Source organism: Streptomyces sp. NPDC050416, from assembly GCF_044458845.1.
In the GTDB taxonomy this organism is placed as follows: domain Bacteria; phylum Actinomycetota; class Actinomycetes; order Streptomycetales; family Streptomycetaceae; genus Streptomyces.
Genome location: NZ_JBITII010000010.1, coordinates 1 through 229177 on the forward strand (window position 1 = coordinate 1; position 229177 = coordinate 229177).

At 71.5% G+C, this 229177-nt stretch carries 198 protein-coding genes, 5 tRNA genes, 5 pseudogenes and 1 riboswitch (1 of these 209 cut by a window edge); of the genes and pseudogenes, 138 read left to right on the forward strand and 70 right to left on the reverse strand.

Annotated features, from left to right (window positions below; genetic code table 11):
- Both ACIBL4_RS28055 and ACIBL4_RS28060 read right to left on the reverse strand, forming a co-directional pair.
- Positions 1-693, reverse strand: a 693-nt coding sequence (locus tag ACIBL4_RS28055) for a maltotransferase domain-containing protein (RefSeq protein ID WP_399414593.1), incomplete at its 3' end; no start/stop codon positions are given.
- Between the two features lie 215 nt (positions 694-908).
- The gene (locus ACIBL4_RS28060) at positions 909-2111 is read right to left on the reverse strand and encodes a S8 family peptidase (RefSeq protein ID WP_399414595.1); all 1203 of its coding nucleotides are present in this window, start codon (positions 2109-2111) and stop codon (positions 909-911) included.
- Between the two features lie 290 nt (positions 2112-2401).
- On the opposite strand from ACIBL4_RS28060, the gene ACIBL4_RS28065 reads away from it, so the two are divergent.
- The gene (locus ACIBL4_RS28065; RefSeq protein ID WP_399414596.1) at positions 2402-5023 is read left to right on the forward strand and encodes a glycosyltransferase family 1 protein; all 2622 of its coding nucleotides are present in this window, start codon (positions 2402-2404) and stop codon (positions 5021-5023) included.
- Between the two features lie 68 nt (positions 5024-5091).
- Here ACIBL4_RS28065 and ACIBL4_RS28070 read toward each other — a convergent pair whose 3' ends face one another.
- The 5 genes from ACIBL4_RS28070 to ACIBL4_RS28090 form a co-directional block, all read right to left on the reverse strand.
- A complete protein-coding gene (locus ACIBL4_RS28070) occupies positions 5092-5625 on the reverse strand; it encodes a DUF1990 domain-containing protein (protein ID WP_356929867.1) in 534 nt (177 codons plus the stop codon).
- Between the two features lie 62 nt (positions 5626-5687).
- Complete coding sequence (locus tag ACIBL4_RS28075) at positions 5688-7334, reverse strand: M4 family metallopeptidase (protein WP_399414597.1); 1647 nt, start codon at positions 7332-7334, stop codon at positions 5688-5690.
- Between the two features lie 209 nt (positions 7335-7543).
- On the reverse strand, positions 7544-9604 hold the full coding sequence (locus tag ACIBL4_RS28080; RefSeq protein WP_399414598.1) for a M4 family metallopeptidase: 2061 nt from the start codon (positions 9602-9604) through the stop codon (positions 7544-7546).
- Positions 9605-9796: 192 nt separating this feature from the next.
- Positions 9797-11719 (reverse strand): ABC transporter ATP-binding protein, encoded by a 1923-nt coding sequence (locus ACIBL4_RS28085; protein ID WP_399414599.1) that lies wholly within the window; start codon positions 11717-11719, stop codon positions 9797-9799.
- Positions 11716-13545, reverse strand: a complete 1830-nt coding sequence (locus ACIBL4_RS28090; protein WP_399414600.1) for an ABC transporter ATP-binding protein — start codon at positions 13543-13545, stop codon at positions 11716-11718. The genes ACIBL4_RS28085 and ACIBL4_RS28090 overlap by 4 nt, the downstream gene beginning before the upstream one ends.
- A 183-nt stretch (positions 13546-13728) precedes the next feature.
- On the opposite strand from ACIBL4_RS28090, the gene ACIBL4_RS28095 reads away from it, so the two are divergent.
- The 5 genes and pseudogenes from ACIBL4_RS28095 to ACIBL4_RS28115 all read left to right on the forward strand — a co-directional run bounded on the left by ACIBL4_RS28095 (position 13729) and on the right by ACIBL4_RS28115 (position 18458).
- Positions 13729-14634 carry an ABC transporter ATP-binding protein gene (locus tag ACIBL4_RS28095; RefSeq protein WP_399414601.1) on the forward strand — a complete coding sequence of 302 codons (906 nt, stop codon included), beginning with the start codon at positions 13729-13731 and terminating at the stop codon, positions 14632-14634.
- Positions 14631-15380, forward strand: coding sequence for an ABC transporter permease (locus tag ACIBL4_RS28100; RefSeq protein WP_399414602.1), 750 nt, complete (start codon positions 14631-14633; stop codon positions 15378-15380). The genes ACIBL4_RS28095 and ACIBL4_RS28100 overlap by 4 nt, the downstream gene beginning before the upstream one ends.
- Before the next feature lie 25 nt (positions 15381-15405).
- Positions 15406-16657 (forward strand): annotated as a pseudogene (locus ACIBL4_RS28105) (sensor histidine kinase).
- Positions 16650-17327, forward strand: coding sequence for a response regulator (locus tag ACIBL4_RS28110; protein WP_399414603.1), 678 nt, complete (start codon positions 16650-16652; stop codon positions 17325-17327). The pseudogene ACIBL4_RS28105 and the gene ACIBL4_RS28110 overlap by 8 nt, the downstream one beginning before the upstream one ends.
- Before the next feature lie 129 nt (positions 17328-17456).
- Positions 17457-18458 (forward strand): ScbA/BarX family gamma-butyrolactone biosynthesis protein, encoded by a 1002-nt coding sequence (locus ACIBL4_RS28115; protein WP_399414846.1) that lies wholly within the window; start codon positions 17457-17459, stop codon positions 18456-18458.
- Between the two features lie 76 nt (positions 18459-18534).
- Here the strand turns inward: ACIBL4_RS28115 and ACIBL4_RS28120 are convergent, their stop codons facing one another.
- From ACIBL4_RS28120 to ACIBL4_RS28135, 4 genes are all read right to left on the reverse strand, one after another.
- Entirely contained in the window at positions 18535-19989 is a 1455-nt protein-coding gene (locus ACIBL4_RS28120) for an MFS transporter (RefSeq protein WP_399414604.1), read from the reverse strand.
- Between the two features lie 131 nt (positions 19990-20120).
- Positions 20121-20828, reverse strand: a complete 708-nt coding sequence (locus tag ACIBL4_RS28125) for an HAD family hydrolase (RefSeq protein WP_399414605.1) — start codon at positions 20826-20828, stop codon at positions 20121-20123.
- Positions 20829-20955: 127 nt separating this feature from the next.
- Positions 20956-21654, reverse strand: a complete 699-nt coding sequence (locus ACIBL4_RS28130) for an HAD family phosphatase (RefSeq protein WP_399414606.1) — start codon at positions 21652-21654, stop codon at positions 20956-20958.
- Positions 21655-21730: 76 nt separating this feature from the next.
- Positions 21731-22723 carry an aldo/keto reductase gene (locus tag ACIBL4_RS28135; RefSeq protein ID WP_399414607.1) on the reverse strand — a complete coding sequence of 331 codons (993 nt, stop codon included), beginning with the start codon at positions 22721-22723 and terminating at the stop codon, positions 21731-21733.
- A 379-nt stretch (positions 22724-23102) separates the two neighbouring features.
- On the opposite strand from ACIBL4_RS28135, the gene ACIBL4_RS28140 reads away from it, so the two are divergent.
- The 4 genes from ACIBL4_RS28140 (at position 23103) to ACIBL4_RS28155 (ending at position 26537) form a co-directional block, all read left to right on the forward strand.
- A complete protein-coding gene (locus tag ACIBL4_RS28140; RefSeq protein WP_399414608.1) occupies positions 23103-24113 on the forward strand; it encodes a beta-ketoacyl-ACP synthase III in 1011 nt (336 codons plus the stop codon).
- Positions 24114-24195: 82 nt separating this feature from the next.
- Positions 24196-24435, forward strand: a complete 240-nt coding sequence (locus ACIBL4_RS28145) for an acyl carrier protein (RefSeq protein ID WP_020272690.1) — start codon at positions 24196-24198, stop codon at positions 24433-24435.
- The gene (locus ACIBL4_RS28150) at positions 24435-25667 is read left to right on the forward strand and encodes a beta-ketoacyl-[acyl-carrier-protein] synthase family protein (protein ID WP_399414609.1); all 1233 of its coding nucleotides are present in this window, start codon (positions 24435-24437) and stop codon (positions 25665-25667) included. The genes ACIBL4_RS28145 and ACIBL4_RS28150 overlap by 1 nt, the downstream gene beginning before the upstream one ends.
- Positions 25668-25781: 114 nt before the next feature.
- Complete coding sequence (locus tag ACIBL4_RS28155; protein ID WP_399414610.1) at positions 25782-26537, forward strand: thioesterase II family protein; 756 nt, start codon at positions 25782-25784, stop codon at positions 26535-26537.
- A 6-nt stretch (positions 26538-26543) separates the two neighbouring features.
- Here ACIBL4_RS28155 and ACIBL4_RS28160 read toward each other — a convergent pair whose 3' ends face one another.
- Positions 26544-27362 (reverse strand): BTAD domain-containing putative transcriptional regulator, encoded by an 819-nt coding sequence (locus ACIBL4_RS28160; RefSeq protein ID WP_399414611.1) that lies wholly within the window; start codon positions 27360-27362, stop codon positions 26544-26546.
- Positions 27363-27620: 258 nt separating this feature from the next.
- On the opposite strand from ACIBL4_RS28160, the gene ACIBL4_RS28165 reads away from it, so the two are divergent.
- Together ACIBL4_RS28165 and ACIBL4_RS28170 are read left to right on the forward strand one after the other, a co-directional pair.
- Positions 27621-31523, forward strand: a complete 3903-nt coding sequence (locus ACIBL4_RS28165; protein ID WP_399414612.1) for a type I polyketide synthase — start codon at positions 27621-27623, stop codon at positions 31521-31523.
- Positions 31524-31625: 102 nt separating this feature from the next.
- Positions 31626-32309 carry a TetR/AcrR family transcriptional regulator gene (locus tag ACIBL4_RS28170; protein ID WP_399414613.1) on the forward strand — a complete coding sequence of 228 codons (684 nt, stop codon included), beginning with the start codon at positions 31626-31628 and terminating at the stop codon, positions 32307-32309.
- Positions 32310-32386: 77 nt separating this feature from the next.
- On the opposite strand, the gene glgX is transcribed toward ACIBL4_RS28170, so the two are convergent.
- Positions 32387-34639, reverse strand: coding sequence for a glycogen debranching protein GlgX (gene glgX / locus ACIBL4_RS28175; RefSeq protein ID WP_399414614.1), 2253 nt, complete (start codon positions 34637-34639; stop codon positions 32387-32389).
- Between the two features lie 186 nt (positions 34640-34825).
- Between glgX and ACIBL4_RS28180 the strand changes: the two genes are divergently transcribed.
- The 8 genes and pseudogenes from ACIBL4_RS28180 (at position 34826) to ACIBL4_RS28215 (ending at position 42341) form a co-directional block, all read left to right on the forward strand.
- A complete protein-coding gene (locus ACIBL4_RS28180; RefSeq protein ID WP_399414615.1) occupies positions 34826-36070 on the forward strand; it encodes an Ig-like domain-containing protein in 1245 nt (414 codons plus the stop codon).
- A gap of 162 nt (positions 36071-36232) precedes the next feature.
- The gene (locus tag ACIBL4_RS28185; RefSeq protein WP_399414616.1) at positions 36233-37459 is read left to right on the forward strand and encodes an Ig-like domain-containing protein; all 1227 of its coding nucleotides are present in this window, start codon (positions 36233-36235) and stop codon (positions 37457-37459) included.
- An 81-nt stretch (positions 37460-37540) separates the two neighbouring features.
- On the forward strand, positions 37541-38308 hold the full coding sequence (locus ACIBL4_RS28190) for an enoyl-CoA hydratase/isomerase family protein (RefSeq protein WP_243379305.1): 768 nt from the start codon (positions 37541-37543) through the stop codon (positions 38306-38308).
- A 199-nt stretch (positions 38309-38507) separates the two neighbouring features.
- Positions 38508-39086, forward strand: coding sequence for an ATP-binding protein (locus ACIBL4_RS28195; protein ID WP_399414617.1), 579 nt, complete (start codon positions 38508-38510; stop codon positions 39084-39086).
- 111 nt (positions 39087-39197) lie between these two features.
- Positions 39198-40376, forward strand: a complete 1179-nt coding sequence (locus ACIBL4_RS28200) for a YncE family protein (protein ID WP_399414619.1) — start codon at positions 39198-39200, stop codon at positions 40374-40376.
- A gap of 92 nt (positions 40377-40468) precedes the next feature.
- Positions 40469-41104 (forward strand): ADP-ribosyltransferase, encoded by a 636-nt coding sequence (locus ACIBL4_RS28205; RefSeq protein ID WP_399414620.1) that lies wholly within the window; start codon positions 40469-40471, stop codon positions 41102-41104.
- Positions 41105-41149: 45 nt separating this feature from the next.
- Positions 41150-42080 (forward strand): annotated as a pseudogene (locus ACIBL4_RS28210) (MerR family transcriptional regulator).
- 48 nt (positions 42081-42128) lie between these two features.
- Complete coding sequence (locus tag ACIBL4_RS28215; protein WP_020271014.1) at positions 42129-42341, forward strand: EF-hand domain-containing protein; 213 nt, start codon at positions 42129-42131, stop codon at positions 42339-42341.
- Positions 42342-42420: 79 nt separating this feature from the next.
- Here ACIBL4_RS28215 and ACIBL4_RS28220 read toward each other — a convergent pair whose 3' ends face one another.
- A complete protein-coding gene (locus ACIBL4_RS28220) occupies positions 42421-44379 on the reverse strand; it encodes a beta-N-acetylglucosaminidase domain-containing protein (RefSeq protein WP_399414621.1) in 1959 nt (652 codons plus the stop codon).
- A gap of 269 nt (positions 44380-44648) precedes the next feature.
- On the opposite strand from ACIBL4_RS28220, the gene ACIBL4_RS28225 reads away from it, so the two are divergent.
- From ACIBL4_RS28225 to ACIBL4_RS28255, 7 genes are all read left to right on the forward strand, one after another.
- Positions 44649-45530 carry a hypothetical protein gene (locus tag ACIBL4_RS28225; RefSeq protein ID WP_399414622.1) on the forward strand — a complete coding sequence of 294 codons (882 nt, stop codon included), beginning with the start codon at positions 44649-44651 and terminating at the stop codon, positions 45528-45530.
- Positions 45527-47830 (forward strand): hypothetical protein, encoded by a 2304-nt coding sequence (locus ACIBL4_RS28230; protein ID WP_399414623.1) that lies wholly within the window; start codon positions 45527-45529, stop codon positions 47828-47830. The genes ACIBL4_RS28225 and ACIBL4_RS28230 overlap by 4 nt, the downstream gene beginning before the upstream one ends.
- Positions 47827-49605, forward strand: coding sequence for a hypothetical protein (locus tag ACIBL4_RS28235; RefSeq protein ID WP_399414624.1), 1779 nt, complete (start codon positions 47827-47829; stop codon positions 49603-49605). Before ACIBL4_RS28230 ends, ACIBL4_RS28235 begins: the two co-directional genes overlap by 4 nt.
- A gap of 136 nt (positions 49606-49741) precedes the next feature.
- Positions 49742-50419: a hypothetical protein gene (locus ACIBL4_RS28240; protein ID WP_399414625.1), complete on the forward strand. Its 678-nt coding sequence runs from the start codon at positions 49742-49744 to the stop codon at positions 50417-50419.
- Position 50420: 1 nt separating this feature from the next.
- A complete protein-coding gene (locus tag ACIBL4_RS28245; RefSeq protein WP_399414626.1) occupies positions 50421-51536 on the forward strand; it encodes a protein phosphatase 2C domain-containing protein in 1116 nt (371 codons plus the stop codon).
- Complete coding sequence (locus ACIBL4_RS28250; RefSeq protein WP_399414627.1) at positions 51524-53218, forward strand: hypothetical protein; 1695 nt, start codon at positions 51524-51526, stop codon at positions 53216-53218. The genes ACIBL4_RS28245 and ACIBL4_RS28250 overlap by 13 nt, the downstream gene beginning before the upstream one ends.
- On the forward strand, positions 53205-54770 hold the full coding sequence (locus ACIBL4_RS28255) for a hypothetical protein (RefSeq protein ID WP_399414628.1): 1566 nt from the start codon (positions 53205-53207) through the stop codon (positions 54768-54770). Before ACIBL4_RS28250 ends, ACIBL4_RS28255 begins: the two co-directional genes overlap by 14 nt.
- Positions 54771-54785: 15 nt before the next feature.
- Here ACIBL4_RS28255 and ACIBL4_RS28260 read toward each other — a convergent pair whose 3' ends face one another.
- From ACIBL4_RS28260 to gcvT, 7 genes are all read right to left on the reverse strand, one after another.
- Complete coding sequence (locus ACIBL4_RS28260; protein WP_399414629.1) at positions 54786-55484, reverse strand: Crp/Fnr family transcriptional regulator; 699 nt, start codon at positions 55482-55484, stop codon at positions 54786-54788.
- Positions 55469-55963: a Pycsar system effector family protein gene (locus ACIBL4_RS28265; protein WP_399414630.1), complete on the reverse strand. Its 495-nt coding sequence runs from the start codon at positions 55961-55963 to the stop codon at positions 55469-55471. The genes ACIBL4_RS28260 and ACIBL4_RS28265 overlap by 16 nt, the downstream gene beginning before the upstream one ends.
- A 136-nt stretch (positions 55964-56099) precedes the next feature.
- Positions 56100-56657 carry a glycoside hydrolase family 25 protein gene (locus tag ACIBL4_RS28270; RefSeq protein ID WP_399414631.1) on the reverse strand — a complete coding sequence of 186 codons (558 nt, stop codon included), beginning with the start codon at positions 56655-56657 and terminating at the stop codon, positions 56100-56102.
- A gap of 187 nt (positions 56658-56844) precedes the next feature.
- Positions 56845-58209, reverse strand: coding sequence for an L-serine ammonia-lyase (locus ACIBL4_RS28275; protein WP_399414632.1), 1365 nt, complete (start codon positions 58207-58209; stop codon positions 56845-56847).
- Between the two features lie 95 nt (positions 58210-58304).
- Positions 58305-59582 carry a serine hydroxymethyltransferase gene (gene glyA, locus ACIBL4_RS28280; RefSeq protein ID WP_399414633.1) on the reverse strand — a complete coding sequence of 426 codons (1278 nt, stop codon included), beginning with the start codon at positions 59580-59582 and terminating at the stop codon, positions 58305-58307.
- A 14-nt stretch (positions 59583-59596) separates the two neighbouring features.
- Entirely contained in the window at positions 59597-59974 is a 378-nt protein-coding gene (gcvH, locus tag ACIBL4_RS28285; RefSeq protein WP_020276709.1) for a glycine cleavage system protein GcvH, read from the reverse strand.
- A gap of 98 nt (positions 59975-60072) precedes the next feature.
- Positions 60073-61191 carry a glycine cleavage system aminomethyltransferase GcvT gene (gene gcvT, locus ACIBL4_RS28290; protein WP_399414634.1) on the reverse strand — a complete coding sequence of 373 codons (1119 nt, stop codon included), beginning with the start codon at positions 61189-61191 and terminating at the stop codon, positions 60073-60075.
- A 160-nt stretch (positions 61192-61351) separates the two neighbouring features.
- A riboswitch (glycine riboswitch) is annotated at positions 61352-61451 on the reverse strand.
- Positions 61452-61634: 183 nt separating this feature from the next.
- On the opposite strand from gcvT, the gene ACIBL4_RS28295 reads away from it, so the two are divergent.
- The 9 genes from ACIBL4_RS28295 to ACIBL4_RS28335 all read left to right on the forward strand — a co-directional run bounded on the left by ACIBL4_RS28295 (position 61635) and on the right by ACIBL4_RS28335 (position 71515).
- Complete coding sequence (locus ACIBL4_RS28295) at positions 61635-62303, forward strand: AAA family ATPase (protein WP_399414635.1); 669 nt, start codon at positions 61635-61637, stop codon at positions 62301-62303.
- Between the two features lie 67 nt (positions 62304-62370).
- On the forward strand, positions 62371-63165 hold the full coding sequence (locus ACIBL4_RS28300) for an enhanced serine sensitivity protein SseB (RefSeq protein WP_399414636.1): 795 nt from the start codon (positions 62371-62373) through the stop codon (positions 63163-63165).
- A 174-nt stretch (positions 63166-63339) separates the two neighbouring features.
- Complete coding sequence (locus ACIBL4_RS28305; RefSeq protein WP_399414637.1) at positions 63340-64140, forward strand: enhanced serine sensitivity protein SseB C-terminal domain-containing protein; 801 nt, start codon at positions 63340-63342, stop codon at positions 64138-64140.
- Positions 64141-64480: 340 nt separating this feature from the next.
- The gene (locus ACIBL4_RS28310; RefSeq protein ID WP_399414638.1) at positions 64481-65479 is read left to right on the forward strand and encodes an ABC transporter permease; all 999 of its coding nucleotides are present in this window, start codon (positions 64481-64483) and stop codon (positions 65477-65479) included.
- 8 nt (positions 65480-65487) lie between these two features.
- Positions 65488-67257, forward strand: a complete 1770-nt coding sequence (locus tag ACIBL4_RS28315; protein ID WP_399414639.1) for an ABC transporter substrate-binding protein — start codon at positions 65488-65490, stop codon at positions 67255-67257.
- A 91-nt stretch (positions 67258-67348) separates the two neighbouring features.
- Positions 67349-68359 carry an ABC transporter permease gene (locus ACIBL4_RS28320; protein WP_399414847.1) on the forward strand — a complete coding sequence of 337 codons (1011 nt, stop codon included), beginning with the start codon at positions 67349-67351 and terminating at the stop codon, positions 68357-68359.
- On the forward strand, positions 68356-69438 hold the full coding sequence (locus tag ACIBL4_RS28325; protein WP_399414640.1) for an ABC transporter ATP-binding protein: 1083 nt from the start codon (positions 68356-68358) through the stop codon (positions 69436-69438). The genes ACIBL4_RS28320 and ACIBL4_RS28325 overlap by 4 nt, the downstream gene beginning before the upstream one ends.
- Before the next feature lie 14 nt (positions 69439-69452).
- Positions 69453-70574, forward strand: coding sequence for an ABC transporter ATP-binding protein (locus ACIBL4_RS28330; RefSeq protein WP_399414641.1), 1122 nt, complete (start codon positions 69453-69455; stop codon positions 70572-70574).
- 266 nt (positions 70575-70840) lie between these two features.
- The gene (locus ACIBL4_RS28335) at positions 70841-71515 is read left to right on the forward strand and encodes a trimeric intracellular cation channel family protein (RefSeq protein ID WP_307177611.1); all 675 of its coding nucleotides are present in this window, start codon (positions 70841-70843) and stop codon (positions 71513-71515) included.
- On the opposite strand, the gene ACIBL4_RS28340 is transcribed toward ACIBL4_RS28335, so the two are convergent.
- Positions 71406-72641, reverse strand: a complete 1236-nt coding sequence (locus ACIBL4_RS28340) for an alpha/beta hydrolase (protein ID WP_399414642.1) — start codon at positions 72639-72641, stop codon at positions 71406-71408. The genes ACIBL4_RS28335 and ACIBL4_RS28340 overlap by 110 nt on opposite strands.
- Positions 72642-72776: 135 nt before the next feature.
- Here ACIBL4_RS28340 and ACIBL4_RS28345 point away from each other — a divergent pair, with 135 nt between their 5' ends.
- Positions 72777-73637, forward strand: coding sequence for a thioesterase family protein (locus tag ACIBL4_RS28345; RefSeq protein WP_399414643.1), 861 nt, complete (start codon positions 72777-72779; stop codon positions 73635-73637).
- Here ACIBL4_RS28345 and ACIBL4_RS28350 read toward each other — a convergent pair.
- Entirely contained in the window at positions 73624-74211 is a 588-nt protein-coding gene (locus ACIBL4_RS28350; RefSeq protein ID WP_399414644.1) for a TIGR03086 family metal-binding protein, read from the reverse strand. The two genes, ACIBL4_RS28345 and ACIBL4_RS28350, sit on opposite strands and share 14 nt — an antisense overlap.
- A gap of 101 nt (positions 74212-74312) precedes the next feature.
- On the opposite strand from ACIBL4_RS28350, the gene ACIBL4_RS28355 reads away from it, so the two are divergent.
- Positions 74313-75290, forward strand: coding sequence for a helix-turn-helix transcriptional regulator (locus tag ACIBL4_RS28355; protein ID WP_399414645.1), 978 nt, complete (start codon positions 74313-74315; stop codon positions 75288-75290).
- Between the two features lie 33 nt (positions 75291-75323).
- Here ACIBL4_RS28355 and ACIBL4_RS28360 read toward each other — a convergent pair whose 3' ends face one another.
- Positions 75324-75962 carry a TetR family transcriptional regulator gene (locus ACIBL4_RS28360; protein ID WP_399414646.1) on the reverse strand — a complete coding sequence of 213 codons (639 nt, stop codon included), beginning with the start codon at positions 75960-75962 and terminating at the stop codon, positions 75324-75326.
- A 116-nt stretch (positions 75963-76078) separates the two neighbouring features.
- Between ACIBL4_RS28360 and ACIBL4_RS28365 the strand changes: the two genes are divergently transcribed.
- The 3 genes from ACIBL4_RS28365 (at position 76079) to ACIBL4_RS28375 (ending at position 77900) form a co-directional block, all read left to right on the forward strand.
- A complete protein-coding gene (locus ACIBL4_RS28365; protein ID WP_399414647.1) occupies positions 76079-76246 on the forward strand; it encodes a hypothetical protein in 168 nt (55 codons plus the stop codon).
- Between the two features lie 56 nt (positions 76247-76302).
- Complete coding sequence (locus ACIBL4_RS28370; protein ID WP_020276693.1) at positions 76303-76569, forward strand: hypothetical protein; 267 nt, start codon at positions 76303-76305, stop codon at positions 76567-76569.
- Positions 76570-76730: 161 nt separating this feature from the next.
- Positions 76731-77900: a cysteine desulfurase family protein gene (locus ACIBL4_RS28375; protein ID WP_399414648.1), complete on the forward strand. Its 1170-nt coding sequence runs from the start codon at positions 76731-76733 to the stop codon at positions 77898-77900.
- A gap of 27 nt (positions 77901-77927) precedes the next feature.
- Here the strand turns inward: ACIBL4_RS28375 and ACIBL4_RS28380 are convergent, their stop codons facing one another.
- Positions 77928-78593 (reverse strand): N-acetylmuramoyl-L-alanine amidase, encoded by a 666-nt coding sequence (locus ACIBL4_RS28380; protein ID WP_399414649.1) that lies wholly within the window; start codon positions 78591-78593, stop codon positions 77928-77930.
- Between the two features lie 59 nt (positions 78594-78652).
- Here ACIBL4_RS28380 and mnmA point away from each other — a divergent pair, with 59 nt between their 5' ends.
- Positions 78653-79783, forward strand: coding sequence for a tRNA 2-thiouridine(34) synthase MnmA (mnmA, locus tag ACIBL4_RS28385; RefSeq protein WP_399414650.1), 1131 nt, complete (start codon positions 78653-78655; stop codon positions 79781-79783).
- Between the two features lie 82 nt (positions 79784-79865).
- On the opposite strand, the gene ACIBL4_RS28390 is transcribed toward mnmA, so the two are convergent.
- Together ACIBL4_RS28390 and ACIBL4_RS28395 are read right to left on the reverse strand one after the other, a co-directional pair.
- Complete coding sequence (locus ACIBL4_RS28390; protein WP_399414651.1) at positions 79866-80648, reverse strand: alpha/beta fold hydrolase; 783 nt, start codon at positions 80646-80648, stop codon at positions 79866-79868.
- A 61-nt stretch (positions 80649-80709) separates the two neighbouring features.
- Positions 80710-81033, reverse strand: a complete 324-nt coding sequence (locus ACIBL4_RS28395; RefSeq protein WP_399414652.1) for a DUF427 domain-containing protein — start codon at positions 81031-81033, stop codon at positions 80710-80712.
- Positions 81034-81114: 81 nt separating this feature from the next.
- On the opposite strand from ACIBL4_RS28395, the gene ACIBL4_RS28400 reads away from it, so the two are divergent.
- The 10 genes from ACIBL4_RS28400 (at position 81115) to gatB (ending at position 93202) form a co-directional block, all read left to right on the forward strand.
- Positions 81115-81918 carry a class I SAM-dependent methyltransferase gene (locus ACIBL4_RS28400; protein ID WP_399414653.1) on the forward strand — a complete coding sequence of 268 codons (804 nt, stop codon included), beginning with the start codon at positions 81115-81117 and terminating at the stop codon, positions 81916-81918.
- Positions 81915-82454 carry a TIGR00730 family Rossman fold protein gene (locus tag ACIBL4_RS28405; protein WP_399414654.1) on the forward strand — a complete coding sequence of 180 codons (540 nt, stop codon included), beginning with the start codon at positions 81915-81917 and terminating at the stop codon, positions 82452-82454. Before ACIBL4_RS28400 ends, ACIBL4_RS28405 begins: the two co-directional genes overlap by 4 nt.
- A 41-nt stretch (positions 82455-82495) precedes the next feature.
- Positions 82496-83194, forward strand: coding sequence for an SDR family oxidoreductase (locus tag ACIBL4_RS28410; protein ID WP_399414655.1), 699 nt, complete (start codon positions 82496-82498; stop codon positions 83192-83194).
- A 29-nt stretch (positions 83195-83223) separates the two neighbouring features.
- Positions 83224-84231 (forward strand): methionine synthase, encoded by a 1008-nt coding sequence (locus ACIBL4_RS28415; protein WP_399414657.1) that lies wholly within the window; start codon positions 83224-83226, stop codon positions 84229-84231.
- 15 nt (positions 84232-84246) lie between these two features.
- Complete coding sequence (gene ligA, locus ACIBL4_RS28420; protein ID WP_399414658.1) at positions 84247-86442, forward strand: NAD-dependent DNA ligase LigA; 2196 nt, start codon at positions 84247-84249, stop codon at positions 86440-86442.
- A 257-nt stretch (positions 86443-86699) separates the two neighbouring features.
- Complete coding sequence (locus ACIBL4_RS28425; protein ID WP_399414659.1) at positions 86700-88997, forward strand: putative bifunctional diguanylate cyclase/phosphodiesterase; 2298 nt, start codon at positions 86700-86702, stop codon at positions 88995-88997.
- Positions 88998-89633: 636 nt separating this feature from the next.
- The gene (gene gatC / locus ACIBL4_RS28430) at positions 89634-89930 is read left to right on the forward strand and encodes an Asp-tRNA(Asn)/Glu-tRNA(Gln) amidotransferase subunit GatC (protein ID WP_004925108.1); all 297 of its coding nucleotides are present in this window, start codon (positions 89634-89636) and stop codon (positions 89928-89930) included.
- Positions 89931-89936: 6 nt separating this feature from the next.
- Complete coding sequence (gene gatA / locus ACIBL4_RS28435; RefSeq protein WP_399414660.1) at positions 89937-91436, forward strand: Asp-tRNA(Asn)/Glu-tRNA(Gln) amidotransferase subunit GatA; 1500 nt, start codon at positions 89937-89939, stop codon at positions 91434-91436.
- Positions 91433-91672 carry a hypothetical protein gene (locus tag ACIBL4_RS28440; RefSeq protein WP_010041822.1) on the forward strand — a complete coding sequence of 80 codons (240 nt, stop codon included), beginning with the start codon at positions 91433-91435 and terminating at the stop codon, positions 91670-91672. Before gatA ends, ACIBL4_RS28440 begins: the two co-directional genes overlap by 4 nt.
- 15 nt (positions 91673-91687) lie before the next feature.
- Positions 91688-93202 carry an Asp-tRNA(Asn)/Glu-tRNA(Gln) amidotransferase subunit GatB gene (gene gatB / locus ACIBL4_RS28445; protein ID WP_399414661.1) on the forward strand — a complete coding sequence of 505 codons (1515 nt, stop codon included), beginning with the start codon at positions 91688-91690 and terminating at the stop codon, positions 93200-93202.
- A gap of 63 nt (positions 93203-93265) precedes the next feature.
- Here the strand turns inward: gatB and ACIBL4_RS28450 are convergent, their stop codons facing one another.
- Positions 93266-94069, reverse strand: coding sequence for an SAM-dependent methyltransferase (locus tag ACIBL4_RS28450; RefSeq protein ID WP_399414662.1), 804 nt, complete (start codon positions 94067-94069; stop codon positions 93266-93268).
- Positions 94070-94259: 190 nt separating this feature from the next.
- Between ACIBL4_RS28450 and ACIBL4_RS28455 the strand changes: the two genes are divergently transcribed.
- The 7 genes from ACIBL4_RS28455 to ACIBL4_RS28485 all read left to right on the forward strand — a co-directional run bounded on the left by ACIBL4_RS28455 (position 94260) and on the right by ACIBL4_RS28485 (position 102620).
- Positions 94260-94622, forward strand: a complete 363-nt coding sequence (locus ACIBL4_RS28455; protein WP_399414664.1) for a hypothetical protein — start codon at positions 94260-94262, stop codon at positions 94620-94622.
- Positions 94623-94779: 157 nt separating this feature from the next.
- Positions 94780-97026 (forward strand): MMPL family transporter, encoded by a 2247-nt coding sequence (locus ACIBL4_RS28460; RefSeq protein WP_399414665.1) that lies wholly within the window; start codon positions 94780-94782, stop codon positions 97024-97026.
- The gene (locus ACIBL4_RS28465; RefSeq protein ID WP_399414666.1) at positions 97004-97579 is read left to right on the forward strand and encodes a GNAT family N-acetyltransferase; all 576 of its coding nucleotides are present in this window, start codon (positions 97004-97006) and stop codon (positions 97577-97579) included. Before ACIBL4_RS28460 ends, ACIBL4_RS28465 begins: the two co-directional genes overlap by 23 nt.
- A 35-nt stretch (positions 97580-97614) precedes the next feature.
- Positions 97615-98145 (forward strand): hypothetical protein, encoded by a 531-nt coding sequence (locus ACIBL4_RS28470; protein ID WP_356928861.1) that lies wholly within the window; start codon positions 97615-97617, stop codon positions 98143-98145.
- 215 nt (positions 98146-98360) lie between these two features.
- On the forward strand, positions 98361-98546 hold the full coding sequence (locus ACIBL4_RS28475) for a hypothetical protein (RefSeq protein WP_399414667.1): 186 nt from the start codon (positions 98361-98363) through the stop codon (positions 98544-98546).
- Positions 98547-99271: 725 nt separating this feature from the next.
- On the forward strand, positions 99272-102355 hold the full coding sequence (locus ACIBL4_RS28480) for an AAA family ATPase (protein ID WP_399414668.1): 3084 nt from the start codon (positions 99272-99274) through the stop codon (positions 102353-102355).
- A gap of 49 nt (positions 102356-102404) precedes the next feature.
- Positions 102405-102620, forward strand: coding sequence for a DUF6191 domain-containing protein (locus ACIBL4_RS28485; RefSeq protein ID WP_399414669.1), 216 nt, complete (start codon positions 102405-102407; stop codon positions 102618-102620).
- 20 nt (positions 102621-102640) lie between these two features.
- Here ACIBL4_RS28485 and ACIBL4_RS28490 read toward each other — a convergent pair whose 3' ends face one another.
- Positions 102641-103813: a PQQ-dependent sugar dehydrogenase gene (locus ACIBL4_RS28490; RefSeq protein ID WP_399414670.1), complete on the reverse strand. Its 1173-nt coding sequence runs from the start codon at positions 103811-103813 to the stop codon at positions 102641-102643.
- A 127-nt stretch (positions 103814-103940) separates the two neighbouring features.
- Complete coding sequence (locus ACIBL4_RS28495; RefSeq protein ID WP_399414671.1) at positions 103941-104939, reverse strand: aldo/keto reductase; 999 nt, start codon at positions 104937-104939, stop codon at positions 103941-103943.
- Between the two features lie 77 nt (positions 104940-105016).
- On the opposite strand from ACIBL4_RS28495, the gene ACIBL4_RS28500 reads away from it, so the two are divergent.
- From ACIBL4_RS28500 to serA, 6 genes are all read left to right on the forward strand, one after another.
- Positions 105017-105967 (forward strand): 2-hydroxyacid dehydrogenase, encoded by a 951-nt coding sequence (locus ACIBL4_RS28500; protein WP_399414672.1) that lies wholly within the window; start codon positions 105017-105019, stop codon positions 105965-105967.
- A gap of 424 nt (positions 105968-106391) precedes the next feature.
- Positions 106392-109412: a putative bifunctional diguanylate cyclase/phosphodiesterase gene (locus ACIBL4_RS28505; protein ID WP_399414673.1), complete on the forward strand. Its 3021-nt coding sequence runs from the start codon at positions 106392-106394 to the stop codon at positions 109410-109412.
- Between the two features lie 231 nt (positions 109413-109643).
- Positions 109644-111491, forward strand: coding sequence for an acetolactate synthase large subunit (locus tag ACIBL4_RS28510; RefSeq protein WP_399414674.1), 1848 nt, complete (start codon positions 109644-109646; stop codon positions 111489-111491).
- Between the two features lie 21 nt (positions 111492-111512).
- A complete protein-coding gene (gene ilvN / locus ACIBL4_RS28515; RefSeq protein WP_010048631.1) occupies positions 111513-112037 on the forward strand; it encodes an acetolactate synthase small subunit in 525 nt (174 codons plus the stop codon).
- Positions 112038-112158: 121 nt separating this feature from the next.
- A complete protein-coding gene (gene ilvC, locus ACIBL4_RS28520; protein ID WP_399414675.1) occupies positions 112159-113157 on the forward strand; it encodes a ketol-acid reductoisomerase in 999 nt (332 codons plus the stop codon).
- A 220-nt stretch (positions 113158-113377) separates the two neighbouring features.
- Positions 113378-114967: a phosphoglycerate dehydrogenase gene (gene serA, locus ACIBL4_RS28525; RefSeq protein WP_086565230.1), complete on the forward strand. Its 1590-nt coding sequence runs from the start codon at positions 113378-113380 to the stop codon at positions 114965-114967.
- A gap of 56 nt (positions 114968-115023) precedes the next feature.
- On the opposite strand, the gene ACIBL4_RS28530 is transcribed toward serA, so the two are convergent.
- Positions 115024-116565 (reverse strand): MFS transporter, encoded by a 1542-nt coding sequence (locus tag ACIBL4_RS28530; protein WP_399414676.1) that lies wholly within the window; start codon positions 116563-116565, stop codon positions 115024-115026.
- An 86-nt stretch (positions 116566-116651) separates the two neighbouring features.
- On the opposite strand from ACIBL4_RS28530, the gene ACIBL4_RS28535 reads away from it, so the two are divergent.
- The gene (locus tag ACIBL4_RS28535) at positions 116652-117230 is read left to right on the forward strand and encodes a TetR/AcrR family transcriptional regulator (protein WP_399414677.1); all 579 of its coding nucleotides are present in this window, start codon (positions 116652-116654) and stop codon (positions 117228-117230) included.
- Here ACIBL4_RS28535 and ACIBL4_RS28540 read toward each other — a convergent pair.
- From ACIBL4_RS28540 to ACIBL4_RS28570, 7 genes are all read right to left on the reverse strand, one after another.
- Entirely contained in the window at positions 117217-117903 is a 687-nt protein-coding gene (locus ACIBL4_RS28540; protein ID WP_399414678.1) for an ATP-binding cassette domain-containing protein, read from the reverse strand. The genes ACIBL4_RS28535 and ACIBL4_RS28540 overlap by 14 nt on opposite strands.
- Positions 117900-118868: an ABC transporter ATP-binding protein gene (locus ACIBL4_RS28545; RefSeq protein ID WP_399414679.1), complete on the reverse strand. Its 969-nt coding sequence runs from the start codon at positions 118866-118868 to the stop codon at positions 117900-117902. The genes ACIBL4_RS28540 and ACIBL4_RS28545 overlap by 4 nt, the downstream gene beginning before the upstream one ends.
- Entirely contained in the window at positions 118858-120627 is a 1770-nt protein-coding gene (locus ACIBL4_RS28550; protein WP_399414680.1) for an ABC transporter permease subunit, read from the reverse strand. Before ACIBL4_RS28550 ends, ACIBL4_RS28545 begins: the two co-directional genes overlap by 11 nt.
- A complete protein-coding gene (locus ACIBL4_RS28555; RefSeq protein WP_399414681.1) occupies positions 120624-122117 on the reverse strand; it encodes an ABC transporter substrate-binding protein in 1494 nt (497 codons plus the stop codon). The genes ACIBL4_RS28550 and ACIBL4_RS28555 overlap by 4 nt, the downstream gene beginning before the upstream one ends.
- Before the next feature lie 95 nt (positions 122118-122212).
- Entirely contained in the window at positions 122213-122443 is a 231-nt protein-coding gene (locus tag ACIBL4_RS28560) for a hypothetical protein (RefSeq protein ID WP_399414682.1), read from the reverse strand.
- A gap of 56 nt (positions 122444-122499) precedes the next feature.
- Positions 122500-123450 (reverse strand): hypothetical protein, encoded by a 951-nt coding sequence (locus ACIBL4_RS28565; RefSeq protein WP_399414684.1) that lies wholly within the window; start codon positions 123448-123450, stop codon positions 122500-122502.
- 223 nt (positions 123451-123673) lie between these two features.
- Positions 123674-125044 (reverse strand): PucR family transcriptional regulator, encoded by a 1371-nt coding sequence (locus ACIBL4_RS28570; RefSeq protein ID WP_399414685.1) that lies wholly within the window; start codon positions 125042-125044, stop codon positions 123674-123676.
- Positions 125045-125234: 190 nt separating this feature from the next.
- On the opposite strand from ACIBL4_RS28570, the gene ACIBL4_RS28575 reads away from it, so the two are divergent.
- The 4 genes from ACIBL4_RS28575 to ACIBL4_RS28590 all read left to right on the forward strand — a co-directional run bounded on the left by ACIBL4_RS28575 (position 125235) and on the right by ACIBL4_RS28590 (position 128904).
- Positions 125235-126215 (forward strand): proline dehydrogenase family protein, encoded by a 981-nt coding sequence (locus ACIBL4_RS28575; RefSeq protein ID WP_399414686.1) that lies wholly within the window; start codon positions 125235-125237, stop codon positions 126213-126215.
- 37 nt (positions 126216-126252) lie between these two features.
- On the forward strand, positions 126253-127884 hold the full coding sequence (pruA, locus tag ACIBL4_RS28580; RefSeq protein WP_399414687.1) for an L-glutamate gamma-semialdehyde dehydrogenase: 1632 nt from the start codon (positions 126253-126255) through the stop codon (positions 127882-127884).
- Between the two features lie 72 nt (positions 127885-127956).
- Entirely contained in the window at positions 127957-128499 is a 543-nt protein-coding gene (locus ACIBL4_RS28585) for a GNAT family N-acetyltransferase (RefSeq protein ID WP_399414688.1), read from the forward strand.
- Positions 128500-128772: 273 nt separating this feature from the next.
- Positions 128773-128904, forward strand: coding sequence for a hypothetical protein (locus ACIBL4_RS28590; protein WP_020271485.1), 132 nt, complete (start codon positions 128773-128775; stop codon positions 128902-128904).
- 73 nt (positions 128905-128977) lie between these two features.
- Here the strand turns inward: ACIBL4_RS28590 and ACIBL4_RS28595 are convergent, their stop codons facing one another.
- Positions 128978-130546 (reverse strand): purple acid phosphatase family protein, encoded by a 1569-nt coding sequence (locus ACIBL4_RS28595; protein WP_399414689.1) that lies wholly within the window; start codon positions 130544-130546, stop codon positions 128978-128980.
- Positions 130547-130711: 165 nt separating this feature from the next.
- On the opposite strand from ACIBL4_RS28595, the gene ACIBL4_RS28600 reads away from it, so the two are divergent.
- On the forward strand, positions 130712-131755 hold the full coding sequence (locus ACIBL4_RS28600) for a 3-isopropylmalate dehydrogenase (protein ID WP_399414690.1): 1044 nt from the start codon (positions 130712-130714) through the stop codon (positions 131753-131755).
- Positions 131756-131997: 242 nt separating this feature from the next.
- Positions 131998-133086 (forward strand): branched-chain amino acid aminotransferase, encoded by a 1089-nt coding sequence (locus ACIBL4_RS28605; protein ID WP_356928839.1) that lies wholly within the window; start codon positions 131998-132000, stop codon positions 133084-133086.
- A gap of 40 nt (positions 133087-133126) precedes the next feature.
- Here ACIBL4_RS28605 and ACIBL4_RS28610 read toward each other — a convergent pair.
- A pseudogene (locus ACIBL4_RS28610) lies at positions 133127-133489 on the reverse strand (hypothetical protein); the annotation flags it as partial.
- Positions 133490-133823: 334 nt separating this feature from the next.
- Between ACIBL4_RS28610 and cimA the strand changes: the two are divergent.
- Both cimA and ACIBL4_RS28620 read left to right on the forward strand, forming a co-directional pair.
- Positions 133824-135428, forward strand: a complete 1605-nt coding sequence (gene cimA / locus ACIBL4_RS28615) for a citramalate synthase (protein ID WP_399414691.1) — start codon at positions 133824-133826, stop codon at positions 135426-135428.
- Positions 135429-135535: 107 nt separating this feature from the next.
- On the forward strand, positions 135536-136879 hold the full coding sequence (locus ACIBL4_RS28620; RefSeq protein WP_399414692.1) for a hypothetical protein: 1344 nt from the start codon (positions 135536-135538) through the stop codon (positions 136877-136879).
- Positions 136880-137093: 214 nt separating this feature from the next.
- Here ACIBL4_RS28620 and ACIBL4_RS28625 read toward each other — a convergent pair.
- Positions 137094-137750 (reverse strand): annotated as a pseudogene (locus tag ACIBL4_RS28625) (MFS transporter); the annotation flags it as partial.
- 157 nt (positions 137751-137907) lie between these two features.
- Complete coding sequence (locus tag ACIBL4_RS28630) at positions 137908-138846, reverse strand: DMT family transporter (RefSeq protein ID WP_399414848.1); 939 nt, start codon at positions 138844-138846, stop codon at positions 137908-137910.
- Positions 138847-138919: 73 nt separating this feature from the next.
- On the opposite strand from ACIBL4_RS28630, the gene ACIBL4_RS28635 reads away from it, so the two are divergent.
- Both ACIBL4_RS28635 and ACIBL4_RS28640 read left to right on the forward strand, forming a co-directional pair.
- Positions 138920-139513, forward strand: coding sequence for a TetR/AcrR family transcriptional regulator (locus ACIBL4_RS28635; protein ID WP_399414693.1), 594 nt, complete (start codon positions 138920-138922; stop codon positions 139511-139513).
- Between the two features lie 39 nt (positions 139514-139552).
- Positions 139553-140125, forward strand: coding sequence for a YdeI family protein (locus ACIBL4_RS28640; RefSeq protein ID WP_399414694.1), 573 nt, complete (start codon positions 139553-139555; stop codon positions 140123-140125).
- A gap of 58 nt (positions 140126-140183) precedes the next feature.
- Here the strand turns inward: ACIBL4_RS28640 and ACIBL4_RS28645 are convergent, their stop codons facing one another.
- Together ACIBL4_RS28645 and ACIBL4_RS28650 are read right to left on the reverse strand one after the other, a co-directional pair.
- Complete coding sequence (locus tag ACIBL4_RS28645; protein WP_399414695.1) at positions 140184-140969, reverse strand: S1 family peptidase; 786 nt, start codon at positions 140967-140969, stop codon at positions 140184-140186.
- A 136-nt stretch (positions 140970-141105) separates the two neighbouring features.
- The gene (locus tag ACIBL4_RS28650) at positions 141106-141705 is read right to left on the reverse strand and encodes a YceI family protein (RefSeq protein ID WP_399414696.1); all 600 of its coding nucleotides are present in this window, start codon (positions 141703-141705) and stop codon (positions 141106-141108) included.
- Positions 141706-141980: 275 nt separating this feature from the next.
- Here ACIBL4_RS28650 and ACIBL4_RS28655 point away from each other — a divergent pair, with 275 nt between their 5' ends.
- From ACIBL4_RS28655 to ACIBL4_RS28670, 4 genes and pseudogenes are all read left to right on the forward strand, one after another.
- Positions 141981-142832, forward strand: a complete 852-nt coding sequence (locus tag ACIBL4_RS28655; RefSeq protein ID WP_399414697.1) for an SDR family NAD(P)-dependent oxidoreductase — start codon at positions 141981-141983, stop codon at positions 142830-142832.
- Between the two features lie 95 nt (positions 142833-142927).
- Positions 142928-143470, forward strand: a pseudogene (locus ACIBL4_RS28660) (hypothetical protein); the annotation flags it as partial.
- A 223-nt stretch (positions 143471-143693) separates the two neighbouring features.
- Positions 143694-145277, forward strand: coding sequence for an acyl-CoA carboxylase subunit beta (locus ACIBL4_RS28665; RefSeq protein ID WP_399414698.1), 1584 nt, complete (start codon positions 143694-143696; stop codon positions 145275-145277).
- A gap of 35 nt (positions 145278-145312) precedes the next feature.
- Positions 145313-145507 (forward strand): acyl-CoA carboxylase subunit epsilon, encoded by a 195-nt coding sequence (locus ACIBL4_RS28670; protein ID WP_086560316.1) that lies wholly within the window; start codon positions 145313-145315, stop codon positions 145505-145507.
- Positions 145508-145563: 56 nt separating this feature from the next.
- Here the strand turns inward: ACIBL4_RS28670 and ACIBL4_RS28675 are convergent, their stop codons facing one another.
- The 10 genes from ACIBL4_RS28675 to ACIBL4_RS28720 all read right to left on the reverse strand — a co-directional run bounded on the left by ACIBL4_RS28675 (position 145564) and on the right by ACIBL4_RS28720 (position 157956).
- Positions 145564-146184, reverse strand: coding sequence for a class F sortase (locus ACIBL4_RS28675; RefSeq protein WP_399414699.1), 621 nt, complete (start codon positions 146182-146184; stop codon positions 145564-145566).
- Positions 146185-146303: 119 nt separating this feature from the next.
- A complete protein-coding gene (locus ACIBL4_RS28680; protein ID WP_399414700.1) occupies positions 146304-146966 on the reverse strand; it encodes a DUF4142 domain-containing protein in 663 nt (220 codons plus the stop codon).
- Between the two features lie 264 nt (positions 146967-147230).
- On the reverse strand, positions 147231-147812 hold the full coding sequence (locus ACIBL4_RS28685; protein ID WP_014675207.1) for an ATP/GTP-binding protein: 582 nt from the start codon (positions 147810-147812) through the stop codon (positions 147231-147233).
- The gene (locus tag ACIBL4_RS28690) at positions 147793-148377 is read right to left on the reverse strand and encodes a DUF742 domain-containing protein (RefSeq protein ID WP_045297456.1); all 585 of its coding nucleotides are present in this window, start codon (positions 148375-148377) and stop codon (positions 147793-147795) included. The genes ACIBL4_RS28685 and ACIBL4_RS28690 overlap by 20 nt, the downstream gene beginning before the upstream one ends.
- 94 nt (positions 148378-148471) lie before the next feature.
- Positions 148472-148885 (reverse strand): roadblock/LC7 domain-containing protein, encoded by a 414-nt coding sequence (locus tag ACIBL4_RS28695; protein ID WP_004983065.1) that lies wholly within the window; start codon positions 148883-148885, stop codon positions 148472-148474.
- 10 nt (positions 148886-148895) lie between these two features.
- On the reverse strand, positions 148896-152213 hold the full coding sequence (locus ACIBL4_RS28700) for a nitrate- and nitrite sensing domain-containing protein (RefSeq protein ID WP_399414701.1): 3318 nt from the start codon (positions 152211-152213) through the stop codon (positions 148896-148898).
- A 378-nt stretch (positions 152214-152591) separates the two neighbouring features.
- A complete protein-coding gene (locus tag ACIBL4_RS28705) occupies positions 152592-153167 on the reverse strand; it encodes an ATP/GTP-binding protein (RefSeq protein WP_020271455.1) in 576 nt (191 codons plus the stop codon).
- Positions 153148-153543 carry a DUF742 domain-containing protein gene (locus ACIBL4_RS28710; protein WP_010044602.1) on the reverse strand — a complete coding sequence of 132 codons (396 nt, stop codon included), beginning with the start codon at positions 153541-153543 and terminating at the stop codon, positions 153148-153150. Before ACIBL4_RS28710 ends, ACIBL4_RS28705 begins: the two co-directional genes overlap by 20 nt.
- Before the next feature lie 111 nt (positions 153544-153654).
- Positions 153655-154068, reverse strand: a complete 414-nt coding sequence (locus ACIBL4_RS28715; RefSeq protein ID WP_020271453.1) for a roadblock/LC7 domain-containing protein — start codon at positions 154066-154068, stop codon at positions 153655-153657.
- Between the two features lie 9 nt (positions 154069-154077).
- A complete protein-coding gene (locus ACIBL4_RS28720; RefSeq protein ID WP_399414702.1) occupies positions 154078-157956 on the reverse strand; it encodes a nitrate- and nitrite sensing domain-containing protein in 3879 nt (1292 codons plus the stop codon).
- Between the two features lie 602 nt (positions 157957-158558).
- Here ACIBL4_RS28720 and ACIBL4_RS28725 point away from each other — a divergent pair.
- From ACIBL4_RS28725 to ACIBL4_RS28765, 9 genes are all read left to right on the forward strand, one after another.
- Positions 158559-158750 (forward strand): hypothetical protein, encoded by a 192-nt coding sequence (locus ACIBL4_RS28725; protein WP_356925928.1) that lies wholly within the window; start codon positions 158559-158561, stop codon positions 158748-158750.
- A 173-nt stretch (positions 158751-158923) separates the two neighbouring features.
- Positions 158924-159700 carry a fumarylacetoacetate hydrolase family protein gene (locus tag ACIBL4_RS28730; RefSeq protein WP_399414703.1) on the forward strand — a complete coding sequence of 259 codons (777 nt, stop codon included), beginning with the start codon at positions 158924-158926 and terminating at the stop codon, positions 159698-159700.
- Entirely contained in the window at positions 159693-161177 is a 1485-nt protein-coding gene (gene gltX, locus ACIBL4_RS28735) for a glutamate--tRNA ligase (RefSeq protein ID WP_399414704.1), read from the forward strand. Before ACIBL4_RS28730 ends, gltX begins: the two co-directional genes overlap by 8 nt.
- Positions 161178-161308: 131 nt before the next feature.
- Positions 161309-162040, forward strand: coding sequence for an HAD family hydrolase (locus tag ACIBL4_RS28740; RefSeq protein ID WP_399414705.1), 732 nt, complete (start codon positions 161309-161311; stop codon positions 162038-162040).
- Positions 162041-162132: 92 nt separating this feature from the next.
- Positions 162133-162204: transfer RNA gene (locus ACIBL4_RS28745), tRNA-Gln, on the forward strand.
- A gap of 40 nt (positions 162205-162244) precedes the next feature.
- Positions 162245-162317: transfer RNA gene (locus ACIBL4_RS28750), tRNA-Glu, on the forward strand.
- A 39-nt stretch (positions 162318-162356) separates the two neighbouring features.
- Positions 162357-162429 (forward strand) — tRNA-Glu (locus ACIBL4_RS28755).
- A gap of 20 nt (positions 162430-162449) precedes the next feature.
- Positions 162450-162521: transfer RNA gene (locus tag ACIBL4_RS28760), tRNA-Gln, on the forward strand.
- Between the two features lie 28 nt (positions 162522-162549).
- Positions 162550-162622: transfer RNA gene (locus tag ACIBL4_RS28765), tRNA-Glu, on the forward strand.
- 192 nt (positions 162623-162814) lie between these two features.
- Here ACIBL4_RS28765 and ndgR read toward each other — a convergent pair.
- Positions 162815-163531, reverse strand: a complete 717-nt coding sequence (ndgR, locus tag ACIBL4_RS28770) for an IclR family transcriptional regulator NdgR (RefSeq protein ID WP_010044585.1) — start codon at positions 163529-163531, stop codon at positions 162815-162817.
- 197 nt (positions 163532-163728) lie between these two features.
- On the opposite strand from ndgR, the gene leuC reads away from it, so the two are divergent.
- The 4 genes from leuC to ACIBL4_RS28790 all read left to right on the forward strand — a co-directional run bounded on the left by leuC (position 163729) and on the right by ACIBL4_RS28790 (position 167034).
- Positions 163729-165159: a 3-isopropylmalate dehydratase large subunit gene (leuC, locus tag ACIBL4_RS28775; protein ID WP_399414706.1), complete on the forward strand. Its 1431-nt coding sequence runs from the start codon at positions 163729-163731 to the stop codon at positions 165157-165159.
- A 5-nt stretch (positions 165160-165164) separates the two neighbouring features.
- On the forward strand, positions 165165-165758 hold the full coding sequence (gene leuD, locus ACIBL4_RS28780; RefSeq protein WP_399414707.1) for a 3-isopropylmalate dehydratase small subunit: 594 nt from the start codon (positions 165165-165167) through the stop codon (positions 165756-165758).
- 276 nt (positions 165759-166034) lie between these two features.
- The gene (locus ACIBL4_RS28785; protein ID WP_399414708.1) at positions 166035-166265 is read left to right on the forward strand and encodes a hypothetical protein; all 231 of its coding nucleotides are present in this window, start codon (positions 166035-166037) and stop codon (positions 166263-166265) included.
- Between the two features lie 136 nt (positions 166266-166401).
- Positions 166402-167034 carry an HU family DNA-binding protein gene (locus tag ACIBL4_RS28790; RefSeq protein ID WP_399414709.1) on the forward strand — a complete coding sequence of 211 codons (633 nt, stop codon included), beginning with the start codon at positions 166402-166404 and terminating at the stop codon, positions 167032-167034.
- An 89-nt stretch (positions 167035-167123) separates the two neighbouring features.
- On the opposite strand, the gene ACIBL4_RS28795 is transcribed toward ACIBL4_RS28790, so the two are convergent.
- Positions 167124-167327, reverse strand: a complete 204-nt coding sequence (locus ACIBL4_RS28795) for a hypothetical protein (RefSeq protein WP_010044574.1) — start codon at positions 167325-167327, stop codon at positions 167124-167126.
- Between the two features lie 9 nt (positions 167328-167336).
- The gene (gene cofC / locus ACIBL4_RS28800; RefSeq protein WP_399414710.1) at positions 167337-167975 is read right to left on the reverse strand and encodes a 2-phospho-L-lactate guanylyltransferase; all 639 of its coding nucleotides are present in this window, start codon (positions 167973-167975) and stop codon (positions 167337-167339) included.
- Between the two features lie 158 nt (positions 167976-168133).
- On the opposite strand from cofC, the gene ACIBL4_RS28805 reads away from it, so the two are divergent.
- From ACIBL4_RS28805 to ACIBL4_RS28815, 3 genes are read left to right on the forward strand one after another with little or no spacing between them, the layout of a single operon-like run.
- Positions 168134-168955 carry a lysophospholipid acyltransferase family protein gene (locus tag ACIBL4_RS28805; RefSeq protein WP_399414711.1) on the forward strand — a complete coding sequence of 274 codons (822 nt, stop codon included), beginning with the start codon at positions 168134-168136 and terminating at the stop codon, positions 168953-168955.
- On the forward strand, positions 168952-169962 hold the full coding sequence (locus tag ACIBL4_RS28810) for an NAD(P)H-dependent glycerol-3-phosphate dehydrogenase (RefSeq protein WP_399414712.1): 1011 nt from the start codon (positions 168952-168954) through the stop codon (positions 169960-169962). The genes ACIBL4_RS28805 and ACIBL4_RS28810 overlap by 4 nt, the downstream gene beginning before the upstream one ends.
- Positions 169963-170021: 59 nt before the next feature.
- A complete protein-coding gene (locus ACIBL4_RS28815) occupies positions 170022-171179 on the forward strand; it encodes a D-alanine--D-alanine ligase family protein (RefSeq protein WP_399414713.1) in 1158 nt (385 codons plus the stop codon).
- A gap of 15 nt (positions 171180-171194) precedes the next feature.
- Here the strand turns inward: ACIBL4_RS28815 and ACIBL4_RS28820 are convergent, their stop codons facing one another.
- Positions 171195-171716, reverse strand: coding sequence for a DUF3515 domain-containing protein (locus ACIBL4_RS28820; RefSeq protein ID WP_399414714.1), 522 nt, complete (start codon positions 171714-171716; stop codon positions 171195-171197).
- Positions 171717-171736: 20 nt separating this feature from the next.
- Positions 171737-171970 (reverse strand): Lrp/AsnC family transcriptional regulator, encoded by a 234-nt coding sequence (locus ACIBL4_RS28825; protein WP_020138723.1) that lies wholly within the window; start codon positions 171968-171970, stop codon positions 171737-171739.
- 206 nt (positions 171971-172176) lie between these two features.
- Here ACIBL4_RS28825 and ACIBL4_RS28830 point away from each other — a divergent pair, with 206 nt between their 5' ends.
- Positions 172177-173142 (forward strand): thiamine-phosphate kinase, encoded by a 966-nt coding sequence (locus tag ACIBL4_RS28830; RefSeq protein WP_399414715.1) that lies wholly within the window; start codon positions 172177-172179, stop codon positions 173140-173142.
- Entirely contained in the window at positions 173139-173930 is a 792-nt protein-coding gene (gene thiD, locus ACIBL4_RS28835) for a bifunctional hydroxymethylpyrimidine kinase/phosphomethylpyrimidine kinase (RefSeq protein ID WP_399414716.1), read from the forward strand. The genes ACIBL4_RS28830 and thiD overlap by 4 nt, the downstream gene beginning before the upstream one ends.
- A gap of 102 nt (positions 173931-174032) precedes the next feature.
- Here the strand turns inward: thiD and rpmB are convergent, their stop codons facing one another.
- The gene (gene rpmB / locus ACIBL4_RS28840; RefSeq protein WP_003993230.1) at positions 174033-174218 is read right to left on the reverse strand and encodes a 50S ribosomal protein L28; all 186 of its coding nucleotides are present in this window, start codon (positions 174216-174218) and stop codon (positions 174033-174035) included.
- Between the two features lie 247 nt (positions 174219-174465).
- Here rpmB and ACIBL4_RS28845 point away from each other — a divergent pair, with 247 nt between their 5' ends.
- On the forward strand, positions 174466-176181 hold the full coding sequence (locus ACIBL4_RS28845) for a DAK2 domain-containing protein (protein ID WP_399414717.1): 1716 nt from the start codon (positions 174466-174468) through the stop codon (positions 176179-176181).
- Positions 176182-176208: 27 nt separating this feature from the next.
- On the opposite strand, the gene ACIBL4_RS28850 is transcribed toward ACIBL4_RS28845, so the two are convergent.
- Positions 176209-179193 (reverse strand): tetratricopeptide repeat protein, encoded by a 2985-nt coding sequence (locus tag ACIBL4_RS28850; RefSeq protein WP_399414718.1) that lies wholly within the window; start codon positions 179191-179193, stop codon positions 176209-176211.
- Entirely contained in the window at positions 179190-181028 is a 1839-nt protein-coding gene (locus ACIBL4_RS28855; RefSeq protein WP_399414719.1) for an HSP90 family protein, read from the reverse strand. The genes ACIBL4_RS28850 and ACIBL4_RS28855 overlap by 4 nt, the downstream gene beginning before the upstream one ends.
- A 189-nt stretch (positions 181029-181217) precedes the next feature.
- Here ACIBL4_RS28855 and ACIBL4_RS28860 point away from each other — a divergent pair, with 189 nt between their 5' ends.
- From ACIBL4_RS28860 to mutM, 8 genes are all read left to right on the forward strand, one after another.
- The gene (locus ACIBL4_RS28860; protein WP_399414720.1) at positions 181218-184469 is read left to right on the forward strand and encodes a helicase-related protein; all 3252 of its coding nucleotides are present in this window, start codon (positions 181218-181220) and stop codon (positions 184467-184469) included.
- Between the two features lie 108 nt (positions 184470-184577).
- The gene (gene rsmD, locus ACIBL4_RS28865; protein ID WP_399414721.1) at positions 184578-185165 is read left to right on the forward strand and encodes a 16S rRNA (guanine(966)-N(2))-methyltransferase RsmD; all 588 of its coding nucleotides are present in this window, start codon (positions 184578-184580) and stop codon (positions 185163-185165) included.
- A gap of 26 nt (positions 185166-185191) precedes the next feature.
- A complete protein-coding gene (coaD, locus tag ACIBL4_RS28870) occupies positions 185192-185671 on the forward strand; it encodes a pantetheine-phosphate adenylyltransferase (RefSeq protein WP_399414722.1) in 480 nt (159 codons plus the stop codon).
- Between the two features lie 121 nt (positions 185672-185792).
- Complete coding sequence (locus tag ACIBL4_RS28875; RefSeq protein WP_399414723.1) at positions 185793-186872, forward strand: cell division initiation protein; 1080 nt, start codon at positions 185793-185795, stop codon at positions 186870-186872.
- A 128-nt stretch (positions 186873-187000) separates the two neighbouring features.
- On the forward strand, positions 187001-187645 hold the full coding sequence (locus ACIBL4_RS28880; protein WP_399414724.1) for a YceD family protein: 645 nt from the start codon (positions 187001-187003) through the stop codon (positions 187643-187645).
- 2 nt (positions 187646-187647) lie between these two features.
- On the forward strand, positions 187648-187821 hold the full coding sequence (rpmF, locus tag ACIBL4_RS28885; RefSeq protein WP_003951102.1) for a 50S ribosomal protein L32: 174 nt from the start codon (positions 187648-187650) through the stop codon (positions 187819-187821).
- Between the two features lie 19 nt (positions 187822-187840).
- Positions 187841-188677: a ribonuclease III gene (gene rnc, locus ACIBL4_RS28890; RefSeq protein WP_399414725.1), complete on the forward strand. Its 837-nt coding sequence runs from the start codon at positions 187841-187843 to the stop codon at positions 188675-188677.
- A 115-nt stretch (positions 188678-188792) separates the two neighbouring features.
- Positions 188793-189653, forward strand: a complete 861-nt coding sequence (mutM, locus tag ACIBL4_RS28895) for a bifunctional DNA-formamidopyrimidine glycosylase/DNA-(apurinic or apyrimidinic site) lyase (RefSeq protein WP_399414726.1) — start codon at positions 188793-188795, stop codon at positions 189651-189653.
- On the opposite strand, the gene ACIBL4_RS28900 is transcribed toward mutM, so the two are convergent.
- Positions 189643-190041 carry a winged helix-turn-helix transcriptional regulator gene (locus ACIBL4_RS28900; protein WP_399414727.1) on the reverse strand — a complete coding sequence of 133 codons (399 nt, stop codon included), beginning with the start codon at positions 190039-190041 and terminating at the stop codon, positions 189643-189645. The genes mutM and ACIBL4_RS28900 overlap by 11 nt on opposite strands.
- 72 nt (positions 190042-190113) lie before the next feature.
- Positions 190114-191256, reverse strand: coding sequence for a CAP domain-containing protein (locus tag ACIBL4_RS28905; protein WP_399414728.1), 1143 nt, complete (start codon positions 191254-191256; stop codon positions 190114-190116).
- 161 nt (positions 191257-191417) lie between these two features.
- On the opposite strand from ACIBL4_RS28905, the gene ACIBL4_RS28910 reads away from it, so the two are divergent.
- The 4 genes from ACIBL4_RS28910 to ACIBL4_RS28925 all read left to right on the forward strand — a co-directional run bounded on the left by ACIBL4_RS28910 (position 191418) and on the right by ACIBL4_RS28925 (position 197715).
- The gene (locus ACIBL4_RS28910) at positions 191418-191699 is read left to right on the forward strand and encodes an acylphosphatase (protein ID WP_399414729.1); all 282 of its coding nucleotides are present in this window, start codon (positions 191418-191420) and stop codon (positions 191697-191699) included.
- A 382-nt stretch (positions 191700-192081) separates the two neighbouring features.
- Positions 192082-192285, forward strand: coding sequence for a hypothetical protein (locus tag ACIBL4_RS28915; RefSeq protein ID WP_003993245.1), 204 nt, complete (start codon positions 192082-192084; stop codon positions 192283-192285).
- A 210-nt stretch (positions 192286-192495) separates the two neighbouring features.
- Positions 192496-196074, forward strand: a complete 3579-nt coding sequence (gene smc, locus ACIBL4_RS28920; protein WP_399414730.1) for a chromosome segregation protein SMC — start codon at positions 192496-192498, stop codon at positions 196072-196074.
- Positions 196075-196296: 222 nt separating this feature from the next.
- The gene (locus ACIBL4_RS28925; protein ID WP_399414731.1) at positions 196297-197715 is read left to right on the forward strand and encodes a sugar porter family MFS transporter; all 1419 of its coding nucleotides are present in this window, start codon (positions 196297-196299) and stop codon (positions 197713-197715) included.
- A gap of 238 nt (positions 197716-197953) precedes the next feature.
- Here the strand turns inward: ACIBL4_RS28925 and ACIBL4_RS28930 are convergent, their stop codons facing one another.
- Together ACIBL4_RS28930 and ACIBL4_RS28935 are read right to left on the reverse strand one after the other, a co-directional pair.
- Positions 197954-198175 (reverse strand): hypothetical protein, encoded by a 222-nt coding sequence (locus ACIBL4_RS28930; RefSeq protein ID WP_399414732.1) that lies wholly within the window; start codon positions 198173-198175, stop codon positions 197954-197956.
- A gap of 52 nt (positions 198176-198227) precedes the next feature.
- Positions 198228-199199 (reverse strand): LLM class flavin-dependent oxidoreductase, encoded by a 972-nt coding sequence (locus ACIBL4_RS28935; RefSeq protein ID WP_399414733.1) that lies wholly within the window; start codon positions 199197-199199, stop codon positions 198228-198230.
- A gap of 306 nt (positions 199200-199505) precedes the next feature.
- Here ACIBL4_RS28935 and ftsY point away from each other — a divergent pair, with 306 nt between their 5' ends.
- Entirely contained in the window at positions 199506-200705 is a 1200-nt protein-coding gene (gene ftsY / locus ACIBL4_RS28940) for a signal recognition particle-docking protein FtsY (protein ID WP_399414734.1), read from the forward strand.
- Positions 200706-200815: 110 nt separating this feature from the next.
- Here the strand turns inward: ftsY and ACIBL4_RS28945 are convergent, their stop codons facing one another.
- Complete coding sequence (locus ACIBL4_RS28945) at positions 200816-201481, reverse strand: bifunctional DNA primase/polymerase (RefSeq protein ID WP_399414735.1); 666 nt, start codon at positions 201479-201481, stop codon at positions 200816-200818.
- Between the two features lie 445 nt (positions 201482-201926).
- Here ACIBL4_RS28945 and ACIBL4_RS28950 point away from each other — a divergent pair, with 445 nt between their 5' ends.
- The 5 genes from ACIBL4_RS28950 (at position 201927) to ffh (ending at position 209542) form a co-directional block, all read left to right on the forward strand.
- Positions 201927-203417, forward strand: a complete 1491-nt coding sequence (locus ACIBL4_RS28950; RefSeq protein ID WP_399414736.1) for a hypothetical protein — start codon at positions 201927-201929, stop codon at positions 203415-203417.
- 339 nt (positions 203418-203756) lie between these two features.
- The gene (locus tag ACIBL4_RS28955) at positions 203757-205097 is read left to right on the forward strand and encodes an ammonium transporter (RefSeq protein ID WP_399414737.1); all 1341 of its coding nucleotides are present in this window, start codon (positions 203757-203759) and stop codon (positions 205095-205097) included.
- The gene (locus ACIBL4_RS28960) at positions 205094-205432 is read left to right on the forward strand and encodes a P-II family nitrogen regulator (protein ID WP_003993253.1); all 339 of its coding nucleotides are present in this window, start codon (positions 205094-205096) and stop codon (positions 205430-205432) included. The genes ACIBL4_RS28955 and ACIBL4_RS28960 overlap by 4 nt, the downstream gene beginning before the upstream one ends.
- 28 nt (positions 205433-205460) lie before the next feature.
- A complete protein-coding gene (locus ACIBL4_RS28965) occupies positions 205461-207908 on the forward strand; it encodes a [protein-PII] uridylyltransferase (RefSeq protein ID WP_399414738.1) in 2448 nt (815 codons plus the stop codon).
- 83 nt (positions 207909-207991) lie between these two features.
- Complete coding sequence (ffh, locus tag ACIBL4_RS28970) at positions 207992-209542, forward strand: signal recognition particle protein (protein ID WP_399414739.1); 1551 nt, start codon at positions 207992-207994, stop codon at positions 209540-209542.
- A 354-nt stretch (positions 209543-209896) separates the two neighbouring features.
- On the opposite strand, the gene ACIBL4_RS28975 is transcribed toward ffh, so the two are convergent.
- Together ACIBL4_RS28975 and ACIBL4_RS28980 are read right to left on the reverse strand one after the other, a co-directional pair.
- Positions 209897-210229 carry a hypothetical protein gene (locus tag ACIBL4_RS28975; RefSeq protein WP_399414740.1) on the reverse strand — a complete coding sequence of 111 codons (333 nt, stop codon included), beginning with the start codon at positions 210227-210229 and terminating at the stop codon, positions 209897-209899.
- Positions 210226-211080: a methyltransferase domain-containing protein gene (locus tag ACIBL4_RS28980; protein ID WP_399414741.1), complete on the reverse strand. Its 855-nt coding sequence runs from the start codon at positions 211078-211080 to the stop codon at positions 210226-210228. The genes ACIBL4_RS28975 and ACIBL4_RS28980 overlap by 4 nt, the downstream gene beginning before the upstream one ends.
- A gap of 199 nt (positions 211081-211279) precedes the next feature.
- On the opposite strand from ACIBL4_RS28980, the gene proS reads away from it, so the two are divergent.
- The 18 genes from proS to ACIBL4_RS29070 all read left to right on the forward strand — a co-directional run bounded on the left by proS (position 211280) and on the right by ACIBL4_RS29070 (position 225963).
- The gene (gene proS / locus ACIBL4_RS28985; RefSeq protein WP_399414742.1) at positions 211280-212695 is read left to right on the forward strand and encodes a proline--tRNA ligase; all 1416 of its coding nucleotides are present in this window, start codon (positions 211280-211282) and stop codon (positions 212693-212695) included.
- A 271-nt stretch (positions 212696-212966) separates the two neighbouring features.
- Positions 212967-213569, forward strand: a complete 603-nt coding sequence (locus tag ACIBL4_RS28990) for a hypothetical protein (RefSeq protein WP_020270731.1) — start codon at positions 212967-212969, stop codon at positions 213567-213569.
- Between the two features lie 295 nt (positions 213570-213864).
- On the forward strand, positions 213865-214284 hold the full coding sequence (gene rpsP, locus ACIBL4_RS28995) for a 30S ribosomal protein S16 (protein WP_306963183.1): 420 nt from the start codon (positions 213865-213867) through the stop codon (positions 214282-214284).
- 2 nt (positions 214285-214286) lie between these two features.
- Positions 214287-214526: an RNA-binding protein gene (locus ACIBL4_RS29000; protein ID WP_005479813.1), complete on the forward strand. Its 240-nt coding sequence runs from the start codon at positions 214287-214289 to the stop codon at positions 214524-214526.
- An 80-nt stretch (positions 214527-214606) separates the two neighbouring features.
- Positions 214607-215185: a ribosome maturation factor RimM gene (rimM, locus tag ACIBL4_RS29005; protein WP_399414743.1), complete on the forward strand. Its 579-nt coding sequence runs from the start codon at positions 214607-214609 to the stop codon at positions 215183-215185.
- On the forward strand, positions 215185-216018 hold the full coding sequence (gene trmD / locus ACIBL4_RS29010) for a tRNA (guanosine(37)-N1)-methyltransferase TrmD (RefSeq protein ID WP_399414744.1): 834 nt from the start codon (positions 215185-215187) through the stop codon (positions 216016-216018). The genes rimM and trmD overlap by 1 nt, the downstream gene beginning before the upstream one ends.
- Positions 216019-216153: 135 nt before the next feature.
- Positions 216154-216504, forward strand: a complete 351-nt coding sequence (gene rplS / locus ACIBL4_RS29015; protein WP_010044485.1) for a 50S ribosomal protein L19 — start codon at positions 216154-216156, stop codon at positions 216502-216504.
- A gap of 45 nt (positions 216505-216549) precedes the next feature.
- On the forward strand, positions 216550-217275 hold the full coding sequence (gene lepB, locus ACIBL4_RS29020) for a signal peptidase I (RefSeq protein WP_399414745.1): 726 nt from the start codon (positions 216550-216552) through the stop codon (positions 217273-217275).
- On the forward strand, positions 217268-218359 hold the full coding sequence (gene lepB / locus ACIBL4_RS29025; RefSeq protein ID WP_399414746.1) for a signal peptidase I: 1092 nt from the start codon (positions 217268-217270) through the stop codon (positions 218357-218359). Before lepB (ACIBL4_RS29020) ends, lepB (ACIBL4_RS29025) begins: the two co-directional genes overlap by 8 nt.
- Positions 218247-219209: a signal peptidase I gene (lepB, locus tag ACIBL4_RS29030; protein WP_399414747.1), complete on the forward strand. Its 963-nt coding sequence runs from the start codon at positions 218247-218249 to the stop codon at positions 219207-219209. The genes lepB (ACIBL4_RS29025) and lepB (ACIBL4_RS29030) overlap by 113 nt, the downstream gene beginning before the upstream one ends.
- A 51-nt stretch (positions 219210-219260) precedes the next feature.
- Positions 219261-220040, forward strand: coding sequence for a signal peptidase I (gene lepB / locus ACIBL4_RS29035; protein ID WP_399414748.1), 780 nt, complete (start codon positions 219261-219263; stop codon positions 220038-220040).
- Entirely contained in the window at positions 220030-220554 is a 525-nt protein-coding gene (locus ACIBL4_RS29040; protein WP_399414749.1) for an NUDIX hydrolase, read from the forward strand. Before lepB (ACIBL4_RS29035) ends, ACIBL4_RS29040 begins: the two co-directional genes overlap by 11 nt.
- Positions 220555-220610: 56 nt before the next feature.
- Positions 220611-220919: a DUF2469 domain-containing protein gene (locus ACIBL4_RS29045; protein ID WP_003993268.1), complete on the forward strand. Its 309-nt coding sequence runs from the start codon at positions 220611-220613 to the stop codon at positions 220917-220919.
- A gap of 77 nt (positions 220920-220996) precedes the next feature.
- A complete protein-coding gene (locus tag ACIBL4_RS29050) occupies positions 220997-221389 on the forward strand; it encodes a YraN family protein (protein ID WP_399414750.1) in 393 nt (130 codons plus the stop codon).
- A complete protein-coding gene (locus ACIBL4_RS29055; RefSeq protein ID WP_399414751.1) occupies positions 221389-223014 on the forward strand; it encodes a YifB family Mg chelatase-like AAA ATPase in 1626 nt (541 codons plus the stop codon). Before ACIBL4_RS29050 ends, ACIBL4_RS29055 begins: the two co-directional genes overlap by 1 nt.
- A gap of 20 nt (positions 223015-223034) precedes the next feature.
- Positions 223035-224195 (forward strand): DNA-processing protein DprA, encoded by a 1161-nt coding sequence (gene dprA / locus ACIBL4_RS29060; protein WP_399414849.1) that lies wholly within the window; start codon positions 223035-223037, stop codon positions 224193-224195.
- A gap of 273 nt (positions 224196-224468) precedes the next feature.
- Complete coding sequence (whiG, locus tag ACIBL4_RS29065; RefSeq protein ID WP_399414752.1) at positions 224469-225311, forward strand: RNA polymerase sigma factor WhiG; 843 nt, start codon at positions 224469-224471, stop codon at positions 225309-225311.
- Positions 225312-225405: 94 nt separating this feature from the next.
- Complete coding sequence (locus tag ACIBL4_RS29070) at positions 225406-225963, forward strand: TetR/AcrR family transcriptional regulator (protein ID WP_399414850.1); 558 nt, start codon at positions 225406-225408, stop codon at positions 225961-225963.
- Positions 225964-226096: 133 nt separating this feature from the next.
- On the opposite strand, the gene ACIBL4_RS29075 is transcribed toward ACIBL4_RS29070, so the two are convergent.
- Positions 226097-226672, reverse strand: coding sequence for a murein hydrolase activator EnvC family protein (locus ACIBL4_RS29075; protein WP_399414753.1), 576 nt, complete (start codon positions 226670-226672; stop codon positions 226097-226099).
- Positions 226673-226945: 273 nt separating this feature from the next.
- On the opposite strand from ACIBL4_RS29075, the gene rpsB reads away from it, so the two are divergent.
- From rpsB to pyrH, 3 genes are all read left to right on the forward strand, one after another.
- The gene (gene rpsB, locus ACIBL4_RS29080) at positions 226946-227866 is read left to right on the forward strand and encodes a 30S ribosomal protein S2 (RefSeq protein ID WP_399414754.1); all 921 of its coding nucleotides are present in this window, start codon (positions 226946-226948) and stop codon (positions 227864-227866) included.
- Positions 227867-228042: 176 nt separating this feature from the next.
- A complete protein-coding gene (gene tsf, locus ACIBL4_RS29085; RefSeq protein ID WP_399414755.1) occupies positions 228043-228879 on the forward strand; it encodes a translation elongation factor Ts in 837 nt (278 codons plus the stop codon).
- A gap of 184 nt (positions 228880-229063) precedes the next feature.
- On the forward strand, positions 229064-229177 hold the 5' end (the start) of the coding sequence (pyrH, locus tag ACIBL4_RS29090) for a UMP kinase (protein WP_010044452.1). Its footprint extends 645 nt past the window's final position; the window shows 114 of its 759 coding nt (coding positions 1-114); its start codon is at positions 229064-229066; its stop codon lies off the right edge, out of view.

Genomic DNA, 229177 nt, shown 5'->3' on the forward strand with positions numbered 1-229177 from the left:
CAGCGGCTCGGAGGTGGTGACCAGGTCCCGCAGCGGATGGCGGGCCAGGACCTCGTCCACCTCCGGCGTCAGCGCCGCCGCCAACCGCGCCGCCGCCGGGCGGTTCTCGTCCCGCAGGGCGGCGACGGCCGCGAGGATCACGTCCCGGCGGCCCTCCTCCACGGGCACCCCGGCGGCCGCCCTCTCGTACAGGCGCGCGCCCTCCTCCAGCACGACGTCCGTGTCCATGCCCGCGGGGATCTTGATCTGCGCATGATGGCGCCAGGTGCTGACCGGGTCGCCCCACGCCTCCACCGTGAACGACCACAGGCCGGGCTCCCCGGCGGTGACCTCGGCGCCCCACCGGTCCGTCCCCGGAGCCAGCTCACGCATCGGCGTCCACGGCCCGGGACGGCCCTCGGGATCCTTCAGGACGACATTGGCGGCGACCGCGTCGTGCCCCTCCCGGAACACGGTCGCCGAGATCTCGAACGTCTCGCCGGTCACGGCCTTGGCCGGTCGGCGTCCGCGCTGGACGACCGGGCGGACATCGAGAACGGGTATGCGCCCGACGGCGGTCGCCTCGCCCACGGGGGGTGGTTCAGGGACCTGCGGACCGGCGTCGGCCGGGCGCGCGGGGCGTGGCTCGCCGGCGGGCGCGCGCGCCCCGGTGCGGCGGGTGGGGGATGGTGACGAATGGTGCTTGGCGGGCATGACCGCTCCTGTCCGCGTCAACGTGGGTGGGCGGATGGCTGTGGGGAGATGGGTCCTGCATGGTGCTCCTGAGAGGGGTACCCGGAGGAGCCTTCCCACCCTATTCGGGTGGGCAATCCGGCACTTTGTTAACTACTCACGCGTATGTCGACACACAAGACCGGCCTCGTCCGCGACGGACGAGGCCGGCCCCTGCGCGTGGCTGCTCCTTCGCCCTAGCCGTGCGCCACCCGCAGTGACTTGTCCGGTGAGCCGGGACCCCGGCCGGAGATCTTCCCGGTCGCCGCTCCCTCGGTCAGAGCCCTCGTGACCTGGGCCGGAGCCGCTTTCGGATGATCGGCCAGATACAGCGCGGCCGCTCCCGCGGCGTGCGGTGCCGCCATCGAGGTACCCGAGAAGGTGGCCCGTGCGGTGTCGCTCGCGGCTGACGCCGAGGTGATGCCCACGCCCGGGGCGAACAGATCGAGGGCCGGACCGTGGTTGGAGAAGGCCGGTTTTGCATCCCTCCGGTCGGTCGCGCCGACCGTGATCGCCTGCTTGACGCTCGCCGGGGAGTACCCGCCGGCCGGCCTGCCGTCGTTGCCCGCGGCGACCGTGTAGGTCACGCCGGAGGCGATGGAGGCGCGGACGGCGGCGTCCAGCCGCTCGTTGCGCGGGCCGCCCAGGCTGAGGTTGGCGACGGCGGGTTTCCTCGCGTGCCGGGTCACCCAGTCGATCCCCGCGATCACCCGGGCCGTGGTGCCCGCCCCCGCCGCGTCGAGGACGCGCACGGAGACGACACGGGCCCGCTTGGCGACACCGTGGGCCCTCCCGGCGACCGTGCCGGCGATGTGCGTGCCGTGGCCGTTGGCGTCCGACGCGACCTTGTCGTTCCCGACGAAGTCCCAGCCGTGGCTCGCCCGGCCGCCGAAGTCCCGGTGCGTGGTCCGGACACCGGTGTCGATCACGTACACGCTCACCCCGGAGCCCGCCGAATCGGGAGAGGTGTAGCTCCGGTCCAGCGGCAGGCCCGTCTGGTCGACGCGGTCCAGGCCCCAGGAGGGCGGCTCGGCCTGAGTGCGCTCCAGCCGTACGCGGGTGTCCTGGACGACCGAGGCGACCCGGGGATCGGCGGCGAGCCGCCCGGCCCGTCTCTCGTCGGTCCTGATCGCGTAGCCGTTCAGGACGGTGCCGTAGGTGTGGCTGATGTGCACCCCGTACTTCTCGGCGAGGGCCTTACCGGCCGCCGATGCCGCCCGGGTGCCCTCCTTCAGTGTCACCAGGTAACTTCCGTGCACGGAGCCGGGCTGTCCGGCGCCGAGTATCCGCCCCTCCGGTACGGCGTGCGCGGGCAGGGTGGTGGCCGAAAACGCCGCGGCACCGATCGCCGCCGCCAGGCCCCCTGTCCAGCGCAGACGCCGTGTGCGCGTCCGTGCCATGGTCCGAGTTCCCCTCCTCGACTCGGCGTACGGCTGCCGCGCGGCGCCGCGTACGGCAGGCGCGGGCCCGGTACGCCAGGGGCAGCCTCTCGTGGTGTGTGAAGCGCCACAAGGACGCCTATGGGGGCGGAATCGGCCATATCCGCGGATGGGACGGTTCCGGACGATCGGGGATTGGGTGCAGGAGCTTCACCGGTGGCGGCACCGACGCCGGTACTGTCGTAGGTGACGTCGATGAAGCCCTGTGTCAGAACCCTGCGTCATCCCGCGAACGCGCCGAGGTGGAACCCGTGAAGGCGATCCGTCGATTCACCGTCCGACCCGTTCTCCCCGACCCCCTCCGGCCGCTCAGTGATCTGGCCCGCAATCTGCGCTGGTCGTGGCATGCGGAGACCCGTGACCTGTTCCAGTCCGTCGATCCCGAGCGCTGGGCCGCCTCGGGCGGCGACCCGGTCCGGCTGCTGGGCAGCGTGCCGCCCGCACGGCTCGCGGACCTGGCCCAAGACCGCCGCTTCCTGCGCCGCCTCGCCGCGGTCGCGGGCGATCTGAACGACTACATGACCGCCGAGCGCTGGTACCAGGCCCAGCCCGACGAACTCCCCGCCGCGATCGCCTACTTCTCGCCCGAGTTCGGCATCACGGCCGCCCTGCCCCAGTACTCCGGCGGCCTCGGCATCCTGGCCGGCGACCATCTGAAGGCCGCCAGCGACCTCGGTGTCCCGCTGATCGGCGTCGGCCTGCTCTACCGGCACGGCTACTTCCGCCAGACCCTGTCCCGGGACGGCTGGCAGCAGGAGCACTACCCCGTGCTCGACCCCAACGAGCTGCCCGTGGTCCTCCTGGAGGAGGCCGACGGCACCCCCGCCCAGGTCGCCCTCGCCCTGCCCGGTGGCAGGCAGCTGCACGCCCGGATCTGGCTGGCGCAGGTCGGCCGGGTCCCGCTGCTGATGCTGGACTCGGACGTCGAGGAGAACGACCTCGGCGAGCGCGGCGTCACCGACCGGCTCTACGGCGGCGGCAGCGAGCACCGGCTGCTCCAGGAGATGCTGCTCGGCATAGGAGGGGTCCGGGCGGTGCGCACGTACTGCCGGCTGACCGGGCACCCCGCGCCGGAGGTGTTCCACACGAACGAGGGACACGCCGGGTTCCTCGGTCTGGAACGCATCGCCGAGCTCTGCTCGCAGGGCCTGGACTTCGACTCGGCGCTGGAGGCGGTCCGCGCCGGGACCGTCTTCACCACCCACACCCCCGTCCCGGCCGGCATCGACCGCTTCGACCGCGAGCTGGTCGCCCGCCACTTCGGCCCCGACGCCGAGCTGCCCCGCATCGACGTCGAGCGCGTCCTCAAGCTGGGCATGGAGACGTACCCCGGCGGCGAGCCCAACCTGTTCAACATGGCCGTGATGGGCCTGCGCCTGGCCCAGCGCGCCAACGGTGTCTCCCTGCTCCACGGCAATGTCAGCCGCGAGATGTTCTCCGGCCTGTGGCCCGGGTTCGACGCCGACGAGGTACCCATCACCTCCGTGACCAACGGGGTGCACGCCCCCACCTGGGTCGCCCCCGAGGTGTTCCGGCTCGGCGCCCGGCAGATCGGCGTCCACCGCGCCGAGGACGCCCTGACCGTCGGCGGCTCGGACCGCTGGGACGCGGTGGCGGACATCCCCGACCAGGAGATCTGGGAACTGCGGCGGGGCCTGCGCGAGCAGCTCGTGACGGAGGTGCGGGAGCGGCTGCGGGCCTCCTGGCGGCAGCGCGGCGCCGGCACGGCCGAGCTGGGCTGGATCGACGGCGTACTCGACCCGGACGTCCTCACCATCGGCTTCGCGCGGCGCGTCCCGTCGTACAAGCGCCTGACGCTGATGCTGCGCGACCGCGACCGGCTGATGGACCTGCTGCTGCATCCCGAGCGGCCGATCCAGATCGTCGTGGCCGGCAAGGCGCACCCCGCGGACGACGGCGGGAAGCGGCTGGTGCAGGAGCTGGTGCGGTTCGCGGACGATCCGCGGGTACGGCACCGGATCGTGTTCCTCCCGGACTACGGCATGGGGATGGCGCAGAAGCTGTACCCGGGGTGCGACATCTGGCTGAACAACCCGCTCAGGCCGCTGGAGGCCTGCGGCACGTCCGGGATGAAGGCGGCGCTCAACGGCTGTCTGAATCTGTCCGTCCTGGACGGTTGGTGGGACGAGTGGTTCCAGCCGGACTTCGGCTGGGCCATCCCCACGGCCGACGGTGTGGGGACCGACCCGGACCACCGCGACGACATAGAGGCCGCGGCGCTGTACGACCTGCTGGAGCAGCGGGTGACGCCGCGCTTCTACGAGCGCGGCGGGCAGAGCGGGCTGCCCGACCGGTGGATCGAGATGGTCCGCCAGACGCTGAGCCTGCTCGGGCCGAAGGTGCTGGCCGGGCGCATGGTCCGGGAGTACGTGGAGCGGCTCTACGCGCCCGCCGCGCTCTCCCACCGGTCCATGGGCCCGGACGCGGCGCGCGATCTCGCCGAGTGGAAGACCAGGGTGCGGGCGGCGTGGCCGGGGGTCACCGTCGACCATGTGGAGACGTCGGCGTCGGAGGTGCTGGCGGAGCTGGGGACGACGCTGGGTCTGCGGGTAAGGGTCGGCCTCGGGGATCTCGGGCCGGACGACGTGGAGGTGCAGGCGGTTTCCGGGCGGGTGGACGAGGAGGACCACATCGCTGACGCGGCGGTCGTTCCGTTGAAGCCGGTGGGGTCTCCCGACAAGGACGGGCGCTGGGTTTATGAGGGGCCCTTGTCACTGGATCGCACCGGGCCTTTTGGGTATACGGTGCGGATCCTTCCCGCGCATCGGCTGTTGGCCTCTAGTGCGGAGTTGGGGCTTGTGGCCGGGCCGAGCGAGGAACTGGTGGAGGCTGCGGGGTTGTTGATGCGTTGAGTGTTGTCTGCGGGTGCGTGGGGGCTGGTCGCGCAGTTCCCCGCGCCCCTACGGACGCTGCCCCTCGGTCAGTCCAAGAGTCCCTGGTTGGCCAAATCCCGCAGGACCGTGCCGCACCTGCGTGCGTACGCGTGCTGGAAGCCCCTGGTCGCCGGGCCGCCGGCCCTTGCGTACCACTTCGCGCCGCGGCTGAAGGCGTTCACGGTCAGCCAGACCGTGCCGTCTCCCGTGCGGTCCACGACGAAGGACTCCTCGCCGCACTCGGGGTGGCCGGGCAACGTGCCGTAGGCCCAGCCGGCGCGGCGGGGTTCCTCGATCGTCCACACGACACGGCAGGGAGCCTTGATCATGCCGGCCAGGGTGACAGTGACGTCGACACCGGGGGCGGCCCGGTCCGCGCCGGCGTCGATGCCGACGCCCAGGGCCCGGTGCATCTCCCAGGTGAGCACCGCCTCCGAGGCCCGGCGGAAGACCTCCTCGCCCTCGCCGAGGCGCGTGCGCACGTTCATGGGATGGAAGCCCGGCGGGCAGAAGCCCTGGTCGCGGGTGGCGCCGACATCGGCGTAGGTGAAGTCCTTCGGATCCGCATAAGACACGGTCACCAAGAGTAGGGCGGTACCCGGGTCCGCCTTCGGTCCGGGTACCGCCCGAGGTGGTGCCTCGGTCAGCCGACGTTGACGGCGGACCAGGCGGCCGCGACCGCCTTGTACTCGGTGCTGGACGCGCCGTAGAGCGCCGAGGCCGCGTTCAGGGTCGCCGTGCGGGCGCCCGCGTACTTGGTCGTCGACGTCATGTACGTCGTCAGCGCCTTGTACCAGATCTGCAGCGCCTTGGTGCGGCCGATGCCGGTGACCGTGGAGCCGTTGGACGTCGGCGAGTTGTAGGTCACGCCGTTGATGGTCTTCGAGCCGCTGCCCTCGGACAGCAGGTAGAAGAAGTGGTTGGCGGGGCCGGAGGAGTAGTGGACGTCGAGGCCGCCCAGGCCGGCCGACCAGGCGTCGGCCGAGTCGCCGTCCTTGCTGGGCTTGTCCATGTAGCGCAGCGGGGAGCCGTCGCCGCGGATGTCGATCTCCTCGCCGATGAGGTAGTCACCGACGTCGGAGGCGTTGCCCGCGAAGAACTCCGCGCCCGCGCCGAAGATGTCGCTGGTCGCCTCGTTCAGGCCGCCGGACTCGCCGCTGTAGTTGAGGCGTGCCGTGGCCGCGGTCAGGCCGTGGCTCATCTCGTGGGCGGCCACGTCGAGCGAGGTCAGCGGGTGGGTGTTGCCCGAACCGTCGCCGTAGGTCATGCAGAAGCAGCTGTCCGACCAGAAGGCGTTGACGTAGCTGTTGCCGTAGTGGACGCGCGAGTAGGCCGCCTTGCCGTCGTTGCGGATACCGCTGCGGCCGAAGGTGCTCTTGTAGAAGTCCCAGGTCACCTGGGCGCCGTAGTGCGCGTCGGCGGCGGCGGTCTCCAGGTTGGACGGGTTGCCGTCGCCCCAGACGTCGTCGGAGCCGGAGAAGAGCGTGCCGGTGCCGGAGGTGCCGCGGTTCAGGTTGTACGTCTTGTGGCCGCCGCGCGTGCCGTCCGTGAGGTTGTACGAGGACCCGGACTTGGTGGTGCCGAGGGTGACCTTGCCGCTGTACGTGGTGTTGCCCGTGCCGGTCTCGATGCCCTGGTACTCGTAGAGCTTCTTGCCGGTGGCGGCGTCGGTGACGACGTGCAGCTCGTTCGGGGTGCCGTCCTCCTGGAGGCCGCCGACGACCGTCTCGTAGGCGAGGGTGGGCTTGCCGTCGGCCGCCCAGATCACCTTGCGGGGCGTGGAGTTCGCCTCGGTCTTCTCCGAGCCGGCCGCCTTGGCGAGCGTCACGGCCTGCTTCTCGGCCTTGGCGGCGGTGACGGCGGGCTTGAGCGAGTCGACCGCGAGCTTCGCCTTCGTCGCTCTGGTGACGCCCTGGGGCGCGCCGGACTTCGACGCGTGCACCACGAGGTCGCCGCCGAGGACCGGCAGGCCCGCGTAGGTGCGCTCGTAGCGGGTGTGGACCGTGCCGTCGGCGTCCTTCACGACGTCTCTGACGACCAGCTTCTCCTGTGCGCCGAGGCCTATCGCGTCGGCGGTCTTCGCGGCGTCCGCCTGCTGCTCCTTGATCAAGGCGGTGCGGGCGGGCGCGGTGAGCAGGACGGGAGCGGCTGCGAGAGCCGGCTTGGAGGAGGCGTCGGCGGCGGCGCTGCTGCCGGAGGTCAGACCGGTGGTGAGCAGGGCACCGGCCGCGACGGCGGTGGCGATGGCGAGCGTGGTGCGCTTGTGACGCGCGTAGAGAGAGGTGGACACACAAGCTCCTCGGTGTGGGGGAAGTGCTGTGGTGCTGTGCGGCGGGTGGGGGAAGAGTGGCACTTGAGACGCGTACATGTCAGGACTGCGCGTGATGTTGGCCGGAAATCGACGGCGAGGTGTACGCCCGGACACGTGAAGCGGGCGCCGTCCCGGGGGAGTCGAACCCGCCGGGGCGGCGCCCTGTCCTGGGCGGACCGCGAACGGGCCTACGGGAAGGTGAGCTTCCAGCTGTTGATGTATCCGGTGTCGCGGGCGGCGTTGTCCTGGACCCGCAGCTGCCAGACGCCGTTGGCGGCCTCGGACGAGGCGTTCACCGTGTAGGTGGTGGCGATGTTGTCCGCGCTGCCGCCGGTGCCGTAGCCCTTCAGCGTGTACGCCGTGCCGTCGGGGGCGACCAGCTCCACCTTCAGGTCACCGATGTAGGTGTGGACGATGTCCACGGCGACCTGGAGGTTGGACGGCGCGTTGCCCGTCCGGCCGGAGACGGTGACGGACGAGGTGACCGCCGCGCCCCGGTCGGGGATCGCCACGTCCGCGGTGTTCTCGAAGGACGTACCGCCGCCGCCTCCGCCGCCGGAGCGGGTGCCGACGTTCACGCCCGCCCACGCGTCCTGGACCGCCTTGTACTCGGCGCTGTCGGTGCCGTAGAGCTCACCGGCCGCCGCGAGGGTGCCGGTGCGGGCGCCCGCGTAGTTGGTGGTCGAGGTGAACTTCGTGGTCAGCGCGCGGAACCAGATCTTCTCCGCCTTGTCCCGGCCGATGCCGGTGACCGCAAGGCCGTCCGAGGTGGGCGAGTCGTAACTGACACCGTTGATGGTCTTGGTGCCGCTGCCCTCGCTCAGCAGGTAGAAGAAGTGGTTCGCGGGGCCCGAGGAGTAGTGCACGTCGATCGAGCCGATGCCCGAGTACCAGGCGTCCTTGGACGCGCCGTCCTTGCTGGGCTTGTCCATGTAGCGCAGCGGGGTGCCGTCGCCGTTGATGTCGATCTCCTCGCCGATGAGGTAGTCACCGACGTCGGAGGAGTTCTTCGCGTAGAACTCGACGGTCGAGCCGAAGATGTCGCTGGTCGCCTCGTTCAGACCGCCGGACTCTCCGCTGTAGTTGAGGCCCGCGGTGTTGGAGGTGAGCCCGTGGGTCATCTCGTGCGCGGCCACGTCGATCGACGTCAGCGGGTTCGCGTTGCCCGAGCCGTCGCCGTACGTCATGCAGAAGCAGCTGTCCGACCAGAACGCGTTGACGTAGTTGTTGCCGTAGTGGACGCGGGAGTACGCGCCCACGCCGTCGCCGCGTATGCCGCTGCGGCCGTGCACGTTCTTGTAGTAGTCCCACGTCAGGGCGGCGCCGTAGTGGGCGTCGGCGCCGGCGGACTCCAGGTTGGAGGGGCTGCCGTTGCCCCAGACGTCGTCCGGGCCGGAGAAGAGGGTGCCGGTGCCGGAGGTGCCGCGGTTGAGGTTGTACGTCTTGTGGTTGCCGCGGGCGCCGTCGGTGAGGTTGTACGCCGAACCGGACTGGGTGGTGGTGAGGTCGACCGTGCCGGAGTACACCGTGTTGCCGGTGCCGGTCTCGATCGCCTCCCACGCGTACAGCTGCTCGCCGGTGGTGGCGTCGGTGACCACGTGCAGTTCCTGCGGGGTGCCGTCGTGCTGGAAACCGCCGACGACGGTCTCGTAGGCCACGACCGGCTTGCCGTTGCCGGCCCAGATCACCTTGCGGGGCTCGCGGTTGACGCCGGGGCTCTTGGCCTTCTCGGCCTTGCTCGCGGCCAGGGCCTGCTGCCGGGCCTGCGCGGCGGGCACCGCGGCCTTCGTCGTGGCCGGCTTGATCGCGGCGCGGGTGGCCTTCACGACGGAGGCGGTGGCGTCCGCCTTCGTGCTCCGGACGACCAGGTCGCCGCCGAGGACCGGCAGGCCGTCGTAGGTGCGCTCGTAGCGCGTGTGCACGGCGCCGTCGCGGTCCTTGAGGACGTCGCGGACGACCAGCTTCTCCTTGGCGCCGAGGCCCAGGTCCTTCGCGGTCCGCGCCGTGCCGGCGTCGGCCGCGCGGATCAGCGCGGCGCGCTGGGCGGGGGTGAGCCGGACCGATTCCGAGCCGGGGTTCGCCTTGCTCGCGGCCGACGGTGCCATCGTGGGGGCCGCGGTGGCGGTGCCGCTCTGCACGGCGGCGGCGATCAGCGCGGCGACGCCGGCGAGGGCCACGGCCGCGGTACGGCGGGGGGTGTGGGGAGTGCGTCTGTGGGAGGTGCTTCTTCGCGAGGAACTGCTTCTCAACACTGGCTCCTTCTGCGGGACCGGGGGTCGCCCGGCCTGGGGAGGTGGAGGTGTTGCTGTGGGGTTGCCGTGGAGCAGTCGTGGGAAGCGTGGCAGGCGAGCGCGCTTTCTGTCAGGGGCGCGTCAAGACTATGGCCGGAAACGGTTCGTTGACCGGAAAGCCGTGTTCGCTATGCGGACGGTCGCCAGGGCCTACGCCAGGCTGTCCCGCCAGGCCCGGTGCAGATCCGCGAACCTGCCCGTGCCCGCGATCAGTTGGGCCGGTTTCCCGTCCTCGACGATGCTTCCGTGTTCCATCACCAGGACGCGGTCCGCGATCTCGACGGTCGACAGCCGGTGCGCGATGACCACCGCCGTACGGCCCTTCAGCACCGTCGCCATCGCCCGCTGCACCGCGCGCTCGCCCGGGACGTCCAGCGAGCTGGTCGCCTCATCGAGGATCAGCACCGCCGGATCGGCCAGCAACGCCCGTGCGAACGCGACCAGTTGCCGCTGACCGGCCGAGATACGGCCGCCCCGCTTGCGTACGTCGGTGTCGTAGCCGTCGGGCAGGGAGCTGATGAAGTCGTGCGCGCCGATCTCCTTCGCCGCGCGCTCCATCTCCTCGCGGGAGGCGTCCGGCCGGCCGATCGCGATGTTGTCGGCGACCGTGCCGGAGAACAGGAAGGCCTCCTGCGTCACCATGACCACCCCGCGCCGCAGTTCGGGCACGGCGAGGTCGCGCAGGTCCACGCCGTCCAGCAGCACCCGGCCCTCGGACGGGTCGTAGAACCGGGCGAGCAACTTGGCCAGCGTCGACTTGCCGGCGCCCGTGGAACCGACGACCGCGACCGTCTGCCCGGCCGGGATCGTCAGGTCGAAACGGGGCAGCACCTCGCCGCCGGTGCGGTAGCCGAAGCGGACGCCGTCGAAGACCACGTCGCGGCCGGGGTGTTCGCTCTCGAGCGGCGGGAGCTGCCGCGGCGTGGCCGGCTCGGGGACCGACGGGGTCTGGGCGAGCAGCCCGGCGATCTTCTCCAGCGAGGCCGCCGCCGACTGGTACGAGTTGAGGAACATGCCGAGCCGGTCGATCGGGTCGTACAGGCGCCGCAGGTACAGCACGGCCGCCGCCAGCACACCGAGGGCCAGCGTGCCGTCCGCGACCCGGTAGGCGCCCCACAGCACGATCGAGGCGACCGCCGTGTTGGCGACCAGCCGCGAACCGGTGACGTACCGGGCCATCTCCAGCGTCGCGTCGCCGTTGGTCCGCTCGTGCCGCCGGTTGAGCGCGCCGAAATCCGCGTCGTTGACGGCCTCGCGGCGGAAGGCGCGCACCGGTCGGATGCCGTTCATGGTCTCGACGAACTTGACGATGACGGCCGCGGTCGCCGTCGACCGTGCCCGGTACACCCGGCCGGCCCGCCGCTGATACCACCGCACGAGCGCGTGGAGGGGCACCAGGGACGCGACCGCGACACCGCCGAGGCCCAGGTCGAGCCAGAGGAGCATGGCCGAGATGTAGACGAAGGACAGGATGACCGTCACGAGCTCCTGGAGGCCCTCGTCGAGCAGCTCGCGCAGCGACTCCACATCCGTGGTCGAGCGGGAGATGAGCCGGCCCGAGGTGTAGCGCTCGTGGAAGTCGACACTCAGCGCCTGCGCGTGGCGGAAGATCCGGCCTCGCAGGTCCAGCAGCACGTCCTGGCTGACGCGGGCCGCGGCGGCGACGAACGCGAACTGGAGCCCGCCCGCGGCCAGCGCGCACGCCAGATAGCCGGCGGCCACCGCGATCAGCGGACCGTTGTCCTGCGCCCGGAACGCCGGCACGGCACGGTCGATGGCGTACGCCACGAGCAGCGGGCCCGCCTGCACGACCGCCTGCTGGAGCAGCAGCAGGAGCGTCGTGACCGTGACGCGGGCCTTCATGGGCGCGAGCAGGGAGCGCAGCAGGGCGGCGGTGGCGCCCGGGGGCGTGGGCAGGACGTCCCGGTCGAAGGGGTCGCCGGTGGCCGGGGTACGGGCGTCGTCTTTCCCGCCGCCGGGCTTCTTGGTGTCGGGCTTCTCGTCGCCGGGTGTCCGGTTGGGTTTCCCGCCCTCGGGCGTCCCGTCGGCCGGTGCGGTAGTGGCCGCCGTCATCGTGCGCCCTCCTGTTCGGCCGGCTGTTCCCCGGACGGTTCGCCTGGCTGATCTCCGGCCTGTTCGCCGGACATCAAGTGCGCGTACTCCGCGTTCGTACGCAGCAGTTCGTGGTGGGTGCCGACCGCGGTGATCCGGCCGCCGGACAGCAGGGCGACCCGGTCGGCGAGCAGCACGGTGGACGGGCGGTGGGCCACGATCAGGGCGGTGGTGTCCGCGAGGACCCGCCGCAGGGCGGCCTCCACGGCGGCCTCCGTGTGCACGTCCAGGGCCGACAGCGGGTCGTCCAGGACGAGGAACTCCGGCTGCCCGACGACGGCTCTGGCCAGTGCCAGCCGCTGCCGCTGCCCGCCGGAGAGGCTGTGGCCCTGCTCGCCGACCTGGGTGTCCGTCCCCTGCGGCAGCGCGTACACGAAGTCGGCCTGGGCGACGGCCAGGGCGCGCTCCAGCTCGGCCGGACCGGCCGTGTCGCCGGCGCCCATGAGAACGTTGTCGGCGACCGCGGCCGAGAAGAGCGTGGGCTCCTCGAAGGCGACCGCGACCCTGGCACGCAGCTCCTGCCGGGACAGGGTCGTGATGTCGACGCCGTCGAGGGTGATGCGGCCCGAAGTCACCTCGTAGAAGCGGGGGATGAGCGCGGTGAGGGTCGTCTTGCCGCTGCCCGTCGTGCCGACCAGGGCCATGGACTCGCCGGGGCGGACGTGGAGGTCGATCCCGGCCAGGACGGGAGGGGAGTGGGGCGGGGCGTCGGGGTAGCGGAAGGTGACGTCGTGGAACTGGAGACCGGGCCGGGCAGCGGGCAGCGGCGCCGCGTCACCGGCACTCCCCGGCTCCTCCGTCCCCTCGTCCATCACCTCGAAATACCGCTCCGTCGCCGTCGCCGCCTCCTGGCTCATCGCCAGCAGGAAGCCGATCGACTCCACCGGCCACCGCAACGCCAGCGCCGTGGACAGGAACGCCACCAGCGTCCCCGCCGACAGCCCCCCGTCGGCCACCTGCACCACCCCGACCACCAGCGCCGCCCCGATCGCGACCTCCGGCAGCGTCACGATGACGCCCCAGATCGTCGCCAGCAGCCGCGCCTTGCGCAGCTCGGTGCCGCGCAGCGTCCCCGACAGCTCCCGGAAGGCCCGGGCCTGGCTGCGGTGCCGGCCGAAGCCCTTGATGATGCGGACGCCGAGCACGCTCTCCTCGACGACCGTGGTCAGGTCGCCGACCTGGTCCTGGGCGAGCCGGGCCACCTTGGCATACCGCTTCTCGAAGATCACGCAGGTGACCATGACGGGCACGGCGGGCCCGAGGATCACCAGCCCCAGCGTCCAGTCCTGGAGCAGCATGATGACCACGCCGACGAGGATCGTCACGCTGTTGACCAGCAGGAACGTCAGCGGGAAGGCGAGGAACATGCGCAGCAGCATCAGGTCCGTCGTCCCCCGGGACAGCAACTGCCCCGAGGCCCACCGGTCGTGGAAGGCCACCGGCAGCCGCTGGAGGTGCCGGTACAGGGCCGCCCGCATGGACGCCTCGACATGGGCGAGCGGCCGGGCCACCAGCCACCGCCGCAGCCCGAACAGCAGGGCCTCGGCGAAGCCGAGCAGCAGCAGGTACAGCGCGCCGAGCCACACCCCGCCCGGGTCCCGGTCGGCGATCGGCCCGTCCACCATCCACTTCAGGACGAGCGGGATCACCAGGCCCACGCAGGAGGCCAGTATCGCGACGAACGCGGCGGTGAACAGCCGCATCCGCACGGGCCGCACATACGGCCACAGGCGCAGCAGCGTACGCACGGTGGAACGGTTCCGGGTGGGGGCGGGTGTGGTGGCCATCAGCAGCGAGCCTACGGAACGCCACTGACACTGCCCACCGGGTTTCCGCCGTAACGAACTCGGGTGCAGGTCCTGCGACCTGCCCGTTCGAGGGGTCGTACGACGACATCAGCCGATCGGATGATGCCCGTTCGAGCGCGACGGCCGATGCGCGGACCCGGCCGCCGCCGGGACCCTCGACGCATGTCCGTCATCGAAGTCACCGACCTGCGCAAGGCCTACGCCGGCCGCCCGGCCGTCGACGGTGTCTCCTTCGCCGTCGAGGAGGGCGAGATCTTCGGCATCCTCGGCCCCAACGGCGCCGGAAAGACCACCACCGTGGAATGCGTCGAGGGGCTGCGCGTGCCCGACTCCGGCCGGGTCCGCGTCACCGGCCTCGACCCCGTCACCGAGCACGAGACCACCCGCCGCGTCCTCGGCGCGCAACTCCAGGAGAGCGAGCTCCAGGCGAAGCTCACCGTCCGTGAGGCGCTGGAGCTGTACAGCGCCTTCTACCCGAGCCCGCTCGACTGGCGGCCCCTCGCCGAACGCCTCGGCCTCACGGTCAAGTTGACGACCCGGTTCGCCAAGCTCTCCGGCGGCCAGAAGCAACGGCTGTTCATCGCGCTCGCCCTGGTGGGCAACCCCCGGGCCGTAGTGCTGGACGAGCTGACCACCGGGCTCGACCCGCGCGCCCGCCGCGACACCTGGGAGCTGATCGAGGACATCCGCGCGAACGGCGTGACCGTCCTCCTCGTCACCCACTTCATGGAGGAGGCACAGCGGCTGTGCGACCGGATCGCCGTGATCGACAAGGGCCGGGTGGCCGCCCTGGACACCCCGGCCGGCCTGATCCGCCGCTCGGCCGGTTCCACCGTCATCAGCTTCACCCCGTCCGCCCCGCTGGACGACCGTGACCTGAACGCGCTGCCCGCGCTCGCGTCGGTCGCGTACAAGGACGGCCGCGTCACCCTGTCCGGCACCGACGAGACCGTCAACGCCGTCATCTCCCTCCTCGCCCGCACCCGCGTGACGGCCCACCAGCTCCGGGTCACCGACGCCACCCTGGACGACGCGTTCCTCGACCTCACGAAGGAGGTGGCGGCATGAGCACGGCCGTCGTCGACACCGCCGTACTGAAAAGCGAGATCCGCCTCTTCCGCCGGGAGCCCGGCAGCCTCTTCTGGGTCCTGGGCTTTCCGACGCTGCTGCTGGCGATCCTCGGCTCGATCCCGTCCTTCCGCGAGGCCGACCCGGCCTTCGGCGGGCTGCGCCCGGTCGACGGCTACGTCCCGGTGAGCGTGCTGCTCGGCCTGATCATGGCCGGGGTCCAGGCGATGCCGCAGACCCTCACCGGCTACCGCGAGCGCGGCATCCTGCGCCGGATGTCCACGACCCCGGTCCGGCCCGCCGCCCTGCTGTCCGCGCAGATGCTGCTGTACGGCGGGGCCGCCCTGGGGTCGGCGCTGCTCGTCTTGACGGTCGGCCGACTCGCCTTATCCGTACGGCTGCCGCGGCAGGCCTTCGGATACGCCCTCGCCCTGCTCCTGGCCGTCCTGGCCGCCCTCGCGCTGGGCGCGGTGATCTGCGCCCTGTCCCGTTCCACGAAGATCGCCGGTGCCATCGGGTCGGCGGTGTTCTTCCCGGCGATGTTCTGCGCGGGCGTGTGGATGCCGGTGCAGACCATGCCGGACGTCCTCGCCCGGTCCGTCGGCTTCACGCCGTTCGGCGCGGCGGCCGAGGCCCTGAACCAGGCGGCGGCGGGGGACTGGCCGGGCTGGGACCACCTCGGAGTGCTCGTGGCCTGGACGGTGCTGCTGACGGCCGGTGCCGCGCGCTGGTTCCGCTGGGAGTAGGAGAGGCGCCGTGCACACTGGGGAGATGACCTCGGCGGACGAGCGGATCGAGCACCGTCAGAACCAGTTCCACACCTGGGGCGTCTACGGACTGCTCGCCGTCTCCACCGTCCTCTCGGTCGCCGCGCACGAGCTGATGACGAGCCCGGCCGAGTGGTACGCGGCCGGGGCGCTGGTCGTCGCCGCGGTGCTGCTCCAGCTGTGGCACGGGCCCCGCCGCGGCCGCCGGACGCCGTCCGCCCGCGGGACCGTCTACTACGTCCTGCGCTGGGCCCTCGCCTTCGCCCTCACGTGGCTGAACCCGTTCTTCGGGTTCTACGCGGCCACCGGCTACTTCGACAGCGACGAAGTGATCCTCGGAAGGCGCCGGCAGTGGCTCGGTCTCCTCGCCACCGTCGTCGTGGTGGCGGGCTCGCAGTCCGGCGGGATGCCGATCCGCAGCCCGACCCAGTGGCTGCTGTTCGGCGGGCTGCTGGTCGCGAACTTCGGCCTGCTGCTGGTGGTCGGTCACATCACCCAGCAGGAGGAGGAGCGCTCCCGCGAGCGGGCCGTCACCATCACCGAACTCGAACGCACCAACGCCGCCCTGCAACGGGCCCTCGACGAGAACGCCGCCCTGCACGCCCAGCTCCTCGTCCAGGCCCGGGAGGCGGGTGTCGCCGACGAACGCCGGCGGCTGGCCGCCGAGATCCACGACACCATCGCCCAGGGGCTGACCGGCATCATCGCCCAGCTCCAGGTCGTCGCGAACGCACCCGACCTGGCGGTGGCCCGCACGCACCTGGAACGCGCCTCGGACCTCGCCCGGCACAGCCTCGGCGAGGCCCGCCGCTCCGTGCACAACCTCGCCCCCGTCGCGCTGACCGACGCCGGACTGCCGGAAGCCCTGAAGAAGACGGTCGCCGAGTGGGGCGAACGGACTGGCGTACGCGCCGGGTTCACGGTCACCGGCACCACCGAGCAGCTCCACGAGGAGGTCGCGGCCACCCTTCTGCGGATCGTCCAGGAGGCCCTCTCCAACGCCGCCCGGCACGCGTCCCCCGGCCGCGTCGGCGTCACCCTGTCCTTCCTCGGCGCCGAGGTGATCCTTCGACATCCGCGACGACGGCCACGGCTTCGACCCCCTCACCGTCCCCGCCCGCACCCGCGCCGGCGGCTTCGGCCTCGACGGCATGCGCGCCCGTGCCGAACGCATCGCCGGCTCTCTCACCGTCGAGTCCGAGCCGGGCCACGGTACGGCGGTCTCCGCTCGCGTACCGTTGGTCCGCCATGACTGAAGACGCCGCCGCTAAGGGTGACGCCGCTACGGGTGACGCCCCGATCACCCTGCTCATCGTCGACGACCACCCCGTCGTACGGGACGGCCTGCGCGGCATGTTCGAGTCCGCGCCGGGCTTCCGGGTCCTCGGTGAGGCGTCGAACGGCGTCGAGGCGCTCTCGCTCGCCGCCGTCCTCGATCCGGACGTGATCCTGATGGACTTGCGCATGCCGGGCGGCGGGGGAGTGGACGCCATCCGCGCGCTGACCCGTACCGGCGCCCGTGCCAAGGTCCTCGTCCTCACCACCTACGACACCGACTCCGACACCCTCCCCGCGATCGAGGCGGGCGCCACCGGCTACCTGCTGAAGGACGCCCCCCGCGAGGAGTTGTTCACCGCCGTACGGGCGGCGGCACAGGGCCGTACGGTCCTCTCCCCGGCCGTGGCCTCCCGCCTGGTCTCCGCCGTCCGCGCTCCCCGGGCACCCGGTAACGAGCCGCTCTCCGCGCGCGAACGCGAGGTGCTGGCCCTGGTCGCCAAGGGCACGTCCAACCGCGAGATCGCCCGCGAACTGTTCATCAGCGAGGCGACCGTGAAGACCCACCTCACGCACCTGTACGCCAAGCTCGGCGTCAAGGACCGCGCGGCGGCGGTGGCGGTGGCGTACGACCGCGGGATCCTCGGCTAGCCCGCCCCGCCGTCCCTGCCTCCTCGTCTTCCGTGAGGCGTGATGGGCACGTGAGGGGTGCGTGAGCCGTCGCTGGGAGCGTGGCCGTCGTCAAGGACAGTCTGGGAAAAGGGGATTCGCGTGACCGTGATGGCCGAGACGGACCGTGTGGGGGCCGCGCTGCGTGCGCTCACGTTCGAGCACACCGTGGCGAAGGGCCTCGTACACCGGCGGGCGCTGTCGGAGGTGTTCCTGACCGACAGCAGGGCGGTCGACGACGACCGCTTCGTGGCCGGAGCGCAACTGCCGCCGTCCCACGCCTACTACACCGACCACACGACCGGCTCCGCGGTCGATCCGCTGTTCCTGCTGGAGTGCTGCCGCCAGGCCGAGACGCACGCGGTGCACGCCCACTTCGGGGCGCCGGACGGCACCAAGTTCGTTCTCCAGGAGTGGTCGATGGACCTGCCGGCCCTGACCGCGCTGGAGCGCGCCCACGGGCCGGCCGAGGTGACGATCGCGGCCACGACGCACGACGCGCAGTGGGTCGGCGGGTCGTTGCGCGGTCTGCGGTACCGCATGGCGATCACGTTGTCGGGGCGGCCGGTGGGCGAAGTGACGATGCGGGTGAAGTACGTCGCCGACAGCGTGTACGGGATGCTCCGCGGCCGACGGGACGGCGGGAGCACGCCGACGTCCGAGTCGTACCGCCGGCCGGCCCCCGAGGGCCTCGTGAGGCCCGGCCGCGTGGGCCGGGAACGGCCGGAGAACGTGGTGCTGCTCGACCCGGTCACCGACGACCGGCGGGTCCGGGCACGACTGCTGGTGGCCGGCGGGCACCCCAGCCTGTTCGACCACGCCCAGGACCACGTGCCCGGCATGGTGCTGATGGAGGCGGGACGGCAGACGGCCCTGCTGACCGCCGAGGAGCTGTTCGGGGCTCCGGCGGCGTCGTGGTCGCTCACCGGTCTCGATGCCTCGTTCGGCGCCTACGCGGAACTCGACGAGCCCCTGACGGTGGTCGCCGACGGCCAGGAGCAGGCGGCCGACGCCGCCGGGGCCGTCTCGATCCCCGTGACGTTCGAACAGGGCGGGCGCGGTGTCGCCCGGGCCGCCTTCAGGCTCGAACGCGGCGGCAGCGCGGGACGGTGACACAACAAGGACCGTCCGGACTCCATGAGGTGGAGTCCGGACGGTCTTCTCGTTCCGTGGGGGGAGCGGGGAGGGGTCATCCCTCCTGAGCCGTGGCGGACTGGTCCAGGTCGCGGTCACGGACCATGGTGAAGATGGCGATCGCCCCGGCGAGGGCCACGCAGGCCAGCACCACGTAGACGACGCCCCAGCCGTGCTGGAGACCCTGGACCGCCCGGTCCACCAGGTCCTGCCCGCCACCCGCGCGTACGGAACCCAGCCGGCCCTGGACCACGTCGTCGGCCATCACGCCGTCGCCCGCGGGCAGTTGCCGACGGGTCGAGGTGAGCAGCAGCCCGCCCACGCACGCCACGCCGATCGTCTCGCCGGCGACCCGGAGGGTGTTGAACATGCCCGACGCCATACCGCTGCGTTCGGCCGGCACCACGCTGACCGCCGCGTTGTCCATGACGCCGAAGGCGAGACCGATACCGACACCGGCCAGCAGCAGCGCCGCGTACAGCCCGGTGCGGGACGACACCGGGTCGGTGAACGTCATCAGCAGCAGCGCGACGGCCAGCACCGCCGGCCCGACGGCCAGCAGCATCCGCACGGACAGCAACCGCACCAGCGCGGGGGTGAACAGCGGCAGGACGAAGACCGGCAGCGTCAGCGGCAGCAGCATCGCTCCGGACATCGTCGAGCCCGCGCCGCCCGCGCCCTGGAAGTAGGGCGGCAGGTAGACGAGCAGGGCCGCGAACGCGAAGACGATGCTCACCGGCTGCCAGATGATGGCGACGAACGTGGGGCGCCGCAGCAGGCTCAGGTCGAACATCGGCTCGGCGACGCGCAGTTCGACCACGACGAACAGGGCGAGGAACAGCGCCGCACCCGCGAAGGAGCCGAGCGTGACGATGCCGCCCCATCCCTGTGAGGGCCCCTCGACGAAGCCGAGGGCGAGCAGCATGAGGGCCAGGGTGAAGGTCAGCACACCGGGCAGGTCGATGCGCCGCGCCCCCGGGTTCTTCGACTCGGGCAGCGTGCGGGCCAGGACGAGCACGACCGCGCCGAGCAGGACGTTGACCAGGAACACCGCGTGCCAGGACGCGACGCCCACCAGCAGACCGGACACGAACGGGCCCATCGCCAGGCCGAACCCGATCGAGGCGCCGAAGATGCCGAAGGCCCTGGCCCGGGCGGCCCCGCTGAACGTGTGGGCGAGCAGCGCGGAACCACTGGTCAGAACGGCCGCCGCGCCCATGCCCTGGACGAAGCGCGCCAGGTCCACGAGCAGGATGGTGGGCGCGGTGCCCGCGACGAGCGAGGCCAGCGCGAAGACGGCCGTGCCGCTCCGGAACAGGCGACGGCGCCCGAAGAGGTCGGCCGCGGAACCGGCCGCGAGCATGAAGGCGGTGAACGCCACGTTGTAGGCGTTCAGCACCCACTGGGTGGAGGCGGCCGTGGCGTTCAGCGCGCCCGACATGTCGGCGAGGGCGACTCCCGGCCCCGTGACGGAGATGGGCAGCATCACGGCGGCCAGTGCGATGGCCACCAGCACACGCGTGGGATTGGGGGCGGTCTCCGCAGGGACGGCCCTGGGGGGTGACAGCTCGGAATCAGCAAGTGACTGGGACATCGAAACCTAACAATCCTGGGGCAACTTGGGCTGGGTCGGGTGCGTGGTCAGAGCCGGGAGGCCGGCAGCGCGGCCGGCCGGTCGTCCTCGGCGGTGAGGAGAGAGCCGAGCTCCGCGAACGAGGTCACCTGCGCGTCGATGAAGGACCCGAACGCCGACACGTCGTCGTCCGAGAAGACCGCGCCGCGCATCAGCACCGTACGCAGCCCCGCGATCTTGGCCGCGCGCAGGGCGAGCGGGGAGTCGTCCACCAGCAGCCACTTCCCCGGGTCCCTCTCGCCCTCGGCCGCCAGCAACGCCGCGTAGGTGTCCGGATCGGCCTTGGAGGCGTGGTCGAGCGCCACGTAGTCCTCGGGCCGGAACAACCCGTCGAGCAGCGAGCGGCGCGCGGTGGTGCGGTCCATCGTGGAGAAGACCCGCAACCGCACGTCCCGCGCACGCTGCTGCGCGCAGAACGCCACCACGCCCTCGCCGAGGGTCAGCGGCGTGCCCCGGACGGCGGTCAGCGACCTGAGCGCGTCGATCTCGGCGTTGAGGTGCTGCTCGATACCGAGGCCCGCGAACAGTACGCGCAGGCTCTCGCGTTGGGGAAAGGTGCTGATGGCCTTGAACTGCGTGACCGTCGCCTCGATCGGCAACTCGGTGTGGCGGTTGATGCCTTCGTGCAGGGCGAGCAGCAGCAGGCTCGACGCGTTCAGGCTCAGCACTCCGTCGAAGTCCAGCAGCACGGTCTGCGGGGAAGCGGCGCGGTCCAAGGCGTAACTCCTGGGTGTGTGAGGGGCGCGGCCGGAAGGGCCGGGGCCGCGCGGGGAAGGGGAGGGGCCCCGCGGGCGCCGGACCGGCCGGGGGAGGGCGGTCCGGCGCCGCGTGGCGGCCGTGGGCTCAGTCGCGCCAGACGGAGTGCGCTGCGGCCTCGGCGTCGAGGGTGCGCAGCAGCTCCTCGTCGATGGAGTGCAGCGAGTCGACGATGTGCCGGGCGCCGCTCTCGCGCATCAGCTGGGGCTGGAAGCTGTGCTCGAAGGAGCTGGGGTGGCCGATGAAGGGGATGTCGAGGGCCTTGGCGACCTCCGCCACCCGGGCCACGTCGTCGATGAACAGCACCTCGTCGTACTTCAGGCCGAAGACCTCGGTGGTGATCTCGCGCAGGCCGGGGCGGAAGTCGTTGGTGCAGACGTAGCCGGGCTCGTCGAAGAGGTCGCCGTGCTCGCCCAGGAAGTGGTCGAAGTGCGACTTGTCGAGGCCGCCGTAGCTGACCGTCTTCAGCCCCAGCCCGCGCAGCCGGCGCAGCAGGTCGATCGCGCCGTCGAGCAGCTCGACCGGGTGCTCGCGGGTGTACTCCTCCCGCTCCTTGAAGTAGACGTCGATCGCCTCCTGGGCGGTCCACGGAACGCGTGCCGCGTTCGCCATGCCCTGGCCGCCGACCAGCTGCGGCTGGGAGAAGATGCTGCGCTCGACGTCGGCGGTGTACTCGCCGCCACGACTGACGATGAAGTTGTGGATGACGGGGCTGAAGGTGTCGTTCAGCAGGACGCCGTCGATGTTGACGGCGGCCAGCTTGAGCTGCGTGAGCTTGTCTGCCATGGAATTCCTCGTTACCTGGTGGAAAGAGTGAACGGAGTGAAGAGCGAGGGGTGAAGAGAGCGAAGAGTGACGGGCGTCAGTGGCCGACGGTCGCCATGCCCGCCGGGTCGTAGCGCTCGCCGGAGACGACGTCGTGGGGCACCGCGGCCGACACGGCGGCCAGTTGCTCGTCGGTGAGCCGCAGTTCCGCGGCGGCGACGTTCTCGCGCAGATAGCCGATCCGGCGCGTGCCCGGGATGGGGACGATGTCGTCGCCCTGGGCCAGCAGCCAGGCCAGGGCCAGCTGTACGGGGCTGCACCCGTAGAGCTCCGCGAGCTCGCGCAGCCGCTCGACCATCCGGATGTTGCGTGCCAGGTGCTCCTGCTGGAAGCGAGGGTGCGAGTGCCGGAAGTCGGTGGGGTCCAGGTCCTCGGGCCGGCTGATCGCACCGGTCAGGAAACCCCGCCCGATCGGCGAGTACGCCACGAGCGACGTGCCCAGCTCCCGGGCCACAGGCAGGACTTCGGCCTCCACCTCGCGGGTCCACAGCGAGTACTCGGTCTGCAGGGCCGCGATGGGGTGGACGGCGTGCGCCCTGCGCAGGGTCTGCGCGGTCACCTCGGAGAGCCCGAGGTGCCCGACCTTGCCGGCCCGCACGAGCTCCGCCATGGCTCCGACCGTCTCCTCGACGGGGATGTCGGGGCTCTTGCGGTGCAGGTAGTAGAGGTCGATGTGGTCGACGCCCAGGCGCTTCAGCGAGGCGTCGACGGCCCGCCGGCAGTGCTCCGGGCTGGAGTCGATGTTCCGGCCCTGCCTCGGGTCGCTGTCGTCGCGCCGGATGCCGAACTTGGTCGCGAGGACCACCTGGTCGCGGCGGCCCGCGATGGCCCGGCCCACCAGCTGCTCGTTGTGGCCCTTGCCGTACATGTCGGCGGTGTCGAGCAGCGTGACCCCGCTGTCCAGGGCCGCCTGGAGGGTCGCCAGGCTCTGGGCCTCGTCGGTCGGACCGTAGAACTCCGACATCCCCATGCAGCCGAGACCGATGGCGGAGACCACCGGGCCGTTCGTGCCAATCCTGCGTTGCTGCACTCAGTTCTCCTCGTGCGCGGTCGTGAGCGGGGTCGTGTGAAGGGGTGTCCGGAGCGCGGTCGTCCGCACTGCGGCGCAACGGTGGCCCGCACCGCGGCGCAAGCCCCGCCGCCGGACGCATTCCAGGCTGGCAGCGCGTACTTACGCACCACTCATGTGCCGCTCACGGCCGACGTGAGCGCCACATGTCCGCTGCGTGGGCCGCCCGTGAGGGAAAGCGGAGCCCGCGTTGCCAGGCTGACAACTCCGACGGCGCCACAGCACACCGGTGCACCACGACAGCAGCCAGGAGGAACGACGCAGTGACGGCTACGACAGCGACAACGGCTGTGGCTGACAGCAGCACCCCGGACGACTCCCACGGTGACGGAGACGCCGGATGACCGGCACGGACCGCGCGGCGGTCGTCGCCGGCCTGGGCAGCTGGGTCCCGCCCACCGTGGTCACCAATGACGACCTCGCCCGCCAACTGGACACCTCGGACGAGTGGATCAGCAGCCGGACCGGGATCCGCCGGCGGCACGTCGTCGACCCGGGAGGATCGACCGGTGACCTGGCCGTCGAGGCCGGGCGCAGGGCCCTGAAGTCCGCGGGCGAGGAGCGGGCCGATGTCGTCGTGGTCGCCACCAGCACCCCGGACCGCCTCTGCCCGGCCACCGCGCCCGAGGTCGCCGACCGGCTGGGGCTCGGCGGGGTCGGCGCGTTCGACATCGCCGCCGTGTGCACGGGCTTCGTCTACGCGCTGGGGGCGGCGGCCGGTTTCGTCCAGGCGGGCTTCGCCCGCTCCGTCCTGGTCATCGGGGCGGACACCTTCTCCACCATCCTCAACCCGGCCGACCGCACGACCCGGGCGATTTTCGGGGACGGCGCCGGAGCGGTGTACCTGCGCGCCGGCGCGGCGACGGAGCCGGGCGCCCTGCAGGGGCTCCACCTCGGCAGCGACGGCGGCCAGAGCGACCTCATCCAGGTGGCGGCCGGCGGTTCACGGCAGCGGTCCACCGGCCGGCCGGCCGCGCCGGAGGCCTCCTACTTCACCATGGAGGGCCGCCCGGTGTTCGCGGAGGCGGTGCGCCACATGGCGGCCTCCGTGACGACGACGGCCGACGCCGCGGGCTGGGCGGTCGAGGACATCGACAAGGTCGTCCTCCACCAGGCCAACGCGCGCATCCTGGCGGCGGTCGCCGAGCGCATCGACGTACCGCTCGAACGGTTCCCCGCCAACATCGAGCGGGTCGGCAACACCGTCGCGGCCTCGATCCCGCTGGCCCTGGCCGACGCGTCCGCCGACGGGGAACTGCTCCCCGGCCAGCGCGTCGTGCTCGGCGGTTTCGGCGGCGGACTCACCTGGGGGTCGGTGGCGCTCGTATGGCCCGACATCACGGCGGTCTGACGCCGGCCCCCACCGCAACACAGCCACCCCCACCTCTCACCTCTCACCCCTCATCACTCACCGCACCACAAGGAGAAACACCATGCAGGCGATCGCGGAGCGGGTCTCGGTCCTTCTCTCCGACCAGTTCAAGGTCAAGCCGGAGATCATCGCGTCCGAGGTGACGCTCGGCAAACTGTCCTTCGACTCCCTGGTCCTGATCGAGCTCGGCCTCGTCCTCGACAAGGAGTTCGGGGTCGAGATAGCCGACGGCGAGCTCACCGAGGAGCACACCCTGGACGACCTGGTCCAGCTGCTGTCGGCCAAGGGAGCGGCGGTCTGATGGCGGACGGTCCCGCACACGGCACGGCCGTCACCGGCCTGGGCCTGGTGACCCCGGCCGGAATCGGCCTGGAGGAGAACTGGGAGCGGGTGCTGTCAGGACGCTCCTGCGCCACGCGCGACCCCGCGCTCACCGAGCTGTCCGTCGACTTCTCCTGCCGGGTACCGGGTTTCGACGCCGGCGAACTGCTGGGCGGCTTCGCCGGCTGGCAGCTGGAGCGCTTCGTCCAACTCGCCGTCGTGGCCTCCCGGATGGCCGTCGCCGACGCCGGATGGGACGCCACGGCCTGGGACGGCACGCGGGTGGGGGTGGTGCTCGGCAACTCGCTCGGCGGCGCCGCCACCTTCGCGGAGCAGCACGACACGCTGCGCGAGCGCGGCGCCGGCAAGGTCTCGCCCCTGCTGGTGACGAAGTACATGCCGAACATGCTCGCCGGCTACGTGGCGATCGACGTCGGTGCCCGGGGACCCGGTCTGGTCACCGCCACCGCGTGCGCGTCCGGGGCGACCGCCATCGGCACCGCCCGGGACCTGCTGCGCTCCGGCGCCTGCGACATCGTGCTGGCGGGCGCCAGTGAGTCCGCGCTCACCCCGACGGTGATGGCCGGGCTGTGCAAGATGGGCGCCCTGTCCAAGTCGGGGGAGGCGCCCGAGCACGCCGGGAAGCCGTTCGACGCGGAACGGGACGGGTTCGTGGCGGCCGAGGCGGCCGGCGTGCTGGTCCTGGAGCGGGAGGCGGACGCCCGCGCAAGGGGGGCGAGGATCCGCGCCGTCGTCAGCGGTTACGGATCCTCCTCCGACGCCCACCACGCCACCGCCCCGCACCCCGACGGGGAGGGCATCGAGCGGGCCCTGCGCGCCGCCCTGGCGGACGCGGGCGCCGGCCCCTCAGAGGTCCGGCACGTCAACGCGCACGGCACCGCCACCGCGATGAACGACCTCGTCGAGGGCAGGATGCTGCGCCGCGTCCTGGGCGACACGCCCCTGGTCACGTCGACCAAGGGCGTCACCGGCCACGCGCTGGCCGCCGCGGGCGCCATCGAGGCGGCGTACACGGTGCTGGCCGTGCAGCACGGCACGGTGCCGCCGACGGCGAACCTGAAGAACCCGGATCCCGCCATCGACTTGGATCTGGTCAGCGGCGAACCGCGCGTCACCCCGGTCGACGTCGCCGTCAGCACGTCGCTGGGGTTCGGCGGTCACAACGCCGCGCTCGTCATCACGTCGGCCTGAGTCCGACGCCGAGAGGTCCGCGCCGGGCGGGGAGCGTGCTCCCCGCCCGGCGCGGGCGCCGCACACGCCCTGTGTACGGCGCTCCCATGGCCCCGACCCACCAAGGAATTGAGCATGGCTTCGCACTCCGAGGACTGGACGCACGTGCTGCGGCCCTCCGCAGACCGCGGCAGCCGCGTCGTCGTCTTCCCCCACGCGGGCGCCGGCGCGCAGCGCTACGCGAGCGTGCTGGCCGGTCTGCCGGAGACGGTGGAGGTCGTGGGCGTCACCCTGCCCGGGCGGGAGCGGCGCGCCAGCCTCGCACCGGGGACGACGCCGACGGCCGCTGTGCCGGGCATCCGCCGGGAGCTGAGCGCTCTCGACCCCGCCCCGACCGTCTTCTACGGGCACAGTCTGGGAGGGCTGCTGGCGCTCGCCGTCGCCGACACCGGCGCGCACTGCGACGGCCTGGTCGTGAGCTGTTCGCAACCGGGCGCGGGAAGCCGCCCACGCCCGCAACAACAGGGCTCCGCCGCAGAACTGGCCGAGATCCTCGCCTCCCACCGCCTGCCCGCCGACGCCCTGCACGACCCGTCGCTCAGCCCCGCGCGGCGGATCCTGGCCCATGACCTCGCGCTGGCGCGGGACGCGCTGTACGCGGTGGAGCCGCTGCGGCTCACCGTGCCGGTGACGGCACTGGCCGGTACGGACGATCCGCTCGTCCCGCCGGGCGTGCTGCCTCTGTGGGCCCGCTTCACATCGGGCCCGTTCCGCTGCCGGCTCGCCCGGGGCGGGCACTTCTTCCCCTTCACCCCGTACGGTCAGGGCGTCCTGCTCGAAGAGCTCCTCGCGTCCCTGACGGCCGCCCGCACGGGGGCCCTTGTCCCCTGACGGGTGCTACGCCCCGACGAGATGGGGGGAGCGGTCGTCCAGGAAGGTGTTCTCCAGCGCGTCGTCGCAGTTCAGGATCTGCTGCTGGAGGCGACGCAGCCGGTGCGAGGGCTCCAGGCCGATCCCGTCGGTCAGCGCGGTGCGAACGCCCTGGTAGGCCGCCAGCGCGTCATTGCGGCGCCCGGAGAGGTACAGCGCCAGCATCAGGTACTCGTGCAGCACCTCGTCGTAGGGATTGAGCGCCACGAGGGCGTGCAGTTCGCCGATGACCTCGGCGTAACGGCGCAGCCGCAGGTCCAGGCCGACGCGCTGGCTCAGCACCGCCTTGCGGTCCTCCTCCAGCCGCAGCACGTGCGGGTGCAGTACGGGCCCGGCCGGCACATCGGCCAGGGGCGCGTCACGCCACAGCTTCAGCGCGTTGTTCAGCTGCGCCGACGCCTGCGACAGGTCCCCCCTGGCCTCCGCCTCGCCGGCCGCCGACACGAGCCGGTGGTAGCCGACGATGTCGAACTGCTCGCCGGGGACTTCGAGCCGGTAACCGGTGGCCTCGGTGATCAGCGTCTCCTTGGGGAGACGGTCCGAGGGGCCGCCGGCGAGGGCGTGGCCGATGCTCTTGCGGATCTGCATGACGCAGTTCTGGATGCCCGTCGAGGCGCTCATGGGCACGTCGAGGCCCCACAGTTCACGCTCGATGGCGGCCCGCTGCACCACACGGCCGCGGTTCAGGATGAGCACGGCGAGGAGCTTTCTGGCCTTCAGCGCCGTGGGGACCACCGACACGCCGTTCATGGTCACGCGCAGGGGGCCCAGCACTCTGGCGATCATCCGTCCTCCTCGCTCAGGCAACCTGTGTAGCGGTGTATCAATGGACTGTAGCCCATGTTTTGACCGATGTCGTTCTCGGATTCACCGCCCTATACAAGGAAACGGCAGGTCGTCCACCTTGCGAAGCGGGGGGAAATCCGACCGTGACGCAGTCTTCTCCTGACGTTCATTGGGTCAACTGGAAGTCAAACTTGGTCTCTGGTTTACTTTTGGACCTGATACCGCAGAACCGAGGGGGGCTTCGTGCAGCAAGGCGGCATGCCTGACATCGCGATCGTCGGGATGGGATGCAGATTTCCGGGCGCGCCCGGGGTGCGGGAGTTCTGGCACCTGCTCGAGCGCAGCACCGACGCCGTCACACCCGTGCCGGAGGAGCGGTTCGACGTGCGGCGGTACCACTCGGCGCGGCCGGGTGAACCGGGCACGACCGTCTCGCGGCACGGCGGGTTCATCGACGACCTGTACGGCTTCGACGCCGCCTTCTTCGGAATCGCCCCGCGCGAGGCGCTGGCCATGGACCCTCAGCAGCGGGTCCTCCTCCAGGTCGTGTGGGAAGCACTGGAGGAGGCGCACATCCTCCCGTCCTCGCTGGCGGGCAGCCGCACCGGCGTCTTCGTGGGTCAGGCGACCGCCGAGTACGCGGACCTGGCGGAGCCCGACGGGCATCAGGACGTGCACGGGATGGCGGGCAGCCGGCTGCGGACGATGACCGCCGGGCGCCTCTCCTTCGCCCTCGACCTGCGGGGGCCCAGCCTGATGGTCGACACCGCCTGCTCCTCGTCCCTGGTGGCCGTGCACCTGGCCCGGCAGAGTCTGCTGACCGGGGAGAGCGACCTGGCCGTCGCCGCCGGAGTCAACGCCGTGCTCTCGCCGTCCGACGCCATCACCTACTCCCAGGGCGGCATGCTCGCCCCCGACGGACGCTGCAAGTTCGCCGACGCCTCCGGCGACGGCTTCGTCCGCAGCGAAGGCGTGGGGGCCGTATTGCTCAAGCGGCTGCCCGACGCCCTGCGCGACGGCGACCAGGTGCTCGCGGTACTGCGGGGAAGTGCCGTCACCAACGACGGCCAGGGCAGCGGAACACTGCTTCAGCCCGCCGTGTCCGGACAGACCGAGATGATCCGCTCCGCCTGCCGCAGCGCCGGCATCACCCCGGACCGGCTGGACTACGTGGAGGCCCACGGCACCGGCACCCCCGTCGGGGACGACGTCGAACTGCGCGCGCTGGCAGAGGCCGTGGGCGCCGAAGGGCGGTCGCGGTCCCGCCCGCTGCCCATCGGTTCCGTCAAGACCAACATCGGCCACGCCGAAGCCGCCGCCGGGATCGCGGGCCTGATCAAGACGGTGCTCATCGCCCGGCACCGCACCATCCCCGCGTCCCTGCACCTGCGCACGCCGCACCCCGTCCTGGCCGGGGACGCCGCCGCCCTCGCCGTCGTCACGCGCAACACCCCGCTCGTGCCCGTCGATCGGGCCGCACTCATGGGTGTCAGCTCCTTCGGCCTCTCCGGCACCAACGCGCACGTGATCGTCGGCGAGTACGTGCCCGAGCCGCGCACAGGCCGGCTCCCGCACCGCGCCTCGGACACTCCCGAAGAGCCACAACTGCTGCTGCTCAGCGCCCGCACCCCGGCCGCCCTGAGCCGGCTCGCCGCGCGCTACGCCCACTTCCTGGACGGCGACGAGGGGCGCGCCTTCCCCCTGCGCGAGATCTGCCACACCGCCGCCACGCGACGTGACGCCCACCCGCACCGCCTGTGGGCCGTCGGCCGCACCCACGACGAACTCGCCACCGCCCTGCGCGCCCTGGCCGAGGGCGAGGAGACCCCGGACGGAGGGACGGCCGACGCCGGATTCACGGGCGACCGCCGGACCGCGTTCGTCTTCCCCGGGCAGGGCTCGCAGTGGCTCGGCATGGGCCGCCGCCTGCTGGCCGGTGAAGCGGTGTTCCGCCGCACCCTGACGGAGTGCGACGTGGCCGTCCGGGAGGAGCTGGGCTGGTCGGTCATCGGCCTGCTGACCGGCGACGGCGAGGACGCACCGCCGCGGGAACTCCCCGACGACGTCGCGGTGGTGCAACCCCTGCTGTGGGCCGTGCAGGTGTCACTGGCCGCGCTCCTGCGCGCCAAGGGAGTCGAACCCGACCTGTGCGTCGGACACAGCATGGGCGAGGTGGCCGCCGCCCAGGTCTGCGGCGCGCTGTCGCTGAAGGACGCCGCCTCGGTCATCTGCCGGCGCAGCTCCCTGATGCAGAGCCAGGCGGGGCGCGGCGCGATGCTCGCCGTCGAACTCGCCGCGTCGGCCGCTGCGGACGCGGCGGCGCCCTACGGCGACGCGGTGTGCGTCGCCGCGGAGAACGCCCCCGGAAGCACCGTCCTCGCCGGGGACGCGCGCGCACTGCACCTCATCGCCGAACGCCTCCAGGCCGCCGGGGTGCCCTGCCGGCCCGTCAAGGTCAACGTGGCGTCCCACTCCCCGTACATGGCGGAGCTGCGGGACGACCTGGCCGGCGCCCTCGCCCACCTCACGCCACTGCCCGCCCGCACGGCGATGTTCTCCACGACCCGCTGCGAGCCGGTCGACGGACCCGAACTGGACGCCGCCTACTGGGTGGACAACCTCCGCGAGCGGGTGCGCTTCGTCGAGGCCGTGCGCACAGCCGCCAAGGAGGAGACGGTGTTCCTGGAGATCAGCCCGCATCCGCTGCTCGTCCAGTCCGTCACGGCGGTCCTCGACGAGCAGGGCGCCGCACCGGCCGCCGTCGCCACCCTCAAGCGCCACCAGGACGATGGCGAGAACCTCACCCGGGCGCTCGGGCAGCTCTTCTCCCACGGCGCACGCATCGACTGGAACCGCTACTTCCAGGAGGCCGCGCCCCGCGTGCCGCTGCCGACGTACGCCTGGGACCAGGAACAGTTCAGGAAGGAGCCGGCCCCCGCCGCGGCGCCCACCGCGCCGGGCGAACACATACGAGAGGTCGAACTGCGCGAGTTGGGCCTGGCCGACCTGGGGCAGGGCGTCCGCACCGGCGACGGCGCGGCCGTCGTGCCGCCGGTGCTCTACGTCGAGGCCGTCCTGCGGGCGGCGGACGACTTCGGGCGGCGCGGTGAAGGCGTGCTGGAGGACATCGAGTTCGGCGACCGGCCCTGGGAGCTGGCACGCGCGCGCGACGCCGCGGTGCGCGTGTGCCTGACACCCGCCGCGGAGCAGGGCTGTTTCCTGTTCACCGTCACCGCGCTGCGCACACCGGACGGCACTCGGGACGGTGAGCTGTGCATGGCCGGCAGGTTCCGCACGGCCGGCCCTGCCGCCGACGCGGGCTCCTTGTCCGGCGGAGAGGACACCGCAGGCCGCGGTGTGACGGCCGAGCGGTACGGCCGGGAGCTGCTGGACGCCGGCCTGACCCGGTGCACGGCGTACGTGCCGGCGGCGGAGTTCTACCGCCGTGTCCAGGGCCGCGGCTACACCGTCGACGCGGCGCTGTGCACCGTGGCGCAACTGTGGTGCTCCGACGGCGAATCGGTGGCTCGCATGCGCCGCTCGCCGGGCGCGGGAACGGCGGCCGGGCTCGAAGCCGGGCTCCTGACGATGCTCGCCACGTGGCCGCACGCCACGAGGGCAGGGGGGAGACCGGACGGCTACCTGCCGGTGTCCTTCGGCCGCGTCCTGGTCCGGGACGCGGCGGGAGTCGGCCGGGACCACTGGTGCGTGGCCCGCTTCACGCCCTCGGACGGTACGGACGACGCGCGCTGCGACGTGTGGCTGACGGCCGAGGACGGCCGTGTGATCGCGGAGTTCCGTGACATACGGCTGCGTCGCCGAGCGGCGGGCCCCGCCCGCGGGGCGCTCACCGCGGCAGGCCAGGTGCCGCCTCCCGCGACGCTCGCCGCGGAAGCCCCGGGGCCGGCTCCCGCGACCACGATCCCCGGACGCGCCCCCACATCCGATGACGTCCTGAAGCAGGCCGCCACCGTGCTCGGCCTCTCGGCGACCCGGCTCGACCCGCGCAGACCGCTGCGGACCCTGGGACTGGATTCCCTGCTGGCGACCGAACTCAGGGTGCGCCTGCACCGGACGGCGGGTGTCGACATACCCGCCACACGGCTGCTGGGCCGCGAACCCATAGGCGTGATCGCCGCTTCCGTGGCGTCCCGGCCCTGACGTCACCTCAGGAAAACGAAGACCATGACTCATAGATGTACCATGGTATAATTTTTTCACGGCCGGGGGAGCCCGCACAACGACGTGAGAAGGCGAGGAAACATGGCCTCTGAACCTGCCCGCCCCCTCGGGCGCAGAGAGCGCAGCAAGCAGCGGGTTCGGGACCGCATCTACACCTCCGCCCTGACCCTCTTCGCGGAGCAGGGGTACGACCGCACCACGATCGACCAGATCGCCGAGCACGCCGACGTGGCCCGGGGCACCTTCTTCAACTACTTCCAGCGCAAGGAAGACCTGGTGACCGCCTGGGCCGAGGCCCGCAAGCGGCGCCTGGAGCTGTGCATGGAAGAGTCGATGAAGTCCCGCAACGACGATGTGACGGTGCACCTGGAGAGGTGCATGGCGGCACTGGCGGAGTTCAACGAGTCCGAGCGGGAGATCACCGCCGCCATGCTCCAGGCCTGGGTGAAGGCCGGCCGGCCCCTCCTCGAAGAGCCCTACGCGGGCCAGGTCTTCGCCGACATCATCGAAGCCGGGCGCCGGCGCGGTGAGGTCGCCTTCGACATCGATCCGATGCGGGTCGGCAACATCCTCCGTGATTCGTACCTGGGCCTGCTCTACCGCTGGTCGCAGAACCCGGGCGGGCGCGTACCGCTCCACATCGAACTGCGCGAGGTCCTCAGGATCGTCCTCACGGGCGTCCTGTCGTACTCCCAGCACGGGCGCGGCACTCCGGCGTCGTCGACCCCCGCCGCGACCCCGCTCGCACCGGCGTCGCAGGCGTAGCAGCCGGCCAGGGCGCGGACCGGCCCGCCGACCGCCAGGTCGGCGGGCCGCTGCCGCCGGTCCGGCGAAACGATGCCTCAGCCCGCCACCCGCAGCAGCAGCACCGCCCGAGCCGGCACCGTGATCTCCGTCCCCGCCGGGTGCTCCACCCCCGGCGCCTCCGCCTGCTCCTCCAGACTCGTGTCGACGACGACCTCGTACCGCTCCGCCCAGGGCGGCCCCGGCAGCACGAAGTTCACCGGCTCCTCGCCCGCGTGCAGGACGGCGAGGAAGCTGTCGTCGAGGATCTGGTCGCCGTGCTCGTCCCGGCCCGGGATGTCCCGGCCGGACAGATACATGCCCAGCGTGGCGGCGGGCGCGTACCAGTCCTGCTCCGTCATCTCGGTGCCCCGGGACGTGAACCAGGCCAGGTCGCGCAGGCCGTCCGCGGTCTGCGCCCGGCCCGAGAAGAACGCCCGGCGCCGGAGCACCGGGTGCCGGTGGCGCAGCTCGATCAGCCGGGCGGTCAGCGCGGACAGCGCCTTCCAGCCCGGGTCCCGCAGCAGACCCCAGTCCACCCAGCCGATCTCGTTGTCCTGGCAGTACGCGTTGTTGTTGCCGCCCTGCGTGCGGCCCAGCTCGTCGCCCGCGACCAGCATCGGCACACCGGTCGACAGCAGCAGCGTGGTCAGCAGGTTCCTCAGCTGCCGCCGCCTGAGCGCGGTGACGCCCTCGTCGTCCGTCTCGCCCTCGGCGCCGCAGTTCCAGGCCCGGTTGTCGTCCGTGCCGTCCCGGTTGCCCTCGCCGTTGGCCTCGTTGTGCTTGCGCTCGTAACTCACGAGGTCGCGCAGCGTGAAACCGTCGTGCGCGGTGATGAAGTTGACGGACGCGTACGGCCTGCGCCCGCCCCAGGCGTACAGGTCGCTGGAGCCGGACAGGCGGTAGCCCATCTCCCGTACGTCCGGCAGCGCGTGCCGCCAGAAGTCCCGTACGGCGTTGCGGTACCGGTCGTTCCACTCCGTCCACAGCGGCGGGAACGCCCCCACCTGGTAGCCGCCCGACCCCACGTCCCACGGCTCGGCGATCAGCTTCACCCGGCGCAGCACCGGGTCCTGGGCGATGACCGCCAGGAAGGGGGAGAGCATGTCGACGTCGTGCATGGAGCGGGCCAGCGCCGCCGCCAGGTCGAACCGGAAGCCGTCCACGCCCATCTCCGTCACCCAGTACCGCAGGGAGTCCGTGATGAGCCGCAGCACGTGCGGCTGGACCACGTGCAGGGTGTTGCCGCAGCCGGTGTAGTCGGCGTAGCGGCGGGGGTCGTCCTGGAGGCGGTAGTAGCCGCGGTTGTCGATGCCCTTCAGCGACAGCGTCGGCCCAAGCTCGCCCGCCTCCGCCGTGTGGTTGTAGACCACGTCGAGGATGACCTCGATCCCGGCCGCGTGCAGAGCGCGCACCATGCGCTTGAACTCGCCGACCTGCTGGCCGGTCGTCCCGGAGGCCGCGTAGGCCGCGTGCGGCGCGAAGTAGCCGATGGAGTTGTAGCCCCAGTAGTTGCGCAGGCCTCTGCGCAGCAGATGGTCCTCGTGCGCGAACTGGTGCACCGGCAGCAGCTCCACCGCCGTCACGCCCAGTGTCACCAGGTGCTCGATCGCCGCCGGGTGCGCGAGGCCGGCGTACGTGCCGCGCAGCTCCTCGGGGATGCCCGGGTGCAGCTGCGTGAAGCCCTTGACGTGCAGCTCGTAGATCACCGAGTCCGCCCAGGGCGTCTTCGGGCGGCGGTCGTCCGCCCAGTCGTCGTCATCGTGGACGACGACGCCCTTGGGGACGTACGGCGCCGAGTCGCGGTCGTCGCGCACGGTGTCGGCGACGTGCTGCTGCGGCCAGTCGCGCACGTGCCCGTAGACCTCCGGCGGCAGGCAGAAGTCCCCGTCCACGGCACGGGCGTACGGGTCGAGGAGCAGTTTCGCCGGGTTCCAGCGGGCGCCGGTCCAGGGGTCCCAGCGGCCGTGCACCCGGTACCCGTAGCGCTGCCCGGGCAGCACGCCCGGGACGAAGCCGTGCCAGATCTCGTGGGTCAGCTCGGCGAGCCGGGCCCGCGACTCCTTGCCCCGGTCGTCGAAGAGGCACAGCTCGACCCCTTCGGCCCCGCCCGCCCACAGGGCGAAGTTGGTCCCCGCGACCCCGTCCGGGCCGACCCGGAACCGGGCGCCCAGCGGCGTCGGCGCGCCCGGCCGGGCGGGCACCGCGGGCGGTGGCGCGGCCCGCCGCGCGCCGTTCACGGCGGCGGCCTGGCGCCCGTTCCCGGTGGCCTGATGACCGGCCACCGCCTCCTGCTCGGCTGCGCTGGACACCTGTCAGCCTCCCGCGGCTCGTGGGACGACGGGGGACAGAGGGGTGCGGCTCTGCTGCTGCCCGGGTCGCGGCTCCCCTGCGCGTCGTCCTCCCCACTGTTCTGCCCAGAGCGTGGGTCGCACTCACGTTTCCCCGGGGGCGGGCATGGTCGTTTCCCGGGGATGCGGCCGGTCGTTGGGCACCTCGTGAGGCACGTACAAGGGCGCGCGCGGCGCGCGAGGGCCGCGCTGGCCGCCGTAGTGACATGGGCAGGGCTCCTGACCGGGGCCACCGGCTGTACCTCGGACGACGCGGGCGGGATCGCCGGGGCGTTCGGCGCGCCCCCGGCGCCCGAGGACGTCATCCGGGTCTCGCCCGACGACGGCAGCAGGGGCGTGCGCCCCGGGAAGAAGCTGCGGGTGCGTGTGCCCGACGGCAGGCTGGAGTCGGTGAAGGTCGTCCGGTCGCAGGACGCGCAGGAGTCCCCGGTGCCCGGGCACCTCTCCGCCGACGGACTGTCCTGGGAGCCCGACGACGAGCGGCTCGCGCTGGCCGCCAAGTACACGGTGGACGCGGTGGCCGTGGACGGCGACGGACGCCGCTCCGCCCGGCACACCACGTTCACGACGTACGTCCCGGAGGAACGCTTCATCGGCTACGTCAGCCCGGAGAACCGGGCCACGGTCGGCACCGGCATGATCGTCTCGCTGGAGTTCAACCGCGAGATCGCCCTCCGCGCCGCCGTCGAACGCGCGGTGCGGGTCACCGCCCGCCCGGCCGTCGAGATCCGCCCGCACTGGTTCGGCCGGACGCGCCTCGACTTCCGCCCCGAGCACTACTGGAAACCCGGCACCCAGGTCACCGTCGCCCTGCGCCTGCGGGACGTCGAGGGGGCGCCCGGGGTCTACGGACTCCAGCACAAGACGTTCTCCTTCACCGTCGGACGCAGCCAGGTCTCCGTGGTCGACGCCGCCCGGCACACCATGGAGGTACGGCGTGACGGCGAGGCGCTCGCCACCGTGCCCATCACGGCGGGCGCGCCGAAGAACACCACGTACAACGGCAAGATGGTGGTGACCGAGATGCTCGACGTCACCCGGATGAACGGCGCCACGGTCGGCTTCCAGAAGCACGACGGCAAGGGCGAGTACGACATCCCGGACGTCCCGCACGCCATGCGCCTGACCGACTCCGGCACCTTCCTGCACGGCAACTACTGGGCCCACCACACCGTCTTCGGCCGCACCAACGTCAGCCACGGCTGTATCGGACTGCGCGATGTGAAGGGCGGCGGCTCGGGCACCCCGGCCGGCTGGTTCTTCGACCGCAGCCTCGTCGGGGACGTCGTCGAGGTGGTCCGCAGCAACGACAAAAAGGTCGCTCCCGACAACGGACTCGGAGGCTGGAACATGGGCTGGAAGGAATGGAAGGCGGGCAGCGCGGTGAAGTAACCCGACAGGGGGGAGGGGTGCTTCAACGTTCCGTGGAAGTTGGGACTGAACGGTGACAATCGCAGGTCGTCGGGGTGCGGCGCCTTGTGGTTAATATTCGCCGGTGCGCGGGGGACGCGCAGGGGTGCGGGCCTGGACCAGGCCCTGGGAGGGGAGAACAACGTGAACGGGCGACCGATATCGGGGGCGTCGGCCCACGGCAGGCAGGGACTGCTCGCACTGATGGTCGGAGTGCTGCTGCTCGCCGTCACGGCGTGCGGCGGCGGGGGGACCGGCTCCGGTTCCGGCGGGGGCGACGGCAAGGGCGCGGACGCCGCGCAGAGCAAGCAGTCCGAGGCCGTCGTCGGCATCACGCCGAAGGACGGTGCCAAGTCCGTCGACACCAGCGGGGCGCTGAAGGTGACCGCCGCGAAGGGCGAGCTGACCGAGGTCGTGGTCAAGGACGCCAAGGGGGAGAAGGTCGACGGCGAGATATCCGGCGACGGCGCCACCTGGACGCCGTCCACCCACCTGGCCGCCGCCACCAAGTACACCGTCCACGCGGTCGCCAAGGACGCCGAGGGCCGCACGGCCGCGGAGGACGCGGACTTCACGACCCTGACGCCGAAGAACACCTTCACCGGCACCTTCACCCCCGAGGACGGCTCCAAGGTCGGCGTGGGCATGCCGTTTTCCCTCCGCTTCAGCCGGGGCATCACCAACCCCGACGACGTCGAGAAGGCCATCCGCATCAAGACGGAACCGGCCGTGGACGTCGAGGGCCACTGGTTCGGCAACGACCGTCTCGACTTCCGCCCCGAGAAGTACTGGAAGCCCGGCACCAAGGTGACCGTCGACCTCGGCCTCGACGGCGTCGAGGGCCGCCCCGGCGTCTACGGCGAGCAGGACAAGAAGGTCGAGTTCACCATCGGCCGCAACCAGGTCTCGGTCGTCGACGCCAAGAAGCTCACGATGAAGGTCATGCGCGACGGCGAGGTCTTCAAGACCATCCCGGTCACCACCGGCCAGCCCGGCATGGAGACCTGGAACGGCCAGATGGTCATCAGCGAGATGCTCACGGTGACCCGGATGAACGGCGAGACCGTCGGCTACGGCGGCGAGTACGACATCAAGGACGTCCCGCACGCCGTGCGCCTCACCACCTCGGGCACGTTCCTGCACGGCAACTACTGGGCGGGCGGCGCCTTCGGCAACCACAACGCCAGCCACGGCTGCATCGGCCTGCGCGACGTGCGCGGCGGCTGGGACAAGAAGACGCCGGCCGCGTGGTTCTTCAACCACTCGATGGTCGGCGACGTGGTGGTCGTCAAGAACTCCGAGGACCGCGTCGTCGACCCGGACAACGGGCTCAATGGCTGGAACATGTCGTGGGAGAAGTGGAAGAAGTAACTCTTCACTGCTGACAAGAGGGCCCCGGTGTGACGGACCGCACCGGGGTCTTCGTCGTTAGTGGGCGTTAACCTGCTGCCCATGACCGTCTCTCTCGAAGTCGCTGAAGGCGTCGGCACGCTCCGTCTCGACCGCCCGCCCATGAACGCGCTGGACATCGCCACGCAGGACCGGCTGAAGGAACTCGCCGAGGAGGCCGCGCGCCGCGAGGACGTGCGGGCCGTGGTGGTCTACGGCGGCGAGAAGGTGTTCGCGGCCGGCGCGGACATCAAGGAGATGCAGGCGATGGACCACACCGCGATGGTCCTGCGCGCCCGCGCCCTGCAGGACTCGTTCACGGCGGTGGCCCGGATCCCCAAGCCGGTCGTCGCGGCCGTGACCGGCTACGCGCTCGGCGGCGGCTGCGAACTCGCGCTGTGCGCGGACTTCCGCATCGCCGGCGAGAACGCCAAGCTCGGCCAGCCGGAGATCCTGCTCGGCCTGATTCCCGGCGCGGGCGGCACCCAGCGCCTGGCCCGCCTGGTCGGCCCCTCCAAGGCCAAGGACCTGATCTTCACCGGCCGGATGGTCAAGGCCGACGAGGCGAAGGAGATCGGCCTGGTCGACCGGGTCGTGCCCGCCGACGAGGTGTACGCGCAGGCGCACGCCTGGGCGGCGAAGCTGGCGCAGGGCCCGGCCCTCGCCCTGCGCGCCGCCAAGGAGGCGGTCGACACGGGCCTGGAGACGGACATCGACACGGGCCTGGCGATCGAACGGAACTGGTTCGCGGGCCTGTTCGCCACCGAGGACCGCGAGCGCGGCATGCGCAGCTTCGTGGAGGAGGGGCCGGGCAAGGCGAAGTTCCTCTGAACCTCCATCGAGGGGCTTGCACTTGACGCGGCGTCTGATCCGGGTCCCTCGATGGGGCGGTTTATGGCGGCCTTAAGACAGCCTTAAGCGTGTTGGGTCCCTCTCCTCCGCCGCTTGCCCGGAAGGGGGCCGTCAGCGCAGGTCAGACGGGTTGTGGGCGAGTCTGCAGTGTTCCTGGCCATATGCCTTCGGCCCGCCGTTGCGCATCCCGCTCCAGGGGCCGTTTTCCCCCGGAACGGCCCCCGAGGCCGCTCCGGGCGGCCATGATGGGGGCATGGCGGGGCTGGAGGGTACGGAACAGCCGCGGGGACACGCACATGCGGCCGCGGCGCGCTGGTCACCGACCGTCGAGGACGAACGCGCGCTGAAGGCACTGGAGTTGTACGGCAACCCGACGGAGGCGGAGGTGCCGCTGCCGTCCCGCCCCGAGTCCGCGGCCACCGCCCGGCGGCTGACCCAGGTCGTCGTCCTGCGCCAGTGGGGGCTCACCCCCAAGACCACCGAGGATGCCGTCCTGCTCGTCTCCGAGCTGGTGGGCAACGCCGTACGGCACACCGGTGCCCGGGTCTTCGGGCTGCGTCTGCACCGGCGCCGCGGCTTGATCCGCGTCGAGGTCCGCGATCCGTCCCGGGGGCTGCCCTGTCTCATGCCGGTCCAGGAGCTGGACATCAGCGGCCGGGGCCTGTTCCTCGTCGACAAGCTGGCCGACCGCTGGGGGGTCGACCTGCTGCCCCGGGGCAAGACCACGTGGTTCGAGATGCGGGTCAGCGACCGCTGAGGACCGCCCGCGCGGTGCGGGATCGACGAGGGGTGCGACCTGCGACGGTTCGCCTGGCCGCCGATCGGGCGAATCACCGGTTTCCCCGCGAAGCGGACCTTGAATGGTGCAATGCACCGCCACCTTGTCACCAGCGCCCTCGTCGCGGGCGCCACCCTCGCCTGCCTCGCCGCCTGCGGCACCGGGGGCGGGGAACGGACCTCCGAGGCACACGGCACCAAGGCCGCCGTGCCCGCGCCGCGCGAGAAGAAGCCCGTTCAGGGGCTGCCCGGGATGCCGCCCGTCCTCGACCCCGAGGACGTGTACGCGGCCGACCGCCCGAACAAACTGTCGCCCGTGCTCAAGGACTTCCCGTCCCGGGTCTACGTGCCCAACACCGAGTCCGACACGGTCTCCGTCATCGACCCGAAGACGTACGAGATCGTCGAGACGATCCGCGTGGGCCGGCAGCCCCAGCACGTCGTCCCCTCCTGGGACCTGAAGACGCTCTGGGTCAACAACAACCGCGGCCACACCCTCACCCCGATCGACCCGAAGACCGGCAAGGCGGGCAAGGAGGTCGAGGTCCACGACCCCTACAACCTCTACTTCACGCCCCACGGCAAGTACGCCGTCGTCATGGCCTCCCTCGACCGCGAACTGGTCTTCCGCGACCCCCACACCATGGAGATCAAGAAGACGGTCCCGGTCTCCTGCTACGGCGTCAACCACGCCGACTTCTCCCTCGACGGCCGCTACTTCATCGTCTCCTGCGAGTTCAGCGGCGAACTGCTGAAGGTCGACACCGAGAAGATGGAGGTCGTCGGGCAGCAGCGGCTGCCGTTCGAGGGCGCCATGCCGCAGGACGTGAAGGTCTCGCCCGACGGCAGGAAGTTCTACATCGCCGACATGATGGCCCACGGCATGTGGGTCCTGGACGGCGACAGGTTCACCGAGCCCACCCTGATGCCCACCGGCAAGGGCTGCCACGGCCTGTACGTCAGCCGCGACTCCCGCGAGATGTACGTGTCCAACCGCGGCGAGGGCACGATCTCCGTCTTCGACTTCACACAGGACAAGCTGACCAGGAAATGGCGGCTGCCTGACGGCGGCAGTCCCGACATGGGCGGTGTCTCCACCGACGGCAAGGTGCTGTGGCTGTCCGGCCGCTACGACGGCGAGGTGTACGCCATCGACACCCGCACCGGCACCCAGCTCGCCCGCATCCCCGTCGGCAGCGGCCCGCACGGTCTCGCGGTCTACCCGCAGCCCGGCCGTTACTCGCTCGGCCACACGGGCATCTTCCGGTGACGGTCAGCAGCCGTCCGCAAAGGGGCAGTTGACACGCCCCTGATCGAGTGAGGGTCCCGGCCCGGCGCCGCGGACCCGCGATCGTGCTCCTCATGATCACCACCAGCATGCGGCGGCGCACCGCTGCCGCCGCCCTCTCCCTCGCGGCCGTCCTCACGACCACGGCCGCCACGCCCGGCCAGGCCCCCGCGGCCTCCGCGGCTTCCCCGTCGGCGGCCCTCAAGCCCGCCGCCCCCGGACCGGCCGCCTGCCCCGTCCAGGTCGACGACAAAGTCAAGGCCGCCGCCGACCGCCGGGTCCAGGTCGACCGCATCACCCCCGACCCGTCCTGGCGCACCAGCTGCGGCACCCTCTACCGCGCCGACGGCCGCGGCCCCTCCGTGATCTTCGAGGAGGGCTTCCACCCCAAGGACGTGGTGAACGGCCAGTACGACATCGAGAAGTACGTCCTGGTCAACCAGCCGTCCCCGTATGTGTCGACCACGTACGACCACGACCTGTTCAAGAAGTGGAAGTCCGTGTTCAACTACTACGTCGACGCCCCCGGCGGAGTCGACGTCAACAAGACCATCGGCGACACCCACAAGTGGGCCGACCAGCAGGAGGTCGCCTTCCCCGGCGGCATCGCCCGCGAGTACATCGTCGGCGTCTGCCCGGTCGACAAGCAGACCAGGACCGAGATCATGAGCGAGTGCGAGAGCAACCCGCACTACGAGCCCTGGCACTGAGCGGGGCTTGAGTCTCCACCGGCTGGAAGGCCCAGACTCCCCCACATGATCGACGACGGCACCGGAGTGCTCACCATCGGCGAACTGTCCCGGGTCACCGGACTGACCGTGCGCACCATCCGGTACTGGTCCGACGAGGCGCGATGCCCCGGTGGCCCGGTCCGCGGGCGGCTACCGGCTGTACGGCGCCGCGTCCGTGGCGCGTCTGGAGCTGATCCGGACCCTGCGCCAACTCGGCCTCGGGCTGGCGGACGTCCGCCGGGTGCCGGCCGGTGAGACCACGGTCGCGCAGGTCGCGGCCACGCACGTGGTCGCGCTGGACGCGCGGATCCTCCCCCAGAGGGGGGACCCCCAGCTGAAGGTGACGCGTGCGGTGCTGTCGACGGTCGCGAAGCGGGGTTCCGACGCGGAGGAGACGACCCTGATGAACAGACTGGCACGCCTGTCGGCGGCCGAGCGGCGGCGCATCATCGAGGAGTTCGTGGACGAGGTGTTCCACGGGCTGCACACGGCGGACCCGGTGATCCGGGAGCGCATGCGGAACACCGCCGCCGACCCGCCCGAGGACCCGACACCCGAGCAGGTGGACGCCTGGCTGGAGCTGGCCGAGATGCTCCAGGACACGGACTTCCGTGCTGAGATGCGCAAGGTCGCCGAGTTCAACGCGGCCGACCGCGGTCATGACACACCCGCCGGGGCGTCCCTGTGGTTCTCCCGGCGGCTCGTGCACCTGGGCGCCCAGGCCCGGGAGCGCGGGATCGCCCCCGACTCGCCCGAGGCCGCCGAGGTACTGGGCGAGCTGCTGGGCGATGCCGACCCCGCCGCCGTGCCGGAGCGGCTGCGGTCGCACGCCACCCACCGGGTCGCCCGCTACCGCGAGTTGCTCGCCGTCGTGAAGGGGACCGGACCCGAGGCGGCCTACCGGGAGGAGTTCGCCCGGGTGGTCGCCGCGCTGGAGGAACGTACGGGCAGCTAATCTGACCTGCGTCAGCAAGACCTGGAACACGAGAGTAGGGGCGGATCGGTGGCGGACATCGAGGAAGCACGCAAGCAGTTCGAGCGGATCGATACGGACGGGGACGGATTCATCACCGCTGCCGAGTTCAAGACCGCCCTGGCCCGGTCCGGCGACTGGAACGTCACCGAGTCGGTCGCCGAGGTCGTCATCAAGACCCGCGACCTCGACGGCGACAAGAAGCTGAGCTTCGACGAGTTCTGGGCCTACCTGAACAAGTGACGCCGGCGCTGAAGGTGCCGCGGGGCGTGGGGCCCGGTCCGTCCACGGACGGACCGGGCCCCACGCCATACCGCCGGCCCTAAGGCCGGCCCGAGTTCCGGTGTGGCCCCGCGCTCCGCTGATCCTGATCGAGTGCCTTGGCGACGAAGGCGTCCAGGACGCCCGTCCCGACCACCACCGTGCGGGTGCGGCCGCGCCAGTCGGTGACCGAGTGGGACCGGGCGGCCTCGCGGTGGGCCAGGACAGTCGCCCGGGTGCCGGTGCCCTCGCGCAGGGCCATCGCGGCCAGGGCGGCCCGCGCCCAGTCGCTCGCGCACGCCACCCACGGCGCCGCCGACCTCCGCAGTGACGGGGGAAGGGTGCCGCGCACTCCCGCCAGGACCGTGAGGCGTTCGCGCAGGGCCCGCTCCGCGTCCGCGCCGCCACGCCAGTAGGCGGCGGTGAGCGCGGCCAGCCCGGGCGCCCGGCGGGCGTTCAGCCGCGAGGCGTGGTTGACGTCGGCGAAGGCGCGCAGCGCGGTGAGCGCCTCGTCGTCGCCGTCGGCGAGCACGGCCAGGCCCGCGTCGAGCGCGGCGGCCGGCCGGTAGGCCGCGGGGTTCCAGGTGTACGCGGCCACGGAGAACAGGGCCGGGACGGAGGCGGCGGCCTGGTTCATGGGATTGGCCGTCAGGCCGCCCACCGCGCCGGGCAGGCCCCGCTCGCGTCCCTCGTAGGGGCCGAGCAGCAGGTGGTCCGCCGTGTAGTCGTTGGCGGGGTAGTTGTCCCACACCAGCAGCGGGTGTGCGTACAGCCGGGCGGCTTCGCGGGCCTGCTCCGTGCGCAGCGCCGGAGAGACCACGAGGGGGCCCGTCCACATGACGGTGACGCGTCGGTCCAGCGCGGCGGCCAGCGCGCTCTTGTACGCGCTCGGCCGTGTCCCGTCGTACTCGGTGGGCACGGTGATCAGCGGAGCCGCGCCGGGGTGGCTGTCGAGGAACCGGCGCTGGACCGCGTTCAGCAGGTCCGCCTGTGCGCGCCCGACCGCTCCTCGGCCCCGTCCGTAGACGGCGGCGTCGCGCGCGCAGTTCCAGCGGTTGATGTCGATGTCGTCCAGGGGCACCGCGAAGGCACGCACCCCGGCGTCCCACAGCTGGCCGAACTTGCGCACGAGCGCGGCGGTGTCGGAGGCGGAGGAGTAGCAGACCGACGGCCCCGGCGAGAGGGCGTACACGAAGGAGACGTGGCCGGTCGACGCCCGCCGGGCCAGTTCGCGCAGCTCGGAGAGCTGGTCAACGGGGTAGGGGTCGCGCCAGCGGGCACGCAGGTAGGTGTCGTCCTTGGGGCTGTAGAGGTAGGTGTTGAGTTTCCAGCGTGCGGCGAAGTCGAGTTGCTCCAAGCGCTCCCGGTGCGTCCAGGGCTTGCCGTAGAACCCCTCGACGACGCCCCGGACGGCGGTCGCGGGCCAGTCGCGGATGCGGACGGCCGGCAGGGTGGTGCGGGCCGTCGAGCCGACCGGTCGTACCAGTTGGGCGAGGGTCTGCGCGGCGTGGAAGGCACCGGCCCGGTCCTTGCCGGCGAGGACGATCCGGGGCTCGCCGTGGTCGGTGCCGACGGCGAGGACGTACCCACCGGCGGGGAGGCCTGTCGGCGGCTGCACGGCGAAGGGTTCCAGGGCGTCCGCCGCGCCGTCGCCGGCCACGGTGACCAGCAGTTCGCCGGGCTTCGGCGCGTCCCCGATCCGGACCTGCCGGGCGCCGCCCGCACGCAGGCTGCGGACGACCTCCTGCAAGGTGGCCGGATCCGTGCCCGCCTCGCCGCGCACGGCCGCGCTGCCGCCGATCCGCACCCCTTCCCCGCCCCGGAGCACATGGCGTGGTGGCGGCCAGAGGGCGGGAAGTGCCGCCCGGGCACCGTCGGCGGGAGCCGTACGGGTCGTGCGCCCGTCGGCCGGTGCGGCCGGACTGCTGCCGTCGCCGGTGCAGGAGCGGGTGGCCAGGACGCATACGAGACCGAGTGCGAAGCCCAGCAGCAACGCCGTCGGGGCGCGGAACGCGCGCACGGCCTTCCCCCCTCGCGCGAGTAGCGGTGCGGCGAGACCGGCTCGCCACGCCCGCCCCGAGTATGACGGGGCGGCAGATGCCCGCGGGGCGGAACGCGGGAACGTCCACCGGGACGAGGCCGGCCCCGCGCGGCGACGCGTGAGTGGTGCCAGGCGAATAGTCAAATGCACCACTTAGTGCGCCACTTGGCGTAGACACTGCTGGTTGCAGCTCGTATTCAGATAATCGCGGGGCGCGAGCGGCCCTGCCCGAGCACAGGAGGTCGCCGATGGTGGCGCCGGATCCACTGAACCACTGGATCGTTCTCCTCGACATCGAGGACTTCAGTCTGCGTCCGGTGACCGCCCAGGCGACGCTGCACGAAGAGCTGTATCACGTGGTGGAGTTCGCGCTGGCCCGCGCCGGTCTCGACCTTGACCGATGCCTGGTCCAGGACCGCGGTGACGGTGTGCTGATCCTGGTTCCGAGCGGGACCAGCCCCACCAAACTGCTGCGGGAACTGGTGCGCGGGCTGGAGGACGCGCTGGTGGAGCACCGCGGCAAGTACAACGACGACCACCGGATGCGGCTGCGGGCCGGACTCCACCAGGGAGTGGTGATCCAGCGGGGCGAGCGGTGGACCAGCGACGCGATCAACGACCTGGCCCGCCTGGTGGACGCCAAGCCGGTCAAGCAGGTGCTCGCCCGGGCCCGCAGGGCCCATCTGGTGCTGGTGGTCTCCGAGGAGATACACCGGTCGGTGGTCCTGGGCCGCTTCCCGGGCATCGACCCGGCGGCATATCTGCCGGCCGACTTCGTCACCAAGCACGACGAGCCGCGCCGGGGCTGGGTCACCGTGCCCGGCTATGCGGCGCCACCCGGACTTCCCGCGGAACCGGGGGAGTCGCCACGTGACCGCGGGAGACCGGGGGGAGCCTCCGGCACGGGCGGCGACGCGGGAGGAGTGGGCGGCGGGGCCGACACGGGGAGCCCGGCGCCGCCGCCCATGCCGCACATCCATAATGTGACAGGCAGTCAGATGCTCACGGGGGACGGCGCGCTGGCCGTCTCCGGTGACTACGTGGAGGGCGACAAGAACGTCCACCACCACACGCACGGGGTGGACGGCACGGCGGCGCTCCGCCGCGTTGCCCCCACTGACGGCTCATGAGCACGCCTGCCGGACCCACGACGGCCCCGTCGTCCGCGGCGCCGCCGTCCCCGCCGCCCGCCGCCCAGCCGGCGCCGCCGCCCGGACCCGCTCCCGCGCCCCCGACGGGCGGCAACCCGCCCGCGGCGGGCGGCGCGGACGGGCAGGCGGCGGCAGCGCCCCAGGCCGACGCACCGCAGCCCGCCGCCGACGCCTTCAACGTCGGGGCGGGCGCGAGCGCCAGCGAAGCCACCACCCGGACCGGGCAGGGCAGTCTGCGCGCCGGATTGCTGCGCGAGGCGTGGACCCACATCGGCGGCGACCACGTCCACGGCGACAAGATCGTCATCCACGCCGCGGGAGAGCGCGGTGTCGTCCTTCGCACCCTGGCAGCCGGCATGGTCGAGGCCGTGCGGCACGCCTTCCAGCCGCCGCCTCGCTGGGAGAACACCCAGGCCGACGCCTGGCAGCGCCGCTCGGTCGTGCTGCGCGGGCCCGGCGGCTCGGGCAAGACCGCGGCCGCCGTACGGCTGCTGCTCGCCGCGGGCGTCAAGGCCTGGTATCTGCTGGACTCGGTGGCGGAACTGAACCGCCTGACCGAGCTGCGGCAGCTCGGAAGCGGTGCCGGTCTGATGCTGGACTGTCCCCGGGACCTCGGTGAGCTGCAGGGCTCCCATCTGGCGGGCCTGGAGGACCTGCTGGAGCGGAACGACGCCCGCCTGGTGCTGATCGCCGGGCCGGACGCCGAACTGGACCGTACCGTCGGCGAGTACGTACAGCGAATCGCCCGTCCCGACGCGCTGGACCTCGTCCTGGCCGCCCATCTGGCGCACCGGATCGGGGAGGACGACGCCGAGCGCGCCCTCGCCACGGCCGGCGTCGCCGACCTCGCCGCCGAGCTGCTCGACGACGGCGCCGCCTGCCGCGACGCCGCCCGGCTCGCGGAGGTCCTCGCGCACGAGTACGGTGCCGGCGCCCTCGACCTGGACCGGATCCGCACCCGCATGGACCAGACCGGCGGCGAGTCGCCCGAGGAGTGGTTCGAGGGACTCGGCGACACCGTGCTGCGCACCCAGGCCATCGCCCTCGCCGTCCTGGGCGGCCTGCCGCAGGAAGACGTGGCGCTGGCCGCCTCGAGCCTGCTGGACCGGTTCCGCGGTGAGCGGGGCGTCCTCACCGCCAGCGTCGAGCAGGGCCCCGTACCTCTGCGCCAGGACCCGTTCGCCCGGTCCCGGCGGCTGCTCGCCGAGAAGCTGCGCGCCCGCACCGTCTCCGCCGTGACCCGCGGCAGCTACGGACGGCTGCCGTGCACCGTCGCCGAATACCGCAGCCCCGGATACCCGCCGCGGATCATCCGGCACGCCTGGTCCGAGTACCACATCCAGCACGAACTGGTCGGCTGGCTGGCCGAACTGGTCGACTCCCCCTCACAGCAGGTGCGCAGTTTCGCCGGTACCGCGCTCGGCCTGATCGCCACCGAGTCCTTCGACCACATAGCAACCCAGGTCTTCCCCGGCTGGATCCGCGACGAGGACAGCGGTTACCTGCGCCGCGAGGCCATCGCCTACGCCCTGCGCGTGTGTGCTCGCGAACCCGCGCTGCGGCCCGGCGTGCAGGCCCTCGTGAACGGCTGGTACCTGAGCGGCACCTGGCAGTTCCAGGCCGCCGCCGCCCGTGCGTACGGCCTCTGCCTGGGGGGTGCCGACCTCGACACCGCGGTCCAGGCGCTCACCCGGCTCGGCACCGTCGACCACATCCGCGTCGCCGTCGCCATCGGCGACGCCTGCGCCGACCTGGTGGAGGAGGACGTGGCCGGGCACGCGCCCGTGGTGCTGCGCGCGGTCGCCGAGATGGTGCACGAGCCGAGCAGCCGCGCCTGCGGCCACCTGGTGTTCCTGATTCTCGCCGACGCCCTCGTCGCGGAGGAACCGGACGCGGTCGGTGCCGCGCCGCGCAATCGCCCGACCCTGCTCCAGCTGGCCGCCCGGAGCGAGCCGGGGAGCGAACTGCGCCGGCTGCTCGGTTACCTGTGGTCCGAGGTCATCTGCGGTGAACTCTTCGCCGACCAGGCCGCGAGCGTGCTGGAGGGCTGGGCGGCGCAGGCCGAGACCGACCCCCTCCTGCTCGACGACCTGGTCCGCGTCCTCACCGAGGACGTGGCCGAGCCCACTCCCCGCGCCGGCCTGCTCCTGCAGCAGTGCACCTCGCGCTGGACCGAGCGTGACCGTTTCCGCCCCCTGCCCCGCTCCGCGGCGGTCCTCGGCAGCGCCCTGCGCCGCACCGCGACCGCCGGCTCCGCCCATCCTGGAGGTGCCCGGTGACCCAGCCGGTGTCGTTGATCGTCAACCAGTCGCCGGTGCCCCGCATGTCCGTGGGCCCCACCAAGGCGACCCAGCCGCATCTCGCCGTCGTCTACGCCACCGCCGCCGGCGAGGTGGTCTGCTTCGAGGGCCGGCCGATGAAGCCCACGCAGCAGGTCTTCTCCAAGTACTGCACGCGCTACGAGGTCGACATGCGCCCGCAGCAGCGCACCGCCGTCCTCGGCCGCAATCCGCTGATCTCCGCCGATGGCGTGCACGCCTTCGAGGTGCAGGTCTCCTTCAGTTTCTGCGTCGACGGCTGGCAGGGCGCCGAGAACCTGGTGCGCTCCGGACTGTCGGACGCGCTGCCCGTGGTGCACGGCTGGCTGGTGAGCCGGTTCCACGGCGCCGGACAGCGCTTCGCGATCGAGGACTCCTTCGGCCTCGAGCGCTACCTCAACCAGCTGTGCGCCGCCCCGGTGGTCCTCCCGGAGGGGCTGAAGGTCTACGGCTGCCGCGTGTCCGTGCGGCCCGACGCCGCCTCCCTGTCACATCTGGAGTCCCTGATCGAGGCCCGGCGGCGCGAGGCGCGGGGCGCGGCCGAGCACATCCCGAACACGGGCGACGTCGTACGCAAGGCCGAGATCGAAGCGCTCGAGCAGGACTTCGCCATCAGGGCCACGGCCCGGCAGGCGGAGGCGCTGGCCGACACCCTCACCACCAGCGAGGGACTGATCCGCCACTACCTGATCACCCACCCGCACGACGCCGAGGGTGCCTTCGCCATGGCCCGGCAACTGGAGGAGGCCCGCGCCGCCACGGCCGAGCTGCAGAACCAGCGTGCGCTCGGTCTGTTCCAGGTGATGGCGGAGAAAGGCCTGATCCAGGCCGGCGACCTCGACCACATGCGCCAGCAGCTGACCGGCACGGTGGGCCGGGCCACCGGCGGCGACGGACATCTCGCCTCCGCCGTCACGCCCCAGTTGCCCGGCGCCCGCCCCTGGGACGCGCCCCAGCTCCAGGCCGCGCCGGCCCCGGTCGCCACGGTGCCCGGCTCCGCGGGGCCCACACCCACCCTGGTGGAGTCCGTCGTCACGGAACCCGACCCTCGGCGGACGGCCGCACCCGCGGCGGCCACGGGCACCGCGCTGATCTACCTGGTCCTGGACGAGTCGCTGGACCGCGAGTGCGTCGGCGAGCTCCAGCGCGGCCTGGACGCGTTGCACGCCGCGCTCTCCGCCGCACCGGACGTCTCCACGGTCCTGCGGCTGTGCGTCCTCGGCATGGCCGACACCACCGAACAGCGGCTGTCCCTGGCCAGGGTCGGGCCCGGCACGCGGACCCCGCTCCTCGTCGCCCGGCGCGGGCTGTCGTACAGCCAGGCCTTCCGCACCCTGAAGTCCCTCATCGGGCAGGACGCCACCGTCGTCAAGAGCGAGGGCGCGCAGGTCCTGCGGCCGGTCGTCTACTTCCTCACCGGCGGTGTGCCCGACGAGGGGAACACCTGGCACACCGCCTTCCAGGAGCTGACCGACCCTTCCGTCAACCCCGCCGCACCGCGGATGGTGGCCCTGGGGTTCGGCCGGGCCGAGACGGCGGCCGTGCGCACCGTGGCGACCTTCCCCGAGTCCGCGTTCATGGCCGCCCCTCACCAGGATGCCGCGTCCGCCGCCCACAACTGCGCCGCGTTCCTGCGCGACAGCGTGGTCGGCTACGGGCGCCGCCTCGCCGACGGCGCGGCGAACTTCACGGTCAGCCCGCCGGACGGTTTCCGGCGGGCCGAGGACGCTCTGTGACATTTCCCTGCATAACTGGCGTTACGTCACTTACGCTGCCCCGCACGGCAGTTGAGCGATCCCCTCTCACCCACGCCCATCCCACCCACGCCCATCCCACCCACGCCCATCCCAACGGGACCAGAACGGAACGACGATGATGGAAAGCAACCGGGGGCACTTGCTCCCCATCTACGTCCTCGCCGACGAGTCGGGCTCGATGACCGAGCACATCGACGACCTCAACGACGGGCTGAAATCACTGCACCAGGCGCTGCTCGGTGAGCCGATGGCCGCCGCCAAGGTGCGCTTCTCGGTGCTGGGCTTCTCGGACGACGTGGTCGAACGCGTCCGCCTGGTGGACCTGCGCAGCGCCGGCGAGTTCCCGCGCCTGACGACCCGCGGCATGACCAGCTACCTCGCTGTGTTCGAGGATCTGATCTCCCGCATCCCGGCCGATGTGAACAGCCTGAAGGCGGAGGGCTACCAGGTCCACCGGCCCGCCGTGTTCTTCCTCAGCGACGGCCTGCCCAACCGGGAGGACTGGAAGGACGCGCACCGCCGGCTCACCGACCGGGCGACGACCCTCGGCGCGCCGAACATCATCGCCTGCGGCATCGTCGACGCGGACGCCAGGACGATCAACGAGGTCGCCACCCAGCCGGAGTTCGGCTTCGTCGCCAACAAGGGCGTCGACGTGGGCGCGGCCATCGCCAAGTTCTGCACGGCCCTCACCAAGAGCGTGATCGCTTCGGGCCGTTCACTCGGCTCGGCGTCCCCCCAGCTGGTGGTGGACAGGCCGGAAGGCTTCACCGTCGCGATCGATGTGATCTGACGTGGGCAAGCACCGTCACCAGCGCACCGAGGACCAGGGGGAGGCGGACCGGTCCGTGCCGCCGCCTCCCGGCCCGGCTCCCGCTCTGTACCCGCAGGTGCCCCAGGCGCCGGGGGCGTCGCACGAGCCCGGCCTCGTCGACGTCTACGACTGGCGGCGGGACGACTGGCCGGCCGACGGGTCCTCGCCGGCGCCTGTCCCCCCGTCCGGGCAGTCGCCCGAAGAACCGGCTGCCCGGCGCTGGGACCCGCTCACCGTCGGCACCGCCGGCCCCGCGTTCGAGCCGCGGCCGGCGACGGGCCTGTCGTACCGGCCCGATACGGTGTGCGACGGCTGGTCGACGGACGCGCTCGCACTGCGGCTGGCCTCGGTACGCGGGTACCAGCACCGGTACGACGGCCGCCCGCGTGAGGACGACGCCGCGGCGGGCTGGGACCAGGACACCGGCACCGTGGTGTTCGCGGTCGCGGACGGCGTGTCCGACGCCCGGCAGCCGCACATCGGCTCGCAGCTGGCCTGCCGCAGCGCGGTCGACGAGTTGCTCGGCCAGGTGCGGGCGGGCGGCGGATTCGTCGCCGACTGGAACAAGCTGCTGTCCACGGTGCACTGGCAGTTGCGCGAACAGGCCAGTCGGCTCCTGCGTTCGCCGGACACGAGCGTCGAGGACACCGCCGGCCTGCTGGCGACCACCCTCGTCGCCGGAGCGGCCACACCCACCCAAAGCGGTGTGGAGGTCACGCTGGTCTCGGTGGGCGACTCCGGGGTCTGGGCGATCAAACACGAGCAGCTCTATCCGCTGACCGGGGGAAAGCAGGCCGGGGCCGACGGCCTGGTCTCCTCGGCCGTACAGCCCTTGCCCTACGTCCCCGGTGACCTCCGCCCGTTCCATTTCTCCCTGGATCCGGGCACCGTCCTGCTGGTCGGCACCGACGGTTTCGGGGACCCCGTCGGTGACGGACGGGGCGCCGTGGCCAGGCTGTTCGCCACCGCGCTGCGCCGTCCCGTACCGCCGTTGGGCTTCGCCCACCTGCTCGACTTCTCCCGGGAGACCTTCGACGACGACCGGACGCTGGTGGCGCTGTGGCCACGGAACGAGGGGCCCGGATGCGCGACGTAACAGTGCCCTGGGTCCGTCCCGACCAGTTGGGCGAGTACCGGCTGCACCGGCTGGGCGACGGCGGGCAGGGTGTCGTCTACGGCGTGCCGCGTCCGCCGGACAGACTTCCGGGCACCAATCTGGCCTACAAGGAGTACAAGGCTCCGGTTGACGCCGACGTGCTCCACGACATGTGCTGCTTCCTCGACCTGCTCAGCCCCGAGGACCGCGCCTTCCTGGGGGCACGGCTGACCTGGCCGGTCGCCATGGTCTACACGGGCAGCCCGCCCACGGCACCGCCGCCGTCCGCGAACCGGGGCACCACGGTGGTCGGCTTCCTGATGAACCGGGTCACCGGCGAGTTCGAACTCAGCAGTCCCACGCTGGGGCAGACCAAGCAGCAGGCCCTGGAGTTCCTGCTGAACGGTGACGACTACATGGCGAAGATCGGGCTGCATGTCGATGACGGACAGCGGCTGCGGCTCCTGATCGACCTGGCGCACACGCTCGACCGGCTGCACCGGAAGCAGGTGACGGTGGGCGACCTCTCGCCGAAGAACGTCATGTTCACGCAGGCCGGGCAGGGCCGGTGCCTGCTGATCGACTGCGATTCGATGCGGTACCGGGGCCGGGATGTGCTGACGCAGGTGGAAACCACCGGGTGGGAGGTGCCCGAGGGGGAGAAGGGCACGGTGGCCTCCGATTCCTTCAAGTTCGGGCTGATCGCCTTGCGCGTCTTCAACCGCAGCCAGGACGGCACGGACCCCGGCCCGCTGCGCGGCGTGTCGACGGAGCTCGCGAACCTGGCGCTGCGGAGCCTGAGCGGAGAACCGCACCGGCGGCCGGCTCCGTCCGACTGGCTGCCCGAGCTGGAACTGGCGCACAACCGGTTGAAGACACGTCGGAGCACGGCCGCCACCCAGGCGGGCACCGGCCGGCCCGCGGCGTTCATCACCGCGCACCAGCAGCCCACGGCCACTCCGCGCACGCACCCCGCCCCCGCCGCGCCGGGGACCGCCATGGGGTACCCGGGCCCGCACCCGACCGCCCCCCGCCCCACGGCCGGGAGTTCGTCGGGCGGTCGTACGGCCGGCACCCTGGTCGCTCTGCTGGTGATGGCCGTGCTCGGCTACGGCGCGGTGAACCATTTCACCTCGTCGGACGACTCCGACGCATCCCCGTCGCAGGCCAGCAGCGCCAGCCCGTACGGCGGTTCGACCTCGGACAGCGGCCCGGATGTCGGCGCCCAGGGGACCGAGGACTCCGAGTCACCCCGGGTCGAGGCACCCGGCGCCGCCGTGGACTACTCCCAGGTGTCCGGCGATCCGGAGGCCCAGGAGGTCGCCGCCATGTTCGCCCGCTTTTTCGGTGCTATCAACAACCACGACTACGACAGGGCGCTGGGCTACTACGACCCCGCCACCACCGCTGTCGACCTGGACTCCACCAAGAGCCGCAACGAGTGGAAGCAGGTCATGTCCACCACGAAGGACAGCGACATCGTCCTCAGCGGCCTGGACACCTCGGGCACGTACACCTTCGCCACGGTGAACTTCCGCAGCCGGCAGTCTCCCGGCTACGGTCCCGGGAAGCGGAAGAACGACACCTGCGACGACTGGACGGTGACGTACCAGCTGACCCGCACGGACGGTTACCGCATCCTCAAGGCGCCGCAGGACGGGGTGAGCTTTGCCCCCTGCTGACCCTGACGCACGCGCCTCCTGGATCCTCCTGCTCCGGGCACACGGTCTCGGCGCACGGGCGGAGTCGGCGCAGGCGACCTTGCGGGACGCCCTGCGGGAGCACGCACGCGAGGCGCTCGCCAAAGCCGGTGTGCGGCCCGTGGAGTACCGGTTGTGGCCCCGGGACACCGGTTTCGGCATCCTCGTCACCCCGCAGGTCCGGCCGGCCCGTCTGCTGCGCGACTTCACCCGCTCCCTCGACGACTGCCTGTGCGGGCACAACGACACGTTCCGCGAGACCCACCACCTGGCGCTGTGCCTGGGCCTGCACCTCGGCATGGTCTCCCCGGCCAGGGACTACGTGGCGAGCCGGGCGGTCGACGACCTCACCCGGCTGATGGACGCCACCCCGACCGGACCTGTGAGCCGCCCCTCCGGTCTGGTGGTGGTCCTGTCGCACGACTTCCACGATCTGGTGGTGCGGGCCGAATGCCCGGGCGTCCGGCCGGGCGACTACGTGTGTCTCGATGTCCCGGCCGGACCTGAGGGCCGGCCCGTCCGGAGCTGGGTGGCTGCCTTCACCGACGGCCGGGTCGGCCACCCGCCCTGGGTCCGAGCCGCCCCCTCGGGCGAACCGGACGGCACCGGCTCACCGACCGCTTCCGCCGAGCCGCCCACCGAGCCCGCCGGACAGCCGGTGCCCGGCATCTCCGGGCCGCTCATCCATCCCGACTTCCTGCTGGGCGACGGCGGACAGGGCACGGTCTACGGCGTGATGCGCGAGGTTTCCGGGCTGTCCGGCCCTCTCGCCTACAAGGAGTACCGCGACGGGGTGCTCCGCGACGCCGAGGTGCTGCAGGACATGGTCAGGTTCATCGGGGGTCTCGCCCGGTACGAGCCCCTCGATCACGCCTACCTGGAGTCCCGCCTGGCCTGGCCGCTGCGGCTCGGCCACCGCGGGGGCAGGGCGAGCGGGTTCGTGATGCGGCAGGTCCCCGCGGACTACACCATGCACCTGGGACCCCTGGGCGTGAGCAAGCAGCAGACACTGGAGTTCCTGTTCAACCCGGACGAGTACCTGAGGCGCATCGGGCTGTCGGCGGACAACGGGCAGCGTCTGCTGCTCCTCAAGGATCTGGCAGGCATCCTGACCGTGCTCCACGACCACGGCATCACCGTGGGAGACCTCTCCCCGAAGAACATACTGTTCCGGCTGGACGTCTGGCCGCGCTGCTTCCTCATCGACTGCGACTCCATGCGCTTCAAGGGACGCGATGCCCTGTCCCAGTGCGAGACGCCCGGATGGGAGGTGCCCGAGACCTCCAAGGCCACGCCGGAGTCGGACGCCTACAAGCTGGGACTCGTCGCCCTGCGGCTGTTCAACCGCAGCCAGGAGGACACGGACGCCGGCCCGCTGCGGAGCGTGTCGACGGAGCTGGCGGACCTGGCGACGCGGAGCCTGAGTGCGGAACCGGGCCGTCGGCCGAGGCCGAGGGCATGGCAGGCGGCGGTGCAGCGCGCGATCGAGGGAGGCAAGTCGGACTCCTCCTGGATCGATGTCGATCCCGTCTGAAAACCGACCGGGCGGTCAGCCGCCGAAGGCCTGCCCTTTGAGCTGGTCCATGGAGCGCACCACCAATGTCTGACGCCCCGTCACGACCCAGCCCTGGGAGCGCCACTGTTCCAGGACCCGGCTCACCGTGCGACGGGAGGTGAGCAGCAGGCCCGCCAGATCGTCCTGGGAGAGGGGCAGGCCGATACGGCGGCCGGTGCCGTCGGGAGAGGGGTGGCCGCAGCGTTCGGCGAGATCCAGCAGGAGAGCGGCGAGCCGGGCGGGCACGGGCTCGGTGATACCGGTGCGCTGCAGATCCGCCTCGCGCAGGCGCTGGGACAGGGTCTGCTCGAGTGCCGCGGCGATGCCCGGCCGGGCCCGGGCGAGACCGTGGAAGCGGGCCGCGGTCACCTGGAGCACGTCGACCGTGGTGGCCGTCAGCAGCGAGGCCGAGCGGCGCCGTCGCTCCAGTCCGGCCTGCTCGCCGAGGAGTTCGCCCGCACCACGCAGGGCGAGCAGGGCGCGGTAGCCGGCGTGGGACTCGGCGACGACCTTGATCCAGCCGCGCAGCAGCACGATCAGATGGTCCGAGTCCTCGCCCTGGGCCAGCAATCGCCGGTCAGCGGGCTGTGAGCGCTGTGCCGACGCCCGGAGCAGCGCGGCGCGGTCGTCCGGGTCCAGTGCCTCCCAGAAGGGAGCGGAGTGGCCACCCATGACGGTCAACCCAGCAGCCACGCGAGCGCCGTGACGGCCACGCCCGCGACGGCGAGCACGAGCGACTGCCGCACCCGCTGGTGCTTGGCCCACGCGATCTGGCTCATGTCCACCAGCTGACGTGTCAGGGAGGGCAGCGGGGAGGTGGTCGTGAGCTTCTCGGCGAGGTGCTCGGGGTCCCAGTGCCGCAGATCCCCGAAGTACAGGAAGTGCTGGTGGGGGTTGTGCCCCGGCTGTGTCCGCAGCCGCGGGCTCACCACGGACACGGATGCGAGAGCGGCCAGCCCGAGCAGCGCCACACCCAGCCATAACAGCAGCCTGGGGACCGTGCCGTGCACCTGCCCCAGGTAGTGGCCGGATGCGGACAGCGCGACCAGGGCGCCCAGTACCGCCGACTCCAGCGTGAGCGCGAAGCCGGCCTTCGCGTCGACCCTGCCCGTCCAGTCGGCCAGTGCCGCGTGGATGCGCCAGGCCGTCTCCACCGGATCCGTTTCCGCCATGGCCCCCGCCCCTCGTCGACTGCATCGAGACTGCATAAGTGTGGCCTCAGGCGATCCCTGCAAAACCTGATGGGCCCTGGGAGTTCACAGGGTGCCGGGCGCCGGACCGGTCCGCCGGCGGCCTGAACCGGCTCTGTCAGGCGTCCGCCGCCCAGGTGCGCAGCGCCGCCCTGCTCTCGAAGTCGGCCACGTTCTTGTCCAGCGGATGGTCGGTGTACTGGTGGAAGCGCCACTTGGCCTTGATGCGGGGCTTGCCCGCGGAGACGTAGTCGGCGATCCACAGGGCGTCGCCCGCGTAGGACGTCCTGTCGTGGTTCAGCCAGAAATTCCGGTTGCAGTAGAGCACCACCTGGTTGTCCGGCCGCAGGTCCTTCAGCTTCCGGATGAACAGGTCCTTCTCCGCGTTGCTCGCGTGCGTCCCGTTGCTGGTCGTCTCCCAGTCGACGGCGAGGATGTCGCCCGGCCGGTTTGGGGCCTTGGCGACGAAGTACTCGGCCTGGGCGGTGAGGTTGCCGGGCCACAGGAAGTGGTAGAAGCCGACGACCAGCCCGGCGTCGCGGGCCCGCTTCGTCTGGGCGGCGAGTCTGGGGTTGACGTAGGAACGCCCCTCCGTCGCCTTGACGAACACGAAGGAGAGGCCGTCGGTGTCGTAAGTGGAGGACTGGTAGGCGCTCACGTCTATGCCGCGCAGCATGGGGATCTCCCTGAAGTGCAGGCGAGGAAGGGGGAGTTGGGGTCTCCCGCCATGGCACCGGCCGCTGTGGACTGACGTGGAAGTGTCAACCCGGGTGGGTCGTGAGACGGGCGCGGGTCCCCTGGTGCTCGAAGGGACCAGCTCAAGAGGGGGACGTGCCAGTCGTCAGACGGTCGGCCGGGACGGGTCAGCACTCGATGATGTTGACCGCCAGCCCGCCCCGCGCCGTCTCCTTGTACTTGACCGACATGTCCGCGCCGGTGTCCTTCATCGTCTTGATGACCTTGTCCAGGGACACCTTGTGGGAGCCGTCGCCGCGCATCGCCATGCGCGCCGCCGTGACGGCCTTCACCGCGGCCATGCCGTTGCGCTCGATGCAGGGGATCTGGACCAGGCCGCCCACGGGATCGCAGGTGAGGCCCAGGTTGTGTTCCATGCCGATCTCGGCCGCGTTCTCCACCTGTTCCGGGGAGCCGCCGAGGACCTCGGCCAGCGCGCCCGCCGCCATGGAGCAGGCGGAGCCGACCTCGCCCTGGCAGCCGACCTCGGCGCCGGAGATGGAGGCGTTCTCCTTGAAGAGCATGCCGATCGCGCCCGCGGCGAGCAGGAAGCGGACCACGCCCTCCTCGTCGGCGCCGGGCACGAAGTTCATGTAGTAGTGCAGGACGGCCGGGATGATGCCGGCCGCGCCGTTCGTCGGGGCGGTCACGACCCGGCCCCCGGCCGCGTTCTCCTCGTTGACCGCCATCGCGTAGAGGGTGATCCACTCCATGGCGAGGGCCTTGGGGTCGCCCTCGGAGCGCAGTTTGCGGGCGGTGTTCGCGGCCCGGCGGCGCACCTTCAGACCGCCCGGCAGGATGCCCTCGCGGGACATGCCGCGCGCCACGCACGCCTCCATGACCCGCCAGATCTCCAGCAGTCCGGCGCGGATCTCCTCCTCGGTGCGCCAGGCCCGCTCGTTCTCCAGCATCAGCGCCGAGATGGACAGGCCGGTCTCCTGGGCCATCCGCAGCAGCTCGTCGCCCGTGCGGAAGGGGTACTTCAGCACGGTGTCGTCGAGCTTGATGCGGTCCGCGCCGACCGCTTCCTCGTCGACGACGAAGCCGCCGCCGACCGAGTAGTACGTCTTCGTCAGCAGCTCCGCGCCCGAGGCGTCGTACGCCCACAGCGTCATGCCGTTGGCGTGGTACGGCAGGGCCTTGCGGCGGTGCAGGACCATGTCGTCGTAGGAGAACGCGATCTCGTGCTCGCCCAGCAGGTTCAGCCGGCCGCCGGCCTTGATCGTCTCCACCCGTTCGTCGGCCTTCTCCACGTCCACCGTGCGCGGCGATTCGCCCTCCAGGCCGAGCAGCACCGCCTTGGGCGTGCCGTGGCCGTGGCCGGTGGCGCCGAGCGAGCCGTAGAGCTCCGCGCGGACTTTCGCGGTCGGGGCCAGCAGCTCCTCGTTGCGCAGCCGCCGGGCGAACATCCGGGCCGCGCGCATCGGGCCGACGGTGTGGGAGCTGGACGGGCCGATGCCGATCGAGAACAGGTCGAAGACCGAGATGGCCACGGGGACTCCTGACTACGGGGGTGGTGCAAGGGGTGGTGCAGGGGGACAGGGTGCCCCGCCCCGTACGGAACGGGGCACCCTGAAAGGTTTCTTCGTTATGCGTGCGGACCCGGTGTGTGCGAACCCGGGTACAGCGGGTGCTTGTCGGCCAGGGCCTTCACCCGGGCCTTGAGGGCTTCGGCGTCGTACGACGGCTTCAGCGCCTCGGCGATGACGTCCGCGACCTCCGCGAAGTCCTCGGCCTGGAACCCGCGGGTGGCCAGGGCCGGCGTGCCGATCCGCAGGCCGGACGTCACCATCGGCGGGCGCGGGTCGTCCGGGATCGCGTTCCGGTTGACCGTGATGCCCACCTCGTGGAGGCGGTCCTCGGCCTGCCGGCCGTCCAGCTCCGAGTGGCGCAGGTCGACCAGGACCAGGTGCACGTCCGTGCCGCCGGACAGGACGTCCACGCCCACGGCCCGGACGTCGTCCTTCACCAGACGCTCGGCCAGGATGCGGGCACCCTCCAGCGTACGGCGCTGGCGCTCCTTGAAGTCCTCCGAGGCCGCGACCTTGAAGGCGACCGCCTTGGCCGCGATCACATGCTCCAGCGGACCGCCCTGCTGACCGGGGAAGACGGCGGAGTTGATCTTCTTGGCCAGTTCGGTCGTGGAGAGGATCACACCGCCGCGCGGGCCGCCCAGCGTCTTGTGGGTGGTCGTGGTCACCACGTGCGCGTGCGGCACGGGGTTCGGGTGCAGCCCCGCCGCGACGAGCCCGGCGAAGTGCGCCATGTCGACCATCAGGTACGCGCCGACCTCGTCCGCGATCCGGCGGAACGCGGCGAAGTCCAGCTGCCGCGGGTAGGCCGACCAGCCCGCGACGATCAGCTTCGGCTTCGACTCCTTCGCCAGCCGCTCCACCTCGGCCATGTCGACCCGGCCGTCGTCGCCCACGTGGTAGGCGACGACGTCGTAGAGCTTGCCGGAGAAGTTGATCTTCATGCCGTGGGTCAGGTGCCCGCCGTGCGCGAGGTTCAGGCCCATGATGGTGTCGCCGGGCTTGAGCAGCGCGAACATCGCGGCGGCGTTGGCCTGGGCGCCCGAGTGCGGCTGCACGTTGGCGTGCTCGGCGCCGAACAGCTCCTTGACCCGGTCGATCGCGATCTGCTCGACCACGTCGACGTGTTCACAGCCGCCGTAGTAGCGGCGGCCCGGGTAGCCCTCGGCGTACTTGTTGGTGAGGACCGAGCCCTGCGCCTCCATCACCGCGACCGGGGCGAAGTTCTCCGAGGCGATCATCTCGAGCGTGGACTGCTGCCGGTGCAGCTCGGCGTCGACCGCGGCGGCCACGGCCGGGTCGAGCTCGTGCAGGGGTGTGTTCAGGACGGACATACGGCTACGACTCCTCAGCCGGCGGAGAACGCGGTGTACTCGTCGGCGGAGAGCAGGTCGCCCGGCTCCTCGGCGACCCGCACCTTGAACAGCCAGCCGCCCTCGAAGGGGGCCGAGTTCACCAGTGACGGGTCGTTCACCACGTCCTCGTTGACCTCGGTGACCTCACCGGAGACGGGGGAGTAGAGGTCGGACACCGACTTGGTCGACTCCAGCTCACCGCAGGTCTCGCCCGCGGACACCGTGTCGCCGACCTCGGGGAGCTGGACGAAGACCACGTCGCCGAGCGCGTTGGCCGCGTGCTCCGTGATGCCGACCGTCGAGACGCCGTCCTCGGCGGCCGACAGCCACTCGTGCTCCTTGCTGTAACGCAGCTGCTGGGGGTTGCTCATGGCCTGGATTCTCCTGTACGCGCGGGAGTGCTGATGAAGGGGACTGCTGGTGAGCGCCGTGATGTGCCGGGACCGCTGGTGCGCCCGACGGCCAGTGTCTACTTCTGGCGCTTGTAGAACGGCAGCGCCACGACTTCGTACGGCTCGTGACTGCCCCGGATGTCCACGCCCACGCCGGTCGTGCCGGGCGCGGCGTGCGCGGGATCCACGTACGCCATCGCGATCGGCTTGCCGAGCGTGGGGGAGGGGGCGCCGGAGGTGACCTCGCCGATCACCTCGCCGCCGGCGACGACCGCGTAGCCGGCGCGCGGGACCCGGCGGCCCTCGGCGACGAGCCCGACCAGCACGCGCGGCGGGTTCTGCTCCGCCCTGGCGGCGGCTTCGCGCAGGGCCTCGCGCCCCACGAAGTCGCCCTCCTTCTCGAACTTCACCACGCGGCCGAGCCCGGCGTCGAAGGGCGTCAGCGAGGTGCTCAGCTCGTGCCCGTACAGCGGCATGCCCGCCTCCAGGCGCAGCGTGTCGCGGCAGGACAGCCCGCACGGGACCAGCCCGACGCCCTCGCCGGCCTTGGTCAGGGCCTGCCACAGCTCGACCGCGTGTTCCGGCTTCACGAACAGCTCGAAACCGTCCTCGCCCGTGTAGCCGGTGCGGGCGATCAGGGCCGGGACCCCGGCGACCGTGCCGGGCAGGCCGGCGTAGTACTTCAGCCCGTCGAGGTCGGCGTCGGTGAGGGACTTCAGGATCCCGGGGGACTCCGGGCCCTGGACGGCGATCAGAGCGTAGGCGTCCCGGTCGTCGCGCACCTCGGCGTCGAAGCCGGCGGCGCGCTCGGTCAGCGCGTCCAGGACCACCTGGGCGTTGGAGGCGTTGGCGACGACCATGTACTCGGTCTCGCCCAGCCGGTAGACGATCAGGTCGTCGAGGATGCCGCCGTCGGCCCGGCAGATCATGGTGTAGCGGGCGCGGCCGGGCTTGACGCCGCCGATGTTGCCCACCAGGGCGTAGTCGAGGAGGGCGGCGGCCTGCGGGCCGGCGACGGTGATCTCCCCCATGTGGGAGAGGTCGAAGAGCCCGGCCTTCGTGCGCACGGCGTTGTGCTCGTCGCGCTCGGAGCCGTAGCGCAGGGGCATGTCCCAGCCGGCGAAGTCGGTCATCGTCGCGCCGAGCGAACGATGCAGGGCATCGAGCGCGGTGTGGCGCAGTGGCGTACTGCTCATCGGTCGGTCGTCTCCAAGGGCATGACGGGCGAGGGCGTTCCTCCCCATCTGTCATCGGAACCTGAGAGGTTCGCCATGACCACGGGGGACACGGCTTGCACCTTGGGTGGAGCCACACCCCTTGTCCTGGACAGGGGGATGGCCCGCTTTTCAGATGTGCCTCGCCCGCGCGGTAACGGGGCCTGAGAGATTCAAGGGAGGGACTTGCTCCTTCGGCGCCCCAGCGTCAGCGGTGCTGGGAACTCTCCCGCGCGGATTCAAACGGCCGGTATGCAGTTGGCGCGCACATCATTGCACGCATCGTCGCGGGGCGGCAGGGGCACCACCCTGTAGCAGGGCTGTTGCGGGAAGAGGACTAAAACCAGAGACATCGGGCATTACCTTCTCTTTACACGCGGCGGGGATGGGACTGAAGTACCTGGCCCCAGGGGAGGACGATCACGGTGAACAGGACCACCGCGTACGCCACGACGTCGGGCGTCGCGCTGCCCGAGCAGCCGGCCGCTCCGGCACGGGCGGCCAGCGGCCCGCTGCCGGTGCCGGTCGTCCGCGATCTGCGCGAGCGCGAAGGCCGGGGCCCGCACGCGCTGCTCTTCGGCCCCCGCGACCTCGTCGTGGTCACGGGCCTGCCCGGCAGCGGCAAGTCCACGCTGATGCGGCGCACCGTGCCGGGCCGGCGCATCGACTCCCAGGACACCCGCGACCGCTGGGAAAGCCGCATGCCGCGCTTCCTGCCGTACGGGGTCTACCGCCCGCTCGTCCGCCTCGCCCACTACGCCGGGCTGCGGCGCGCCCTGCGCACCGGCGAGGGCGTCGTCGTGCACGACTGCGGCACCCAGGCCTGGGTCCGCCGCTGGCTGGCCCGCGAGGCCCGCCGCCGGGGCGGCACCCTGCATCTGCTCATGCTCGACGTCACCCCCGAGGAGGCCCTGGCCGGCCAGCGCGACCGGGGCCGCGGCGTCTCGCGGTACGCGTTCCTGCGCCACCGCGCGGCGGCCAACCGCCTGCTGCGCTCGGTGGAGCGGGGCGAACTGCCCGCGGGCTGCGGCTCGGCGATCCTCGTCGACCGGGACGCGGCGGGCACCCTGCGCCGGATCGGCTTCACGGGCTGACCGCCGGCGGCCGGGGAGCCGCTAGCCTTTTGAGCCACAGCAGTGGTTCCAGGCAGGCGGTAGGCAGATGGACTTCCCGGCGGACTTCTCCGCGGACTTCCCGGCGCACACGCAGACCCACCCGCACGGCGGATGGCCCGGCAACGAACTGGAGGAGGTGCTCTCGGCCTCCCTCGGGGCCGGGCCGTCGGCCGGCGGGCGGATCGTCGAGGTGCTCGGCCGGAGTTTCGTCTGGGTTCCCCTGCCCAACGGCGGCGGCCCGCAGAGCGGTCCCCTCGACCTGCCCGGCATCGAGATCGAGGGTCAGGCGTACGTGCCGGTGTTCAGCTCGGAGGAGCAGTTCCGCCAGGTCGTCGGCTCCCACATGTCGTACACGATCGCGCCCGCCGTGGAGTTCGCCCGCGGCCTGCCCCCGCACGCGGGGATAGCCGTCAACCCGGGCGGCGTCGTCGGCATACCCCTCCCGCCGCCCGCGGTGGCCGAGCTCTGCCGGGCCGGGCGGACTCCCTTGGACGGTCCCGCGAGCGGCGGCCGGGTCCGCCTCTTCGAGCCCGACTGGCAGGACGACCCGGTGGACTTCCTCGCCGCCGCCTCCGCCGAGTTCGAGGCCATCGGCGTCGTCCTCACCGCCCGCCGCTGCCTCGCCGCGATCGAGACCGCCGACCCGGTGATGTTCGTGGGCGTCGAACTCTCCCAGTGGGAAGGCGACCTGCGGGCCCTCCCCCTGGAGGCCCTGTCCCGAGCCGTGACCCGGTGCCCGGCCCCGTGGCAGGTCAACCTGGTCCTCCTGGACGTGGCGGAGGACCCGGTGGGCACCTGGATGAGAGACAGGGTCCGACCCTTCTACCAGCGGAGTCTGTAAACGCCCTCAGGGGCAGCGTCCCCAGGGGCGCGGGGAACTGCGCGACAAGCCACGAACGACCTGCACTCGCGAGACGGCACAAAGCCCCGAGCTCCCAGGCGGGCTTAAGCTCCTGGCTCCCGCACGGGCTTAAGCTAGGTCACGGTCGAGGCGTTGTACGAAGGGGCGGTAAAGGTGAGCGCGAGCGGCACGGCCGCGGCCGGACAGGTCGAGCACATGCTGCGCCAGGTCACGCCCGGGCGTTACGACGCCTACGAGGCACTCCTGCGCGCACTCGCGACCCCGCACTCCGGCCAGATCTGGATGCTCCTCTGGCACGGCCAGGCGGGCTCCCCCGACGCCCAGTACGGGAACATGGAGGTCGACGGCTACGGCTACGCCCCCTGTGTGACCTCCGCCCAGGAACTCTCGGCGAGCGGCTGGAACCGCAGTTACGAGGTGGTCGACGGAGTCGACGTCGCCCGCGCCCTCTACCCCGACCACTACGGCCTCTGGCTCAACCCGCACGCCCCGGGCGGCGGCGTCGGCATCCCCTGGCTCGACCTGCGGCGGATCGCCACGGGCCTGGACCGCCAGCCCGCCGGCCCGCTGCGGCTGTCAGAACCGGCCATCGAGCTCCCGCAGTTCTACGCCCTGCTCGCGCAGAACGCCCACCGCACCCCGGCCGTCCGCTCACTGCGCCGGGCCTGGGTGCAGCCCGCGCTGGGCGCGCCGTACCTCGCCATCGGACTGGATGTGTACGACGCCTCGCCGCCGGCCGTGGATTCCGTGCGCGCGATGATGCAGCAGTCCCTCGGTGCCGTACCGGACGGGCTGCCCGTCTCGACCGTCGCCATGTCCGACGAGCACGACCCGGTCGCCATGTGGCTGCGCGCGAGCGCCCGCCCCTTCTACGACCGCGAGGCCCACGCCACCGCACCTGTCCAGGCCCCCGCCTCGGGCTACGGCTACCCCCCGGTCCAGGGCCGCTACTGAGTCGCCCGGCCGGCCCTCGGCAGCCTTCTTTCCTCACCTTCAAACGCGACCGGCTCTCAGCTCTCCGCGCGTAGATAGGGGTGAAAGGCGCGGGTCTGTCCTAAAATGCCCCTATCTCAGCGCGTCCGACCCCCGCAACCCACTGTCCGGATAACGGAACCCCGCAGACAGCATCACGTTTACGCATCCTTTCACCGTCAAGTCTGGCAACAGATCGCCAAAGCATTGAAGACTCCCCGCAAGACACGGGCCGGGTCGGTCTTGTGTACGAGACAAACAAACCGCTACAGCGGCAGCCAGGGGCTCGGCGATCGCCGGCCCGAGAGGGGTCAATCGCACCGTGACCGCACCGATCGAGACCACCGGGGCGGAAGCCGGAGCACAGCCCGAGGCCGTGCTCTCCGGGGTCAAGAAGAGCCAGATCGAAGGGCGCTCGCTCACCCAGATCGCCTGGATGCGCTTCAAGCGGGACAAGGTGGCGATGGCGGGAGGCGTCATCGTCATCCTGCTCACGCTGATGGCGGTGTTCTCCAAGCCGATCCAGTGGATCTTCGACCTCGATCCCAACAAGTTCAACCAGGACCTCATTGACCCCGCGCTGCTCGCCCCCAAGGGCGGCTGGGGCGGAATGAGTTGGGACCACCCGCTCGGCGTGGACCCCCAGTACGGCCGGGACATGCTCGCCCGCATCATCGACGGCTCCTGGGTCTCCCTCCTGGTCGCGGGCGGTGCCACGCTGCTGTCCGTGTGCATCGGCACCGTGCTCGGTGTCATCGCCGGGTACTACGGCGGCTGGATCGACAGCGTGATCAGCAGGCTCATGGACACGTTCCTGGCCTTTCCCCTGCTGCTGTTCGCCATCTCGATCTCGGCCTCGGTGCAGGACGGGTTCTTCGGCCTCGAGGGCCTGTCCCTGCGCATCAGCGTGCTGATCTTCGTGATCGGCTTCTTCAGCTGGCCGTACATCGGCCGCATCGTGCGCGCCCAGACGATGACCCTGCGCAAGCGGGAGTTCATCGAGGCCGCCACGAGCCTCGGGGCACGCGGCCCGTACGTCCTGTTCCGGGAGCTGCTCCCGAACCTCGTCGCGCCGATCCTCGTCTACTCGACGCTGATCATCCCGACGAACATCCTGTTCGAGGCCGCGCTGAGCTTCCTCGGCGTCGGTATCGCTCCGCCGCAGGCCTCCTGGGGCGGCATGCTCAGCAACGCTGTGGATCTCTACACGGCTGATCCGCAGTACATGTTCGTGCCCGGACTGGCGATCTTCATCACCGTCCTGGCCTTCAACCTGCTGGGTGACGGGCTGCGTGACGCCCTCGACCCTCGCAGCAAGTGATCCATCGAATGAGGGGGCTTCCTCAGGTGAAGACGAGAAGGGTGACCGCCGGCGTTGCGTCGGTCCTGGCACTGTCGCTGGGTGCTGCCGCATGTGGCGGCGGAGGTGACGACAACGACGGGAACGGAGGCAACGGCAAGAAGGACGCCGCGCTGACCTCGATCGTCAACCCGTCGAGCAAGAAGGGCGGGACGGTCACGTACGAGCACTCGGACGTGCCCGACTCCCTCGACCCGGGCAACACGTACTACGGCTGGGTGCAGAACTTCTCCCGCCTCTACGGCAGAACGCTCACGTCGTTCAAACCGGCGGCGGGCAAGGAAGGCCTGGAGATCGTGCCGGACCTCGCCGAGTCCCTCGGCAAGGCCAGCCCGGACGCCAAGACCTGGACGTACAAGCTGCGCGCCGGCGTGAAGTTCCAGGACGGCACCCCGGTGACGTCCAAGGACGTGAAGTACGCCATCGAGCGCTCCAACTTCGCGCCCGAGGCCCTGTCGAACGGCCCGACGTACTTCAAGTCGTACCTGGAGGGCGGCGACAAGTACCAGGGTCCCTACAAGGACAAGTCCGCCGAGGGCATCAAGTCGATCGAGACGCCGGACGACCGGACGATCATCTTCAAGCTGAAGCAGCCGTTCGCCGACTTCGACTACCTCGCGACGTTCTCGCAGACGGCCCCCGTGCCGCAGGCGAAGGACACCGGTGCGAAGTACGTCCAGGCCATCCAGTCCTCCGGCCCGTACCAGTTCCAGTCCTACGAGGAGGGCCGCGGCGCCACCCTCGTGCGCAACAAGCAGTGGGACGCCAAGACGGACCCGATCCGCAAGGCCCTGCCGGACAAGATCACGATCAAGTTCAAGGTCAACCCGGTCACGGTCGACAACAACCTGCTCTCCGACAAGATCACGGCTGACGCGGCCGGCACGGGTGTGCAGCCGCAGACCCAGCCGAAGGTGCTGCAGGGCAAGTACGCCAACCAGACGGACAGCTCGTACGCCGGCGCGACGCAGTACATCGCGCTCAACGTCAACGTGAAGCCGTTCGACAACGCCGACTGCCGCAAGGCCGTCCAGTGGGGCCTCGACAAGCAGTCGGTGCTCGACGCCATGGGCGGTTCGCCGAAGGGCGACGTGGCGACCACGCTGCTGCCGCCGTCGGTGAACGGCTACACCAAGTTCGACACCTACGCGACCGACGGTCACAAGGGTGACGTGGCCAAGGCCAAGGCGGCGCTGAAGGCGTGCGGCAAGCCGAACGGCTTCAACACGATCCTGACGGCCCGCTCCGACCGGCCCGCCGAGGTCGCGGCGGCGACCGCCGTCCAGGCGTCGCTGAAGAAGATCGGCATCAACATCGAGATCAAGCAGTTCCCCTCCGGCAAGTACTTCTCCAACTTCGCCGGTGTCCCGAGCTACGTCCACGACAACAAGCTCGGCATGCTCTCGATGGCGTGGGGCGCCGACTGGCCGACCGGCTACGGCTTCCTCGACCAGATCGTCAACGGCGCGGCCATCAAGCCCTCGGGCGGCAACAACCTGATGGAGCTGGACGACCCGAAGATCAACAAGGCCCTGACGGACGCGATCGCCAACACCGACGATGCGGCCCGCACCAAGGCCTGGGGTGACATCGACAAGATGGTCCTCGACAACGCCTCGGTCGTCCCGCTGGTCTACCGCAAGAACCTGCTGCTCCGGCCGACGTCGGCGAACAACGTCACGGTCACGCAGGCCTACCTCGGCATGTACGACTACCTGCTGATGAGCTCCTCGAAGTAATTCAGCAGGCCGGATCCTTTCGAAAGGCAGGTGAAGGCACCGGGTGGCCGCGGCGGACGACCCCGCCGCGGCCACCCGGGGCCGTACCGCTGTGGCTGCGTACATCCTCCGACGCGTCATGGGCGCAGTGCTGTTGCTGCTGGTGGTCAGCGCAGTCACCTTCGCCATCTTCTTCCTGGTCCCCCGCATCGGGGGGCAGACGGCCGACCAGTTGGCCACCCAGTACGTCGGCAAGGACGCGAACCCCGCCTCCGTCGCCGCGATCAAGCAGAACCTGGGTCTGGACCAGCCGGTCTATGTCCAGTACTGGGAGTTCATCAAGGGCCTCGTGGTGGGCGCCGACTACAAGTTCGGCCCTGACGCGACGCACTGCAGCGCACCCTGCTTCGGGTACTCCTTCAAGAGCCACATCGAGGTGTGGCCGCAGTTGGAGCAGCGGATCCCGGTCTCCTTCTCGCTGGCCATCGGTGCGGCGGCGATCTGGCTGATCTCCGGTGTGACGACCGGTGTCATCTCGGCACTGCGCAAGGGCAAGCCGATCGACCGCGCCGCCATGTTCATCGCCCTCGCCGGCGTCTCCCTGCCGATCTTCTTCACCGGTCAGGTCCTGCTCGCGCTCTTCGTCTACGAGATCCCCATCTGGGAGAGCATCGACTACGTCCCGTTCACGGAGAACCCCGCCGAATGGGCCTGGCACCTGATCCTGCCCTGGGTCAGCCTCGCGTTCCTCTTCTCCGCGCTCTACGCCCGGCTCACCCGGGCGGGCATGCTGGAGACGATGAGCGAGGACTACATCAGAACGGCCAGGGCCAAGGGCCTGAAGGAGACCACGGTCGTCACCAAGCACGGCCTGCGCTCCGCGCTCACGCCGATCGTCACCATCTTCGGCATGGACTTCGGCACCCTCGTCGGCACCGCGGTGCTCACCGAGACCGTGTTCTCCCTTCAGGGCATCGGCGCATACTCGGTACAGGCCATCAAGGACAACGACCTGCCCATCGTGATGGGCGTGACCCTGGTCGCCGCGTTCTTCATCGTCTTCTGCAATCTCGTCGTCGACCTGGTGTACGCCGCCATCGACCCCCGGGTGAGGTACTCGTGAGCAAGCTCGACAAAGCCGCGCTCGGCGAACCGGACACCGTCGCCCCGTCCGTGGACGACGACGTGTTCCTGTCCGTCCGCGATCTGCGCGTCCACTTCGACACGGACGACGGCCTGGTCAAGTCGGTGGACGGCGTCAGCTTCGACGTGCGCAAGGGCAAGACCCTGGGCATCGTGGGCGAGTCCGGCTCCGGCAAGTCCGTCACCTCGCTCGGCGTGATGGGCCTGCACCGCTCGGCGCGCGCTCACGTCTCCGGCGAGGTCTGGCTGGACGGCCAGGAGCTGATCGCGGCCGACCCCGACGACGTACGGCGGCTGCGCGGCCGGAAGATGGCCATGATCTTCCAGGACCCGCTGTCGGCGATGCACCCCTACTACTCGGTCGGACACCAGATCGTCGAGGCGTACCGGGTCCACAACGACGTCAGCAAGAAGGCGGCCCGGCAGCGGGCCATCGAGATGCTGGACCGGGTCGGCATCCCCGAGCCCGCCAAGCGCGTGGACGGCTACCCGCACGAGTTCTCCGGCGGTATGCGCCAGCGCGCCATGATCGCCATGGCGCTGGTGAACAACCCCGAGCTGCTCATCGCCGACGAGCCGACCACCGCCCTGGACGTCACCGTGCAGGCGCAGATCCTCGACCTGATCCACGATCTGCAGAAGGAGTTCGGCTCCGCGGTCATCATGATCACCCACGATCTGGGCGTGGTCGCCGAGATGGCCGACGACCTGCTGGTCATGTACGGCGGCCGGTGCGTCGAGCGCGGTCCCGCCGAGGACGTGTTCTCCGAGCCCCGGCACCCCTACACCTGGGGCCTGCTCGGCTCGATGCCGCGCCTGGACCGCGAGGAGACCGACCGGCTCATCCCGATCAAGGGCGCGCCGCCCTCCCTCATCAACCTCCCGTCCGGCTGCGCCTTCCACCCGCGCTGCCCGTACGCGGACATCCCGAAGGACAACGTCACCCGCACGGTCCGCCCCGAGCTGACCGAGGTCGGCGGCTCGCACTGGGCCGCCTGCCACATGACGCAGGAGCAGCGGGAGCGTATCTGGACCGAAGAGATTGCGCCGAAGCTGTGAGCGACGACAAAGCGGTGAGCACACCGGAAACCAGCGGGAGCACCCTCACCCAGGACACCGCCGCCGACGGCGAGGTCCTGCTGAAGGTGACCGGCCTGCAGAAGCACTTCCCGATCCGCAAGGGCCTGCTCCAGCGGCAGACCGGCGCGGTGCGCGCCGTCGACGGCATCGACTTCGAGGTCCGCAAGGGCGAGACGCTCGGTGTCGTCGGTGAGTCGGGCTGCGGCAAGTCCACCATGGGCCGGCTGATCACGCGGCTGCTCGAACCGACCGGCGGCACGGTCGAGTTCGAGGGCAGGGACATCACGCACCTGAAGACCGGCGAGCTGCGCCCGATGCGCCGCGACGTGCAGATGATCTTCCAGGACCCGTACTCCTCGCTGAACCCCCGGCACACGATCGGCACGATCGTCGGCGCCCCCTTCCGGCTCCAGGGCGTCGAACCCGAGGGCGGAGTGAAGAAGGAGGTCCAGCGGCTGCTGTCGGTGGTCGGCCTCAACCCCGAGCACTACAACCGCTACCCGCACGAGTTCTCCGGCGGCCAGCGCCAGCGCATCGGCATCGCCCGCGCGCTCGCCCTCAACCCCAAGCTGGTGGTGGCGGACGAGCCGGTCTCCGCGCTGGACGTGTCGATCCAGGCGCAGGTGGTGAACCTGCTGGACGACCTCCAGCAGGAGCTGGGCCTGACGTACGTGATCATCGCGCACGACCTGTCGGTCGTCCGGCACGTCTCGGACCGGATCGCGGTGATGTACCTCGGCAAGATCGTCGAGCTGGCCGAGCGCGACCAGCTGTACAAGTCGCCGATGCACCCGTACTCCAAGGCCCTGCTGTCGGCCGTGCCGATACCGGATCCCAAGCGCCGGGGCGCCAAGAGCGAGCGCATCCTGCTCAAGGGCGACGTGCCCTCGCCGATCGCCCCGCCGAGCGGCTGCCGCTTCCACACCCGGTGCTGGAAGGCGACGGAGATCTGCAAGACCACGGAGCCGCCGCTGGTGGAGCTGCGCGCCGGGCAGCGCGTCGCCTGCCACCACCCGGAGAACTTCGAGGACCAGCAGCCGCAGGACACCAAGCTGCTCTCCTCGGCCAAGGAGGCCGCGGCCGGCAACGGCGACGCCACCCCCGCGGAGAAGTGACCCCCCCGAGCCCCCGGCCCTAGGGGGTGTCCGCAAGGTCCCGCCTGCCCTGCGGCGTCCGGCACGCACTCTCGCCGCACCGGCCGAAAGCCCGAGTACGCCCAGTACTAGGGCTTCCGGCCGGCACTCCCCCAGCCTTCGGCCGGGGGGACCCCCAGAGCACGCACCGGACGCCGCAGGGCCCGCCCTCCGGGCGGACGCCGGGACCTTGCGGACACCCCCTGGCACCTCAGGGCGGGGGCTCACCCGTGGGTAAAAATGTTCGGGTGCTCCAGCAACTCTTCAGCCCGTCCGTCCAGCACACGCTCGACCTGATCGGCATCTTCGTCTTCGCGATCTCCGGCGCCCTGCTGGCCGTGCGCAAGAACTTCGACGTGTTCGGCATCGCCGTGCTCGCCGAGGTCACCGCGCTGGGCGGCGGGCTCTTCCGTGACCTGGTGATCGGGGCCGTACCGCCCGCCGCCTTCACGGACCTGGGGTACTTCCTGACCCCGCTGCTCGCCACCCTCCTCGTCTTCTTCCTGCACCCGCAGGTGGAGCGCATCCAGGTCGCCGTGAACGTCTTCGACGCGGCCGGCCTCGGCCTGTTCTGCGTCGCCGGCACCATCAAGGCGTACGAGTACGGGCTCGGCCTGACCGCCTCCGCCGGCCTGGGCCTGACCACCGCGGTGGGCGGCGGTGTGCTGCGGGACGTCCTCGCCAACGAGGTGCCCTCGCTGCTGCGCTGGGACCGCGACCTGTACGCGGTCCCGGCGATCGTCGGCGCCGCCCTGGTCGCCCTGTGCATCCGCTACGACGCCCTGAACCCGCTCACCAGCGGCCTCGCGGTGATCACCGCCTTCGTACTGCGCCTGCTCGCGATGCGGTTCCACTGGCGAGCTCCGCGGGCCTGGCACCGGCGGTCGACGGTGAGCGAGGAGGAGCAGCCCGTCCTGCCGTGACGTGGCCGAGGCCCGTCACCTCCGTCAGCCAGCGGAACGCCGGAACCACCTGCGGCCGCCACAGCGCCATGGTGTGACCGCCCGCGCTGCGCGGGATGTACACCACGTGCACGGTCGTCGGCGCCTTCGCGGCCTGCTCCAGGGCGACGGCCGCCTCGTAGCCGTCGTGCGGCTGGCCGGAGAGGTAGAGCGAGACGCGCGGCGGGACGGGCGCCCTGCGCAGCAGCAGGTAGGGGTTGTTCCCGGCCCGCAGGGCGGGCGTCTGCGCGGCGAGCGAATCGCGTTCGCCGATCGGGTCGTTGTAGCCGGACAGGCTGACGGCGGCCCCGTAGCGGTCGGGGTGGGCGACGGCGAGCTTGGCCGCGCAGTGCGCCCCGGCCGAGTAGCCGGCCACGGCCCAGCCCCGCGGGGCGGACTCGGCGCGGAAGTTGTCCATGACCATCATCGGCACGTCGACGCTCAGCCAGGTGTCGGCGTTGACCGTGCCCGGGATGTTGGCGCAGCCCGTGTCCACCCCGGCCAGCAGATTGGTGCGCGGCGCGACCAGGATGAACGGGGCGACCTGCCCGTCCCGCATCAGCGGCTCCAGCTGCTCGTGCGCGTGCAGCGAGCCGAACCAGGCCTTCGCCGAGCCGGGGTAGCCGGGCAGCAGCTCCACGACCGGGAACCTGTGGTGCCGGTAGGCCGGTTCGTCGTACTGCGGCGGGAGCCAGACGTAGACCTCGGCGTTCACGCCCGACACCCGGCCCTTGAGCTGGGTGACGCGCACCCCGCCGGCCGCGCCCATGCCGGGCCCGATGGCCGGCCGGAAGGTCTGGCGCAGCTTGGGCAGCCGCTTCAGCGCGATGCCTCCGGTGCCGTCGGCGCCGAGGTCGGCCGCCTGTTGCACGTGGTCGCCGGTGCCGAGCAGGTCGGCCCAGTTGTCGTACAGGTTGTTGGCGTTGTTGACCAGCGTGAAGACCAGCGCCACGGCGGTTCCCTGGGCGAACAGCAGCATCAGCGCGCGCGTCGCGGTGCGCAGGGCGCGGGGGCCGCGGACGCGCGACCACAGGACCAGCGGCAGCGCGAGCGCGACGACCGACAGCGCGATCAGCGTGTAGAGGAACGGAGTCCCGGTGAGGCTCATGTCTCTTCAGAGGGACGGACGGCCTTCCGGGTTTACGGACGTGTGCGGACACTTACCGAGAAATTGCCCGGTCCTCACCCGGGTCCCAGCCGACCAAAGCTACCGCTTAGTAGCTAGTTCTTGTACTGTTCAGCCATGCCAGAGTCAGCCTCCGCCCAGGCCGTCCGGGCCACGATCGGCGCCAGCGAGTTCGACCGCGACACCGCGCTCACCCGACGCGCGCCCGGCGTCTACGACATCGACCTCTCCGCCGGCTGGACGATCATCAGCGCCGTCAACGGCGGCTACCTGCTGGCCGTCCTCGGCCGCGCGCTCGCGGACACCCTGCCGCACGCCGACCCCTTCACGATCTCGGCGCACTACCTGACCGCGTCCCAGCCCGGCCCGGCGGTCGTCCGCACGGACCTCGTCCGCACCGGCCGCACCCTGTCGACCGGCCAGGCCTCCCTCTTCCAGTACGACGACGCGGGCCACGAGGTGGAACGCATCCGCGTCCTCGCCTCCTACGGCGACCTGGACGCCCTGCCCGACGACGTCCGCACCACGGCCCGGCCGCCCGCGATCCCGCCGCTGGAGCACTGCTTCGGCCCGGAGGACGGCCCCGCCCCCGTCGACGGCAGCTCGGCGATCACCGACCGGCTGATGCTCAAGCTGGACCCGTCGACCCTGGGCTGGGCCCTCGGCAAGCCCTCCGGCAAGGGCGAGATGCGGGCCTGGTTCGGGCTCGCGGACGGCCGTGACCACGACCCGCTCTCGCTGCTGCTGGCGGTGGACGCCCTGCCGCCCACCGCCTTCGAACTCGGGCTGAAGGGCTGGGTGCCCACCGTCGAGCTGACCGTGCACGTCCGCTGCCGCCCGGCGCCGGGCCCGCTGCGCGTGTCGATCACCACGCGCAATCTCGCCGGCGGCTTCCTGGAGGAGGACGCCGAGGTGTGGGACAGCGCCGACCGGCTGGTGGCGCAGTCCCGTCAGCTCGCGCGGGTCAGGCTCGGCTGAGCGGCTCGCGCCCCAGCCAGGCCGCCAGCCTGCCGTAGGCGTCGGCGCCCTCGGGGGCCGGCCGGGCCGAGGCGAACGGCGTGTTCCCGTCGCGCTGTTCGTCCGGCAGCATGCGCCGGGCGACCGTCAGCGCGAACTCGGCGAGCTCCGGGTCGAGTGCACGCGGATGCCCCAGGGCCTCCGACAGGTCCCAGGTGTGCGTCACCGTCTCCAGGACGTAGGCCGACAGGGCCGCCCGGCCGGGCATCTCGCCGAACGGCAGGCGCACCACCGCGTCCAGCAGGTCGTCGTCGCCCGCCCAGGCCTTCACGGCCCGGGTCCTGGCCTCGTCGTAAGCGGCCGTCCAGCCGCCGTCCGGCACGCCCTCGGCGAACGGCCGTACCGCGACCGCGTCACCGCCCTCGGCGACGACGGCCACCCGGTGGGCCCCGCCGGTGAGATGGCTCAGCAGGGTGCGCACGTCGAACTCGGTGCACGGCGTGGGGCCGTCCAGCTGCTCCGCGCGGACGGACGCGATGAGTTGGGCGGCCTGCTCCGTGGCGCGGCCGAACAGCGGGCGGGGATCGTTGGTCATGAAACTCCTCCTGAGTGCGTGGACAGGAGGAGCATGGCCGGAAAACCTGACAGCCGCCGTCAACATTTGCCCGGGCCCTCGCCCGCCACGATGCTGATGCCGTGAAGTCCGACCGCCTGCTGTCGATCCTGCTGCTCCTCCAGACCCGCGGCCGGGTCCCCGCACGCGAACTCGCCGACCGGCTGGAGGTGTCGGTTCGCACCGTCTACCGCGACGTCGAGTCCCTGTCGGCCGCCGGCGTCCCGGTCTACGCCGAACGCGGCCGGCACGGCGGCATCGAACTGCTCGCCGGGTTCCGTACGGACGTCACGGGTCTGACCGCCGACGAGTCCCGCGCGCTGTTCGTCCTGGCCGCGCAGGGCGCGCACGCCGCCCTCGGCCTGGACGCGGCGTTCGGCTCGGCGCTGCGCAAGGTGATGGCCGCGCTGCCGGCCCCGCACCGCCCGGCCGCCGAGACGGCATCCCGCCGCATCCTCGTCGACGCCACCCGCTGGCGCGGCGGGCCGCAGCGGGCCGTCGACCTGGAGGTGCTGCGCGACGCCGTCTTCGCCGACCGCAGGCTGCGGCTGCGCTACCGGCACAGCGGAGAGCGCCAGGCGCGGACGTACACCGTCGACCCGTACGGCCTCGTCGCCAAGGCCGGCGTCTGGTACCTGGTCGCCGACCGGCGGGGCGAACCCCGGCTCTTCCGGGCGGACCGGGTGCGCTCGGCCCGGCTCCTCGACGAGCCCGTACGGCGGCGCCCGGGCGTCGAACTCGCCGATGCCTGGGAGGGCCTGCGGCGCCAGGTCGAGGAGCGGCCCGGCGGGCTGGACGTCACCCTCCGGGTGCGGCGTGACCGGCTGGACATGTTCCTGCGGCTGACGGCCTTCCTCCCGTCGGAAATCCTCGACGACGACGGTGAGAGCGAGTGGGCGACCGTGCGGCTGACGTACGGGATCCTCCCCGAGACCCGCCAACTGCTCGTCTTCGCCGACCAGGTGGAAGTTCTCTCGCCCCCTCAGGTGCGCGAGGAACTGGCCCGGGCGGCCGCCTCCGTCAAGGAGCTGTACCGGCGCTCGGGCGAGGCCCCGGGGTGAAACGCCCGGTCGGCGGGGTGTCTTGGGATGCGGTCAGTCCAGCCAGTGGTGGCGGCCCAGGCCGATCAGCCGCATCTGCCGCGTCGCCACCTGCGTGACGTGCCGGGTCCGCTCCTCGCGCTCCTGCTCCGGGCCCTCCAGCGCCTCCAGGAAGAGCGACGCGGTGATCAGCATCTGGTCGACGTAGAGGTGCGCGAGCATCAGCAGGTCGTCCTCGGTCCAGCCCGCGGACACCGGGTCCTTGGCCAGCTCGTCCTTGACCTCCTGGGCGAACCGGGCCAGTTGGTCCCTTATCGCCGCGCGGACCGGCTGGACTCCGCCATGTCGTTCACGGGCGATGAAACGGACATGTGCGGGGTACCCGTCGACGTGACGGGCGATCAGCTCGATGGTGCGCGCGATGCGTTCCTCACTGTCGCCCGTGGTGGACACCGTCGTCCGGATCATCGGGTGCAGGCTGCCCAGGGCCTCCTCGACCAGGGCGACGCCCAGATCCGCCGTGGAGCGGAAGTGGCGGTAGAAGGCCGTCGGGGCGACACCGACGGCGCGGGTGACCTCGCGCAGCCCCAGGCTGCTCAGACTCTGCTCCTCCAGCAGCCCGAGGGCCGCGTCCAGGAGTGCCTGCCGGGTCTTCTGCTTCTGTGCCTGCCGGATGCCGAGGCTGTGACTCATACCATGCAGTTAACAACTGTTCTCTGTAATTGGAAAGTCATGGGACAGGCTAGACTGGGAAGTCAGTGAACAACTGTAACTACAACCGTTCACCGAATCTCTGGGGGTTGTTTCCCGTGTTGTTCATCGTCGCCGCACTCCTGCTGCTGGGCTTCGTCCTGGGCACCGTGGCCCACGCGCCGCTCACCTTCTCCGTGGCCACGGGCGTCGTCGTCGCCGTCTGGCTCGGCATCTTCGCGGTCCGCGAGCGCAACGGCCGCCGGCGCCACACCCAGGCCCACTGACGCCGTACACGCTCATCGACCGCCCACCACCGACCCGACACCGGGAGTCGATCACCATGCAGCTCACCGCTCCGGCCACGCGCCGCACCGGTATCCGCGACACCGACGGCATGGCCGTCGCGTCCTTCATCCTGGGCCTGCTCGGCCTCCTCGTCCTGAACGTCTTCCTCGGCCCGATCGCCATCGTGCTGGCGAGCGTCGCCCTGTGGCGCGGCACCCAGCGCCGTGGCCGTGCGTTGCTGGGTCTGGGCCTCGGCGTCGCCGACCTGCTGGTCCTGGCCGCGTTCGTGCAGGCCGACAGCACGATCTCGTGGAGCTTCTGAGCCGCCGCCGGACAGTCCTGCGCCGACGAGCGGCGGCCGGCCCGGGGACGACGGGCCGCAGCCGCGCGGGGAAGCGGTTCCCTTCCCTTCAGCCCCGCCTTCAGGTTCGGCCGGCCTTGATCTGAGGACGGCCGCGGGGGAGCCGTAGAATCGGGCTCACCATGGCTTACCTCGACCACGCCGCGACCACCCCGATGCTCCCGGAGGCGGCAGAGGCGCTCACCGCCCTCCTGGGTGCCACCGGCAACGCGTCCTCCCTCCACGCATCCGGCCGGCAGGCCCGCCGCACCGTCGAGGAGGCCCGCGAGACCCTCGCCGAAGCCCTCGGCGCCCGCCCCAGCGAGGTCGTCTTCACCTCGGGCGGCACGGAGGCCGACAACCTCGCCGTCAAGGGCCTTTACTGGTCACGCCGTGACGCCGACCCGGCCCGCACCCGCGTCCTCGCCAGCCCCGTCGAGCACCACGCGGTCCTCGACGCCGTGCACTGGCTCGGCGAACACGAGGGCGCCACCGTCGAGTACCTGCCGGTCGACATCCACGGCCGCGTCCACCCGGACGCCCTGCGCGAGGCGATCGCCCGCGACCCCGACGACGTGGCCCTCGCCACCGTCATGTGGGCCAACAACGAGATCGGGACGATCCTGCCGATCCGCGAACTCGCCGAGGCAGCCGCCGAGTTCGGTGTCCCGCTGCACTCGGACGCCGTCCAGGCCTTCGGTCAGACCCCCGTGGACTTCGCCGCCTCCGGCCTCGCCGCGATGACGGTGTCGGGCCACAAGATCGGCGGGCCGTACGGCATCGGCGCGCTCATCCTCGGCCGTGAACACACCCCCGTACCCGTCCTGCACGGAGGCGGACAGGAGCGCCACGTCCGCTCCGGCACGCTCGACGTGCCCGCCATCGCCTCCTTCGCGGTCGCCGGGCGGCTGGCCGCCGAGCAGCGCGAGTGGTTCGCCCGCGAGATCGGCGCCCTGCGGGACGCCCTCGTCGCCGCCGTCCGTGAGGCCGTGCCGGACGCGATCCTCGGCGGCGATCCCGACCCGGCGGGACGCCTGCCGGCCAACGCTCACTTCACGTTCCCCGGCTGCGAGGGCGACTCCCTGCTGCTCCTGCTCGACGCCCAGGGCATCGAGTGCTCCACCGGCTCCGCCTGCACCGCCGGCGTCGCCCAGCCCAGCCACGTCCTCCTCGCCACCGGCACCGACCCGGACCTGGCCCGCGGCACCCTCCGCTTCTCCCTCGGCCACACCTCCACGGAGGCCGACATCGAGGCCCTGGCGAAGGCCATCGGCCCGGCGGTGGAACGGGCGCGGGCGGCGGGGCTGACGTAGTAGGCAGCCTCCGTCCTGCCCGACCGGTTAGGCCCGCGCCGTACGCGCCGCGCGCACCAGCCGCATGTACCTGTCCCAGTCCCAGTGCGGGCCCGGGTCCGTGTGGTCCGTGCCCGGGACCTCCACGTGGCCGATGATGTGCTCGCGGTCGACGGGTATGTCGTACCGCGCGCAGATGCGGGCCGTGAGCCGGGCCGAGGCCTCGTACATTGCGTCCGTGAGGTCCTGCGGGCGGTCCACGAAGCCCTCGTGTTCGATGCCGACGCTGCGCTCGTTGTAGTCGCGGTTGCCCGCGTGGTACGCCACGTCCAGCTCGCGGATCATCTGCGTGACATGCCCGTCCTGGCGGACGATGTAGTGCGCGGCCGCCTTGTGCCCCGGGTCCTGGAAGGCCTTCACCGCGCTGTCGAAGCTGCCCTGCGTGACATGGACGACGACCATGTCTATGCCGTAGTCGTCCGGCCGGTCCGCGCGGCGCCAGTTCGCGTCCGACGCGGCCACCCAGCGCGCGCCCGCGTAGTCGACCTCGCCCTCCTTGCGCGGCTTCTCGACGCCGGGCACGCGCCACCACAGCCGGCCCAGCTCGTCACGGGCCAGTACCGCGGACCCCACGGCGGCCGCCGCCCCGCCGATGATCAGGGCCCGCCGCCCGATGCGCCGGTCCGTGTCCTCGGATGCTCTTCTCGCCCCCATGTGATCGCCAACGGATACCCGGCGGCCTTGGTTCCCGCGCCCCGTACCCTGGAAGGGTTATGACTGACACCCCGCAGCGCTCCCGCCCCCTCCGCGTCCTGGCCGCCATGTCCGGCGGAGTCGACTCCGCCGTCGCCGCCGCCCGCGCGGCCGAGGCGGGCCACGACGTGACCGGCGTCCACCTCGCGCTCTCCGCCAACCCCCAATCCTTCCGGACGGGCGCGCGGGGCTGCTGCACCATCGAGGACTCACGCGACGCCCGCCGCGCCGCGGACGTCATCGGCATCCCCTTCTACGTGTGGGACCTCGCCGACCGCTTCCGCGAGGACGTCGTCGAGGACTTCGTCGCGGAGTACGAGGCCGGCCGCACCCCCAACCCCTGCCTGCGCTGCAACGAGAAGATCAAGTTCGCGGCGCTGCTCGACAAGGCGCTGGCGCTGGGCTTCGACGCGGTCTGCACGGGCCACTACGCCAAGGTGATCGAGCACGAGGACGGCACCCGCGAGCTGCACCGCGCCTCCGACATGGCCAAGGACCAGTCGTACGTGCTCGGCGTCCTGGACGACAAGCAGCTCGCCCACGCGATGTTCCCGCTCGGGGACACCGTCACCACCAAGGACGAGATCCGCGCGGAGGCCGAGCGCAGGGGCCTGGCGGTGGCCAAGAAGCCCGACTCGCACGACATCTGCTTCATCGCCGACGGCGACACCCAGGGCTTCCTCGCGAGCCGGCTCGGCCGCTCCGAGGGCGACATCGTCGACGAGTCCGGCAACCGGCTCGGCACGCACGAGGGCGCGTACGGCTTCACCATCGGCCAGCGCAAGGGCCTGCGCATCGGCACCCCGGCGCCCGACGGCAAGCCGCGCTACGTCCTCGACATCTCCCCGGTCACCAACACGGTCACGGTCGGCCCGGCCGACGCGCTGGACGTCAGCGCCCTGACCGCGATCAAGCCGCGCTGGTGCGGCGCCGCCCCCACCGGCCCGGGCGCCTACACGGCCCAGCTCCGCGCCCACGGCGGCGAGACGGAGGTCACCGCCGAGCTGGTCGACGGCCGGCTGGAGGTGTCCTTCGCGGAGCCGGTCCGCGGGGTCGCCCCCGGCCAGGCGATCGTCCTGTACGACGGCACGCGCGTGGTGGGTTCGGCGACGATCGCCTCGACCAGGCGGGCCGCGGCGGGCGTGGCCTGACCCCGCGGGCGTCCGGGGGCAGGCCGTCTCCACGCGCGCGTGCCCCCGTCCCTCTCAACCCCGCACGCTCAGCCCCGTGGGCTCAGCCCCGCGAGAAGAACTCCGCCAGCACCGGCGCCAGCACGTTCGGCTCCACCATGTGCGTCTGGCCCTGGAGCGTCCGGTACGACCCGTCGGGGACACAGTCCGCGATCGCCCGGGCCGCCTCGCGGAGCCAGGCCGGGCTCGCGTCGCCCGCGACCGCCAGGACGGGGACGCCGATCGAGGCCAGCCGGTCCCGGGGGACCCGCCCGTCGCGCATGACGGCGTCGTCGTAGGCGAGGCTCGGGGCGATCGACTCCATGGCGGCCCACATGGGGGACTGGCGGGCGCCCTGGATCACGCCCTCCCCGAGGCCGGTCAGCCGCAGGAACAGCTCGACCGCGTCCCCGCGCCGCCCCTCACCGAGCGCCTCCGTCAGCCGCCGGGTGTACTCCGCGCGTTCCTCGGCCCCCTCCTGCGACATCGCGAACGGCGTCTCGTACACCGCGACCCGCCGCACCGGCAGACCGCTCGCCGCCGCCTCCAGGGCCAGCGCCCCGCCCGACGAGATGCCGTACAGGAACGCCTCGCCGCCCACCGCCTCGATCACCGCCGCCAGGTCCTCGACCTCGCGCTCCACGGCGTAGGGCGCCGTGTCCCCGCTGGCACCGCGGCCCCGGCGGTCGTAGACCACGGCCTGGAAACGCTCGGACAGCGACACTGCGAGCGGCGCCAGGGTGCCGCCCGTCGACATCGCACCGCTCACCAGGACGACCGAGGGGCCCCGGCCGGTGCTCTCGTACGCGATGCGGGTGCCGTCACGCGAAAGGATCCTCTTGTCCATGTCAGTGCAGACTGCCGCACGACGCGGTGTTCATGGGTGAGGCGGGCCGTGCGTCAGCCGATCACAACACTTCGACTTCGTAGAAGCACAGGTGGTCCTTGATCTCCGCGACGTCCGGCTTCGGGTCCGGATACGCCCAGACGAGGTCCGCGGCGTCCGGCAGCGACCAGTAGGACGCGGTGCCCTTGAACGGGCAGTACGTGCGCGTGCCGGACGGGGTCAGCAGATCGAGGCGGACGTCCTCGGCCGGAATGTAGTAGCGGTCGGGACAGCCCGTCTCGCGCAGGAGCAGCGGCTGGTCGCTCTCTGCCAGGACCTGCCCGGCGTGCGCCACGCGCACGGGCCGGTCACTCTTCTCGACGGTGATGCGATGCCCGGTGGTCACGATCGCCCTCCTTGGGTAGCCGACTCCCCGGATACAGCGCAGGCTGAAGCGGAGTTCTTCCCTCGCCGCAGGAGGCCACCCATGCGAGCCACGGAACGGGCCCGAAACCGCAGCGCCCTGGTCCACCAGATCCGGTACGCCCTGCGCCACCCGGAGCGCGTGCCCGCGCACGCCCGGCGCGCGGTGCGGGACGCCTGGCTGCGGCTGCGCTACCGCGACCACATCGCCTACTACCGCGCGGTGATGGCCTCCGACGCGGCGCGCAGCGCGGAGGCGGCGGTGGGTCACAACCCCTCGCGCGAGGCGTGGACGCGGATCGGGCGCATGCAGTTCGACTACCTGCTGGGGCACGGCCTCCAGCCGCACCACCGCATGCTGGAGATCGGCTGCGGCAACCTGCGCGCCGGGCGGCTGTTCATCGATCACCTCGACCCCGGGCACTACTACGGCATCGATATCTCGCCGCACATCCTGCTCGCCGCCCAGGACACCCTCGTGGCCGAGGGCCTCCAGTCCAAACTGCCCTACCTGACGCTCGCCGACGACCTCACCTTCGCCTTCCTGCCCGACGCGCACTTCGACGTCGTGCACGCGCACAGCGTCTTCTCGCACTCCCCGCTGCACGTCATCGAGGAGTGCTTCGCCCACGTCGGCCGGATCCTCGGACCCGGCGGGTTCTTCGACTTCACGTTCGACCGCACCGAGGGCGAGGAGCACCAGGTGCTGCACGAGGACTTCTACTACCGGACGGCGACGCTGACCGCACTCGCCGCCAAGCACGGCCTGGACGCCCGGTTCATGGACGACTGGGAACAACTCCCGCACCGGCAGTCCAAAATGCGGCTCACCGCGACGGCGGACCGGGCCCGTACGGTGGGCTCATGAACATCTGTGTCTTCCTCTCCGCCGCCGACCTCGACGAGCGCTACACCACTCCCGCGCGGGAGTTCGCCAGACTGCTGGCCAAGGGCGGCCACACCCTCGTGTGGGGCGGTTCCGACGCCGGCCTCATGAAGGTGGTCGCCGACGGCGTGCAGGAGGCGGGCGGCCGGCTCGTCGGCGTCTCCGTGCAGTTCCTCTCCGCCAAGGCCCGCCCCGGTGTCGACGAGATGGTCGTCGCCCGTGACCTCGCCGAGCGCAAGAAGCTGCTCCTGGAGAAGGCCGACGCCGTGGTGATCATGGTCGGCGGCACCGGCACGCTGGACGAGGCGACGGAGATCCTGGAACTGAAGAAGCACGGCCACACGGACAAGCCCGTGGTCCTGCTCAACACCGCGGGCTTCTACGACGGCCTGAAGGAGCAGTTCCGCCGCATGGAGGACGAGGGCTTCCTGCCCCGCCCGCTCACCGACCTGGTGTTCTTCGCGGAGGAGCCGGTGGGCGCGCTGGCGTACCTGGAGGAGAGCCGTGGCGTGGCGTGATCCCGGGCCGGCGCCCTGTGTGACCCCCGTCTGATGCGAGCATGGCGGTCATGGCTACTCATGTGATCACCGGAGCCGGTTCCGGCATCGGCGCGGCCGTGGCCCGCCGCCTGCACGCGCGCGGGGACGACCTCGTGCTGCACGCGCGCGACGCGGGCCGCGCGAAGGAGCTGGCGGCCGAGTTCCCCGGGGCGAGGACCCTGGTCGGCGACCTCGCCGACCCCGACAGGCTCTCCTGGGCCTTCTCGCACCAGTCGCTGCCGGACCGCGTGGACTCGCTGCTGCACATCGCCGGGGTCGTCGACCTCGGCCCGGTCGGGGAGCTCACCCCGAAGACCTGGCGCCACCAGCTCAACGTCAACCTCGTCGCCCCGGCCGAGCTGACCCGCCACTTCCTGCCCCAGCTGCGGGCGGCCCGGGGCCACGTGGTCTTCGTCAACTCCGGCGCCGGCCTGAACGCCCACGCCGGCTGGTCCGCGTACGCCGCCTCCAAGCACGGCCTCAAGGCCCTCGCCGACTCCCTGCGCCACGAGGAGCACGGCAATGGCGTCCGCGTCACCTCGGTCTACCCCGGCCGCACGGCCGGCCCCATGCAGGCCAAGGTCCACCAGCAGGAGGGCAAGGAGTACGACGCGTCGAAGTGGATCGACCCCGAGTCGGTCGCCACGACGATCCTGATGGCCCTGGACCTGCCGAGGGACGCCGAGGTCAACGACCTGACGGTCCGACCCGGGAAGTGACCGGCCGGAGCCCTGCGTAGGCTGCTGCGGTGAGCGAAAACAGCCAGTTCAGGTTCGGTGGCGCCACGGGTGTCGGCTCCCTGCCCGGGGGCGACGCCCGGGAGGCCGTCAAAACGGCCACCGGAACCTTCGAGGACTTCCCCTTCCTGCCCGAACTGCCCGCCCGCGGACCCGGCGCCGACATGATCGGGCGGACCGCCGGCCTGCTCGTCGAGCTGTACGCGCGCGTGGAGCCCAGCGGCTGGCGGCTCGGCGACCGCCCGGGGCGGGACACCAAGCGGGCCCGCTCCTGGCTCGGCGAGGACCTCGACGCGCTGGAGGAGTTCACGCAGGGATACGCGGGGCCGCTGAAGGTGCAGGCCGTGGGGCCCTGGACCCTCGCCGCCCACCTGGAGATGCGCAACGGCGAGGCCGCCCTCTCCGACCCCGGCGCCTGCCGCGACCTCGCCGCCTCCCTCGCCGAAGGACTCCGTCAGCACCTCGCCGAGGTGCAGAGGCGGGTCCCCGGAGCGCAGCTCGTCCTCCAGCTCGACGAGCCGTCCCTCACCGCCGTCCTGCGCGGCCAGGTGAAGACCGCCAGCGGCTACCGCACCCACCGGGCCGCCGACCGGCAGATCGTCGAGCAGACGCTGCGCGACCTGGTCGGGATGCACACCGACGGGCCGGTCGTCGTCCACTCCTGCGCCCCCGACGTCCCGTTCGCGCTGCTGCGCCGGGCGGGCGTGGCGGCCGTCTCCTTCGACTTCTCCCTGCTCACCGAGCGTGACGACGAGGTGATCGGGGAGGCGGTGGAGGGCGGTACCCGGCTCTTCGCCGGTGTCGTCCCGTCCGCGGAGGGCCCATTGTCAGACCCTGCCGGTAGCGTCATGGGTGTCAGGACGCTGTGGCGCAGGCTGGGGCTGTCACCGGGGCTTCTCGCGGAGGCGGTCACTCTCACGCCGGCGTGCGGACTCGCGGGGGCCTCCCCGGGGTACGCGCGCACGGCTCTCGCGCACTGCGCCCGGGCGGCGAGATCCCTCGCGGACAACCCAGAGTAACGGGAGGACGACACGGTGGCCGGCGACAAGCAAGCGGAGACGACGACGGTGCCCGCCGAGGCACGGGAGAAGCACGCGCGCCTCGCGGAGCAGATCGAGGAGCACCGCTTCCGCTACTACGTGAAGGACGCTCCCGTCGTCAGCGATGCGGAGTTCGACCAGCTGCTGCGTTCCCTGGAGGCGCTGGAGGAGGAGTTCCCCGAGCTGCGCACCCCGGACTCGCCGACCCAGAAGGTCGCCGGTTCCTACGAGACGGAGTTCACGGCGGTCGAGCACCGCCAGCGCATGCTCTCCCTCGACAACACCTTCAACGACGAGGAGCTCGCCGCCTGGTCGGAGCGCATCGCCCGGGAACTGGGCGAGCAGGACTACCACTTCCTGTGCGAGCTGAAGGTCGACGGCCTCGCCGTGAACCTCACCTACGAGCACGGCCGTCTCACCCGCGCGGCGACCCGCGGCGACGGCCGCACCGGCGAGGACATCACGCCGAACGTCCGGACGATCGCGGAGATCCCGGAGCGCCTCAAAGGCGACTCCGTCCCCGACCTCGTGGAGATCCGCGGCGAGGTCTACTTCCCGATGGAGAAGTTCCAGGAGCTCAACGCCCGTCTGGTCGAGGCCGGTGACAAGCCGTTCGCCAACCCGCGCAACGCGGCGGCCGGTTCCCTGCGCCAGAAGGACCCGCGCGTCACGGCCACCCGCCCGCTGCACATGGTGGTCCACGGCATCGGCGCCCTGGAGGGCTTCACCGGCCTGACCCGCCTCTCCCAGGCCTACGATCTGCTCAAGACCTGGGGCCTGCCCACCTCCCGGCACAACAAGGTCGTCGACGGCCTCGACGGCGTACGGGAGTTCATCGCGTACTTCGGCGAAAACCGCCACTCCGTGGAGCACGAGATCGACGGCGTGGTCGTCAAGCTCGACGAGATCCCCCTCCAGGGCCGCCTCGGCTCCACCTCGCGCGCCCCGCGCTGGGCGATCGCCTACAAGTACGCGCCGGAGGAGGTCAACACCAAGCTCCTCAACATCCGCGTGGGCGTGGGCCGCACGGGCCGGGTCACGCCCTACGCCCAGGTCGAGCCGGTCACGGTCGCGGGCTCCGAGGTCGAGTTCGCCACGCTGCACAACCAGGACGTGGTCAAGGCCAAGGGCGTCCTCATCGGTGACACGGTGGTGCTGCGCAAGGCCGGTGACGTCATCCCGGAGATCCTCGGCCCCGTCGCCGACCTGCGCGACGGCAGCGAGCGCGAGTTCGTGATGCCGAGCGAGTGCCCCGAGTGCGGTACGGCCCTGCGGCCGATGAAGGAGGGCGACGTCGACCTGCGCTGCCCGAACGCCCGCACCTGCCCGGCCCAGTTGCGCGAGCGCCTGTTCTACCTCGCGGGCCGCAAGGCGCTGGACATCGAGCACTTCGGCTACGTCGCCGCCGCCGCCCTCACCAAGCCGCTGGAGCCCGAGGACCCGCCGCTGGCGGACGAGGGCGACCTGTTCGACCTCACCGTCGAACAGCTGCTGCCCATCAAGGCGTACGTCCTCGACCAGGACAGCGGTCTGCCCAAGCGCGACCCGAAGACCGGCGAGGAGAAGGTCGCCACGGTCTTCGCCAACCAGGAGGGCCAGCCCCGCAAGAACGCGCTCGCCATGCTGGAGAACATCGCGGCGGCCAAGCAGCGCCCCCTCGCCCGCATCCTCACCGGTCTGTCGATCCGTCACGTGGGACCCGTCGCGGCCGAGGCGCTGGCCCGCGAGTTCCGCTCGATCGAGCGCATCGACGAGGCCACGGAAGAGGAACTGAAGAACACCGACGGGGTCGGCCCGATCGTCGCCGCCGCCGTCAAGGAGTGGTTCGCCGAGGACTGGCACCGCGAGATCATCCGAAAGTGGAAGGCCGCCGGCGTCCGCATGGAGGAGGAGAGCACCGGCGAGGACGAAGGGCCGCGCCCGCTCGAAGGGCTCACGGTCGTCGTCACGGGCACGCTCGAACACTTCACACGGGACGGTGCCAAGGAGGCGCTGCAGAGCCGCGGAGCGAAGGTGACCGGCTCGGTTTCGAAGAAGACGTCATTCGTCGTTGTGGGTGACAGCCCGGGATCGAAATACGACAAGGCGATGCAGCTGAAGGTCCCGGTCCTGAACGAGGACGGTTTCCAGGTCCTGCTGGACCAAGGACCGGACGCGGCGGCCGAAGTCGCTCTTTCGGCCGACGAGTAGCGGTTGAAGGCCACCCGTTCGGCGCATACCAGATGCATACGGGTGGCCGGGGCGCATTCGGGCAACCGTCGGCGACCGCTGCCCGTGGAAGCCTTCTGCGGCCTACTGTTGAGATGTGCGCCTGCCGTGCCCAGCTGCGGTCGGGGCATCTTCGTGTTCGCGGAGCACGGGGAAGGGTTTTCCAACGCGGGCCGCCCAAGGGTTGTCGGGCACCGGGCCGCGGGGCGTGGGCACCGCCGGCTGTGAGAGGGACGGGAATGGAACCGACCGAGAGCGCCGTGCCGGGCTCACGGCTGCGCCTGCGCCGCATGGCGGTCGTATGGCGTGCAGTCCGTGGGACGGGCCGGCCGGCGGGGCGTCCGGGCACGCAAGTGCGCGCCGTCGGACAGTACACCCCGGACGGGCGCACCTCCGGGGGGCGCGCCGCGGCGGACGGCCGCGGTGCCGCACAGCAGGGCACCGACCACACATCCGGCCTGACCGGCGCGGACGCGGACCCCGAACGGCACCTGTCCCGGCCCGCGCTGCCCGCGGCGGTCGTCGCGGCGGCCGGGTTCGTCCTGGGCGCCGGCTTCTACCGCGCCTTCACCGGCGGCCACGCGCTCTTCCCGTCCGGCACGGCCGGCTGGGCGCTGGCCGTGCTGACCGGCATCATCGTCGGCCACCTCGTCATGCTGGGCCGCTCCCGCTGGTGGGGCGGCACCGGCTCGGGCGCCGCCCTCACGCTGGCCGTGCTGCTGCTGTACGGCTGGCTCCCGGCCGGCATGGTCAGCCTCACGGTCGTCGTGCTGGTCGGCATAGCCCGCCGCAACCGCTGGCGCCAGGGCATCCTGCACGGGGCGGTCGACCTCCTCGGCATCGGTGCCGGCGCCCTGGTACTGGGCGTCTTGGGATCCGTACCGTCCGTCGAGTCCCCCTCGGATCCGGACAGCTGGACGCTGTACACCGCACCCGAGGTGGTCCTGGTGGCCGTCTCCTACCTGGCGGTCACCCGCGTCCTGCTGTGGTACCTGCACGCCCCGCGCCCCGGCCTGCCCACCGTCGCCCGCACCGCCCTGGTCAGACAGGGCCTCGTCGCGGTCGCGCTGCTGGGCATCGCGCCGCTGATCTGCGTGGTGGCCATGGCCAAGCCGATCCTGCTGCCGCTGTTCTCCATCCCCCTCATCGCCCTGGACTCCACGCTCTGGATAGCCCGGGCCCGGGCCGAGGAGCAGCTGCGCGACCCGCTGACCGGGCTGCCCAACCGCCAGTGGCTGCTGGAGCGCATCTGGACCGCACTCGACGACGCCGAGCGGATCGACGCGCGCGCCGCCCTGATGCTGATCGACCTCGACCGTTTCCGGTCCGTCAACGACACGCTCGGTCATCTGGCCGGTGACCGGCTGCTCCTCCAGATCGCCGACCGGCTGCGGGCGGCGCTGCCGCGCGGGGCGGAGGCCGCGCGGCTCGGCGGGGACGAGTTCGCCGTCTTACTGCCGGTCGCCGACTCCACGACGTCCGCGACCCGGGTCGCCCGCAACCTGGTCGCCGCGCTCAGCTCCCCGCTCGACCTCGACGGCCTCACCCTCGTCCTGGAGGCCAGCGCCGGGGTCGCCGTCTTCCCCGACCACGCGCTGGACGCCGAGGGACTGCTGCGGCGGGCGGACGTGGCGATGTACCAGGCGAAGCGGGACCGCACGGGCGTGGAGGTCTACGAGTCCAAACGCGACTCGAACACCCCGGACCGGCTCGGTCTGCTGGGAGATCTCCGCAGGGCGCTGGACGCCCACGAGGTCGAGCTGCACTACCAGCCCAAGGTCCGCTTCGACGGACAGGTCGCGGGCCTGGAGGCCCTGGTCCGCTGGGTGCACCCCGAGCGGGGCAAGGTGCCGCCGGACGAGTTCATAGCGATCGCCGAGTCCTCGGGCCTGATGCCCCACCTCACCGAGTACGTCCTGGAGACCGCGCTCGGCCAGGTCGCGCGCTGGCGAGCCCAGGGACTGTTCGTCCCGGTCGCGGTCAACGTCTCCCCGCGTGACGTGCACACCCCCGGCTTCGCCGGCTCGGTCGCCGCGCGGCTGGCCCGGCACGGCGTCCCCGCGGGAGCGCTCCAACTGGAGATAACGGAGCACGTCCTCCTGGAGGACCCGCAGCGCGCCGCCGACACCCTCAACGCGCTGACCGGGCACGGCGTGAAGATGTCCCTGGACGACTTCGGCACGGGCTACTCGTCGCTGGTGCACCTGCGCAAGCTGCCGGTCAGCGAGCTGAAGATCGACCGCTCCTTCGTCGCCCGGCTCGCCGTGGACAACGAGGACGCGGAGATCGTGCGCTGCACGGTCGACCTCGCGCACTCCCTCGGCCTGCTCGTCGTCGCCGAGGGTGTCGAGGACGACGAGACCTGGGAGCGCCTGCGCGATCTCGGCTGCGACGCCGTCCAGGGCTGGCTGGTCGCCGCCGCGATGCCCCCCGAGGAGACCACGGCCTGGCTCCGCGCCAGAGGCTCCCGTGGCTGGCAGCGCCCCCGGGCCGCCCTCCCGGCGGCGACAGCGGACGACTCGGGCCGCATCGCCTAGGGCCTGTCTGACACATTCCCGCCTGCTCCGCGGCGTCCGGCACACACGCTCGCCGCGTTGCCGAACCGCCCACGTGGCTCCTCCCGCGCGCTCGAACAACCTCGCGGGGGACCCCATCGAGGGCGCTCCGGCGCCTTGCGATCGCACGCGCAGACGCCGCGGAGCCCGCTCTTCGGGCGGACGACGGGAATGTGTCAGACAGGCCCGAGGGGGTGCCCGCAAAGCCCCGCCCGCCCCGCGGCGTCCGGCAGGACCTCTCGCCGCAGGGCCCGCCCCTCCGGGCGCACGACGGGACTTCTCGGACACCCCCTCGGCCCCGGCCCTGACCGGTTCGGGGCCGGCCCCGACCCCGCTGTGGCTGGCCGGGCGGCAGGGGCCGGGCAAACCGTTTCACGGTCACGCCTGCCCGCCCCATAGGATTAGGGCCTGGCGCCACATTCCCGCCTGCCGTGCGACGCCTGGCACGCACGCTCGCCGCGTTGCCGAACCGTCCACGTGGCCCCGCCACGAGGACGCTCCGGCGCCCTGCGATCGCTCGTGCCGGAGGCCGCACGGCCCGCCCTGCAGGGGCGGACGACGGGAAGGTGACGCCAGGCCCGAGGCCCGAACCACACACTCACCCCAGAGGATCGCTGCATGCCTGGCATCACGCGCGAGGAGGTCGCCCACCTCGCCCGGCTGGCGCGTCTGGAGCTGAAGCCCGAAGAGCTCGACCACTTCGCGGGACAGCTGGACGACATCATCGGCGCGGTGGCCCGCGTCAGCGAGGTCGCCGACCAAGACGTACCGCCGACCTCGCACCCGCTCCCGCTGACCAACGTCATGCGCCCGGACGAGGTCCGTCCCTCGCTCACCCCCGAGCAGGCGCTCTCCGGAGCCCCGGCCCAGGAGCAGCAGCGTTTCAAGGTGCCGCAGATCCTGGGGGAGGAGTAACCCGCCATGACGGACAGCCCCATCATCAAGCTCACGGCCGCCGAGACCGCCGCGAAGATCGCCTCCGGCGAACTCACGGCCGTCGAGGTCACCGAGGCCCACCTCGCCCGGATCGAGGCCGTCGACGAGAAGGTGCACGCCTTCCTGCACGTCGACCGCGAGGGCGCGCTCGCCCAGGCCCGCGCCGTCGACGAGAAGCGCGCCAAGGGGGAGAAGCTCGGTCCGCTGGCCGGCGTTCCCCTGGCGCTCAAGGACATCTTCACCACCGAGGGGATCCCGACCACCGTCGGTTCCAAGATCCTCGAAGGCTGGATCCCGCCGTACGACGCGACCGTCACCCAGCGGCTCAAGGCCGCCGACGTGGTGATCCTCGGCAAGACCAACATGGACGAGTTCGCCATGGGGTCCTCCACCGAGAACAGCGCCTACGGCCCGACCGGCAACCCCTGGGACCTGACCAAGATCCCCGGCGGCTCCGGCGGCGGTTCCTCCGCCGCGCTCGCCTCCTTCCAGGCCCCGCTCGCCATCGGCACCGACACCGGCGGCTCCATCCGCCAGCCCGCCGCCGTCACGGGCACGGTCGGCGTGAAGCCGACGTACGGCGGCGTGTCGCGGTACGGCATGGTCGCCTTCTCCTCCTCCCTCGACCAGGGCGGCCCCTGCGCCCGCACGGTCCTGGACGCGGCCCTGCTGCACGAGGTGATCGCCGGCCACGACCCGCTGGACTCCACCTCGATCGACGCCCCGGTCCCGCCGGTCGTCGAGGCCGCCCGCAACGGCAGCGTGGAGGGCATGCGCGTCGGCGTCGTCAGGCAGTTCCGCGGCGAGGGCTACCAGGCCGGTGTCATCCAGCGGTTCGACGAGTCCGTCGCGCTGCTGAAGGAACTGGGCGCCGAGATCGTCGAGCTGGACTGCCCGTCCTTCGACCTGGCGCTGTCGGCGTACTACCTGATCGCGCCGTCCGAGTGCTCCTCCAACCTCGCCCGCTTCGACGGCCTGCGCTACGGCCTGCGCACCGGCGACGACGGCACGCACTCCGCCGAGGAGGTCACCTCCCTGACCCGCGAGGCCGGCTTCGGCCCCGAGGTCAAGCGCCGCATCATGCTCGGCACGTACGCCCTGTCGAGCGGCTACTACGACGCGTACTACGGCAGCGCCCAGAAGGTCCGCACGCTCATCAAGCAGGACTTCGACAAGGCGTTCGAGCAGGTCGACGTGATCGTCTCCCCGACGACGCCGACCACCGCCTTCCCGATCGGCGAGCGCGCCGACGACCCGATGGCGATGTACCTCGCCGACCTGTGCACCATCCCGACCAACCTGGCGGGCAACGCGGCCATGTCGCTGCCGTGCGGTCTCGCCCCGGAGGACAACCTCCCGGTCGGTCTGCAGATCATCGCCCCGGTCATGAAGGACGACCGTCTCTACAAGGTCGGCGCCGCCGTCGAGGCCGCCTTCGTGGAAAAGTGGGGCCACCCGCTGATCGAGGAGGCTCCGTCGCTGTGAGTGCACTGACCAAGGCCAAGGGCTTCAAGAAGTCCAGGTCCGGCACGTACCTGTCCATGGCCGGGACCGCGTTCGGCGCGATCGGCGTCGCCAAGCGGCTGAAGAAGGCCCGCGCCGAGAAGGACACGCTGGTCCTGATCGACGCCACCGTGTCCGCCGTCGCCATCGTCACCGGCCTCGCCATCCTCTACCGCGAGCTGAAGCGGCTGGGCGACGACGACGTCCTGCTGGGCTGAGAGGGAAGTTTCACCGTGACCACCACGACCGACCTGGTGTCGTACGAGGACGCACTCGCGTCGTACGACCCCGTCATGGGCCTCGAGGTCCATGTCGAACTCGGCACCAAGACCAAGATGTTCTGCGGTTGCTCGACCGCGCTCGGTCAGGACGCCAACACGCAGACCTGTCCCGTGTGCCTCGGCCTGCCCGGCGCGCTCCCGGTCGTCAACGCGACCGGCGTCGAGTCCGCGATCAAGATCGGCCTCGCACTGAACTGCGAGATCGCCGAATGGTGCCGCTTCGCCCGGAAGAACTACTTCTATCCGGACATGCCGAAGAACTTCCAGACCTCCCAGTACGACGAGCCGATCGCCTTCAACGGCTACCTCGACGTACAGCTGGAGGACGGCGAGACCTTCCGCGTGGAGATCGAGCGCGCCCACATGGAGGAGGACACCGGCAAGTCCACGCACGTGGGCGGTGCGACGGGCCGTATCCACGGCGCCTCGCACTCGCTCCTGGACTACAACCGCGCCGGCATCCCGCTCATCGAGATCGTCACCAAGCCGATCGTCGGCGCGGGCGAGCGCGCCCCCGAGGTGGCGAAGGCCTACGTCCGTGAGCTGCGCGAGGTCATCAAGGCGCTCGGCGTCTCCGAGGCCCGTATGGAGATGGGCCAGATGCGCTGCGACGTGAACCTGTCGCTGCGCCCGAACGGCACCGAGAAGTTCGGCACGCGTTCCGAGACGAAGAACGTGAACTCGCTGCGGTCCGTGGAGCGCGCGGCCCGTTTCGAGATCCAGCGGCACGCGGCCGTGCTGAGCAGCGGCGGGACGATCATCCAGGAGACCCGGCACTTCCACGAGGACACGGGGTCGACGACCTCGGGCCGCGTGAAGGAGGAGGCCGAGGACTACCGGTACTTCCCGGAGCCCGACCTCGTTCCGGTGGCCCCGTCGCGCGAGTGGGTCGAGGAGCTGCGGGCCGGACTGCCCGAGCTGCCGCTGGTCCGCCGCAACCGGCTCCGCGAGGAGTGGGGCGTCTCGGCCACCGACATGCAGGCGATCCTGAACGCCGGTGCGCTGGAGCCCATCGTCGCCACCATCGAGGCCGGGGCCGACGCCGCCTCCGCCCGCAAGTGGTGGATGGGCGAGCTGGCCCGCAGCGCCAACGAGTCGGGCAAGGCGCTCGACGAGCTGGCGATCACGCCGCAGCAGGTGGCCCGGGTCGCCGAGCTGGTCGTGAAGGGCGACCTGAACGACAAGCTGGCCCGCCAGGTCATCGAAGGCGTCCTCGCGGGCGAAGGCACCCCGGACGAGGTCGTCGACAAGCGCGGTCTGAAGGTCGTCTCCGACGAGGGCGCGCTCACCGCCGCCGTCGACGAGGCCATCGCCGGCAACCCGGCCATCGCGGACAAGATCCGCGGTGGCAAGGTGGCCGCGGCCGGTGCGCTGGTCGGCGCGGTCATGAAGGCCACCCGGGGCCAGGCCGACGCGGCCCGCGTCAAGGAGCTGATCCTGCAGAAGCTGGGCGTCAGCGAGGGCTGACCTCCGCGAAACCCCGCAGGGGGGATGCACCGATCCTGGTGCATCCCCCCTGCGTGTCTGTGCCTACGGGCGACGGCCGACGACCCGGACGAAGCCCAGCGTGGCGCCCTGGTCCAGGCGCAGCATCTCGGCGCTCCGGCCGGCCATCCGGATGTGGAACTCGTCGGTGCGCTCCTCGGCCACGACCTCGCTCCACCGCAGCCAGTCGCGCCAGCCGTCGTCCAGCCAGTCGGCCGTCTCGACCTCCACGGCCCCGCTGCGGGTCCAGTGACGCCGCCACCAGGCGGCCGTGTGGAAGCACCAAAAATCGGGCTCCCAGTACGGCCTCAGGTGCTCCGGCGGCTCGGCGCCGTCGATCTCCTCGCGCAGCGCCGGTACGACGACCCCGATCCGCCCGCCCGGCTTCAGCAGCCGCGTCAGCTCGGGCAGGTACAGGTCGTTCGTGCCGAAGTACTGGTAGGCGTCGACGGAGACGATCGCGTCGAAGCTGTTCTCGCCGAACGGCAGGTCGTGCGCCTCGGCGAACACGGGCAGGACGCGGTCCGCGACGCCGGCCTCGGCGATCCGCGCCGCGTTCTCGTCGGGCCTGATCCACAGGTCGGCGGCGGTGACCTGGAGGTCGTACTCCCTGGCGAGGAAGATCGACGTCATGGCGCGGCCGCAGCCCAGGTCGAGCACGCGCGAGCCGGGGCTCAGGGTGTCGAGCCCCAGGGCCGGGGCCAGCCACTCCAGCAGCCACAGCGCGTGCGGGCCCATCTGGTTGTCGATGGTCCAGCGGGCGTCGTAGCGGTTGCTGCGCGGGTAGCGGGGGTGGCTGACGCGGTCAGCGAGGGGGTCGTTCGAGGTCCGGGTAGTGATGTCCGACATCGGTGAACGGGCTCCTTGAGTCCTTGAGGAAGAAAGGGGATGCGTCGGAGCTCGGTCGGACCGTCAAACAATGCACCTGCTTCGGCCGGGCGGCGGGATGCCGCGGGCGTTCCTCGGACCCGCGGACGCTAACAGCCGTCCCGTCGGCCCCGCACCCGGTTTTCCCGCCCGACGCGCTACCGTCTCGGCCATGAGTGGACGCGCTGATTCCGACACCGATCCTGAGATAACGGGCCCGGAGGCAGCCGCCGCGCAGGACACCGGGCCCGACGAAGAACCGGAACCGGACGACGCCGACGATTCGGTGGAGGACGCGCGGCGGGCCCGTTGGACGGCGGCGGGTACGGGCGCCGCGCTGCCCCTGGCGGGCCTGGCCGCGGCCCTGCTCCGCCTCACCCGCTCCGCCCCGGCGTTCGTCCCGGCGGCGTACGCCGGTGGCGCGGCCGTCTGCGCGGGCGCCGCCGTGCTGGGCGCCCGAGGACGCACCCGGCGGGCGCTGTGGCTGCTGATCGCCGGCGTGATGGTGATGGCGCTGGGGGACCAGTCCGACTGATCCCTCTGGCTGTGAATAAGCCCACGAAACCGACAAATGATCTCGTACGCCTGTAAGAGTGATTCCGCATTGCTCATGCGTTCTTTGCGGGCTGTTCAGTTCATGGACGACTGCTCCCGACCAAAGATCCAAAAAAGTCACTCTGGGAGCACGTTTCGTGGCAGCCCTCGCACGCTGGTGTGTCCAACGCCGTCTGGTCACCGTTCTGCTGTGGCTCCTCGCCTTCGCGGGGGTGGCCACGGGCGCCGCCGTCGCCGGCTCCGCGTACTCGAACGACTACCAGGTCCCCGGCACCGAGTCGGGCCGCGCCACCCAGCTGCTGCACGAGGGCTTCCCGCAGCTCGGCGGCGACAGCGACACCGTCGTCTGGCACACCACGTCCGGCAGCGTCCGCGCCGCCGACGTCGAGCAGACGATGACCCGCGCCCTGGACCGCGTCGAGAACCTGCCCGGTGTGGCCTCCGTTACCAGCCCCTACGACGGGCCGGGCGCGGGACGCGTCAGCGCGGACGGCCGTACGGCGTACGCCACGGTCACCTTCGACGGCCAGGCGGAGGACATCAGCCGGTCCGAGGCGCAGGCCGTGGTCGACACCGCCAAGAGCGCACAGACCGACGGGCTCCAGGTGGAGCTGGGCGGCAGCGCCGTCGCGCTCACCCAGTCCTCCGGCGGGCACCTCGCCGAGGTCGTCGGCGTGGTCGTCGCCGCGGTCGTGCTGTTCCTGGCCTTCGGCTCGCTCGCCGCCTCACTGCTGCCCATCGCCACCGCCCTGGTCGGTGTCGGCACCGCGTACGCCGGGATCGTGCTGCTCGGGCACATGATGACCGTCGCCGACTTCGCCCCCATGCTCGGCATGCTGATCGGGCTCGGCGTCGGCATCGACTACGCGCTGTTCATCGTGACGAGACACCGGCGCGGGCTGAAACGCGGGCTGTCCGTCACGGAGGCCGCGACCAACGCCGTCGCGACCACGGGACGCGCGGTCGTCTTCGCGGGTGCCACCGTTTGCATCGCCCTGCTGGGCATGCTGATCCTGCGGCTCAGCTTCCTCAACGGCGTCGCCATCGCCGCCAGTCTGACCGTGATCCTCACCGTCGCGGCCTCCGTGACCCTGCTGCCCGCCCTGCTGTCCCTCATCGGCATGCGGGCGCTCAGCCGCCGCGAGCGCCGCCGCCTCGCGGAACACGGGCCCGAACCCGAACTGCCCACCGGCTTCGCCGCCCGCTGGTCGGCGTTCGTGGAGCGCCACCCCAAGGTGCTCGGGGCGGTCGCCCTGGTGGTCATGGCCGTCCTCGCGCTGCCCACGTTCTCGCTGCACCTGGGCACCTCCGACCAGGGCAACGACCCGAAGACCTCCACCACACGCCAGGCCTACGACCTCCTCGCCGACGGCTTCGGCCCCGGCGTCAACGGCCCGCTCACCCTCGTCACGAAGGTCGACGGAGCCGAGGACAAGCTCGCCCTGGACAACCTCGACGCCACGTTGCGGACCACCGAGGGCGTCGCCGCGGTGACGCCGGTCACGTTCGGCTCCGGCGGCCACACCGCGTACCTGACCGTCGTACCGGAGTCCTCGCCGCAGTCGAAACAGACCAGCGACCTCGTCGACCGGCTGCGCGAGGAGGTGCTGCCGCGTGCCGAGGCAGGCACCTCGCTGGACACGCAGGTCGGCGGCATGACGGCCGGCTACGACGATTTCGCCGACGTCATCGTCTCCAAGCTGCCCCTCTTCGTCGGGGTCGTGATCGGCCTGGGCTGTCTGCTGCTCCTGCTCGCCTTCCGGTCGATCGGCATCCCGCTGAAGGCCGCCGCGATGAACGTCGCCGCCGTCGCCTCCGCCTTCGGGGTGGTCACCGCGATGTTCCAGTGGGGCTGGGGCAGCGAACTGCTCGGCCTCGGCAGCGCGGGGCCCATCGAGCCCTTCCTGCCCGTGATCATGGTGTCGGTGCTCTTCGGCCTGTCCATGGACTACCAGGTCTTCCTGGTGAGCCGGATGTACGAGGAGTGGCTGGAGACCGGCGACAACCGGCGTGCCGTCCGGGTCGGCCTCGCCGAGACCAGCCGGGTGATCAACTCGGCCGCGGTCATCATGATCTCCGTCTTCCTCGCCTTCGTGCTCAGCGGCGACCGCGTGATCGCCATGTTCGGCATCGCCCTGGCCGCCGCCGTCGCCCTGGACGCCTTCGTCCTGCGCACGCTCCTCGTCCCCGCCCTGATGCATCTGCTCGGCGGCGCCAACTGGTGGCTGCCCCGCTGGCTCGACAAACGCCTGCCGCGGATCAGCATCGAACCGCCCGAGGCCCGGGCCGCCCATGAGAGGCTGGCCGCCGCGACGGACGCCGAGGTGGCGGACGTCCTGGCCGAGGAGGAGCGGCAGCGGGATGTACGCGATATCCCTGGGTGACGACGGGGCGGAACTGCGGCCCCTGGAGCCCTGGCACGCCGAGGAGTTCTTCGCGCACCTGGAGCGGGGCAGGGACTTCATCGGGCGGTTCATCAACTTCGGGTCGCAGGAGACGGACGTGGAGTCCGCGCGCGCCATGCTCCAGCGGTACGCCGAGATGCGCGCCGCCGACACGCGCTCGCTGCACGGGCTGTGGCTGAACGGCAAGCTCATGGGCGGCGTGCTGTTCCTGAACTTCGACGCCGCGAGCGGCAACTGCGAGGTCGGCTGCTGGCTGGAGCCCGCCGGGACCGGGCGTGGTCTCGTCACCCGGGCGATGCGCGTCCTCATCGACTGGGCGGTCGAGGAGCGCGGCATTCACCGGATCGAGTGGGTCGCCGCCTCGGGCAACCGGCCGAGCCTCAACGTCGCCCGGCGCCTCGGCATGACCCGCGACGGTGTGCGGCGCGAGGCCCACCCCTATGGTGGCGTACGGCACGATCTCGAAGTCTGGTCGGTGCTGGCGCCCGAGTGGCGCGCCGCACGCGCGCGTGCCGCTCACGACGATCATTAAGAGACTTCTCAGACAGCGACCCTACGGTGCGACACATGGCAACGAACGCAGTGGACGAGACCGAGGCCACCGAGGCCACGACCGACGAGAAGGCGGTGGACACCACCAAGTCCGACGAGGTGACCCGGACCGAGGTCCCGGCCGAGACCGCCGAGACCAAGGAGGAGGGCCCCACCGGCGTCGGCCAGGGCGCCGCCGCCGTGGTCTCCGCCGCGCTGGGTGTCGTCTCGCTCACCGGCAGCTGGCTCGGCACGGTGGCTGCCGCCCGGCAGAACCTCATCGGTCAGCTGGAGACGGCACAGAACGCGGGCGTGGCCAAGCAGATCCAGGCGGTCTACGGCGACGCCTGGCAGACCACCGCCCTGTGGGGCGGCTTCTTCGCGCTCCTCGCGCTGGTCGTCGGCGTCGTGACGCTCGCCCGGCCGGCGTTCGGCACGCCCGGCAGGATCCAGGCCCCCTGGATCAAGTCGGTCGCCTGGGCGGGTGTCGCGCTGGGCGTGATCGGTCTGTTCCTGGCCGTCCTCAAGTACACCGGCATCCTGCTCGGACTGCCGTCGGCGGGCTGAGTCACCGCAGGTCCTGAGGGGTCTTAGGGAATCCGTGAGCACCTTACGGAGTCCCTTGAGGCCCCTCAGCCGTGTCTAAGGCCCCGCAGGCCCCCGAAGATGCGGAACTCTCCCGATGTGGCGGCCGGGCCTGGGAGACGAAGGTGGAGGCATCGCAGAAGAGGCACCGCGGAAAGCGAAGCCCCTTCACCCGACCCTCTCACCAAGGACACGCCATGTACGAGTACGAGCTCCAGCAGCTGCGCGCCGCCGACCTCATCCGCCGCGCCGACCACGAGCGCCAGGTCCGCGAGGCCGCCCGGGCCCGCCGCGCCGCCCGCCGCGAAGCGGCGGAAGGCTCCGCCGAGCACGAGAGCCATATCCGCCGCTTCCGCCGGCCACGGTCGGCCCGCGCCGCGTGAACACGGAGGCGGGACCGGCCGCCTCCACGACCTCCCACACAGAGGCGGCCACCGCTCCGGTGGCCGCCCGTACGGATGTCGCTGCTGACATGGCGGGGGCCTGCGGGGAGGCCGCTGCTGGTGCTGGGGGCGTCCGGGCGGGGACGGCTGTCGGTTCCGGGGGTGTGCGGGCGGGGGCGGTCGCTGATGCGGTGATCGCCGGGTCTGAGGGGGCTGATGGGGTGGCGGTGCGCAGGGATGCGGCTGCCGGGTTCGGGGTTGCCCGGGTGGGGGTGGCCGCCTCCATGATCGCCCGCGTGGGTGCGCTTGCTGCGGTAGGCGCCCGGACGGACGGGGCTGGTGATGCGGTGGCGGTCCGCGGGGACGCAGTTTCCGGTTGTGGGGGCGTCCGAGCGGAGGCGACGGCTGGTTCTGGGGGCGTGCGGGTGGGGGCGGTCGCTGACGCGGTGGCCATCAGGACCGGCGGCGCTGCTGATGCGGCGGCGGTCCGCGGGGAAGCGGCTGCCGGCGCCCGGGCCGCCCGGGCGGGGGCGACCGCCGGTCCCGGGGTGGTCCGGGTAGGGGCGACGGCCGGTCCCGGGGCTCTCCGGACGGGGCCGACGGCCGGTCCCGGGGGAGTCCGGGCAGGCGCGGCGGTCGGTCCCGGGGGAGTCCGGGCAGGCGCGGCGGTCGGTCCCGGGGCCCGGCGTGGCAAAAGCGGTGCCGGGTCGGTGGGTTCGCATGCGATGCTCGGGTCCGTGGAGACCAGGTCCGTCAGCCCCGTGTTCGTCGGCCGGGACGCCGAGTTGGGCTTGCTCGACGAGGTGCTCGGCGGTGCCGCCGCGGGCGACCCCCAGGCAATGCTCATCGGCGGCGAGGCCGGAGTAGGCAAGACCCGGCTCGTCGAGGAGTTCGCCGCCGCGGCCCGCGGACGGGGCGCGGTCGTCGCGCTCGGCGGCTGCGTCGAGATCGGCGCCGACGGGCTGCCGTTCGCGCCGTTCTCCACCGCCCTGCGCGCCCTGCGCCGCGAGCTGCCCGGGCAGTTCGCCGCCGCGGCCGCCGGGCAGGAGGAGGAGCTGGCCCGGCTGCTCCCCGAGATCGGCACGGCCGCGGCCCGCGAGGCGGCCCGGCACGACGAGGACGGCATGGCCCGCCTCTTCGAACTCACCGCACGCCTGCTGGAGCGCGTCACCGCCGAGCACACCGTCGTCCTGGCCCTGGAGGACCTGCACTGGGCCGACGCCTCCACCCGGCACCTGCTCTCCTACCTCTTCCGCACCCTGCGCACCGGCCGCCTCGTCGTCCTCGCCACCTACCGCTCCGACGACATCCACCGCCGCCACCCGCTCAGGCCCCTGCTCGCCGAACTCGACCGCCTCCGCACCATCCGCCGCATCGAACTCGCCCGCTTCACCCGCGAGGAGGTGTGCCGCCAGGTCGCCGGCATCCTCGCCCAGGAACCCGACCCGGACCGGATCGACGCGATCTTCGAACGCTCCGACGGCAACGCCTTCTTCGTCGAGGAACTCGCCGTCGCCGCCCACGAGGGCTGCCGCACGGGCCTGACCGACTCCCTGCGCGACCTGCTGCTCGTCCGGGTGGAAGGGCTGCCCGAGACCGCCCAGCAGGTCGCCCGGATCGTCGCCGAGGGCGGCTCCACCGTCGAGTACCGGCTGCTGGCCGCCGTCGCCCGGCTCGCCGAGGACGATCTCATCGAGGCGCTGCGGGCCGCCGTGAACGCCAGCATCCTCACCCCCGCGCCCGCCGGCGACGGCTACCGCTTCCGCCACTCCCTGGTCCGCGAGGCCGTCAGCGACGACCTGCTCCCCGGCGAGCGCTCCCGCCTCAACCGCCGCTACGCCGAAGCCCTGGAGGCCGACCCGACCCTCGTCCCGGCCGACCAGCACGCGACGCGCCTGGCCAGCTACTGGTACCACGCCCACGACGCGGCCAAGGCGCTGCCCGCCGTCCTCGACGCCGCCGTCGAGGCCCGTCGCCGCCACGCCTACGCCGAGCAACTGCGGCTGCTGGAACGGGCGATGGAACTGTGGGACACCGCCCCCGAAGCCGTACGCCGGACCTTGCGCCCCGTCGACTACGCCGAGGTCTATCCGGCCTGCGGCGGTCCGGAGGCCACCGCGCTGAGCCACCTCGACCTGCTGGCCGAGGCGGCCGTCGCCGGACGGCTCTGCGGGGAGCGCGAAAGCGCCCTGAAGTTCACCAAGCGGGCGTTGCGCCAGCTGGGCGAGGAGGACGACCCCCTGCGCGCCGCCTGGTTCTGGATCCAGCGCTCCCGGCTGGTGCAGCGGCTCGCCCGCGGCGACGGCTGGAAGGAGATCGCCACCGCGCAGGACCTGGTCCGCGGCCTGCCGCCGTCCGAGGTGCACGCCGAGGTGCTCGCCACGGTCGCCCACTGGTCGATGCTCCGCCAGCCGGGCCCGGAGGCCCTGACGGCCGCCGAGCGCGCGGTGGAGTACGCGCGCATGGTGGGCGCCGACGACATCGAGTCCAATGCCCGGCTCACCCTCGGCGGACTCATGATCGACGCCGGGCAGATCGAGGCCGGGCTGGCCCACATGTACGAGGTCAGGGACGAGGTCGTGGCCCGGGGACTCGCCGCGGTCATGGGCCGCAGCCACGTGAACCTGCCCTCCGCCCTGGAGGGCATCGGGCGCTCCGAGGAGTCCGTGGACGTCCTGCACGAGGGCCTGCGCCTCACCGGCAGGATGGGCCTGCGGGAGTCCGAGGGCTGGGTCTGGAGCAATCTCGCCGAGTCGCTCATCTCCCTGGGCCGCTGGGACGAGGCGGCCGAGGCGGCCGTCAGCGCCCAGCGGCGCGGGCAGACGGCCGCGCCCTACGGCTCCGGCGCCAACAGTCTGGCGTTCCTCGCACTCGCCCGCGGCCGGGTGCCCGAGGCGGCTCGCCATCTCACCGAGAGCCGCGCCTCCTACGGCCCGCACGACCCCATGCCGCAGCACGACCTTCCGATCGCCTGCCTCACCCTCCAGATCGCCGTCGCCGAGGGCCGCCTGGCCGACGCCCGCGCCGAACTGGCCCGGGCCCTGAAGTCCGGTTTCCCGCCCGGCACCCAGCGCTACGCCTGGCCGCTGCTGCTCGAAGCCGCCATGGCCGAGGCCGACGCCCGGGCACTGCCGACCGCGCACGACGGCCGCGAGGAGACCCTGGAGAGCATTTTCGAAGCCGTCAGACGCCTCACCACGAACGCCCCTGTCTGGCTCGCCCACGAGCAGTGGGTCCGCGCCGAACTCCACCGCGCCGGACTCCACCGCGCCGCATTCCACGGCGCCGGAAGCCGAAGCGCCCCGGAGATCTGGTCGGAGGTGGTCACCGCCTTCGAACCCCTGGAGCGGCCCTACGACCTCGCCCGCGTCCGGTACCGCCTGGCCGAGTCGTTGCTGACCGGAGGCGGCGAGGCCGACGAGCGCGACCGGGCCACGGAACTGCTCCGCCTCGCCCACGCCGTCGCCCGCCACCTCGGGGCCCGGCCGCTCGCCGACGCCGCCACCGCGCTCGCCCAGCGCGCCCGACTGCCGCTGACGCCCGCCGCGGAACCGGCCCCCGCTCCCGCGGACCCGGCCGAGGCCCTCGGCCTGACCAGCAGGGAGCGGGACGTGCTGCGCCTGGTCTCCGCCGGTCACACCAACCGCCGGATAGCCGAGGAACTGTTCATCTCCCCGAAGACCGCGAGCGTCCACGTCTCCAACATCCTGGCGAAGCTCGGCGTCTCCGGGCGCGGCGAGGCGGCGGCGGTGGCGCACCGGCTGGGGCTGTTCCCGGCCGAATCCGTCATGCCCGGCGCCGCAGGCTGAGGCATACGCTGTAAAGGACATCGGGGGTGTCGCGGCCCAGGGAGGCTCCGTGTTCAACATGTTCGAGGAACTGTTCGCACCCGGTCGCAAACACACCCGAGACGAACAGAACCGCCTGGAGCTGACCCGGCAGGACACCGGGGACGCCGATCCCGGACGCGGGCCGATAGACCTGTCGTCCGGGAAGGTCGTCGTACGCCCGCCGCAGGAGCCGGAGGACGATGACCTCAAAGCCTCCAAAGGTTCCGAAGACTCAGAGGACTGACTCCAAGCCCTGACCCCGGGCTAGGTCACCCGCAGTTCCAGGATCCGGTCGTCCCCGTCCTTGGGACTGCCCCGGCCGTCCGTGTTGCTGGTCACCAGCCACAGCCGGTCGCCGCCCGCCGGGACCACCGTGCGCAGCCGGCCGTACTCCTCCTCGAGGAACGCCTGCGGTTCGGCCGAGGCCTCGGTGCCGTTCAACGGGATGCGCCACAGCCGCTTGCCGCGCAGGCCCGCCATCCAGACCGACCCCTCGGCGTAGGCGATGCCGCTGGGCGAGGCCTCGGCCGTGGTCCACTGGTCGACCGGGTTGTGGAACCCGGAGTCGTCGGACCTGCCCTCGGCCTCCGGCCAGCCGTAGTTGTCGCCCGGCTTGATCGCGTTGAGCTCGTCCCAGGTGTCCTGGCCGAACTCCGAGGCGAACAGGCGCTGCTTCTCGTCCCAGGCCAGGCCCTGCACATTGCGGTGGCCGTACGAGTACACCGGCGAGTTCCCGAACGGGTTGCCCGGCGCCGGCTCGCCCTCAGGGGTCAGCCGCAGGATCTTGCCGCCCACGGAGTCCTTGTCCTGGGACAGACCCGTGTCACCGCTCTCGCCCGTACCCACGTACAGCATCTTGTCCGGGCCGAACGCGATCCGGCCGCCGTTGTGGACGAAACCCTTGGGGATGCCCTTGAAGACCGTGTCGGGCGCGCCGAGCTGCTCGCCGGAGGGCTTCTTCTCGTCGTACAGCATGCGGACGATGCGGTTGTCGGAGGCCGAGGTGAAGTAGGCGTAGACCATGTGGTCCGAGGCGAAATCGGGGGAGAGGGCGATGCCGAGCAGGCCGCCCTCGCCCGCCGCCGAGACCCCGGGCACCTCGCCGAGCTCGGTCTTCTTGCCCGTCTTCTCGTCGACCCGGACGATCGTCCCGTCGTCGCGGGAGGAGACGAGCAGGCCGCCGCCCGGCAGCGGGGCGAGGCCCCAGGGGGAGTCGAGGCCCTCGGCGACGGTCCGCACCACCTTCACCGAGCCCTTGGCGGGCGGTGTCTCCTGCGCGGCCTGTCCGGCCGGCGCGGACGACCCCGGTGCGCTACGGCTCGGGGAGGCGCTCCCGTCCGTGCCGGACGATCCTCCGCCGTCGGACGAACAGCCGGCCGTCAGCAGGAGCGCGGCGGCGGCCAACACGGTCGGCACGGCTCGACGTTGCACGATCATGGTCCCTTCGACGGGGCAGGTCCTCTCCCTGTCATACACCGCCCGCGCCTCACAAGTTCCCGATCACGGAACGCGCCACCGCGAACACGGAGTTTGCCCGAAACGCGCCCCCGATGCGGGACGGGGCTCAGTCCCAGGACCCCTGTGCCGGCGGCAGCTGCGCCACCTCGCGCAGGTCCTCCGCCGTCAGGCGCAGGGCCGCCGCGGCGGCGTTCTCCGTGACCCAGCGCTCCTGCTTCGTGCCGGGGACCGGGACCACGTGCGGGCCCTGGGCGAGGACCCAGGCGAGGGCGACCTGGGCGGGGGTGACGTGCTCGCCGTGGCGGCGGGCCACCCGGCGCAGGCCCGCGACGATCGGCTGGTTCGCGGCCATCATCTCCGCCGTGAAGCGGGGGTGCCGGGCCCGGAGGTCGTCCGCCTCGAAGCCCGCGCCGGGCCGCAGCCGGCCGGTCAGGAAGCCGTTGCCGAGCGGCATCGCCGCCAGGAACCCGATGCCCCGTGCCTCACACCACGGCAGCAGCGTCTCCAGCGCCTCCGGCGACCACACCGACAACTCCGCCTCCACCGCACTCACCGGGAACACCTGCTGCACCCGCTCCAGCTGCCGGATCGTCGCGTCGTGCAGCCGGGCCCCGGAGCGGCGGCCGGCCCGCGCGCCCACCGCGCACAGGCCCAACGCCCGTACCTTTCCGGCCTGGACGAGCTCCGCCATCGCGCCCCAGGTCTCCTCGACGGGCACTTCCGGGTCGGCCCGGTGCAGTTGGTAGAGGTCTATGACGTCCGTCTGGAGACGCCGCAGCGAAGCGTCACAGGCCCGTTTCACATACCCCGGGCGGCCGTTGGCGACGATGTGCTGGTCGCCCACGAGCAGACCGACCTTCGTCGACACGAACGCGTCCGGCCGCCGCTCCTTCAACGCCCGCCCCACCAGCAGCTCGTTGGTGAAGGGGCCGTACATGTCGGCCGTGTCCAGCAGGGACGCCCCCAGGTCGAGCGCCCGGTGCACCGCCCTGAGCGACTCGTCACCGCGCTGCCGCGACGCGCTGTACGCCCAGCTCATCGGCATGCACCCGAGTCCGACGGCCCCCACCGCGAGCGCCGCCGCGCCGATCGTCCTGCGCTCCACCTGGTCGTGACCCTCCCTGTTCCGGCCACCCCAACCTAACCTCTGCCGTCACACCCTCCTGACATAGCCTCCTGTGCATGACTGCTGACGTGTGGCTGCCCATCCCGCCGGACGAGATCGAGGGACTCCCGCAGGGCCCCGCCTACCGCTTCTGGAACGGCGAGGAAGAGTTCCCCGCGGACCCGGCGGACTGTGTCTTCTACGTCGTCCCCTACATGAAGCCCAGTCCGCTGTGCGTGCGTCCGATGCCGGAGATGAGCCGCGTACAGGTCGTGCAGACCCTCTCCGCCGGGATCGACCACGTGGAGCCGGGGCTGCGGCACCTGGGGCCGGGCGTGCGGCTGTGCAATGCGCGCGGGGTGCACGAGGCCAGCACCGGAGAGCTCACCCTCGCCCTGATCCTGGCCTCGCTGCGCGGGGTCCCCGACTTCGTCCGCGCGCAGGACCGGGGGGAGTGGCTCGCCGGGTTCCGGCCCGCGCTCGCCGACAAGAACGTCCTCATCGTCGGGTACGGCTCGATCGGCGAGGCCATCGAGGACCGGCTCGTTCCGTTCGAGGTGGCGCGGGTGGCGCGCGTCGCGCGCTCCCAGCGCACCACGGCGCGCGGGCCGGTGCATCCGCTCACCGAACTCCCGGCGCTGCTCCCGGAGGCGGACGTCGTCATCCTGTCCACGCCACTCACCGAAACCACCCGTGGCCTGGCCGGGGCCGACTTCCTGTCCCGGATGAAGGACGGGGCGCTGCTCGTCAACGTCGCCCGCGGCCCCGTCGTCGACACCAAGGCGCTGCTCGCCGAACTGGAGACCGGCCGCATCACCGCCGCCCTCGACGTCACGGACCCGGAGCCCCTGCCGCGCGAACATCCCCTGTGGCGTGCGCCGGGGGTCCTCATCAGCCCGCACGTCGGCGGTCCCACCTCCGCGTTCCTGCCGCGCGCCAGGCGGCTCCTGGTGGACCAGTTGAACCGTTATGTGAACCGGGAGCCGCTGCGCAACGTGATCCTTACGACGGGTGCATCAACCGGCTGAATCCGAACTCGGTACCGTCCGCAATCCTTCGGGCGCGCTGGGTACTCATACATTGCTTGATCGTCACGCAGAGTAGAGAACCTATGTCCCTGAGTGACGGGACTGGTGTATCGTCCCGACAGGGGCTGCGCCGCGGACCGTTCGGCGCCGGGGACGGACACTTCAGACTGTGAGGGGGGCGACAGGCGATGCACGGCCTATGGACGAGCGACCCGACGGGGCGGGGATGCCGGCGGCGACCCTGGCGGACGGCCGCGGGCAGACGCGGTCACCACGCCGATCACGACGGGCACCACACCCACCACAGCACCCACCACACCGACCAGAGCCATCACCGCCGCAGGCCCGGCAGCCGCAGAAGGCATGCCCAGCCGGCGCACCGGGGCCCGCGGGACCCGGGGGCGGCAGGGACCGGGAGGGTCCGGTGAGCGCGCCGCCCACCCCCGCGCCCACGCTCGACGGAGCGCTGCGGGCACAGCCTCCGTCCCCCGGGGCGCTGCTGCCCCGCACGCCGGCCCCCGGCCCCCGGCCGAGCCCGGCCCTCCAGCTCGTCCTCGCCCTGGTCTGCGCGGGATACGCCGTCGGTTCCGCGCTCGGCTGGGGTTCGGACGAAGTGGCCCTGTTCATGGGCGACTTCGGGCTGAGCGCCGCGGCGGCCACCGCCGCCGTGTCGTGCTTCCTCTACGGCCGCAGCCGCCGCACCCGCTTTCGACCCGCCTGGCTGCTGTTCGGCCTCTCCTCGGCCATGGCGTCCCTGGGCAACCTGGTCTGGGGGTGGTACGAGGTCGTCCTCGGGCAGCCCGTGCCCACCCCCAGCTACGCCGACCTGTTCTTCCTCTGCTTCGCGCCGCCCGCGATCGTCGGGCTGCTCGTGCTCGCCAAGCGGCCGGTCACCAAGGCCGGCTGGGTCTGCCTCGGGCTGGACGCCTGGCTGATCGGCGGCTCGCTGCTCACCCTGGCCTGGAGCCTCGCCCTCGCCCAGGCCGCGAAGTCCGAAGGGCCCGGCGTGGCGCACACCGCGCTGTCGCTGGCCTACCCACTGCTCGACATCGCCCTGGTCAGCATGGTGCTCGCGCTGCACTTCAGGCGCTCCGCGGTGAACCGCTCCGCCGTCAACACCGCGATCGGCGCGCTCGCGCTGACCGTGATGTGCGACGCGCTGTTCATGTCACCGCTGATGCACCACGAGTACCGCTCCGGCCAGCTGCTCGACGCGGGCTGGTTCGCCGGCTCGCTGCTCCTGGCGTACGCCCCGTGGGCCGCGTCCCGCACGCCGGACACCGACCGGTACGGCCCGGACCGGCACAGCACGGCAGGGCACACGCGCGTGGTGCACGGGCACGTGCCCGTGCAGCGCAGCGGCCCGCACCACCTTCCGCCCCTGCCCGGAGGCGAGCTCGGCCGGTATCCGGCCGCCCGGCCCATCTCCGGCTCCCTCGCTGCCCTCACGCCGTATCTCGCGGCGGCCGTGTGCACCCTGGGGATCCTCTACAACGTCCTCAACGGCCGCAGCGTCGACCGCGTGGTCCTGCTCACCGGCGGCACGGTCGTGCTCGCGCTCGTCGTGCGCCAAGGCATCATGCTGCTCGACAACATCACCCTCACCCAGGAACTGGCCCAGAAGGAGAACCACTTCCGCTCCCTGGTGCAGGGTTCCAGCGACGTCATCATGATCGCCGCACCGAGCGGTGTCCTCAGGTACGTCTCCCCGGCCGCCGCCGGTGTGTACGGCCGACCGGCGGAAGAGCTGGTGGGTACGGAACTGGCCAACCTCATCCACCCGGAGGACCTGGGCTGCGTCGTGCACGAGGTCCGGCGTTTCCTCGCCGCCGACCCCGTCGAGGAACCCACTACGCGCATCGAGTGCCGGTTCCGCTCGGGTGACGGAGGCTGGCTGAACGTGGAGTCGACCGTCAACCGCCATCACGGCGGCCTCATCTTCAACAGCAGGGACGTGACCGAACGGGTGCGCCTGCAGGCCCAGTTGCAGCACAACGCCGAGCACGACCCCCTCACGGACCTGCCCAACCGCGCCCTGTTCACCAAGCGCGTCCAGCACGCCCTGTCGGGCCGCCGCGCCTCCGACCGGGGCGTGGCCCTGCGGAACACGGCCGTGCTGTTCATCGATCTCGACGGCTTCAAGGCCGTCAACGACACCATCGGGCACCAGGCCGGGGACGAACTGCTCGTCCAGGCCGCCCGCCGGCTCCAGGAGTCCGTCCGGCAGGGCGACACCGCCTCCCGGCTGGGCGGCGACGAGTTCGCGGCCCTGATCGTCGGGGACAACACCCGCGACCGCGAGGCCCGGCAGCGGCACATACTGGAACTCGCCGACCGCCTCAGGACGACGCTGTCCCAGCCGTACGTCATCGACGGGAACGATGTCCGGGTCAACGCCTCCATCGGTGTGGCCTTCGCGGAGGCCGGCCTCGGCGCGGGCGAGCTGCTGCGCAACGCCGACCTGGCCATGTACCGCGCCAAGGCCGGCGGCAAGGGCCGCGTCGAGCTGTACAAGCCGCAGATGCAGCAGGACGTCGTACGCAAGGCGGAGCTGGCCACGCGCCTGCGGGCCGCGCTGCACGACGGCGAGTTCAACCTGCTCCACCAGCCGGTGGTGTGCCTGGAGGACGGCCGGATCGCGTCGGTGTCCGCGCAGGCGCGCTGGCGTTCCTCGCAGGGGGTGCTGTTCACCCCGGCGGAGTTCCTGCGCGTGGCCGAGGACAGCGACAAGACCGCCGAGCTGGGCCGGTGGATGATCGAGGAGGCCGTCGAGCAGGCCGCCGAGCGGTACGCGACCGGGCTTCGCGCACCGGTCGTCGTCCGGATGAGCGCCCGCCGGCTGCTGGACAAGTCGATTCCGCTCGGCACGATCGAGGCGTTGCTCACGCGGCACGGGCTGCCGTCCGGGGCGCTGGTCATCGAGCTGTCCGACGCCGACCCCAGGACCGGCCTGGACGAGCTGGAGCGCCGGCTGGGCGCCCTCAGGCGCGTCGGGGTCCGGATCGCGCTCGACGGGTTCGGCAGTGGCTACGGGGCGATCACGGCCCTCAGGCGGCTGCCCGTCGACATCCTCAAGCTCGACCGCAGTCTGGTCGAGGGCGTCGTCGAGTCCGCCCGCCTGTATAAGATCACCAGTGGGCTGCTGCGCATCGCCGGCGACCTCGGGCTGAAGTCCGTGGCCGACGGGGTGGATCTGCCCGAGCAGGTCGTCGCCCTGCGCGCGATGGGCTGTACGCACGGGCAGGGCATGGCGTTCTCCGGGCCGCTCGACGAGTACCGGCTGCGCCGGGCGCTCGCTTCGGGCCGCTATCCGGTGCCGCACGGACCGGCCGAACCGGCGCTCGCGGGCGGTGCCCCGCGGGTGTACAGCTCGGGTGTGTCCGCCGTCATCGGAGGCGGTACGGCCCTCCGCTCACATAATGAGACTCCCGTCCCACCCACTTGACAGTAAGTGCGTGCCGGGGAGAGGGTCTGTGCCATGCGCACCCGAATTCTCGTACTTGGACAGCGCGTCGGCTGACGCTGAGCCTCGACCGCTCAGCGACCCCACCCGGCGCGCTCCCCTCGCTTGCCTTACGGCACGAGGGGTTTTTTGTTGCACGGGCGCCTTCCGTGCAGCAGTCGAAAACCGCACAGACTTCGCAAAAAACCCTCAGCATCTGAGAAGAGAATGCCGATGACCGAGCAGGCCACCGGGGCCCATCACCCGCAGCCCCGGCCCCGATCCGGAGGACAGCACTCCGCCCCCGAGCAGGTGACGGGCGCGCAGTCCCTCATCCGCTCCCTCGAGGAGGTCGGCGCCGACACGGTATTCGGCATTCCCGGTGGTTGCATCCTTCCGGCGTACGACCCGCTGATGGACTCCACCCGCGTGCGTCACGTCCTGGTGCGCCACGAGCAGGGCGCCGGTCACGCGGCCGAGGGCTACGCGCTGGCCACCGGCAAGGTCGGCGTCTGCATGGCGACCTCGGGCCCCGGCGCGACCAACCTCGTCACGCCGATCGCCGACGCGCACATGGACTCGGTGCCGATGGTCGCGATCACCGGACAGGTGGCCTCCAAGGCGATCGGCACGGACGCCTTCCAGGAGGCGGACATCGTCGGCATCACCATGCCGATCACCAAGCACAACTTCCTCGTCACGAAGGCCGATGACATCCCGCGGGTGATCGCGCAGGCGTTCCACATCGCCTCCACCGGCCGCCCCGGCCCTGTCCTGGTCGACATCGCCAAGGACGCCCTCCAGGCGAAGACGACCTTCTCCTGGCCGCCGGCCATGGACCTGCCCGGCTACCGCCCGGTGACCAAGCCGCACGCCAAGCAGATCCGCGAGGCCGCCAAACTGATCACCCAGGCCCGCCGACCCGTGCTGTACGTCGGCGGCGGCGTGCTCAAGGCCCGGGCCACCGCCGAGCTGAAGGTTCTCGCCGAGCTCACCGGCGCGCCCGTCACCACCACCCTGATGGCGCTCGGCGCGTTCCCCGACAACCACCCGCAGCACCTGGGCATGCCCGGCATGCACGGCTCGGTGGCCGCCGTCACCGCCCTGCAGAAGGCCGACCTGATCGTCGCCCTCGGCGCCCGCTTCGACGACCGCGTCACCGGCAAGCTGGACAGCTTCGCGCCCCTCGCCAAGATCGTCCACGCGGACATCGACCCGGCCGAGATCGGCAAGAACCGCGCCGCCGACGTGCCGATCGTCGGTGACGCCCGCGAGGTCATCGCCGACCTGGTCCAGGCCGTGCAGAAGGAGCACAGCGAGGGCCACCGGGGCGACTACGGCATGTGGTGGAACGACCTGAACCGCTGGCGCGAGACCTACCCGCTCGGCTACGACCAGCCCGATGACGGCTCGCTCTCCCCGCAGCAGGTCATCGAGCGCATCGGACAGCTCGCCCCCGAGGGCACGATCTTCACGGCGGGCGTCGGCCAGCACCAGATGTGGGCCGCGCACTACATCGAGTACGACAAGCCGGGCACCTGGCTGAACTCCGGCGGCGCCGGAACCATGGGCTACGCCGTCCCGGCCGCCATGGGCGCCAAGGCCGGCGCACCGGACAGGGCGGTCTGGGCGATCGACGGCGACGGCTGCTTCCAGATGACCAACCAGGAGCTCGCCACCTGCGCCCTGAACAACATCCCGATCAAGGTCGCCGTCATCAACAACGGCGCCCTCGGGATGGTCCGCCAGTGGCAGACCCTCTTCTACAACCAGCGGTACTCCAACACCGTGCTGCACTCCGGCCCGGACGACGTCAACCCGCAGGCCCGCGGCACCCGCGTCCCCGACTTCGTGAAGCTGTCGGAGGCCATGGGCTGCTACGCCATCCGCTGCGAGTCCCCGGAGGACCTCGACAAGGTCATCGAGGAGGCGAACTCGATCAACGACCGCCCGGTCGTCGTCGACTTCATCGTCCACGAGGACGCGATGGTCTGGCCGATGGTCGCCGCCGGCACCTCCAACGACGAGATCATGGCCGCCCGGGACGTCCGCCCCGACTTCGGCGACAACGAAGACGACTGAGCGAGAGAGACCGAAGAGATCATGTCCAAGCACACGCTCTCCGTCCTGGTGGAGAACACCCCCGGCATCCTCGCCAGGATCGCCGCGCTGTTCTCCCGCCGCGGCTTCAACATCGACTCGCTCGCCGTCGGCGTCACCGAGCACCCCGACATCTCCCGGATCACCATCGTCGTGGGGGTGGAGGACCTGCCGCTGGAGCAGGTGACCAAGCAGCTCAACAAGCTCGTCAACGTGCTCAAGATCGTCGAACTGGAGCCGTCGCAGGCGGTGCAGCGCGAACTCGTCCTGGTGAAGGTGCGCGCCGACAACGAGACGCGTTCCCAGATCGTCGAGATCGTCCAGCTGTTCCGCGCCAAGACCGTCGACGTCTCCCCGGAGGCCGTCACCATCGAGGCCACCGGCTCCGGCGAGAAGCTGTCCGCGATGCTCAAGATGCTGGAACCGTACGGCATCAAGGAACTCGTCCAGTCCGGCACGATCGCGATCGGCCGCGGTGCCCGTTCCATCACGGACCGGTCGCTGCGCGCCCTGGACCGGTCCGCCTAAGACGGGAAACGGGCGGTCGGCGCGCCGCCGGCCGCCCGTATTCCGAGACCCTCAAGCTTCCCTTCCGCCCCCCGTCATACGGTGGGACGCAACACCTGCACTCCCGAGGAGAGAACCCAAAGTGGCCGAGCTGTTCTACGACGCCGACGCCGACCTGTCCATCATCCAGGGCCGCAAGGTCGCGGTCATCGGGTACGGCAGCCAGGGCCACGCCCACGCGCTGTCGCTCCGTGACTCGGGTGTCGACGTCCGCGTCGGTCTGCACGAGGGCTCCAAGTCCAAGGCCAAGGCCGAGGAGCAGGGCCTGCGCGTGGTGACGCCGTCGGAGGCCGCCGCCGAGGCCGACGTCATCATGATCCTCGTCCCGGACCCGATCCAGGCCCAGGTCTACGAGGAGCACATCGCCCCCAACCTGAAGGACGGCGACGCGCTGTTCTTCGGCCACGGCCTGAACATCCGCTACGGCTTCATCAAGCCCCCGGCCGGCGTGGACGTCTGCATGGTCGCCCCGAAGGGCCCGGGCCACCTGGTCCGCCGCCAGTACGAGGAGGGCCGCGGCGTTCCCTGCATCGCCGCCGTCGAGCAGGACGCCACGGGAGGCGCCTTCGCGCTGGCCCTGTCGTACGCCAAGGGCATCGGCGGCACCCGTGCCGGCGTCATCAAGACGACTTTCACCGAGGAGACCGAGACCGACCTGTTCGGTGAGCAGGTCGTCCTCTGCGGCGGTACGGCCGCGCTGGTGAAGGCGGGCTTCGAGACGCTGACCGAGGCCGGCTACCAGCCGGAGATCGCCTACTTCGAGTGCCTGCACGAGCTGAAGCTGATCGTGGACCTCATGTACGAGGGCGGCCTGGAGAAGATGCGCTGGTCGATCTCCGAGACCGCCGAGTGGGGCGACTACGTCACCGGCCCGCGCATCATCACGGACGCCACCAAGGCCGAGATGAAGAAGGTCCTCGCCGAGATCCAGGACGGCACCTTTGCCCAGACCTGGATGGACGAGTACCACGGCGGTCTGAAGAAGTACAACGAGTACAAGACGCAGGACTCCGAGCACCTGCTGGAGACCACCGGCAAGGAGCTGCGCAAGCTCATGAGCTGGGTCGACGAGGAGGCGTGAGCCGCCGGGCCCGGCCGCCGCAGCGACGCCGCGGCCGGGCCCTTTCTCGTCCGGGTGATCCTTCCGCACAGACGTAAGACGCCCACCGTCGCACCACTACACTGCTGCATATATACGCGTCAGGCCCACAGCGTCGTGCGTCTTCCACGCGGCAAGCACCCCTCCACCGCCTGCGGCCGTCGGGACGGCCGTCCGCAGCACTGGACTTGTGAGGACTCACGTGAGCTCGAAACCCGTCGTACTCATCGCTGAAGAGCTGTCGCCCGCCACCGTCGACGCCCTGGGCCCGGACTTCGAGATCCGGCACTGCAACGGCGGGGACCGGGCCGAACTGCTCCCCGCCATCGCCGACGTGGACGCGATCCTGATCCGTTCGGCCACCAAGGTCGACGCCGAGGCGATCGCCGCCGCGAAGAAGCTCAAGGTCGTCGCACGAGCCGGCGTCGGCCTGGACAACGTGGACGTCTCCGCCGCCACCAAGGCCGGCGTGATGGTCGTCAACGCCCCCACCTCGAACATCGTGACCGCCGCCGAGCTCGCCTGCGGTCTCCTCCTCGCCACCGCCCGCAACATCCCGCAGGCCAACGCCGCGCTGAAGAACGGCGAGTGGAAGCGCAGCAAGTACACGGGTGTGGAGCTGGCCGAGAAGACCCTCGGCGTGGTCGGCCTCGGCCGCATCGGCGCGCTCGTCGCGCAGCGCATGTCCGCCTTCGGCATGAAGGTCGTCGCCTACGACCCCTACGTGCAGCCCGCGCGCGCCGCGCAGATGGGCGTCAAGGTGCTGTCGCTGGACGAGCTGCTGGAGGTCTCCGACTTCATCACCGTCCACCTCCCGAAGACCCCCGAGACCCTCGGCCTGATCGGCGACGAGGCGCTGCGCAAGGTCAAGCCGAGCGTGCGCATCGTCAACGCCGCGCGCGGCGGGATCGTCGACGAGGAGGCGCTGTACTCCGCCCTCAAGGAGGGCCGGGTCGCCGGCGCCGGCCTCGACGTGTACGCCAAGGAGCCGTGCACCGACTCGCCGCTGTTCGAGTTCGACCAGGTCGTCGCCACCCCGCACCTCGGTGCCTCCACCGACGAGGCGCAGGAGAAGGCCGGTATCGCCGTCGCCCGCTCCGTGCGTCTCGCGCTCGCCGGTGAGCTCGTGCCGGACGCGGTGAACGTGCAGGGCGGCGTCATCGCCGAGGACGTCAAGCCGGGCCTGCCGCTCGCCGAGCGCCTCGGCCGGATCTTCACCGCGCTCGCCGGTGAGGTCGCGGTCCGCCTCGACGTCGAGGTGTACGGCGAGATCACGCAGCACGACGTGAAGGTGCTGGAGCTGTCCGCCCTCAAGGGTGTCTTCGAGGACGTCGTCGACGAGACGGTGTCGTACGTCAACGCCCCGCTGTTCGCCCAGGAGCGCGGCGTCGAGGTGCGGCTGACCACCAGTTCGGAGGCGACCGAGCACCGCAACGTCGTCACGGTGCGCGGCACCCTGGCCGACGGCGAGGAGGTGTCGGTCTCCGGCACGCTCGCCGGCCCCAAGCACCTCCAGAAGATCGTCGCCGTCGGCGAGTACGACGTCGACCTCGCGCTCGCCGAGCACATGGTCGTCCTGAAGTACGAGGACCGGCCGGGTGTCGTCGGCACGGTGGGCCGCATCCTCGGTGAGGCGGGCATCAACATCGCCGGTATGCAGGTGTCGCGGGCCGTGGCCGGCGGCGAGGCGCTGGCGGTGCTGACCGTGGACGACACGGTGACCTCCGGTGTGCTGGCCGAAGTGGCGGCTGAGATCGGTGCGACCTCGGCCCGTTCGGTGAACCTGGTCTGACGCATCCCGGGGGCTGACGCCCCCGGGCCTCCCGTTCGCCCCGAACGGGTTCGTCCTCACACGCCGGACGGGCTGAGTCGATCAGCTCGTCCGGCGTTTTCCCGTACCCGGACCCGCCGCAGTGTCACCGTCGCCGCCACCGCCGCCCCGGCCAGCAGCACCGCGCTCGTGACCGCCGCCGCGTGCATGCCGCTGGTGAAGGCCTCGCGCGCCGCCGTCGCCAGGGCGTCCCCCGCGCGCCCCGGAAGCCGGTCGGCGACCGCCAGGGCGCCGCCCAGCGTCTCGCGGGCCACAGCGGGCGCCGAGGCCGGGATCTCATGGCGGTAGACGGCCGTGCCGATGGAGCCGAGGAACGCCATGCTCAGCGCACCGCCGAATTCCGTGCCGGTCTCCAGCAGCGACGAGGCCGCGCCCGCCTTCTCCACCGGGGCGGCGCTCAGGGCCAGGTCGGCCACCTGGGACATGACGGCGACGACACCGCAGGCCAGGACGGCACACGCGGCCAGCAGCAGCCAGAGGGAGTCCGTGCCCGTCAGGGCCAGCAGGACATAGCCGCACCCGGTGACCGCGAAGCCTCCGCCGACGACGTACGCGCGGGGAACGCCCCGCTGCACGAGCTGCGCGCTGACCGGGGCCGCCAGCCCGATGGGCACCGAAGGCAGCAGGCTCCACAGCGCTGCTTCGAGAGGGCTCTTGTCCAGGACCGACTGGATGTACTGGGTCGTGAAGTAGGCCGAGCCCATCATGCCGAACGCGGCGACGAGGTTGAGGACGACGGCCGGGCTGAAGCCTCGGCTGCGGAACAGCGCCGGCGAGATCATCGGTGACACCGCCGTGCGCTGGCGGTGGACGAACAGCGCGGCGAAGAGCAGGCCGACCGTGACCGACAGGGCGTACCGCACGTTCCAGCCCTCCGACGCGAGCTCCTTCAGGCCGTAGATCACGGGGAGCACCGCCGCCATCGACAGGGGCACGCTCAGCCAGTCGAAGCGGCCCGGGCGCGGGCTTTTCGACTCGGGCAGCAGGACCGGCCCCAGGACCAGGAGCAGCACCATGGCGGGCAGGTTGACCAGGAAGACCGAGCCCCACCAGAAGTGCTCGACGAGCACCCCGCTCAGCACCGAGCCGAGCGCGATGCCGGCCGTCATCACACCCGACCACACGCCGATCGCCTTGGTGCGCTGCGCGGGGTCGGTGAACATCGTGCGCACCAGCGCCATCGTCGACGGCATCAGCGTCGCGCCGCCGATGCCGAGGACCGCGCGGGCGGCGATCAGGGTCTCGGCACTGTTCGCGTAGGCCGCGACCAGGGAGGCCGTGCCGAAGGCGGCGGCGCCGAACAGCAGGAGCCTGCGGCGGCCGATGCGGTCGCCGAGGGAGCCCATCGTCATCAGCAGGCCGGCCAGGACGAAGCCGTAGATGTCGAAGATCCACAGCTGTTGGGTGGCGCTCGGTTCCAGATCGGCGCTGATCGCGGGGATCGCGAAGTAGAGGACGGACACGTCCATCGAGACCAGCAGCAACGGCAGCATCAGCACGCCGAGCGCCGTCCATTCGCGGCGGCCGGCGCGGGCCGGCGGGGTGGGGTTCGTCGTCATGGGCAGGACTGTACGGGCGTCTTAAACGCTTGTCTAGTACGACTGTTTAAGACGGATGTATGGATACCGGGGTAGGATGACGGGTCATGGGACACCGTGAGGATCTGCTGGAAGGCGCGCAGCGCTGCCTGCTGGCGAAGGGCTTCCTGCGCACGACCGCGCGCGACATCGTCAAGGAGTCGGGGACGAACCTGGCGTCGATCGGCTACCACTACGGCTCGAAGGACGCGCTGCTGGCGCAGGCGTACGTCGAGATGGTGGAGGGCATGTCGGGCGCATTCGAGGGGGGCGGCGAACTGAGCGGGGAGCCGGGGTCGCTCGAGCGGTTCACCGAGGTGTGGGCGAACATCATCGGCACCATGCGGGAGCCCGGTTCCATGTGGCGGCTCAGCATGGAGATCGTGGCCATGGGGGATCAGCTGCCGGAGGTGCGGGAGCATCTCGCGCGGGCCCAGCGTGAGGGCGCGCGCGGCATCGTGACGCTCTTCCACGGTGGGCGGGAGGAGGACGTTCCGGAGGAGCGGGTGGACACCCTCGGCTACTTCTATCTGACCCTGATGATGGGGCTCATGGCGCAGTGGACCTTCGATCCGAAGAGTGCGCCCGAGGCCCGGCAGCTCGCCGAGGGGCTCCGCCAGGTGATCGAGGCCGCTACCCCGAAGTGACGCTCACGCGCCCCTCGCGCATCTCGACGACCCGGTCCGCGACGTGCCGTACGACCGCCCGGTCGTGGCAGATGAACAGGTAGCCGAGGCCGAGGTCGTCCTGGAGGTCGGCGAGCAGGTTCAGTACGCCCGCGCGCACCGACGGGTCGAGGGACGACACCGGCTCGTCGAGCACCAGCAGCCGCGGTTCGGACGCCAGGGCGCGGGCGATGCCGGCGCGCTGGCACTGGCCGCCGGAGAGTTCGTGCGGCCGGCGGTCGCCGTACGCGGGGTCCAGGCCCACCCGGTCGAGGAGTTCGGCGACCCGGGCCGGGCCGTCGGCGGGATCCCAGCGGCCCTGGACCTTGAGTGGTTCGGCGATGGCGTCGCGGATGCGGTGGCGGGGGCTCAGCGAGCCGTACGGGTCCTGGAAGACGGGCTGCATACGGGGGCGCAGCGGGCGCAGCTCGCGTTCGGTGAGGGACGTCAACTCCCGTCCCTCGAAGCGGACCTCACCGCCGGCCGGGCGGCGCAGCTGGAGCACCGCCAGGGCCGTGGAGGACTTGCCGCAGCCGGACGGGCCGTTCAGCGCGAGGGTCTCGCCGGGGGCCAGGGCGAAGGAGACACCGTCCACGGCGGTGACCTGGCCGTAGCGGACGACCAGGTCGCGGACGTCGAGCAGGGGATCGGTCATGCTGGCTGCCCCTCCTTCAGGAACAACTCGGTGGCCGGGTCGGGGAGTTCCTCCCAGCGATGGCAGGCGACCAGGCGTCCGGACACCTGCCGGGGCTCCGGCTCGTCCGTGTGGCAGGGGCCCGCCGCGAGCGGGCAGCGCGGGGCGAAGGCGCAGCCCGGCGGGAGCGTGCCCGGGGCGGGCGGGGTGCCGCGCAGGGCCGGGAGACGGCGGCCCGGGGGCACGTGCTGCGGGAGGGACGCCAGCAGGCCGGCCGTGTAGGGGGCGCGGGGGCGGGTCAACACCTCGTTCGCCGGGCCGAGTTCGGTGAGCCGCCCGGCGTACATCACCAGCATCCGGTCGGCGTGCCCGCGTACGGCGTCCATGTCGTGCGTGACCAGGACGAGCGCGGCGCCGACCGCCTCCCGCTGCTCGGCGAGCAGCCGCAGCACCTGGTCGCGGCGTTCCTCGTCGAGGGCGGTGGTGGGTTCGTCGGCGACCACGACGTCCGGTTCGTTGATCATGGCCATGGCGATCACGGCGCGTTGCCGCATCCCGCCGGAGTACTCGTGCGGATACGCCCGCGCCTTGCGGGCCGCGTCCGGGATGCCGACGCGGTCCAGGGCAGCGACCGCCCGGGCCCGGGCCTCCTTGCCGGAGACGCCGGCCACCGACCGTACGGCGGCGGCGAGTTGGTCGCCCACCCGGTGCACGGGGGACAGGGCCGACAGGGCGTCCTGCGGGACGAGGGAGATGCGCCTGCCCCGGTGGGCCGACAGGTCCGGGCTGATCATCCCGCTCGTCGTCGCGCCGCGCGGCAGCATGCCGAGGAGCGCGCGGGCCGTGAGGGACTTGCCCGCTCCCGACTCGCCGACAATGGCCAGCACTTCGCGGGGCCGGACGTCGAAGGACAGGCCGCGCACGGCCTCGACTCCGTCGAAGGCGATCCGCAGCTCGCGTACCGACAGCAGTGGCTCAGACTTCAACGGGGATCTCCTTCGTCACCTTGACCGGAGCCGGGGTGACCCGCCGTACCCTCCGGCCCTGCGTGAGTGCCGCGCCCGACACCGCGAGTCCCGCCAGCAGGGCCAGTGCCACCGCCGGGGCGAGGGCCGCCCACGGGGCGCGCTCCACATAGGCGCGGGACTCGTCGAGCAGCAGACCCCACTCGGGAGCGGGCGGCTGGGCGCCCAGGCCGAGGAAGCCCAGCGAGGCCAGGGCCAGGGCGATGCCCGGCAGACGCAACAGGGCGTGCCGGGCGACCGGGGCGGCCACCGACGGCAGGACGTGCCGGGTGAGGATCCACAACGGGCTCGCTCCAATGGCGCGTTGGGCGGTCAGGAAGGCCGAGGCGCGCACCTCCTGCACCAGCGCCGCCGCGTGCGCGGACAGGGCCGGCCAGGAGATCAGCGCGACCGCGAGGGCCGCGCCGCCGGTGCCCGGGCCGACGGCCGCCGCGACCAGGATGCCGACGATCACCGGGGGCAGCGCGTTGGCGATGTCCGCCGCGCCCTCCGCGATCCGGGGCAGGAAGCCCAGGGCGAGCGCGACCAGCAGGCTCAGCAGGCAGACGGCCGCGGCCGTGCCGACCGTGGAGGCGGCGCCGTGGCCGAGACGCGCGAGCACGTCACGGCCGAGGCCGTCGGTGCCGAGCGGATGGACCCAGGAGGGCGCGGCCAGCCGGGCCGTGGTGTTGACGGCGTACGGATCGCGCAACAGGCCCCAGCCGATGGTCACGGCGAGGACGGTGAACAGCGACAACGGGATCGCGGGATGTGCGCGCACCGGCCGTGCCGGGGGCAGCGCCAGCGAGGCGTCCCGCAGGGCCGGGCCCAGCAGCCGCCGCCGGGCGAGCGCCGCCAGCGCGCCCGTGACCAGCCCGAGCGCGAGCAGCGCGAGCACCGCGCCCTGAAGCAGCGGCAGGTCCTGTGACTTGGCCGCGCCGAGCGCGGTACGGCCGATGCCCGGCACCGCGAAGACCGTCTCCACGGCGACCGCGCCCCCGGTGAGCCCCACGGCGACCATCCCGAACTGCGGAACCAGCGGCGGCAGGACGCGCCGCAGCGCTGCCCCCGCGACCCGCGCCCGGCTCACGCCGGCGGCCCGCCACAGCTCCACCCAGCGCTCGTCGAGCACGGCGGGCAGCGCGTCCGCGACCAGACGGCCGAGCAGGCCGCCGCCGGGGACGCCGAGGGCCACGGCGGGCAGGACCATGTTCTCCGGCCCCGCCCAGCCCGACGTCGGCAGCCACCCCAGCCACACCCCGAACACCAGCAGCACGACCGTGGCCAGCAGGAACTCGGGTATGGCGACCAGCATCGCGGCCCACGCCCCGGCCGAGGACCGGCCCCGCACCAGCACCGGCGCGACGAGGGTGCACGCGAGCAGCAGCGCCAGGCCGAGCGAGGCGCCCATCAGCGCCAGTGACACCTGGAGTCCGGAGACCACCGAGGGCAGGACCTCGGTGCCCGACACCCAGGACGTGCCGAGGTCGCCGTGCAGCAGGTCCGAGGCCCAGTGGCCGAGCAGGGACAGGGGCCCGGCGCCCAGACCGAGGTCCCGGCGTACGGAGTCCAGGGCCTCCTTCGTCGGGTCCTGTTCGGCGGAGCGGGCCCGCAGCACGGCGAGTGCCGGGTCCCGGCCGGAGAGCCAGGGCAGCAGGCCGACGGCGGCCAGGACGGAGATCAGGCAGAGCAGGCGGGTCAGGGTGGCGGCGTCCGCCAACCGCCGTATGCGGGCTCTCACTTGACGTAGGTGTCCGCCGTGACCAGTTCCCGCTCGCGCGGGTCGTGGGCGACACCGGTCACGCCGGCGGCGTCGCCCTGGATCACGCGCTCGTGCAGCATGGGCACGGCCGCGTCCGTGCCGAGCACGGCGGCCTCGGCGGCGATGACCGCCTTGCGCCGGGCGTCGCCGGCCGCCGTCTCGCCGGCCTTCTTCAGGGCCTTGTCCACGGCCGGGTCCGCGAGCTGGGAGATGTTGAAGGAGCCGTCGGAGGCGAAGTCGCTGTAGAGGTAGGCGGCCGGGTCGCCGGAGTCCAGGACGGTGGCGCGGGAGAGGATGAACGCGTCGAAGCGGCCCGCCAGCGCGTCGGACTCGATGTTGGCGTACTCGCGGACGTCGAGCCTCACCTTGAACCCGGCCTTCTGCAGCTGCTGTTGCAGCGCGGCGGCGACCTCGGGCAGCTCGGCACGGTCGGTGAAGGTGCCGATGGTGATCGTCCTGCCGGCCGGGTCGCCGGCCTCGGCCCGCTTCACCGGCCCCCGCAGCTCGGCCGCCCACGGCAGGGCGGGGCCGAGCAGCCCCTCGGCGACATCGGCGCGCCCCTCGTACACGCCCTTCACGATCGACCCGGCGTCGATCGCCCCACGGGCCGCCGCCCGCAGTGCGGCGTCCTTGAAGACGCCCCTCTCGGTGTTGAGGTACAGGGTGTTGGTGCGCGGCATGGGCACCTCGGTGATCAGGTCCTGGTCCAGCACCGCCGCCTGCGAGACCGGCACCGCCTCGACGATGTCGGCCTCGCCGGTGCGCAGGGCGGCGGCGCGGGCCGTGCCGTCGGGCACGAACCGGACGTCGATGCCGGGGGCCTCGGCCTTCTTCCCCCAGTAGCCGTCGTAGCGGTCGAGAGCGGCGGAGGAGGTGCCGTTGACCTTCGTCAGCTCGAAGGGGCCGGTGCCCGCGCCGACGGGGCTGACGGCCTTCCCCCGGTAGGCCTTGGCCGCGAGGATCGACAGCTGCGGGGAGCTGAGCCGCTGCGGGACCAGGGGGTCCTCGGTGGCGGTGGTGACGGTGACCTTGCCGCCGTCGGCCTTCGCGGTCAGGTCCACGCCGTCGAGGATGCGGGGCTTGGGGGAGGCGGCGGCGGCCTTGGTGAGCGAGTTGACGACGGCTTCGGCGGTGAGCTTCGTCCCGTCGTGGAAGGTCACGCCGTCGCGCAGGGTGAAGGTCCAGCTCCGGCCGGACTGGGTCCACCCGGTGGCCAATGCCGGCTCGGCGTCACCGTCCGCGTCCAGTTTCACCAGGGTCTCCGCCGTGGACCAGCGTGACAGCTTGAAGGCGTCGTCCGACAGCGGGGACAGCGCCGAGCGTGGGGGCAGCATCATCGCCACGCGTATGCGCTTGCCCTCTGCCCCGGAGTCGTCGGTGGCCGGCTGCCCACCGGAGAAGCAGGCGGTGAGCAGGGCGGAAGCCGCGCTGAGGGCAGCGAGGGGGACGAGACGGGCGGGGACGCGCACGGGACACCTCGGTCAAGGCCTGGTAAAGGACGGGAAGTGTCATGACCGTAGCATGATGACAATCATTTTCAGAAGTGTTCTGGATGGCCCGGCCGTCAGGGGACGGGGCGGAAGTACTTCCGCAGCGCCCAGGCGGCGAGCCGGCGACCGGTGGCGTCGCCCACCTCGTCGGCCGTCCGGGTGTGGATCCCGCCCCAGACCCGGGCGTCGCAGACGTCCCGCTCGTACTCGTGGGCGTAGCGGTAGTGGCGGGAGGTGCCGGTGGTGGTCGACCGGATGTGCAGATCGACGCGGGAGATGCCGAAGATCCCGGTCAGCATGCGCATCAGCGCACCGCCCATGGTGGCGTGGCCGCTGAGGTAGTCGGGAGGGGACGGGGTGGTCAGCAGCGGCTCCCAGTGCGGGTCCGGCCGGGTCGCGGGGTTGCCGTCGGTGTCCGCCTCCCGGATGGCGGTGACGGGCCGCCAGGTGCCGTAGTGGAGTTTGGCGTCCCAGGCGGTGATGACGGCGTCGGCCCGGGCCGTGTTGGCCGCCGCGTACAGGCGTGCCGTCTCGGCGATGTCGAACCCGTGCCGGGTGGCGTGGTCGGCGAGGGCGCCTTGCAGGTCCAGGGAGACGAAGTACTGGCGGTGTCCGTCTGTTGGGGGCTCCGGTGCGAGCCGGTCCGGCCACCGTAGAGCGCGAGTTCGTGGAGGTCCCTGGCGTACCGGGCGGAGCGCAGCGGGGGCGGCGGGCCAGGGCGGAACTGGTGCGGGGAGTCCAGCAGCAGCGGCCGAACCCGGCCGACCCAGGCGCTGGCGAAGGGCTCGTGGCCGGGCGGGGTGGGACGCCAGACGCCGGGGCGCGGGCGGGCGGGAAACGGTACGGACGCGCCGCGGCCGTCGTCGCGGCGGAGCTCGACGATGTGCTCGGCGGCGAGCTTCCCGAACGCGACGCCCTCGTCCTCGGCCTCGCCGTCGGGGATCTCCGCGAGGGTGCCGGCCAGGGCGGCGTCCAGCCGGGGCGCGGCTTTGGGGAAGTGATGCCGCAGCACCTGGTGCGCGGCCGAGGCGGCAGCCGCCGCGGACGAGGCCGTGCGGGGTGCCCGGCCGTCCCACTTGTACGGCGCGAAGCGGCCCTCGATGCCGACGACGGCCTTGTAGACGGCGGTGGAGACGTACGCCTCCCAGATGAACAACTCGGGCGGGGGCGCGTGGGTCTCGGCCTTGATGGTGGCACCCGCCGTGCGCATCCAGTCGGTCACGGCCGACGCGTCCCGCGCGGCCCCGGCCACCGCCCCCGCGGGACGGCCGGCCCCGGCCACCGCCACCGCGGGACGGCCGGCCCCGGCCACCGCCCCCGCGGGACGGCCGGCCCCGGCACTGCGTGGGCGCCCGGCAGCGCGAGCGCGAGCACCCCGTAGGCCAGCCCCGCCATCACCGTTCGCTTCGCAGACCAGGCCCGTCGGTTCCGCACGAGAACTCCTGCCAGCCGATGGCACGCGAGGAGAACCGTGACCGGGCGCGGCGTCCGACGGCGCGCGGGCCGTCCTCAAATCGCCCTTTCGGGCGACGGACTCACCCGGACGGCCCGATGCCGTGACCCTGCGCGAGCCGGGCGCCCTTCAACGCCATGTGCAGGAGCAGGCGGTCCTCGCCGTCGTCCAGGTCCAGGCCGGTGAGCTTCTCGATCCGGGACAGGCGGTAGTACAGGGTCTGGCGGTGGATGCCGAGCTCGGCGGCGGCCCGGGCGGCCTGCCCAGCGCAGTCGAGGTAGACCTCGGCGGTACGGGCCAGCTCCCGGTGGACGGGGAAGAGCAGGGCGTGCACCGCGGGGTCGCGGGCCACCTCCGGCGGCAGCGCGGTGAGCAGCCGGAAGGGCCCGATGGACGCCCACTCGGCGACGGGCCCGAGCCCGGGTTCGGCCAACGCGGCCCGCGCCGCCGCCGAGGCCTCCCACCAGGCGCTTCCCAGTTCGGCGAGACCGGAGCGGGGCGTTGAGAGACCGGCGGCGGCGGACCCGGCTCCGGCACCGTGCGAGGCGCCGTCGGCTGCACCGCGAGGGGTGGGGCCGGGGGAGGTGGGGTCTGCCGGTCTGTCTGAGGTGCCGGCCGTCCCGCGTGAGGCGGTCGCTCCGTGCGAGCCCCGGCCGGTCGGCGCCCGCCCGGCGCCGCCGAGCGGACCGCTTCCCCCGCCCGCCCGCTCCAGCAGGCGGGCCGCCGCTGTCGTCGCCGGAGTCAGTACGTCCGGCGAGCGGAGGCGGATCAGGACGGCCACGCACTGGGACGAGGCCCCCCACGGCAGGGTGCACAGGGCCGTCGCGCCCGGCATCGTGCGGACCGACGGGGCGTCGTCGGGGTCGGCCGTGGGCCAGGGGGCGACGCAGAGCACCGTGTGGAGGCCGTCGGCGCGCGGGCCGAGGGCGGTGCGGAGTTCCGCGATGGCCATGTCGCGCTGCCAGTCGCGGTCGGCTGTGAGGACGGCCCGCAGTTCGCGCGTGAGGTCGGCACCGTGCTGGGCCTCGTCCGCGAGCAGCGCCCCGATCCGGGTCGTGACCTGCATGGCGGCGGACAGCCGGCCTTCGCTCGGGCCGGGATCGTCGTCCAGCAGCCAGACATAGCCGTGGACCACGCCCCGGTGCCGGACGGGCAGGCAGATCCGGCCCCGGTACACCCCGGCCTCCGGCGTCGGCGGGATACGGACCGGGCCGGTCGCACGCGTGATGCCGAAGCCCTCGAACCACGCCCGGACGGCCGCGGTCGAGCGGCGGGTGAGGATCGAGCGGGTGCGCACCGGGTCCAGGGCCGACGGATCGAGGTCGCCCTCGCTGTCGTACGCGCCGAAGGCGATCAGCTCGAAGTCCCGGTTCTCCAGCGTCGCGGGCGCCCCGAGCAGCTCGGAGATCTCGTCGACCAGCTCCTCGTAGTCACCCCTGTGTTCCGACGTCATCCGGGCATTGTCCCGCACCGAAGGGGACCCTTCATACATCTGTCTGAGATCTGCGGCACGGATGCGTGACAGCTGTCGATGGCCGACAGTCGGAGGGATCCTTAGGTTTCACGGTGGTTCTCCGTGCCGTACCCGAAGCGTCATCCGCCCGGGGTCCGGCCATCCGTTGGTTGTGCTCTGGAGGTGCCCCGTGCTGGGTCCCGTGATTCTCGCCGCGTCGCGCAGCGACCGGATGCGACGCCTGGTTTCGGCCGCCCCGGTGACCAAACAGGTCGTCGACCGATTCATCGCGGGCGAGGGTGTCGACGACGTCGTGCCGGTCATCCAGGAGCTCACCGGGCAGGGCCTGGAGCTGACGATGGACGTCGTCGGTGAGGACATCACCAACCCCACCCAGGCCGCCGCCGCGCGGGACGCCTACCTGGAGCTGATCGACCGCCTGAAGCCGCTGGAGCTCGGCACCCGCGCCGAGATGTCCGTGAAGCTGTCGATGTTCGGGCAGGCCCTCCCGTCGCCCACCACCGCCCTATCCGAAGGGCCCTCCGGGCCCGCCCCTGCATTCCAAGGCGGCCACGAACTGGCCCTCGCCAACGTCCGCCCGGTCGTCGAGGCCGCCGCCGAGATCGGCACCACGGTCACCCTGGACGCCGAGGACCACACCACCCTCGACTCGATGTTCGCCATCCACGAGGAGCTGCGGAAGGACTTCCCGCAGACCGGCTGCGTCATCCAGGCGTACCTCTTCCGCACCGAGGCCGACGCCCGCCGCCTCGCCGCGAACGGCAGCCGGGTGCGCCTGGTCAAGGGCGCGTACAAGGAGCCGGGCTCGGTCGCGTATCTGGACAAACACGAGATCGACCGGGCATACGTTCGGATCCTCCGGACGTTGATGGAGGGGGAGGGGTACCCGATGATCGGGTCCCACGACCCGCGACTGATCGCCATCGGCCAGGAGCTCGCCCACCGCGCCGGGCGAAAGCTCGACGAGTACGAGTTCCAGATGCTCTACGGCATCCGCACCGAGGAGCAGCTGCGGCTGGCCGCCGAGGGCCACCGGATGCGCGTGTACACCGCGTACGGCACCGACTGGTACGGCTACTTCATGCGCCGACTCGCGGAGAAGCCGGCCAACCTGCGCTTCTTCGTGCGCAGCATGATCACCAAGGGCTGAGACCGCATTCACCGCTCAGTAAGGAGTTACGGAAAACATGGACGCTGTGACCCAGGTCCCCATCCCCGTCAACGAGCCGGTGCACGGCTATGCCCCCGGCTCGCCCGAGCGTGCCCGGCTGGAAGCCAGGCTCAAGGAGCTGGCCGACAACCCCGTCGACCTGCCCTGCACCATCGGCGGTGAGAAGCGGATGGGCGGCGGCGAGGCCTTCAAGGTCGTCCAGCCGCACAACCACCGGGCCGTGCTCGGCACGTACCGCAACGCCACGCAGGCGGACGCCCAGGACGCCATCGACGCGGCCCTGGCCGCCGCGCCCGCCTGGCGCGCCATGTCCTTCGACGACCGCGCGGCGATCATCCTGCGCGCCGCCGAGCTGCTCTCCGGCCCCTGGCGCGAGACGCTCGCCGCCTCCACCATGCTCGGCCAGTCCAAGACCGCCCAGCAGGCCGAGATCGACACGCCCTGCGAGCTGATCGACTTCTGGCGGTTCAACGTCTCCTACGCCCGCAAGCTCCTGGCCGAGCAGCCCCCGGCCAACTCCCCGGGCGTGTGGAACCGTCTGGACCACCGCCCGCTGGAGGGCTTCGTCTACGCGATCACGCCCTTCAACTTCACGGCGATCGCGGGCAACCTGCCGACGGCCCCGGCCCTGATGGGCAACGTCGTCGTCTGGAAGCCGTCCCCGACGCAGACCCACGCCGCCGTGCTGCTCATGCGGCTGCTGGAGGAGGCCGGCCTGCCCAAGGGCGTCATCAACCTCGTCACCGGCGACGGCATCGAGGTCTCCAAGGTCGCTCTGGAGCACCGCGACCTCGCCGGCATCCACTTCACCGGCTCGACCAAGACCTTCCAGTACCTGTGGAAGACGGTCGGCAACAACATCGAGAAGTACCGCACCTACCCGCGTCTGGTCGGCGAGACCGGCGGCAAGGACTTCCTCGTCGCCCACCCGTCCGCCGACCCGGCCATCCTGAAGACGGCGCTCACCCGCGGTGCCTTCGAGTACCAGGGCCAGAAGTGCAGCGCCACCTCCCGGGCGTACATCCCCGCCTCGATCTGGAACTCCGGCTTCAAGGAGGAGTGGGCCGCCGAGGTCGACGGCATCAAGATGGGAGACATCACCGACCTGTCGAACTTCATCGGCGCCGTCATCGACGAGCGTGCCTTCGCCAAGAACAAGGCCGCCATCGACCGGGCCAAGGAGGACCCCTCCTGCACGATCGTCGCTGGCGGCACCTACGACGACTCCGAGGGGTACTTCGTCCGCCCGACGGTCATCGAGTGCGGCGACCCGGAGAACGAGGTCTTCCGCACCGAGTACTTCGGTCCGGTCATCGCCGTGCACGTCTACGAGGACGACCGGTACGACGAGATGCTGACGCAGATGGAGTCCGTCTCCGACTACGCCCTGACCGGCTCGGTGATCGCGAACGACCGCGCGGCGGCGGCCTACACGGCGGACAAGCTCCGCTACGCGGCCGGCAACTTCTACATCAACGACAAGTCGACCGGCGCCGTCGTCGGCCAGCAGCCCTTCGGCGGCGGCCGTGCCTCCGGCACCAACGACAAGGCCGGCGCCCCGCAGAACCTGATGCGCTGGACCCTGACCCGCGCCATCAAGGAGACGCTGGTCCCGCCGACCGACTACACCTACCCGCACATGGGCTGAGCCCCGCGGCACCGACGGGCCGGGTCACGAAATGACCTGGCCCGTCGGCATGTCCGCGGGAAGACTGGGCCGATGGCCACCCGCGCGCGCACCGCCCACACCGCCGACCTCACCCCCGCCGAACTCGGCGCCGTACGGGCCCTTCTGGACGCCGCCTTCGACGGCGACTTCGGCGACGAGGACTGGGAACACGGCCTCGGCGGCATGCACGTCCTCGTGCACGACGGCTCCGGGCTCGCCGCGCACGGCGCGGTCGTGATGCGCCGGGTGCGGCACCGCGGCCGGTGGCTGCGCGCCGGGTACGTCGAGAACGTCGCCGTACGCGCCGACGCCCGCCGCTCGGGCCTCGGCGGGCAGGTCATGGCGGAGCTGGAGCGCATCGTCGACCGCGCCTACGACCTCGGCGCCCTCTCCGCCAGCGACGACGGCGCCCGGCTCTACACCTCGCGCGGCTGGCGGCTGTGGCGCGGCCAGGTGCACGCCCTCAGCCCGCGGCACGGCGTCGTCCGCCTGCCGGAGGAAGAGGACAGCACCTACGTCCGTCCTGCCCTCGCCGGCCCGCTCGACCCCGCGCACGAACTGCTCTTCGACTGGCGCGACGGAGACGTGCTCTAGGAATCACCGCAGGTGAGCTGGGTGTGGCGTAGTCCACTGTCTCAGATAGTAGGAAGTCCGAGTAATTGTGGAGACAGACGCTCCGGACTCCCTTAGTTTTGTAGGAGCCGAACGTCTCGCTCGACCAAGCGAATGGCGGTCGTGAGCCGGGCACGTGCAGGCAACCCCTGCGGCACCGCTCCCCGCCCCATCTGGGGGCACCTCCCACGCCCTTAAGGCAGTGGGTCTCGTATCTCTCTCTGCGCTCCATGCTGTCGAAGGAGTCGATTTCCCATGGCCGAGACGACCGTCCGCCGCCGAGTTCGTCACGTCTCCCGCACGAGCGAGTCCGACCGCAAGAACGCCGCCGCAGCGCTCCAGCGCGCCCTCGACCGCAGGGACAACGGCGGAAACACCGGTCACTGAACGGATCCGCCGGCCACTGAGCCGTAACACCCCTGATCCGGGAGCCGCACCCGACGAGGCGCGGTGCGGGGCCTCACGCCCCGCGCCGCACCTCGAAATGGTCGATCCGCTCACCGCTCGACGCCAGCGCCGACACCTTCAGCCTCGGCGCGGCGCCGCTCACGGCCTCCACCGAGAGGAACGAGAACCCGCGGTAGCGCACCCGCGACCACTGCACCGACTCCGCCTTCGTGTCCTGGGACTTCGTCCACCGGAACGTGGCGACCGACTCGCGGTCGGCGGTGTTCCCCTCGTAGCTCTCCTTCACGCCGTCCGGGAAGCCGTACAGCTCTTTGCCGCCGCCGCCCGCGGTGACGTACACGATCCCGTCCCGCCTGGGATCCGTCGTCCCGCCGACCGGAACAGGCCTGCCCACCTCGCCGTTCTTGACGGCGTCGATCCGCTCGTACACGTGGTTGTGCCCGTTGATCACCAGGTCCACCTGGTGCTCGGTGAACAGCGGCAGCCACTCGGCGCGCACCCCGCCGTCGGAGGCGTGCGTGGACGTCGAGTACGCGCAGTGGTGGAAGAAGACGACGATGAAGTCCACGTCCTTCGAGGACCTCAACTCGCCGAGCTTGCTGTCCAGCCACTTCGTCTGCCGCCCCTCCGTGTAGCCGAAGTTGGCCGGGAACTCGTACGACACGTCGTTCGCGTCCAATGCGACCACGCCGACGTTGCCGTACGTGAAGGCGTACACCCCCGGCGCCGTGCGCGCGTCGAAGCCGCTGTCCGGCAGGGAGAAACGGGCGATTTGGCCGCCGTAGCCGTCCGGCGAGTACCAGGCCTCCATGTCGTGGTTGCCGGTCGTCACCATCCACGGCACCGACCTGGCCACCGGCTCGGTCTGCTTCAGGAACCGGTCCCACTGCCCGGCGTCGAAGACGTCCGACTCCTTGCCCTTGCCGGTCGGGTCGGCGTAGCAGATGTCGCCGGCGTGGAGATGGAACGCCGGGCTGCGGCGCAGCAGCAGACGGTCGTTGAGGGCCGCCTCGTCGCCGACGCCCTGGTCGCCGAACGCGGTGAACACGAACCGCTCGGGCGGACTGGCCGGGGCCGTGCGGAAGGACGTGACGGTCGACCGGTGCCCCGGGGACGCCGGGTCGAAGCCCTCGTGGCCGACGCCGTAGTAGTACGTCGTGCCCGGGCGCAGGCCGTCCAGCGCCGCGTGCAGGTAGTACTGCTCGACCGCCGGCCGTACGCCCTTCAGCTCCGGGGTGTGCAGGTCACGCAGTTCGGCCTCGATCTTGCGCCCGAGGTCGTCGGGGCGCAGGCCCACCCGGACGTACGGCCCCCGCACCGCCAGCGGCACCTGCCAGGAGATCCGCATCTGCGTCTTCGGGTCGGCGCCGAAGGCGAGGTGACGGCCGAAGGGCGTGATGTGGGAGCCGGGCGCCTTGGACGTGCTCGGCGATGGGCTCCCGGTCGTCGTACCGCCCGCCGGCGCGGAGCCGGAGCAGCCGGTCAGCAGACCGCCCGCGACCGCGCCCGCCGTCACCAGCGTGCGGCGCCGCGACAGCCGCGTGCGCAGGTACTCGTGCTGTTCCGCCATGCTCATTCGGCGGGCGAGCTCGGGCGGGATGCCGAAGTGGGGGATCTCCATGTCGGGTCAATTTCCCATTGAACGCCAACGTCCGCCCCACATACGGGTGAACGGAAACAGTCGGCCGAGTGCGCTCCGCCGGGCGGGTGCCGTACCGCCCGCCCAGCGCTGTCCGCATCACGGACACCCTGTGTCATTCCATGGGACGAGGAGTAGGGTGCCCGCATGTCTCGCAGCATCAATCTCGCAGTGATTCCCGGTGACGGCATCGGCCAGGAAGTCGTGGCCGAAGGCCTGAAGGTCCTCTCCGCCGTCCTTCCGCAGGATGTGAAGCTGGAGACGAAGGACTACGACTTCGGCGCGAAGCGTTACCACGCCACCGGTGAGACCCTCACCGACGCCGACCTCGAGGCCCTGAAGAAGCACGACGCCATCCTGCTCGGCGCGATCGGCGACCCGAGCGTGCCGTCCGGCGTCCTGGAGCGCGGCTTCCTGCTGAAGCTCCGCTTCGCCTTCGACCACCACGTCAACCTGCGTCCCTCGAAGCTGCTGCCGGGTGTCGCCACCCCGCTGGCCGGCGAGCCGCAGATCGACTTCGTCGTGGTCCGCGAGGGCACCGAGGGCCCGTACACCGGCAACGGCGGCACGATCCGCAAGGGCACCGAGCACGAGGTCGCCACCGAGGTGTCCGTGAACACGGCCTTCGGTGTCGAGCGCGTGGTCCGCGACGCCTTCGCGCGTGCCCAGGCCCGCCCGCGCAAGAAGCTGGCGCTGATCCACAAGAACAACGTGCTGACCTTCGCGGGTCACCTGTGGACCAACATCTTCAACAAGGTGGCCGAGGAGTTCCCCGAGGTCACCACCGAGTACATGCACGTCGACGCGGCGACCATCTACCTGGTCACCCAGCCCGAGCGCTTCGACGTGATCGTCACCGACAACCTCTTCGGCGACATCATCACCGACCTCGCCGCGGCCGTCTCCGGCGGCATCGGCGTGGCCGCCTCCGGCAACATCAACCCGTCCGGAGAGTTCCCCTCGATGTTCGAGCCCGTGCACGGCTCGGCCCCGGACATCGCCGGCCAGGGCAAGGCCGACCCGACCGCCACCGTGCTGTCCGTCGCCCTGCTCCTGCGCCACCTCGGCTACGAGGCCGAGGCCGCCCGGATCGACGAGGCGGTCTCCGCCGACCTGTCGGAGCGCACCGGCAAGCCCGCCCGCTCAACCTCGGAGATCGGCGACGCGCTCGCCGTACGAGTAGCCGGCTGACCCGCCGCTGCTTGAACCAAGCCGCCGGGTCGCATCCGCACCCGGCGGCTTCCGCATGTTCCCGCCGGGTGTCACCATCGACCACCGGGCCGCATTCACACCGTTCCGTCCTCCGTCGCCCCCGGGCGATAATCGAACGCGAGGCCGCGGAACGAGGGAATGCTCGGACGTCCTAGCACTGGTCACCATCAGAGCTGTACCGAGCGCGGCCCGTCACTACAACCGGTGAAGGACTTCAACCCATGACGACGCCCACGATCGAGCTCAAGCCGTCCGCCAACCCGCTCTCCGCCGCAGAACGGGAAGCGATCCTGGCCAACCCCGGGTTCGGCCGCCACTTCACCGACCACATGGTGACGATCAAGTGGACGGAGGGCCGCGGCTGGCACGACGGTCAGCTCGTGCCGTACGCGCCGATCTCCCTCGACCCCGCCACCACGGTCCTGCACTACGCGCAGGAGATCTTCGAGGGGCTGAAGGCCTACCGCCGCCCCGACGGCTCGGTCGCCACGTTCCGTCCCGAGAAGAACGCCGAGCGCTTCCAGAGCTCCGCGCGCCGGCTGGCGATGCCCGAGCTGCCGGTCGAGACGTTCATCGAGGCGTGCGACGCGCTCGTGAAGCAGGACAAGGCGTGGGTGCCGGCGCACGGTGGTGAGGAGTCTCTCTACCTGCGTCCGTTCATGATCGCGACCGAGGTCGGGCTGGGGGTGAAGCCGGCCAACGAGTACCTGTTCCTGGTCATCGCCTCCCCGGCCGGCGCGTACTTCCCGGGAGGCGTCAAGCCGGTCTCCATCTGGGTCTCCGAGGACCGCGTCCGTGCCGTCCCCGGAGGCATGGGTGACGCCAAGACCGGCGGCAACTACGCGGCGTCCCTGCTCGCGCAGGCCGAGGCCGCGACCAAGGGCTGTGACCAGGTCTGCTACCTCGACGCGGTCGAGCACAAGTGGGTCGAGGAACTGGGCGGCATGAACCTGTACTTCGTGTACGGCGACAAGATCGTCACGCCGTCCCTCACGGGCTCCATCCTGGAGGGCGTCACGCGGGACTCCCTGCTCGCCGTCGCCCGTGATCTCGGGTACGAGGCCGAGGAGGGCCGGGTCTCGGTCGACCAGTGGCAGCGGGACTCGGAGAACGGGTCGCTCACGGAGGTGTTCGCCTGCGGTACGGCCGCGGTGATCACGCCGGTCGGGACGGTGAAGCGGGCCGGGGCCGAGTGGAAGCAGAGCGGGGGAGAGCCGGGCGAGGTCACGCTCCGGCTCCGCCAGGCGCTGCTCGACATCCAGCGCGGTACGGCGGAGGACAAGCACGGCTGGATGCACCAGCTGGGCTGAGTCCGCTGCCCACCCCGGGGCTCCGCCCCTGGGCCCCGGCCTATGCCCACCCACCGCCGAATCGGTCGGTCAAGAAACCGCGTTTGCTCCTGTTGCCATGATCCATGCTCAGCCCAAGGCCCCGAACGGTGTTGGGCGTTCTGGTCACCCGCGTTCGCTCCACAGTCCGGCGGCACGGATCGTGTCCGTGGTCCGGGAATGCGGGGGGGGCGGTTCCCTCACCCTCAAGGGCACGCCGGTCGGCCTGGACGGTCAGATGCCCGTGCACATCGCTCTGGTGTGCACGGGGCGGTGTCGTCCGTCGCCGGATCGAGTGTCCTTGAGAGCGCCGTCCGATGGCCAGGGCGGCGGCGTCGTGGCGAGTGGTCTTACGCTGTGTGCCGGTCAGCGGGGCCTGCCAGTGGTACTCGCACGTCTACGTGCGTCACCTGAAGTGACCGACCGCATCCTGAGACAACCATGAGCCGGGCGCGGGGGTTGTGCCAGACTGCCCCCGTGCTCTCGTTCGCCATGATTATTGGCAGCAGGCGCGCCGGTCCGCAGTGACCGCCACGTACGACCAGGTACGGGCGGACACCGTCGTCCTCGACCCGCGCGCAGACCTCTCGCACCCGCGAGAGGTTTTTCGCATTTCTGGCCCACCCGCAGCCGGAGGCGAGAGCGCGAGGGAGTATGCGAGGGCGGTGGAGCCGGTCATTCCGGTACGACCGAGATCCCATCCTCAGGAGCCTTGACACATGACCGCACCCAGTGAGCTCGACGATTCCTTCCACGTCTTCGACACCACCCTGCGCGACGGCGCCCAGCGGGAGGGCATCAACCTCACCGTCGCCGACAAGCTGGCCATCGCGCGGCACCTGGACGACTTCGGCGTCGGCTTCATCGAGGGCGGCTGGCCGGGCGCGAACCCCCGGGACACCGAGTTCTTCGCCCGCGCCCGGCAGGAGATCGACTTCCGGCACGCGCAGCTGGTCGCGTTCGGGGCGACCCGCCGCGCGGGAGCCAAGGCGGCTGACGACCCGCAGGTCAAGGCCCTGCTGGAGTCGGGCGCCGAGGTGATCACGCTGGTCGCCAAGTCCCACGACCGGCATGTCGAGCTCGCCCTGCGCACCACCCTGGACGAGAACCTGGAGATGGTGCGCGACACGGTGTCGTTCCTGAAGGAGCAGGGCCGCCGGGTCTTCGTCGACTGCGAGCACTTCTTCGACGGCTACCGCGCGAACCCCGAGTACGCGAAGTCGGTCGTCCGTACCGCCTCGGAGGCAGGCGCGGACGTGGTGGTCCTGTGCGACACCAACGGCGGCATGCTCCCGGCGCAGATCCAGGCGGTCGTCGGCACCGTCCTGGCCGACACCGGCGCCCGGCTCGGCATCCACGCCCAGGACGACACGGGCTGCGCGGTGGCGAACACGCTGGCCGCCGTCGACGCGGGCGCGACGCACGTCCAGTGCACGGCCAACGGCTACGGCGAACGCGTCGGCAACGCCAACCTGTTCCCGGTCGTGGCGGCCCTGGAGCTGAAGTACGGCAAGCAGGTCCTGCCCGAGGGCCGGCTGCGCGAGATGACGCGCATCTCGCACGCGATCGCCGAGGTCGTCAACCTCACGCCCTCCACGCACCAGCCCTATGTGGGCGTCTCGGCCTTCGCGCACAAGGCCGGCCTGCACGCCTCGGCCATCAAGGTCGACCCGGACCTGTACCAGCACATCGACCCCGAGCAGGTCGGCAACACCATGCGGATGCTGGTCTCCGACATGGCCGGCCGGGCCTCCATCGAGCTCAAGGGCAAGGAACTCGGCATCGACCTCGGCGACGACCGTGAGCTGGTCGGCCGGGTCGTCGAGCGGGTGAAGGAACGCGAACTCAGGGGCTACACGTACGAGGCGGCCGACGCGAGCTTCGAGATCCTCCTGCGCACCGAGGTCCAGGGCAAGCCGCTGCGCTACTTCGAGGTCGAGTCCTGGCGCGCCATCGTCGAGGACCGGCCCGACGGCTCCCACGCCAACGAGGCGACCGTCAAGCTCTGGGCCAAGGGCGAGCGCATCGTCGCCACGGCCGAGGGCAACGGCCCGGTCAACGCGCTCGACCGGGCCCTGCGCGTGGGCCTGGAGAAGATCTACCCGCAGCTCGCCAAGCTGGAACTGGTGGACTACAAGGTCCGCATCCTGGAGGGCAAGCACGGCACCAACTCGACGACCCGCGTGCTGATCTCCACGTCCGACGGCACGGGCGAGTGGGCGACGGTCGGCGTGGCCGACAACGTCATCGCCGCGAGCTGGCAGGCCCTGGAGGACGCATACACGTACGGGCTGCTGCGGGCGGGAGTGAGCCCGGCCGAGTAGGCCGGGAGGGGGCGGGCGACGGCGCCTTGCGCGCCGTCGCCTCAGCCGCCCCGATCCATCGCGTCCGTCTGTGTCGATTCTGTGCCGATTCGGGTAGCTTCGAACATATGAAGGCCGCAACGGTGCGTACCCTCGTACGTCTGCTGATCGTGCCGGTCGTCGCCGTACTGGCGGCGCTGATGGCCGGTGCGCCCGGTGCGCAGGCGGCCACCGACCTCTCAAAGGTCGCCGCGGAACTGCGCGAGAACCCGGTCTACGTCGATCCGGCCGCCCGCGGCCAGTTGGCCGCGTCGGACGCCGAGGCGCTCGCCGACAAGATCAAGGACGCGGACAAGCCCGTCTTCGTGGCGGTCCTCCCGGCCGGCTTCCCCACCCAGGACCTCTTCAGGAACCTCCGCACCGAGACCGGCGTCACCGGCCTGTACGGCATCCGTCTCGGCGACGAGTTCGACGCCCGTGCGGACAGCGCGGTGATGAGCAGCCAGGCGGTGTCCAACCTGGTCACGGCCGTACGGGGCGCGGGCGACGCCAAGGCCCAGCTGAACGACTTCGTCGACGACGCCCTGCGCAACGTGCGCGGCTCGGCGCCCAGCAGCTGGAGCGACGGCTCGGGCACCGACGTGCCGGTCGGCGGTCTGGTGACGGTCGGCGCGCTGGTCGCGGCCGGCGGCGCGGGCGCCTACGCGCTGGTCCGCCGCAACCGCCGCCGCCACGAGGAGGAGCAGCGGGCCGCGCTGGAGAAGCTGCGCGTGGTGGTCGACGAGGACATCACCGCCTTCGGCGAGGAACTCGACCGCCTCGACTTCCACCCCGGCGAACCCGGCGCGGACGACGCGATGCGCGCCGACTACGAGCACGCGCTGGACGCCTACGAGCAGGCGAAGTCCCTGATGGCCGCCGCGACGAAACCGGAGGACGTGCGGGCCGTCACCCAGGCCGTGGAGGACGGCCGGTTCTCCCTGGCACGACTCGCGGCCCGCCGCGGGGGCGCCCCGCTGCCGGAGCGCCGCCCGCCCTGCTTCTTCGACCCCCGTCACGGCCCCTCGGTCACCGACGCGAGCTGGACACCCCCGGGCGGCGCCACGCGCGACGTCCCCGTCTGCGCGGCCGACCGGACCCGGCTCGCCGAGGGCCGGGACCCGGTGATCCGCGAGGTCGACACCGAACTCGGCCGCCGCCCGTACTGGGAGGCAGGCCCCGCGTACGGCCCCTGGGCCGGCGGCTACTTCGGCGGCGGCCTCCTGCCCGGCCTCCTCGTCGGCACCATGCTCGGCAGCATGATGGCCACCCCCGCCTACGCGTCCGACTACGGCTCCGGCTACGGCGACTTCGGCGGCGGCGACGTCTCCGGCGCGGACTTCGACACGGGCGACTTCGGGGGCGGCTTCGGCGACGGAGGCTTCGGCGGCGGCGACTTCGGCGGGGGAGGGGACTTCGGCGGCGGCTTCTGACCCGATGGGCGACGGGCCCCGGACCCGAGTCCGTCCTGCACGAGCAGACCGAGCGCGGTGCGCCGAGCCCGGCCCTGGTCACCGCCTCCGCCCCCGACTTCGGCACCCACGCCGGGGCAGGGTCCGGCACCCGAGCCAAGGCCGACGCCCGGCCGCTTCCCGGTCCAGGGACCTGCTACCCCTGTCGCTTGTCACCAACGTCCCGGGACAGCACAGTGCAGAACGTCGCACCGTTGACGAGGGCGCCCAGCGCCAGCGTGACGAGCAGCCGGGGGCTGCGCAGCGACCGCAGTTCACCGCCCAGCGCGGGCGGCGCACCCCCCGCCGAACCGCCCGGCACCGACCTCGCCACCGCCACCAGCGTCGGCAGTGACACCAGCGCCACGGCCCAGAACGCCGCACGCCAGCCCCACAGCCCGCCCAGCACGGCCCCGGCGGGCACCCCGGCCACGCACGCCAGCGTCACCCCGCCCAGCAGCATGGACGTGGCGCGCCCCTTCGCGTCCGCCGGGACCATGTCCACGGCGGCCACCAGGGCGTCGGCGAGGAACCCGGCGTTGGCGAGCGCCCCCACGACCCGCGTGGCGAGCAGCACCTCGAAACTGCCGGTGAGAGCACCGACGACATGGACGGCGAGGAACACCACGAGGAACGCCAGCAGCGCGCCCCGCCGCGGCCGGCGCCGCGCCAGGCCCGCCACCAGCGGCGCCCCCACGACCATCCCCACCGCGAAGGCGGAGGTCAGTGCCCCCGCCGCGGGAACGGACACCCCCAGATCCCGCGCGATGTCCGGCACGAGACCGGACAGCATGAACTCGGACGTTCCCTGCGCGAACACGGCAAGGCCCAGCAAGAGAAGAGCGAACGGCAGGAAGAAACTCCGCAACCCGAAGCCGACGTCGGACACGACAGGTCGGACGGCTTCCGGCGGCGGAGCGAGCCGAGCTCAGCGGCCCGGCATCACGAACAGCCACCGGAGAGCCGGTGGCCGCACTCTGGACGCCTCGGGGCTGGACATGGCGCAGACGTTAGGCGGAGCCGGGCGCCCGGGTCCACCGGTATTCCTCCGGCTCTCCCCGGGCCGCGGTCACGGCCGTTTCCCGCCGGCCGCCACCGCGGTGGACGACGACCACGGCCGCGAGGCAGACGGCCAGGCCGAGCGCGGTCTGCACGCCGAACGGCTCACCGAACACGAGCGCGCCCCAGACGGCCGTGACCGGGGCCATGAGGAACATCAGCGTGTTCACCTTCGTCACCCCGGAGCGCTTCAGGATGAGCCAGTACAGCCCGTACCCGCCGAACGTGGACAGCCCCACGAGCCAGGCGACGGCCACCCAGAACCCGCCCTCCGCGGGCGGCACGGCGGCCCCCGTGGCCAGCGCCAGCACGGAGAAGAGGACGGCACTGGTGGCGCAGTGGACGGTCAGCGACACCGAGGGGGCGACCCGCGAGCGGGACCGGCTCTCCAGGAACGTGGCCGCGACCAGCGACAGCATGCCGAGCAGCGGGACGGCGTACGCCCACCAGGGCACGCCGGTCCCGGCCGCGGCGTCCGCCAGGGTGACCACCGCGACGCCGCCCAGGCCCAGACCCAGGCCGATCCACTGCCGGCCCGAGACGTACTGCCCCAGCAGCGGCCCCGCGAGCGCCCCGGCGACGAGCGGCTGGACACCGTCGATCAGGGCCGTCGTGCCGCTGGAGACGCCGAGCTGGATGGCGTAGTAGACGCTGAGCAGGTAGCCGCTCTGCGACAGCACGCCGATGACGGCCTGCCGGGTCACGTCCCGGGTGGTGAGCCCCCGCCAGGCCGTGCGCGTGAGCGCGGCGACCGCGACGAGGACGACGGCCAGCGGCAGGAACCGCCACATCAGGACCGTGATCGCGGACGCGTTGCCCGCTCCGAGTTTGGCCCCGATGAACCCGGAGCTCCAGCAGAGGACGAAGGCGACGGAGAGCAGGATGTTCATGAACATCACAACCAGTAGACAGATCGGTATACCCGTTCCCCGTCAACTATACAGATCGGTATACTTGGGTGCTATGAGTACCACCGCCGCCACTGCCGGGAATCCGCGCCGGGTCATGATGACGCCCGCCGCCCGCCGCGTCCTGGCGGCGGCCGCCCGGCTGTTCTACGAGCGCGGCATCCACGCCGTCGGCGTGGACCTCATCGCCGCCGAGGCCGGGGTGACGAAGAAGACCCTCTATGACCGGTTCGGCTCCAAGGAGCAGATCGTCGTGGAGTACCTCGCGGACCGCGACGAGCGCTGGCGGACCTTCCTCGCCGAACACCTCGACGCGGCCCCGCCCGAGCCCGCGGAGCAGGTCCTGGCGGTCTTCGACGCCTCGCGCGCGTGGGCGGCGGAGCACAGCCCCAAGGGGTGCAGCATGGTCAACGCGCACGCGGAGATCAGCGACCCCGCCCACCCGGCCCACCCGGTCATCACCGGGCAGAAGCAGTGGATGCTCGCCCTCTTCACCCGCCTCGCCTCGGGCGTCGACCCGGAGGGGGCCGACGCCCTGGCCCGGGCGCTGATGCTGCTGCACGAGGGCGCGCTCGTCGCGCACGGCCTCGGCATCTTCCCGGACGCCATCGCCCATGCCCGCGAACAGGCCCGCGCGCTGCTGGCGTAGCGGACAGGATCCGTCCTACCGGGTCTCTACGGTGGTGCCATGACCGCCTCCGGAGACGCCCTCTCCTTCGCGACCGCCGCCGACCTGGACTCCTGGCTGGCGGCACACCCCGCCCCGCATCCGGGCCTGTGGGTCAAGGTCGCCAAGAAGGGCTCGGGCATCCCCTCCGTCAGCGCCGCCGACGTCAACGACGTGGCACTGTGCCACGGCTGGATCACCGGGCAGCGCAAGGGCCTCGACGCGTCGTACTACCTCCAGCGGATCACCCCGCGGCGCCCCGGCAGCCTCTGGTCCATGGTCAACGTCCGCCGGGTCGAGGAGCTGACCGCCGAAGGGCGGATGCGGCCCGGCGGCCTCGCGGAGGTGGCGGCCGCGCGGGCGGACGGACGGTGGGAGGCGGCGTACGCGTCCCAGCAGGAGGCCGAGGTCCCGCAGGACCTCGCGGCGGCACTGGAGGCGAGCCCGCGGGCCGCCGCCGCCTTCGAGGCGCTGGGCCGGACGGACCGGTACCTGGCGATGCTCGGCGTGCTCCGCGCCCGGACCCCGAGGAGCCGGGCGGCGCAGGTGGCGGCGGCGGTCGCGAAGCTGGAGGCCGGCCGGAAGACCAGGTGAGGCACGGGCAGGGCCCGGCACCGTACGGCACCGGGCCCGCAAGGCGTGTGCGGCGGAGTCAGAGTGTCGACGCCGCCGAGGCGATGGCGGAGGCGAACGTCGAGACCTCCGTGTAGACGCCGGGGGCCTCGGGCCGGGCGCAGCCCTCACCCCAGCTGACGATGCCGACCTGGATCCAGGCCCCGGCGTTGTCCTTGCGGAACATGGGTCCGCCGGAGTCGCCCTGGCAGGTGTCGACCCCGCCCGCGTCGAAGCCGGCGCAGATCTCCTCGCTCGCGACGAGGCCGCTGTAGAGGCCGCCGTAGGCCTTGCAGGCGGCGTCGCCGACGAACGGCACGGTCGCCTTCAGCAGATAGCGCTGCTGGGAACCGCCCTCCCGGTTCGCGCCCCAGCCGGCGACGGTGAAGTCACCGGTGTTGTACTGCGCGGTGGTGGCGATCTTCAGGGTCGGCAGGTTGATGGGCTGGGCGAGCTTGATCAGCGCCCAGTCCTTGCCGGTGCCGTTGTAGCCGGGAGCGCGCAGCACCTTGGTGGAGCGGACCTGCACCCGGCCGCTGGTGGACTGGAGGTCGACGACCCCCGCGGTGGCGGTGATGCCCGTGTTGTTGCCGGAGGCCCCCACGCAGTGCGCGGCCGTGAGCACGATCTGCTGGGTGTACAGCGCGCCGCCGCAGCCCATGGAGAGCCGGACCATGAACGGGAACTCGCCCTGCGCGGCCCGCGTCCCGCCGACGACGGGCGAGGGGGCGGCCTGCGCGGCGGTGACGGGCTGAAGGCTGGCGACCGCGAGGGCGGCGGCCCCGAGGACCGCGCATCTCTTGAGGGCCGTGAGGAGTCTCTTCAACGTGATGCCTTCCGTGGGGGGTTGCCTGGGGAGGTGCAACCGGAAGCATTAGATTGACGAGCGCATGACAATATCGGTAGGCGGGAACCGGCCAGAACCGGCCCGGCGGTATGTCACCGGGCCGGCCGCGCCGGGCTCACGCGTTCCTGATCGCCGAGATGTCGAAGTTGAGCTTGATCTTGTCGGAGACCAGGACACCGCCGGTCTCCAGCGCGGCGTTCCAGGTCAGGCCCCACTCGGAGCGCAGGATCTCCGCCTTGCCCTCGAAACCGACGCGCTCGTTGCCGAAGGGGTCCTTCGCGGCGCCGTTGAACTCGAGGTCGATGGTGAGGGGGCGGGTCGTACCGAGGATCGTCAGGTCGCCGGTGATGCGGTAGTCGTCGCCGCCGAGGGCCTCCGCCCGCGTGGAGCGGAACGTCATGGCCGGGAACTCGTCCGCCTTGAAGAAGTCCGAGCTCTTGAGGTGGCCGTCGCGGTCGGCGTTGCCCGTCTCGATGCTGTCCATCACGACGTCCAGGGAGGCGGTGGACCGCGAGGGGTCGGTGCCGTCGAGGTGGAGCGTGCCCGTGAAGTCCTGGAAGCTGCCCTTGACGTTGGTGACCATGGCATGCCGGGCGACGAAGCCGATCGTCGAGTGCGCGGGGTCGATCGTGTAGTCGCCGGTCAGGGCGGCCAGCTCCGGGCGCACGGCGTCGGTCGTGGCGGTCTCGGTGTCCTTGCGGCTGAAGATGCTCATGGGGTACTCCTCCTGTGTTCTGCGATCGGCTGGAATGTTGAACGTTGTACTACCTAACGCGACCCACCGTAGACCTATTCCGGTTCAACGTTCAACATTTTTGGCGGGTGTGTCGCGACATGGCGCCGATACCGCCGCATGGCGGCACCGGGCGGCACGCAGGGGTGGTGCTGCCGCATCCTGTGCGGAGGGCCTGGAAGGCGAGGTTCCACTTCATGGGACCGGCAGGAGACAGCCGAGACCACGGCGGACGGACAGCGCAGGGAGACCGACCGATGACACTCACCGGCTCCGGCTCGGCCTACGACCCACCGGCGGGCGCCGCCCCACGCCGTCCCGCCGCCCCCTCCCCGGCGCCCGAGCACGGCCCGCCACGACGCCTGGACCAGCGCGTGGCCCTGGTCACCGGGGCCTCCTCGGGCATCGGGGCGGCCACGGCACGGCGCTTCGCGATGGACGGCTGGCAACTGCTCCTCAGCGGCCGCGACCGGCGCCGCCTGGAGCAGACGGCCTCCGGCACCACGGCCGTCGTGCTGCCCGCCGACCTCGCCGCCCCGGACGGCCCGCGCCTGCTGGCCCGGTCCGCGCTGCACACGACCGGCCGGGTCGACGTCCTCGTCGCCGGGGCGGGCATCGGCTGGGCGGGCCCGTTCGCCGGCATGCCGCACACCGACATCGACCGGGTGCTGACCCTGGACCTCAACGCCACGCTCCACCTCGTGCGCGAGGTGCTGCCCGTCATGATCGCGGCCGGGCAGGGCCGGGTGGTGCTGCTCGGCTCGATCGCGGGCTGCGTGGGCGTACGGGAGGAAGCGGTGTACTCCGCGGCCAAGGCCGCGCTGGCCGCCTTCTCCGAAGCGCTGCGCCGGGAACTGCGCGGCACGGGCGTGGGCGTGACCCTCGTGGTGGCCGGCCCCGTCGACACGCCCTTCCACGCTCGCCGCGGCAGGCCCCACGACCGCTCCCACCCCCGGCGGATCCCGCCCGGCCGCGTCGCCGGCGCCCTCTGGGAGGCCGTACGCGACGGCCGCGACCAGGTCTACGTCCCCGCCTGGCTGGCCCTCCCGGACCGCCTGCGCGCCCTGGCGCCGGGGATGTCCAGACGCCTGCTGAACTGCTTCGGCTGACCCCGCCCCGGCATCCGGGGTGTCGTTCCGCCGTTCCGGTCACTCCGGCCGGATCCTCCGTTCAGGTGACCGTCTCCCCGTGGTAGGGCAGGGGCATGGTTCCCCAGCGTCGCGTCTTCTCCCGCCGTACGGCCGAGGCCGCCGCCCCGCCTCGCCCCGGCCGCCGCGGCCTGCTGCTCGCGGCCGCGGCCCTGGCGGCGACCGGCGCCGCGAGGTCCACGCCCCGTGGCACCGGCGCACCGGACGCCGACGCGCAGGACACCGAGGTTCAGGGTCCCGGCGCTCAGGGCCCCGAGGCCGACCCGTACGACACCCTCCGCCGGCGCTGGCTCGGCATCGCCCTCGGCACCGGATACGACCCGGCCGCGCAGCCGTACGCCTCCCGCCTCGCCGAGACCGGCGAACTCGCCCGCGCCCTGCACGCGGCCATGGCCCCGGCGGCGGACTCCCTCTGGCCCGGCCACCTCTTCGACCCGCCGGCCGGCATCACCATGAGCTACAGCCGCCTGTGGACCATGGCCCGGGCCCATGTCCAGCAGGGCACCGGCTCGACCGCCGACCCGGACCTCACCTGGAACCGTCCGGTCCGCCGGGTCACCCACACGGACGAGACGGTCGAAGTACTCTCCACAGGCCGCCGGCTGCGGGTGCGCGTCACCCCCGGGAAGGCATGCGCCACCCACGTCTGTGAGGTGACTCTCGGCTGACGGCTTTGTCGGACCCGTACAAGCGACACGCCCCCTGAGCAGTCAGAAGGGCTGCACCCCGCCGTGGTTCTGTTCAGGGGTACCAGGAAAACACGCCGGAGACTGTGAGGAGTCGACGGCCCGCAATCCTTGGTTGGCTTCGTAAGGTCGCTACATGACCGTTTTGGATGAGGCGCCGGGTGAGCCGACCGACGCGCGCGGACGCGTGGCCGAACTGCACGAGATCCGTGCGCAGGCGGTGGCCGGACCGAGCGAGAAGGCGACCGAGGCGCAGCACGCCAAGGGCAAACTGACCGCGCGGGAGCGTATCGAACTTCTCCTCGACCCCGATTCCTTCCGTGAGGTCGAGCAACTGCGCCGGCACCGGGCCACCGGCTTCGGTCTGGAGGCCAAGAAGCCGTACACCGACGGTGTGATCACCGGCTGGGGCACCGTGGAGGGCCGGACGGTCTTCGTCTACGCCCACGACTTCCGCATCTTCGGCGGCGCGCTGGGCGAGGCCCACGCCACGAAGATCCACAAGATCATGGACATGGCCATCGCGGCCGGTGCCCCCCTGGTCTCCCTGAACGACGGCGCGGGCGCCCGCATCCAGGAGGGCGTCTCGGCCCTCGCCGGCTACGGCGGGATCTTCCAGCGCAACACCAAGGCGAGCGGGGTCATCCCGCAGATCTCGGTGATGCTCGGCCCGTGCGCGGGCGGCGCGGCCTACAGCCCCGCCCTGACGGACTTCGTGTTCATGGTCCGCGACACCTCGCAGATGTTCATCACCGGCCCGGACGTCGTCAAGGCGGTCACCGGCGAGGAGATCACGCAGAACGGCCTGGGCGGCGCGGACGTGCACGCCGAGACGTCCGGCGTCTGCCACTTCGCCTACGACGACGAAGAGACCTGCATCGCCGAGGTCCGCTACCTCCTCACCCTCCTGCCGCAGAACAACCGCGAGAACCCGCCCCGCGCGGAGGCCTCCGACCCGGTCGACCGCCGCTCGGACGTCCTGCTCGACCTGGTCCCGGCGGACGGCAACCGGCCGTACGACATGGCCAAGGTCATCGAGGAGATCGTCGACGACGGCGACTACCTGGAGGTCCACGAGCGCTGGGCCCGCAACATCATCTGTGCGCTGGGCCGGATGGACGGCCAGGTCGTCGGCATCATCGCCAACCAGCCGCAGGTGCTCGCCGGTGTCCTGGACATCGAGGCCTCCGAGAAGGCGGCCCGCTTCGTCCAGATGTGCGATGCCTTCAACATCCCGATCGTCACTCTTCTGGACGTTCCCGGCTTCCTCCCGGGCGTCGACCAGGAGCACGGTGGCATCATCCGCCACGGCGCGAAGCTCCTCTACGCGTACTGCAACGCGACCGTGCCGAGGATCTCGCTGATCCTGCGCAAGGCCTACGGAGGTGCGTACATCGTCATGGACAGCCAGTCCATCGGTGCGGACCTCACCTACGCCTGGCCGACCAACGAGATCGCCGTCATGGGCGCGGAGGGTGCGGCCAACGTCATCTTCCGCCGTCAGATCGCCGAGGCCGAGGACCCCGAGGCCATGCGGGCCCGCATGGTCAAGGAGTACAAGTCCGAGCTGATGCACCCCTACTACGCGGCGGAGCGCGGCCTGGTCGACGACGTCATCGACCCCGCGGAAACGCGCGAGGTGCTGATCAAGTCCCTCGCGATGCTCCAGACCAAGCACGCCGACCTGCCCTCCCGCAAGCACGGCAACCCTCCGCAGTAACCTCGCGGACATCTCTCTCCTGGAGACTGAGACCCATGGACATCCCTGACATCCGCGTCGAGAAGGGCCACGCCGAGCCCGAGGAAGTCGCCGCCATCACGGCGATCCTCCTGGCCCGCGCCGCCGCCCGCCCCACGGACCCGACCCCGACGCACCGCGGCCGCGTGAAGGCGGGCTGGCGCCGCCTGGAACGCGAGCCGGGCTTCCGCGCCCCGCACAGCTGGCGCTGACTTCTGCCGAGCGCTCACCGCCCCGTCCTCCTCCGGGAGAACGGGGCGGTGGCACGTCAGGTCCCGGGTCGGGCGGTGACCGGGGTGGCGTACAGGACCAGGTCCTCCTCGTACGCACCGGCCTCCTCGTCGTACGCACCACCACAGGTGACCAGCGCCAGGCGGTGCGGCCCGTGCCGTGAGAACAGGCCGACGGGCAGCCGCTGCCGCGGGTATCCGAGGCGCGCCGTGACGCGGTAGGCGCGTACCGAGCCGTCCACGCCGGTCACATCCACCGTGGTGCCCATGTCCAGCCGGCCCAGGGGCTCGAACGTGCCGGGCTCCCCGGCCTCGGTGTCGACGTGGCCCGCGACGAGCAGCGTTCCGTGCGCTGCCCCTGCCGACGCGCCCAGAGCCCACCAACCGGCCTTGCCAGGGGCCGCGGGCGGATGCAGCGCCCCGTCGATCCCGGTCGCCACCGGTACGAGATCCGCCACCAGGCCGCCCGCTGCGCGCAGCCGCACCGGGACGGCGGCCGGGCCCGGCCGGTACGCCGAGCCGGGGACGACGGCCCGGCCGTGCAGCGCGCCCGCGTCCCGGGGCACCGCGGCGGGCGAGTCCTCCACCGACGACACCGGCCCTCCCACGCACAGCACTCCGGCGGTGCACAGGGAGGCGACCGCGCATCCCGTCGGCACCGACGGGCTCCACGGACGCCCCGCCCTCACACACCCGGCACCGGTGCCACGACCCGGTGGTCAGCGGCTGCCCGTGGCGGCGCGGCGGCGGGCGATCAGGCACCAGGCGGCCGCCGCCGTCAGCACGCCCCCGGCGCCGAGGGCCGTGGCCGCTGTCCGGCCGGTCGTGTCGTCGGCGAACGCGGCCCGGGGGGACCGAAACCGGCGCGGACGGGCGCGGACGGTCTTGGACGTGCCGGGCGCATGGCAGTCCCGCCCCTCACCATGTCCAGGTGCATCTTCACCGCAGGACGCGCGGCCTCGGCCGCGGCGACGGCCTTGGCGTTGCTGCCGCCGGAGATCTCCTGGTCGATCAGCGCCAGCGTCTTGGTGTGCGCGTCGTTCTGCGCGACGAGCCAGGCCTTGTCGTACGCGGCGCTGCCGGCCTTGGCCCGGTCCGACGCGAGCACCCGGCGCTGCTCGGGGCTGGGGCCGCTGGGCAGTGAGACGTTCAGCTTTCCGGCCAAGGCGCGGACATGGCGTCGAGATGGGTGTGGGCCCGGACCAGCACCGCGCCGACGTGCCGCACAGATGACGTGCCGCACAGATGCGGTGGCCGCGTTCTTCTCCGCGTCCTGGCCGGCGGCGATCTCCGCGAGGTTGCCCTGGTGGGCGGCGCGCAGGAACGACGCGTCCTGCGTGCTCACGTCGGCGGCGAACGCCGGGGCCGGAGCCACGGCGGCCATGGCTATGCCGCACATCGCCGTGAAGGTGACCACGCCGGGGATCCTGGATCTGCGCATCGGGGATGCTCCTTCCGACCGGTGCGTGGCATCACCCCGCGCCGGTCCGGCTCGTCAGAGCGGGCAGCCGTTCCGGCGCCCGACGGGCCATCCCTTCCACGCGTCGGCGACACGCCGTGAACTCACCCGCACGGCGCATGCCGTCCACCCGTGCGGACGGCATGCAGGCGGCCGACCGGACCGGCGCCGGTACGACGACCGCCGGGACCCGGAAAGCGGGTCCCGGCGGCCGGGAGGAGACGAGCACCCCGCGGGGTGCGACGGCTACCGCAGGCGTGCCATCAGCGCGTGCTCCACCAGCGTGATCAGCGCCGACTTCGCGTCCGCCCGGTGCCGGGCGTCCGTCGTGATGATCGGGGTGTCAGGGCCGATCTGGAGAGCTTCCCTGACCTCGTCCGGCGTGTACGGCTGCTGGCCGTCGAAGCCGTTGAGGGCGATGACGAACGGCAGGCCGCTGTTCTCGAAGTAGTCGACCGCGGGGAAGCAGTCGGCGAGACGGCGGGTGTCCACCAGCACGATCGCACCGATGGCGCCGCGCACCAGGTCGTCCCACATGAACCAGAACCGGTCCTGGCCCGGCGTACCGAAGAGGTACAGGATCAGGTCCTGGTCCAGGGTGATACGGCCGAAGTCCATGGCGACCGTCGTGGTCGTCTTGTCCCCGGTGTGGGTGAGGTCGTCGATGCCGGCCGAAGCTGACGTCATGACGGCCTCGGTACGCAGCGGGTTGATCTCCGAGACGGCCCCGACGAACGTGGTCTTGCCCACGCCGAAGCCACCCGCCACCACGATCTTCGCCGAGGTGGTGGAGCGGGAAGGACCGCCGCTAGAGCTTGCGAAGTCCACTGAGCACCCTTTCGAGCAGTGTCACGTCTGGCTGGCCGCCGGCGTTCTCGTCGCCGCCGGGCTGATGGATGGCGACCAGTCCCGCCTCCGCCAAGTCGGCGACGAGGATCCTGGCCACGCCGAGAGGGATCGTCAAGAGCGCCGAGATCTCGGCGACCGACTTGATTTCCCGGCAGAGGTTGCAGATCCGCTGATGCTCGGGCAACTGGCCCTGCATCTGGTGCGGCTGCGCGGTGGTGTGCACCAGCGCCTCGATGGCGAGCTGGTAACGAGGGCGGGTCCGGCCACCGGTCATGGCGTACGGACGCACCAACGGGTTGTGATTGTTCGACGCCCCACCGGGCGCCGGCTCTGGGGTGCGGCGCTGCGGCTGCACGGGCTGGATGCGCGGGGCCGGCGGCTGGTCGTACGGCGACGGGCCGGGGCCCTGTGGCGCGTACGGCTGCCGGTGGCTCGGTGCGGAGGGGAAGTTGTAACGGTTCGGGTTCTGTCCACCGTCGCCCTGGCCCTGGGCAGGGCCGTACGACCAGTTGCCCGAAGACGAACCGCCTGGGGGTGTTGCCACTTTCTCCTCCTCCGACTGTGCCGGGCACCCATCGCTGTGGAGCCGCGTCCCGAAACCTTACGGCCCCGGGACGCCAAAACGCACCGTCCGTCTGTTAGTTGAGCAGGCTCCCCTGGAGCTCCGCACGAAGGTCCGGTGTCAGGACCGTACCGGCTCGGTCGACGAGCAGCGCCATCTCGTATCCGATGAGGCCGATGTCCGCCTCCGGATGTGCGAGAACCGCGAGCGACGAGCCGTCGGAGATGGACATGATGAACAGGAATCCCCGCTCCATCTCCACAACCGTCTGATTGACGCTTCCACCCTCGAAGATCCGGGATGCGCCTGCCGTCAGAGACGTCAGACCGGAGGCGACGGCCGCGAGCTGGTCGGCGCGGTCGCGGGGGAAGCCTTCGGACATCGCCAGAAGGAGTCCGTCGGCGGAGACCACCACCGTGTGGGACACCCCCGGGGTGTTGTCCACGAAGTTGGTGATCAACCAGTTCAGGTTCTGTGCCGCCTGGCTCATCGGGCTCACACTAACGCTCCTGGTTGTAGGTGCTGTCAGGACCGAAGCCCTGGCCGTTCGTTTCACTGCCTGCGCTGCGACCACGCTGTACGCCGCGGCGCAGGTTGCTCAGCCTGCCCCGGACGTCCTCCGGGGCGCGGGAGACCTGTGGGCCTCCCTGGGGAGTGCTCTCGGCGGAACCCTCGATCAGGTTGGCCTTGGGCACCCGCCTCGGCAGGCCGGAGGAGGTGACCCCACCCGCCTTGGGCTTCCGGAGCTGCGAGGCCTGCTGCCACCGCTCGTCGTTCGCCGAGCGCCAGTCGCGGTCGCCGTTGCTCTCCGGGGTGGAGGCCGGAGGCTCCTGGCTCGCGTGCCGGGCGCCGCCCGCGCCGTTCGCACCGCTCGCGGCGGCCCCACGGCGGGGAAGCCCGGCGTCGGTCAGCGAGGGTGCGGCGGATTGGGCCTGTCCCGGACGGTCGAAGCCTACGCGGTCCTGCTCACTCGCGTCAGCGGCCTGCGCAGATTCCGTTTCCTGGGCCTGAGAAGGGTACTGGCTCGGGTAGCCGTTCTGGTAACCGTCCTGCTGGGGCCAGTCGTCCTGGTGGCGCCGCTGCTCGAAGGCGGCGAAGCTGCCGGGCGCACCCGCACCCTGTGCCGGGGGCTCCTCCTGGGCCGGCTCCGCATAGGAGGAGGGGTCCGGGTAGCCGCCGTTCGGCGAGAAGGTGTCGTTCTGCGGCAGACCGCCGTTCGGCGCGTAGTACTGCTCGTCGTACGCGGCCCGCTGCGGCTCCTCGTAGGCCGTCTGCCGCTGCTCCTGGTACGACGCCTGCTGGTTCTCGTACGACGCCTGCTGGTCCTCGTACGGCGCCTGACGGTCGTACGCGGACGGCTGCTGCTCCGGGTAGCCGGTCTGGCCCGTGTCGTAGGCCTGGCCGGAGTCGTAGCCCTGCTGTCCGTGGAACTCCTCGGGGTATCCGGGAGTCTCGCCCTGCTCCAGCGCGGGCTGCTGGTGGTTCTGGGCCTCCAGGGCCGCCCGGCGCTCCTCGCGCATCAGGGAGCGGCCCACGGGGTCCAGCTCGCGTATGTCGTCGGGGACATCGGCGTACCGGCTGTCGTCGAAGCCGAACTCCGCCGCCGTGCGCATGGGCTGCTGGTTGAAGTTCTCGCCGCCGAAGTTCTGCTCCGGGATGATCTGCGAGACGGTGAACTCGTCGCGGTCCACGTGCTGCTCGCCGCCACCACCGTGGGTGATCGCGTCGGGCAGCATGACCAGCGAGGTGGTGCCGGCCTGCTCGCCCGAGGGGCGCAGCTGGACGCGGATGCCGTGCCGGTCGGACAGCCGGCCGACCACGAACAGCCCCATGCGCTGCGAGATCGCGGCGTCCACGGTCGGCGGGTTGGCCAGCTTGTGGTTGATGTCCGCGAAGTCCTCGGCGGTCAGGCCGATGCCCTTGTCGTGGATCTCGATCATCACGCGGCCGTCGGGGAGACGGGTCGCGGTGACGCGGACCTTGGTCTGCGGGGAGGAGAACGTGGTCGCGTTCTCCAGCAGCTCGGCGAGCAGGTGCACGAGGTCGGTCACGGCGCGGCCGTGGATCTCGGCCTCCGGGACGCCGGACAGCTCGATGCGCTCGTACTGCTCCACCTCGGAGGAGGCGGCGCGCAGCACGTCGACCAGCGGGACCGGCTGGTCCCAGCGGCGGCCGGGCTCCTCGCCCGCGAGGACGAGGAGGTTCTCGCCGTTGCGGCGCATACGGGTCGCCAGGTGGTCCAGCCGGAAGAGGTTCTCCAGCTGGTCCGGGTCGGCCTCGTTGTTCTCCAGGTCGGTGATCAGGGTCAGCTGGCCCTCGATCAGGGACTGGTTGCGGCGCGACAGGTTGGTGAAGATCGCGTTGATGTTGCCCCGCAGCAGGGCCTGCTCGGCGGCGAGCCGGACGGCCTCGCGGTGGACCTGGTCGAAGGCGCGGGCGACCTCGCCGATCTCGTCCGTGGTGGTGATCGGGATGGCCTGGACACGGGTGTCGACCCGGCCGGGGTCGGTGCGCGAGAGCTGGTCGACCAGCATCGGCAGGCGCTGCTCGGCGATACCGAAGGCGGCGTTGCGCAGCTGGCGCATCGAGCGGCTCATCTGGCGGGCGACCGCGCCGGCCAGGATGAAGGCCAGGAGCAGGGCGACCACGACGGCGGCACCGGTGATGTAGGCGTCGCGCTGGGCGTCGTCGGCGATGTCGGAGGCTTCGCTCACGGCCTTGTCGGCCAGGTCCGTCTCGATCTTCTCGTAGGCGTTGAACTTGAGCGTGTTGACCGCCCACCAGTTCTCGGCGGTGACGCCCTGTTCGGCGAGGGCGGCGCGGGCGCTCGGATCCGTGGTCTGGAGCGTCGCGACGGCCGAGACCATCGTCTCCGGCTTGGACGGCGGGGCGACGTAGTCCGGGTTCTTGGCCTTGGCCTCCCGGGCCATAGCGGCGCCGTCGGCCCTGATCTTCGCCTCGGCCGCCTTGAGCTTGGCCGCGTCCTGCTCGGTACCGCCGCCGATGTACTCCTGCACGGCGATGCGCTCGAGGTAGGCGTACGAGGACAGGGCGATGCGCTGGCTGGCCAGGTTGCCCTCGTCGGGGCCCGGCTTGGTCAGGATGTGCATGCCGATGGAGCGCTGGAGCGACAGCGCCGCCTTGGTGAGCTCGATGGCGTACACGGTGCGGCCGTAGCTGGTGATGTTGCCGGTGCCGAGGCCCAGCTCGTTGGCGAACTCCGTCAGCGGGTGGGCGATCTCGACGTAGCCCTCTTCGGTCTGTACGCCCTTGAGCTTGGAGGTGTACGCGACCTGCCGCAGGGTCTGCAGCTTGGGTTCCACCTTGCGGAACAGGTCCAGACGCCGCTCCAGACCGGGCTTGGCCGGCATGTTCTGGGCCGCGGCGTCGAAGGCGTCGGCCGCCTCGTCGGTGTTCTTGCGGACCTGGGTGACGGTCGCCTTGTCCTGGGAGTTCTGGGCGCTGCCCTTCAGCAGGGGCGCCGCGGAGGTGTCGCGCTCGTTGTAGAGGGCGTTGGCGTACAGCAGGGAGGCCCGCACCAGACGCGCGGTGTTCTCCGCGTCCTCGGCCTCCTGCCAGGTGTCGATCGAGCTCTTCACCTGGACGCCGCCCATGACGAGGCCGACCAGCACGGGTATGAGCAGGATCGCGTTGAGCCTGGTCGCCACACGCCAGTTGCGCGGGGAGAGACGGCCGCCGCTCTGGGCGGGCGCGGCCGATGGCTCCGAACCGGGCACGGGGGCGGGCGCCGCTGTGCGCGGCGGCGGGGTGAAGTTGCCCCGGGCCGACGGCTCGGGACTGTTCTTGCTTCGCCTCACTCGACCAACAACCTCTCGGCGGTCGGCACCAACGTTGTGCCGCAGTTTCTCAGAGCCCGGTGACGCCATCGACTGACGTGTACGTCATTGACTATTGGGCAGTTCAGGCATTCCAGCACGACGACCTGCGCTCTTCCAAACAGTCCGAGGTGGGGATTCCGGGGGATGTAAGCCCCAGATAAAACGGTCATAAAGAGCGAGCCCCGCCAAAAGGCGGGGCGATTGTGCGCGCAGCGAGACCGGATGTGCGCGACGCGTGGCCGTACCACCGGATTCCTCTGCCGAAACGTTATGAACACCTCGGCCGACCGTGTCAAAGGACACAGTCGGCTCTGGTACATCTACGACAACTGCCGTATGGCGCTTCTGAATTGGGTGCTACCTCAGCCGTGCCATCAGGGCGTGCTCGACCAGCGTGATCAGCGCGCTCTTCGCGTCGGCCCGGTGCCGGGCGTCCGTCGTGATGATGGGGGTGTCGGGACCGATCTGGAGAGCTTCCCGCACCTCATCGGGGGTGTAGGGCTGCTGGCCGTCGAAGCCGTTGAGGGCGATGACGAAGGGCAGACCGCTGTTCTCGAAGTAGTCGACCGCGGGGAAGCAGTCGGCGAGACGGCGGGTGTCCACCAGCACCACGGCGCCGATCGCGCCGCGCACCAGGTCGTCCCACATGAACCAGAACCGGTCCTGGCCCGGCGTACCGAAGAGGTAAAGGATCAGGTCCTGGTCCAGGGTGATACGGCCGAAGTCCATGGCCACCGTGGTGGTGGTCTTGTCCCCGGTGTGCGTGAGGTCGTCGATGCCCGCGCTGGCGGAGGTCATCACGGCCTCGGTGCGCAGCGGGTTGATCTCCGAGACGGCGCCGACGAACGTGGTCTTGCCCACGCCGAAGCCGCCCGCCACCACGATCTTCGCGGAGGTGGTGGAACGACCCGCGTCAGAGCTTGCGAAGTCCACTGAGCACCCTTTCGAGCAGTGTCACGTCCGGTGCGCCGGTGGCCTCGTCGCCGCCCGGCTGGTGGATCGCGACGAGACCGGCCTCCGCCAGGTCCGCGACCAGGATCCGGGCCACCCCGAGCGGCATGTTGAGCAGCGCCGAGACCTCGGCGACCGACTTCACCTCACGGCACAGGTGGCAGATGCGCTGGTGCTCCGGGAGCAGCCCCATGAGCGCCGCGGGATCGGCGGTCGTGCTGATCAGTGCCTCGATGGCCAGCTGGTAACGCGGCCGGGTCCGGCCACCGGTCATGGCGTAGGGCCGGACCAGCGGCTGGTCGCCCTCGTCCTCGTACGGCTCCGCGTACGGATCATGAGAGGCGGGGGGCGGGGTCATGGGTCCTCCGGGCGGGACAGCAAGTCGGTCAGTCGAGCCGTCTGACGAGGCCTGTGTGGGGTCTGTGGCGGCCGGACGGTGATGTGGTGAGAGGGGTGGTGCCGGGGCCGATCAATGGAGCAGACTGCCTTGGAGCTCAGCTCGCAGGTCGGGGGTGAGGACCGCGCCCGCGCGGTCGACCAGGAGCGCCATCTCGTAGCCGACGAGGCCGATGTCGCATTCGGGGTGCGCGAGGACGGCGAGCGACGAGCCGTCCGAGACGGACATGAGGAAGACGAATCCCCGCTCCATCTCCACGACCGTCTGCGCGACGTCGCCCCCCTCGAAGATCCGGGAGGCGCCTGCCGTCAGGGACGTCAGACCGGAGGCGACGGCCGCGAGCTGGTCCGCGCGGTCGCGCGGGAAGCCCTCCGACATCGCCAGGAGGAGTCCGTCGGCGGACACGACGACGGTGTGGGACACCCCTGGGGTGTTGTCCACGAAGTTGGTGATCAACCAGTTGAGATTCTGTGCCGCCTGGCTCATCGGACTCAACTAACGCTCCTGCTGGTGAGAGGGCCGAGGGAAGCTGCCGGTCTGGGTGGACCCGGCCTGACGACCCTGTGCAATACCGCGGCGGAGATTGGTCAGCCGACCGCGTACGTCATCGGGGGCACGCGAGATCTGCGGACCGCTCTGCTGGGGCTGCTGCTGTGCCGTGCCCGGAACGAGGTTCGCCCGGGGCACGCGGCGCGGCAGGCCGGAGGTGGTGACACCGCCGGCGGCGGGCTGGCGGACGCGCTCGGCCTGGCGGACGAGGTCGTCGTTCGGCGAGCTGCGCCAGCCGGCGGGGGCGGACCGCTGCGGACCGCCGGATCCCTCCGGCTGCTGCGGGGCCGGCGCCGAGCCGTTGCTCTGCGACGGCTGCTGCTCCTGCTGGCCGTGGAACCAGTTGGTCTCGAGTGTGTCGTACAGCGGCGTACGGCCGTCGCCCGGACCGGTCGCCGGCGGCAGGGCCTCGGGCTCCTGCCGAGCGGGCCGTGCCTGCGGGGCGGGCGGGCGCGGGGCGCCGAAGTCGGCCGGGCCCCGGGCGCCGTTGACCTGCCCGAACTGGCCCGTGCCCGCCGGGTCGGCCGGGGTGGCCGGACCGGGAAGGGTGGGCCGGCCGGAGCCGCTGTCCTGGCGCGGTGCGGGGTACTGGCCCGTCGAGCCGTTGTCGTAGGACTGCGGAGCCGGGTACTGCCCGGTCGAGCCGCTGTCCTGGCGGGGTGCCGGGTACTGGCCCGTGGAGCCGCTGTCCTGGCGGGGCGCGGGGTACTGCCCCGTCGAGCCGCCGTCCTGGCGCGGTGCCGGGTACTGGCCGGTCGAGCCGTTGTCGTAGGACTGCGGAGCCGGGTACTGGCCCGTCGTGGACGACGGGTCGCGGCGGCCGCCGGGGGAGCCGAAGACGTCCGGGCGGACGAACTGGCCCGAACCCTGCGAGTCGTCCGCAGCGGGCAGGCCGAACCGGTCCGCGTGCTGCGGGCCGCGCGCGCCGAAGTCGGCCGGAGAGCCGGGGCCCTGCCGGTCGTCGTCGCGCGGGACGGCGGGGATCTCCGCGGTCGAGCCCGGGCCCTGCCGGTCGTCGATCCGCGGCATCTGAGAGGTCCGGGAGACGTCCGGCTCCTCGTGCCCGCGCGGGGTGTCCAGGGAGGCACGCGGCACCGGCGGCTGGGCGTTCTCGTCGCTCCAGCTCGGCACGCGCTGCGCGTCACCGCTGCCGGGCAGCTCGGCCCGCGGACCGCCGCGCGGCGGCAGCTGCGGCCGACGGCCCTGGCCCTGATCGGAGTTGCCCGGGCGATGCCGGCCCCGGCCCTGACCCTGGTCCTGCGGCCCGTTCGTCCCCGCGGCCTGCAGACCCTGCGGAGCACCGGGCGCCTGCCCGTACCCGGCACCGGCGGGAGCCGGACGGCCCTGCGGCGGCGCGGGGGGACCACTCTGCTCGAACAGCGACGGGGCCTTGTCGGCACCCTGCGGTCCGCGCCCGCCACCGGGACGGCCACCGTCCGCGTCCCGCCCGGGCAGCGCGGCCCGCGGGCCCTGGCCGGCAGCGAGCCGGCCGGCGCCGGACGGCGAACCGCCGCCGAAGCCACCACCGCCGGACGCGCCGGCCCCGAGGGCACCGCCGCCCGCCTGGCCGGCACCGGCGGCACGCCGGGCCGCGGCAGCACCGGCGGCGGCCTGCGCGGCAGCGGGACCGCCACCGCCGGCCGGCGGCTGACCACCCTGCTTGGGCTGGGGCTTCCTGCCGCCCTGGGCGACATCGACGGGCAGCATGACCAGCGCGGTCGTGCCACCGGAGTCGGACGGGCGCAGCTGGATGCGGATGCCGTGCCGCTGGGACAGCCGGCCGACCACGAACAGACCCATGCGGCGGGAGACGGAGACGTCCACCGTCGGGGGAGAGGCGAGCCGCTCGTTGATTGCCGCCAGGTCCTCCGGCGACAGGCCGATACCGGTGTCGTGGATCTCGATCAGCACCCGGCCGTCGGGCAGGGCGTGACCGGTGACCTTGACCTTGGTCTGCGGCGAGGAGAACGAGGTCGCGTTCTCCAGCAGCTCGGCGAGCAGGTGCACGAGGTCGTTGACGACCCGGCCGGCCACCTCGGTGGTCGGCACGGAGGCCAGCTCGATGCGCTCGTACTGCTCCACCTCGGAGGCGGCGGCGCGCAGCACGTCGACCAGCGGGACCGGGCGGGTCCAGCGCCGGCCGGGCTCCTCACCGGCGAGGACGAGGAGGTTCTCACCGTTACGGCGCATGCGGGTGGCGAGGTGGTCGAGCTTGAACAGCGAGGACAGCTGGTCCGGGTCGGCCTCGCGGGACTCCAGTTCGGAGATGAGCGACAGCTGGCGCTGGATGAGGCCCTGGGAGCGGCGCGAGAGGTTGGTGAACATCGCGTTGACGTTGCCCCGCAGCAGGGCCTGCTCGGCGGCGAGGCGGACCGCCTCGCGGTGCACGTCGTCGAAGGCCGCGGCCACCCGGCCGATCTCGTCCCGGGAGTGCACACCGACCGACTCCACGGACGTGTCGACGTCCTGCGGGTCGGACTCGGAAAGCTGCTTGACCAGCTCGGGCAGCCGGTCGGAGGCGACCCTGGTCGCGGTCTCCTCCAGACGGCGCAGCGAGCGGATCATGGAGCGGGCCACGACGAAGGCGCCGACCAGCGACACACCGAGCACGATGAGGATCAGCGCACCGGAGATGATCGCGTCGCGCTCGGTGGCGCTGCGCAGCTCGCGGGCCTTCTGTTCCATCTCCTCGAGCAGCGTGTGCTCGATGTTCTTCATCTGCTGGATCTTGGTGGAGCTGTCGTCCAGCCAGTCGCGGTAGGACCGCTTGTCCTGCTGGGCGAGTCCGCTCGCGGAGACCAGGGCCCGACCCGCGTAGGTGTCGGTGGCCTTGATCGTGGAGTTGCCGCCGTCCTCGATGGGCTTGAGCAGCTCGGCGGCGGAGTCCTCGCCGTAGATGCTCTTGAAGCTGCGGAGCTCGGACTTCTGGCTCTCCAGGGCCGACTCGGCGTAGAGCCGGTCGTTCGGCGAGAGCTTGCCGGTCGTGGTGTTGCTCGCGGGCAGAGCCGCCGCGAGGGCCGCGCGCTGGATCGAGGAGTACTCCTTGGCGGAGGAGAACGCCGCGAGCGCACGCGTGCGCTGGATCATGTCCGGGTTGCTGGTCGCCTCGGCCATGTCCTGGGAGAGGTCGATCAGGTTCTCGATCAGACGGTGGTACGCCTCGATCGTCTGCGTGGAGTTGCCCTCGGAGGCGTAGGCGCCCTTGCGGATCTGCTCCAGGTCGCCCAGCTCGCCGGCGAGCTGGATGAGGTACTCGCGGACGCCCTTGAGGTTGCCGTCCTTGCTGGCGCTGTCGATCTGCTCGGAACTGTCGAGGAAGTTCTTCCTCGCCCGGTCGGTCTTCTCCCGCAGGCCCTTGACCGTGAAGTCGGTCGCCTTGCCGCCGTGCGCCAGCGGGCCGGCCGACTGGTCGCGCTCCTCCTGGAGGGCGGCGGACAGCTCGGTGGCCTGCTTGGTCATGTCCGTCAGCAGCTTCATGTTGTCGAGCTGCTGGATGTCGTCCATGGACTGGTTGATGCGCAGCGCGCCGAGCGAGGTGGCCGCGACCACCGGGAGCGCGAGCAGCGACACCAGACGGGTGGAGATGCGCCAGTTGCGCAGGGCTATTCGCGGGCCGGGGCCTGGCGGACCCGCCGGCGGCTTCAGGGCCGGAACCGGGCTCGCGGGCCCCGTGGGGGCCGACGCACCGGGGCGCCCGGGGCGCTCCCCGCCGTCACCCGCCGGGCCCTGGTTCTGGGCGTGCTGGGCCGAGGGACCTCGGTCGGTCCCGCCGTGCGGCTCCGGCTCCGCCGAAGCGCTGCCATCCCTCTTGAAACGTCCCTGCACTAGCGTCGCAACCTCTGGACCAGGCGCCCCATCGTGTGAACGGCGGGGCACGGTGTCGGCGTTCTGGGGACGCCCTGAGTACGCCCCCGTGGTGGTCTTGAGTGACCGGCGCTGGCTCCCCCTTCTGGCCGCCACTCGGCGCGTCTGTGCGCCCCCTGTGCGCCGGCTCGATCCTGCGGCGGTCCGTGGCATTCCAGCACAGCACAGGATCTCCAACAAGGCTCGTAGGCCAGGCCGTGACATAGGTGACACCACGTGAGTGCCGAATCACCGGACGTAGAAGGTGAGTTCACCTATTTCGGACGTATGCCCGCGAGTCGCCGAGGCGCAACGGGTGTCCCAGTCGCCATGATCAGCAGCGGAATGAGTGCTTCAGTAGGTCAATGTCCGTTTCGGTGGGGTGGGACGCGAGCCTGAATTGACCGATTCGCCCCCTGAGTCGTGAGCAAACTCACACGCTGATCACGGTCTCCTCGCGATTACGCCGGGAATCCCATGTTTAGCCTGACGCTTTACAGAGTTGGCAAAACCGACAACCCGCGCCTGGGCGAGGGTCCTACGTGCCCTCCCGGCGCCCGTCACAGAACAGGGTCAAGTAAACAGTGAAGACGACGACGATGTTCCACAAGATCGCCAACCCGCGACGCACGACGCTGGCGCACCTGGACGACGCCGACGAACTGCAGACGCCGGAACAGCAGGAGCACCGCGTCGAACTCCCCACCCAGACCGCCAACCCCAAGCGCACCATCCTTACCGAGGTCCCCGTCGCGGCCGCCGCCGCCGCGGAGTGACACCGGGTAATACGCGCACCGGCCGCCGGATGCTCAATGCGGCGGGACGAGAACATCGAGGGGCGCCGCCGGGCGACGGTGGCGCCCCTGCCTGATGCGCGCGGCGCGGACCCCTCCCCGCGTTAGCCTGGAGCGTCAACTCCAGCCGCTTCAGTCAAGGGGCCAAGCATCCCGTGCGCATCGCCAGATTCTCCATCGACGGGAACGTCGCCTTCGGCGCCATCGAGGGCGAGAAGCAGGACGAGCTCGTCCTGGACATCATCAAGGGCATCCCGTTCGCGGACTTCGAGCTCTCCGGCACGAAGGTGCCGGTCGGCAAGGTCAGGCTGCTGCCGCCGGTGCTCCCCAACAAGGTCGTGGCCTTCGGCCGCAACTACGCCGAGCACGCGAAGGAACTGGGCAACGAGGTCCCGCAGGCCCCCTTCGCCTTCTTCAAGCCGTCCACCTCGGTGATCGGCCCCGGCGACGAGATCCAGTACCCCTCCTTCTCCGCGGAGGTGCACCACGAGGCCGAGCTGGCCGTGGTCATCGGCCGGATGTGCCGCGAGGTCCCGCGCGAGCGCGTCAAGGACGTGATCTTCGGCTACACCTGCGCCAACGACATCACCGCCCGCGACGTCCAGAAGCGCGAGAAGCAGTGGGCCCGCGCCAAGGGCTTCGACACGTCCTGCCCGCTCGGCCCCTGGGTGGAGACCGACCTGGACCCGAGCGACCTGACCATCCAGCTCACGGTCAACGGCCAGCAGCGCCAGCTGGGCCGCACCAGCGAGATGATCCACTCCATCGAGGACCTGATCGTCAACATCTCCGAGGCCATGACGCTGCTCCCCGGCGACGTGATCCTCACGGGCACCCCGGCTGGGGTCGGCCCCCTCAACGTCGGCGACGAGGTCGCCGTCACCATCGAAGGCATCGGCACTCTCACCAACAAGGTTGTCAAGCGTGGCTAGCGCACCCGGCACTCCCGTACGCGTCCGTTTCTGCCCGTCGCCCACTGGTAACCCCCACGTGGGCCTGGTGCGCACCGCCCTGTTCAACTGGGCGTTCGCCAAGCACCACCAGGGCACCCTGGTCTTCCGCATCGAGGACACCGACGCGGCCCGCGACTCGGAGGAGTCCTACACCCAGCTGCTCGACTCGATGCGCTGGCTGGGCTTCGACTGGGACGAGGGCCCCGAGGTCGGCGGCCCGCACGCGCCGTACCGCCAGTCGCAGCGCATGGACCTGTACAAGGACGTCGCGGCCAAGCTCCTGGACGCCGGCCACGCCTACCGGTGCTACTGCTCCCAGGAGGAGCTGGACACCCGCCGCGAGGCCGCCCGCGCCGCCGGCAAGCCCTCCGGCTACGACGGCCACTGCCGCGAGCTGACCGACGCCCAGGTCGAGGAGTACCAGGCCCAGGGCCGGGAGCCGATCGTCCGCTTCCGCATGCCCGACGAGACGATCACCTTCACCGACCTGGTCCGCGGCGAGCTGACCTTCACCCCGGAGAACGTCCCGGACTACGGCATCGTCCGCGCCAACGGCGCCCCGCTCTACACGCTGGTCAACCCGGTCGACGACGCCCTGATGGAGATCACCCACGTCCTGCGCGGCGAGGACCTGCTCTCCTCCACCCCGCGCCAGATCGCTCTGTACAAGGCGCTGATCGAGCTGGGCATCGCGAAGCAGATCCCCGCCTTCGGGCACCTGCCGTACGTGATGGGCGAGGGCAACAAGAAGCTCTCCAAGCGCGACCCGCAGTCGTCCCTCAACCTCTACCGGGAGCGCGGCTTCCTCCCCGAGGGCCTGCTCAACTACCTCTCGCTGCTCGGCTGGTCCCTCTCGGCCGACCAGGACGTCTTCACGATCGACGAGATGATCGCGGCCTTCGACATCACGGACGTCAACCCCAACCCGGCGCGCTTCGACCTCAAGAAGTGCGAGGCCATCAACGGCGACCACATCCGCATGCTCGACGTGAAGGACTTCACCGAGCGCTGCCGCCCGTGGCTCCAGGCGCCGTTCGCCCCCTGGGCCCCGGAGGCCTTCGACGAGGCCAAGTGGCAGGCCATCGCACCGCACGCCCAGACCCGCCTCAAGGTGCTCTCCGAGATCACCGACAACGTCGACTTCCTGTTCCTGCCGGAGCCGGTGGAGGACGAGGCCTCCTGGAACAAGGCCATGAAGGAGGGCTCGGACGCCCTGCTGCGCACGGCCCGCGAGAAGCTGGAGGCGGCCGACTGGACCTCCGCCGAGTCGCTGAAGGAGGCCGTCCTGGCCGCCGGCGAGGCCCACGGCCTCAAGCTCGGCAAGGCCCAGGCCCCGGTCCGTGTCGCCGTCACCGGCCGCACGGTCGGCCTGCCGCTCTTCGAGTCGCTGGAGGTCCTGGGCAAGGAGAAGACCCTGACCCGCATCGACGCGGCGCTGGCGAAGCTGGCCGCGTAACGGCGCAGCACGGTGAGGGCGGCGTCCGGTTCCGGGCGCCGCCTTCCGCCTTCCGTACCCACGGCACCGCGGGGACGGGGCCCACAGCCCGCCCTGGGCTGAGAGCACCGGACAGTGGGTACGGTCGGACCATGAGCATCCACGCCGTGGTCTGGGACGTCGACGACACCCTCTTCGACTACACCACCGCCGACCGCCTCGGCATGCGCGCACATCTCACGAACGAGGGCCTGCTCGACGACTACGACACCGTCGAGCAGGCCATCACCCGCTGGCGGGAGATCACCGACCTGCAATGGGCGCGCTTCTCGGCCGGTGAGGCCACGTTCGAGGACCAGCGGCGCGACCGCGTCCGGGTGTTCGTCGGCCAGGACCTCACCGAGGACGAGGCCGACGCGTGGTTCAAGCGGTACCTCGCCTACTACGAGGCCGCCTGGGCCCTCTTCCCGGACGTCCTGCCCGTCCTCGACGCCCTCGCCGCCAGCCACCGGCACGCCGTGCTCTCCAACTCCAGCATCCACGTCCAGGACCGCAAACTGCGCGTCCTCGGTGTCCGCGACCGCTTCGAGAGCATCCTGTGCGCGGCCGAGCTCGGTGTCTCCAAACCCGAGGCCGGGGCGTTCCTCGCGGCCTGCGAGGCCCTCGCCCTGCCACCGCACCAGGTCGCCTACGTCGGCGACCACCCGGAGATCGACGGACGGGGCGCCGCCGACGCCGGGCTGCTGTCGGTGTGGATCGACCGCGGGGGCGCGTACGCCACGATCGACCCGCCGGTCGGGCCGCACCGCATCGCCTCCCTCGCCGAACTGCCGTCTCTACTCGGCGCGGATACTCGTTTTGGAGCCCCGTCCACCTTCGGGTAATGTTCTTCCTGCGCCGCGGGGAGCGGGCCGGAAGGCAGGAAACCCCAGGCGCACTACTAGAACAAGATCCCCCCAGGGGGCTTGCGTTCCAGTGGCCTATGGTGTAATTGGCAGCACGACTGATTCTGGTTCAGTTAGTCTTGGTTCGAGTCCAGGTAGGCCAGCTCGCAGAGCTCATCTGCACCAGCGGATTCCGATCCGCAAGCCCCCGTTGTGTAGCGGCCTAGCACGCTGCCCTCTCAAGGCAGTAGCGCCGGTTCGAATCCGGTCGGGGGTACGGTTCCGAAAGATCGACGATCATCTCGGGACTGCTAGGGCCCCCGTTGTGTAGCGGCCTAGCACGCCGCCCTCTCAAGGCGGTAGCGCCGGTTCGAATCCGGTCGGGGGTACTGACTGGTCTAAACCACATTGGTCTATGGTGTAATTGGCAGCACGACTGATTCTGGTTCAGTTAGTCTTGGTTCGAGTCCAGGTAGACCAGCTCGGACCTGCGGAAACGCAGAGTCCACGCCCCCGTTGTGTAGCGGCCTAGCACGCCGCCCTCTCAAGGCGGTAGCGCCGGTTCGAATCCGGTCGGGGGTACGCATACAAGGAGGCCCTCCACTTCGGTGGGGGGCCTCCTGTGCATGTCCCTCGTTTTAGGGGCGCGGGGGAACTGTGCGAGCAACCACTGCGGACCCGCACTCGACGACGAAACCGCTGCTGTCATGGCGCCTGGTCGGGGAAAGCCTGCCGCGGCGTTGAGGCCGACCCTCCCCGAGAACACCCGTCGGTTCAGCCGGTGCGCCGCAACGCCTCGGAGAGGCGCCCCGCCGCGTCGATCACAGCCTGCGCATGCATCCGGCCCGGGTGCCGAGTCAACCGCTCGATCGGCCCGGACACCGACACCGCGGCCACCACCCGGTTGGAAGGCCCCCGCACCGGCGCGGACACAGACGCCACACCGGGCTCACGCTCACCGATCGACTGGGCCCAGCCCCGCCGCCGTACGCCCGACAGGGCCGTCGCCGTGAAGCGCGCGCCCTGGAGGCCGCGGTGCAGCCGCTCCGGCTCCTCCCAGGCCAGCAGGATCTGCGCCGAGGAGCCGGCCTTCATCGTGAGCGTCGAACCGACCGGGACCGTGTCCCGCAGTCCGGACAGACGCTCCGCCGCCGCCACACAGATGCGCATGTCGCCCTGGCGGCGGTAGAGCTGCGCGCTCTCGCCCGTGACGTCACGGAGGTGGGTGAGCACCGGGCCCGCGGTGGCGAGGAGACGGTCCTCACCCGCGGCCGCGGCCAGTTCTGCCAGGCGAGGGCCGAGAATGAAACGGCCCTGCATGTCGCGCGCCACCATGCGGTGGTGTTCCAGCGCCACGGCCAGGCGGTGGGCCGTGGGTCGTGCCAGTCCGGTGGCGCCGACCAGGCCCGCGAGGGTGGCCGGACCGGACTCCAGAGCGCTCAGGACGAGGGCCGCCTTGTCCAGAACGCCGACGCCGCTACTGTTGTCCATGAAACGATACTCGCGTCTCACTCTGTGAAACGCAAGTTCAAATTCTCGTGGAACCCGCCACTCTGGAAGACACGAAGTCACAGCGGCCCGTGACGTACGGGCCTGGCGGCGGTTGCCCGGAAACGCAGGGGCGCGGGCCCGCCTCCTCAAGATCTCTAGTTGGGCCGGCGGATCGTCGTCGGCCGGAGGGAACAGCGATGGGTAGGACACTCGCGGAGAAAGTCTGGGACGACCATGTCGTCCGGCGCGCGGAGGGCGAGCCCGACCTTCTCTTCATCGATCTGCACCTGCTGCACGAGGTGACCAGCCCGCAGGCCTTCGACGGCCTGCGCAAGAGCGGCCGCAAGGTCCGTCGCCTCGACCTCACCATCGCGACCGAGGACCACAACACCCCCACCCTCGACATCGACAAGCCGATCGCCGACCCGGTCTCCCGGATCCAGCTGGAGACGCTGCGCAAGAACGCCGCCGACTTCGGCGTGCGGCTGCACCCGCTGGGCGACGTCGAGCAGGGCGTCGTGCACGTCGTCGGCCCGCAGCTGGGCCTGACCCAGCCCGGCATGACCGTCGTCTGCGGCGACTCCCACACCTCCACGCACGGCGCCTTCGGCGCGCTGGCGTTCGGCATCGGCACCTCCCAGGTGGAGCACGTGCTGGCCACCCAGACGCTGCCGATGTCCCGCCCGAAGACCATGGCGATCACGATCGACGGCGAACTGCCCGACGGCGTCACCGCCAAGGACCTGATCCTGGCGATCATCGCCCGGATCGGCACCGGCGGCGGCCAGGGCTACGTCCTGGAGTACCGCGGCGAGGCCATCGAGAAGCTCTCGATGGAAGCGCGGATGACCATCTGCAACATGTCGATAGAGGCCGGCGCCCGCGCGGGCATGATCGCCCCCGACGAGACCACCTTCGCGTACCTCAAGGGCCGCCCGCACGCCCCCGAGGGCGCGGACTGGGACGCGGCCGTCGAGTACTGGAAGACGCTCAGGACGGACGAGGACGCCGAGTTCGACGCCGAGGTCGTCATCGACGCCGCCGAACTGTCGCCGTTCGTCACCTGGGGCACCAACCCCGGCCAGGGCGCGCCGCTTTCGGCGTCCGTCCCCGACCCCGCTTCGTACGAAGACGCATCGGAGCGCTACGCCGCCGAAAAGGCCCTGGAATACATGGGGTTGGAGGCCGGCCAGCCGCTGCGCTCCATCAAGGTGGACACCGTCTTCGTAGGCTCGTGCACCAACGGCCGCATCGAGGACCTGCGCGCCGCCGCCGAGCTGATCAAGGGCCGCAAAGTCGCCGACGGCGTACGGATGCTGGTCGTGCCGGGCTCCGCGCGGGTGGGTCTCCAGGCCGTTTCCGAGGGCCTGGACGTGGTCTTCAAGGAGGCCGGCGCCGAGTGGCGGCACGCGGGCTGCTCGATGTGTCTGGGCATGAACCCGGACCAGCTGGCCCCGGGGGAGCGCTCCGCGTCCACCTCCAACCGCAACTTCGAGGGCCGGCAGGGCAAGGGCGGTCGTACGCACCTGGTGTCGCCGCAGGTCGCGGCCGCTACGGCCGTCCTGGGCCACCTGGCCTCCCCGGCCGACCTGTCCGCCGCCGACACCCGTACGCCCGCTGGAGTCTGAGAATCATGGAAGCCTTCACCACCCACACCGGCCGGGCCGTCCCGCTGCGCCGCAGCAACGTCGACACCGACCAGATCATCCCCGCCCACTGGCTCAAGAAGGTCACGCGGGACGGGTTCGAGGACGGGCTGTTCGAGGCCTGGCGCAAGGACGAGTCGTTCGTGCTCAACCAGCCCGAGCGGCAGGGCGCGACCGTCCTGGTCGCCGGACCCGACTTCGGCACCGGCTCCTCCCGTGAGCACGCCGTCTGGGCGCTGCAGAACTTCGGCTTCAAGGCCGTGATCTCCTCCCGCTTCGCCGACATCTTCCGCGGCAACTCGCTCAAGAACGGCCTGCTCACGGTCGTCCTGGAGCAGAAGATCGTGGACGCGCTGTGGGAGCTCACCGAGAAGGACCCGCAGGCCGAGATCACCGTCGACCTGGTCGCCCGCGAGGTCCGCGCCGAGGGCATCACCGCCTCCTTCGAGCTGGACGAGAACGCCCGCTGGCGGCTGCTGAACGGCCTCGACGACATCTCGATCACCCTGCAGAACGAGGCGGACATCGCCGCCTACGAGGCGAAGCGCCCGTCGTTCAAGCCGCGGACGCTCCCGGTCTGATCCGGAGCACGATCCGCCGCCCCTGAACAAGGCGACTTTCGGCCACCGCAACACCCCTCTGTACCCCCGATCAGCCCGATCGGGGGTACAGCCGTTTCTGCACCCGAACGGCCCTGCCCCTGCTGAGCCGGACACTCAACTTCCCACGTTATGCCGGTGGTTGTTGGGGTACGCGAGCTGTACAGCCGTGACCTCCGTGTGCGCCCGGAAGGCCGTTTGAGGCGGCAGTTGTCCCCTGCGCAGGCGACAACTCGCCCCAGATGGCACAATCTGTGCATGGAACACGACGGCCAACTCGAGCTCTATGCGGCAGTCGCGGGCCAACTCAAGGAAGCGCACGCAAAAGTGCGCGCACTGCAAGTCCCGGAGGGCGTACGGATGGCGCTGACCCGGAAGCTGCTGGTCATTACGGCCGCGGCCAAGCACGATCTCGCCGACGCGGCAAGGCGGCTGGATCGGTTCACCGCGGACCTCGACGAGGGGCGAATCCCCGACGAGGAACGCTGAACCGGACGGCACCGCCGAGTTCGTTGCGGCACAAGGGTGATAAGCCCGTTTCGTGTTTGATTTGCGGTATATATCTGCCTAACGTGCGAAAAAGCTTGAACACTTTCGTTCTGGCGATGTCTCCGAAGGGGAAGACGTGAACAAGGCGCAGCTCGTAGAAGCGATTGCCGACAAGATGGGCGGCCGACAGCAGGCCGCCGATGCTGTCGACCATGTACTGGACGCCATCGTCCGCGCGGTCGTCGCTGGTGAGAGGGTTTCCGTCACCGGTTTCGGTTCTTTCGAGAAGGTCGACCGTCCGGCCCGCTACGCCCGTAACCCCCAGACGGGCGAGCGGGTTCGGGTCAAGAAGACCTCCGTTCCGCGCTTCCGCGCGGGCCAGGGCTTCAAGGACCTGGTCAGCGGCTCGAAGAAGCTGCCGCGTGGCGGCGAGGTCTCCGTCAAGAAGGCTCCGAAGGGCAGCCTGACCGGCGGCGCCGGCGCGACGGTCAAGAAGGCCGCCGCGAAGAAGGCGACCGCCAAGACGGCCGCCGCGAAGAAGACCACGGCGAAGAAGGCTCCTGCGAAGAAGGCCACCACCAAGACGGCGGCCGCGAAGAAGACCACGGCGAAGAAGGCCCCGGCCAAGACCACGACGGCCAAGACCACCGCCGCGAAGAAGACCACCGCCAAGAAGGCACCGGCGAAGAAGGCGACCGCCAAGAAGGCGCCCGCCAAGAAGTCGACGGCGCGCTCCACCGCGAAGAAGACCACCGCCCGCAAGAAGTAAGGGCGCTGGGGCACTCACGCGCCGGGCCGGACTCCGTACGGAGTCCGGCCCGCGGTGTGTTCAGGGAGTGGGCAGGGGGTTCAGGGAGTTCAGAGGGTCTGGAGGGTCACGAGAGTGATCCGCAGGTCCTCCTTCGCGCCCTCCACCTCGATCCGCACCCGCTGTCCCGGGCGCAGCAGCCTCAAGCCGCCCGCGTCGAACGCCGCCGCGTCGAAGGGCACCGGGGTGCCGTCGTCCAGGAGCACCTGTCCGCTGCGGCTTTCGGGGTCGTACGTGTACGCGGTCGCCTGCATGGCCGCAGCCTACTGCCCGGGTATCAGCAACCGCGCGGCGGCCGCGGCCGTATGAGGGCCGACCCCCAGGGCCAGCGCGGTGCGCAGGTCGTCGCCGGTGTCCACGTCCTGGCGTACGGAATCCACGGCGGCGAGGGACAGTTCCACGGCCCCGGACGCGCGGTGCCTGGCCCGGGAATCGATACCGAAAGCCGGGAACAATCGCTGGCCCGGGGCGGCGGCCAACAGGGTCGTACCGATTGCGGCCGCGTCCGGGAGAAAAGCGCGCGGGAATTCAGCGGCGGCATCGAGTACCCGGGCCAATTCCGGCGGGCGCAGCGCCGGCAGGTCGGCGTTCAGCGCGGCCACCGGACTTTCGGGACGTGCGGAGCGGACGGCCCCCGCCGCGTGTGCGAGGGCGGCGTTGAGGCCGCTTCCCGGCTCGTCGGGGATGATCGCCGCGCCCAGTGCGGCCAGCTCGCGGCCGGCCCGGGCGTCGTCCGTGACGACTGCCACATCCCGCACCGCCGGGCAGGCGAGCGCGGCCGCCACCGTGTCCTGGGCGAAGGCCAGCGCCAGGTCCGGCCGCAGCCCGTCGTCCGCGGTGTCCGCGAGTCTGCTCTTGGCCTGGGCCAGGGGCTTCAGGGGTACGACCAAGGTCCACTGCACAGATGTCCCGTCCTTCTCTTGTCGCGGTCATTGTCACCCGGGGCCGCCGGTGCCCGGCGTGTCGGGGCGTACGGTGTTCTCGACAGACCGGCGGCCTGGGGCGACACTTGTGCGGCCCCCCGTGGCCCCCGCTTCAGGCCCTAGAGGAAGGTGTCCGCGTGCCCCGCCGCAGAATCGGCTTCTGGTACCGCTTCGCCGCGGTGATCTGCAAACCGCCGCTGGTGGTTCTGCTCAGGCGGGACTGGCGCGGAATGGAGCACATTCCGGCCGAGGGTGGATTTATCACCGCGGTAAACCATAATTCGCACATCGACCCCTTCGCTTACGCGCACTTTCAGTACAACACCGGGCGCGTCCCGCGATTCCTCGCGAAGAGCGGGCTTTTCAAGAAGGGATTCGTCGGCGCCGCGATGCGCGGGACCGGGCAGATCCCCGTCTACCGCGAGAGCACGGACGCGCTGAGCGCCTTCCGGGCCGCTATCGACGCCGTGGACCGCGGGGAATGCGTCGCCTTCTATCCCGAGGGCACCCTGACCCGCGACCCGGCGGGCTGGCCCATGACCGGCAAGACCGGGGCCGCGCGCGTCGCCCTGCAGACCAAGTGCCCGGTGATTCCCGTCGCCCAGTGGGGCTGCAACGAGTTGCTGCCGCCGTACGCGAGGAAGCCGCACCTCCTGCCGCGCAAGACGCACCACGTCCTCGCCGGGCCGCCGGTGGACCTCACACGGTTCTACGACCGGGAGATGACCGCGGACCTCCTGAAGGAGGCCACCGAGGTCATCATGGCCGCCATCACCCGCCAGCTGGAGGAGATCCGCGGCGAGAAGGCGCCCGAGACGCCCTACGACCCGCGCCGGGAGCGGATCGAACAGCGGCGCCGCACCCAGGCGCAGACACAGCGGGGCGCACAGCAGGCGGCGTCGCCGGTGCAGTCGGCGCCCTCGGCACAGTCGGCAACGGAAGAGGGGCTGGGCAAGTGAGCAAGCCGGTCAAGGCGGCGGTCCTGAGCGCCGGTTCGTGGGGCACGGCATTCGGCATGGTGCTCGCCGACGCCGGGTGCGAGGTCACCCTGTGGGGGCGCCGCCCGGAGGTCGTGGAAGCGATCAACTCCACCCGCACCAACCCCGACTACTTCCCGGGTGTCGAGCTCCCGGAGAACGTCCGGGCCACCACGGATCCCGCGCAGGCCGCCGCGGACGCCGACTTCACGGTCCTCTCGGTCCCCTCGCAGACCCTGCGCGGCAACCTCGCCGACTGGGCGCCGCTGCTGGCCCCCGGCACGGTCCTGGTGTCGCTGATGAAGGGTGTCGAACTCGGCTCCGCGATGCGGATGAGCGAGGTCATCGACGACGTCGCCAAGGTCGGCCCGGACCGCATCGCGGTGGTGACCGGACCCAACCTGGCCCGCGAGATCGCCGCGCGGATGCCGGCCGCCGCCGTGGTCGCCTGCACCGACGAGGCGGTCGCCCAGCGGCTCCAGGCCGCCTGCCACACGCCGTACTTCCGCCCGTACACCAACACCGACGTCGTCGGCTGCGAACTCGGCGGCGCGGTCAAGAACGTCATCGGCCTGGCCGTCGGCATCGCGGACGGCATGGGCCTCGGCGACAACGCCAAGGGCTCGCTCATCACTCGCGGCCTCGCCGAGACCACCCGGCTCGGCATGGCGCTCGGCGCCGACCCGCTGACCTTCTCCGGACTCGCGGGCCTGGGCGACCTGGTGGCCACCTGCTCCTCGCCGCTGTCCCGCAACCACACCTTCGGCACCAACCTCGGCAAGGGCATGACCCTCCAGGAGACCATCGCGGTCACCAAGCAGACCGCCGAGGGCGTCAAGTCCTGCGAGTCGGTGCTGGATCTGGCCCGCCGGCACGGCGTCGACATGCCCATCACGGAGACGGTCGTCGGCATCGTGCACGAAGGCAAGCCTCCGGTGGTGGCCCTCAAGGAGCTGATGTCGCGCAGCGCGAAGCCGGAACGACGCTGAGCGACGCGGCTCCGTGGGCGCTGTATCCCGGCCTTACCAACGGGTACTCTCAACGCGATATGAGCACCGAGAACCTCCCCCAGAGCCCCGAGCAGCCGCCTCGCAAGCCGCGTGTGGCCGTCGTGTTCGGCGGGCGCAGCTCAGAACACGGGATCTCCGTGGTCACGGCCGGCGCCGTCCTCAAGGCCATCGACCGGACGAAGTACGACGTCCTGCCGATCGGCATCACCCAGGACGGCCGTTGGGCGCTCACGGCGGACGAACCGGAGCGGATGGCGATCGTCGACCGGCGCCAGCCGAGCGTCGACCTGCTCGCCGAGTCCGCCGAGGGCGGAGTCATCCTCCCGGTCGACCCGGCCAGCCGTGAAGTCGTCTACAGCGAGCCGGGATCGGTCCCCAAGGCGCTCGGCGAGGTCGACGTGGTCTTCCCGGTGCTGCACGGCCCCTACGGCGAGGACGGCACCCTCCAGGGCCTCCTGGAGCTCTCCGGCGTCCCGTACGTCGGCTCGGGCGTGCTCGCGTCGGCCGTCGGCCAGGACAAGGAGTACATGAAGCGGGTGTTCACCTCGTTCGGGCTGAAGGTGGGTCCGTACCTGGTGATCAGGCCCCGCGAGTGGCAGCAGGACGAGCCGGGCGCCCGCAAGAAGATCGTCGACTTCGCCGGCGAGCACGGCTGGCCGCTGTTCGTGAAGCCCGCGCGCGCCGGTTCGTCGATCGGCATCACCAAGGTCGACGACCTGTCCGGCCTCGACGAGGCGATCGCCGAGGCCCAGCGGCACGACCCGAAGATCCTCGTGGAGGCCGCGCTGCGGGGCCGCGAGATCGAGTGCGGCGTCCTGGAGTTCGAGGACGGCCCCCGGGCCTCCGCCCCCGCCGAGATTCCCCCTCCCGAGGCGCACGCGTACTACGACTTCGAGGCCAAGTACATCGACTCCACGCCGGGGATCGTGCCGGCGCCCCTCACGCCCGAGGAGACGGCCGAGGTCCAGCGCCTTGCGGTCGACGCCTTCGAGGCGGCGTCCTGCGAGGGCCTGGTCCGCGCGGACTTCTTCCTCACCGAGGACGGCGAGTTCGTGATCAACGAGATCAACACGATGCCCGGCTTCACGCCCATCTCGATGTACCCGCAGATGTGGCAGGCGAGCGGAGTGAGCTACCCGGAACTGGTGGACCTGCTGGTGCAGGCGGCACTTCGCCGTTCGACAGGTTTGCGCTGACCGACCCAGAGGCTCTCAGGAGGCGATCCCCTCGGGGATCGCCTTTTTCACAGCCGGAGCCAGATCGATGAGAACCCCCGAGCTGTCCACGCCCTCCGGCACGGCCACCTCGACGTAGGCCTCACGGTTCGCCGAGGTGAACCGGTACCCCCCGTCGTCCTGCTTCTCCATCAGCCAGTCGACCCCGTTCACACCGCCGGCGACCGCGTCCGGATCCTGCCCGGACGCCACCTTCGGATCGACCATCTCGGGCGGCTGCGGCACACCGCAGCGAAGTATGATCGCCGGGCTGCCCCAGCCCGCCGTCAGCGCCGACGTGGGCTCGGGATCCTCGCGACGCTCTCCGTCCACCTTCACGGGCAGTACCTTGTCCAGGTTCCGGCACAGTTCCGTGACCTTCGCGTCCGGACTGGGAACCGCCGCCGACGCGCTGTCGTCTGCCGAGGAGCAGCCCGCGGCAGTGATCAACAGCGCGAGAGCGGGCAGGCGGAAGAAGACACGGAACACAGCACGGTGCCGGTGACGGAAAGAGTTCACCGGCACAGGGTAGACGGGGGCTACAGATGGACGACCGGGCAGGTCAGAGTGCGGGTGATGCCGTCCACTTGCTGGACCTTGGCGACCACCATGCGTCCGAGGTCGTCGACGGTGTCGGCCTGGGCCCGCACGATCACGTCGTAGGGTCCTGTGACGTCCTCGGCCTGGATGATCCCAGGAATCTTGCTGATCGTCTCTGCGACGGTCGACGCCTTGCCGACCTCCGTCTGGATCAGGATGTACGCCTGTACCACGGAACCTCCAGGGCGGCCACGAGGATCATGTGGGGAAAAGGAACGCCACGGTATCGCGTCGCCGCTCGCCGCGGGGAGACCTGCGGGGACCGGGTCTTGCGCGCCGGGGTGCAGGTCCGGCAGAACTTGACGGTCACTTCGACCGTAGCGAGGACCGAGAGGCCTCGCGACCGGGCACGGACAGGGACAGAAGGGGAGAAAGGGCAATGAAGGGCACTGTTGGTGAGCTCGGTGAGTTCGGGCTCATCAGGGAGCTCACCTCCCGTCTGACCACCACCCCGGCGGTCCGGGTCGGCCCCGGCGACGACGCCGCCGTGGTGGCCGCGCCCGACCGCCGGGTCGTGGCCAGTACGGACATCCTGGTGGAGGGCCGGCACTTCCGCCGGGACTGGTCGACGGCCTACGACGTGGGCCGCAAGGCGGCGGCGCAGAACCTCGCCGACATCGCCGCCATGGGTGCCGTACCGACCGCGCTGCTGCTCGGCCTGGTCGTTCCGGCCGAGCTGCCGGTGACGTGGGCGAGCGAGCTGATGGACGGCCTGCGCGACGAATGCCAGGTGGCCGGTGCCGCCGTGGTCGGCGGTGACGTCGTACGCGGCGACTCGATCGTGGTGTCGATCACCGCGCTCGGCGATCTGCGCAACCAGGAGCCGGTGACGCGGGCGGGCGCACAGCCCGGCGACCTCGTCGCGGTGACGGGCTGGCTGGGCTGGTCGGCGGCCGGGTACGCGGTGCTGTCGCGCGGGTTCCGTTCGCCGCGCGCCTTCGTGGAGGCCCACCGGCGTCCCGAGCCGCCGTACCACGCGGGTCCGGCCGCCGCCGGGCTCGGGGCGACCGCGATGTGCGACGTGAGCGACGGGCTGATCGCCGACCTCGGGCACATCGCCGAGGCCAGCAAGGTGCGGATCGACATCCGCTCCGGGGCGATCGACATCCCCTCCCAGATGAACGACATCGGGCAGGCCGTCGGCGTCGACCCCATGCAGTGGGTGCTGACCGGGGGAGAGGACCACGCGATCGTGGCGACCTTCCCGCCGGACGTGAAGCTGCCCGCCCGCTGGAAGGTCATCGGCGAGGTCCTCAACCCCTCGGCGCTGCCCCAGGTGACGGTCGACGGGGCGCCGTGGACCAGCAAGGGCGGCTGGGACCACTTCGGGGACATGGACTCATGATCCCCAACGTCCTCACGGTGGCGGGCTCCGACTCGGGCGGCGGCGCCGGCATCCAGGCCGACCTGAAGACGATGCTCGCCCTCGGCGTGCACGGCATGAGCGTCCTCACGGCGGTGACCGCGCAGAACTCCCTCGGCGTGCAGGGCGCTTGGGAGCTGCCCGTGGAGGCGGTGCGGACCCAGTACCGCAGTGTCGTCGACGACATCGGCGTCCAGGCGGTCAAGACCGGGATGCTGGCCTCCGCCGAACTCGTGGAGGCGGTCGCCGAGTTGATCGCGGGCACGGACGCCCCGGCGGTCGTCGACCCGGTGGGTGTCTCCAAGCACGGCGACTCCCTGCTCGCCGCGTCCGCACTGGACTCCGTCCGTACGAAGCTGCTGCCGGTGGCCACGGTCGCCACCCCGAACCTCGACGAGGTGGCCCAGCTGACGGGCGTCCGCGTCGAGTCGGAGGAGCAGCTGCGGCGGGCCGCGGCGGCCGTGCTCGGGTACGGGCCGCGGTGGGTGCTGATCAAGGGCGGCCACCTGTCCGGGGACGCCGTGGACCTGCTCACCGACGGCTCCGAGGAGCACTGGCTGCGGGCGCCGCGCCACGACAGCCGGCACACCCACGGCACGGGCTGCACCCTCGCCTCCGCGATCGCGTCACAGCTCGCCAAGGGGCACTCGGTGCCGGAGGCGGTGGCGGCGGCCAAGGAGTACGTCACCGGGGCGATCGCAGCCGGGTTCGCGCTCGGCGGGGGCATCGGGCCGGTGGATCATGGCTGGCGGTTCCGGGCCGGCTCCTGAGCATCACGACGGCTACGGCGTCAAGACAGGGCAAAGAGCCGGTCCACCAGGGGTGGACCGGCTCTTTAAGCGAACCAGCAGTGGCCGCGCGCTAGCTGAGCGTCAGCGCGAGACCTTGCCGGCCTTGATGCACGAGGTGCAAGCGTTCACGCGCTTCGGCGTCCCGCCCACCACGGTACGCACACGCTGGATGTTCGGGTTCCAGCGACGGGACGTACGGCGGTGCGAGTGCGAGATGTTGTTGCCGAAGCCCGGCCCCTTGCCGCAGACGTCGCAGTTGGCAGCCACGGGTCACTCCAAAGACTTCAGATGCACTTACGGTTGATCCCGGCATGCCGGGATCCGGATCAGAGGATCTGAGTGGCGCTGCCAGGGGAATGGCCCGATTCGATCGGGCAACCGGAGCAGCATACAACGACTGCGCCCGTGCAGTGAAACTACCATGGTCGGCCCGCGCCCCCTCCCGGCCCACTTCCGGTGGACAGGGCCCCGGGGTCTACGCTGCGTGCCACGTCCAGCAGCTCAGGGAGGCGCGGTGGCGCAGGTGCCGCAGACATTCTTCGATGCTCTCGCGGTGCGCACCTGGTGCGGTCTCGCACTCGAGACGCTGGGGCGGGCGCGTGAGGAGATCGACGCGATCAACGTCTACCCCGTGGCGGACGGGGACACCGGCACGAATCTGTATCTGACCCTGGAGTCCGCCGCCGCGGCGGTCGAGGCCGTGTTCGCCGGGCATGCGGCGAGGTCGGGCCCCGAGGGGCCGACGCTGGCCGACGCGGTCCGGGCGATGGCGCACGGGGCGCTCATCGGGGCCCGTGGGAACTCCGGGACGATCCTCGCCCAGCTGCTGCGCGGCATGTCCCAGGTGCTGGCCGACCAGGAGACCGGGCACGCCGACGGCGAGACCGCGCACGCCGACGGACAGGGCCTGCGGCTGGCCCTGCGGCACGCGGCCGACTCCGCCCGGCAGGCCGTGGCCCACCCGGTCGAGGGCACGGTCCTCACGGTCGCCTCGGCCGCCGCCGACGCCGCCGACGCGTCCTGCGGCGCCGAGGGCGACTGCGGGACGGTGGCCAGGGCGGCCTACGAGGGAGCGCGCGCGGCCCTGGCCGCGACCCCCGGCCAGCTGCCCGTCCTGGAACGCGCCGGGGTGGTCGACGCCGGCGGTCGGGGGCTGGTGGCGGTGCTCGGGGCGCTGGTGGAGACGTTCACGGGGGAGAGGCCGCGGGACCGGGCGGCGGCGGTGACGGCGGGTGCGTGGCGGGCGGGCGAGGACGTGAGTCCGCACGGCGAGTGCGCCGACACCGCCGCCGTGGCCGGCCAGGACGGCCCCGCCTTCGAGGTGATCTACCTCCTGGAGGCCGAGGACACGGCCGTGGCGCGGCTGCGGCAGCGGCTCGACGCGCTCGGCGACTCGCTCGTCGTGGTCGGCGGCGACGGGCTGTGGAACGTCCACGTCCATGTCGACGACGCGGGCGCCGCCGTCGAGGCCGGTATCGAGGCCGGGCGGCCCTACCGCATCCGCATCACGCACTTCGCCGCCGGCGACGTGCACACCACCGGCGCCGAGCGGCCTCCCCGCGAGCGCGCCCAGCGTGCCGTCGTGGCCGTGGTGCCCGGCGAGGGCCTGGCCGGGCTGTATGCCGAGGCCGGCGCGACCACCGTGCTCGCACGCCCCGGGGAGCCGCCCGCGAGCGGCGAGCTCGTGCAGGCCGTACGACGGGCCCATGCGCGCGAGGTCGTGCTGCTGCCCAATGACGCCGAACTGCGCCACACCGCCGCGGCGGCGGCCGAGCAGGCCCGTACCGAGGGGATCCGGGTGGCTCTCATCCCGACCCGCTCGGCGGTCCAGGGCATCGCGGCGCTGGCCGTGCACGAGCCGGAGCGCCGTTTCGACGAGGACGTGGTGTCGATGACCTCGGCGGCCGGCGCGACCCGCTACGCCGAGGTCACGGTCGCCGAGCGCCAGGCCTGGACGATGGCCGGCATCTGCCAGGCCGGCGACGTCCTCGGCCTGATCGACGGCGATGTGGCCGTGATCGGCTCGGACGTCACGGCCACCGCCCGGACCGTCCTGGACCGCATGCTCGCGGCCGGGGGCGAGATGGTCACCCTGGTGCTCGGCGACGAGGCTCCCGACACCATCGCCGAGCACCTGGAGGGCCGGGTCCGCGAGGGGTACCTCGCCGTCGACACGGTCGTGTACCGGGGCGGGCGGCAGGGGGCCGTGCTGCTCATCGGCGTCGAGTAAGCCGGACAGGGCGGGTGCCGGGTGATTTCAGTCCGGGTCCTCCGTCGCGACGCGGAGCAAGTGCTCGGCCTCTGCCCGCCGGGCCCGCACCGCCTCGCGGTCATCGTCGTCGTTCATCCCCTCGGGGACCGTGCCGCCGGAGTCCGTCTCGTCGTAACCGTCGTACGCCGCCAGCACCGCACGCGCGCGTGCCCTCGCGTCGGTGAGACGGCCCAGCTCGATCTCCAGCCATCCCGCCGTGAGTTCGGCGCCGGTACGGCTGTGCAGGGCGCCGTCCCCGAGGGAGGCGAACACCTCGGCCGACCGCCGCAGTTGGGACAGCACGTCCTCGGACACGGCCGGGAGCGAGCCCTCCGCGTCACCCTCGGCGGACCGGGCCAGCAGGTCACCGAACTGGCGGTGGGTGTGGCCGAGTTCGGCGACGAACCGCTGCCGGGACTCCTCGTCGGCCGCCTCGTCCCGCGCTGTCTCGCACTCCCGGACCGCGTCCGCCATGAGCAGGCGTGCCACCGCGGGGCCGTCCTCCGTGCGCAACGCCAGCCAGGCACGGGCACGCAGGGACCGCACCAGCCCCTGGACGTTGCCGAGTTCGCGCCACAGGTCGCCCGCGCGTGCGTAGGCCCGGTCCGCCTCGTCGGCCAGTCCGGCCTGCCCGAGGGACTCCCCGGCCAGGTGGGCGAGGGTCGCGTGGTCGTGCTGTTCGGGCCAGTGCCGGGCGATCTCGGCGGCCTGGAGACGCCGTTCGGCGGCGGCGCGGTGCTCGCCGAGTTCGCTCAGGCAGTCGCCGAGCCACCACTGCGTCTGCACGACCGCCCCGTCGCCGTGCGTCTCGGCCGTCAGGTCGGGCAGCGCCGACTCCAGGACCTCCGCGGCCTCGGCCCACCGTCCCTGCCGCAGCAGGAACCCGCCGAGCTGCTGCCGGGCCCAGACGCCCAGCGTCGCGCCCTCGCCCGCCTCGTCGGCCCAGTGCGCGGCCTCCAGGGCGTGCCGGGCGGCCTCGACGACCTCGCCCCGGCCGCCGGTCAACTCGGCGAGCTGGAGGTGCAGCTGGGCCCGTCCGGGCGCCTCCAGCTGGGCTCCGCCGTGCTCCAGGGCCGCCCGCAGGGCCCGTTCCGCCTCCGCCATGTCGCCGAGGTGGTGGGCCAGGGAGGCCAGCCGGGCCTCGTACTCCACCGCGTACCACGGCAGTCCCGCCGCGACGAACGCCGCCGCGCCCCGCGCGAACAGCCCCGCGGCCGTCTCCAGGTCGCCGCCCAGTCCGGCCAGCTCGGCGAGCATCGCCTGCGCCTCGGCGCCCCGCGCGGCCAGCCGCGCGTCCTGACCGGCCTGCCCGTCGACCAGTGCCAGAACCTCCCGGACAGCGGCTTCGGCCGCATCGAGAACCGCCTCCGGGCCCTGGCTTTCGGCGTCACCCTCTGCGAGACCCGCCTCGTGCGCCCGGCGCAGCAGGATCCGGGCCCGTGCCATCAGGACGGACGCCGTCTGGCGTATCCCGGTGTCGCCGGCGGCGTACAGCGCGAGGATCTCGTCGTAGGGCCCTGACACGGCCGCGAGCGCCGCGTCCACGTCACCCGCGAGAGCACGTACGTACGCCGCACGCGCGCTTGCCGCCAGGGCCTCACCGGGGTCGCCCGCCGCCGCGTACAGCTCCGCGGCCCGTTCGAAGAGCGCGGTGCCCTCCGGGCCGCGGCCCATCGCCTCGTGGTCGGCGATCTCGGCGCGGTCGCGCGGGTCCAGCTCCACGCCCCGCGCGGCCTCGGCGACCGCCGCCCACGCCTCCACGGCGCCCGGCCGCAGGCTGTCCGACAGCCGGCGTGCCTCGGCCAGCAGGGCGGGCAGATCCGGCTGCCCGGTCGCGGCGGCCGTGACCACCGGGGGAACGGGCACGGGCACCGGCCGTACCGACCGCACCCCCAGCGGCAGCCGCTCCACCAGCGGGCGCCGCTCCATCCGCGCGCGTGCCCGCTCGCTGACGTACGTCGTGCCGTTGCGCTCGTCGAACCGCGCCGCCAGGGCGAGGGCCTCCGCACGCGCGTGCGCGGCCAGGTCACGGGCGGTCCACGTCCGGCCGGCCGGACCGGGCACCTGCCGGTCACCCAGCCCCAGCCCGGTCAGACGGTCCATGAGCAGGGCCACCACGCTCATGAAGTCCAGCTTGCTCTGCGGCTGCCCGTCGTCCGTGAAGTACGCCGGCCGCTCCGCGAGCAGCTCCAGACCGCGGGCCTCGTTGCCGGTCAGCGCGCAGAACTCCACGTGCTCCGCGTACGCGGAGCGCATGCTCTCCATGGCCCGTACGAGCCGGAAGCCCCGCAGATGGTTCGCTCGGGCCTCGTCCAGGCGGCCCAGCCGCAGCAGTGGCACCAGGGACGAGGCGAGGGTCGTGTGCGGCTCGTGGGCGCAGGCGTACTCGCCCTCCAGCACCGGCCGCCACAGCTCCAGGGCCTCGGCGTCCCGGCCCCGCTCCGCCTGCCACCAGCCCTGCCCGTGCCGCTCGCAGGCGTCACAGTCCGCCATGGTGTCCCGGTCGGCGGCCAGCCACGCGGCGTACGCCCGCTCGGCCCGCGCCAGGTCCCCGACATGCGCGGCCACACTGTGCTCGGCGCTGCGCACGGCGCGCTCGGAGTACCCGGCGAGCCGGTAGCGGTGCTCCATCTCGCCGAGCCATTTCTCGATGGACGCGAGCGGGATGTGCGGCTGGTCCAGCATGCCGGACGAGACCCACTTGAAGACCCAGTGCAGCGTGTAGGTCTCGTACTCGTCGAAGTCCTCGGGCCGTTCGTCCCACATGCGCAGCAGACGCGCGAAGGGGACGAACATCTTCCCCTTCTCGGAGCTGTAGTTGTAGACCTTCAGCTGGTGCCCGAGCGCCTCGATCACGGCGAGCGGGACGTTCAGCTTCTCGGCCGCCGCCAGCAGCTCCTCCGCGCGCGCGTTGCGGGCCGGGCCCTCCGGCTGCTCGGCGTTCTCCGCCATCGCCCGGCGCAGGGCGTCGAAGTCCGTGATCTCACTCATGGCCGGCCGTCCTCGCTGTGCGTGGCCCACTCCAGGAGGCCGATGAACGCCCGGTTGAGCAGCGCCGAGTCGGCGGGCCTGAGCGGCCGCTGCGCCATCAGCAGTGCCTGCCCGTACAGCGACTCGGTGGCGGTGCCGATCAGCTCCGGGTCGTGCAGCGAACTGATCCGCCTCACCAGCGGGTTGAGGTGGTTGAGCACCAGACGCGCGCGGGGAGCGCTGCCGCGCAGCGAGCCGAGGATGCCCGCCCAGAGGTCGTCCGCCTGCGCCTCGGCGTCCGCCCGGGCCTGTTCGTGCCGGGCGTCCCGGTCGTCGAGGTGCAGCGCGGGCACGGAGAGCGGGTGGAAGGCCCGCAGCACCACGTCGCAGCCCAGCGGGTCCAGCCGGGCCCGCGCCGCCGCCAGGAAGCCGGACAAGGCCAGTTCCTCGGCCGGGTCGACCGCGTCCAGATGCGCGGTCACCGTCTCGGCGTCCAGCTCGGCGACCACGGTCCCCGGCATCACCGACGGCAGCGCCTGAACCAGCTCGCTGTCGTACGTGTAGCCGCCGTTGATCACGCCGATGCCCTGCGCGGACGCGATCGGCGCGACCTGCCGGTACTCCTCGACCGTCCGCGTGAAGTGCACCACCGGGTGCCGCTGCGCGAACTCCTCCAGCGACAGCCGCCCGTCGGTCGTCTCGAAGGGCAGCCACGGCAGCATCGTGCGCAGCATCTCCCGGTCGTGCCGGGCCAGGGACTTCACGCCCAGGTAGTGCACCGCCAGGAACGCGGCCAGCCGCTCCGGATCACCGGCCGCCAGACCGGTCAGCCAGGCCCGGATCCGCTCGCCCAGCGCCTCCCGTACGGCGGCCAGCGTCTCGTCCTCGTACAGCGCCTCGCGCGACGCCGTCGGCCGCAGACTGTCCGTGTCCAGGACACAGCGCACGAAGAACGCCCAGTCGGGCAGCAGCTGTTCGGCCCGCTCGGTCAGCAGCATGCCCTTGAGATGGACGCGGTGCCCCGTGCGCTGGGCCGGGCTGACCGCCGACGGCAGTACGTACGCCACCCCGCGGACACCGGCCAGCGGCACGGACAGGTCGATCGTGTCCAGCGGGGTGAAGCCGAACAGCTCGTGGCAGTGCCGGGCGAGGGCGACACGGCGGGCGGCCGGGCCCGGATACGACCGGTCCCAGGGCGCGGGCAGGTCGGTGACCGGCTCGTCGCCGACCCGGACGTCGTACGGCAGCAGCGACCCGAAGTCCCGGGCCAGCGCCTCGACCCGCTCGGGCGTGAGCCACTCGGCCGCTCCCGCCCGGGCCACCAGATGCACGGTGGTGCCCGGCTCGGAGCGCTCGGCGTCCGGCAGCGTCCGCACGGTGTACGAACCGTCGTCGGACGCCGTCCACTCCACGGGCGGCGCCCCGGGCGTACGGGCGCTGCGGCTGACCACCCGGATCCGCTCGGCGACGACGAAACAGGCCAGCAGCCCGATGCCGAACTGCCCGAGAAACTCCGAACGCGCCTCCTGAAGGCCCTCGGCACGCTTGGAACTGCGCCCGATCGTGGCGAGCAGGTCGTGCACGTCCGCCTCGGTGAGCCCGACACCGGTGTCCTCGACGCGCAGGGTGCCGCCCTGCGCGGACAGCCGCACCCGGGCCGGAGCATCGGGTTCCGCCGCGCGTCTGGCGGTGATGGCGTCCACGGCGTTCTGCAACAGCTCGCGCAGATCCACCTTCGGACTGGAGTAGAGGTGGTGGGAGAGCAGGTCCACCAGACCACGCAGGTCGACCTGGAACGTATGAGGTGGCTGGGGCGGATGGGATGGCTGGGATGCCTGTGAGATCTGGGAGTCCATCGTCACAGCGCCGGTGGGGGACTCGCGACGGCGCGGGGTCGGGCGGTCCCGGTGAGGCGGTGACCGCGAAAAGGAGGCCGGGAGCGCGTCATCCTAAGGCCCAAACCAACCGCCTGACCAGGGATTTCCGGGACGTATACGGCGACCTGCGCCATGACCTCTACGGCATTGTCAGTGGTGTGGTGTGCAATGGATCTCGTGCCCGCACTTCACGAACCGCTGCAACAACCACTGAAGTCGGTGCTCGGCCCCGCCACCGCGAAGGTGATGGCCGAGCACCTCGGCCTGCGCACCGTCGGCGACCTGCTCCACCACTACCCGCGCAGATACGAGGAGCGCGGCCAGCTCACACACCTCGCCGACCTCCCCATGGACGAGCACGTCACGGTGGTCGCCCAGGTCGCCGACGCCCGCCTGCACACCTTCGCCTCGGCCAGGGCCCCGCGCGGCAAGGGCCAGCGCCTGGAGGTCACGATCACGGACGGCAGCGGCCGTCTCCAACTGGTCTTCTTCGGCAACGGCGTTCACAAGCCCCACAAGGAGCTCCTGCCGGGCACCCGCGCGATGTTCGCGGGCAAGGTCTCCGTCTTCAACCGCCGCCTCCAACTCGCCCACCCGGCTTACGAGTTGCTGCGAGGCGACCCGGAGGAGTCCGTCGAGACATGGGCCGGCGCCCTGATCCCGATCTACCCGGCTACCGCCAAACTGGAGTCCTGGAAGATCGGCAAGGCGATCCAGACGGTCCTGCCCACAGCCCAGGAGGCGGCCGACCCGCTGCCGGACCCGCTGCGCGAGGGCCGCGGTCTTGTCCCCCTCCCCGAGGCCCTCCTGAAGATCCACCGCCCGCACACCAAGGCGGACATCGAGGACGCCCGCGCCCGCCTCAAATGGGACGAGGCCTTCGTCCTCCAGGTCGCCCTCGCCCGCCGCCGCCACGCGGACGCCCAGCTCCCCGCGGTCCCCCGCACACCCAGCCCCGACGGCCTCCTCACGGCCTTCGACGCCCGCCTCCCCTTCACCCTCACCGAGGGCCAGCAGCGCGTCTCCCGGGAGATCTTCGAGGACCTGGCGACGGAGCATCCGATGCACCGGCTGCTGCAGGGGGAGGTCGGATCGGGCAAGGCCCAGCCCCTCGACTCGCTGGTGCTCACACCCACGGGCTTCCGTGCCATGGGGGATCTGCGGGTGGGCGACGAGGTGGTGGTGCCGGACGGGGACATCGCGCTGATCGATGGCGTCTTTCCTCAGGGGGAGCGCGATGTCTGGCGCTTGGTTCTGTCCGACGGGAGTTCCGTCGAGTGCGACGACGAGCACCTGTGGATCGTCGGCACGAGCTGCGGTTGGCACCGTGGTCAGGCTCCCAAGGTCATGACGACCCGGGAGATCCGTCTCGACACGTTCAAGGCCAACGGGTCCTCGAAGTGGTACATCCCGCCGGCCAAGCCGGTCGATCTCGGCGGCGACGCCGGGCTGCCCCTCGACCCGTACCTGATCGGGCTGCTGCTGGGGGGTGGTTCATTCCGGCACAATCTCCGTCTTTCCACCATCGACGACGAGATCCGTGACGCGGTGTCGGCGGCGGTAGCGCCCGAATGCCGACTGGTACCGGTGAAGGGATCACGCCGTGACTACGCGATCCAGCTCAAGCAGCGCGCCGGAGGAGTGCGCAACCCCGTGATCCAGGTCCTGGGCGAGTTGGGCCTCTGGGGGGCGACGTCCCACGACAAGTTCATCCCTCAGGAGTTCAAGAACGCTCCGATCAAGGACCGTCTCGCCGTGTTGCAGGGACTTCTGGACACGGACGGCACTGTCCAAGCCGACGGCATGAGTGTCTCCCACTGCTCGGCTTCGCGCCGCCTCGCGGAGGACGTCGCATGGCTCGTACGTTCTCTGGGCGGCCGGGCGCGCGTGCTGCCGAAGAAGGCCGCGTACAACGTGCAGGTGTCCTTGCCGGACGCTTACGCCCCGTTCCGGCTCACCCGCAAAGCGGAACGCGTGCGTCCGAGGCCGAAGTGCAACACGTTCCGACGCGGCATCCGGGCGGTCGAGTACGTGGGGCGCAAGCCCGTCCAGTGCATCAGCGTCGCGCACCCGAGTCATGCATACGTCACCGACAACTTCACCGTCACCCACAACACCATGGTCGCCCTGCGCGCCATGCTCGCCGTGGTCGACGCAGGCGGTCAGGCCGCCATGCTCGCGCCCACCGAAGTGCTCGCCCAGCAGCACCACCGGTCGATCGTCGAGATGATGGGCGAGCTGGCCGAGGGCGGCATGCTGGGCGGGTCCGAGCAAGGCACCAAGGTCGTGCTGCTCACCGGATCCATGGGCGCGGCAGCCCGCCGCCAGGCCCTGCTCGACCTCACCACCGGCGAGGCCGGCATCGTCATCGGCACGCATGCGCTGATCGAGGACAAGGTGCAGTTCCACGACCTGGGCCTGGTCGTGGTCGACGAACAGCACCGCTTCGGCGTCGAGCAGCGCGACGCCCTGCGCGGCAAGGGCAAACAGCCCCCGCACCTCCTGGTCATGACGGCCACGCCGATCCCGCGCACGGTCGCCATGACGGTCTTCGGCGACCTGGAGACGTCCGTCCTGGACCAGCTCCCGGCCGGCCGCTCGCCGATCGCCAGCCATGTCGTCCCGGCCGCCGACAAGCCCCACTTCCTGTCCCGCGCCTGGGAGCGGGTCCGCGAGGAAGTGGGCAACGGCCATCAGGCGTACGTGGTCTGCCCCCGCATCGGCGACGAGGAGGACGACCCGAAGAAGGCCGGCAAGAAGAAGTCCTCAGAGGCCCCCGGGCCCCCCGAGGACGCCGCGGAGAAGCGCCCGCCCCTCGCCGTCCTGGACGTGGCCGACCAACTCGCCAAGGGCCCCCTGAAGGGGCTCCGCGTCGAGGTGCTGCACGGCCGTATGCACCCCGACGACAAGGACGCCGTCATGCGCCGCTTCGCCGCCGGCGAGACCGACGTCCTGGTCGCCACGACGGTCATCGAGGTCGGCGTCAACGTCCCCAACGCCACGGTCATGGTGATCATGGACGCCGACCGCTTCGGCGTCTCCCAGCTCCACCAGCTGCGCGGCCGCGTCGGCCGTGGCTCGGCCCCCGGCCTGTGCCTCCTGGTCAGCGAGATGCCCGAGGCGAGCCCCGCCCGCCAGCGCCTGAACGCCGTCGCCGCGACCCTCGACGGCTTCGAACTCTCCCGCATCGACCTGGAACAACGCCGCGAGGGCGACGTCCTCGGCCAGGCCCAGTCGGGCGCCCGCACCAGCCTGCGCATGCTCGCGGTCATCGAGGACGAAGAGATCATCGCCGAGGCCCGGGAGGAGGCGGCGGCTGTCGTGGCGAAGGACCCGGAGCTGACCCACCTCCCGGCCCTGCGGACAGCACTGGACGCCCTCTTGGACGAGGAAAGGGAGCAGTACCTGGAAAAGGGGTGACAGGTGCTGCCCCCAAGGGGCGCGGGGCTGTAGTCCATACGCGGCTACCGCCGCGCGGGCGCGACCAGCCACACTGATACTGAAGCCGCCCACAACCAAGGACCGAAGATGACCCGCGTGATCGCCGGCACAGCCGGCGGACGTCGCCTGGCAGTACCCCCAGGCACCGGCACCCGCCCCACCTCCGACCGCGCACGCGAAGGTCTCTTCTCCACCTGGCAATCCCTCCTCGGTGGCCCCCTGGACGGCGAACGCGTCCTCGACCTCTACGCGGGATCAGGAGCCGTGGGCCTGGAGGCCCTCTCCCGCGGCGCCGGCCACGCCCTCCTCGTCGAGGCCGACGCGCGAGCGGCCCGCACGGTCCGCGACAACGTGAAGTCCCTCGGCCTCCCCGGCGCCGAGGTCAGATCAGGCAAAGCGGAACAGATCATCCGCACATCACCCCCCGGCGAGCCCTACGACCTGGCCTTCCTCGACCCCCCGTACGCCGTCACGGACGACGATCTTCGCGAGATCCTGCTCACACTCCGCACGGAAGGCTGGCTCACCCAAGAAGCCATCGTCACCGTGGAGCGCAGCACCAGAGGCGGTGAATTCCGGTGGCCCGAGGGTTTCGAAGCCCTCCGGGCCCGTCGCTACGGCGAGGGAACGTTTTGGTACGGTCGCGCCGCCTCTACGTGCGAAGACGCACGATGACCGGACCGGAGAGCGAGGGATCACAAGTGCGCCGCGCCGTATGTCCCGGGTCGTTCGACCCGATCACCAACGGACACCTCGACATCATCTCCCGCGCCTCCAGGCTGTACGACGAGGTCTACGTCGCGGTGATGATCAACCAGTCGAAGAAGGGCCTGTTCGAGATCGACGAGCGGATCGACCTGATCCGCCGGGTCACCGCCGAGTACGGCAACGTCCGCGTCGAGGCCTTCCACGGCCTGCTCGTCGACTTCTGCAAGCAGCGCGACATCCCCGCCATCGTCAAGGGGCTGCGCGCAGTCAGCGACTTCGACTACGAGCTGCAGATGGCCCAGATGAACAACGGCCTCTCGGGCGTGGAAACCCTCTTCATCCCCACCAACCCCACCTACAGCTTCCTGTCGTCCTCCCTGGTCAAGGAGGTCGCGACCTGGGGCGGCGACGTCTCCCACCTGGTTCCGGCGGAGGTCCTCGAGGCCCTCGGCGAGCGCCTGCGGAAGGACTGAACAGGCCCCGTGCGCCCCACCGGACCCTGACACCCCGTCACCCGGTGTTCCCCGGGGACACCATGGCCGTACAGTCGTCCCGTCCGTCTCCAACGCATCTGTAGAGAGTGGCGAGCACACGGTGGACGTGCAGAAGAAGCTCGACGAGATCGTCGCCGCGGTCTCCGGCGCCCGGTCCATGCCCATGTCGGCCTCGTGCGTGGTCAACCGCGCCGAACTGCTCTCCATGCTGGAAGAGGTGCGCGCGGCGCTGCCCGGCTCCCTCGCCCAGGCCCAGGAGCTGATCGGCGACCGAGAGCAGATGGTCGAACAGGCCCGCCAGGAGGCCGAGCGGATCATCCAGGCCGCGCACGCCGAGCGCGGCTCACTGATCTCGGACACCGAGGTCGCCCGCCGTTCCCAGGCCGAGGCCGACCGGATCCTCGCCGAAGCCCGCCAGGAGGCCGAGGAGATCCGCGCCGAGGCCGACGAGTACGTCGACTCCAAGCTCGCCAACTTCGAGGTCGTCCTCACCAAGACCCTCGGCTCCGTGGGCCGCGGCCGCGAGAAGCTCCTCGGTACCGGCCCCGGCACCGACGAGCAGGGCTACGAGGACGAGGACGCCCCCGAGCGCAGCCAGGACCCGGAGACCCAGCGCCGCAGCGCCGACGAGTACGTCGACGTCAAGCTCGGCGCCTTCGAGGCGGTCCTCGCCAAGACCCTGGACGCCGTCGGCCGCGGCCGGCAGAAGCTGCACGGCCGGATCGCCACCGACGACCTCGGCTCACTCGCCGACGACACCAGCACCGTCCAGCACTCCAGTGACGCCGACTACCTCGCCGGCTTGGCCGCCCTCGCGGACGAGAAGCCCCCGGCCGAGCAGCCCGCCCAGCAGCAGGACTACGGCCAGCCGCAGCCGGCCTACGCCTACCAACAGCAGCCCGACCCCTACGGCGGCTACCCGCAGCAGCCGTACGCGGCCCAGCAGGACCCGTACGGCTACCAGCAGGCCCAGCAGGCCGATCCCTACGCCTACCAGGGCTACGACCCCCAGGCCGCCTACGACCCGAACCAGGCCCAGCGGGCGCAGCCAGCGCAGCAGCCACAGCCCGGGCACCAGGGCCACCAGGGATACGCCCTGGACGAGACCAGCCTCTTCGACACCGGCATGATCAGCGCCGAGCAGCTCCGGGCCTACGAGCAGGGCCGCGGCAACGGCTGAGCACCGGATTGGGCCGACGGGCAAAGGTCCAGTATCCTGGCTCTTCGGTCGCGCGTACGTCCGCGATCACCGCTGCCCGTAACACCGAAGGGCGGCGTCCCCCTCAGCTCAGCAGACCGAAAGCAGGAATGGCCCTGAACGCCCGCCTCGACCACCGCAACCCCCTCGTGTTCGACACACACGAGCTGGGTCGGCGGCCCGGTGCGCTACAGCGCCTGACCCGCACGGTCGACGCTCCCCAGGACCTCGGTATCAAGGGAGTCATCGGAGTGCCGGAAGGCGCCCCGGTGGAGCTCGAACTCCGCCTGGAGTCGGTCATGGAAGGGGTGCTCGTCACAGGCACCGCCCGTGCCGCCGCCGAGGGGGAGTGCGTAAGGTGTCTGGAGCCGCTTCGGCTCGACGTCGAAGCGGAGTTCCAGGAGATGTTCTCGTACCCTGACGCCGACGACCGGGGCCGCGTGATCGCGGAACCGGGCGACGACGCCGAGGACGACGAGGACAGGCTCTTCCTCGAGGACGGCCTGTTCGACCTCGAGCCCGTGCTGCGTGATGCGGTGGTGCTCGCACTGCCGATGCAGCCGGTGTGCCAGGAAGACTGCCCTGGTCTGTGTGCCGAGTGCGGCGCACGGCTGGCGGACGACCCGGACCACCACCATGACGCCGTCGACATCCGTTGGGCGGCATTGCAGGGACTCGCCGACACCATGTCGGACGGCGAGAAGGACGAGATGAGCGGCGCCGAACCGGGCGTCGACGAGAAGCAGGAGAAGTAGCCGTGGCTGTTCCGAAGCGGAAGATGTCGCGCAGCAACACGCGCCACCGCCGGTCGCAGTGGAAGGCTGCGGTCCCCACCCTGGTTGCGTGCGAGCGCTGCCACGAGCCCAAGCAGCAGCACATCGCGTGCCCCTCTTGCGGCACTTACAACAAGCGCCAGGTCCTCGAGGTCTGAGCGGCTGGTGAGAGGCACTGTGTCCACGCCTAAGAACAAGTCTTCCCGCGTGAGCGGGAACGCAACGGCGGACAACCAGGCCTCGTCCCACACGCTTCTGGAAGGGCGGCTCGGCTACAAGGTCGAGTCCGCCCTTCTGGTGCGAGCACTGACCCACCGGTCGTACGCATACGAGAACGGCGGTCTGCCGACCAACGAGCGTCTGGAGTTCCTCGGGGACTCCGTGCTCGGCCTGGTCGTCACGGACACGCTGTACCGCACCCACCCCGACCTGCCAGAAGGCCAGCTGGCCAAGCTGCGGGCCGCGGTGGTGAACTCGCGTGCACTCGCCGAGGTGGGCCGCGGGCTCGACCTGGGCTCCTTCATCCGGCTCGGCCGGGGTGAAGAGGGCACGGGCGGCCGGGACAAGGCGTCCATCCTCGCCGACACCCTCGAAGCGGTGATCGGCGCGGTCTATCTCGACCAGGGGCTGGACTCGGCGGCGGAGCTGGTGCACCGCCTGTTCGACCCCCTGATCGAGAAATCCTCGAACCTCGGAGCCGGCCTGGACTGGAAGACCAGTCTCCAGGAGCTCACCGCGACCGAGGGGCTCGGCGTGCCCGAGTACCTGGTCACGGAGACCGGCCCCGACCACGAGAAGACCTTCACTGCTGCTGCCCGCGTCGGAGGCGTCTCGTACGGCACCGGCACCGGCCGCAGCAAGAAGGAGGCGGAGCAGCAGGCCGCCGAGTCCGCGTGGCGGTCCATCCGGGCCGCGGCGGACGAGCGCGCCAAGGCGGCGAAGGCCGCCGAGGCGACGCAGACGGCGGCGGCTCAGGCCGCCCACACGGCCGTCGACGGCAGCGTCGACGGCTGACAGCCACCGCCCGGCACCGCGAGCCGGGCGGCCGGCACAGCACAGCGCGACCCGAGCGCCCGCCCCTGCCCGGGGCGGGCGCTCGGTCATCCACAGGTTTGTGACGGGGGACCCCATGCCCGAGTTGCCCGAGGTCGAGGTCGTACGGCGCGGTCTGGTGCGGTGGGTCGCCCACCGGACCGTCGCCGAGGCCGAGGTGCTGCACCCGCGCGCGGTGCGCCGCCACCTCGCGGGCGCCGACGACTTCGCGCACCGCCTCAAGGGCCACCGCATCGGCGTCCCGAGCCGCCGCGGCAAGTACCTGTGGCTGCCCCTGGAGGACACGGACCAGTCGATCCTGGCCCACCTCGGCATGAGCGGCCAGCTGCTGGTCCAGCCGCACACGGCCCCGGACGAGAAGCACCTGCGCATCCGCGTCCGCTTCACCGACGCCCTGGACACCGAACTCCGCTTCGTCGACCAGCGCACCTTCGGCGGTCTGTCGCTGCACGACAACACCCCCGACGGCCTGCCCGACGTCATCGCCCACATCGCCCGCGACCCGCTCGACCCGCTCTTCGACGACGAGGCCTTCCACCGGGCGCTGCGCCGCAAGCGGTCCACGATCAAGCGGGCCCTGCTCGACCAGTCACTGATCAGCGGCGTCGGCAACATCTACGCGGACGAGGCCCTGTGGCGCGCCCGTATCCACTACGAGCGCCCGACCGCGACCTTCACCCGCCCGCGCAGCCTGCTGCTCCTGGGTCATGTGCGGGACGTCATGAACGCGGCCCTCGCGGTGGGCGGCACCAGCTTCGACAGCCTGTACGTCAACGTCAACGGCGAGTCCGGCTACTTCGATCGGTCCCTCGATGCCTACGGCCGCGAGGGCCTGCCCTGCCGGCGCTGCGGCACCCCGATACGCCGACGGCCCTGGATGAACCGCTCGAGCTACTACTGCCCGAAGTGCCAGCGGCCCCCGCGGATCACGCCCTAGCGGAGTCGTACCGCCCGCGCGCGGCGATGACCTCGTCCATGCTGCCCTCCACGAAGTGGATCAGGGCCAGCAGCCGCTCGGCCACGCCGCGGCCCAGCGGCGTCAGTTCGTAGTCCACGCGGGGCGGGTTGGTCGGCTGGGCCTCGCGGTGCACCAGGCCGTCGCGCTCCAGCGCGTGCAGCGTCTGGGAGAGCATCTTCTCGCTGACGCCGTCGACGCGGCGACGCAGCTCGTTGAAGCGGAGCGAACCCTCGTACAGGGCGCCCAGCGTCAGTGCGCCCCAGCGGCCCGTGACGTGCTCCAGCGTGCCGCGCGAGGGGCAGGCCTTGGCGAACACGTTGTACGGGAGGTCGTCCAGCCCCGCCGTGGGCTCCTGGGTGGTGGTCATATGCCCAGCCTACGCCAGCACAGCGCTAACCGACAGGTGGCGCTAACTGTTGGTTAGCGCCACCGTATGGGCTCAGTATCCGAAGTTCTGGGTCCACCACGGGCCGCCCGGCCCCAACTCGACACCGACGCCCAGCGTCTTGAAGTCGCAGTTCAGGATGTTGGCGCGGTGGCCGGGGCTGTTCATCCAGGCGTCCATCACGGCCGCGGCGTCGGCCTGGCCGCGGGCTATGTTCTCCCCGCCGAGGTTGGATATCCCGGCCTTCTCGGCCCGGTCCCACGGCGTCCTGCCGTCCGGGTCGGTGTGGTCGAAGAAGCCCCGCGCGGCCATGTCCTCGCTGTAGTTCTGCGCCAGGTCGGTCAGCGCGCTGTTCGCCGCGACCGCGCTGCACCCCACCTTGGCCCGCTCGTCGTTCACCAGCTTGAGCACCTGGGCCGCGGCGGCGGACTCCCCGGAGAGGGCGGCGGACGCGCTGGGGGGCTGCGGCGCCCTCGTGGCCGTACGGGAAGGGGTGGTGTCCGGCTTCTCGCGCGGGGTGGCCGCCGGCTGCTTCTTCTCCGGGGTCTTCTCCTGCGCCTTCTCCGGCTTCTCCGGCGTCTTCGTCGGCGCGGCCGACGACTTCGAGGCCGACGGCGACGGCGACAGGGAGCGCTCGGTGTCCCGGCTCGTGGGCGCGCCGTCCCGGTCGTCGGCACTGCCGGTGGTGCCGCCCTGCTCGATCGGGCTGTTGGTCGGAGTGTCCCCGGCCTGCACCTTGTCGGCGCCGCCGCCACCACCGAGCTGGTAGTTCTCGAGGCCGGGCACCGCGCCCGTCGCGACCGCGACCGTGCCGAGCGCGACCGCCGCGGACACGCCGAGCAGCCCGGTGCGCATCGGCCGTGCGGGCTTCTTCCGGCGGCGGTGCGAGCCGGGGCGCCGGGCGCCGCCGTCGGGCGTGAAGCCGTCGGAGGCGAAGACGGCCGTGTCGGCGCTCCGGACGTCGTAGCCGTCACCCGGCTCGGAGGCGCCCGTCGCGAACAGGTAGGCCTCGCTCCTCGCGTAGGTGCCGGCGTACGCCTCGGGGTTCAGGTAGGGCGCGATGCCCATCGTCGCCGGGCCGTCTCCCGCGGGGGAGTGCAGCGGGTCGTGCCCTGCCACGGAGCCGTCGGCCTGCGTGATCGCCGTGGCGCGGCCCGTGGCGGCGCGGCCGGCGGCGGAGCGTCGGTGGCGTCCCATGTCCTGGCCTTCCTCGTCCTGGCGGTCGACTCGTCCTCGAGATCAACACCAAACTCACTCGATCGTGTGAGTTTCATATGAGATTCGTTGGGTGGGGACGGTACCGCATGGCGCAAGTGGAGGAAGTGCCCGGAGCGAGTTCGGGCGGTTAGGTTGCAGTCATGAGCGAGGATGTGCGACTGGTCGCCTGGGTGCGTGGACGCGTCCAAGGTGTGGGTTTCCGCTGGTTCACGCGAGCCAAGGCCCTGGAGATCGGCGGCCTGAGTGGTTTTGCTCTCAATTTGGGCGACGGACGCGTCCAAGTGGTCGCGGAGGGCGTGCGAGAGGGCTGCGAAGGCCTGCTGGAGTGGCTTCAGAGCGGCGACACGCCCGGCCGCGTGGACGGGGTCACCGAGATCTGGGACACACCTCGCGGGGGCTACGAGGGCTTCGCCATCCGCTGACCCCTCGCCGCCGGGCGGCCTCCGGGGCCGCCCGCGGACCGGCCACCGAGGGCCTCCCCGAACGGAAACTTGCTGGTGATTGCCGAGAATCACTTGCCTTGGCAGGTCGCACCCGCAAGGATGATCGTCACGCCCCGAAGGCCCCGCAAGTAGCCGCAGCATCGCCGTTCCAGGCCGTGCGCGCCCGGGTCGCCGCCAATACGGGGCGTGATCGTGTTGACCGTCAAACTTTTTGGTGAGACGCTGAAAGCACCCCGCGCACCTAGCTGTTTGGCATGGCTGAACGGCAGCACAACTCCAGGCCCTGCCAAGACTGCGGGTGCGGAATCCCTCACGACCCACACCGCATCGGTCGGTCACTCATTGTGGAGGACCATCCATCATGGCAAAGGCGCTTCTCGGTTACGTCGGCGGCTCCGACCCTCGACTCCTCGCCGAGATGCGACGGCTCCAGCAGCGCGTCCAGGACCTGGAATCCGAACTCGTACGGATCCAGGCCGAGAACGAGGCGCTGACGGCTGCCGCTTCTCACGACAGGATCATGGAGAGCGTTGACGCACACCAGGCGGAGCCTGCGCTCACCTGATCACTGCACCGCTCCACAACAGCACCGCAGTGGTTGGGCCGCCCGTCACAACCGCTGAGTTGTCAGAAGTGCAAGGGACGCCCTAGGCGTCCCTTCTTTCTTGCCCCCGCATCCTTTCACCGTCTTTAACGTCTGATGTGCCCTGTGCGTTCAGCGGCGAAACCGCGGGTTCATGGAGTGAGACGGACCCGGCCGGTAGAGTCCAGCGGCGTGCACCTCAAGGCCCTGACCCTCCGCGGGTTCAAGTCGTTCGCATCGGCGACCACACTCCGGTTCGAGCCGGGAATCACGTGCGTCGTCGGGCCGAACGGCTCGGGCAAGTCCAACGTCGTCGACGCGCTCAGCTGGGTCATGGGCGAGCAGGGCGCCAAGTCGCTGCGCGGCGGCAAGATGGAGGACGTCATCTTCGCCGGCACCACCGGCCGCCCCCCGCTGGGCCGGGCCGAGGTGTCCCTGACCATCGACAACTCCGACGGGGCCCTGCCCATCGAGTACGCCGAGGTCACCATCACGCGGATCATGTTCCGCAACGGCGGCAGCGAGTACCAGATCAACGGCGACACCTGCCGCCTCCTCGACATCCAGGAACTGCTCTCCGACTCCGGCATCGGCCGCGAGATGCACGTCATCGTCGGGCAGGGCCAGCTCGACTCCGTGCTGCACGCCGACCCGATGGGCCGCCGGGCCTTCATCGAGGAGGCCGCCGGCGTCCTCAAGCACCGCAAGCGCAAGGAGAAGGCGCTGCGCAAGCTGGACGCGATGCAGGCCAACCTCGCGCGCGTGCAGGACCTCACCGACGAGCTTCGACGGCAGCTCAAGCCCCTTGGCCGCCAGGCCGCCGTCGCGCGCCGGGCCGCCGTCATCCAGGCCGACCTGCGTGACGCCCGGCTGCGCCTGCTGGCCGACGACCTCGTACGGCTCCGGGAAGCCCTCAAGGCCGAGGTCGCCGACGAGGCCGCGCTGAAGGAACGCAAGGAGGCCGCCGAGCAGGAGCTGCGCAGGGCGCTCCAGCGGGAGGCGCTCCTGGAGGACGAGGTACGGCAGCTCACGCCACGCCTGCAGCGCGCTCAGCAGACCTGGTACGAGCTCTCCCAGCTCGCCGAGCGGGTGCGCGGCACGATCTCGCTGGCCGACGCCCGCGTGAAGAGCGCCACCTCCGTGCCCCCCGAGGAACGGCGCGGCCGCGACCCGGAGGACATGGAGCGCGAGGCCGCCCGCATCCGAGAGCAGGAGGCCGAGCTGGAAGCGGCCCTGGAGGCGGCTGAACGCGCCCTCGAGGACACGGTCGCCCACCGCGCCGAGCTGGAGAGCGCCCTGGCCCAGGAGGAACGGCGCCTGAAGGACGCCGCCCGGGCCATCGCCGACCGGCGCGAGGGCCTGGCCCGGCTCAGTGGCCAGGTCAACGCGGCCCGCTCCCGCGCCGCCTCCGCCCAGGCCGAGATCGAACGCCTGGCCGCCGCCCGCGACGAGGCGCAGGAACGTGCCGTCGCAGCCCAGGAGGAGTACGAGGCCCTCAAGGCCGAGGTGGACGGCCTGGACGCCGGCGACGCGGAACTCGCCGAGCGGTACGAGTCCGCGAAGCAGCAGCTCGCCGAGGCCGAGGCCGCCCTCACGGCAGCCCGCGAGGCGACCACGGCGGCGGAACGCAAGCGCGCCGCGACCCAGGCCCGCCACGAGGCCCTGGCCTTCGGCCTGCGCCGCAAGGACGGCACCGGGATACTGCTCGCGGCGAAGGACCGCCTCTCCGGCCTCCTCGGCCCGGCGGCGGAACTCCTGACGGTCACCCCCGGGTACGAGGTCGCGCTCGCCGCGGCCTTCGGTGCAGCGGCGGACGCGATCGCCGTGACGTCCCCGGCCTCGGCGGCCGACGCGATCAGACTCCTCCGCAAACAGGACGGGGGCAGGGCGACTCTGCTCTTGGCAGGAGCCTCCGACCTCAGGGGCGCGGGGAACTGCGCGAACGGCCACGACGCACCCGCCGACGCACGACACACCTACGCCGCCGACCTGGTCCGCGGCCCTGCTGAGCTGATGCCCGCAGTCCGCCGCCTCCTGCAAGGAATCGTCGTCGTCAGCACCCTGGAGGACGCCGAAGACCTCGTCTACGCCCACCCCGACCTCACCGCCGTAACGGCCGAAGGCGACCTCCTCGGCGCCCACTTCGCCCACGGCGGCTCCGCAGGCGCCCCCAGCCTCCTCGAAGTACAGGCCTCCGTGGACGAGGCAGCCGCGGAGCTGGAAGAGCTGGCCGTCCGCTGCGAGGCGCTGACCGAGGCCCAGCAGGCGGCGGTGGAACGCCGCAGGGAGTGCGCCGCGCTGGTCGAGGAGCTGGGGGAACGGCGCCGGGCCGCCGACCGGGAGAAGTCCGCCGTCGCCCAGCAGCTCGGCCGGCTCGCCGGGCAGGCGCGAGGCGCGGCGGGGGAGGCCGAGCGGTCCACCGCCGCCGCGGCCCGGGCCCAGGAGGCCCTCGACAAGGCGCTGCAGGAGGTCGAGGAACTCGCCGAGCGGCTCGCCGTCGCCGAGGAGATGCCGATCGAGGAGGAGCCCGACACTTCAGTACGGGACCGGCTCGCCGCCGACGGTGCCAACGCGCGGCAGACGGAGATGGAGGCCCGCCTCCAGGTCCGTACGCACGAGGAACGGGTCAAGGGCCTGGCCGGACGGGCCGACTCCCTGGACCGGGCCGCCCGCGCGGAGCGCGAGGCACGCGCGCGTGCCGAGCAGCGGCGGGCCCGCCTGCGCCACGAGGCGGCCGTCGCCGAGGCCGTCGGCTCGGGCGCCCGGCAGCTGCTCGCGCACGTCGAGGTCTCCCTGGCCCGGGCCGACCAGGAGCGCACCGCCGCCGAGGCCGCCAAGGCCCGCCGCGAACAGGAACTCGCCCGTGCCCGCACCGAGGGACGCGATCTCAAGGCCGAACTCGACAAGTTGACGGATTCGGTCCACCGCGGCGAGGTACTCGGCGCCGAGAAGCGGCTGCGGATCGAGCAGCTGGAGACCAAGGCGCTGGAGGAGCTGGGTGTCGAACCGGCGGGGCTGGTGGCGGAGTACGGACCGCATCAGCTCGTGCCGCCCTCGCCCCCCGCCGAGGGCGAGGAGCTGCCGCAGGACCCGGAGCACCCGCGCAACAGGCCGCGCCCGTTCGTCCGGGCCGAGCAGGAGAGACGCCTCAAGGCCGCCGAGCGCGCCTACCAGCAGCTCGGCAAGGTGAACCCGCTGGCCTTGGAGGAGTTCGCCGCGCTGGAGGAACGCCACCAGTTCCTCAGCGAGCAGCTGGAAGACCTCAAGAAGACGCGGGCGGATCTCCTCCAGGTGGTGAAGGAGGTCGACGAGCGTGTCGAGCAGGTCTTCACCGAGGCCTACCGGGACACGGCCCGGGAGTTCGAGGGCGTCTTCAGCCGGCTGTTCCCGGGTGGTGAGGGGCGGCTGATCCTCACCGACCCCGACAACATGCTCACCACGGGTGTGGACGTCGAGGCACGGCCGCCGGGCAAGAAGGTCAAGCGGCTGTCGCTGCTCTCCGGCGGGGAGCGGTCGCTGACCGCTGTGGCGCTGCTGGTGTCGATCTTCAAGGCCCGGCCCAGCCCGTTCTACGTCATGGACGAGGTCGAGGCCGCCCTCGACGACACCAACCTCCAGCGGCTCATCCGGATCATGCAGGAGCTCCAGGAAGCCTCCCAGCTGATCGTGATCACCCACCAGAAGCGCACGATGGAGGTCGCCGACGCGCTGTACGGCGTGTCCATGCAGGGCGACGGTGTGTCGAAGGTCATCAGCCAGCGTCTCCGCTAGATGGGTGTGTTCTACACCTGTCTCACCTGCGACCCTCAATGACTTCAATACTTGAACACATCTCTCACACACTCCTGCCTCAGATTCATGGCCAGTGACCTATTGACTTCGAAACTTGAAGGCATAGTCTCGGCAACGTTCCTTTTACCTTCAGGTACCTTCAGGTGGCACCTCGAAGGCTGATTCGCTCCGGCAGCGTTGCCGGTGGCCCGAGGAGTACACGTGACCAGCACAGCGCAGGCACCCAAGTCCGGAGCCAGGGCGGCTCATCCCGAGCATCTCGGGCATGTCATCTTCATCGCGGCGGCAGCCGCGATGGGTGGTTTCCTCTTCGGCTACGACAGTTCCGTGATCAACGGCGCCGTCGAGGCCATCCGGGACCGCTACGACGTCGGCTCCGCAGCTCTCGCCCAGGTCATCGCCATCGCCCTCATCGGCTGCGCCATCGGCGCCGCGACCGCCGGCCGCATCGCCGACCGCATCGGCCGCATCCGGTGCATGCAGATCGCCGCCGTCCTCTTCACGGTCAGCGCCGTCGGCTCCGCCCTGCCCTTCGCGCTGTACGACCTCGCCTTGTGGCGCGTCGTCGGCGGCTTCGCCATCGGCATGGCCTCCGTGATCGGCCCGGCGTACATCGCCGAGGTCGCCCCGCCCGCCTACCGCGGCCGGCTCGGCTCCTTCCAGCAGGCCGCGATCGTCATCGGCATCGCCGTGTCGCAGCTGGTCAACTGGGGTGTGCTGAACGCCGCCGACGGTGATCAGCGCGGCAAGCTGATGGGCCTGGAGGCCTGGCAGGTCATGCTCGGCGTCATGGTCGTCCCGGCCGTCCTCTACGGGCTGCTCTCCTTCGTCATCCCGGAGTCCCCGCGCTTCCTCATCTCCGTCGGCAAGCACGAGCGTGCCCGGGAGATCCTCACCGAGGTCGAGGGCAAGGACGTCGACCTGGACGCCCGTGTCGCCGAGATCGAGCACGCCATGAAGAGCGAGCACAAGTCCAGCTTCAAGGACCTGCTCGGCGGCAGCTTCTTCTTCAAGCCGATCGTCTGGATCGGCATCGGCCTGTCGGTCTTCCAGCAGTTCGTCGGCATCAATGTCGCGTTCTACTACTCCTCGACGCTGTGGCAGTCGGTCGGCGTCGACCCGACGGACTCGTTCTTCTACTCCTTCACCACGTCGATCATCAACATCGTCGGCACCGTCATCGCGATGATCTTCGTCGACCGCATCGGCCGCCGGCCGCTCGCGATCATCGGCTCGGTCGGCATGGTCGTCGGCCTGGCGCTGGAGGCCTGGGCGTTCTCGCACCACCTGGTGGACGGCAAGCTGCCCGCCACGCAGGGCTGGATCGCCCTGATCGCCGCGCACATCTTCGTCCTCTTCTTCGCCCTGTCCTGGGGTGTGGTCGTCTGGGTCTTCCTCGGCGAGATGTTCCCCAACAAGATCCGCGCCGCCGCCCTGGGCGTGGCCGCGGCCGCGCAGTGGATCGCCAACTGGGCGATCACCGCGAGCTTCCCGTCGCTGGCCGACTGGAACCTCTCCGCGACCTACGTGATCTACACGGTCTTCGCCGCGCTCTCCATCCCGTTCGTCCTGAAGTTCGTCAAGGAGACGAAGGGCAAGGCCCTGGAGGAGATGGGCTGAGCCCGTCCCGCACACTCGGGGAGGAGGGCCCAAGTCCCCGCTGCCCCTCTCCCCGTAACCCGCCGCCGCCCCGGTTCGGCCACTGCCCGAGCCGGGCGGCGGTCCGTCGTTCACCAGATCAGGACGCCGGCACCGCTCTCCAGGGCACGAAGCGCGGTCGCCTCGATGTTCCGCAGCCGTGAGTCGAGCTGGTCCCGGCGCTCCGCGAGCCCGCGGGGCCGCTCGGTGGAGGCGGCGATCAGATCGAGGTTCGCCCGCGCACCTCGTCGGCCTCGACGAACAGGTTGTCCTCGGCGAGGACCGGAAGGTGTCGGGCGCCCAGCGAGCGCACCGCCTCCGAACCCCACACCGTCCGGCGCCACGCCTCGAAGCCGGCCGAGTCGGAGCACCCCTCCGGGACATCGAGGACCCGCCACTCTCCGTCCGTGTCGCGCACGAACACATCCACCGCCAACGTCATGCGCGCCGTGCATCACCGACGGGCGGCGGCGTTCCAGCGGATATCGGGGGTGTCAGCCCGCCAGCCCGGGCAGCACCTGCTCGCAGAACAGGTGCAGACTGCGCCACCCCTCGTCCACCGGCATCCCGCCCGCGAGCGGATGCAGCACGTAGGAGTCCAGGCCCAGCGCCACGCACGCGTCCGGCGTGAGGATCCGGTACACGCCTTCGGCACGCAGATCCTCGACCGTCGTCGCCGTCGATTTCACCGCCGAGCGCACCCCGCCCGACTGCCAGGAGGCGTACGTCCGCGCCTCGTGCAGGAAGTGCTCCCCGTACTGAGCCCAGGCCCGGTCCGGGTCCTCGGCCACGTGCAGCAGCGGTGTCTCGGCGGCGGGCATCATCACCCAGCCCTCGGTGCCGTACTCGGTGAGCCGCTCCTTGTAGTACGCCTCCAGCTCCGGCAGATGCGCGCTGGGGAAGAAGGGCAGGCCGAGCCGGGCGGCCCGGCGGGCGGCCGCCTTGGAGGAGCCGCCGACCAGGAGCAGGGGGTGCGGTTCGGTGTACGGACGCGGGGTGATGCGGACCGTGCGGCCCCGGAAGGCGAAGGGCTCGCCCGTCCAGGCCTTCAGCAGCGTCTCCAGCAGCTCGTCCTGGAGCCGCCCGCGCCGGGCGAAGTCCACGCCGAACAGGTCGTACTCCTCGGGCCGGTACCCGATCCCGGCGACCGTCACCAGTCGGCCGCCGCTCAGCAGGTCCAGCACGGCGATCTCCTCGGCGAGCCGCAGCGGGTCGTGCAGCGGGCCGATGACCGCCGAGACCGTGACCGCGACACGCCGGGTCGCGCCGAAGACGGCCCCCGCGAAGGCGAACGGCGACGGCAGCCAGTTGTTGCCGGCCCCGTGGTGCTCCTCGGTCTGCACGGTGGTCACGCCCCGGTCGTCGGCGTACGAGGCCATCTCCAGGGCCGCCCGGTAACGGGCGCCGAGCTCGGCGGGGGCGGCCCCGGGAGCGACGAGGTTGAAGCGTACGACCGAGACGGGCATGGGACGTGTCCCCCTTCACCGGCGGCTGTGCGGGGACCATAGCTGACGGGCCGTCAGGTGGCTAGATGCTCTCACCGGGGAAAGAAGGGTGTGTCACGACCCACCGCATGGGCCGTGACACACCCTGGGGGCGCTGCACGCGCACCCTGCGAGTCCCAGCTGATACTGGACGCGTTGTGACTGCGCCCCGATGGGCTTCCGGCCGACGCGAGGTTGGACCGCGGGCCGGCCCGGCCCGGTAGGGCTTTCGCGGCCCCGCGTGGACACGAACGGCCGGGCGTGCGGTCACGCCATACTGGGCTTGTTATGGAAATCGTCATCCTTGCTGTAGTCATCGCCGTGGTCGTGCTCGGCGCGCTCGGCGGGCTCATCGTCGGCAGTCGGCGCAAGAAGCAGCTGCCCCCGCCCCCGCCCGCAGCGCCCGACCTCACCGCCCCACCGGCCGAGCCGCACGTCGGCGACGAGGCCGAGACGCCGCGGGAGGAACCGCGGCGCACGATAGAGGAGGTGGATCTCCCGGACGGCTCGGCTCCGGTCGTCGTCGAGGAGCCGCCCGCCGAGGCTCCCGAGATCGAGATCCCGGAGCCCACCGCGGGCCGCCTGGTCCGGCTGCGGGCCCGGCTCTCCCGCTCGCAGAACGCTCTCGGCAAGGGCCTGCTGACCCTGCTGTCGCGCGAGCACCTCGACGAGGACACCTGGGAGGAGATCGAGGACACGCTGCTCACCGCCGACGTCGGCGTGCAGCCCACCCAGGAACTGGTCGAGCGCCTGCGCGAGCGCGTGAGGGTGCTCGGCACCCGCACCCCCGACGAACTGCGCACCCTGCTGCGCGAGGAACTGATCACGCTGGTCGGCCCGGACATGGACCGCGCGGTCAAGACCGAGCCGGAGGACCGCAAGCCCGGCATCGTGATGGTCGTCGGTGTCAACGGCACCGGCAAGACCACCACCACCGGCAAGCTCGCCCGTGTCCTGGTGGCCGACGGCCAGAGCGTCGTGCTCGGCGCCGCCGACACCTTCCGGGCCGCCGCCGCCGACCAGCTCCAGACCTGGGGCGAGCGCGTCGGCGCCCACACCGTGCGCGGACCCGAGGGCGGCGACCCTGCCTCCGTCGCCTTCGACGCGGTCAAGGAGGGCAAGGAGATGGGCGCGAACGTCGTGCTCATCGACACCGCCGGCCGGCTGCACACCAAGACCGGCCTCATGGACGAGCTCGGCAAGGTCAAGCGGGTCGTGGAGAAGCAGGCACCGGTGGACGAGGTGCTGCTCGTGCTCGACGCCACCACCGGGCAGAACGGCCTGGTCCAGGCCCGGGTCTTCGCCGAGGTCGTCGACATCACCGGCATCGTCCTCACCAAGCTGGACGGCACGGCCAAGGGCGGCATCGTGGTCGCGGTCCAGCGCGAGCTGGGCGTCCCGGTGAAGCTGGTCGGGCTCGGAGAGGGCGCGGACGACCTGGCGCCGTTCGAGCCGGAGGCGTTCGTTGACGCTCTTATCGGAGAGTGAGCTGCGGCATCCGCCCGGCAGCCGCATCCGGAACGTCGTATGCGGTAGCGAAGCGCCCGCCCCGATACACCGTCGGGTCGGGCGCTTCGCCGTGTCCGTCCCTGCTGCGGCTAGGCCCGTGACCGGTGTGCCACGTACGCCAGCGTGCCCAGCACCAGCCGGGCCTCCGGCGGCCGGGAGGCCGAGTCCAGGGCGGGGGAGCGCAGCCAGCGCACCGGGCCGAGACCGCCGCGGTCGGAGGGCGGCGCCGTGATGTGCGCGCCGGGGCCGAGGCCGCGCAGGTCGAGGGCGGCAGGGTCGTCCCAGCCCATGCGGTAGAGCAGGCCGGGCAGGTCGGCGGCGGCGCCGGGGGCGACGAAGAAGTGGGCGCGGCCGTCCGGCGTCGCCGCGACCGGGCCGACGGGCAGACCCATGCGCTCCAGCCGGGCGAGCGCACGGCAGCCGGCGGGTTCGGCCACCTCGATGACGTCGAACGCCCGGCCGACCGGCAGCATCACCGAGGCGCCGGGGAACTCGCCCCAGGTCTTGGTCACGTCGTCCAGCGTCGCCCCGGCGGGGATCACCGGCGCGAAGTCCAGCGGATGCGCGCCCGGCGCCGGACAGTCACGGCGGCCGCAGGAGCAGGCGCCCGCGGCGGCCCGGGCCCCCGGCACCACGTCCCAGCCCCACAGCCCGGTGTACTCGGCCACGGCCGTGCCGTCCGACGTGCGACCGCGGCGGCGTGAGCCGGACCGGATGTCGCGCATGCCCCGGCTGATGCCGATCGTGAAGCCCATGCCCCCTCCAACGGGTCCGACGCACCGGTGGTTACGCTGCGGACCCGATGCGTGACTCTCTGTTCCCGCCTTCCCGGCGACGACCGGTTCACGCCGCGCCCGGAAGTGCCCAGGGTGGTGTGTCCGGCGACACGCGCCCCTGAGTGCATCGCTGCACCCGCTCCTGGTTGTGCTGTGTCAAGTGAATCGCGGTCGCGCGCACGTGAGTTCATTCGAAGGGGTGGCGAATGGTGGCGTTTCCGTGTGAGGCGTGGCTGGACGGGTGATCGTAGGATTACTTTGTGTGCACGAGTCCTGGGGGCACATGCACTCGTGGGTATGCCGGAGGCAAGTCGGTATTCCGTTCGAAGGGTGACAAGGGCCGGACGGACGGCCGTACGAGACGGCATGCTGATAGGGCTTGGCGCACTCGGCGACAAGTGGTCTCAGGGATGGGGGCGTTCCAGTGAGCGGCAACGGCGGAAGCGGGACAAACGCTGCACACGCTGACAAGCGCCCGAACGAGCTGCTCACCTCCTGGTTCGTGCGCAGCGGCTGGTCCAAGGGCGAGCTCGCCCGCCAGGTGAACCGCCGGGCCCGCCAGCTGGGCGCCAACCACATCTCCACGGACACCTCGCGCGTGCGCCGCTGGCTCGACGGCGAGAACCCCCGCGAGCCGATCCCCAGGATCCTGTCCGAGCTGTTCTCGGAGCGCTTCGGCGTCGTCGTCTCCGTCGAGGACCTGGGCCTGCGCACCGCGCGCCAGTCACCCTCCGCGACCGGCGTCGACCTGCCGTGGACGGGCCCGCAGACCGTGGCCCTGCTCAGCGAGTTCTCGCGCAGCGACCTGATGCTGGCGCGGCGCGGCTTCCTCGGGAGCTCGCTGGTGCTGTCTGCGGGCCCGGCCCTCATCGAGCCCATGCAGCGCTGGCTCGTCCCCTCGCCCCCGGCCCCGCGCTCCGAGCCGGAGCCCGCGGCCGGCGCCTCCGGGCGGGCCCGCGGCCGGCTCTCCAAGCCGGAGCTGGACCTTCTGGAGTCCACGACGGTGATGTTCCGGCAGTGGGACGCCCAGTGCGGCGGCGGCCTGCGCCGCAAGGCGGTCGTCGGCCAGCTCCACGAGGTGACGGACCTCCTCCAGGAGCCTCAGCCCGAGGCCACCACCCGGCGCCTGTTCAAGGTCGCCGCCGAGCTCGCCGAGCTGGCCGGCTGGATGTCGTACGACATCGGGCTCCAACCGACGGCCCAGAAGTACTTCGTCCTCGCGCTGCACGCCGCCAAGGAGGCCGGTGACCGGCCTCTCGGTTCGTATGTGCTGTCCAGCATGAGCCGGCAGATGATCCACCTAGGCCGGCCCGACGACGCGCTGGAGCTGATCCACCTCGCGCAGTACGGCAGCCGGGACTGCGCGAGCCCGCGCACCCAGTCGATGCTGTATGCGATGGAGGCCCGCGCCTACGCCAACATGGGCCAGCCCGGCAAGTGCAAGCGGGCGGTCCGGATGGCCGAGGACACCTTCGCCGAGGCCGACGAGTGGGACGAGCCCGACCCCGACTGGATCCGCTTCTTCTCCGAGGCCGAGTTGTACGGCGAGAACTCGCACTCGTACCGCGACCTGGCCTATGTCGCCGGCCGCAGCCCGACGTACGCCTCGCTGGCCGAGCCCCTGATGAAGCGGGCCGTGGAGCTCTTCGCCGAGGACGGCGAGCACCAGCGGTCGTACGCGCTGAACCTGATCGGCATGGCCACGGTGAACCTCCTCCGGCGCGAGCCCGAGCAGTGCACGGTCTACGCCTCTCAGGCCATGCAGGTCGCCAAGAAGGTCCGCTCCGAGCGGGTCAACACTCGTATTCGAAAGACGGTCGACACGGCCGTACGCGACTTCGGCGACCTGGGCGAGGTCGTCGACCTCACCGAGCGGCTCGCCGCCGAGCTGCCCGAGACGGCAGAGGCGGTCTGAGCTGCCCTCCTCCGAGAATCCGCCCACCCCCTGAACCCCGGCCGCGGCCGGCCCTCCCGAACTGCCCGACTCGGCTCCCCCATGCCAGGTCATCGGAAGGCCGACCGCGGCCGGACCTGCTTCCTCGCGGAAGATTGCGTCACGATAACGATCGACGCGCCCGCGATCCGGCAGTTCATCGAGGCGTAACACACAGAGCGCCTTCGTCACGGCGGCGAAACAACGAGGGGCTTCCACCGAAACCGCGCTGCGCCAATCTCGTGGCGCATAACCGGCCCACCCCTCATTCCGCTCGAGGCTTCGCCCGCACGGGGCCGTACCAACGACGAGGAGACGCCGATGGCACCAGCCATCACCCTTGCCGCAGAAGCACCCAAGCTGTCTGCCGCCAACACAGGGTTCATGCTCATCTGTTCCGCCCTGGTGATGCTCATGACCCCGGGCCTGGCCTTCTTCTACGGAGGCATGGTCCGCGTCAAGAGCACCTTGAACATGCTGATGATGAGCTTCATCAGCCTCGGGATCGTCACCATCCTGTGGGTGCTGTACGGCTTCTCCATGGCGTTCGGCACCGACTCCGGCAGCCTCATCGGCTGGAACTCCGACTGGCTCGGCCTCAGCAACATCGGCCTGACCCAGCTGTGGGACGGCTACACGATCCCGATCTTCGTGTTCATGGTCTTCCAGCTGATGTTCGCCATCATCACGCCCGCCCTGATCAGCGGCGCCCTCGCCGACCGCGTGAAGTTCAGCGCGTGGGCGCTGTTCATCACCCTGTGGGCCACGGTCGTCTACTTCCCGGTCGCGCACTGGGTCTGGGGCGCCGGCGGCTGGGCCTTCGAGCTGGGTGTGATCGACTTCGCCGGTGGTACGGCGGTCCACATCAACGCCGGTGCCGCCGCGCTCGGCGTGATCCTGGTCATCGGCAAGCGCGTCGGCTTCAAGAGGGACCCGATGCGTCCGCACAGCCTGCCGCTGGTCATGCTCGGCGCCGGTCTGCTGTGGTTCGGCTGGTTCGGCTTCAACGCCGGCTCGTGGCTCGGCAACGACGACGGCGTCGGCGCGCTGATGTTCGTCAACACGCAGGTCGCCACCGCCGCTGCCATGCTGGCCTGGCTCGCCTACGAGAAGATCCGCCACGGAGCGTTCACCACGCTGGGCGCCGCCTCCGGCGCGGTCGCCGGTCTGGTCGCCATCACCCCGTCCGGTGGTGCGGTCAGCCCGCTCGGCGCGATCGCCGTCGGCGTCATCGCCGGTGTCCTGTGCGCCATGGCCGTCGGCCTGAAGTACAAGTTCGGCTACGACGACTCGCTCGACGTCGTCGGCGTCCACCTGGTCGGCGGTGTCGTCGGCTCCCTGCTGATCGGCTTCTTCGCCAGCGGCCACGGCCAGTCCGACGTCGCGGGCCTCTTCTACGGCGGCGGCCTGACCCAGTTCTGGAAGCAGTGCGCCGGTGTCTTCGCGGTGCTCGCCTACTCGCTGATCGTCTCCGCGATCCTCGCCTTCATCCTCGACAAGACCATCGGTATGCGGGTCCCCGAGGACGACGAGATCGCCGGCATCGACCAGGCCGAGCACGCCGAGACCGCATACGACTTCAGCGGTGCCGGTGGCGGTGCCGCCAAGACCGCCGTCGCGGCCGCCGTGGCCGGAGCCGAGAGCAAGAAGGTGGACGCATGAAGCTCATCACCGCCGTCGTGAAGCCGCACCGGCTCGACGAGATCAAGGAAGCCCTCCAGGCCTTCGGAGTGCACGGCCTGACGGTCACCGAGGCCAGCGGCTACGGTCGTCAGCGGGGCCACACCGAGGTCTACCGCGGTGCCGAGTACACGGTCGACCTGGTCCCGAAGATCCGCATCGAGGTCCTGGTCGAGGACGACGACGCCGAGCAGTTGATCGATGTCGTGGTCAAGGCGGCCCGCACCGGCAAGATCGGTGACGGCAAGGTCTGGTCCATCCCGGTCGACACGGCCGTACGGGTCCGGACCGGCGAGCGCGGCCCCGACGCGCTCTGAGGCAGGCAAACAGAACAGGAGTCGCTGGGTGACGGGTACGGACGTGCAGAAGGAAGCAGAGGATTCGGGACCCAGCGGCTACGCGGCGGCCCGGCTGCGTCTCCTCACCGAGGAGGCGCGGTCCGGGCCGCCGCGCCGTGCGGCCCTGGCCGACCTCACGGACGACTGGCTCACCGGCCTGTTCGCGGCGGGCGCGGAGGGGCTGCGCGGGGTCTCCCTGGTCGCCGTCGGCGGTTACGGCCGCGGCGAGCTCTCCCCGCGCAGCGACCTCGACCTGCTCCTGCTCCACGACGGCAGTGACGCCAAGGCGGTCGCCGCGCTCGCCGACCGGCTCTGGTACCCGGTGTGGGACCTGGGCCTGGCCCTCGACCACTCCGTCCGAACGCCCGCCGAGGCCCGCAAGACCGCGGGGGAGGACCTCAAGGTCCAGCTCGGCCTGCTGGACGCCCGGCACCTCGCCGGTGACCTCGGCCTCACCGCCGGGCTCCGTACGGCCGTGCTGGCCGACTGGCGCAACCAGGCGCCCAAACGCCTCCCCGAACTCCAGGAACTGTGCGCCGAACGCGCCGAGCGCCAGGGCGAGCTGCAGTACCTCCTGGAACCCGACCTGAAGGAGGCCCGCGGCGGGCTGCGCGACGCCACCGCGCTGCGCGCCGTCGCCGCCTCCTGGCTCGCCGACGCCCCGCGCGAGGGCCTCGCCGACGCCCGGCGCCGGCTCCTCGACGTACGGGACGCCCTGCACCTGGCCACCGGGCGGGCCACCGACCGGCTCGCCCTGCAGGAGCAGGACCAGGTGGCCGCCGAGCTCGGCCTGCTCGACGCGGACACGCTGCTGCGGCAGGTGTACGAGGCGGCGCGGCTCATCTCGTACGCCAGTGACGTCACCTGGCGCGAGGTGGGACGTGTCCTGCGGTCGCGCGCCGTGCGGCCCCGGCTGCGCGCCATGCTGGGCGGCGGGAAGCCGACCGCCGAGCGTTCCCCGCTGGCCGAAGGCGTCGTGGAGCAGGACGGCGAGGTGGTGCTCGCCCGCGCCGCACGCCCCGAGCGCGATCCCGTGCTGCCGCTGCGCGCCGCGGCCGCGGCCGCCCAGGCCGGACTCCCGCTCTCCCTGCATGCCGTGCGGCGCATGGCGGCCACCGTGCGCCCGCTGCCCACGCCCTGGCCCGCCGAGGCCCGCGAACAGCTCGTCACCCTGCTGGGCTCCGGCTGCCCGACCATCGAGGTCTGGGAGGCCCTGGAGGCCGAGGGGCTGATCACGCGGCTGCTGCCCGACTGGGAGCGGGTGCGCTGCCGTCCGCAGCGCAACGCCGTGCACATCTGGACCGTCGACCGGCATCTCATCGAGACCGCCGTGCGCGCCTCCGAGTTCACCCGCCGCGTCAGCCGTCCCGACCTGCTGCTGGTCGCCGCGCTACTGCACGACATCGGCAAGGGCTGGCCCGGCGACCACTCGGTGGCCGGCGAGATCATCGCCAAGGACGTGGCCGCCCGCATCGGCTTCGACCGCCACGACGTGACGGTCGTGGCCACCCTCGTCCGCCATCACCTGCTGCTCGTCGAGACGGCCACCCGGCGCGACCTGGAGGACCCGGCCACCGTGCGCTCGGTCGCCGAGGCCGTCGGCTCCCAGAGCACCCTGGAGTTGCTGCACGCGCTCACCGAGGCCGACGCCCTGGCCACCGGCCCGGCCGCCTGGTCGTCCTGGCGCGGCTCGCTCGTCGCCGACCTGGTCGAGCGGGTCTCGGCGGTGCTCGCCGGGGACGCCCCGGACGATCCCGAGGACGCCGCGCCGACGGCCGAGCAGGAGCGGCTCGCCATCGAGGCGGTCGCGACGGGCAGCCCGGTCCTCTCCCTGCGGGCCCAGACCGAACCGCCCGCCGGGCAGGAGCCCTCCGGCGACCCCGAGCCGCTCGGCGTGGAGCTGCTCATCGCCGTCCCCGACCAGCCGGGTGTGCTGCCCGCGGTGGCCGGTGTCCTCGCCATGCACCGGCTGACCGTACGGACGGCGGAGCTGCGGTCCCTGACCCTCCCGGACGGCGTCGACGGCTCGGTCCTGCTGCTGGACTGGCGGGTCGCCGCCGAGTACGGCTCCCTGCCGCAGGCCACCCGCCTGCGCGCCGACCTCGTGCGGGCGCTGGACGGCTCCCTGGACATCGCCGGCCGTCTCGCCGAACGGGACGCGGCCTATCCGCGCCGCCGGGGCGTGGTGGCCCCGCCGCCCCGGGTGTCGGTCCATCCGGCCGCCTCCCGGCTGGCCACCGTGATCGAGGTCCGTTCCCAGGACGCCCCGGGCCTGCTGTTCCGCATCGGCCGCGCCCTGGAGGACGCGAGCGTGCTGGTGCGCAGCGCGCACGTCTCGACGCTCGGCGCCAACGCCGTCGACGCCTTTTACGTGACCGGTCCGAAGGGTGTGCCGCTGCCCGGTGACGAGGCCGAGTCGGTGGCGCGGAAGCTGGAGGAGACACTGCGTGGGTGAGGGCGACCCGGCGACTTGTCACGCCGGGATACCCTGGAGGGCGATTCCCCAGTCTGTCTCCGACCCCGAGGACCGCGAGCGCCGTGTTCGATACTCTTTCCGATCGCCTCTCAGCGACCTTCAAGAACCTGCGCGGCAAGGGACGGCTCTCCGAGGCGGACATCGACGCCACGGCGCGCGAGATCCGGATCGCGCTCCTCGAGGCGGATGTGGCGCTGCCGGTCGTCCGTACGTTCATCAAGAACGTCAAGGAGCGCGCGCTCGGCGCCGAGGTCTCGCGGGCGCTGAACCCCGCCCAGCAGGTCCTCAAGATCGTCAACGACGAGCTGGTCACCATCCTCGGCGGCGAGACCCGGCGGCTGCGTTTCGCCAAGCAGCCGCCCACCGTGATCATGCTGGCGGGTCTGCAGGGTGCCGGTAAGACCACCCTCGCGGGCAAGCTCGGCCGCTGGCTGAAGGAGCAGGGCCACTCGCCGCTGCTGGTCGCCTGTGACCTCCAGCGCCCGAACGCCGTGAACCAGCTCAGCGTCGTCGCCGAGCGCGCGGGCGTCAGCGTCTACGCGCCGGAGCCGGGCAACGGCGTCGGCGACCCGGTCAAGGTCGCCAAGGACTCCATCGAGTTCGCCAAGTCCAAGGTCCACGACATCGTGATCGTGGACACCGCCGGCCGCCTGGGCATCGACCAGGAGATGATGCAGCAGGCCGCGGACATCCGGGACGCGGTCAGCCCCGACGAGATCCTGTTCGTCGTCGACGCGATGATCGGTCAGGACGCCGTCAACACCGCCGAGGCCTTCCGCGACGGCGTCGGCTTCGACGGCGTGGTGCTCTCCAAGCTCGACGGTGACGCCCGCGGTGGTGCGGCCCTGTCGATCCGGCAGATCACCGGCAAGCCGATCATGTTCGCGTCGAACGGCGAGAAGCTCGACGACTTCGACGCCTTCCACCCGGACCGGATGGCCTCCCGCATCCTCGACATGGGTGACCTGCTCACCCTGATCGAGCAGGCGGAGAAGACCTTCGACCAGGCCGAAGCCCAGAAGATGGCCGAGAAGCTGGCCTCCAAGAAGGGCCAGGACTTCACCCTCGACGACTTCCTGGCCCAGATGGAGCAGGTCAGGAAGATGGGCTCCATCTCCAAGCTGCTCGGCATGCTCCCGGGCATGGGCCAGATGAAGGACCAGATCAACAACCTGGACGAGCGGGACGTCGACCGCACGGCCGCCATCATCAAGTCGATGACCCCGGCCGAGCGCCAGGAGCCGACGATCATCAACGGCTCGCGCCGCGCCCGTATCGCGCGGGGTTCCGGTGTCGACGTCAGCGCGGTGAAGAACCTGGTCGAGCGGTTCTTCGAGGCCCGCAAGATGATGTCCCGCATGGCCCAGGGCGGCGGCATGCCCGGGATGCCCGGGATGCCGGGCATGGGCGGCGGACCCGGCCGGACCAAGAAGAAGCAGAAGCAGGCCAAGGGCAAGCAGCGCTCCGGCAACCCGATGAAGCGCAAGCAGCAGGAGCAGGAGGCCGCCGCCCGGCGTGCGGCCGCCGCCGAGGGCGGAGGCGCCTTCGGGCTGCCGCAGCAGGGCGCCAAGGACTTCGAACTCCCCGACGAGTTCAAGAAGTTCATGGGCTGACGGCCCGCACGCACGACACCGAGGGCGCCCCCTTTCGCAAAGGGGGCGCCCTCGGTGGTCTGTCGATGGCCTGTCGGTCAGGCGTTCGGGAACGTCCAGATGTAGAGCTCGCCGTCCTCCTCGGACCAGTGGACCTCGACGTTCTTGGCGTTCGCCGGGATCACGTAGGTCTCGCCGAAGACGTGGTTCTCGCCCTTCTTCCAGCTCTCGACGTCGTACGGGTCCTCGCAGCCCGTCGCGTCCTCGGACGCGCCGATGAGGATGTTGCCTCGCGCTGTCCGTCGGCGAAGACCGTGGTGCCGTCGTCCACGTCGGTTCCGTCGGTGAGGGCGGGCCCGCTCTTGTGCGTGTACTTCACGTGGGCGACGGCCAGCACCTTGCCCTTGACCTTGTCCGGCTCCGAGACGGCCTTGGCCGCCTCCGCCTCGGTGCCCAGTCGACCTTCTGCGCCACGACCTCGTAGGTGACCTCGCCCGGGTCCTCCGCGACCTTGCCCGTGGCGCTCTCGCCGCTGTCCATGTCACCGCCGGAAGACGGCTCCGGCGAAGGGAAGACCTTGGCCTTCCCGGTGTCCGGGCTCTTCGCGTCGGCCTTGTCGCCGCCGCCCACGCAGGCGGTGAGCGCCAGAGCGAGGACGGCGACGGGCGCGACGAGGTGTTCGCTAAGGAGTCCGGGCGATCCCGTCACGGCGTCCGGGCGATCAGATACCGGAATACGTTCGGCATCCACACCGTCCCGTCCGGCCGCTGGTGCGGATGCAGAGCCTCGGTCAGCTCCTTGTCCACCTGCACCTGGTCCGTCGCCGTGATCGCCGCGTCGAACAGCCCCGTCGACTTGAGCCCGCGCACCGCGCTGTCCACATCGGCGTACCCGAAGGGGCACGCCACCCGCCCCGACCCGTCCGGCCTGAGACCGGCCCGCTGCGCGACGTCCTCCAGGTCGTCGCGCAGGGCGGGGCGCCAGCTGCCCGCGCTGCGCAGCGGCTCCGCCAGCTTGGTGGCGACCCGCAGCACGGATGTCGTCGCGCACCGCTCCGGCGGACCCCAGCCGGCCAGCACCACGGCCGCTCCGCGCCCCGCCAGCGGCGTCGCCTCCGCGAGCAGCCCGCCCAGCCCCTCCGAGTCGCCCGCCAGGCACCCGATCGGCTCGAACGCGGTCACCAGGGTGTACGCCGGAGCGCCCGGCTCCGCCGTGTCCCGGGGCGAGCCGTCGACCAGCCGGTTGCCGTCACGCGCGCGCCCGGCCCCGCCCTCGGGCAGCAGTCGCTCCCGTGCGAGGGCCATTCTTTCGGGGGAAGCGTCGACACCGGTGACCGCCGCTCCCCGGGCGGCGGCCATCAGCAGGGCGAGCCCGGAACCGCAGCCGAGGCCGAGCAGCCGCGTCGCGGGACCCACGTCCAGTCGCTCGTAGACGGCCTCGTAGAGCGGTACGAGCATCCGCTCCTGGATTTCGGACCAGTCACGCGCGCGTGCACGCAGGTCCACGCGGGGTGCGGACCCCGCGTGAGGCAGGTGCTGCCGCACGAGCGTAGGTGTCATAAGTAAGCGCCCCAATCCGCCGAGAGTTGCCTCTTGCCCGATTCCATGGCCCCCGTGACAGTGCGCTCGCACTACCCCCGTATGCCAGGAAACTCCCCCCTCGACCTGTCGTCCAGTGGAAAGCGGCACGGCATATGAGTTGTCATGTGCCTATGGCGAGATTTCACATTCCGGCAACGTGGGCCCGTACGATCTCGCCATGGCCAAGACACCCGTTCTCACCCCCCAGGCGGACGATTTCCCGCGCTGGTACCAGGACTTGATCACCAAGGCGGAGCTCGCCGACAACGGTCCGGTGCGCGGCACCATGGTCATCCGACCGTACGGATACGGGCTGTGGGAGCGGATGCAGGGCGAGATGGACGCCCGCATCAAGGAGACGGGCACCCAGAACGCGTACTTCCCGCTGCTGATCCCGCAGTCGTACCTCACGCGCGAGGCGGACCACGTCGAGGGCTTCGCGCCCGAGCTGGCCGTGGTCACGCACGGCGGCGGCAAGGAACTCGAAGAGCCCGCCGTGGTCCGGCCCACCTCCGAGATGATCATCAACGACTACTTCTCGAAGTGGATCCAGAGCTACCGTGACCTGCCGCTGCTCATCAACCAGTGGGCGAACGTCGTGCGCTGGGAGCTGCGGCCCCGCCTGTTCCTGCGCACCACCGAGTTCCTCTGGCAGGAGGGCCACACCGCGCACGCCACCTATGAGGAGGCGCGCGATTTCGCCGCGCACATTCACCGGAAGGTCTACGAGGACTTCATGGTGAACGTCCTGGCGATGGACGTCGTCCCCGGCCGCAAGACCGTCAAGGAGCGGTTCGCCGGCGCCATCAACACCCTCACGCTCGAAGGCATGATGGGCGACGGCAAGGCCCTCCAGATGGCCACCAGCCACGAACTGGGCCAGAACTTCGCCAAGGCCTTCAACACGCAGTACCTGTCGAAGGACGGCCGGCAGGAGCTGGTCTGGCAGACCTCCTGGGGCTCCACCACCCGCATGATCGGCGCCCTGGTGATGATGCACGGCGACGACAACGGCCTGCGCGTCCCGCCGCGGCTCGCGCAGACCCAGGCCGTGGTGCTCGCGATCAAGGGCGATGAAGCGGTTCTGGCCAAGGTCCGTGAGCTCGGCGACCGGCTGAAGGCGGCCGGGATCCGCGTCCATGTGGACGACCGTACTGACACCCCCTTCGGCCGCCGCGCCGTCGACTGGGAGCTCAAGGGCGTGCCGGTCAGGATCGAGATCGGCCCGCGCGACCTGGAGAACGGCACCGCGATGCTGGCCCGCCGCATCCCTGGCGGCAAGGAGCCGGTCTCCCTGGACGCTCTGGTGTCGCTGCTGCCGCAGGTCCTCGAAGAGGACCAGGCCCTGCTGCTCAAGCAGTCCCGGGAGCGCCGCGAGTCCCGTACCAGCGAGGTCTCGACGATCGACGAGGCGGTCGAGGTGGCCGGCGCGGGCGGCTGGGCACGCATCCCGTGGGCGGTGCTCGGCGAGGAGGGCGAGGCCAAGCTGGCCGATCACGCGGCGACCGTACGATGTCTGGTCGCCGAGGACGGGTCGGTGCCGGACGCCGACGACGCACCCGGTAACGTCGCGGTCGTCGCGCGCGCTTACTGAGTCGCGGCACGCGCTTACCGAGTGGGGCGCAAGGCGACCGAAACGTCTCTTGCGTATCCGCGGACCTCTGGGCTCCCGGCGCGCGGACACTCTCTACGTGCCGGGGCGTACGCGGGACTACGCACCACCTTGTGGTGAGCTGTGAGGCTTCTCCACAGATCAGCGCACCCGCCCTCGTCGGGACGCATCAGAGGCAACTGACGGGTACGTGCAAATTATTTGGGATGCCCCGGAATCGGAACACTGGGGCACCCCGGCTCGTTGTCATTACGTGAGCACGACACAGACACCACCTGTTCTCGCCGCAGAGCTGGCACAGGCGTGGGCCGACATTCAGCGGTACCACCCCGAGCTGCCCGACCTTGCCGCGCCAGAGTCCCTGATCGGGGAGTCGTCGTCCGCGTGCGGGCACGAGCTCTCCTTCGAGCGACTGCTCCATGAGGCAGTCCATGGCATCGCCGCCGCCCGCGGCGTCCGCGACACCTCCCGTGCCGGCCGCTACCACAACCGCAGATTCCTCGCGATCGCCGAGGAGCTGGGCCTGGACCACCCCGAGGAACCGCATCCCAGCAGCGGCTTCTCCCTGGTCACGCTCACCCCCGAGGCGAAGCGCCGCTACCGCCCGACGATGGAGCGCCTCCAGCGCGCCCTGAAGGCCCACACGGCCGCGACCTCCTCCGACACCTCCCGCACCTTCCGGGGCCCGGCCGCCCGGCACGGCTCCTCCGGCGGCGGCGTCCGCGTCAAGGCGGTCTGCGACTGCGGCCGCAACGTACGCGTCGTGCCGTCGGTCCTCGCCCAGGCGCCGATCGTCTGCGGCGGGTGCGGCAAGCCGTTCCGGATCCCGGACGTGGTGGGAGCGGTGGCGGGCTGACGTCCACACCGGCATCTCGTGGCTGCCGGTCGGGACAGCACCCGCCACCGCAGGGCAGGGCACCCGACGTACTTCACCTCCACGCCGGGTGCCCCTTAGGCCTGCCCCGAGCCGCGGCGAACCCCGCGGTCAAAGCCGCCTGGCAGGGTGTGGCACAATGGCTAGCTGTACTCGACAGCCGCACAGGACCCCTCTCTCCTCCGGCTGACGCGTCCATCGGGCACTCGGGTACCGCAACCCCACGCGGCTTCTCTCGCCGTGCCCAACCACGTCAAATCCAGGAGAACCCACTCCCGTGGCAGTCAAGATCAAGCTGAAGCGTCTGGGCAAGATCCGTTCGCCTCACTACCGCATCGTCGTCGCCGACTCCCGTACCCGTCGTGACGGTCGTGCGATCGAGGAGATCGGCAAGTACCACCCGACGTACAACCCGTCGGTGATCGAGGTCGACGCCGAGCGTGTGGCGTACTGGCTCGGTGTCGGCGCCCAGCCGACCGAGCCCGTGATGGCCATTCTCAAGAAGACCGGCGACTGGCAGAAGTTCAAGGGCGAGCCCGCCCCGGCTCCGCTGCTGACGGCGCCCGAGAAGGCCGCGCGCCCGTCGTTCGAGGCTCTCGGCGGTGACGACGAGGGCAAGGGTGAGGCGATCACCCAGAAGAAGAAGGCTGAGAAGAAGGACGAGGCCGGCGCCGAGTCCGCTTCGACCGAGGCCTGAGCATGCTCGAGGAGGCTCTCGAGCACCTCGTGAAGGGCATCGTCGACAACCCTGACGATGTGCAGGTCGCCTCGCGCGACCTGCGCCGCGGGCGGGTGCTCGAGGTCCGGGTCCACCCGGACGACCTCGGCAAGGTGATCGGCCGCAACGGCCGCACCGCACGCGCCCTGCGTACCGTCGTGGGCGCCATCGGCGGTCGCGGTGTCCGCGTCGACCTCGTCGACGTGGACCACGTCCGCTGACGCTTATCGCAACCGGCTCGGGCCGGGGACGGCCTGAGGGCCGTCCCCGGCCCGCAGTCGTATGACAGGAGACTGGACACGTGCAGTTGGTAGTCGCACGGATCGGCCGCGCCCACGGCATCAAGGGCGAGGTCACCGTCGAGGTACGGACCGACGAGCCTGAGCTGAGGCTCGCCCCCGGCGCCGTACTCGCCACCGATCCCGCCGCCGCGGGACCCCTCACCATCGAGACGGGCCGCGTCCACAGCGGCCGTCTCCTGCTGCGCTTCGAGGGCGTCGGCGACCGCACGGGCGCCGAGGCCCTGCGCAACACCCTCCTGATCGCCGAGATCGACCCGGAGGAACTGCCCGAGGGCGAGGACGAGTACTACGACCACCACCTGATCGACCTCGACGTGGTCACCGCGGACGGCACGGAGGTCGGCCGGATCACGGAGATCTCGCACCTGCCCACCCAGGACCTGTTCATCGTGGAGCGCCCCGACGGCAGCGAGGTGATGATCCCCTTCGTCGAGGAGATCGTCGCCGAGATCGACCTGGAGGAGCAGAAGGCCGTCATCACCCCGCCGCCGGGCCTGATCGACGACCGCGCGGAGATCGCGTCCAGCCGGGAAGACGCCTCCGGCCAGGGAGACGTCTCCAGCCGGGAAGAGTCGTAATGCGCCTCGACGTCGTCACGATCTTCCCCGAGTACCTGGAACCGCTGAACGTCTCCCTCGTCGGCAAGGCACGCGCGCGTGGACAGCTGAACGTGCACGTCCACGACCTGCGTTCCTGGACCTACGACCGCCACAACACCGTCGACGACACGCCCTACGGCGGCGGCCCCGGCATGGTCATGAAGACCGAGCCCTGGGGAGAGGCGCTGGACTCCGTCCTGGCCGACGGCTACGAGACCGGCTCCCACGCGCCCGCCCTCATCGTGCCCACGCCCAGCGGCCGCCCCTTCACCCAGGAGCTCGCCGTCCACCTCTCCGAGCGCCCCTGGCTGATCTTCACGCCGGCCCGCTACGAGGGCATCGACCGGCGCGTCGTCGAGGACTACGCGACGCGCATGCCGGTGTACGAGGTGTCCATCGGCGACTACGTCCTGGCCGGCGGCGAGGCGGCCGTCCTCGTCATCACGGAGGCCGTGGCGCGGCTGCTGCCCGGCGTCCTGGGCAACGCCGAGTCCCACCGGGACGACTCCTTCGCGCCCGGCGCCATGGCGAGCCTGCTGGAGGGGCCCGTCTACACCAAGCCACCCGAGTGGCGCGGCCGGGACATCCCCGACGTGCTGCTCAGCGGGCACCACGGGAAGATCGCCCGCTGGCGGCGGGACGAGGCCCTGAAGCGCACAACCGCCCACCGGCCCGACCTCATCGAGCGGTGCGATCCCAAGGCCTTCGACAAGAAGGACCGCGAGATGCTGTCCATCCTGGGCTGGGCGCCGGACCCCGCGGGGGAGCCGTACGGCCGATTTTGGCGCAGGACCGAGGGCATGGAAGAATAGCCAGCTGTTGTGCGTCCGTCCGGCGCGCGCCCCTGCCACAGGGGGAGACGACGCCCGCTCCGACCCGCACAACCCTGATCCGGAACACCTAGTTTCCGTTGATGACCTGTGGCATCAGCGAGGAAAGCAGACGAAATGTCTCACCTGCTCGACACCGTCGACTCCGCGTCGCTGCGCAGCGACGTCCCCGCCTTCCGCCCGGGCGACACGGTCAACGTGCACGTCCGCGTCATCGAGGGCAACCGCTCCCGTGTGCAGCAGTTCAAGGGTGTGGTGATCCGCCGCCAGGGTGCCGGCGTCCGCGAGACCTTCACGGTCCGCAAGGTCTCCTTCTCCGTCGGCGTCGAGCGCACCTTCCCGGTGCACACCCCGATCGTGGAGAAGATCGAGCTCGTCACCAAGGGTGACGTCCGCCGCGCCAAGCTGTACTACCTGCGTGAGCTGCGCGGCAAGGCCGCGAAGATCAAGGAGAAGCGCGAGAACTGAGCGCTCTCCGGGGTTCACATCGGGGCCGGATAACATCTGGCTCCGATGGACACCGAAGCTCAGCCGACGGAGCGCGACCGCTCCTCCCGCCCTTCCGAATCCGAGGACACCTCGGATCCCGGAGGGCCGGAGGACCGGTCGCGTTTCGCGTTGTCGCGTGTCACCGAGTGGGTCCCGGGCGGCCGGATCACTCTGACGCTGCTGGCCTGCCCGCTTTTCCTGCTGCTGCTCAGCACGTTCGTGCTGCGGCCGTTCCAGATCCCCAGCGGATCCATGGAACAGGGATTGAGGATCGGGGACCGGGTTCTCGTAAATAAGTTGGCGTACCGTTTCGGAGCCGAGCCGCAGCGGGGAGACATCGTCGTGTTCGACGGGACCGGGTACTTCGGGCACGCGGACTACATCAAACGCGTTGTCGGCGTGGGGGGAGACCACGTGGTCTGCTGCGACGAGGAGGGGAGGATCCAGGTGAACGGCCGGCCGGTCGACGAGTCGGGCTTCCTGTACCCCGGCGACAGCCCCTCCACCGTGCCCTTCGACGTCGTCGTGCCCGCCGGCGCCCTGTTCCTCCTCGGCGACCACCGCGGCGACTCCAGCGACTCCCGCGACCACCTCGGCTCGCCCGGCGGCGGCATGATCCCGGTCGACGAGGTGATCGGCCGCGCCGACTGGATCGTCTGGCCCTTCGGTCACGCCACCCGGCTGAACCGCCCCGACGCCTACGCTCGCGTGCCCGCTGCCGCCGCCGGAAGGGCGGGCGCCCATGGGTAACCGCGGCAAACCGCGCGGCGTCCCCGCCGGCCCCGCCGAGAACCTGCTGCCCACCGGCGCCCGTCGCGCCGCCGGCCCGTCCAGCGGCCGGACGCGCGCCGAGCGGCGCAAGCTCCAGAAGAAGGTCAAGCGGCGCCGCAGGCGCGGTGCCGTCAAGGAGATACCGCTCCTCGTCGGCGTCGCCGTCCTGATAGCGCTGGTACTGAAGACGTTCCTCGTCCAGGCCTTCGTCATCCCGTCCGGCTCCATGGAGCAGACGATCCAGATCGGCGACCGCGTCCTGGTCGACAAGCTCACCCCGTGGTTCGGCTCGAAGCCGCAGCGCGGGGACGTCGTCGTCTTCAAGGACCCCGGCGGCTGGCTCCAGGACGAGCAGACCACCCTTCCGAAGGACGACCCCATCGTCGTCAAGCAGGTCAAGGAAGGGCTCACCTTCATCGGCCTGCTGCCGTCCGACAACGAGAAGGACCTCATCAAGCGGGTCGTCGGTGTCGGCGGGGACCGCGTCAAGTGCTGCGACGCGCAAGGACGCGTGACCGTCAACGGCATCCCGCTGAACGAGGACTACCTGTATCCCGGCAACGCCCCGTCCGACACGCCGTTCGACATCACCGTCCCCCCGGGGCGGCTGTGGGTGATGGGCGACCACCGGAACAACTCCGCGGACTCCCGCGCCCACCAGGACACCGACTACGGCGGCACGGTCTCCGAGGAAGAGGTCGTCGGCCGCGCCATGGTCATCGCCTGGCCCTTCGGGCACTGGACCACCCTGGAGGAGCCGAACACGTACGCCTCCGTGTCCGACTCGGCCACCGGGTCGACCGCCGCTGCCGAACTGTCGCATAGGGTTGCCTCCGACGATCCGAACGGAACGATCCAGCTCCCGACCCCTGCGGAACTCCCGCTCGTTATGGGAGTAGTGGGCCTGCGTCGTGTGTGGGGCAGGCGGCGGCACAGAGTGAGGAGTTGGCGTGGGGGATGTGGCGGTTGGCGCACGGTCGGGACACGACGGGGAGGAGCACCGCGGACGCCCCGCGGAATCCACCGTCCCGGCCGCGGACAGCGCCGTGACCTCCGGGAATGACTCCGGGGCAGCCGAGGGCGACAGGGTGACAGACGAGTACGGCACAGCAGAGGGCGAAGGGCCGGGAGGCACGGCCAGGACACCGAAGAAGCAGCGCTCCTTCTGGAAGGAGCTGCCCATTCTGATCGGCATCGCGCTGGTGCTCGCTCTGCTGATCAAGACGTTCCTGGTGCAGGCGTTCTCCATCCCCTCCGACTCGATGCAGAACACCCTCCAGCAGGGCGACCGCGTCCTGGTCGACAAGCTGACCCCCTGGTTCGGCTCCGAGCCCGAGCGCGGCGAGGTCGTCGTCTTCCACGACCCGGACAACTGGCTGGCGGGCGAGCCGACGGCGGATCCGAACGCCCTGCAGACGTTCCTCAGCTGGATCGGCCTCATGCCGTCCGCGGAGGAGAAGGACCTCATCAAGCGGGTCATCGGCGTCGGCGGCGACACGGTCGAGTGCAAGGCCACCGGCCCGCTCACGGTCAACGGCAAGGCGCTGGACGAGCGGTCGTACGTCTACGCCGGCAACACGCCGTGCAGCGTCGACGACCAGGGCGGTCAATTCAAGGTAAAGGTTCCCAAGGGCTACATCTGGGTCATGGGCGACCACCGGCAGAACTCCCGGGACTCCCGCTACAACCAGGCGGACAAGCACCACGGCATGGTCCCGGTGAAGGACGTCGTGGGCCGGGCCATCGTCGTCGCCTGGCCGATCAACCGCTGGGACAACCTGCCGGTGCCGGACACCTTCGACCAGCCCGGTCTGAGCGCCCAGCCGGCCGCGGTCGGTCCGGCGGTGGCACCGCAGGCGGCGGCGCTGCTGGGTGTGGTGCCGGTGGTGCTGTGGCGCCGCAGGAAGCAGTGATCCCGGCGGTGGGCTGACCCCGGTCGGTACCCCCGGGTAGGGTGCGGACCCATGGGTGGCGAGAGCATGACGCACACGGCCCCGCGCAGCGGTGGCACAGGCCCGGGCCCGGTGGGCAGCCGGACCGGACAGCGGTTGTCCGGGCTGGCCGTCGCACTGGGCCTTGTGCTGTTCCTCGGGGGTTTCGCCTGGGGGGCGGTGGTCTACCGGCCGTACACGGTGCCCACCAGTTCGATGACGCCGACGATCGACGCCGGCGACCGGATCCTGGCGCAGCGCGTCGACGGCGGTGAGGTGCGCCGCGGTGACGTCGTCGTCTTCAAGGACGCCACCTGGGCCAACGCGCCGATGGTCAAGCGCGTGGTCGCCGTCGGCGGCGACACGGTCGCCTGCTGCCAGGACGCCAAGCTCAAGGTCAACGGCAAGGAGATCGACGAGACGTACCTGCCCAAGGGCACACCGGCCGAGATGAGCAACTTCCCCACGGTGACCGTCCCCAAGGGCCGTCTCTTCCTGCTCGGCGACGAGCGGGGCAACTCCGTGGACTCCACCGCCCACCTCACCGACGCCGCCAGCGGCACGGTGGCCCGCTCCGCCGTGGACGCCCGCGTCGACTCCGTGGTCTGGCCCATGAAGGGCATGCTGGCGCGCCCCACCGGCTTCGAGACGCTCGGCACCCTGTCCTCGCCCGGACCGCTGCGGACCATCACCGCCCTGGTGATCGCCGGCGCCGTGCTCGTCCTGGGCGGAGGCGCCTACGGCCCCGTCGCCAAGCGCGCGGGCGCGTCCCGGGCCCGGCGGGCGAGCACGGAGCCCGCCGGTGTCCGCTGAGGCCCTGGGGGCGGGCCAGGACGGCTACGCGGGTGGGCTGCGCAAGGTCGCCCGGGTCGTGCTGCTCGATCCGCAGGACCGCATCCTGCTGCTGCACGGGCACGAGCCGGACGATCCGGCCGACGACTGGTGGTTCACTCCCGGCGGCGGTGTGGAGGGCGAGGAGACCCGTGAGGAGGCCGCCCTGCGGGAACTCGCCGAGGAGACGGGCATCACCGAGGTCGAGCTGGGCCCGGTGCTGTGGCGGCGGAAGTGCTCCTTCCCGTTCGCGGGCCGCCGCTGGGACCAGGACGAGTGGTACTACCTGGCTCGAACGGACCGTACGGCGGTCGAGGCCGCGGGGCTGACCGAGCTGGAGCGGCGCAGTGTCGCCGGAGCGCGCTGGTGGACGTGTCCGGAACTTTCCCGGGCACATGAGACGGTGTATCCGACCAGACTCGCCGGGCTGCTGCGCACGCTGCTCGACGAAGGTCCCCCGGCCAGGCCCGTGATCCTTGACCCGGAAATCGTCTAGGGGCGCACGGGACTGGCGCACAATGGTGGGATCGCACGGCTGAAGGGGAACATGCCATGAGCGCCGAGGACCTCGAGAAGTACGAGACCGAGATGGAGCTGAAGCTCTACCGGGAGTACCGCGATGTCGTCGGTCTGTTCAAATACGTGATCGAGACCGAGCGGCGCTTCTACCTGACCAACGACTACGAGATGCAGGTGCACTCGGTCCAGGGTGAGGTGTTCTTCGAGGTGTCCATGGCGGACGCCTGGGTGTGGGACATGTACCGGCCGGCCCGGTTCGTGAAGCAGGTCCGCGTCCTCACGTTCAAGGACGTGAACATCGAGGAGCTGAACAAGAGCGATCTGGAACTGCCGAGTGGGTGACGCTCACCCAGGAGGGTGACGGGGTTTTCCACAGCCGCTGAGCTGTCCACCAAGATCCACTTCGTGGGGGCGGGTGCGTGATCGTTGGCGCCGGAGGTGGTGCCGACATGAACGCACGCAGTGCGATGGGCAGGTACGGAGAGACTCTGGCGGCCCGGCGGCTGGCGGAGAGCGGACTGACGGTCCTGGAGCGCAACTGGCGCTCGGGCCGGGCCGGAGAGATCGACATCGTGGCCAGGGACGGGGACGTCCTGGTCGTCTGCGAGGTGAAGACCCGCAGGGAGAGTCCCTTCGAGCATCCGATGGCCGCCGTGACCCCGCAGAAGGCGGAGCGGCTGCGGGACCTCGCCGAGCGGTGGATCCAGACGCACGGGGGCGCACCGCCCGGCGGGGTCCGCATCGACGTGGTCGGGGTGCTGCTGCCGGCCCGCGGCGCGGCCGTTGTCGAGCATGTGCGGGGGGTGGCCTGATGGCATTCGCCCGTACGTGTTCGGTGGCGCTGGTGGGCGTCGAGGGCGTGGTCGTCGAGGTCCAGGCCGACCTGGAGCCGGGTGTCGCGGCGTTCACGCTGGTGGGACTGCCCGACAAGAGCCTCACGGAGAGCCGGGACCGCGTACGTGCCGCGGTCGTCAACTCGGGCACGGCCTGGCCCCAGAAGAAACTCACGGTCGGCCTCAGCCCGGCCTCCGTCCCCAAGTCCGGCAGCGGCTTCGACCTGGCCGTCGCCGCGGCCGTTCTCGGCGCGGCCGAGCGCATCGACCCCCGGGTCCTCGCCGACATCGTGATGATCGGCGAACTGGGGCTGGACGGGCGGGTACGGCCGGTGCGGGGGGTCCTGCCCGCGGTGCTGGCGGCGGCGAACGCGGGCTATGAGCAGGTGGTCGTGCCCGAGTGCGCCGCAGCCGAGGCGTCCCTCGTGCCGGGGATCTCCGTACTGGGCGTGCGGAGCCTGCGCCAGCTGATCGCCATCCTGGCCGACGAACCCGTGCCCGACGAGGATCCGGACGAGCAGGGCCGCCCGGACCCGCTCCTCGCCGGCCTGCGCATGCCGGGCACGGGCGCCGCCACGGGCATGCACAGCGTCGGAGCGGCCCAGCACGAGCCCGGCCACGACCTGGCGGACGTCGTCGGGCAGATCTCGGCGCGCACAGCGGTGGAGGTGGCCGCGGCGGGCGGACACCACCTGTTCCTGGAAGGTCCTCCCGGCGCCGGCAAGACGATGCTCGCGGAGCGCCTGCCCGCCATCCTGCCCCCGCTCGGCCGGCAGGAGTCACTGGAGGTCACCGCGGTCCACTCGGTGGCGGGCCTGCTGCCCCCGGGCAAACCCCTGATCGACGTCGCCCCCTACTGCGCCCCGCACCACTCGGCCACCATGCAGGCGCTCGTCGGCGGCGGCCCGGGCGTCGCGCGGCCCGGTGCGGTCTCGCTGTCCCACCGGGGAGTCCTCTTCCTGGACGAGACACCCGAGTTCAGCAGCCAGGCCCTGGACGCCCTGCGCCAGCCGCTGGAGGCGGGGCATGTCGTCATCGCGCGCAGCGCGGGAGTGGTGCGCTTCCCGGCGAAGTTCCTGATGGTGCTCGCGGCCAACCCCTGCCCGTGCGGCCGGTTCTCGCAGCGGGACGACCTGTGCGAGTGCCCGCCCTCGGCGATCCGCCGCTACCAGGCCAGGCTCTCCGGCCCGTTGCTCGACCGGGTCGACCTGCGCGTGGAGGTCGACCGCGTCACCCGCACCGAGCTGACGTCGTCCGGCGCGCGCGGCGAGTCCACCGCGACGGTCGCCGACCGGGTACGGGCCGCGCGGGAGCGCGCCACGCAGCGCCTCGCCCGCACCCCGTGGCGCACGAACAGCGAGGTACCCGGCCGTGAACTGCGCAGCCGCTGGTACGCCGTATCCGGGGCGATGGACGAGGCCGAGCGGAACCTGGAGCGCGGCGTCCTGACCGCCCGCGGCCTCGACCGCGTGCTGCGCGTGGCCTGGACCGTCGCCGATCTCGTCGGCCACGACCGGCCGGACGCGACGGACGTCGCCCTCGCGCTCCAGCTGCGCACCGGTGTCCCGAGGGGCGTGCCCATGGCCATCGGAGCGCTGACGTGAGCGTCGCCGGGGGCCCTGACGTGAGCGCCGCCGGCGAACCGGACGACGAGCTGCTCGCCCGGGTCTTCCTCACCCGCGTCATCGAACCCGGTGACGAGATCGCCGGGCGGTGGGTGCGGGAGTCCGGGGCGCCGGAGGTGGCCCGGCGGCTCGCTGAGGGCGGGCGGCCCCTGACCGGGGTGAGCGGGAAGCGGTGGAAGGGGCTGCTGGCCAGGGCCGAGGTGGCCAGGCCGCGTGCGGACCTCGCCGTCGCCCGGGAGGCCGGGGTGCGGTTCGTCGCCCCCGGGGGCGCGGAGTGGCCGGGACAACTCGACGATCTCGGGGATGCCCGGCCGCTGGGACTGTGGGTGCGAGGGCGGGCCAGCCTGCGGATGTGGGCGCTGAGGTCGGTGGCCGTCGTCGGCGCCCGCGCCTGCACCGAGTACGGGGCGCACATGGCGGCCACCCTCGCCGCCGGCCTCGCCGAGCAGGGCTGGGTCGTGGTGTCCGGCGGCGCCTACGGAGTCGACGGCGCCGCCCACCGCGGCGCCCTCGGCGCGGGCGGCGCCACCGTCGCCGTCCTCGCCTGCGGCGTCGATCGCCCCTACCCGCGCGGACACACCCAGCTGATCAGCAGGATCGCCGAACAGGGACTGGTCCTCGGAGAGTTGCCGCCCGGCGATCATCCGACACCGAGCCGGTTCATCCTGCGCAACCGGGTGATCGCGGCGCTCACCCGCGGCACCGTGATCGTCGAGGCCGCCCACCGCAGCGGCTCCCTGGTCACGGCGCGGGCGGCACAGCGCCTCGGCCGGTACACCATGGGCGTACCCGGCCCGGCCACCAGCGGACTGTCCGCGGGGGTGCACGAGCTGCTGCGCGGCGAGGCGGCCCTGGTCACCGACGCCGCGGACGTCATCGAACTGGTCGGCGACATCGGACAGCTGGCCCCCGACCGGCGCGGCCCCGTCCTGCCCCGCGACCTGCTGGCACCGGCCACCCGGCAGGTGCTCGCCGCGCTGCCCTCCGGCCGGGCCGCCGGGCCGGACGAGATCGCGCGCCGCGCACAGACCGCACAGGACGACGCAGTCGCGAGACTGTACGAACTGCGGGCACTCGGTTACGTCGAACGACACGGCGACGGCTGGAAGTTGACACGCCAGGCGGTGATGTCGGTCCGCGGCGGTCCGGGGCCCTGCTGACCGCGCCCTGTTCGGCCGTCCGGGGGAACCTCGACATCCCTTGGAAATTCCCCCAGTTGGGGTTCTCCGGTGATCACACCGACCGAGCTCGCCGACCCGGTCGGAGGCCCTGAGGAACGTATCTGCGCCCTTGTTGACCTCAGTCCTTCGCGCACCGCGACACCCCAGTCACGCTACGCTCACGAGGATCCCGACACGGACAGGCAACTCGACATCAGACAGACAGCCCACCCCAGCAGCACCACTCCGCAGCAGAACGGCACAAGGCGACGAATGCCCCAGCACACCTCCGGGTCCGACCGGGCGGCGATCCCCCCAGCCGCCCGTGACGGTGGCAGCGTGCGGCCGCCCGCTCCCTCGACGCTCGACGAGCTGTGGCGGTCGTACAAGGCGACGGGGGACGAGCGGCTGCGGGAGCAGCTGATCCTGCACTACTCGCCCCTCGTGAAGTACGTCGCCGGCCGGGTCAGCGTGGGCCTGCCGTCCAACGTCGAGCAGGCGGACTTCGTCTCGTCCGGGGTGTTCGGGCTGATCGACGCGATCGAGAAGTTCGACATCGACCGCGAGATCAAGTTCGAGACCTACGCGATCACCCGGATCCGGGGCGCGATGATCGACGAGCTGAGGGCCCTGGACTGGATCCCCCGTTCGGTGCGGCAGAAGGCGCGCAACGTGGAGCGCGCGTACGCCACGCTGGAGGGGCGGCTGCGGCGGACACCGACCGAGGGCGAGGTGGCCACCGAGATGGGCATCGCGGTGGAGGAACTCCACGCCGTGTTCAGCCAGTTGTCGCTGGCCAACGTGGTGGCCCTGGAGGAGCTGCTGCACGGCGGGGCCGAGGGCGGCGATGGCCTGAGCGTCATGGACACGCTGGAGGACACCGCCGCCGACAACCCGGTCGAGGTCGCCGAGGACCGGGAGCTCCGCAGGTTCCTCGCGCGGGCGATCAACACGCTGCCCGAGCGGGAGAAGACGGTGGTCACGCTGTACTACTACGAGGGGCTCACCCTGGCCGAGATCGGGAACGTGCTGGGCGTGACCGAGAGCCGGGTCAGCCAGATCCACACCAAGTCGGTGCTCCAGCTGAGAGCGAAACTGGCGAGCTTCGGCCGCTGACCAGGCCGTACGGCGACGAGGCGGCGGAAGCCACTCCCGTCCGGTCCGGCGCGTCCGTACAGTGGTTGACGTGCCAAGGATTCGAGCGGCCTCCGTGGCCGAGCACCGGTCGATGCAGCGAGCCGCCCTGCTGGACGCGGCTCGCGCCTTGTTGTCCGAGGGTGGTACGGAGGCGCTGACCTTCCCGGCCCTCGCCGAGCGGACGGGGCTCGCGCGGTCGTCCGTCTACGAGTACTTCCGGTCCCGGGCGGCCGTGGTCGAGGAGCTGTGCGAGGTCGACTTTCCCGTCTGGGCGGCGGACGTTTCGGCGGCGATGGAGCGGGCGGGGACGGCCGAGGCCAAGGTCGAGGCGTATGTGCGGCGGCAGCTGGAGCTGGTGGGGGACCGGCGGCACCGGGCCGTGGTCGCGATCTCGGCGAGTGAGCTGGACGCCGGGGCCCGGGAGAAGATCCGGGCGGCGCATGGCGGGCTGGTCGCGCTGATCGTCGAGGCGCTGGGTGAGATGGGGCATGAGCAGCCCCGGCTGGCGGCGATGCTGGTGCAGGGCGTCGTGGACGCGGCGGTGCGGCGGATCGAGCTGGGGGCGGCGGAGGAGCCGGGCGTCATCGCGGAGGCGGCGGTGGGTATGGCTCTGCGGGGCGTGCGGGGCTGAGCCGCGCCGGTGCCGGGCCGGGTGGGTGCGCAGCCCGGCGTTGCGGGGTGCCGCTGCGCCACCCCTGCCGCCCTGGTGCACCTCACAGGCCCTTAAGGCGCTGGGGGAGGCACGACGACTGCCCGCAGCTCGGTCAATAGACCGGCAGGAGTCTCGACGGGCCCCTGTGCAGGAGCCATGGGGGCAGGAGCCCGAGCGGGTTCAGGTAGGTCTTGTCCCGCCGCAGGCCCCAGTGCACGCACGTAGTCGTGCAGTGGGAGCCCGTCGCGTCCACCGTGCCGATCACCTCGCCCGGTTCGACCTCCTCGTCCTCCCGCACCGTCGCCGTCACCGGCTCGTAGGTCGTGCGCAGGGGCGGGTCGCCCGTTCCCGTGAGCTCCAGCGAGATCACTCCCTTTCCGGCCACCCGGCCCGCGAAGGACACCCGGCCCGCGGCCACCGCCCGCACCGGCGTGCCCGGGGGCGCCGCCAGGTCCACGCCGCGATGGCCGGGGCCGTAGACCGACGCCGGGGGTTCCCAGCCGCGCACGACCCGGGGGCGTAACCCCACGGGCCAGGCACGTCCCACCGACGGGACGGTGGCGTCCGGGACGGGTGGGGCGGCACCGGCCGCGAACAGGGGCGGCGGTGGGGCCAGCAGGGCCGTCACCGTCACGACCAGCAGCAGGATCAGCCGCGTCCACACACGCACACATCGCTTCGCTCGCATGCCGAAAGCGTGCCGGAGCGCCGCCCGGCACCGGCCCCGGCTGTGGACCGCCGTCCGGTTGTGGACAACGGCGTCACCCGGTGCCCCGCGGGTCCCGTACACTTCTGGTGGCGATCCGGGTCACCGGGTCGACTTCGCACGCCCCGATACGCACCCCGGCAACGGGCCGTATCAGCGCCCCTCGGTCCCTCGTGGCACGGCGCGCAGCGGGCGTCAGGCGCGGAGGCCATCCGGCATCCGCGGCACAACCGAGAAGCACAAGGAGATACGGCCATGGCCGTCGTCACGATGCGGGAGCTGCTGGAGAGCGGCGTCCACTTCGGTCACCAGACCCGTCGTTGGAACCCGAAGATGAAGCGCTTCATCTTCACGGAGCGCAACGGCATCTACATCATCGACCTGCTCCAGTCGCTGTCGTACATCGACCGCGCCTACGAGTTCGTCAAGGAGACCGTCGCCCACGGTGGCACGGTCATGTTCGTCGGCACGAAGAAGCAGGCGCAGGAGGCCATCGCCGAGCAGGCCACCCGCGTCGGCATGCCCTACGTCAACCAGCGCTGGCTGGGCGGCATGCTCACCAACTTCTCGACCGTCTACAAGCGTCTGCAGCGCCTCAAGGAGCTCGAGCAGATCGACTTCGAGGACGTCGCCGCGTCCGGTCTGACCAAGAAGGAGCTTCTCGTGCTCTCGCGCGAGAAGGCCAAGCTGGAGAAGACCCTCGGCGGTATCCGCGAGATGCAGAAGGTGCCCAGCGCCGTCTGGATCGTGGACACCAAGAAGGAGCACATCGCCGTTGGTGAGGCCCGGAAGCTGAACATCCCGGTCGTCGCGATCCTCGACACCAACTGCGACCCCGACGAGGTCGACTACAAGATCCCGGGCAACGACGACGCGATCCGCTCCGTCACCCTGCTCACCCGCGTCATCGCCGACGCCGTCGCCGAGGGCCTCATCTCCCGCAGCGGTGTCGCCACCGAGGGCAAGGGCGAGAAGGCCGCGGGCGAGCCGCTGGCCGAGTGGGAGCGCGACCTGCTCGAGGGCGAGAAGAAGGCCGACGAGGCTGCCCCCGCCGCTGAGGCCGCTCCGGCCGCCGAGGCTGCTCCGGCCGCCGAGGCCGCCCCCGCCGCTGAGGCCGCCCCCGAGGCCGAGAAGCCGGCCGAGGGCGAGAAGGCCGCCGAGGCCGAGCAGGCCTGACCCGTCAGTCCGAGGTGACGGCGGGAGCGGTACGGCATCACCAGCGCCTCCGGCGCGGTGTGAAGTCCGCTCCCGCCGTTCACCCGTAGGTCAGCGGCAGGACAGTGCGCTCCGGCTCCATGGAGCGCATCCGCAGATCTTCGATCTTCCAGACTTCGAGAGAGATTCACAGACTCATGGCGAACTACACCGCCGCCGACGTCAAGAAGCTCCGTGAGCTCACGGGCGCCGGCATGATGGACTGCAAGAAGGCGCTGGACGAGGCCGAGGGCAACGTCGAGAAGGCCGTCGAGGCGCTCCGCATCAAGGGCCAGAAGGGCGTCGCCAAGCGCGAGGGCCGTTCCGCCGAGAACGGTGCCGTCGTCTCGGTCATCGCCGACGACAACTCCTCCGGTGTCATCGTCGAGCTGAAGTGCGAGACGGACTTCGTCGCCAAGGGCGAGAAGTTCCAGGCCGTGGCCACGGCCATCGCCGAGCACGTCGCCAAGACCTCCCCGGCCGACCTCGAGGCCCTGCTCGCCTCCGAGATCGAGCCCGGCAAGACCGTCCAGGCGTTCGTGGACGAGGCCAACGCCAACCTGGGCGAGAAGATCGTCCTGGACCGCTTCGCGCAGTTCGCCGACGGCTACGTGACCGCGTACATGCACCGCACGATGCCCGACCTGCCCCCGCAGATCGGTGTCCTCGTCGAGCTGGACAAGCCGAATGCGGAGATCGCCAAGGGCGTCGCCCAGCACATCGCCGCCTTCGCGCCGAAGTACCTCTCCAAGGAGGACGTGCCGGCCGAGGTCGTCGAGTCCGAGCGCCGCGTCGCCGAGGAGACCACCCGCGCCGAGGGCAAGCCCGAGGCCGCCCTGCCGAAGATCGTCGAGGGTCGCCTCAACGGCTTCTTCAAGGACGCCACGCTGCTCGGCCAGCCCTACGCGCTCGACAACAAGAAGTCCGTCCAGAAGGTCCTGGACGAGGCCGGTGTCACCCTGAAGCGCTTCTCGCGCATCAAGGTCGGCATCTGAGTCCGTACCGCGATCGACGCCCGACCCCGATAGGGTCGGCAGCAGTCGTCCCGGTACGCCGTCACAGGGGTGGCGGACGACAGCAGATCTGACGAGGAGGCCATTGCCGTATGGGATGCGAACCACGCCCCACCGGCAATGGCCTTCTTCGTATGTGCAACACGTGAAAGAGGCGGGATCCCCCATGACCACCAAGGCCCAGAAGAGCGACGACGGCAAAGTGCGCGGCCGGTTTCTGCTGAAGCTGTCCGGAGAGGCCTTCTCCGGCGGTGGGGGCCTGGGCGTCGACCCCGACGTG

Coding starts and splice junctions, on each gene's coding strand:
- ACIBL4_RS28060 (WP_399414595.1), bottom strand. CDS start 2,111: ATGGCACGGACGCGCACACGGCGTCTGCGCTGGACAGGGGGCCTGGCG.
- ACIBL4_RS28085 (WP_399414599.1), bottom strand. CDS start 11,719: ATGACGGCGGCCACTACCGCACCGGCCGACGGGACGCCCGAGGGCGGG.
- ACIBL4_RS28090 (WP_399414600.1), bottom strand. CDS start 13,545: ATGGCCACCACACCCGCCCCCACCCGGAACCGTTCCACCGTGCGTACG.
- ACIBL4_RS28095 (WP_399414601.1), top strand. CDS start 13,729: ATGTCCGTCATCGAAGTCACCGACCTGCGCAAGGCCTACGCCGGCCGC.
- ACIBL4_RS28100 (WP_399414602.1), top strand. CDS start 14,631: ATGAGCACGGCCGTCGTCGACACCGCCGTACTGAAAAGCGAGATCCGC.
- ACIBL4_RS28110 (WP_399414603.1), top strand. CDS start 16,650: ATGACTGAAGACGCCGCCGCTAAGGGTGACGCCGCTACGGGTGACGCC.
- ACIBL4_RS28115 (WP_399414846.1), top strand. CDS start 17,457: ATGGCCGAGACGGACCGTGTGGGGGCCGCGCTGCGTGCGCTCACGTTC.
- ACIBL4_RS28130 (WP_399414606.1), bottom strand. CDS start 21,654: ATGGCAGACAAGCTCACGCAGCTCAAGCTGGCCGCCGTCAACATCGAC.
- ACIBL4_RS28140 (WP_399414608.1), top strand. CDS start 23,103: ATGACCGGCACGGACCGCGCGGCGGTCGTCGCCGGCCTGGGCAGCTGG.
- ACIBL4_RS28145 (WP_020272690.1), top strand. CDS start 24,196: ATGCAGGCGATCGCGGAGCGGGTCTCGGTCCTTCTCTCCGACCAGTTC.
- ACIBL4_RS28150 (WP_399414609.1), top strand. CDS start 24,435: ATGGCGGACGGTCCCGCACACGGCACGGCCGTCACCGGCCTGGGCCTG.
- ACIBL4_RS28155 (WP_399414610.1), top strand. CDS start 25,782: ATGGCTTCGCACTCCGAGGACTGGACGCACGTGCTGCGGCCCTCCGCA.
- ACIBL4_RS28160 (WP_399414611.1), bottom strand. CDS start 27,362: ATGATCGCCAGAGTGCTGGGCCCCCTGCGCGTGACCATGAACGGCGTG.
- ACIBL4_RS28165 (WP_399414612.1), top strand. CDS start 27,621: ATGCCTGACATCGCGATCGTCGGGATGGGATGCAGATTTCCGGGCGCG.
- ACIBL4_RS28170 (WP_399414613.1), top strand. CDS start 31,626: ATGGCCTCTGAACCTGCCCGCCCCCTCGGGCGCAGAGAGCGCAGCAAG.
- ACIBL4_RS28190 (WP_243379305.1), top strand. CDS start 37,541: ATGACCGTCTCTCTCGAAGTCGCTGAAGGCGTCGGCACGCTCCGTCTC.
- ACIBL4_RS28200 (WP_399414619.1), top strand. CDS start 39,198: ATGCACCGCCACCTTGTCACCAGCGCCCTCGTCGCGGGCGCCACCCTC.
- ACIBL4_RS28205 (WP_399414620.1), top strand. CDS start 40,469: ATGATCACCACCAGCATGCGGCGGCGCACCGCTGCCGCCGCCCTCTCC.
- ACIBL4_RS28225 (WP_399414622.1), top strand. CDS start 44,649: ATGGTGGCGCCGGATCCACTGAACCACTGGATCGTTCTCCTCGACATC.
- ACIBL4_RS28230 (WP_399414623.1), top strand. CDS start 45,527: ATGAGCACGCCTGCCGGACCCACGACGGCCCCGTCGTCCGCGGCGCCG.
- ACIBL4_RS28240 (WP_399414625.1), top strand. CDS start 49,742: ATGATGGAAAGCAACCGGGGGCACTTGCTCCCCATCTACGTCCTCGCC.
- ACIBL4_RS28250 (WP_399414627.1), top strand. CDS start 51,524: ATGCGCGACGTAACAGTGCCCTGGGTCCGTCCCGACCAGTTGGGCGAG.
- ACIBL4_RS28265 (WP_399414630.1), bottom strand. CDS start 55,963: ATGGCGGAAACGGATCCGGTGGAGACGGCCTGGCGCATCCACGCGGCA.
- ACIBL4_RS28270 (WP_399414631.1), bottom strand. CDS start 56,657: ATGCTGCGCGGCATAGACGTGAGCGCCTACCAGTCCTCCACTTACGAC.
- glyA (WP_399414633.1), bottom strand. CDS start 59,582: ATGTCCGTCCTGAACACACCCCTGCACGAGCTCGACCCGGCCGTGGCC.
- gcvH (WP_020276709.1), bottom strand. CDS start 59,974: ATGAGCAACCCCCAGCAGCTGCGTTACAGCAAGGAGCACGAGTGGCTG.
- gcvT (WP_399414634.1), bottom strand. CDS start 61,191: ATGAGCAGTACGCCACTGCGCCACACCGCGCTCGATGCCCTGCATCGT.
- ACIBL4_RS28300 (WP_399414636.1), top strand. CDS start 62,371: ATGGACTTCCCGGCGGACTTCTCCGCGGACTTCCCGGCGCACACGCAG.
- ACIBL4_RS28315 (WP_399414639.1), top strand. CDS start 65,488: ATGAGGGGGCTTCCTCAGGTGAAGACGAGAAGGGTGACCGCCGGCGTT.
- ACIBL4_RS28340 (WP_399414642.1), bottom strand. CDS start 72,641: ATGAGCCTCACCGGGACTCCGTTCCTCTACACGCTGATCGCGCTGTCG.
- ACIBL4_RS28345 (WP_399414643.1), top strand. CDS start 72,777: ATGCCAGAGTCAGCCTCCGCCCAGGCCGTCCGGGCCACGATCGGCGCC.
- ACIBL4_RS28350 (WP_399414644.1), bottom strand. CDS start 74,211: ATGACCAACGATCCCCGCCCGCTGTTCGGCCGCGCCACGGAGCAGGCC.
- ACIBL4_RS28360 (WP_399414646.1), bottom strand. CDS start 75,962: ATGAGTCACAGCCTCGGCATCCGGCAGGCACAGAAGCAGAAGACCCGG.
- ACIBL4_RS28370 (WP_020276693.1), top strand. CDS start 76,303: ATGCAGCTCACCGCTCCGGCCACGCGCCGCACCGGTATCCGCGACACC.
- ACIBL4_RS28375 (WP_399414648.1), top strand. CDS start 76,731: ATGGCTTACCTCGACCACGCCGCGACCACCCCGATGCTCCCGGAGGCG.
- ACIBL4_RS28380 (WP_399414649.1), bottom strand. CDS start 78,593: ATGGGGGCGAGAAGAGCATCCGAGGACACGGACCGGCGCATCGGGCGG.
- mnmA (WP_399414650.1), top strand. CDS start 78,653: ATGACTGACACCCCGCAGCGCTCCCGCCCCCTCCGCGTCCTGGCCGCC.
- ACIBL4_RS28390 (WP_399414651.1), bottom strand. CDS start 80,648: ATGGACAAGAGGATCCTTTCGCGTGACGGCACCCGCATCGCGTACGAG.
- ACIBL4_RS28400 (WP_399414653.1), top strand. CDS start 81,115: ATGCGAGCCACGGAACGGGCCCGAAACCGCAGCGCCCTGGTCCACCAG.
- ACIBL4_RS28405 (WP_399414654.1), top strand. CDS start 81,915: ATGAACATCTGTGTCTTCCTCTCCGCCGCCGACCTCGACGAGCGCTAC.
- ACIBL4_RS28410 (WP_399414655.1), top strand. CDS start 82,496: ATGGCGGTCATGGCTACTCATGTGATCACCGGAGCCGGTTCCGGCATC.
- ACIBL4_RS28425 (WP_399414659.1), top strand. CDS start 86,700: ATGGAACCGACCGAGAGCGCCGTGCCGGGCTCACGGCTGCGCCTGCGC.
- gatC (WP_004925108.1), top strand. CDS start 89,634: ATGCCTGGCATCACGCGCGAGGAGGTCGCCCACCTCGCCCGGCTGGCG.
- gatA (WP_399414660.1), top strand. CDS start 89,937: ATGACGGACAGCCCCATCATCAAGCTCACGGCCGCCGAGACCGCCGCG.
- ACIBL4_RS28450 (WP_399414662.1), bottom strand. CDS start 94,069: ATGTCGGACATCACTACCCGGACCTCGAACGACCCCCTCGCTGACCGC.
- ACIBL4_RS28455 (WP_399414664.1), top strand. CDS start 94,260: ATGAGTGGACGCGCTGATTCCGACACCGATCCTGAGATAACGGGCCCG.
- ACIBL4_RS28465 (WP_399414666.1), top strand. CDS start 97,004: ATGTACGCGATATCCCTGGGTGACGACGGGGCGGAACTGCGGCCCCTG.
- ACIBL4_RS28470 (WP_356928861.1), top strand. CDS start 97,615: ATGGCAACGAACGCAGTGGACGAGACCGAGGCCACCGAGGCCACGACC.
- ACIBL4_RS28475 (WP_399414667.1), top strand. CDS start 98,361: ATGTACGAGTACGAGCTCCAGCAGCTGCGCGCCGCCGACCTCATCCGC.
- ACIBL4_RS28480 (WP_399414668.1), top strand. CDS start 99,272: ATGCTCGGGTCCGTGGAGACCAGGTCCGTCAGCCCCGTGTTCGTCGGC.
- ACIBL4_RS28490 (WP_399414670.1), bottom strand. CDS start 103,813: ATGATCGTGCAACGTCGAGCCGTGCCGACCGTGTTGGCCGCCGCCGCG.
- ACIBL4_RS28500 (WP_399414672.1), top strand. CDS start 105,017: ATGACTGCTGACGTGTGGCTGCCCATCCCGCCGGACGAGATCGAGGGA.
- ACIBL4_RS28510 (WP_399414674.1), top strand. CDS start 109,644: ATGACCGAGCAGGCCACCGGGGCCCATCACCCGCAGCCCCGGCCCCGA.
- ilvN (WP_010048631.1), top strand. CDS start 111,513: ATGTCCAAGCACACGCTCTCCGTCCTGGTGGAGAACACCCCCGGCATC.
- ACIBL4_RS28530 (WP_399414676.1), bottom strand. CDS start 116,565: ATGACGACGAACCCCACCCCGCCGGCCCGCGCCGGCCGCCGCGAATGG.
- ACIBL4_RS28535 (WP_399414677.1), top strand. CDS start 116,652: ATGGGACACCGTGAGGATCTGCTGGAAGGCGCGCAGCGCTGCCTGCTG.
- ACIBL4_RS28540 (WP_399414678.1), bottom strand. CDS start 117,903: ATGACCGATCCCCTGCTCGACGTCCGCGACCTGGTCGTCCGCTACGGC.
- ACIBL4_RS28560 (WP_399414682.1), bottom strand. CDS start 122,443: ATGCGCATGCTGACCGGGATCTTCGGCATCTCCCGCGTCGATCTGCAC.
- ACIBL4_RS28570 (WP_399414685.1), bottom strand. CDS start 125,044: ATGACGTCGGAACACAGGGGTGACTACGAGGAGCTGGTCGACGAGATC.
- pruA (WP_399414687.1), top strand. CDS start 126,253: ATGGACGCTGTGACCCAGGTCCCCATCCCCGTCAACGAGCCGGTGCAC.
- ACIBL4_RS28585 (WP_399414688.1), top strand. CDS start 127,957: ATGGCCACCCGCGCGCGCACCGCCCACACCGCCGACCTCACCCCCGCC.
- ACIBL4_RS28590 (WP_020271485.1), top strand. CDS start 128,773: ATGGCCGAGACGACCGTCCGCCGCCGAGTTCGTCACGTCTCCCGCACG.
- ACIBL4_RS28595 (WP_399414689.1), bottom strand. CDS start 130,546: ATGGAGATCCCCCACTTCGGCATCCCGCCCGAGCTCGCCCGCCGAATG.
- ACIBL4_RS28600 (WP_399414690.1), top strand. CDS start 130,712: ATGTCTCGCAGCATCAATCTCGCAGTGATTCCCGGTGACGGCATCGGC.
- ACIBL4_RS28605 (WP_356928839.1), top strand. CDS start 131,998: ATGACGACGCCCACGATCGAGCTCAAGCCGTCCGCCAACCCGCTCTCC.
- cimA (WP_399414691.1), top strand. CDS start 133,824: ATGACCGCACCCAGTGAGCTCGACGATTCCTTCCACGTCTTCGACACC.
- ACIBL4_RS28620 (WP_399414692.1), top strand. CDS start 135,536: ATGAAGGCCGCAACGGTGCGTACCCTCGTACGTCTGCTGATCGTGCCG.
- ACIBL4_RS28630 (WP_399414848.1), bottom strand. CDS start 138,846: ATGAACATCCTGCTCTCCGTCGCCTTCGTCCTCTGCTGGAGCTCCGGG.
- ACIBL4_RS28635 (WP_399414693.1), top strand. CDS start 138,920: ATGAGTACCACCGCCGCCACTGCCGGGAATCCGCGCCGGGTCATGATG.
- ACIBL4_RS28640 (WP_399414694.1), top strand. CDS start 139,553: ATGACCGCCTCCGGAGACGCCCTCTCCTTCGCGACCGCCGCCGACCTG.
- ACIBL4_RS28650 (WP_399414696.1), bottom strand. CDS start 141,705: ATGAGCATCTTCAGCCGCAAGGACACCGAGACCGCCACGACCGACGCC.
- ACIBL4_RS28655 (WP_399414697.1), top strand. CDS start 141,981: ATGACACTCACCGGCTCCGGCTCGGCCTACGACCCACCGGCGGGCGCC.
- ACIBL4_RS28665 (WP_399414698.1), top strand. CDS start 143,694: ATGACCGTTTTGGATGAGGCGCCGGGTGAGCCGACCGACGCGCGCGGA.
- ACIBL4_RS28670 (WP_086560316.1), top strand. CDS start 145,313: ATGGACATCCCTGACATCCGCGTCGAGAAGGGCCACGCCGAGCCCGAG.
- ACIBL4_RS28680 (WP_399414700.1), bottom strand. CDS start 146,966: ATGCGCAGATCCAGGATCCCCGGCGTGGTCACCTTCACGGCGATGTGC.
- ACIBL4_RS28695 (WP_004983065.1), bottom strand. CDS start 148,885: ATGAGCCAGGCGGCACAGAACCTGAACTGGTTGATCACCAACTTCGTG.
- ACIBL4_RS28710 (WP_010044602.1), bottom strand. CDS start 153,543: ATGACCCCGCCCCCCGCCTCTCATGATCCGTACGCGGAGCCGTACGAG.
- ACIBL4_RS28715 (WP_020271453.1), bottom strand. CDS start 154,068: ATGAGCCAGGCGGCACAGAATCTCAACTGGTTGATCACCAACTTCGTG.
- ACIBL4_RS28740 (WP_399414705.1), top strand. CDS start 161,309: ATGAGCATCCACGCCGTGGTCTGGGACGTCGACGACACCCTCTTCGAC.
- ndgR (WP_010044585.1), bottom strand. CDS start 163,531: ATGGACAACAGTAGCGGCGTCGGCGTTCTGGACAAGGCGGCCCTCGTC.
- leuC (WP_399414706.1), top strand. CDS start 163,729: ATGGGTAGGACACTCGCGGAGAAAGTCTGGGACGACCATGTCGTCCGG.
- leuD (WP_399414707.1), top strand. CDS start 165,165: ATGGAAGCCTTCACCACCCACACCGGCCGGGCCGTCCCGCTGCGCCGC.
- ACIBL4_RS28785 (WP_399414708.1), top strand. CDS start 166,035: ATGGAACACGACGGCCAACTCGAGCTCTATGCGGCAGTCGCGGGCCAA.
- ACIBL4_RS28795 (WP_010044574.1), bottom strand. CDS start 167,327: ATGCAGGCGACCGCGTACACGTACGACCCCGAAAGCCGCAGCGGACAG.
- ACIBL4_RS28815 (WP_399414713.1), top strand. CDS start 170,022: ATGAGCACCGAGAACCTCCCCCAGAGCCCCGAGCAGCCGCCTCGCAAG.
- ACIBL4_RS28830 (WP_399414715.1), top strand. CDS start 172,177: ATGAAGGGCACTGTTGGTGAGCTCGGTGAGTTCGGGCTCATCAGGGAG.
- thiD (WP_399414716.1), top strand. CDS start 173,139: ATGATCCCCAACGTCCTCACGGTGGCGGGCTCCGACTCGGGCGGCGGC.
- ACIBL4_RS28850 (WP_399414718.1), bottom strand. CDS start 179,193: ATGAGTGAGATCACGGACTTCGACGCCCTGCGCCGGGCGATGGCGGAG.
- ACIBL4_RS28855 (WP_399414719.1), bottom strand. CDS start 181,028: ATGGACTCCCAGATCTCACAGGCATCCCAGCCATCCCATCCGCCCCAG.
- ACIBL4_RS28860 (WP_399414720.1), top strand. CDS start 181,218: ATGGATCTCGTGCCCGCACTTCACGAACCGCTGCAACAACCACTGAAG.
- rsmD (WP_399414721.1), top strand. CDS start 184,578: ATGACCCGCGTGATCGCCGGCACAGCCGGCGGACGTCGCCTGGCAGTA.
- ACIBL4_RS28880 (WP_399414724.1), top strand. CDS start 187,001: ATGGCCCTGAACGCCCGCCTCGACCACCGCAACCCCCTCGTGTTCGAC.
- mutM (WP_399414726.1), top strand. CDS start 188,793: ATGCCCGAGTTGCCCGAGGTCGAGGTCGTACGGCGCGGTCTGGTGCGG.
- ACIBL4_RS28900 (WP_399414727.1), bottom strand. CDS start 190,041: ATGACCACCACCCAGGAGCCCACGGCGGGGCTGGACGACCTCCCGTAC.
- ACIBL4_RS28905 (WP_399414728.1), bottom strand. CDS start 191,256: ATGGGACGCCACCGACGCTCCGCCGCCGGCCGCGCCGCCACGGGCCGC.
- ACIBL4_RS28910 (WP_399414729.1), top strand. CDS start 191,418: ATGAGCGAGGATGTGCGACTGGTCGCCTGGGTGCGTGGACGCGTCCAA.
- ACIBL4_RS28915 (WP_003993245.1), top strand. CDS start 192,082: ATGGCAAAGGCGCTTCTCGGTTACGTCGGCGGCTCCGACCCTCGACTC.
- ACIBL4_RS28930 (WP_399414732.1), bottom strand. CDS start 198,175: ATGACGTTGGCGGTGGATGTGTTCGTGCGCGACACGGACGGAGAGTGG.
- ACIBL4_RS28935 (WP_399414733.1), bottom strand. CDS start 199,199: ATGCCCGTCTCGGTCGTACGCTTCAACCTCGTCGCTCCCGGGGCCGCC.
- ftsY (WP_399414734.1), top strand. CDS start 199,506: ATGGAAATCGTCATCCTTGCTGTAGTCATCGCCGTGGTCGTGCTCGGC.
- ACIBL4_RS28945 (WP_399414735.1), bottom strand. CDS start 201,481: ATGGGCTTCACGATCGGCATCAGCCGGGGCATGCGCGACATCCGGTCC.
- ACIBL4_RS28955 (WP_399414737.1), top strand. CDS start 203,757: ATGGCACCAGCCATCACCCTTGCCGCAGAAGCACCCAAGCTGTCTGCC.
- ACIBL4_RS28960 (WP_003993253.1), top strand. CDS start 205,094: ATGAAGCTCATCACCGCCGTCGTGAAGCCGCACCGGCTCGACGAGATC.
- ACIBL4_RS28980 (WP_399414741.1), bottom strand. CDS start 211,080: ATGACACCTACGCTCGTGCGGCAGCACCTGCCTCACGCGGGGTCCGCA.
- proS (WP_399414742.1), top strand. CDS start 211,280: ATGGCCAAGACACCCGTTCTCACCCCCCAGGCGGACGATTTCCCGCGC.
- ACIBL4_RS29000 (WP_005479813.1), top strand. CDS start 214,287: ATGCTCGAGGAGGCTCTCGAGCACCTCGTGAAGGGCATCGTCGACAAC.
- trmD (WP_399414744.1), top strand. CDS start 215,185: ATGCGCCTCGACGTCGTCACGATCTTCCCCGAGTACCTGGAACCGCTG.
- rplS (WP_010044485.1), top strand. CDS start 216,154: ATGTCTCACCTGCTCGACACCGTCGACTCCGCGTCGCTGCGCAGCGAC.
- lepB (WP_399414745.1), top strand. CDS start 216,550: ATGGACACCGAAGCTCAGCCGACGGAGCGCGACCGCTCCTCCCGCCCT.
- lepB (WP_399414746.1), top strand. CDS start 217,268: ATGGGTAACCGCGGCAAACCGCGCGGCGTCCCCGCCGGCCCCGCCGAG.
- lepB (WP_399414748.1), top strand. CDS start 219,261: ATGGGTGGCGAGAGCATGACGCACACGGCCCCGCGCAGCGGTGGCACA.
- ACIBL4_RS29045 (WP_003993268.1), top strand. CDS start 220,611: ATGAGCGCCGAGGACCTCGAGAAGTACGAGACCGAGATGGAGCTGAAG.
- ACIBL4_RS29055 (WP_399414751.1), top strand. CDS start 221,389: ATGGCATTCGCCCGTACGTGTTCGGTGGCGCTGGTGGGCGTCGAGGGC.
- whiG (WP_399414752.1), top strand. CDS start 224,469: ATGCCCCAGCACACCTCCGGGTCCGACCGGGCGGCGATCCCCCCAGCC.
- ACIBL4_RS29075 (WP_399414753.1), bottom strand. CDS start 226,672: ATGCGAGCGAAGCGATGTGTGCGTGTGTGGACGCGGCTGATCCTGCTG.
- rpsB (WP_399414754.1), top strand. CDS start 226,946: ATGGCCGTCGTCACGATGCGGGAGCTGCTGGAGAGCGGCGTCCACTTC.
- tsf (WP_399414755.1), top strand. CDS start 228,043: ATGGCGAACTACACCGCCGCCGACGTCAAGAAGCTCCGTGAGCTCACG.